175 protein-coding genes, 5 tRNA genes, 3 rRNA genes and 1 pseudogene (2 of these 184 running past the window's edge) are annotated in these 230,686 nt (G+C 42.7%); 83 read left to right on the top strand and 101 right to left on the bottom strand.

The window, feature by feature from the left end; translation table 11 throughout:
• The 11 genes from K6V30_RS07785 to K6V30_RS07735 form a co-directional block, all read right to left on the bottom strand.
• On the bottom strand, positions 1-1,662 hold the 5' portion of the coding sequence (locus tag K6V30_RS07785; RefSeq protein WP_055271300.1) for a DUF2339 domain-containing protein. 642 nt of this gene lie to the left of the window's left edge; 1,662 of the gene's 2,304 nt are visible here — the first part of the coding sequence; the start codon lies at positions 1,660-1,662; its stop codon lies off the left edge, out of view.
• A gap of 234 nt (positions 1,663-1,896) precedes the next feature.
• Positions 1,897-3,042, bottom strand: coding sequence for a glycoside hydrolase family 71/99 protein (locus tag K6V30_RS07780; protein WP_055271302.1), 1,146 nt, complete (start codon positions 3,040-3,042; stop codon positions 1,897-1,899).
• Positions 3,043-3,116: 74 nt separating this feature from the next.
• Positions 3,117-4,259: a DUF4972 domain-containing protein gene (locus tag K6V30_RS07775; RefSeq protein WP_055271304.1), complete on the bottom strand. Its 1,143-nt coding sequence runs from the start codon at positions 4,257-4,259 to the stop codon at positions 3,117-3,119.
• 26 nt (positions 4,260-4,285) lie between these two features.
• Positions 4,286-5,416, bottom strand: a complete 1,131-nt coding sequence (locus K6V30_RS07770; RefSeq protein WP_055271306.1) for a DUF4972 domain-containing protein — start codon at positions 5,414-5,416, stop codon at positions 4,286-4,288.
• A 34-nt stretch (positions 5,417-5,450) separates the two neighbouring features.
• The gene (locus K6V30_RS07765) at positions 5,451-7,427 is read right to left on the bottom strand and encodes a GxGYxYP domain-containing protein (protein WP_055271309.1); all 1,977 of its coding nucleotides are present in this window, start codon (positions 7,425-7,427) and stop codon (positions 5,451-5,453) included.
• Between the two features lie 38 nt (positions 7,428-7,465).
• Complete coding sequence (locus tag K6V30_RS07760; protein WP_055271318.1) at positions 7,466-9,727, bottom strand: GH92 family glycosyl hydrolase; 2,262 nt, start codon at positions 9,725-9,727, stop codon at positions 7,466-7,468.
• A gap of 36 nt (positions 9,728-9,763) precedes the next feature.
• On the bottom strand, positions 9,764-11,668 hold the full coding sequence (locus K6V30_RS07755; protein ID WP_055271310.1) for a GxGYxYP domain-containing protein: 1,905 nt from the start codon (positions 11,666-11,668) through the stop codon (positions 9,764-9,766).
• 17 nt (positions 11,669-11,685) lie between these two features.
• On the bottom strand, positions 11,686-12,381 hold the full coding sequence (locus K6V30_RS07750) for a DUF3823 domain-containing protein (protein WP_055271312.1): 696 nt from the start codon (positions 12,379-12,381) through the stop codon (positions 11,686-11,688).
• Positions 12,382-12,408: 27 nt separating this feature from the next.
• Entirely contained in the window at positions 12,409-14,340 is a 1,932-nt protein-coding gene (locus tag K6V30_RS07745) for a RagB/SusD family nutrient uptake outer membrane protein (protein ID WP_070613137.1), read from the bottom strand.
• A gap of 11 nt (positions 14,341-14,351) precedes the next feature.
• The gene (locus K6V30_RS07740; RefSeq protein WP_055271314.1) at positions 14,352-17,483 is read right to left on the bottom strand and encodes a SusC/RagA family TonB-linked outer membrane protein; all 3,132 of its coding nucleotides are present in this window, start codon (positions 17,481-17,483) and stop codon (positions 14,352-14,354) included.
• Positions 17,484-17,952: 469 nt separating this feature from the next.
• A complete protein-coding gene (locus K6V30_RS07735; RefSeq protein WP_055271321.1) occupies positions 17,953-20,523 on the bottom strand; it encodes a Kelch repeat-containing protein in 2,571 nt (856 codons plus the stop codon).
• 267 nt (positions 20,524-20,790) lie between these two features.
• Here K6V30_RS07735 and K6V30_RS07730 point away from each other — a divergent pair, with 267 nt between their 5' ends.
• Positions 20,791-22,452, top strand: a complete 1,662-nt coding sequence (locus tag K6V30_RS07730) for an IS1182-like element ISBthe2 family transposase (protein WP_008763902.1) — start codon at positions 20,791-20,793, stop codon at positions 22,450-22,452.
• A 122-nt stretch (positions 22,453-22,574) separates the two neighbouring features.
• Here K6V30_RS07730 and K6V30_RS07725 read toward each other — a convergent pair whose 3' ends face one another.
• The 12 genes from K6V30_RS07725 to tig all read right to left on the bottom strand — a co-directional run bounded on the left by K6V30_RS07725 (position 22,575) and on the right by tig (position 39,130).
• Complete coding sequence (locus K6V30_RS07725) at positions 22,575-23,759, bottom strand: OmpA family protein (protein ID WP_055271795.1); 1,185 nt, start codon at positions 23,757-23,759, stop codon at positions 22,575-22,577.
• 102 nt (positions 23,760-23,861) lie between these two features.
• Entirely contained in the window at positions 23,862-25,784 is a 1,923-nt protein-coding gene (gene mutL / locus K6V30_RS07720; RefSeq protein ID WP_010536495.1) for a DNA mismatch repair endonuclease MutL, read from the bottom strand.
• A gap of 15 nt (positions 25,785-25,799) precedes the next feature.
• Positions 25,800-26,102 carry a hypothetical protein gene (locus tag K6V30_RS07715; RefSeq protein WP_010536494.1) on the bottom strand — a complete coding sequence of 101 codons (303 nt, stop codon included), beginning with the start codon at positions 26,100-26,102 and terminating at the stop codon, positions 25,800-25,802.
• Positions 26,103-26,105: 3 nt separating this feature from the next.
• Complete coding sequence (locus tag K6V30_RS07710; protein ID WP_055271797.1) at positions 26,106-27,851, bottom strand: OstA-like protein; 1,746 nt, start codon at positions 27,849-27,851, stop codon at positions 26,106-26,108.
• A gap of 22 nt (positions 27,852-27,873) precedes the next feature.
• On the bottom strand, positions 27,874-29,256 hold the full coding sequence (locus tag K6V30_RS07705) for a peptidylprolyl isomerase (RefSeq protein WP_010536492.1): 1,383 nt from the start codon (positions 29,254-29,256) through the stop codon (positions 27,874-27,876).
• 9 nt (positions 29,257-29,265) lie between these two features.
• Positions 29,266-30,111 carry a peptidylprolyl isomerase gene (locus K6V30_RS07700; RefSeq protein ID WP_029425272.1) on the bottom strand — a complete coding sequence of 282 codons (846 nt, stop codon included), beginning with the start codon at positions 30,109-30,111 and terminating at the stop codon, positions 29,266-29,268.
• A 54-nt stretch (positions 30,112-30,165) separates the two neighbouring features.
• On the bottom strand, positions 30,166-31,707 hold the full coding sequence (locus tag K6V30_RS07695) for a peptidylprolyl isomerase (RefSeq protein WP_168166640.1): 1,542 nt from the start codon (positions 31,705-31,707) through the stop codon (positions 30,166-30,168).
• A 97-nt stretch (positions 31,708-31,804) separates the two neighbouring features.
• Entirely contained in the window at positions 31,805-33,283 is a 1,479-nt protein-coding gene (gene guaB / locus K6V30_RS07690; protein WP_010536489.1) for an IMP dehydrogenase, read from the bottom strand.
• An 88-nt stretch (positions 33,284-33,371) separates the two neighbouring features.
• Entirely contained in the window at positions 33,372-35,552 is a 2,181-nt protein-coding gene (gene recQ, locus K6V30_RS07685) for a DNA helicase RecQ (protein WP_008764112.1), read from the bottom strand.
• 169 nt (positions 35,553-35,721) lie between these two features.
• A complete protein-coding gene (gene clpX / locus K6V30_RS07680; protein ID WP_010536481.1) occupies positions 35,722-36,966 on the bottom strand; it encodes an ATP-dependent Clp protease ATP-binding subunit ClpX in 1,245 nt (414 codons plus the stop codon).
• A gap of 2 nt (positions 36,967-36,968) precedes the next feature.
• Positions 36,969-37,631 carry an ATP-dependent Clp endopeptidase proteolytic subunit ClpP gene (clpP, locus tag K6V30_RS07675; RefSeq protein ID WP_004297164.1) on the bottom strand — a complete coding sequence of 221 codons (663 nt, stop codon included), beginning with the start codon at positions 37,629-37,631 and terminating at the stop codon, positions 36,969-36,971.
• A 143-nt stretch (positions 37,632-37,774) separates the two neighbouring features.
• A complete protein-coding gene (tig, locus tag K6V30_RS07670) occupies positions 37,775-39,130 on the bottom strand; it encodes a trigger factor (protein WP_010536480.1) in 1,356 nt (451 codons plus the stop codon).
• Positions 39,131-39,528: 398 nt separating this feature from the next.
• Here tig and K6V30_RS07665 point away from each other — a divergent pair, with 398 nt between their 5' ends.
• A complete protein-coding gene (locus K6V30_RS07665; RefSeq protein WP_004297160.1) occupies positions 39,529-39,774 on the top strand; it encodes an RNA recognition motif domain-containing protein in 246 nt (81 codons plus the stop codon).
• Between the two features lie 86 nt (positions 39,775-39,860).
• On the opposite strand, the gene K6V30_RS07660 is transcribed toward K6V30_RS07665, so the two are convergent.
• Both K6V30_RS07660 and K6V30_RS07655 read right to left on the bottom strand, forming a co-directional pair.
• The gene (locus K6V30_RS07660) at positions 39,861-40,631 is read right to left on the bottom strand and encodes an ABC transporter ATP-binding protein (protein WP_010536479.1); all 771 of its coding nucleotides are present in this window, start codon (positions 40,629-40,631) and stop codon (positions 39,861-39,863) included.
• Positions 40,628-41,371, bottom strand: coding sequence for an MlaE family ABC transporter permease (locus K6V30_RS07655; protein ID WP_008760768.1), 744 nt, complete (start codon positions 41,369-41,371; stop codon positions 40,628-40,630). The genes K6V30_RS07660 and K6V30_RS07655 overlap by 4 nt, the downstream gene beginning before the upstream one ends.
• 75 nt (positions 41,372-41,446) lie before the next feature.
• On the opposite strand from K6V30_RS07655, the gene lptB reads away from it, so the two are divergent.
• Entirely contained in the window at positions 41,447-42,214 is a 768-nt protein-coding gene (gene lptB, locus K6V30_RS07650) for an LPS export ABC transporter ATP-binding protein (protein ID WP_010536478.1), read from the top strand.
• Positions 42,215-42,327: 113 nt separating this feature from the next.
• Here lptB and der read toward each other — a convergent pair whose 3' ends face one another.
• The 10 genes from der to K6V30_RS07600 all read right to left on the bottom strand — a co-directional run bounded on the left by der (position 42,328) and on the right by K6V30_RS07600 (position 51,920).
• On the bottom strand, positions 42,328-43,641 hold the full coding sequence (gene der / locus K6V30_RS07645; protein WP_010536477.1) for a ribosome biogenesis GTPase Der: 1,314 nt from the start codon (positions 43,639-43,641) through the stop codon (positions 42,328-42,330).
• 48 nt (positions 43,642-43,689) lie between these two features.
• Positions 43,690-44,571 carry a GTPase Era gene (gene era / locus K6V30_RS07640; RefSeq protein ID WP_008760765.1) on the bottom strand — a complete coding sequence of 294 codons (882 nt, stop codon included), beginning with the start codon at positions 44,569-44,571 and terminating at the stop codon, positions 43,690-43,692.
• Positions 44,572-44,656: 85 nt separating this feature from the next.
• Positions 44,657-45,664: a beta-ketoacyl-ACP synthase III gene (locus tag K6V30_RS07635; RefSeq protein ID WP_010536476.1), complete on the bottom strand. Its 1,008-nt coding sequence runs from the start codon at positions 45,662-45,664 to the stop codon at positions 44,657-44,659.
• 86 nt (positions 45,665-45,750) lie between these two features.
• Positions 45,751-45,936 carry a 50S ribosomal protein L32 gene (rpmF, locus tag K6V30_RS07630; RefSeq protein ID WP_002562387.1) on the bottom strand — a complete coding sequence of 62 codons (186 nt, stop codon included), beginning with the start codon at positions 45,934-45,936 and terminating at the stop codon, positions 45,751-45,753.
• A gap of 12 nt (positions 45,937-45,948) precedes the next feature.
• On the bottom strand, positions 45,949-46,527 hold the full coding sequence (locus K6V30_RS07625) for a YceD family protein (protein ID WP_010536475.1): 579 nt from the start codon (positions 46,525-46,527) through the stop codon (positions 45,949-45,951).
• A gap of 218 nt (positions 46,528-46,745) precedes the next feature.
• Positions 46,746-46,856 (bottom strand): 5S ribosomal RNA (gene rrf, locus K6V30_RS07620).
• Between the two features lie 96 nt (positions 46,857-46,952).
• Positions 46,953-49,832: ribosomal RNA gene (locus K6V30_RS07615) — 23S ribosomal RNA — on the bottom strand.
• A 167-nt stretch (positions 49,833-49,999) separates the two neighbouring features.
• Positions 50,000-50,076: transfer RNA gene (locus tag K6V30_RS07610), tRNA-Ala, on the bottom strand.
• Positions 50,077-50,154: 78 nt separating this feature from the next.
• Positions 50,155-50,228 (bottom strand) — tRNA-Ile (locus K6V30_RS07605).
• Between the two features lie 163 nt (positions 50,229-50,391).
• A 16S ribosomal RNA gene (locus K6V30_RS07600) occupies positions 50,392-51,920 on the bottom strand.
• Together the 16S, 23S and 5S rRNA genes with 2 tRNA genes alongside form the textbook arrangement of a ribosomal RNA operon.
• A 599-nt stretch (positions 51,921-52,519) precedes the next feature.
• Here K6V30_RS07600 and K6V30_RS25190 point away from each other — a divergent pair.
• From K6V30_RS25190 to gldH, 7 genes are all read left to right on the top strand, one after another.
• On the top strand, positions 52,520-52,654 hold the full coding sequence (locus K6V30_RS25190; protein ID WP_258902871.1) for a hypothetical protein: 135 nt from the start codon (positions 52,520-52,522) through the stop codon (positions 52,652-52,654).
• A 1,135-nt stretch (positions 52,655-53,789) separates the two neighbouring features.
• Entirely contained in the window at positions 53,790-54,302 is a 513-nt protein-coding gene (locus K6V30_RS07595) for a ferritin-like domain-containing protein (RefSeq protein WP_010536462.1), read from the top strand.
• Positions 54,303-54,790: 488 nt separating this feature from the next.
• Entirely contained in the window at positions 54,791-55,087 is a 297-nt protein-coding gene (locus K6V30_RS07590; protein ID WP_224207273.1) for a hypothetical protein, read from the top strand.
• A 155-nt stretch (positions 55,088-55,242) separates the two neighbouring features.
• A complete protein-coding gene (metF, locus tag K6V30_RS07585) occupies positions 55,243-56,196 on the top strand; it encodes a methylenetetrahydrofolate reductase [NAD(P)H] (protein ID WP_010536460.1) in 954 nt (317 codons plus the stop codon).
• Between the two features lies 1 nt (position 56,197).
• Complete coding sequence (locus K6V30_RS07580; protein WP_010536459.1) at positions 56,198-57,322, top strand: DNA polymerase III subunit; 1,125 nt, start codon at positions 56,198-56,200, stop codon at positions 57,320-57,322.
• A gap of 14 nt (positions 57,323-57,336) precedes the next feature.
• On the top strand, positions 57,337-58,902 hold the full coding sequence (locus K6V30_RS07575; RefSeq protein WP_055270959.1) for a regulatory iron-sulfur-containing complex subunit RicT: 1,566 nt from the start codon (positions 57,337-57,339) through the stop codon (positions 58,900-58,902).
• Entirely contained in the window at positions 58,880-59,359 is a 480-nt protein-coding gene (gene gldH, locus K6V30_RS07570; RefSeq protein ID WP_055270961.1) for a gliding motility lipoprotein GldH, read from the top strand. Before K6V30_RS07575 ends, gldH begins: the two co-directional genes overlap by 23 nt.
• A gap of 8 nt (positions 59,360-59,367) precedes the next feature.
• On the opposite strand, the gene rodA is transcribed toward gldH, so the two are convergent.
• The 15 genes from rodA to K6V30_RS07495 all read right to left on the bottom strand — a co-directional run bounded on the left by rodA (position 59,368) and on the right by K6V30_RS07495 (position 85,126).
• Complete coding sequence (gene rodA, locus K6V30_RS07565; protein WP_055270963.1) at positions 59,368-60,825, bottom strand: rod shape-determining protein RodA; 1,458 nt, start codon at positions 60,823-60,825, stop codon at positions 59,368-59,370.
• On the bottom strand, positions 60,806-62,668 hold the full coding sequence (gene mrdA / locus K6V30_RS07560) for a penicillin-binding protein 2 (protein WP_055270965.1): 1,863 nt from the start codon (positions 62,666-62,668) through the stop codon (positions 60,806-60,808). The genes rodA and mrdA overlap by 20 nt, the downstream gene beginning before the upstream one ends.
• A gap of 2 nt (positions 62,669-62,670) precedes the next feature.
• Positions 62,671-63,168 (bottom strand): rod shape-determining protein MreD, encoded by a 498-nt coding sequence (gene mreD, locus K6V30_RS07555; protein WP_010536454.1) that lies wholly within the window; start codon positions 63,166-63,168, stop codon positions 62,671-62,673.
• Entirely contained in the window at positions 63,168-64,010 is an 843-nt protein-coding gene (gene mreC, locus K6V30_RS07550; RefSeq protein ID WP_055270967.1) for a rod shape-determining protein MreC, read from the bottom strand. The genes mreD and mreC overlap by 1 nt, the downstream gene beginning before the upstream one ends.
• Before the next feature lie 20 nt (positions 64,011-64,030).
• Positions 64,031-65,053, bottom strand: coding sequence for a rod shape-determining protein (locus tag K6V30_RS07545; protein WP_008762747.1), 1,023 nt, complete (start codon positions 65,051-65,053; stop codon positions 64,031-64,033).
• Positions 65,054-65,149: 96 nt separating this feature from the next.
• On the bottom strand, positions 65,150-66,673 hold the full coding sequence (gene purH / locus K6V30_RS07540) for a bifunctional phosphoribosylaminoimidazolecarboxamide formyltransferase/IMP cyclohydrolase (RefSeq protein ID WP_010536452.1): 1,524 nt from the start codon (positions 66,671-66,673) through the stop codon (positions 65,150-65,152).
• 151 nt (positions 66,674-66,824) lie between these two features.
• Positions 66,825-68,861, bottom strand: coding sequence for a M13 family metallopeptidase (locus tag K6V30_RS07535; protein ID WP_010536451.1), 2,037 nt, complete (start codon positions 68,859-68,861; stop codon positions 66,825-66,827).
• Between the two features lie 13 nt (positions 68,862-68,874).
• Positions 68,875-70,830: an ABC-F family ATP-binding cassette domain-containing protein gene (locus tag K6V30_RS07530; RefSeq protein WP_010536450.1), complete on the bottom strand. Its 1,956-nt coding sequence runs from the start codon at positions 70,828-70,830 to the stop codon at positions 68,875-68,877.
• A gap of 142 nt (positions 70,831-70,972) precedes the next feature.
• Positions 70,973-71,884 (bottom strand): nucleotidyltransferase family protein, encoded by a 912-nt coding sequence (locus K6V30_RS07525; protein WP_010536449.1) that lies wholly within the window; start codon positions 71,882-71,884, stop codon positions 70,973-70,975.
• A gap of 128 nt (positions 71,885-72,012) precedes the next feature.
• Positions 72,013-74,379 (bottom strand): translocation and assembly module lipoprotein TamL, encoded by a 2,367-nt coding sequence (gene tamL, locus K6V30_RS07520; protein WP_010536448.1) that lies wholly within the window; start codon positions 74,377-74,379, stop codon positions 72,013-72,015.
• 2 nt (positions 74,380-74,381) lie between these two features.
• Positions 74,382-78,893: a translocation/assembly module TamB domain-containing protein gene (locus K6V30_RS07515; RefSeq protein ID WP_055270969.1), complete on the bottom strand. Its 4,512-nt coding sequence runs from the start codon at positions 78,891-78,893 to the stop codon at positions 74,382-74,384.
• A 252-nt stretch (positions 78,894-79,145) separates the two neighbouring features.
• Positions 79,146-81,578, bottom strand: coding sequence for a hybrid sensor histidine kinase/response regulator (locus K6V30_RS07510; protein ID WP_055270971.1), 2,433 nt, complete (start codon positions 81,576-81,578; stop codon positions 79,146-79,148).
• Positions 81,579-81,598: 20 nt separating this feature from the next.
• Entirely contained in the window at positions 81,599-82,957 is a 1,359-nt protein-coding gene (locus K6V30_RS07505) for an MATE family efflux transporter (protein ID WP_055270973.1), read from the bottom strand.
• 85 nt (positions 82,958-83,042) lie between these two features.
• Positions 83,043-84,281, bottom strand: coding sequence for a M16 family metallopeptidase (locus K6V30_RS07500; RefSeq protein ID WP_055270975.1), 1,239 nt, complete (start codon positions 84,279-84,281; stop codon positions 83,043-83,045).
• A gap of 5 nt (positions 84,282-84,286) precedes the next feature.
• The gene (locus K6V30_RS07495) at positions 84,287-85,126 is read right to left on the bottom strand and encodes a peptidylprolyl isomerase (RefSeq protein WP_010536443.1); all 840 of its coding nucleotides are present in this window, start codon (positions 85,124-85,126) and stop codon (positions 84,287-84,289) included.
• An 89-nt stretch (positions 85,127-85,215) separates the two neighbouring features.
• On the opposite strand from K6V30_RS07495, the gene K6V30_RS07490 reads away from it, so the two are divergent.
• Complete coding sequence (locus tag K6V30_RS07490; RefSeq protein ID WP_010536442.1) at positions 85,216-86,589, top strand: sigma-54-dependent transcriptional regulator; 1,374 nt, start codon at positions 85,216-85,218, stop codon at positions 86,587-86,589.
• Here K6V30_RS07490 and K6V30_RS07485 read toward each other — a convergent pair.
• A complete protein-coding gene (locus K6V30_RS07485; RefSeq protein ID WP_010536441.1) occupies positions 86,579-90,688 on the bottom strand; it encodes a hybrid sensor histidine kinase/response regulator transcription factor in 4,110 nt (1,369 codons plus the stop codon). The genes K6V30_RS07490 and K6V30_RS07485 overlap by 11 nt on opposite strands.
• Before the next feature lie 234 nt (positions 90,689-90,922).
• Here K6V30_RS07485 and K6V30_RS07480 point away from each other — a divergent pair, with 234 nt between their 5' ends.
• The 5 genes from K6V30_RS07480 to K6V30_RS07460 all read left to right on the top strand — a co-directional run bounded on the left by K6V30_RS07480 (position 90,923) and on the right by K6V30_RS07460 (position 98,201).
• Complete coding sequence (locus tag K6V30_RS07480; RefSeq protein ID WP_022301025.1) at positions 90,923-92,383, top strand: sulfatase family protein; 1,461 nt, start codon at positions 90,923-90,925, stop codon at positions 92,381-92,383.
• Between the two features lie 13 nt (positions 92,384-92,396).
• Entirely contained in the window at positions 92,397-93,779 is a 1,383-nt protein-coding gene (locus K6V30_RS07475) for an alpha-L-fucosidase (RefSeq protein WP_055270979.1), read from the top strand.
• A 9-nt stretch (positions 93,780-93,788) separates the two neighbouring features.
• Positions 93,789-95,873, top strand: coding sequence for a Sip1-related alpha-galactosidase (locus K6V30_RS07470; RefSeq protein WP_010536438.1), 2,085 nt, complete (start codon positions 93,789-93,791; stop codon positions 95,871-95,873).
• Positions 95,874-95,890: 17 nt separating this feature from the next.
• Positions 95,891-97,447, top strand: coding sequence for a sulfatase (locus K6V30_RS07465; protein ID WP_010536437.1), 1,557 nt, complete (start codon positions 95,891-95,893; stop codon positions 97,445-97,447).
• Positions 97,448-97,931: 484 nt separating this feature from the next.
• Entirely contained in the window at positions 97,932-98,201 is a 270-nt protein-coding gene (locus K6V30_RS07460; RefSeq protein WP_010536436.1) for a hypothetical protein, read from the top strand.
• A gap of 131 nt (positions 98,202-98,332) precedes the next feature.
• On the opposite strand, the gene K6V30_RS07455 is transcribed toward K6V30_RS07460, so the two are convergent.
• From K6V30_RS07455 to K6V30_RS07425, 7 genes are all read right to left on the bottom strand, one after another.
• Positions 98,333-99,910, bottom strand: a complete 1,578-nt coding sequence (locus tag K6V30_RS07455) for a glycoside hydrolase family 76 protein (protein ID WP_010536435.1) — start codon at positions 99,908-99,910, stop codon at positions 98,333-98,335.
• Between the two features lie 19 nt (positions 99,911-99,929).
• Positions 99,930-101,558, bottom strand: a complete 1,629-nt coding sequence (locus K6V30_RS07450; protein ID WP_309569355.1) for a LamG-like jellyroll fold domain-containing protein — start codon at positions 101,556-101,558, stop codon at positions 99,930-99,932.
• A 32-nt stretch (positions 101,559-101,590) separates the two neighbouring features.
• Positions 101,591-102,559 carry a BT_3987 domain-containing protein gene (locus K6V30_RS07445; RefSeq protein ID WP_055271050.1) on the bottom strand — a complete coding sequence of 323 codons (969 nt, stop codon included), beginning with the start codon at positions 102,557-102,559 and terminating at the stop codon, positions 101,591-101,593.
• Positions 102,560-102,581: 22 nt separating this feature from the next.
• Entirely contained in the window at positions 102,582-104,561 is a 1,980-nt protein-coding gene (locus K6V30_RS07440) for a RagB/SusD family nutrient uptake outer membrane protein (RefSeq protein ID WP_022301022.1), read from the bottom strand.
• A 17-nt stretch (positions 104,562-104,578) separates the two neighbouring features.
• Positions 104,579-107,683 (bottom strand): SusC/RagA family TonB-linked outer membrane protein, encoded by a 3,105-nt coding sequence (locus K6V30_RS07435; protein WP_224207271.1) that lies wholly within the window; start codon positions 107,681-107,683, stop codon positions 104,579-104,581.
• Positions 107,684-107,706: 23 nt separating this feature from the next.
• On the bottom strand, positions 107,707-109,071 hold the full coding sequence (locus K6V30_RS07430) for an IPT/TIG domain-containing protein (RefSeq protein ID WP_010536429.1): 1,365 nt from the start codon (positions 109,069-109,071) through the stop codon (positions 107,707-107,709).
• 431 nt (positions 109,072-109,502) lie between these two features.
• Entirely contained in the window at positions 109,503-113,543 is a 4,041-nt protein-coding gene (locus K6V30_RS07425) for a hybrid sensor histidine kinase/response regulator transcription factor (protein ID WP_010536428.1), read from the bottom strand.
• A 209-nt stretch (positions 113,544-113,752) separates the two neighbouring features.
• Here K6V30_RS07425 and K6V30_RS07420 point away from each other — a divergent pair, with 209 nt between their 5' ends.
• The 6 genes and pseudogenes from K6V30_RS07420 to K6V30_RS07395 all read left to right on the top strand — a co-directional run bounded on the left by K6V30_RS07420 (position 113,753) and on the right by K6V30_RS07395 (position 125,216).
• Positions 113,753-116,035 (top strand): GH92 family glycosyl hydrolase, encoded by a 2,283-nt coding sequence (locus K6V30_RS07420; protein ID WP_010536427.1) that lies wholly within the window; start codon positions 113,753-113,755, stop codon positions 116,033-116,035.
• A 58-nt stretch (positions 116,036-116,093) separates the two neighbouring features.
• Positions 116,094-117,041: an endonuclease/exonuclease/phosphatase family protein gene (locus K6V30_RS07415; protein ID WP_055271056.1), complete on the top strand. Its 948-nt coding sequence runs from the start codon at positions 116,094-116,096 to the stop codon at positions 117,039-117,041.
• A gap of 34 nt (positions 117,042-117,075) precedes the next feature.
• Complete coding sequence (locus tag K6V30_RS07410; protein WP_055271058.1) at positions 117,076-118,239, top strand: glycoside hydrolase family 76 protein; 1,164 nt, start codon at positions 117,076-117,078, stop codon at positions 118,237-118,239.
• Positions 118,240-118,407: 168 nt separating this feature from the next.
• Positions 118,408-119,730 (top strand): annotated as a pseudogene (locus tag K6V30_RS07405) (glycoside hydrolase family 125 protein); the annotation flags it as partial.
• A 409-nt stretch (positions 119,731-120,139) separates the two neighbouring features.
• Entirely contained in the window at positions 120,140-121,291 is a 1,152-nt protein-coding gene (locus tag K6V30_RS07400) for a glycoside hydrolase family 130 protein (RefSeq protein ID WP_055271060.1), read from the top strand.
• A gap of 328 nt (positions 121,292-121,619) precedes the next feature.
• Positions 121,620-125,216, top strand: a complete 3,597-nt coding sequence (locus tag K6V30_RS07395; RefSeq protein ID WP_055271069.1) for a glycoside hydrolase family 38 N-terminal domain-containing protein — start codon at positions 121,620-121,622, stop codon at positions 125,214-125,216.
• 93 nt (positions 125,217-125,309) lie between these two features.
• Here K6V30_RS07395 and K6V30_RS07390 read toward each other — a convergent pair whose 3' ends face one another.
• The 6 genes from K6V30_RS07390 to K6V30_RS07365 form a co-directional block, all read right to left on the bottom strand.
• Positions 125,310-126,971 (bottom strand): IS1182 family transposase, encoded by a 1,662-nt coding sequence (locus K6V30_RS07390; RefSeq protein ID WP_010536421.1) that lies wholly within the window; start codon positions 126,969-126,971, stop codon positions 125,310-125,312.
• Positions 126,972-127,216: 245 nt separating this feature from the next.
• Positions 127,217-129,478: a GH92 family glycosyl hydrolase gene (locus K6V30_RS07385; protein WP_022301072.1), complete on the bottom strand. Its 2,262-nt coding sequence runs from the start codon at positions 129,476-129,478 to the stop codon at positions 127,217-127,219.
• 32 nt (positions 129,479-129,510) lie between these two features.
• Positions 129,511-131,775 carry a GH92 family glycosyl hydrolase gene (locus K6V30_RS07380; RefSeq protein WP_055269160.1) on the bottom strand — a complete coding sequence of 755 codons (2,265 nt, stop codon included), beginning with the start codon at positions 131,773-131,775 and terminating at the stop codon, positions 129,511-129,513.
• A gap of 138 nt (positions 131,776-131,913) precedes the next feature.
• The gene (locus K6V30_RS07375; RefSeq protein ID WP_010536418.1) at positions 131,914-132,585 is read right to left on the bottom strand and encodes an RluA family pseudouridine synthase; all 672 of its coding nucleotides are present in this window, start codon (positions 132,583-132,585) and stop codon (positions 131,914-131,916) included.
• Between the two features lie 9 nt (positions 132,586-132,594).
• The gene (fabG, locus tag K6V30_RS07370; RefSeq protein WP_010536417.1) at positions 132,595-133,341 is read right to left on the bottom strand and encodes a 3-oxoacyl-[acyl-carrier-protein] reductase; all 747 of its coding nucleotides are present in this window, start codon (positions 133,339-133,341) and stop codon (positions 132,595-132,597) included.
• A gap of 16 nt (positions 133,342-133,357) precedes the next feature.
• Positions 133,358-133,948 carry a TetR/AcrR family transcriptional regulator gene (locus K6V30_RS07365; protein WP_010536416.1) on the bottom strand — a complete coding sequence of 197 codons (591 nt, stop codon included), beginning with the start codon at positions 133,946-133,948 and terminating at the stop codon, positions 133,358-133,360.
• 239 nt (positions 133,949-134,187) lie between these two features.
• Here K6V30_RS07365 and K6V30_RS07360 point away from each other — a divergent pair.
• Positions 134,188-134,260: transfer RNA gene (locus tag K6V30_RS07360), tRNA-Met, on the top strand.
• A 321-nt stretch (positions 134,261-134,581) separates the two neighbouring features.
• Here K6V30_RS07360 and K6V30_RS07355 read toward each other — a convergent pair.
• The 7 genes from K6V30_RS07355 to rhaB form a co-directional block, all read right to left on the bottom strand.
• Complete coding sequence (locus K6V30_RS07355; protein ID WP_010536415.1) at positions 134,582-135,013, bottom strand: DUF4890 domain-containing protein; 432 nt, start codon at positions 135,011-135,013, stop codon at positions 134,582-134,584.
• 124 nt (positions 135,014-135,137) lie between these two features.
• A complete protein-coding gene (locus K6V30_RS07350) occupies positions 135,138-136,037 on the bottom strand; it encodes an AraC family transcriptional regulator (RefSeq protein WP_010536414.1) in 900 nt (299 codons plus the stop codon).
• Positions 136,038-136,178: 141 nt separating this feature from the next.
• The gene (gene fucO / locus K6V30_RS07345; protein WP_055269158.1) at positions 136,179-137,333 is read right to left on the bottom strand and encodes a lactaldehyde reductase; all 1,155 of its coding nucleotides are present in this window, start codon (positions 137,331-137,333) and stop codon (positions 136,179-136,181) included.
• Between the two features lie 95 nt (positions 137,334-137,428).
• Positions 137,429-138,238 carry a rhamnulose-1-phosphate aldolase gene (gene rhaD, locus K6V30_RS07340; RefSeq protein WP_010536412.1) on the bottom strand — a complete coding sequence of 270 codons (810 nt, stop codon included), beginning with the start codon at positions 138,236-138,238 and terminating at the stop codon, positions 137,429-137,431.
• Positions 138,239-138,330: 92 nt separating this feature from the next.
• Positions 138,331-139,350 (bottom strand): L-rhamnose/proton symporter RhaT, encoded by a 1,020-nt coding sequence (gene rhaT / locus K6V30_RS07335; protein WP_010536411.1) that lies wholly within the window; start codon positions 139,348-139,350, stop codon positions 138,331-138,333.
• Between the two features lie 3 nt (positions 139,351-139,353).
• Complete coding sequence (locus tag K6V30_RS07330; RefSeq protein ID WP_010536410.1) at positions 139,354-140,610, bottom strand: L-rhamnose isomerase; 1,257 nt, start codon at positions 140,608-140,610, stop codon at positions 139,354-139,356.
• Between the two features lie 59 nt (positions 140,611-140,669).
• Positions 140,670-142,127: a rhamnulokinase gene (gene rhaB / locus K6V30_RS07325; RefSeq protein WP_022301692.1), complete on the bottom strand. Its 1,458-nt coding sequence runs from the start codon at positions 142,125-142,127 to the stop codon at positions 140,670-140,672.
• A gap of 233 nt (positions 142,128-142,360) precedes the next feature.
• Between rhaB and K6V30_RS07320 the strand changes: the two genes are divergently transcribed.
• The 9 genes from K6V30_RS07320 to K6V30_RS07280 all read left to right on the top strand — a co-directional run bounded on the left by K6V30_RS07320 (position 142,361) and on the right by K6V30_RS07280 (position 150,342).
• Positions 142,361-142,834, top strand: coding sequence for an arginine repressor (locus K6V30_RS07320; protein WP_008762699.1), 474 nt, complete (start codon positions 142,361-142,363; stop codon positions 142,832-142,834).
• Between the two features lie 25 nt (positions 142,835-142,859).
• Complete coding sequence (locus tag K6V30_RS07315; RefSeq protein WP_008762698.1) at positions 142,860-143,438, top strand: GNAT family N-acetyltransferase; 579 nt, start codon at positions 142,860-142,862, stop codon at positions 143,436-143,438.
• A 13-nt stretch (positions 143,439-143,451) separates the two neighbouring features.
• Complete coding sequence (locus tag K6V30_RS07310) at positions 143,452-144,660, top strand: argininosuccinate synthase (protein ID WP_010536407.1); 1,209 nt, start codon at positions 143,452-143,454, stop codon at positions 144,658-144,660.
• The gene (gene argC / locus K6V30_RS07305; protein ID WP_010536406.1) at positions 144,657-145,625 is read left to right on the top strand and encodes an N-acetyl-gamma-glutamyl-phosphate reductase; all 969 of its coding nucleotides are present in this window, start codon (positions 144,657-144,659) and stop codon (positions 145,623-145,625) included. Before K6V30_RS07310 ends, argC begins: the two co-directional genes overlap by 4 nt.
• A 13-nt stretch (positions 145,626-145,638) precedes the next feature.
• Positions 145,639-146,760, top strand: coding sequence for an aspartate aminotransferase family protein (locus tag K6V30_RS07300; RefSeq protein WP_010536405.1), 1,122 nt, complete (start codon positions 145,639-145,641; stop codon positions 146,758-146,760).
• Between the two features lie 135 nt (positions 146,761-146,895).
• Positions 146,896-147,669, top strand: coding sequence for a pyrroline-5-carboxylate reductase (gene proC, locus K6V30_RS07295; protein WP_010536404.1), 774 nt, complete (start codon positions 146,896-146,898; stop codon positions 147,667-147,669).
• 39 nt (positions 147,670-147,708) lie between these two features.
• Positions 147,709-148,263, top strand: a complete 555-nt coding sequence (locus K6V30_RS07290) for a helix-turn-helix domain-containing protein (protein ID WP_010536403.1) — start codon at positions 147,709-147,711, stop codon at positions 148,261-148,263.
• 7 nt (positions 148,264-148,270) lie between these two features.
• The gene (locus K6V30_RS07285) at positions 148,271-149,926 is read left to right on the top strand and encodes an AMP-binding protein (protein ID WP_010536402.1); all 1,656 of its coding nucleotides are present in this window, start codon (positions 148,271-148,273) and stop codon (positions 149,924-149,926) included.
• A gap of 215 nt (positions 149,927-150,141) precedes the next feature.
• Positions 150,142-150,342, top strand: a complete 201-nt coding sequence (locus K6V30_RS07280; RefSeq protein WP_055269177.1) for a DUF2007-related protein — start codon at positions 150,142-150,144, stop codon at positions 150,340-150,342.
• 72 nt (positions 150,343-150,414) lie between these two features.
• Here the strand turns inward: K6V30_RS07280 and K6V30_RS07275 are convergent, their stop codons facing one another.
• The gene (locus tag K6V30_RS07275; protein WP_055269157.1) at positions 150,415-150,873 is read right to left on the bottom strand and encodes a hypothetical protein; all 459 of its coding nucleotides are present in this window, start codon (positions 150,871-150,873) and stop codon (positions 150,415-150,417) included.
• 482 nt (positions 150,874-151,355) lie between these two features.
• Positions 151,356-151,622 carry a hypothetical protein gene (locus K6V30_RS07270; protein ID WP_139147250.1) on the bottom strand — a complete coding sequence of 89 codons (267 nt, stop codon included), beginning with the start codon at positions 151,620-151,622 and terminating at the stop codon, positions 151,356-151,358.
• Positions 151,623-151,754: 132 nt separating this feature from the next.
• Here K6V30_RS07270 and K6V30_RS07265 point away from each other — a divergent pair, with 132 nt between their 5' ends.
• The 3 genes from K6V30_RS07265 (at position 151,755) to K6V30_RS07255 (ending at position 156,141) form a co-directional block, all read left to right on the top strand.
• Complete coding sequence (locus tag K6V30_RS07265) at positions 151,755-153,845, top strand: BT4734/BF3469 family protein (protein ID WP_010536398.1); 2,091 nt, start codon at positions 151,755-151,757, stop codon at positions 153,843-153,845.
• A gap of 335 nt (positions 153,846-154,180) precedes the next feature.
• On the top strand, positions 154,181-155,329 hold the full coding sequence (locus K6V30_RS07260) for a PCMD domain-containing protein (RefSeq protein ID WP_055269154.1): 1,149 nt from the start codon (positions 154,181-154,183) through the stop codon (positions 155,327-155,329).
• Positions 155,330-155,352: 23 nt separating this feature from the next.
• Positions 155,353-156,141 (top strand): porin family protein, encoded by a 789-nt coding sequence (locus K6V30_RS07255; RefSeq protein WP_055269176.1) that lies wholly within the window; start codon positions 155,353-155,355, stop codon positions 156,139-156,141.
• Positions 156,142-156,256: 115 nt separating this feature from the next.
• Here K6V30_RS07255 and K6V30_RS07250 read toward each other — a convergent pair whose 3' ends face one another.
• The 5 genes from K6V30_RS07250 to K6V30_RS07230 all read right to left on the bottom strand — a co-directional run bounded on the left by K6V30_RS07250 (position 156,257) and on the right by K6V30_RS07230 (position 164,315).
• On the bottom strand, positions 156,257-157,780 hold the full coding sequence (locus K6V30_RS07250) for a PCMD domain-containing protein (RefSeq protein ID WP_055269153.1): 1,524 nt from the start codon (positions 157,778-157,780) through the stop codon (positions 156,257-156,259).
• A gap of 381 nt (positions 157,781-158,161) precedes the next feature.
• Positions 158,162-158,695 (bottom strand): calycin-like domain-containing protein, encoded by a 534-nt coding sequence (locus tag K6V30_RS07245; protein ID WP_055269152.1) that lies wholly within the window; start codon positions 158,693-158,695, stop codon positions 158,162-158,164.
• A gap of 155 nt (positions 158,696-158,850) precedes the next feature.
• Complete coding sequence (locus K6V30_RS07240; RefSeq protein WP_218050241.1) at positions 158,851-160,806, bottom strand: PCMD domain-containing protein; 1,956 nt, start codon at positions 160,804-160,806, stop codon at positions 158,851-158,853.
• 260 nt (positions 160,807-161,066) lie between these two features.
• The gene (locus K6V30_RS07235) at positions 161,067-162,584 is read right to left on the bottom strand and encodes a PCMD domain-containing protein (RefSeq protein WP_081030780.1); all 1,518 of its coding nucleotides are present in this window, start codon (positions 162,582-162,584) and stop codon (positions 161,067-161,069) included.
• A gap of 249 nt (positions 162,585-162,833) precedes the next feature.
• Positions 162,834-164,315 carry a DUF3943 domain-containing protein gene (locus K6V30_RS07230; protein ID WP_055269149.1) on the bottom strand — a complete coding sequence of 494 codons (1,482 nt, stop codon included), beginning with the start codon at positions 164,313-164,315 and terminating at the stop codon, positions 162,834-162,836.
• A gap of 152 nt (positions 164,316-164,467) precedes the next feature.
• On the opposite strand from K6V30_RS07230, the gene K6V30_RS07225 reads away from it, so the two are divergent.
• From K6V30_RS07225 to K6V30_RS07140, 18 genes are all read left to right on the top strand, one after another.
• Entirely contained in the window at positions 164,468-164,851 is a 384-nt protein-coding gene (locus tag K6V30_RS07225) for an MmcQ/YjbR family DNA-binding protein (protein WP_010536392.1), read from the top strand.
• 238 nt (positions 164,852-165,089) lie between these two features.
• Positions 165,090-166,556 carry a site-specific integrase gene (locus K6V30_RS07220; protein ID WP_055269148.1) on the top strand — a complete coding sequence of 489 codons (1,467 nt, stop codon included), beginning with the start codon at positions 165,090-165,092 and terminating at the stop codon, positions 166,554-166,556.
• 12 nt (positions 166,557-166,568) lie between these two features.
• On the top strand, positions 166,569-167,588 hold the full coding sequence (locus tag K6V30_RS07215; protein ID WP_055269147.1) for a hypothetical protein: 1,020 nt from the start codon (positions 166,569-166,571) through the stop codon (positions 167,586-167,588).
• A 27-nt stretch (positions 167,589-167,615) separates the two neighbouring features.
• Complete coding sequence (locus tag K6V30_RS07210) at positions 167,616-168,641, top strand: hypothetical protein (RefSeq protein ID WP_055269146.1); 1,026 nt, start codon at positions 167,616-167,618, stop codon at positions 168,639-168,641.
• Positions 168,642-168,809: 168 nt separating this feature from the next.
• Complete coding sequence (locus K6V30_RS07205; protein WP_224207270.1) at positions 168,810-169,127, top strand: helix-turn-helix domain-containing protein; 318 nt, start codon at positions 168,810-168,812, stop codon at positions 169,125-169,127.
• 9 nt (positions 169,128-169,136) lie between these two features.
• Positions 169,137-169,442, top strand: a complete 306-nt coding sequence (locus K6V30_RS07200) for an AbrB family transcriptional regulator (protein ID WP_055269145.1) — start codon at positions 169,137-169,139, stop codon at positions 169,440-169,442.
• Positions 169,439-170,116, top strand: a complete 678-nt coding sequence (locus K6V30_RS07195; RefSeq protein ID WP_055269144.1) for a DUF6291 domain-containing protein — start codon at positions 169,439-169,441, stop codon at positions 170,114-170,116. The genes K6V30_RS07200 and K6V30_RS07195 overlap by 4 nt, the downstream gene beginning before the upstream one ends.
• The gene (gene dnaB, locus K6V30_RS07190) at positions 170,082-171,482 is read left to right on the top strand and encodes a replicative DNA helicase (RefSeq protein ID WP_055269143.1); all 1,401 of its coding nucleotides are present in this window, start codon (positions 170,082-170,084) and stop codon (positions 171,480-171,482) included. Before K6V30_RS07195 ends, dnaB begins: the two co-directional genes overlap by 35 nt.
• A 44-nt stretch (positions 171,483-171,526) precedes the next feature.
• Positions 171,527-172,066 carry a hypothetical protein gene (locus K6V30_RS07185; protein WP_055269142.1) on the top strand — a complete coding sequence of 180 codons (540 nt, stop codon included), beginning with the start codon at positions 171,527-171,529 and terminating at the stop codon, positions 172,064-172,066.
• The gene (locus tag K6V30_RS07180) at positions 172,063-173,292 is read left to right on the top strand and encodes a DEAD/DEAH box helicase (RefSeq protein ID WP_055269141.1); all 1,230 of its coding nucleotides are present in this window, start codon (positions 172,063-172,065) and stop codon (positions 173,290-173,292) included. The genes K6V30_RS07185 and K6V30_RS07180 overlap by 4 nt, the downstream gene beginning before the upstream one ends.
• On the top strand, positions 173,234-173,536 hold the full coding sequence (locus tag K6V30_RS07175; RefSeq protein ID WP_220388365.1) for a VRR-NUC domain-containing protein: 303 nt from the start codon (positions 173,234-173,236) through the stop codon (positions 173,534-173,536). Before K6V30_RS07180 ends, K6V30_RS07175 begins: the two co-directional genes overlap by 59 nt.
• Positions 173,537-173,683: 147 nt before the next feature.
• Positions 173,684-173,956 carry a hypothetical protein gene (locus K6V30_RS07170; protein WP_055269139.1) on the top strand — a complete coding sequence of 91 codons (273 nt, stop codon included), beginning with the start codon at positions 173,684-173,686 and terminating at the stop codon, positions 173,954-173,956.
• 133 nt (positions 173,957-174,089) lie between these two features.
• On the top strand, positions 174,090-174,491 hold the full coding sequence (locus K6V30_RS07165) for a hypothetical protein (protein WP_055269138.1): 402 nt from the start codon (positions 174,090-174,092) through the stop codon (positions 174,489-174,491).
• A 79-nt stretch (positions 174,492-174,570) separates the two neighbouring features.
• Positions 174,571-175,176: a hypothetical protein gene (locus K6V30_RS07160; RefSeq protein ID WP_055269137.1), complete on the top strand. Its 606-nt coding sequence runs from the start codon at positions 174,571-174,573 to the stop codon at positions 175,174-175,176.
• Positions 175,177-175,188: 12 nt separating this feature from the next.
• Positions 175,189-175,455 (top strand): hypothetical protein, encoded by a 267-nt coding sequence (locus tag K6V30_RS07155; RefSeq protein ID WP_010538139.1) that lies wholly within the window; start codon positions 175,189-175,191, stop codon positions 175,453-175,455.
• Positions 175,456-175,528: 73 nt separating this feature from the next.
• Positions 175,529-175,876, top strand: a complete 348-nt coding sequence (locus tag K6V30_RS07150; RefSeq protein ID WP_055269136.1) for a hypothetical protein — start codon at positions 175,529-175,531, stop codon at positions 175,874-175,876.
• Entirely contained in the window at positions 175,869-176,099 is a 231-nt protein-coding gene (locus K6V30_RS07145) for a hypothetical protein (protein ID WP_055269135.1), read from the top strand. Before K6V30_RS07150 ends, K6V30_RS07145 begins: the two co-directional genes overlap by 8 nt.
• A gap of 210 nt (positions 176,100-176,309) precedes the next feature.
• The gene (locus K6V30_RS07140; RefSeq protein WP_055269133.1) at positions 176,310-176,510 is read left to right on the top strand and encodes a hypothetical protein; all 201 of its coding nucleotides are present in this window, start codon (positions 176,310-176,312) and stop codon (positions 176,508-176,510) included.
• Between the two features lie 1,656 nt (positions 176,511-178,166).
• Here the strand turns inward: K6V30_RS07140 and K6V30_RS07135 are convergent.
• The 3 genes from K6V30_RS07135 to K6V30_RS07125 all read right to left on the bottom strand — a co-directional run bounded on the left by K6V30_RS07135 (position 178,167) and on the right by K6V30_RS07125 (position 180,308).
• Positions 178,167-179,105: a hypothetical protein gene (locus tag K6V30_RS07135; RefSeq protein ID WP_055269132.1), complete on the bottom strand. Its 939-nt coding sequence runs from the start codon at positions 179,103-179,105 to the stop codon at positions 178,167-178,169.
• Positions 179,106-179,478: 373 nt separating this feature from the next.
• Entirely contained in the window at positions 179,479-180,048 is a 570-nt protein-coding gene (locus K6V30_RS07130; protein ID WP_055269131.1) for an ORF6N domain-containing protein, read from the bottom strand.
• Between the two features lie 2 nt (positions 180,049-180,050).
• Positions 180,051-180,308, bottom strand: a complete 258-nt coding sequence (locus tag K6V30_RS07125) for a helix-turn-helix domain-containing protein (RefSeq protein WP_055269130.1) — start codon at positions 180,306-180,308, stop codon at positions 180,051-180,053.
• A 186-nt stretch (positions 180,309-180,494) separates the two neighbouring features.
• Between K6V30_RS07125 and K6V30_RS07120 the strand changes: the two genes are divergently transcribed.
• From K6V30_RS07120 to K6V30_RS07080, 9 genes are all read left to right on the top strand, one after another.
• The gene (locus K6V30_RS07120; protein WP_055269129.1) at positions 180,495-180,881 is read left to right on the top strand and encodes a hypothetical protein; all 387 of its coding nucleotides are present in this window, start codon (positions 180,495-180,497) and stop codon (positions 180,879-180,881) included.
• Between the two features lie 60 nt (positions 180,882-180,941).
• Positions 180,942-181,244 (top strand): hypothetical protein, encoded by a 303-nt coding sequence (locus K6V30_RS07115; protein ID WP_172680454.1) that lies wholly within the window; start codon positions 180,942-180,944, stop codon positions 181,242-181,244.
• Between the two features lie 52 nt (positions 181,245-181,296).
• Entirely contained in the window at positions 181,297-181,491 is a 195-nt protein-coding gene (locus tag K6V30_RS07110) for a hypothetical protein (RefSeq protein WP_055269127.1), read from the top strand.
• A gap of 203 nt (positions 181,492-181,694) precedes the next feature.
• Complete coding sequence (locus K6V30_RS07105) at positions 181,695-181,850, top strand: hypothetical protein (RefSeq protein ID WP_168166751.1); 156 nt, start codon at positions 181,695-181,697, stop codon at positions 181,848-181,850.
• Between the two features lie 361 nt (positions 181,851-182,211).
• Positions 182,212-182,388 (top strand): hypothetical protein, encoded by a 177-nt coding sequence (locus tag K6V30_RS07100; protein ID WP_155520378.1) that lies wholly within the window; start codon positions 182,212-182,214, stop codon positions 182,386-182,388.
• Between the two features lie 276 nt (positions 182,389-182,664).
• On the top strand, positions 182,665-183,069 hold the full coding sequence (locus tag K6V30_RS07095) for a hypothetical protein (RefSeq protein WP_168166752.1): 405 nt from the start codon (positions 182,665-182,667) through the stop codon (positions 183,067-183,069).
• A gap of 804 nt (positions 183,070-183,873) precedes the next feature.
• Positions 183,874-184,305 (top strand): Panacea domain-containing protein, encoded by a 432-nt coding sequence (locus tag K6V30_RS07090; RefSeq protein ID WP_055269125.1) that lies wholly within the window; start codon positions 183,874-183,876, stop codon positions 184,303-184,305.
• Positions 184,306-184,308: 3 nt separating this feature from the next.
• Positions 184,309-184,731 carry a hypothetical protein gene (locus tag K6V30_RS07085; protein ID WP_055269124.1) on the top strand — a complete coding sequence of 141 codons (423 nt, stop codon included), beginning with the start codon at positions 184,309-184,311 and terminating at the stop codon, positions 184,729-184,731.
• Between the two features lie 32 nt (positions 184,732-184,763).
• On the top strand, positions 184,764-185,288 hold the full coding sequence (locus K6V30_RS07080; RefSeq protein WP_055269123.1) for a Panacea domain-containing protein: 525 nt from the start codon (positions 184,764-184,766) through the stop codon (positions 185,286-185,288).
• A gap of 548 nt (positions 185,289-185,836) precedes the next feature.
• Here K6V30_RS07080 and K6V30_RS07075 read toward each other — a convergent pair.
• The 7 genes from K6V30_RS07075 to prmC form a co-directional block, all read right to left on the bottom strand.
• Positions 185,837-185,920 (bottom strand) — tRNA-Leu (locus tag K6V30_RS07075).
• Positions 185,921-185,934: 14 nt separating this feature from the next.
• A tRNA-Gly gene (locus tag K6V30_RS07070) sits at positions 185,935-186,007 on the bottom strand.
• Positions 186,008-186,086: 79 nt separating this feature from the next.
• The gene (gene argH / locus K6V30_RS07065) at positions 186,087-187,427 is read right to left on the bottom strand and encodes an argininosuccinate lyase (protein WP_055269122.1); all 1,341 of its coding nucleotides are present in this window, start codon (positions 187,425-187,427) and stop codon (positions 186,087-186,089) included.
• Between the two features lie 42 nt (positions 187,428-187,469).
• Positions 187,470-187,880 carry an SRPBCC family protein gene (locus tag K6V30_RS07060; RefSeq protein WP_055269121.1) on the bottom strand — a complete coding sequence of 137 codons (411 nt, stop codon included), beginning with the start codon at positions 187,878-187,880 and terminating at the stop codon, positions 187,470-187,472.
• Between the two features lie 97 nt (positions 187,881-187,977).
• Entirely contained in the window at positions 187,978-188,616 is a 639-nt protein-coding gene (gene pyrE, locus K6V30_RS07055) for an orotate phosphoribosyltransferase (RefSeq protein ID WP_010536389.1), read from the bottom strand.
• A gap of 77 nt (positions 188,617-188,693) precedes the next feature.
• The gene (locus K6V30_RS07050) at positions 188,694-189,176 is read right to left on the bottom strand and encodes a regulatory protein RecX (RefSeq protein ID WP_010536388.1); all 483 of its coding nucleotides are present in this window, start codon (positions 189,174-189,176) and stop codon (positions 188,694-188,696) included.
• Positions 189,173-190,009: a peptide chain release factor N(5)-glutamine methyltransferase gene (gene prmC, locus K6V30_RS07045; protein WP_055269120.1), complete on the bottom strand. Its 837-nt coding sequence runs from the start codon at positions 190,007-190,009 to the stop codon at positions 189,173-189,175. Before prmC ends, K6V30_RS07050 begins: the two co-directional genes overlap by 4 nt.
• A gap of 53 nt (positions 190,010-190,062) precedes the next feature.
• Between prmC and ribD the strand changes: the two genes are divergently transcribed.
• From ribD to K6V30_RS07000, 9 genes are all read left to right on the top strand, one after another.
• The gene (gene ribD / locus K6V30_RS07040) at positions 190,063-191,109 is read left to right on the top strand and encodes a bifunctional diaminohydroxyphosphoribosylaminopyrimidine deaminase/5-amino-6-(5-phosphoribosylamino)uracil reductase RibD (RefSeq protein WP_055269119.1); all 1,047 of its coding nucleotides are present in this window, start codon (positions 190,063-190,065) and stop codon (positions 191,107-191,109) included.
• A gap of 133 nt (positions 191,110-191,242) precedes the next feature.
• Positions 191,243-192,718: a BamI family beta-barrel-assembly machinery protein gene (locus K6V30_RS07035; protein WP_055269118.1), complete on the top strand. Its 1,476-nt coding sequence runs from the start codon at positions 191,243-191,245 to the stop codon at positions 192,716-192,718.
• Between the two features lie 33 nt (positions 192,719-192,751).
• A complete protein-coding gene (locus K6V30_RS07030) occupies positions 192,752-193,486 on the top strand; it encodes an isoprenyl transferase (protein WP_010536384.1) in 735 nt (244 codons plus the stop codon).
• Positions 193,487-193,516: 30 nt separating this feature from the next.
• Positions 193,517-196,171 carry a BamA/OMP85 family outer membrane protein gene (locus K6V30_RS07025; RefSeq protein WP_010536383.1) on the top strand — a complete coding sequence of 885 codons (2,655 nt, stop codon included), beginning with the start codon at positions 193,517-193,519 and terminating at the stop codon, positions 196,169-196,171.
• Positions 196,172-196,216: 45 nt separating this feature from the next.
• Positions 196,217-197,131, top strand: a complete 915-nt coding sequence (locus tag K6V30_RS07020; RefSeq protein WP_010536382.1) for a hypothetical protein — start codon at positions 196,217-196,219, stop codon at positions 197,129-197,131.
• Positions 197,132-197,240: 109 nt separating this feature from the next.
• Positions 197,241-197,756 carry an OmpH/Skp family outer membrane protein gene (locus K6V30_RS07015; protein ID WP_022301838.1) on the top strand — a complete coding sequence of 172 codons (516 nt, stop codon included), beginning with the start codon at positions 197,241-197,243 and terminating at the stop codon, positions 197,754-197,756.
• A gap of 55 nt (positions 197,757-197,811) precedes the next feature.
• Positions 197,812-198,327, top strand: coding sequence for an OmpH/Skp family outer membrane protein (locus K6V30_RS07010; protein ID WP_010536380.1), 516 nt, complete (start codon positions 197,812-197,814; stop codon positions 198,325-198,327).
• 107 nt (positions 198,328-198,434) lie between these two features.
• Positions 198,435-199,277: a glutamate racemase gene (gene murI / locus K6V30_RS07005; RefSeq protein ID WP_010536379.1), complete on the top strand. Its 843-nt coding sequence runs from the start codon at positions 198,435-198,437 to the stop codon at positions 199,275-199,277.
• Positions 199,278-199,353: 76 nt separating this feature from the next.
• Positions 199,354-199,587, top strand: coding sequence for a DUF2007-related protein (locus K6V30_RS07000; RefSeq protein WP_010536378.1), 234 nt, complete (start codon positions 199,354-199,356; stop codon positions 199,585-199,587).
• On the opposite strand, the gene K6V30_RS06995 is transcribed toward K6V30_RS07000, so the two are convergent.
• Positions 199,556-200,707, bottom strand: coding sequence for a pyridoxal phosphate-dependent aminotransferase (locus K6V30_RS06995; protein WP_029425255.1), 1,152 nt, complete (start codon positions 200,705-200,707; stop codon positions 199,556-199,558). The genes K6V30_RS07000 and K6V30_RS06995 overlap by 32 nt on opposite strands.
• 105 nt (positions 200,708-200,812) lie before the next feature.
• Between K6V30_RS06995 and proB the strand changes: the two genes are divergently transcribed.
• From proB to K6V30_RS06980, 3 genes are all read left to right on the top strand, one after another.
• Positions 200,813-201,895: a glutamate 5-kinase gene (gene proB / locus K6V30_RS06990; RefSeq protein ID WP_010536376.1), complete on the top strand. Its 1,083-nt coding sequence runs from the start codon at positions 200,813-200,815 to the stop codon at positions 201,893-201,895.
• An 87-nt stretch (positions 201,896-201,982) separates the two neighbouring features.
• Positions 201,983-203,236, top strand: a complete 1,254-nt coding sequence (locus K6V30_RS06985; RefSeq protein WP_010536375.1) for a glutamate-5-semialdehyde dehydrogenase — start codon at positions 201,983-201,985, stop codon at positions 203,234-203,236.
• Between the two features lie 91 nt (positions 203,237-203,327).
• The gene (locus K6V30_RS06980) at positions 203,328-204,281 is read left to right on the top strand and encodes a Rossmann-fold NAD(P)-binding domain-containing protein (RefSeq protein ID WP_010536374.1); all 954 of its coding nucleotides are present in this window, start codon (positions 203,328-203,330) and stop codon (positions 204,279-204,281) included.
• A gap of 86 nt (positions 204,282-204,367) precedes the next feature.
• Here K6V30_RS06980 and K6V30_RS06975 read toward each other — a convergent pair whose 3' ends face one another.
• The 7 genes from K6V30_RS06975 to rpmH all read right to left on the bottom strand — a co-directional run bounded on the left by K6V30_RS06975 (position 204,368) and on the right by rpmH (position 210,029).
• On the bottom strand, positions 204,368-204,760 hold the full coding sequence (locus K6V30_RS06975; RefSeq protein ID WP_010536373.1) for a rhodanese-like domain-containing protein: 393 nt from the start codon (positions 204,758-204,760) through the stop codon (positions 204,368-204,370).
• A 14-nt stretch (positions 204,761-204,774) separates the two neighbouring features.
• Positions 204,775-205,488: a NigD1/NigD2 family lipoprotein gene (locus K6V30_RS06970; RefSeq protein WP_055269117.1), complete on the bottom strand. Its 714-nt coding sequence runs from the start codon at positions 205,486-205,488 to the stop codon at positions 204,775-204,777.
• A complete protein-coding gene (locus K6V30_RS06965; RefSeq protein ID WP_010536371.1) occupies positions 205,485-206,633 on the bottom strand; it encodes a 1-acyl-sn-glycerol-3-phosphate acyltransferase in 1,149 nt (382 codons plus the stop codon). Before K6V30_RS06965 ends, K6V30_RS06970 begins: the two co-directional genes overlap by 4 nt.
• A gap of 101 nt (positions 206,634-206,734) precedes the next feature.
• Positions 206,735-207,709 carry a D-alanine--D-alanine ligase gene (locus K6V30_RS06960; protein ID WP_010536370.1) on the bottom strand — a complete coding sequence of 325 codons (975 nt, stop codon included), beginning with the start codon at positions 207,707-207,709 and terminating at the stop codon, positions 206,735-206,737.
• Positions 207,706-208,779: an RluA family pseudouridine synthase gene (locus tag K6V30_RS06955; protein ID WP_010536369.1), complete on the bottom strand. Its 1,074-nt coding sequence runs from the start codon at positions 208,777-208,779 to the stop codon at positions 207,706-207,708. The genes K6V30_RS06960 and K6V30_RS06955 overlap by 4 nt, the downstream gene beginning before the upstream one ends.
• 25 nt (positions 208,780-208,804) lie before the next feature.
• Positions 208,805-209,455, bottom strand: coding sequence for a PASTA domain-containing protein (locus K6V30_RS06950; RefSeq protein WP_010536368.1), 651 nt, complete (start codon positions 209,453-209,455; stop codon positions 208,805-208,807).
• 412 nt (positions 209,456-209,867) lie between these two features.
• Positions 209,868-210,029, bottom strand: coding sequence for a 50S ribosomal protein L34 (rpmH, locus tag K6V30_RS06945; protein WP_005678985.1), 162 nt, complete (start codon positions 210,027-210,029; stop codon positions 209,868-209,870).
• A gap of 192 nt (positions 210,030-210,221) precedes the next feature.
• Here rpmH and efp point away from each other — a divergent pair, with 192 nt between their 5' ends.
• Together efp and K6V30_RS06935 are read left to right on the top strand one after the other, a co-directional pair.
• Positions 210,222-210,788, top strand: coding sequence for an elongation factor P (efp, locus tag K6V30_RS06940; RefSeq protein WP_008766998.1), 567 nt, complete (start codon positions 210,222-210,224; stop codon positions 210,786-210,788).
• Positions 210,789-210,891: 103 nt separating this feature from the next.
• The gene (locus K6V30_RS06935) at positions 210,892-212,292 is read left to right on the top strand and encodes an alkaline phosphatase (RefSeq protein ID WP_010536367.1); all 1,401 of its coding nucleotides are present in this window, start codon (positions 210,892-210,894) and stop codon (positions 212,290-212,292) included.
• A gap of 202 nt (positions 212,293-212,494) precedes the next feature.
• Here K6V30_RS06935 and K6V30_RS06930 read toward each other — a convergent pair whose 3' ends face one another.
• On the bottom strand, positions 212,495-214,093 hold the full coding sequence (locus tag K6V30_RS06930; protein ID WP_010536366.1) for a DUF6377 domain-containing protein: 1,599 nt from the start codon (positions 214,091-214,093) through the stop codon (positions 212,495-212,497).
• A 244-nt stretch (positions 214,094-214,337) separates the two neighbouring features.
• Between K6V30_RS06930 and K6V30_RS06925 the strand changes: the two genes are divergently transcribed.
• The 7 genes from K6V30_RS06925 (at position 214,338) to susG (ending at position 228,320) form a co-directional block, all read left to right on the top strand.
• Positions 214,338-216,191, top strand: a complete 1,854-nt coding sequence (locus tag K6V30_RS06925; RefSeq protein ID WP_010536365.1) for a glycoside hydrolase family 13 protein — start codon at positions 214,338-214,340, stop codon at positions 216,189-216,191.
• 197 nt (positions 216,192-216,388) lie between these two features.
• The gene (locus K6V30_RS06920; RefSeq protein ID WP_010536364.1) at positions 216,389-218,605 is read left to right on the top strand and encodes a glycoside hydrolase family 97 protein; all 2,217 of its coding nucleotides are present in this window, start codon (positions 216,389-216,391) and stop codon (positions 218,603-218,605) included.
• A 151-nt stretch (positions 218,606-218,756) separates the two neighbouring features.
• On the top strand, positions 218,757-221,771 hold the full coding sequence (gene susC / locus K6V30_RS06915) for a starch-utilizationTonB-dependent receptor SusC (protein WP_055269116.1): 3,015 nt from the start codon (positions 218,757-218,759) through the stop codon (positions 221,769-221,771).
• 21 nt (positions 221,772-221,792) lie between these two features.
• A complete protein-coding gene (susD, locus tag K6V30_RS06910) occupies positions 221,793-223,448 on the top strand; it encodes a starch-binding outer membrane lipoprotein SusD (RefSeq protein WP_070612971.1) in 1,656 nt (551 codons plus the stop codon).
• A gap of 34 nt (positions 223,449-223,482) precedes the next feature.
• Entirely contained in the window at positions 223,483-224,646 is a 1,164-nt protein-coding gene (gene susE / locus K6V30_RS06905) for a starch-binding outer membrane protein SusE (protein WP_022301185.1), read from the top strand.
• Between the two features lie 24 nt (positions 224,647-224,670).
• Positions 224,671-226,128 (top strand): starch-binding outer membrane protein SusF, encoded by a 1,458-nt coding sequence (gene susF / locus K6V30_RS06900; protein ID WP_022301186.1) that lies wholly within the window; start codon positions 224,671-224,673, stop codon positions 226,126-226,128.
• A 110-nt stretch (positions 226,129-226,238) separates the two neighbouring features.
• The gene (susG, locus tag K6V30_RS06895; protein ID WP_055269114.1) at positions 226,239-228,320 is read left to right on the top strand and encodes an alpha-amylase SusG; all 2,082 of its coding nucleotides are present in this window, start codon (positions 226,239-226,241) and stop codon (positions 228,318-228,320) included.
• 107 nt (positions 228,321-228,427) lie between these two features.
• Here susG and K6V30_RS06890 read toward each other — a convergent pair whose 3' ends face one another.
• The 4 genes from K6V30_RS06890 to K6V30_RS06875 form a co-directional block, all read right to left on the bottom strand.
• On the bottom strand, positions 228,428-229,192 hold the full coding sequence (locus K6V30_RS06890) for a UDP-2,3-diacylglucosamine diphosphatase (RefSeq protein ID WP_010536358.1): 765 nt from the start codon (positions 229,190-229,192) through the stop codon (positions 228,428-228,430).
• A gap of 57 nt (positions 229,193-229,249) precedes the next feature.
• Entirely contained in the window at positions 229,250-229,561 is a 312-nt protein-coding gene (locus K6V30_RS06885; protein ID WP_022301188.1) for a metal-sulfur cluster assembly factor, read from the bottom strand.
• 47 nt (positions 229,562-229,608) lie between these two features.
• Positions 229,609-230,304, bottom strand: coding sequence for a RadC family protein (radC, locus tag K6V30_RS06880; RefSeq protein ID WP_010536356.1), 696 nt, complete (start codon positions 230,302-230,304; stop codon positions 229,609-229,611).
• A gap of 143 nt (positions 230,305-230,447) precedes the next feature.
• Positions 230,448-230,686 carry the end of a glycosyltransferase family 2 protein gene (locus K6V30_RS06875; RefSeq protein ID WP_022301189.1) on the bottom strand. The gene runs 751 nt beyond the window's last position, so 239 of the gene's 990 nt are visible here — the last part of the coding sequence; its start codon lies beyond the right edge, outside the window — the gene reads right to left on this strand; it ends in the stop codon at positions 230,448-230,450.

Genomic DNA, 230,686 nt, shown 5'->3' with positions numbered 1-230,686 from the left:
CAGATGCAAGGAAAACTCTGCCATGAATGTATAATAGAGTATAGCAGCAGATGTAAGAAGCATGACCGGATTCCAAGGAACATATCTCAGGCAGCGGGCTTCAGAGAAAAGAGAGCGGTAATGTCCCATCATCAAAGCAAATGCGCCCGCAGCCAAACCGACAAACAGGGAAGTCGCAAAAGAACTGTTCAGGAAAATTGTATCGGAGGAAGGAGAGGATAATATCACGGCAGATACATCCATCAGATATGAAATAAGTGTCAGCCCCATCAATACCAAGGTAGCACGTTCATATATCCAGATCTTCGATTTGACATAAAGCCATAACAGCAGTACCATTTCCGCTGCCCAGAATAAGGTTATATAGTTTCCGTCCAGTTGAATAGGTATGGTGATGGAAACAAATGTCAGTACAAGTCCCAACATGGCATAAATAAGGAACTTATAATCTTTCTTACTCATTCGCAGCCAGATAACCAAAACTAAATTGATGATTGCAATGAACAAGCTCAGCAAACCTTCGGACTTAAATGCCAGTTCCATATTTCGCAGGAACAGGATTCCCAATAACAGATAAATGAAGTTATTGGTTATGATAACCAGTAATAATCCCCTGTTCTTCTTTATGGCTTCTATCCGGAGTATCGATAAGATCGGCAACAGGAATATAAAATAGAACAAGGTGGCAAATGCGAACAGATGTACGGAAATGATTGCCGTTCCGGTAGAATAGCCGGTCAGCAGGAATAGTCCCATCACTAGGTAGGTAAAGACAAAGGCTATCACCGGAAGTTCTCCCCATTTCTTATAGATAGAAAGTCCGAACATCCCAAGATTCAATATACTTATATAAGTGAAAAGTACCAGATAGTTACCATTCCCGGTGCTAACAAGGAAAGGTGCCAGGAATCCTCCGACCAATGAAATGATGGCCAGTTCGCGCCTGTCGTACAGGACAGACAGAATCGACATGAACAGCGTTATAACTATCAGAATAATAAAGGCGACAGTCTGAGGGAAGAGATGATAAAAATGAAAGGCAATAGCTACCGTAAGATAAAAGACAGCGAAAGCTCCACCCGCAAGCAAGGAACTGAATGTACGGTACTTCTTTTGCAGACGTTCGGCAACTACCAGCAATGCAGAGCCGGTCAGGAAACCGAGTACAGTACGTAATGTCTCGTTAATCCAGTCTTTATCAATGGCATATTTCACAAAGAAGCCAACACCGATTACGAATACAAAAATACCAATTTTGCCAAACAGATTTTCACCGATAAACTTCTCATAGTTAACTTTCTTCTGTTTACGTACAGACGGTGTGACGACAGGTATTTCAGAAGTTACATTATTCTCTGCCATCATACCCTGAGGAGCTTCAAGCTGTTCTTCTTTCCGCAACAGTTCTTTTTTCGGAACAGGGATTTCATTTGCCGCATGGGGCGGGATACATGTGTCTTCCACGGCTTCAGCCGATACATTTTCCTTCGATTGTACATGATCGGAAGCTATTCTCTCCTGAGCTTTGAGAAAAGCATCCATTCGTTTCTTTATTTCGTCCAGTTCTTTCTCTACCTTCCCAAACTTCTTATCAAACTTTTGTATCAAGACGAAGAACATCAGTGCAGCAAGTAATGCACATACGCCATAAAAATCACCCATAATGTCTTAGATTTGAGTTATGTATTACAAATATACAAAACTTTATTACATAGAATGGATGTTTGTCTGAGAATGATGCTGTAAAAGAGTTAATTAACAAACAAGTTTCCACAATCACAATGTACCAAGCCTATCAAATCCGGCAGGGAAACAGGGGGATTTATTTAGTTCAGTCTTTTCAGTTTCCTCTTGAAACCAAAAAGACTGAAGGTATTTTTAATGCTGGCGTTATAGTTATAAAGAGGTATCGGGAGCCGAGTTAGCTTTCTGGAATTGATCCACCCAATACGCAGTTCGTAGTAAATAGTAATCATTTTCCAAAGGCTGGTAATCCAGATATTCAAATACGTTGCATTTCATTGGGATAGCCGGTTCAATCTGTGTCCCCTCATGCCATTCGTTGAAAGAAGTGATCGAGATATAAGGGGCACCACTTTCTATAGCAGCCTTATACATTTCATCATAGTATTTCCCATTCTCACGGTCGCGGGTCGTACTTTCATTCCAAGGGCGGATACGCGTATCAATATACCCCGGACCGACACTCGGGATAAACAACTTATGATGCTCTTTCGCCCACTGCTGCATTGATTTCCAGTTAGCAGGAGTAGAAGCATTCGTAAATCCGGTTGCAGCAAAATAGGTATAAAAACCATCCATGCCCGCCTTTTCAATGTCAGCCAATTCACTTTCTTTTAGTGTCAGCCCGATAAAAAGCCCGTCATACTTCGTGTTACGTACACTTATTTCTCCCTTCTCACCGAACAATCCGGCCCATTCTTCCGGCTTGATTAAGTAAGAATCGTAAATAAAGAAAAGAGGCTTTCCCTGCGTACGATAAAAAGCCGGATGATTGCCATAAGTATCCATTATATGCTGAATATTCTCCCGTATCGTCTGCGGACTCCGTCCATTGAAAGGTTCAATATGAAAGCAAACTTTTGCACCTACTTTTGCAGCCTCATCAAGCAGAAGAGAAACACTCTTGTTTCCATAGTCACTCTCTCCCCACCAAGTAACGGAAAGTACTCCGATATTCGCTTTTACATGCATTTGAATATGTTTCCGTACCACTTCAACATCATTACTGCTATAAGTTCCGAGTTCCGGATAGAAATTACAGGCAATGTCATCATCAAGACCGGATATAACTCCGGCATCTCCCGGAGGCCCCGGAGTGGGTGCAATCGGATGTGCCCAGTGCTTCATCCCGCCATCTACTTCCGGATTCCCATACCAATTATAATAGAAACTGATAGTACGGTCATCCAACATCACTTTTACCGTATCCGCATCGTTATCTGCATCTGTATGCTTCCTGTTGTTACAGCCGGCACATACGACCAGCAACAGCAGAGCATAAATGAAATCTTTTCTCATGTTAGTTCGCTTTTTAAAAGTAATCCCAAAGTCAGCTATCCACCGACTTTGGAATTACCGGATTAATAGAACAATTATCTATTCTCTACCCATTGAAAATCGCCGATCAACTTAGCCGAGAACTTACCGGTAAGGTCTTCGATATTATTGTTATCCGAAACTGTTTTATTAAATGTCCATCCGCACACCAGGTCAGCTTCGCTTCCCGTAACATCTTCCGGAGAGTCCATCAGATGTTGTATGTCTGCCTGTGTCTTTGCCGATTTCCAGATATGCAAATGTCTCATGCATCCATTAGTACTCTTTTCTCCGACACGGCTGCCCGTCGCACTTAGCCCGGTGAAGGCAACCATCGCCACTTCTTTATCATTAGGAGTGTATGGCAGGCGATCGTCCCGTCCTCTTTCCGACAACATAAGCTGTCCATTTACATATATCTTGGTCATTACCGGAATACCATCTCTGATTTCTCCGTCCACACCGTTTTCATTGGTTACAACCGCCACATGTACCCACTGATTGAGTGTACTGAAAGAGAAGCCCGGCTCAAACAAATCACTGTAGCTGATACCATACGTCATACGCAATCTGCCGAAATGACTGTTTACCGCCCATCCCTTACGTTCATGATCCTTCGTGTCGTCATCCGTGAAAGTAGACAGCAAGAAGACAAAGCTGTTGAGATAGTCGTCCAAATCAGTCAGTTTCACCCAAAACTCGACAGTAAATGCCTGCTTTCCTTGTTCGCCGAAAGCCGAATATTCCGGATGTACTCCAAAGTCAATGTAACCACCATTCTTTCCGTTAATCAGCAGTTCCGCGGAAACCGGCAGGAAGTCTTCGGCACGCTTGGTCGCTCTGAAGTTCTTTTCTATCTGATAAGCCTCCCGGATGATGCGGTCGGCTTCGCTATCCGCCAGCTTTTTGCCACCTTCCTTCAGTTTGGCAATCGTTTCTTCCAGATAGGCAATCTCCTCATCCAGCATTGCTTTGCTGGATACCGGATAATTGTCTTTCAGTTCTCCATAGGTAGCTCCATCCCTCAATGAAGTCAGGTTGGTAACCAATGTAGTGAACCGTTCTATGAAGATTTCGGTTTTGTCCGTATCTGTCGGCCATCCGCTATTGTCATCGTCATCCGAACAAGAGATGAATGCCAGCACCTGTACTAGCATAAAGGCAAGTGCTACCCAGTTAAATAAATATCTGTTTTTCATATCTATCAAGTATTTTCTGTTTCGTGTCATTCTAATTCAATCCAACTATAATCCCCGACAAGTCTGGCTGTATACTTTCCTGTCAGATCCTTGATGTCCTGATCATCAAGTGCCATCTTCGCAAAGGACCATCCGCATACCAAATCGCTCTCTGTTCCTGTCACCTTCTCCGGATACTCCATCAACTGACGGATCTCATCCTGTGTCTTCGCTCCATTCCAGATATGCAGATGCTTCATGCTTCCATTGGCTCCCTTATCTTCAATACGACTGCCGGTAGCACTCATGCCCGTGAAAGCAACCATCGGAACATTATTGCTATTGGCCGCATATGGTTTAGATGCATCCTGATGAGAAGTAGTAGAAAGTTTCAGTTCTCCGTTGAGGTACATTTTAGTCATAATGGGTCTTCCGCCACTTGTTTCACCGTCTACTCCTGTCTCATCCGTTACTACTGCCAAGTGTACCCACTCATTGACTGTAGTAAACCCGAATGCAGGTTCCATCAAGTCATTAAAGCCCATTCCATAGGTCATACGCATATTATTACCGCCATAATTATAGCTGTTCACACACCAACCTTTCCGTTCATGATCATTTCTTTCATCATCTGTAAAGGTGGAAATCAGATAGAAGAATCCTTCCACGTCTTTCAATTTCACCCAGAACTCAACAGTAAATGCCTGTTTGCCAGCCTCACCGAAAGTGGAATACTCCGGATGAACACCAAAATCAATGTAACCGCCATTCTTTCCGTTAACCTGCAATTCTGCCGGAACTAATAAATCTTCTGTTCGGATGGTAGCTTTAAATTCGGCTATTTTTTCGTCCGACTCCTTCAACAGCCTGGCTGTCTCATCCGGGATTTGCATTTCTGCCACTCCCCCTTCTTTCATCGTCTGCAGAAAATCTTTCAGTTTTGCAATTGCATTTTCCAAAATAACCTTACTTGTTTCGGGATACATACCTTCACGCAGCCCGAATTGAGATTCGGCTTGCAAGTCAGTCAGTACTTTTATTTTCTTTCCTATCTGTTCGCGATATTCATATACTTTTATTCCTTCTCCATCGTCATCGGAACACGAGTAGCAGACACTCATAGCAAAAGCGGAGAGGAAAGCAATGATCAGTAGCCGGATACTATATATATTTTTCATATCTCACTTGTTTTAGATTCGTTTATAATACCTTTTAATAAATACCGCCTTCTTCAATATACTTCTTGATGGAAGCAGCCAAGTCCATCGGAAGCATAAATTCGTATGTATCGGGACAATCTTGTTCAACCCGTTCGAGTTCTTTAATCAGCCTTTCGTATATAACGACCTTGCTTCCTTCAAATCCGTAATAGTTTGTCAGCAGATAGACATGTCTGAACAACGGTCGCCGTGGACTGGGAGAAACCGACATCAGATCGCGGTACACATCACCGTTGTTGCGGCACATTGTTCCCTGGTCGATACGCACCACTCCATCTACGAATTTATAAGAAGAACCTGTGGTATGAGTACGATTCGAGCCATCCATTACAGCGTCTACGGCCTTACTTTTCATGTATTGTTCGAAGTACATCTGTTCGTCTGTATTCCAAAGATGGGCTGTGTGGAAACCGGCAGTGGACAGCCACTTTCTGTTCATTTCCAACCATTCGGCATATTTGCCGCTCTGTGCGTAATAATCACCGTAGATAAACTGGAAGCCGGACGGGCCTGCCGTCAGTTCGTCATTCGGAGTCATATTCTTATAATAGAACTCCAGCAATTTCGGATTCAATTCTTGTAAACCTGCCGCAAGGGTGACTCCTACCGGAACTTCTCCTCTGCGTTTGCCTTCCTTGAATATCTGATAAAGGGAGTTTGCATCAAACTGGATGTTATCACCGTCACTCAGACTGATAGCAACGTATATCTTGCCCGGTTTCACTTCACCGGCAATTCCTCTGCGCTGCTTAAATGCTTTGCTCGGGAAACTGCACCAGTAACTACCATTCGCATAATAGTCACTCACCACAAATCCGGCATTATGAATATTGGTGATCTTGTTCAACTCATCACCGTTAGCATTCATTCCATATCCAAAGACAGAAGAGCCTACCGGGTAAGAACCACTATTAAATATATTATCCATAATCTGCTTGTCATCTCCGTTAGAGTCGTCGAGCCAAAAAGCAAAACCTCTGGAGGCAGCCACATAGTCATACATTCTCCACGGATTGTCTTTGTAGTCACTTCTTAATCCGCCGGAGAAAGTCAGCTTCGGATGGCACTTGCCGGCAAAGCGGGCGATTGCCCAGCCATAAGCCTCGGCCTTGGATGACCACTGACTGCGTATATCTTTGATCTCCAGATTTCCCAGACCCAGTTCATCTTCAATGAATTTCTTCATAGTCTCCGTTACAGGAATCCCTTTTTCCTGTGATGAAATCATCTGTGCCATGCTCCAGGACCAAGGCTGGTTTTCATCCCAAACGACCAGACAGGTAAAACGGTCTTTATACATATTATATAATGCAGAGAAACCTCTATTGCGGGAAGTACTCTCCAATGGCTGTATCTCATATTGCACTTCGGCATCCTCCAACTGAGTTAGGTCTTGCTGCTGCCACACCAGATAAGTCAATGCTTGTTCCTGATTAATTACTCCTTGCATTACCGCACTTGTCAGTTTCGAGATGTTTTCATCATCACGAATATCGAATACGTTGACTTTCGTCACAGGCTGGTTCTTAAAGAACATCCCGCTTTGAGGTGTTTCGTCACTGTTGTAATCCATCAGAGGGTGCAGTTGCTGTGCCCAGTTCTTTACCAGTCGGGCAGTTACTCCATCGGAGATTTCTCCCGATGCTCTGACCACCTTCATCTCATATCGATAAGACAACAAACTGTTGTCCGTAATTGCAAATTCCGCACTTTGCACCCCTTTGGCAACTGTCTGCTGCTCATTGGTCTGCAAATCTTTTACCTGCACTTCTTTGATGTCTGTTATGTATGGGTCAATCCAGGTGACCACTGCTTTTCCATTGATCTCCTCCACACGGGGAGTACGGACTTCATTCCCTCTGTTTATCATTGTTCCAAATTCCTCATCGTCGTCACTGCAACCGAATATGGAAAGAGAAAAGACAAACAAAAACGACCATAGACTGGTGAGTACAATCATCTTTTTCATTGTGTTATATTTTAGATTTTAATATTATTATTCTGACCTCATTCTGGTAAACCTTCGGAAGAAGGCGGCATGGCATCCGGAGCACTTCCCCAAGATTTATCAGGTTTCTCTCCCATCTGCAATACCAGACGACCTCCCTCTTGAATGTCCGACTGACCAAACCAAGGCTTATTCCAAGCCTTTCCATTCAAAGTAGCCGACTGGACATATTTATGATCCGGTGCATAGTTCTCGGCAATAATCTCGAAAAAACGTCCCCCTCCCAAATCCAGTTTGACGGATTTGAACACCGGACTACCGATATTGTAAGTAGGAGAACCGGGCGTCACCGAATAAAAGCCCATCATCGAAAATACGACAAATGCTGTCATTCCGCCTCCGTCTTCATCACCGGGGACTCCCATCAAATCATTGCGGAACCACTGGTTTAGCAATACACGTATTCGCTTCTGCGTCATCCAGGGTTGACCTGCATAGTTGTACAGATAAGGAATATGCAGACAAGGCTCGTTTGCCATAGAAAACTGCCCGACATTACCGGTATGATCCGGAAGTTGGTGATAAAAGTCAAACTTGCTTCGTCCCAACGGTTCGTTAAAAGTCTGGTTCAGCCTTTCAATAAACTTCTCCCTCCCACCCATCAATGAAATCAGATCGGCAGGATTGTGCTGCACATCCCAACGATATATCCAGCCATTATTTTCTCCATAATACTCACGTGCACCCTGTCCGCCCGAGTAACGGTAATCAAACGGTTCGATAAACTGCCCGTCTTTATTCTTAGGATGGAAAAAACCGGTCTCAGCATTATAAACATTCCGATAAGTATAGGACATTTTCATAAACCGCTTATACTCTTCCGGCTTGTTCAGCACTTTAGCTATTTGTGCCAGGCACCAGCTATCATAGCAATTACCCAACATTACCGAGATCGCCTGACGCTTTTCGAACGAATGTACAGCCGCGCAAGTCTCTTTTTCATCCACGCCTAATGCCGGAAAATAACCTTTCTCCTGATAGAATTTATCCAGTTCCGTCACAGGCAGTCTCAGCCAAGGCAACAGCGTCTTCTCGGTAATAGCTCCTTTGCAGGCTTCATAAGCTGCTTCCAGATCGAAGTCGCCCAGTCCTTTGCAATAAGCATCCCAAATCACTGCCACCGCATGGTTGCCATTCATCCGATGGCTGTCTCCGGTCACTTCTGGAAAAGTAGGCATCCATCCTCTGTCCGACTGTTCCGCCATCCGGATATACGAACGTATCATTTCAAGTTCTTTTTGTGGTTCTATCAATATACGCAACGGGTGAGTAGCCCGGTAGGTATCCCAAATCCAATCGTCTGTATAGAAAGGAGTTCCACCATCTTCATGGATTTTGCCGTCAAAAGCACTGTAATACTTTCCGTCTTCGGAAATATTTATCATACGTTCGTAGGTACGATAAAGAGAGGTATAGAATATTTCTTTCTCATCTTCCGAACCGCCTTCCACCGTAATCTTACCCAAAGTCTCGTTCCAGATTTTACGTCCGGCGTCAGCGACAGCTTTCACATCATAAGTAGTGATATCCCGTTGCAAATTCTTCTTAGCCTGTTCTGCACTGATAAAAGAGATGCCATAACGCACATCCAACTTACTTTCAGTACCATAAAACAAGGAAATTGTCTTTCCTTCCTGTCGTTCCGTATCAACCTTTCCTTCCGTCAGCACTCCTTTTTTCACCGGCGACTGACTGGTTTCAAGATAAAGGTAGATTTTGGTGGGAGTATTATCTATAATCTGATAACCGCTGACACCGTTTTCTTCAGTAGCCAACATCCCGTTCCTTGTATTTATGACCAAAGCGTTATCACCTTCCGTATGAAAACTGATATGATAGATGCCCGCCTGATGAGAAGGAGCATAATCTACCTGTATATCATCTTCATCCAAATATACAGAATAACTGTAAGGAGTGATCTTCTCCAAATCGTAAGAGTAAGACACAACCGGACGGGACACATCGCCCTGTACCGGACTGAGATTAAAAGCGGAACTGCCCCGATGGCTGGTCACCACTACCGGAAGTCCATTGATCCGGTCTGATGTAAAATCTCCCCTTTCCGGGTAAACTCTGAGCATCGAATTGGGCAGATGTACCGTCGGATAAGTGGGAACCAGCAGATGGCTGATGTTTCCAATGTAGGGATTCACATAATCAACAAAGTCTTTGGAAGGGACTTTATCCGATGTGGTACACGAGAAAAACATCATTGCCAACAGACAGGCACTTATTGTTGTTTCTATCTTTAATCTATTCATCATTCTTTTGTATGAGTGTATCATTCATTAATCTGATTAGTTCATCGTTATTACTCCTTTAGCAGCATCCGGATTCTGCTTCAGATAAATACGATAAAGTTCGAAAAACGTAGGGGCATCCAACAGTTCAATATTTGTTTGACGTTGCTTCAACTCATCACAAATACCTTTATACCAGGAGGGTGACTTCAATATTGCCCGGAACCAGTGGAAAGGAATCGGACGCTTGCCCACTCTTTCTTCTATGACATCTGTTGCTTTGTGGTAATCATGATCTACAATATCATAATCCGCCCGGATTACAGGCATGTCTTTATGCAGAAGCGTCAGGGGAATCTTCTGAGGTACAATCCCATTCGGACTAAAAGAGGCATAACAATCCAGCCCATCCTGATCCAGCCCCGGAGCTTCGCCATCAATGACAAATCCGGTAATCGTCAGTCCCCATTTCCGGTAGTACTTGCTACAGTGTTTCGCCCACACATCCAGTCCGCTTTTCAGCCCGGATATCGGTCGAGGTTCCTGCAACATACCCGGCATCAGGTATCCGGCACCGTTGTCGGCAGCAGCAAAATAGTCATTGGGAGTAGCCGTCACACGATAATTATGCATTACCATCGGGACACGTTCTGCCAACACCGGGCTGACAGACCACATCAAAGGTACCGTTCCCCGGCTGGGTTCGTCCCACAGAAAAGGAGTGGTCTGTGCAATCCAAGATGAAGAGTCATAATCACCCACATAGAACAGGATAAAATTGCGTCCCTGAAAGTTGATCGTTCCATCCCTATTCAAATATCCCCTGTCCATCAGCTCCTGATACGTCACCCACTTTTGAGGATAACTGTCCTGTAAGGGGAAATGCTGCCAGAAGGATGCATTTGCCAATGCTCCCAATCCGATTGCATCCGCATCTTTGAAAGCATTGTAAGCGCTGATAATACGAGAAAATTCCCACTCGGTAGCTACATCTTCATGTTTACCTCCGGCATGCTGCGTGTATTTATATATCCAGCTTGGGAAACCTCCTATGTAACAGAACTTCTCCCTCTTATTCTGCTTATAAGCCTCTTGCAAAAAAGTCTTCAGTATTTGCAGGTCCAGCCCCTTCTTTTGGATCGGATCGTCTGTAGCCGATTCGTCTCCCCAGGGAGAAAGGTCAAAGAAGAATGCCTTCTTGCTCACAAAAAAGTCATGATTGGTCAGTTGATGGTGATTCGTCACTGTACGGGTCGGATCAGTACGCCAGAACTGGTCTATGTAATAGGCTGCATATTCCGTATTGCACAAACCTTTTTTCAGGTACTTCTCGATAAACCAGACATAAGGATCTATTTTCAAAGAGCCTGTCGAAAGTTTATCCGTTCCGGCAATCTTACCTCTTCCCGTGAAGAGAGAAGAACCGTCTTTATTCACCAACCAGCATTTTACGGCTAATTTCGGCCCTTGCAATACCAAACGGGTATAAAGACTGTTAGGAGATATATCATAACGAACAGCTATCAAGTCTTCAATTCCTGCTATGGAAGAAGCGATATTACTGGTAGATGCAACTTTTGAATCATACACAACAACCCCACGTATCACTTTGCGATATGCAGTAACGACATCCGTCAATTCCGTATAAGCAATCGTATCACGTCCTGCCAGCCATTGTCCTGCTTTGCGGTATTTGTTCCACCAATAATCATCGACATTCTCTCCCTGCCCATTCTTCACATAACGAATGTATAATTGCGGAGTAATACGATTCACGATGCCCTGCAAAGTGGCTGTCGTATGCATAATGTCCCATAGTTGTTCCGCTCTCTCCTTCTCTTTCAGGTTCCAGTCATTCAGTGCCCGCAAGTCCAATATTCGAATCGGACCGGAAGCAGTTGCCGACATCATCCCCGAAGGGAAGAAAGAAACAAGAAGCAATATTATCAGATACTTTTTCATGACTTCATTGTTTTATGCTAAATATCCAGCTTCACAGATGCCGAATAATTATATTTGGTTTCATTCCCATGAGACTGTGCGCCAATCCGGAAATAATAGCTCTTACCCGGAACCAGCGTAGAAGTGTAATCATCCAGATTGATAGAGAGTTCAAAAGATTCGCCATCAGTAATAGAGCGATTCAGTTCCTCAGTCCGGTTTACAATATTCAGCTTATTGGAAACATCAATATGAGAATGTGCAAATAAGGAAATTCGATATACTTCATTGCTGGTCACCTGCTCTAACTTGAACTTCGCAACCACTTTCCTTTCCGAAATAAATATCTCCGGCTCAATAATCCGCAGATACGGATTCACTTCAAAAATCTGATAATTCTTTCCTGGCTTTATCCTCATGTCCAACGTATCCAGAGGAACATAGTTTCCCCGGTTCATGATTATTTTATAATCACCGGAAAAAATCATACCGTTATAAAACGTGCCGTCTTTCTTGATTACCATATTCTGAACAGGAGGATTATCACCCCATCCTTGTTCAATGAAATAAACACGGGAGCCATCAGACACTTCCTGAGGAATCAGTTCCCCGGTTTTCCGGTCTCTCAGTTCTCCCGCAAAAATTGCGTCAGGTCCCTCAAGATTATCTTTTTCGCAAGAGTAAAATATACCGCTCACTACGACAACCACTAATAATAATAGATGCTTTTTCATATCTTATCTATATTTAGAATATACTAATTAAGGATTCTGTACCAAACCGTTAGCTCCTGTACCCGGAATGCTCTTATAATACCAGCTATAATCAAATGTCTTAGATTCGATACCTAGCGGATTCACACGGACAAAGACATAATGTGCCGGATTGGTTCTCAAATCCAGAAACGGTACAAGTCCTTTTCGTACCCGGTTCTCAAATTCCTTATGGAAGGTTCTCCAACGTACCAAATCCCATCTGCGCTTATTTTCAAAAGCAAGTTCGATAAAACGCTCTTTACGGACATTCACCTGCGTCAAAGCGATGTCATCTTTGTGTGCCGCTCTCTTGCGAATGGCATTCAATGCATCTTGCGCTACCAGTTTTTCTACAGAGGTAGAAGTCGTCTTCTCCAATACAGCTTCTGCATAGTTCAGCAGGATTTCTCCATAGCGGAAATCAATCCATGGCTGTGTACCTTTTCCCCATGCCTGCTCAACCGGGCTTTCTATCTGCAAGAACTTCTTAAACAAGAATCCGCTACGGGTGTAGTGTCCCAAGGTCGGATCAAAACCGGAATATTCCGTATTCTTCTCAGCTCCGTACGTATAATAAACAAGCCCATTCTGTCCTTTCTCCGAAGCCTGTGTTCTATAATGATAACCGGAACCATCCGCTTTCACCAATCCACCCTGAATAATGATTTTCGTACTTCCAAAGTTCTGTCCCGGAAATAATACCATCGCACTCAGACGGGCATCACGACCGGCAAACGCCTGATAGGGCTTATCCATCGGGAAAGACAAATATTGAGTGGATAGGTTAAACCCGTTATAATCATTCTCATTGCCATCCACACGTGTACTGATAGGTTTTGCCGTTCCACTTCCGTCATCAGTATAATCCTCGAATGAATCAACAAAGTCCAATGTCGGATTCATACGCCCGGGATACAAATTCGGGTCAAGAATCATCTGACGGGGGCTGAACCATACGTCATAATTGTGTGCAAGAATCGTGTTAGCGGCATATGCCTTCATGAAGATAGGTTCTTTCAAGCCATCCAGACATTGGAAAGGTTGCTCAAACAGTTTTTGATAATTGAGTGTAGCTTCTTCCGGAGTAGCCGGAGACGGTTTATACAGACCGAATTTACCGCTGTTCATAATCTCTTGAGAGGCCGATATACATTCGTCATAATAATGATCGGCAGAGATAACCTCAATCCCTACCAGTTTTTGGTCAACAGCCGGACCGGAAAAGGAAACATAAGGTTGATGAGTAAACTTAGCCACGGAAGCTGCATAAAGGGCGGCTCTAGATTTTAATGCCAGCGCTACCCATTTGTTGGCCCGCAACACATCATTTTCATTCGCATCACCGAATGATAAGACAGCCTGATCACATTCGCTCAAAATAAAATCCCATGTGTCTTTCTCAGTGTTTCTGGGAACACGCAGTTCCTCGATATTTCCATTGTACTCCTGCGGAGTTTTGATGATAGGCACACCACCATATCGCTTAGCCAAAGCAAAGTAGGTATATGCTCTCAAAAAATGAGTTTCGGCACTGATCTCATCCTTTTGTTGCTCCGTAATACTCGTTAATGTAGGAATAGTAACCAACAGGCTGTTCAAATCCCGAATGAGTTTGTACCCATCTTCCCAGTAATCAAACCATTCTTCGCCAAAGTCATTGTATTCCGGGTGAATAGCCTCATCACAGAAGTGGGCAGCCATAAATCCGGCATTGTTTACATCCGTACCTACTCCCACATTAAACCCCTTATTGGGCGAATAAGTAAAGTCTTCTATCGGCAGGCGCCCATACAAGTTGGCCATATGTGCCTGTACCCCTTCCGGAGTCGAGAACAATTCATCCGCCGGAATCTTATTTTTAGGATCGATATCGAGTATATCACTACATCCGGTAAACAGGAACATAGCTCCCAACAATAAATAACTATATATTTTCATAATCATCTTCTTTAAAAGTTCAAGGTTAATCCAAAATTAAAGCTCTTATTCAGAGGATAATTCAAGCCGGCACTATAATCTCCTTCAATCTTTTCCGGATCAAATGCTTTTACAAATGGATCACAGATAGTAAACAGGTTGTTTCCGTTGGCATAGATTCTCAAGCTGCCAATACCTAATTTATGCATCAGACGCGGACTGAAAGTGTAACCTATTTCAATCGTTTTCAATCTCATATAAGAAGCATTCTTGCGCCAGATTTGTGAATCTCTTGTGTAGAATGAACCCATGTCCTGTTCCAGTCGGATGGCAGGCCACTCACCCGGAATCCATTCACTGTCTGAATCGTATGGATCGGAAAGGTGCCAGCGGTCATAGAAATACTCGGGAGTATTACCACCTTTGAAGCAGAGCATCTTCGCATATACCTCGTCAAACTGTACCGTATACAAAGCAGAACCCTGGAAAAGAGCATAGAAATCGAAGTTCTTCCAGGAAGCTTCTAAGTTAAAACCGTAGTGAATCAATGGACTGCCGGACCAGAACAGGGGTGTTTTATCCAAGTCGTTGACAACTCCATCACCATTCACATCTTTCAGGATAAAATCTCCGGGAAGTTCTTTAGAATTTCCGTTATCTCCATTTTGAATCGGATACGTATTGATCTCATCAAAGTTCTGGAAACGTCCGTCAGTCTGGTATCCCCAAATGAAATCTCCCCACCGGTTAGATGCCTGGTTTCTCCATCTTTCCATACTACTTTTATAGGGACCGCTTTCTACATAGCGTCTTTGGGTACGCGCCAGGTTGAAATTGCCGGAAACGCTATAATAGAAATCACCAATCTGCTTCGTATGAGTCAATGTAAATTCAATACCTCTGGTACGGTCACCGTTCAGGTTTTCTTGTGGTAACTTAGAGCCGAAGGTGTTAGGCAACGAACCATAGCGGTCGGCAAGCAATCCGCTCCGGTCCCGCTGATAAATATCAAATTCTACGGCTATCAAACGGTTAAAGATTGAGAAATCGATACCGAAGTTATACATGTTCACTTTGATCCAGGTCAGATTCTTATTAATCATCGCGGGAGATGCTACGCCGTTGGTATAATTTCCCTGACTGAATACATAACCACCACTATTTAATGAATAGCCGGAGAAATATTGAAACGGATCACCGGCATCTTGCCCCGAACGACCGGCTGAGAAACGAATCTTCAGGTTATCGACAAACTTGAAATTATTTTTAATAAAGCCCTCTTCCGAAATTCTCCACCCTACAGAAGCAGATGGAAAGAATGCCCATCGGCTGCCCGGAGCATAACGATAAGAACCATCGTATCTGCATGCAAGTTCTGCCAAATATTTTCCTTTGTAATCGTACGTCAGACGTCCGATATGGGAAAGATATGCCTGATGTTCCGAAGAACCGGAAACTTTCTGGTCGGATTCACGGGCATTATCCAGTTCCCCGATCGTAAAGAAATCGAATTTACGTTCTCCGTTCATCCAGTTTGCTTTCTCTTCCCGTCTTTCAAATACATACGTAGCTCCAATCGTGTGATTGCCGAATGTTCTGTTATAATTTGTCTGGAATTGCAGATCCACCCGTTCCGATTCTCTGCGATTGTCCTGAATCAGTGCCGGATAATTGGCGTCCGCTGCCGTATACTCACCGGTATATTCTCCATAGGTATAGGTTTTGAAACCTTTTCGGGTAGCTTTGTATCCATAGTTATTATAATCATAGATAAACGTTCCCTTCACCTTCAACCCTTGTACATAAGGGATACTGTATTCCAACGCAAACTGTGTCTGGAGGTTCTTATTTCTCTCTTTTGCACTTCCGGTATAATCTGCATCAATCATAGCTGCCGGATTAGGAACATAAGAGAAGTTATTGTAGTAGTCCGGATTATCGTTGGCATAAATAGAGGTAGTGGGCGGATTTACCCGCGTACTCTTGAATATGTCATAGAAAGGAAACCAGGGACGGTTTGTTGTATCATATCGTCCACCGAGATTTACGGTGGCAGTCAGATCCTTTGTTATCTTCAGGCTGACATTGGAACGGAATGTATATTTATCATAAGTCAGTGCATTATTTTTCAGCAAACTGTTGTCGGTTGCATAGCCGAAGCTACCGTAGTAGCTCACTTTATCAGTTCCTCCTTCCAATGATAAGGTGGTCTGGAATTGGGTGGCATGTTTATTGAATACTGCATCATACAAGTCAACACTCTCATAACCGGGAACTCCTTGTTGCCATTTTACCAGTTCATCTTTGGTGATATAAGCAGGTCGGCCCGCATTGATTTCGGCTTCATTTCTCATCGTCATATACTGTCCTGCATTCGCCATCTCCGGCACATTGGTCGGAGAAGTCACACCGACATTGGCATTTAATGTAATGCGTGGCTTTCCTGTGGCTCCCTTTTTAGTCGTAACGATGACAGCTCCATTTGCCGAGTTCATACCATAGATAGCAGCAGTAGCATCTTTCAGAAAAGAAATGCTTTCAATATCTTCCGGATTCAACCGCTGGAACTCGCTGGAACCATCTCTCACTACTCCGTCAATGACAAACAGCGGAGTACCAAATCCACGAACATTGATATTGGAACTGAACTTACCCGGCTCTCCATTTTCCTGCCTGATACGCAAACCGGCTACCTTTCCTTGGATAGCCTGTGCCAAACTAGGTGCTTTCGTTTTTACGATATCGTCTACTTTCAGATTGCCAATGGCTCCTGTCAGACTTTCTTTTTTCTGTATACCATATCCGACAACCACAACATCGCCTAACGCTACTACATTCTCTTCAAGAACCACCGTTATGAAGTTCTTATTCACAACTTTCACTTTTTTCGGATTATAGCCGACATATCCAATCTCCAGTTCAGCTCCCATAGGAACCTGAATTGTAAATTTGCCATCCATATCAGAAATTGTTCCCAAACCCGTTTTTAGAACTTTCACCGAGGCTCCTATAATGGCTTCCCCTTTATTGTCCGTTATCTGCCCGGAAACTTTCACATTCTCCTGTGCCATAACAGAACCCAAAGAAAGGGTGCTCCCTATTACCCAATAAAGGAACCATAAAAGAACTCTTTGCAAATGTTTTTTGCTCTTTCCTGTTTTCATATTTTTTAGATTAGCATTAATTGATTCATACCTGTTTTCATTTCAAGAAAACTTTCTCTGGGAAGTAAATCCGAAAGTAATTAAGAAGTGTTGCTTTTCATACCATCATCATTTTATTAAGGTTACTATTCCATCCGTTTAAACTATATGAAACAGAGGAGAGAAATCCTCCGCTATTTCTGAGAGCAAATATAGAACAGCATCCCTTAATGCCATATTAATTTTAGATTAACAGCAATAAATAAGTTGTATGTTTTAATATAAGATACTGATTATCAACATCTATTTTTATTAAAAAAAGTAGTCATGGCATGATTCACTCCCAAACAGTTCACTGTACAATCGTCTCTGTCCGACACCGATGAACCGCCCTTCCGGCATCTATGAAGTCATACTCCGATACCAATAAGGAGATATCCCGGCATCGGTAAACAAGAAGCAACCGGCAAATTATTAATAGAAGATTAATTTATAGTGAATTTATAATATCATCGTAAGAAAAATCAGGCTTTGCATTCAGCAAACGTTCATACTCAACACAAAACTTATCAAAGCACTGCTTGGACAAACCTTTTTGTCCCATCTGATACAATACCTTGCATTTTGTACGTATCGCATCTTCATCTATATTATCCACAAGCAGAATTACATCTGAAATTCTCAACAAAAGTCTAGAATCTGCCTGTATATCGGGATGATTGACCATAGAAAGCAAGATCTCTGTCAACAATACATAATAGGCCGACTTATATTCATCAATCCATTCGGCACTGACATTGGGAAGCAAAGCACCAGCGCTTGCCAAAGATATAATTTCATTGATTACTTTCTTATCGGTTATCGCATTTTTAGCTTTTACCTGGTTCAGTAACTTCATCACTTCCTGATAGTCACAAATTATTTCTTTGCCTAAATGTAGATACCAATATCCATTCTTATTAAGGATACTGATATCCCCGATCTTATCGATAATCAATCTTAGCTTCCTGATATTTACATTTCTGTTGTTTGATGCGCTTGACTTACTCATATCAAACCAGAACGTTTCATCAAGACATTGGGAAGTGGTGCCTTTCTCATTCTTCACAGAGTTCAATAGCAGAAATAAGAAAAGCTGTTTCAGTGTAGGGGTAAAGTCTCCCGTGATATTACATCCTTGTTTATCAAATACCTGAAATCCTCCCAACAACAAGACAGAAGAGAATTTCCGTTCTTTAACTTCCAGTTTTACAGGATTTTCCTCGCTTTCGTCAGCAAGAGTGGCTATCACACCGGTATCCTTCTTTTTCTTTCGCAATAACCAGAGCGCTCCTCCCAGTAAACAGATGAATACAAACACACCTGCCGCAATAAGGACAAGTAGTGTAGTTCCGGTAGTCTGATGAGGCAAAATATCTTCTTTAGACAAGGGAGGAAAGGCCAGTTTATAGAATTCAACTTTAGACTCACCCGGCTCTTTCTCCTGTAATACTACGGCATAGATAGAAGAAGTTTCCTTATGCAGGAACATATCGCAGTAAGAATGGATATCCAAAAAATTATAGGTAATGGAATCACTCATCACCTCTTGAACCGGCTGTTTCGTCCGTATATCAAACCGACTTAAATAGATTAATGTATTATAGCGGTCATTATTATACGTCAATGCATATACACTGTTTGACAGGGTATCTACAATCATCGAATTACCGAAAGTGAAATGTTCTCTGTCATTCACAAACTCCCACAACTTATTACACTTTCCAGTCTGTAAATCCAACCGATACAAATCATAGAAATTTCCGGGAGATTCTTCCTGCTTACCGGACTGATTACCGTAACCACCCATTATCAACAGTTCGTCATCACTTTCCTGCCCCATCGCACTCAAATATCGGGGATATATACACGAATCCAGTGAAGTCGTTGTCCATCCCTCCGACTTTTCCAATTTTATTCTGTTTAACTGCGAATTATAACGATGATTACCATAACCGCCAAAAACGATCAGTTCATCTCTTTTCCTGTTAATAATTCGATTATGATGCTGACGGGTATCGATCACTACAGAAGTATCAAGTGTCCACGACTGTCGACTGAAATCATATATATTCAGGTCCTTCAAATCGGGTGTATAAGATAAAAGCCTGTTCCGTTTCGCATCATAAATAACCTGACTAGAAGCTCCAATAAAAGAATGTCCTTTATAGGTGATAGAATCTATGTGGTTGGACTTAACATCATAAATAAACAGCTGACTCTCTCCTACAATAAAAAAACGTCCGCCTGCATCATCATAAGCGACCTGTGGATTAGGCCCCTGGACTATTAAGGATGACATAGCCGCCCACTTCGTATGCTTGTCGATTTCCCAAACTCCATTACGGACGAAAGCTTTTCTGTTTTTTATATTATCAAAGATCTCGTCTTTATCATGAGCAGCCAAATCCCACTGATACAAAGCTTTTCCATGGGAGTCGGCAAGAGTGATGTTACGTATTGTCATCGGAGGTACATCCGTTGAGAAAAAGCGAGGATGCTTACTGCCACCAAAATAGATCTTTATGTCTTTAAAGCTGTCCAGCGAATGCGCAATTTCCGCCTTAATACCATCAGCTACGATATGAATTCCTTCTCTGGTAAACAGAAGGTCGACATGTATCCACTTGTCCGCTACAATCTTTACCGAGTCTACAATCTCCGTATTCTTGACAACCCGGTCTTTATCCGTCAATACCATATTGAAACGAGAATACAGCAGATAAGAAATAAAATCAAAACAAGAAGAGTCATCGGCTATCACACGAACAACATATCCATAAGTATATAGTTCATTCCGCAACTTTATATCAAACCCCACAGAGAAGCCTTCTTCGGGGAAAGACAGGGAAGCGGTTGACGTAAGATCCAGATTAGTTCGTTGATCCTGATTAGTAGAATGGGCCAGAAACGTCAGTCCATAGTCATAGACACCAGTATCCATAATATTGCCTTTACATACCCAGATATGCAATAAAAAGACCAAAAATAGAACGTATCTATATTTTATATTATCAATCATAAATTTAGAATCCGTGTTCAAAAGTAAGAAACTTATATCTAAGATCAATGCATTTGAATGCAATATTCGCAAAAAATTATAGGATATCCAAATCATTCAAAGATTATGTTCCACATATTTTAAGATAGGTTTTAAAGAAACAAAAAACTTGAGGTTGTGTCAAAACGCTGGCACAACCTTTTTTTATGCACAAAGCCCAGACTTTCACAAGCCCGGGCTTTGTTATTACCCAAAGTTTTTGTATCTTTAGGCATAAAGTTTTTCGTTATGGCAAAGTTACATTTTCGTCCTTACATTCCCAACCAAACAGTTCTTTTTCCCGGAAGAATTGATGAAAACATAGCAGCGAACGATCCGGTTCGCATAGTTAATACTGTTGTTGATAATCTCAATCTTGACAATTTCAAGAAGCTTTATAAAGCAACCGGTCGTTGTCCTTATCATCCTAAAATGATGCTTAAGGTGATTATCTACGCCTACATGAACAATATCTATTCGTGCCGCAAAATAGAGAAGCTTCTCCTACGTGATATTCATTATATCTGGCTTTCCGGTAATGAACATCCGGATTTTATTACCATCAACCGTTTTCGAAACCGTGTAAAAGAGGAAATAAATACCGTATTCACGCAGTTGGTTCTTGTCCTTGCCGACAAAGGTTTCATCAGCCTTGACGTAGAGTATATCGACGGTACCAAGATTGAGTCCAAAGCCAACAAATATACTTTTGTCTGGCGCAAGACAGTCGAAAAGAACCGTACAAAGCTGATGGATAAGATCCGCATTCTCCTGGAGCAGGTGGATGAAGTCATAGCCCAAGAGAACTCCATGAAAGATACACCCGTAGAGTTCACTCCCGCCATGCTCTCAGATATAGTGAATGAACTTAAAGAGGTGCTGGAACACCAGCCTGTAACAAAGGACAAGGAACAAAAGAAGGTCATCCGGGAAAAGAAGAAACAGGTCCGGGAACTTGAGGAGTACCGTGACAAGTTGATAGAATACGACAACCATCTTGATACTCTTGGAGAACGCAACTCCTACTCCAAGACCGATCCTGATGCCACCTTCATGCGCATGAAAGAAGACGCCATGAGAAACGGACAGACCAAACCCGGATATAATCTGCAAATAGGTACCGAAAACCAATTCCTCATAGACTTCCGACTGTTTCCCAACCCAACCGACACACTGACCCTCATACCTTTCTTCCACTCCTTTGAGCAACGCTATAACCGCTTACCAACTGTCGGTGTGGCAGACTCCGGTTACGGCTCGGAAGAAAATTATCGGTTCATGCAAGATAATGGGATAGAAGCCTTTGTCAAGTACAACTACTTCCATAAAGAACAGCGTCCCCGTTATACCCCCAATCCATTCCATGCGGAGAGTCTCCATTACAATGCGGGGGAGGATTATTACGTTTGTCCTATGGGGCAGCACATGAACCGTATAGGAACTAGACGTGACAAAACAGCAAGCGGATACATCACCGAAAGTGCCCGATATAAAGCACAAAGATGTGAAGGGTGTCCTTTGTGTGGCAGTTGCTTTAAAGCTCGGGGGAACCGTATGATAGAAGTCAACCACCGGTTAAACCAATACAAACGGCAGGCACGGGAAAGGTTACTCTCGGAAGAAGGCATCAGGCATAGGGGAAGGCGATGTATAGAACCGGAAGCAGTTTTTGGACAAATGAAACACAACATGGCATACAAAAGGTTCCGGCATGTGGGAGAAGACAAGGTTACAATGGACTTTGCCTTCTTTGCTATAGCTTTTAATATCAAAAAGATGTGTACAAAACTACTAAAAGCAGGAAAGAGAAGGAGTGCACACACTATATTTATCTTTATCAGACCACGTGTGACTCAAAATACGACGAATATTAAGCCTTATTACCTAATTACTGAAAAAATAGTCGCATAGACAAAAAAGAGGAACGACTATTTTATATTAAAAAAAGAAGGGGATGTGCCTTAGTTTTGACACAGCCCCAAGCCTTTATTTTTCATAGATACGGTCTGCCTCTGCGACCGTCCTCTAATGTATTACTGAGCTGATTCTACCAATACAACACGGTTCAAAATCGGTTGACCGAACTTATCGACACCACCACCTGCTGCAACGGTTAATCTGTCTGCAGAGATGCCGTACTTCTTAACCAACAAGTCTTTAACAGCCTGTGCACGTTCCATACTCAACTTCTGGTTGATAGACGGAGTACCGGTTGCAGAGTCTGCATATCCGTTGATTGTATATGTCATGTTCGGGAATTCTTTCATCTTGCTGGCAAGATAAGATAAGTTCATTTCTTCTTGTGGAGACAACTTGTCTGAACCAATCTTGAAGAATACTGTACGCGGTGCGATGTTAGCATCTGTTACAACAACTTCTTCAGCTTCTTCCACTACAGGTTGCTGTGCATTAGCCAACTGTTGCTGCAACTGCATATTAGCGGCTGCCATAGCATTCATCTGATCACGCATCTGTCTCAATTCCAGTTCAGAGATAATCTGTGGAACAGGGCGTTGGAATCCACGGGTCGGGAAGTAATAAGTTACACCGAGAGTAGCACCTAAAATACCGTCATAATCGGGTTTACCACCATGTTCACCGTCAAACTTACCTTCCAGACCAGTTGCACTCAATTCAAGATTCAAATCAACAGCATTTGACAAACGGAAACGATTGATAATACCTGCATTGAAAGTAGCAGCATTGGTATGAGGTTTGGAATATGAATGAGCCCAGCCGGCACCGATATACGGGATAATTTCATATACGCGATCCGGGTTGTATCCACCGAAAAGCGCATTCAGGTTGATCATCAAATCACCATGCAAGTTCATATAGTCCCATCTCTGCTTGTAAGAGCCATCTTCTCTCGGACCACCGACTACATAATTTGCAGATTCGTTAGTAGTGAATCCTTTAGATTGTAGTCCACTGTATTGCATACGCACTCCAAAACCGGGTGTTACCCATTTACCAACTGATACATTCAATGTGGGGGCAATACGGTCTCTGAATTTTCCGATATGGTCATTATTACCAAATAATACCTGTGCACCACCTCCTACTGAGAAGAACCAGTTACTCCAGAATGGGTTAGTTATTACCTGATATTTATCTTGTACCTGAACAACCTCGTATTCAGTTACAGTCACGGTTTGCTGCGCAGAAGCGGCAGACGCAACGCCGGCAAAAGCCAGCAACATTAGAATCTTTTTCATATACCTAATAGTTAAGTGGTTATTATAATCTTTTCTTTGTTGAACTATTTAAATAACACGAACTGAACTAAAAGGTTTTATAAAATGATGATTTTATTTGTTTTATTTGAATAATTTTTCGATGTCCTCTTCCTTTATTGTAGTCAAGACTGTTTTGCCATCCGGAGTGTAATTAGGTGAAGGACAGGCAAAAAGACTGTCTACAAGACTTACCATTTCCTCATTACTCAACACCTGACCATATACAATCGCTGCAGCACGCGCCAATGTTAAAGCTAAGATATGCTGGATCTCCTCCTTTACATCATTTCCTTTTTCCATAGCTGTATGTAGCATATTCCGTACCAACTCAACCGGATTCAGTCCTTCTATCCCCGAAGGAATACCGTTGATAGCATAGCTACCGCCACCCAAATCACTCAAATCAAAACCAACTGCCGATAAATCATCCATGATTCCTTGCAAGACAGCAGCTTCTGAAGCAGGCAACTGCAATATTTCGGGAAAAAGCACTCCCTGTGAAACGCCTTGCTTTTGTTTTATCTGCACCATATAGCGATCAAAAAGTACGCGGATATGCGCACGATGCTGGTCAATCAGCATCAATCCGGATTTCACTGAAGTCAGAATAAAGCGGCCTTTAAACTGCAGATGCAGATTTCCCTTTTCAATCACAGGCTCATTAGCATATAATGTAGATGAAGCGGATGAAAAAGTGGATGAAGCGGCAGATACAGCCGAAATAGTTTTCTCTTCAGCAACCACCGATTCTTCTTCGAAAGGAGAATTCTCCCAGTCCATTTCCGGCTCTTGCTGAGGTTCATTTATCTTACTTGCCTTAGTCAATCCACCATACAATCCTTCCCATTCCACTTTCGGACGAGTATATGACCCACCGCCACTTCCTCCGGAGGATACTTTGAACGGATTAAAATCTGAGTTATAGTTAACTTTCGGAGGTGCAGGAGGAAGATTCTGCTCAAATGCAGGAATCTCCGGCATGTCTTCCGTGTCGAAATCAATGGAAGGAATGGCACTGAACTTACCCAATGACTCTTTTACTGATGCCGAAAGTATTTGCCAAATGGCCTGTTCATTCTCAAACTTGATTTCCGTCTTTGTAGGATGGATATTCACATCAATATTAGCCGGGTCTACTTCAAAGTAAATAAAATAGGAAACTTGCTCGCCAACAGGGATCAACTGTTCATAAGCTTCCATCACTGCCCTATGAAAATAAGGATGGCGCATATAGCGTCCGTTGACAAAGAAGTATTGATGTGCACCTTTCTTACGGGCCGTTTCCGGCTTTGCTATGTAGCCCGAGATTTTCACCATCGTAGTATTCACCTCGATATTCAACAACTGTTGATTCAGTTTCTTGCCAAAGATAGCAAGAATACGTTGCCGCAAAGGAGATACAGGCAGATTGAACAATTCGGAATCATTGCTGTAAAGTGAAAAGGATACCTCAGGATGAACCAGAGCAATGCGTTCAAATTCAGCCAGAATATTACTTAGTTCTGTTGAATTAGCTTTTAGGAACTTACGACGGGCAGGCACATTAAAGAATAAATTCTTCACAGAAAAGTTACTTCCCTTTGAGCAGGAAACAGCTTCCTGGCTTTCTACTTTAGAACCTGCAATCACCAATCTGGTTCCCAATTCTTCGGATTCCAGCCGTGTTTTCAATTCAACCTGCGCCACAGCTGCGATGGAAGCCAGTGCTTCCCCACGAAATCCCATCGTACGCAGAGCAAACAAATCCGATGCCTCGCGAATTTTAGAAGTCGCATGACGTTCGAAAGCAAGTCGTGCATCCGTTTCGGACATTCCTTTTCCATCGTCTATAATCTGGATGCAGGTCTTACCAGCATCCGTGACGAGTACATGTATATTTTGAGCATCTGCATCGATTGCATTTTCCACTAGCTCTTTAATAACAGATGCCGGACGTTGTATCACTTCACCGGCAGCAATCTGATTAGCTACCGAATCAGGCAACAAATGAATAATATCGCTCATAGTTTACTTAAGTAGTTAAAATGACCAGCTTCCCGTCGCCAAATAATGCCACAAATATAAAAGGAAAGCTATGATTATCAATATGATTCCAAAGGATACAGGTTTACGTCCGCTTGCCTTTCTGCGCTTCAGATGCGTAGTTCCTTCGACAAACTTACCGCGAATATCTTCGGGACTGAACTCTTTCTCAGGAAGCATTCCCAATTCACGCTTCGCTTTCTCCTCCATCTTATCGAGCTTCTCTTTCCGCTCGTTCACATAAATGTATTGATGATTAAAGCCCCGAGGTTTCCTCATCGAATTAAAAAACATTCCCATACGCTATTTCAAATCAGGAAAATCCATATTAATTAACTTTCGCCTATCAGTCTTTGGCCGCCGGTCGGTGGTAGGTTTCAGTGTCTCCCCTTCCTTCTTGCCTCTCCAATTGAAAATATCCTCTTTATTTAAAGGACGGACATAGTCAAACCAGGCAAATGTAGACAGCCTCAGCTTATCGGGAGGTATCTGATCCATTGGATATAATGTTCCGTTGGACTTACCAACAAACATACCCTTTTCCATCTTCTTTTCTTTCAGATAAAGATGAAGTACACTTCCTTCCATGTTATTAAAACCGGTCATTGTACTGTCTTTTTCTTCCGGATAGAAAGCAGTCATCACATTACCTATCACTTCAATATGCCGCATATCACCGTTTTCGAAATAGGCTTTCATTTCTTTACCGGACACCTGGTTATAGTGAATGGAATCTTTCATCTCTACCGTCAGTGCCTGGTTGATAATGTGCGCCCAGTTAATGGTACTGTCATTCATATAAATCTTGATCTCCTCACCGAGCAGTTGCTGACCTTCATTCCAAAGAATCGGGTCCGTATACATGGTCAGGCAAGAATCTTTTGAATTATAGACCAGTGAGTCGCAAACACCTTGCACATCAGTACGATACATACGGACCTTATGATAAGCTTTCATCAGGCGGAATACTGAGTCCGTATTCAGATTATAGGAAACAAGCTGCAACGTATCTCCATGCATAAAGAGGCTGTCACCTTGTGAATAGTCAATAGCAACGGCACGTTTAGTGGCAAAAGCAGAATCGGTCAATTCATTATAGAAACAATAATTGCCCGTCAGCATATTTTTATTGATGGTATCTGTCATTCGTATATTATCGAACGCTTCACCATATCCCACTTTCCGGTCATAAAACAAGCTGTCACCAATCAACTTCTTTCCGTCATTCGTCAGAATAGAACGATCCAACAATTCTGCCTGTTCACTCAATGTATTATAAAAGCCTCGTTCTGAATAGATATGATTATTATCACTCACAATATTCGAAGGACCGAGAATGGTAGCAATCTTAGAGAAGGTATTATATTTCAATGTATCCGATGTCAATACAAACTTAGGATTCACCAATTTCACATCATGATTGAACACCGATTGTTTGGTAGCCGGACTGTATTCTCCCCAGTCTGAGGTTAATACATTCTCTTCATCCATCAAAGTCCCTCCCTCAAAATAATAACCGAGATCATAAAGACGGTCATAATTCAGACTGTCAGTCAGCAGTGTCGTGTTCCGGTTGATCATTTTTACGTTCTCACGAATCTGCGCAATCTGCGTCATTCCATCATAGTAAAGATAATCACCATAGATGAACAGAGTGTCTCCCTGCTCCATACGTACATTACTGAATGCTTCTACCGAATTGGTTTTCTCGTAAATCAAAGCACTGTCACAAAACATATACATACTGTCATGACGCAGCTTTACATTTCCGATCAACACTTGAACATCCGGTCGGGCAAGCTTGTCAGCCTGTCCTTGGTTTGCATGCAGCAAATACACTTTCGTCTTTTTATTTTCCGGTTCTTTCTTTGTACCTTTGGCAGTTTGCTTTGTTCCATCCTCAGGTTTTGCAGCCGGGGTCTCCGTCTTTTTATTCTGTCCGGTGGGCTTCACCTGCGCCACAAGGCATACGGCAAACAGGCATAGAAAGCCTATAAGAAGCCATCTATGCCCGTCTTGCTGTTTATCTTTCTTGTTTTGTTTCAGCATATAAAGTCAAGCTGTTTAAACATCAATCATTCCTTACCCAACCCGGATACTTGAAGTCACACTTCTGCCAGTTCGGATCAATACGTACATACGTATGTTTCTGTTTGTTCAAAATCCATTTCTGCAACATCTCTTCCCGACGCTTATCCATCACTATTTCCTTCAAATCCTGATAGTCTTCCGCAATGGTAGCTTTATGACCGTTGATCTTTGCTTTCAGTTTTACAATGGCACAAACTTCTTTTCCATCTTTCTCGTTGATCATCGTAAAGGCTTTGGATATTTCACCCACATTCATCTTATCCACTACTTTCGCAACATCCTGCGGCAAATCCTGCATCTGGAATTTAGAAGTAGTGATGCCAGTACGCTCATTCGTATTCACCATAATACCATGATTATTACGAGTATCTTTATCTTGTGAAATCACAGAAGCAGCATCATCAAACGTAAACTTATTCTGACGAATATCATCACCGATAGAGTCCAGACGGGCACAAGCCTCTGTCAATTCCTTTTCAGAAACTTTCGGGCGCAACAGAATGTGACGGGTATTCACACGGTCACCGCGCTTCTCGATCAGCTGAATAATATGATAACCAAATTCCGATTCTACAATCTTGGAAACCTTCTTCGGGTCTTGAAGACTAAATGCTACATTGGCATAAGCCGGGTCAAGCATACCACGTCCCATAAAATCAAGTTCACCACCCTTGATAGCAGAAGCCTTATCTTCAGAATACAGACGTGCCAGCGTAGAGAAATCAATCTCCCCTTTTGTCACACGATCCGTATAATCACGTAAACGTCTCTTTACGTCTTCTATTTCCGCAATAGGAATTTTAGGTTGCAGGGTGATAATCTGCACTTCTACCTGAGTGGGAATATAAGGGATGCTGTCCTGAGGAAGATCTTTAAAATAGCGGCGTACTTCTGCCGGAGTCACCTTGATTTCTCCTACCAGCTTCTGCTGCATTTTCTGTACCGTCAATCCATCCCGGGCATTTTCGCGCAACGTTTCACGAATTTGAGTGGCAGTCTTATTGAAGTATTCCTCCATCTTCTCTTTAGAACCAATCTGCTGAATATACATATTGGTCATCATATCTACGCGCTGAATGATTTCCGCTTCGGAAACTTCGATACTGTCCAGCTTTGCCTGATGCAGGAATAATTTCTGCACAGCGATTTCTTCGGGTATTACACAATAAGGATCGCCTTCAAATCTGCGTCCATTATACAGGGCATCCATGCGTGCCTCTTCCACATCTGATTTCAAAATAGCTTCGTCACCTACTACCCAAACTACCTCATCAATTACATTGTCCTGTGCATAAGTTACCACGTTGGCAAATACTGCCAGGACAAGGGTAACAATAAATCTAAAGTTCACAAACTTCTTCATTCTTTGTATTTAATAATTATATATAATCTTCTTTTTGTTCACAGCCTGCTGATACAGGTCGTTCTTCACTTGTTCCATAAAGTTCACCCGTTTCTGATTGACCAGTAAATCCTTCACTTCCGACCGTGCAAACTCATACGGTTTTTCTTCGCCTGCTCCGCGATAATCGCTCACATTGAGGAAATAACAAAATGCCGTATCTTTCAGCTCCACTTGCCGATGCTTGTTTATGTATTCTTCCGGTGCCGCCTCTTTCAATGGAATCAGATCCAGCACATCCGTTACCGGAACCCATTTATTGTAAAAGTATTCATACTTCACCGCATTCTGCAAACTATATTTTTCCAGGCTCTCCACAGCGTCCTGTTTCTCAGTCTTATACCATCTGCGAACATTGTTCAACTGAGGTGCTGTCAACGGAACTTTAATAAACAGTCCCTTAATCAGCGGAGATTCCAGTTTAAACAAATCCTTGTTTTTCTCATAATAATCCGCAATCTCCTGCTCCGAAATATCACTCGTCAGTTTCTGGTTTATCAGTTCCTGCTGATAAGTATGCATGATCAAAGCTTTCCGGTAATTCTCCACCAGCTTATCTACATCCACATTATCCGGGATATTATTCGCTGCTTTTTCATACAACAAAATCTCCTCCGCCCAGCTACGAATGTAATGCTCGGCGAAAAGAATACTATCATCTTTTGACAATCCGACCGGTAGCACAGACATCAAATCTTCTTTATATAAAAAGTTACCATCTACCTCCACTAATGCAGTCTTGCCTTTGTGGTCGTACTGCTCTTTGCACGCTCCACAACAAAGAAGGGTAATTAGTAAGAGGACTAATATTCGCATCGTCAATTCAAATCTACTTATTTAAGGTACGAAGATAGTGAATAATCGGTTACATCAGTTATTATTAACTGTTTTTAAAACCTCTTGGTTTATTTCAACCTTACCTGACTCCTCCAATTCCCGCTCCCAATATGCGTTAAGATAGTTTCTATAATCTTTTCTCACCTGCTCAATTACCTCTCTGTAATCATCCGGACCCTTCTGTTTTTTGCCAGCAACAATAGTAAAAGGATACGACATTACAGACTCAAAACCACCCTTCTTAAAGACCAATTTATCTATATATTTATTATCTCCGTCGGCAAAAATCCCCTGTTCGATTTTAATTTTTTCGTCACCGGATGTATTAAAAGTTTTGCGAAGTATGTCTTCCCATTCCTTCTCCGGTACTTTCTTCAGCAGCTTTTTAGCCTGTTTGGCAGTCTTTTTATCCACACAATGCAATACCACTCCTTTATACCGAGGATGTTCCCAGCGGTAATCCGATGAATGAAACTTAAAATAAGTAGCCAATCCTGCCCGATCGTTAACAGCCGGTAAATCTACTTTCTGACGCGTGATCTCCGCAACCAGACATTTTTCAGCATACTCCTGCAAAGTATAACGAAGTTCCGGATGCTTTTTTTCCACATGCCGATTCTCGTAATCCAGCAAAGATTTGGCTATAAAACCATTCAGCTGACGTTTTACAGCCTGGGGATGGGATGAAGCAAACCACTTAAACATCTCTCCCGTATATGTCTGCCCATTGACAGTAAACAAAGTTCTATCTGTTTCACCTTTCTGCAGCAATTCCTCCAAAGCCTCCGTATTCGGAACATATTGGTATTCTTTTTTCAATTGCTCCACTATTGCTTCCGTTCCTTTATCCAGTGGCTGACGCCGTAAACGATTCAAAAGGCTATCACTAACTATCTCATACGCAGATACTTCTTTCCGGTCAACAACTTGCAGAATATGAAGCCCCTCCGGTGTAAAGAAAGGTTTCGATATTTCACCCTTCGCCAAAGAAAAAGCGACATCCTCAAACTCGGAAGTTGTCTGTAAGTTTTCGATCCACACACAACGTTTATCATCTGAAAACCGGTCCACCAAACTGGTAAAATCAATACTTGGCTGATTCTGTATCACCTGATAAATAGAATCCATACGTGCTTGCTCCTCTTGCAAATGCCTGGAAGTAATGGTTTGAGGCAGATATTTGAAAATCTGCTGTACCTGTACTTGTCCGTTACGTACATTTCCTTTCATCTTCTGATATAGAATACGGGCATTGCCATCCATTTCCTGGCTGCCCGGCAGATAAGACCTCAACAACTTTGTCCGATAAGCTTCCTGTTGCTTACGAAAAGCCGAAGTAGTATCGAGCCCTGCCGCTCTGGACGCTTCCACTTTCAACTTAGCCTGAATGAAAAGCTCCGCATATTCTTTAGGAGACAATTTCTCACCCTCACCATCCACATGACGGCGATAGGAATATTCAAACTCCGAACGAGGTATTTCCTTTCCGTTAATCCGCATTACTACGGGATCTTCCTGAGCGGAAACCCATATTCCGAAGAGACTTATCCATCCTAAAAGCAGACTTCTTTTCATCATTGATTCTTTGTTTAAAACGACAAACGGTGAACAACGAACATGTGCCATACAGCCTGTTCACCGTTCACCGCTAATCGTTTACCGTTTATATAAATTATTCCGGACGGCTATAGTTAGGCGATTCACTGGTAATCGTCACGTCATGCGGATGACTTTCCATCACTCCGGCATTTGTGATACGAGTAAACTTCGCATCATGCAGTTTTTCAATATTAGCAGCACCGCAATATCCCATACCTGCACGCAAACCGCCGGACAGCTGATAAACTACTTCATAAAGCGTACCTTTATAAGGAACACGTGCAGCAATACCTTCCGGTACCAACTTCTTCACATCGGCAGTTCCGCTCTGGAAGTAACGGTCCTTCGAACCATTTTCCATCGCTTCCAATGAGCCCATACCACGATATGACTTGAACTTACGTCCGTTAAAGATAATAGTATCACCCGGAGACTCTTCAGTTCCGGCAACCAATGATCCGATCATCACACAATATCCACCGGCAGCCAATGCTTTTACCACATCACCGGAGTAACGTAATCCACCATCAGCAATCAAAGGAACACCTGTACCTTTCAGTGCTTTGGCTACATCATATACAGCCGATAACTGAGGAACACCCACACCTGCAACAACACGAGTCGTACAGATAGAACCCGGACCGATACCTACTTTCACTGCATCAGCACCAGCTTCCGCCAAAGCCTTCGCAGCTTCGCCGGTAGCAATATTACCTACTACAATATCAATATTCGGGAAGCGTTTCTTTGCTTCTTTCAGTTTTTCAATAACGAACATAGAATGTCCGTGAGCTGTATCGATCACGATAGCATCCGCACCGGCATCTACCAATGCCTGCATGCGATCCAGCGTATCGGCAGTAACGCCCACACCTGCAGCTACACGCAGACGACCTTTGGCATCCTTACAAGCCATCGGTTTATCTTTTGCCTTTGTTATATCTTTATAAGTAACAAGACCGATCAATTTCCCATCCATTCCGACAATCGGCAATTTCTCGATCTTATGTTTCTGAAGAATCTGTGCTGCAGACTCCAAATCTGTAGACTGATTGGTAGTCACCAATCTTTCTTTGGGAGTCATAACCAGATCAATATGTTTGGTCATGTCTCTTTCGAAACGCAAATCTCTGTTGGTAACGATACCTACCAGATAACCTTCATCATCCACCACAGGAATACCGCCGATTTTATATTCAGCCATAATTCCCAAAGCATCGCTAACAGTAGAACCTCTCTTAATAGTAACAGGATCGTAAATCATACCATTTTCAGCACGCTTTACAATGGCAACTTGTCTTGCCTGCTCCTCAATAGACATATTCTTGTGAATCACACCGATACCACCTTCACGGGCAATGGCAATAGCCATTTTCGCTTCGGTAACCGTATCCATGGCAGCCGTCACAAAAGGAATTTTTAACTCAATGTTTCTTGAAAACTTTGTCGAGAGATCGACAGTGCGCGGTAAAACTTCAGAATAAGCGGGGATCAACAATACATCGTCGTAAGTTAACCCATCCATTACAATCTTATCAGCAATAAATGACATAGGGCTGTGCGTTTAAAAATTTATTGCGTGCAAATATACGGTTTTTATTCAAAACAGCATACCTGCACGCCTATTTTTTTTCGCTTTTTTAATTAGCCATTTCAGAGATGAACTTGATTCTCACCAGTCGGACTTCCTCTTCGGTAAATTCATCACCCAGTTCATCAAGAGCATCATCAATTTTGTCTGTCGTAGATTCCTTGAAATAATCATAGATATCGAGCATATGGTCTTCATCCATAATTTCTTCCAGGAAGTAATCAATATTCAGTTTGGTTCCGGAGTAAACGATCGCTTCCACCTCATCCAATAGCTCACCAAACTCAATTCCTTTGGAAAGAGCGATATCGTCCAATGCCACTTTACGATCAATAGCCTGAATGATAGCCACTTTCATTTTCGATTTATTAGCAACCGTACGTACACGCAAATCTTCCGGACGTTCAATTTCATTCTCTTCGCAATGACGCTTGATCAGTTTACAAAACTCTTCACCATAGCGTTTTGCTTTTCCGGCACCTACGCCCGGGATATTCTGCAGTTCATCCAGTGTCACCGGATAGATGGTAGCCATTGCTTCCAACGACGGGTCCTGGAAAATAACATATGGAGGAACCTCCAGCTTCTTGGAAAGCTTCTTCCGCAAGTCCTTCAGCATTGAGTAAAGAGCCGGGTCCACCGCACAAGAACCACCGCCACGTGCCGGTACTTCTTCTTCCGTTTCTTCAAAATCATTATCTTCAGTAATCTTGAATGATTTTGGTTTCTTCAGGAATTTGTGTCCTTCTTCCGTTACCTTCAGTAGACCATAATTCTCCACATCTTTGCTCAAGTAACCGCCAATCAACGCTTGTCGAATCACCGCATTCCATGTTTTGTCTTCTTCGCCCATACCCGAACCGAATACTTCCAGATCTTCGTGCAAATGAGCCTGTACTTCCGACGTTTCTCTACCTTGTAGTATGTCTATGATATAATCTGCCTTAAAATTTTCTTTCACCGCGATAATCGCTTCAATCACGGCACACAATAACTCTTGAGCCTCCACTTGTTTTTTAGGGTTTAAACAGTTGTCACAATTTCCACAATTTTCTTCCGTATATTCTTCACCGAAATAATGCAGCAATGTCTTGCGCCGGCACACGGAAGATTCGGCATAAGCAGCGGTTTCCAACAGAAGCTGCTTGCCTATTTCCTGTTCTGCCACAGGTTTTCCCTGCATGAACTTTTCCAGTTTCTGCAGGTCTTTGTTTGTATAAAAAGTCAGGCACTGGCCTTCGCCGCCGTCTCTGCCGGCACGTCCTGTCTCCTGGTAATACCCTTCCAGACTTTTGGGGATATCGTAATGGATTACAAACCGTACATCCGGCTTGTCAATTCCCATACCGAAAGCGATGGTAGCTACAATCACTTCCACCTTTTCCATCAGGAAATCATCTTGGTTCTTCGTTCTCGTCATAGAGTCCATACCTGCATGATAAGGACGCGCATTGATTCCGTTTGCCTGAAGAATCTCAGCAAGTTCTTCTACTTTCTTCCGGCTCAGGCAATAAATAATACCCGACTTTTCCGAATTATTCTTGATGAACTTAATGATATCTTTATCAATATTATTAGTCTTTGCGCGTACCTCATAATAAAGGTTCGGACGGTTGAACGACGATTTAAAAACCTGAGCATCCACCATCCCCAGATTTTTCTGGATATCGTGCTGTACCTTCGGTGTTGCTGTTGCAGTAAGTGCAATCAAGGGAGCTTTCCCTATTTCGTTAATGATCGGACGAATCCGCCGATACTCCGGACGGAAGTCATGTCCCCATTCGGAAATACAATGAGCTTCGTCTACCGCATAGAACGAAATTTTCACCGAACGCAAAAAATCTACATTTTCTTCCTTTGTCAACGACTCAGGAGCCACATATAGCAATTTTGTTTTTCCGGCAAGGATGTCAGACCTGACTTGGTCTATTGCACCTTTATTTAATGAAGAATTTATAAAATGGGCGATGCCATCCTCTTCACTGAAATTACGCATTGCATCCACCTGATTCTTCATCAACGCAATGAGCGGAGAAATAACAATTGCCGTACCTTCCATCAAGAGCGAAGGTAACTGATAGCATAAAGATTTTCCGCCACCGGTAGGCATTAGTACAAAGGTATCTTTACCATCGAGCAAATTCTGAATGATTGCTTCCTGGTTTCCCTTGAACTTATTAAATCCGAAATACTTTTTCAGTTCATCTGTTAAATTAATCTTCCCTGCCATCTTAACTTAGGTTGTTTTATTCAGTTCATGGTTTAACTTTAAGTAAAGCCCTCTATTGCAAGAGAGCCAAACAAAGTTATAAACAACTTCGTAATTACCAAGCAAAATACGACTAATATTTTCAAGAAAAAACAGAAACAATCATTTCCAGTAGCCTTACTATTTGATATTAAGCAGTTTGCAGCCTTGCCATATTCGCTTTTTCCAGCTGTTGTTTTGCATAATCCAACGTTACCTTATACTCTTTCTTGCTTTCTGAAGGGATTTCAAACATGACATCCATCATGATCGTTTCCACAATAGAACGCAATCCACGGGCACCCAGCTTATATTCTACGGCCTTGTCAACGATATATTCGAAAACAGAATCCTCAAATGTCAGCTTGATACCATCCATTTCAAACAATTTGATATATTGTTTGATGATAGAGTTTTTCGGTTCGGTAAGAATAGCACGGAGTGCATTACGATCCAGCGGATTCAGATAAGTCAGCACCGGAAGACGACCGATAATTTCGGGAATCAGTCCGAATGACTTCAAATCCTGAGGAGCAATATACTGCATCATATTATTCTTATCAATTACAGCTGTCTTCTGTGAAGCGGTATAGCCTACCACATGTGTATTCAGCCGTTGGGCAATTTTCTTTTCAATGCCATCGAAAGCACCTCCGCAGATAAAGAGAATATTTTTAGTATTCACCGGAATCATTTTCTGGTCGGGATGCTTACGGCCTCCCTGAGGGGGAACGTTCACAACCGAACCTTCGAGCAATTTCAGCAACCCCTGCTGTACTCCCTCCCCGCTTACGTCGCGGGTAATGGAAGGATTATCTCCTTTACGGGCAATCTTGTCTATCTCATCAATAAACACAATTCCCTGTTCAGCTTCCGGTACATTATAATCTGCCACCTGAAGCAAACGAGTCAGGATGCTTTCAATATCTTCACCCACATAACCGGCTTCCGTCAACACCGTAGCATCTACAATCGTAAACGGAACATGAAGCAACTTGGCAATTGTACGCGCCAAGAGGGTTTTTCCGGTTCCGGTACTTCCCACCATGATAATGTTTGATTTTTCAATCTCTACATCATCGCCACTGTCTTTTTGCAAAAGGCGCTTATAGTGGTTGTAAACCGATACCGAAAGAAAACGCTTCGCGTCGTCTTGTCCAATTACGTACTGATCGAGGAATTTCTTTATTTCTACCGGTTTGGGCAGTTCTTTTAAATTGAGTTTGGTAGCTCCGGCGCCTTTTCTGCTTTCACCCAGTGCTTCCTGAGTTATCTCATAAGCCTGAGTAGCGCAGCTGTCGCAGATATAGCCGTTCATTCCTGTAATCAGGAATCCGACCTCATTCTCCGACCGACCGCAGAAGCTACACTTTTTCTTTGTCTTTGAATCAGCCATTTTTATTTTTTAATCAATACCTCATCAATCATACCGTATTCTTTCGCTTCCTGAGCTGTCATCCAGTAATCACGGTCTGAGTCGGCCCATACTTTATCGAAGTCTGTGTGCGAATGATCGGCGATAATCGTATAAAGTTCTTTCTTCAATTTCTGAATCTCACGGGCTGTGATTTCAATATCCGAAGCCTGTCCCTGAGCACCTCCCATCGGCTGGTGAATCATAACGCGTGAATGCGGCAACGCCGAACGTTTACCTTCAGCACCAGCTACCAGCAATACAGCAGCCATCGAAGCTGCCATACCTGTACAGATCGTCGCAACATCACTTGAGATAAACTGCATGGTATCATAAATACCCAGTCCGGCATATACACTGCCACCCGGAGAATTGATATAGATGGAAATATCCTTGCCCGGGTCTACAGAGTCCAGATAGAGCAACTGCGCCTGAAGCGTATTTGCCGTATAGTCATCTACTTGTGTACCCAGAAAAATAATGCGGTCCATCATCAGTCGGGAGAATACATCGAGCTGAGTTACATTCAGCTGTCTCTCTTCGAGAATATAGGGATTCAAATACCCGGCTTGCGATTTAATCACATCGTCCAGCACCATGCCATTCATTCCTAAATGCTTGGTTGCGTATTTTCTAAAATCATCCATGTTATGGTTCCTTTCTAATTAAATTTATAATAAACGTAAGTGCAAAGAAACGAAAAAGAACACATAGACACAAAAAAACACAGAGTTATAATTTTATAAAAACTCTGTGTTTCTGTGACTTTATGTTCTATTCAACCGAACGATTATTCAAACATTTTATTGAACTCTTCCATAGAAACGCTCTTGTTCTCCAAAGTTACCTGAGCTTTCAGGGCTGCAGCCAACTTCACTTCTACTACGCGGCTTACCAGATTGTTGATTGTCTCTTTCTTCTTCAACATTTCCTGTGCATAGTTGTCAAGTACGTCTTCAGGTACAGACAACATTCCGTATTGAGCAAACTGTGCTTTCGTTGTTTCTTTCGCCATCTTCAGCACATCTTCCTGTTCTACTTTGATATCGTTTGCCTCTACCAACTGTTCCTTGATCAGGTGCCAAGTCAGTTCTTCGATGCTCTTATCGTAGTTCTCAGCTACATATTCTTCACCTTTTTCTTCGTTGTTCAGTAACATGATACGTTTCAGCAATGCATCAGAGAATTCCAGCTTGCCTACTTTGTCCATCATCACTTTACGAATGTCGATCAGGAATTTATAATCACTGTCAGCCACAAATCTTGCTGCGATTTCTTCTTTGATCTTAGCGCGGAATTCTTCTTCAGTCTTCACTACACCTTCACCAAATGCCTGGTCAAATACTTCCTGAGTCAGTTCACCCGGTACAAAACGAGTGATTTCTTCTACCTGGAAACTGAAATCAGACTTCACGTCTTTAGCGATTTCCTTGTCGATCTTCAGCAGAGAGCCAAGTTCAGCAGCATGTCCGTCGTAAGCAACATTCGGATTGAATACCAATACATCGTTTACTTTTGCATTAGCGAAGATTGCTTTCTGATCGTCGTTCTTCATATAAGAAGGCATCAATACTGCACCTTCTACCTGAATACCGCCTTCTTTCGTATTACCTTCTTCATCCAGCTGAGCCAACAGGCCTTTCAGCATATCGTTATCTTCGTAAGCGTCTACTTTATCGTATTTACCAGTACGTTGAGTATACATCTTCACCTGGTTATCGATCATTTCATCCGATACTTCGATTGTATAGTAATCTACTTTATCTTTAGCACTTACTTCTGCTTTAAATTCAGGTGCCAGAGCGATATCGAATACAAATTCGAATTCTTCCATTGTATCGAAGTCGATCATCTGCTGTTTTTCTTCGTTAGGCAACGGTTCGCCCAGCATGTTCACCTTATTTTCTTTAATATAGTTGTAAACAGCTTCTTGCAATACTTTATTCACTTCTTCTGCAATCACTGATTTACCATACATCTTCTTAACCAGGCTCATCGGAACCATTCCTTTACGGAATCCCGGCATCTGCGCCTTCTGGCGGAATGATTTCAACGATTTGTCTACTTTCTCCTGATAGTCGGCTTTCTCAAGCTTTACAGTAAGCTGTGCGCTTACTTTGTCAATGTTTTGTAATGAAACGTTCATTCTGACAATTATTTATTTGATTTATACTTTGTTCTAACTCAAACGAGGGTGCAAAATTAGTGCTAATCTTTCAATTTTCAAAAGACATTGCAGATTTATTTCGCATCTATTATGGAATATATAAATGACAATTGCATGACAGGCAATGGTTCGCTAACCACACATCCTTCTTTTTTTCTCATTGTCTGCAAATTAAAGTAAGAAAAAGATGGTCAATCCAAAAATTATTCTTTTCTTTGCTGCGGATTGATGGACCATTAGTTTCTCGATTTGATTACAAGGTTTTTACTTCTGTTTCGAAAACGCATTTGTAAACTCTCTGTCGTTTTAATCTTTTTATTAGTAACCATCTATCCAGAGAGTTTTATTCATTTATTTATTTTTTTATCATTTTCATTATGAACATTTATGTTGGAAACCTTAACTACCGTGTTAAGGAAGGAGATCTGCAACAAGTGATGGAAGATTACGGAGCAGTATCATCAGTTAAAGTAGTTATGGATCGTGAAACCGGTAAATCCAAAGGATTTGCTTTCATTGAAATGGAAGACGACGCTGCAGCTGCTAAAGCAATCGCAGAATTGAACGGTGCTGAATACATGGGCCGTACAATGGTAGTTAAAGAAGCTAGACCCAGAGCTTAATTGCCGACGCTAATATAGCTAAGAAAAAAAGAAACTTCTGCCACCTGATGACAGAAGTTTTTTTATGTCCTTTTATTTATTTCCAATCAACCTTCCATGCTCTGTACTTCCACATCCTTCACCTTGCGGAGCAGGTCAGAAGCAAAGATAAAGTTATTCAGCCTTTCATTGGTAGAAGTAAAGATATCATCTTTCGTTCCTTCCCATTCCTTGTGTCCTTCATAAATATAAATCACTTTCTCCCCAATCCCCAACACAGAGTTCATATCATGGGTATTGATAATAGTCGTCATATTATACTCCTGAGTAATGTCATGAATGAGATCATCGATAACTAATGACGTTTTTGGGTCCAGTCCGGAGTTCGGCTCATCACAGAACAGGTACTGCGGGTTCAATGCGATAGCACGGGCAATAGCCACACGCTTCTGCATACCACCACTGATTTCACCCGGAAATTTATCTTTTGCTTCAGTCAGATTCACACGTTCCAGACAGAACATGGCACGTTTGGTACGATCGCGCAATGTATCATTACTAAACATATTCAGCGGGAACATCACATTATCCAGCACCGACATCGAGTCGAAAAGGGCAGCACTCTGAAAAATCATCCCCATCTCCTTGCGAAGCATCTTTTTCTCCTTCTTACCCATCAGGACAAGATTACGTCCGTCATAAAGCACTTCCCCCTTCTCGGGAGTAAGTAATCCTACGATACATTTCATCAATACCGTTTTACCGGACCCACTCTGACCGATAATCAAGTTTGTCTTCCCATTCTCAAAAGAGGCATTGATATCACTCAATACCGTCTTATCTTCAAATGATTTATAAAGTCCTCTAACGTCAATCATCCCATCAAAAGTTTAGTTAATACCAAATCTGCAAACAGAATTAACACACTACTGCTTACCACAGCATCCGTAGAAGCCTTTCCCACGGCAATCGAACCGCCGTCTACCGTATAACCGAAGAAGGCAGAAACACTCGCGATAATAAAGGCAAAGAAGAGGGATTTGATGATACCCGCCCAGATAAACCATTCGACAAACATATACTGCAATCCATATTCCAAATCAACTGCATTCATCACACCCGCAAACCAACAAGTACAAAAGGCTCCAATGATTCCGGCAAAAATACTAAATGTCACCAATACAGGAATCACAGTCACCATTGCCGTAATTTTGGGTAATATCAGATAATTGGCAGAATTAATACCCATGATCTCGAGCGCGTCAATCTGTTGCGTCACCCGCATCGTTCCCAGTTCCGAAGCGATGTTCGAGCCAACCTTTCCCGCCAAGATGAGACACATAATAGAAGAGGAAAATTCCAGCAACATGATTTCACGTGTCACATACCCCACTGTCCAGCGAGGCATCCATGGACTTTCAATGTTCAATTTAATCTGAATGGTAATCACCGCGCCGATGAAAAACGAAATCAACAACACGATACCGATGGAGTTTACACCCAGTTGCTCCATCTCGTTAAGGTATTGCCGGAAAAACATACGCATACGCTCGGGACGGGAAAAAGTACGTCCCATCAGCATGATATATCGTCCGACGGTTCTCAATGCTTTTATCATAACTCACACTATTTGTCTGCAAATGTACATTATTTCAGCTTATTTTTACTACATTTGCCGCAAAATAACTAGAATATGGAAGAAAGCAAGATGGTGCTTCGCACGGAAGACCTGGTTAAAAAGTACGGAAAACGAACCGTTGTAAGCCATGTATCCATTGACGTGAAGCAAGGTGAAATTGTAGGTTTGCTGGGACCGAACGGTGCCGGTAAGACGACTTCATTCTATATGACCGTAGGACTGATCACGCCTAATGAAGGCCGGATCTTCCTCGACGACCTTGAGATTACCAAATTTCCAGTATACAAACGGGCGCAGACGGGTATCGGGTACCTTGCACAGGAAGCCTCCGTATTCCGTCAGATGAGTGTAGAAGACAATATCGCTTCTGTACTCGAGATGACCAATAAGCCTAAGGATTATCAGAAGGAGAAGCTCGAAAGCCTGATTGCAGAGTTCCGTCTTCAAAAGGTACGCAAGAACAAAGGTAACCAACTGTCCGGAGGTGAACGCCGCCGTACGGAAATCGCCCGGTGTCTTGCCATCGACCCGAAGTTCATCATGCTTGATGAACCATTTGCCGGAGTCGACCCTATCGCGGTAGAAGATATCCAGCAAATTGTATGGAAGCTAAAGGATAAAAATATCGGCATCCTGATTACCGACCACAATGTACAGGAAACATTAAGTATCACCGACCGCGCTTATCTGCTGTTTGAAGGAAAGATCCTGTTTCAGGGCACACCGGAAGAGCTGGCTGAAAACAAGATCGTGCGTGAGAAATATCTGAGTAACAGCTTCGTATTGCGCCGTAAAGATTTCCAGTTAAACAAAGACGAATAATCTTTGCGAATCACCGGTTCAAAACAAAACGGAAATCTGTTCAGTATAAAAGATAAATCGCCCGGCAACATTCCACTGCCGGGCGATTTCTTTTTATTCATATGAATATACCTTTATTTCTGTCGGATATAAATATTGATCGGTGTACCGGTAAGATTCCACTTCTCACGCATTTTGTTTTCCAAGAAACGCTTGTACGGTTCTTTCACATACTGCGGCAGATTTGCAAAATAGACAAAAGAAGGCACCTGGGTATTCGGCAACTGCGTGATATATTTAATCTTGATATACTTACCTTTATTTGATGGGGGCGGATATGCCTCGATCAGCGGAAGCATTTCTTCATTCAAGCGGGCAGTCGGTATCTTTGTTGTACGGTTTTCATATACGCTACGAGCTTCTTCAAGCACTTTCAGGATACGCTGTTTGGTCAATGCAGAAGCAAATATAATCGGAAAATCCACAAACGGAGCAAAGCGTGAACGGATAGTTGCCTCGAACTCTTTCATCATTTTCGCCGTTTTATCCTCTATGAGATCCCACTTATTAATCACAACCACCAAGCCTTTCTGATTTTTCTGTATCAGAGAAAGGATATTCAAATCCTGGCTCTCAACGCCTCTCGTTGCATCGAGCATCAAAATACAGACATCCGCGTTCTCAATCGAACGAATCGAACGAACTACCGAATAATATTCCAGATCCTCGTTCACCTTATTCTTTTTACGGATACCGGCTGTATCTACCAGATAAAAATCGAAACCGAATTTGTTGTAACGTGTATAGATAGAGTCGCGGGTTGTTCCGGCAATCTCCGTCACGATGTTACGGTCTTCTCCGATAAACGCGTTTACAATAGAAGATTTTCCTGCATTCGGACGTCCCACTACAGCGAAGCGAGGGATATCATCGTCCAGAATTTCTGAATTCTCTTTACTGAATTTACTGACAATCAAGTCCATCAAATCACCTGTACCACTTCCTGTGATAGCAGAGATACAATACGGATCGCCCAATCCTAATTTATAAAACTCAGGAGCGTTATATTGCAATTCATTATTATCCGTTTTATTGGCCACCATAATCACCGGACTATTGGCACGCCGCAAGATAGCCGCCACCTGCATATCCAGATCCGTCACTCCGTTCATCACATCCACTACAAACAGAATAACGTCCGCTTCTTCTACTGCCAGCAATACTTGCTTCCTGATTTCCTCTTCAAAGATATCATCAGAATTCACCACCCATCCGCCGGTATCTACCACGGAGAACTCACGGCCCAGCCATTCGGACTTGCCATACTGCCTGTCGCGGGTCGTCCCCGCTTCTTCATTCACAATAGCCTGACGAGTTTTCGTCAGACGGTTAAATAAGGTAGACTTGCCCACATTGGGGCGTCCTACAATTGCAACTAAATTATTCATAGCTCAATACCTTGTTTTTTCACGACTATCCCAGTCGCATGAATACTCTTAATCTAACTGATAACCAAAGTTCCGCAGTTCCTTATCCGAACTGCGCCAATCTTTATCAACCTTCACATAGGTTTCCAGGAAAATAGTCTTTCCAAAGAAACGTTCCAATTCCCGGCGTGCCTCGGTAGCCACTTTCTTCAGAGCTTTTCCTTGCTTGCCGATAATAATTCCTTTTTGCGAGTCCCGTTCCACATAAATCACCGCCCGGATATGGATCTTTTTCGCTTCCTCTTTAAATTCCTCTACCACTACTTCCACCGAATAGGGGATCTCTTTGTCATAGTATAGCAGGATCTTTTCACGGATAATTTCATTCACAAAGAAGCGGGCAGGCTTATCCGTCCACTGGTCTTTGCCGAAGTAAGGAGGAGAATCGGGCAATAATTCCTGAATACGCTTCATCACATAATCCACATTGAACTTTGATGCGGCGGAAATAGGAATAATCTCAGCCTGTGGAAGCAACTCCTTCCACTCTTCGACCAACTTTATTAGCTTCTCCTGATCCGTGAGGTCTATTTTGTTTATAAGCAACAGGACAGGGACGGTCATCTGACGCACCTTTCCCATAAACTCGTTGTTCTTGTCCGGCGTTTCCACCACGTCGGTCACATAAAGCAGTACATCCGCATCCGTCAGTGCGGAAGTCGAGAAGTTCAGCATCGACTCCTGCAACTTATAGTTAGGTTTCAATACTCCCGGAGTATCAGAAAAAACAATCTGCATATCATCCGTATTATAAATTCCCATAATCCGGTGACGGGTAGTCTGTGCTTTGAAGGTGGCAATTGATATACGTTCTCCCACCAAAGCATTCATCAATGTCGATTTTCCGACATTCGGGTTCCCTACGATGTTCACAAAACCTGCTTTATGCATTTCTCTTTATTTTATTGGTTGAGACAAAAAAACGCATCGAATCGAAATAAGATGCGTTTTTTGTGTTATAGTTCAGTAACTTACGTTACGATTCCTTTTTTCCGTCATAACCCCATTTTACATAAACCGCACCCCATGTAAATCCGGCGCCGAATGCTGTAAATATAATGTTATCACCTTTCTTGAGTTTATCTTCATAATCCCAGATACACAGGGGAAGTGTGGCGGCACTTGTGTTACCATAATGTTCAATATTCACCAGCACTTTATCCATTGGGAGTTCCATGCGATGAGCCACAGCTTCGATGATACGAACATTCGCCTGATGGGGAACCACCCAGTCAATGTTATCTTTTGTCAGACCATTCTTTTCTGCGATTGCAGCAGATACATCCGACATACTTGAAACTGCATATTTGAACACTGTTCTTCCTTCCTGGTGCAGATAGTGCATTTTATTGTCTACTGTGAAATAAGACGGAGGACAAACCGAACCACCAGCTTTCATATGGAGGAAAGGCAGACCTTTACCATCTGTTCTCAGTATCGAATCCATGATACCCAGATCTTCCGTAGTGGGCTCCAGCATAAAAGCAGCAGCACCGTCACCAAAGATAGGGCAAGTAGCACGATCTGTATAGTTAACCATTGACGACATCTTATCGGCACCGACAATGATAATTTTCTTATATCTTCCCGAACGAATGAAATTCGCAGCAGTTTCCATCAGATACAGAAAGCCACTACATGCAGCTTGCAAGTCGAAAGCAAACGCATTTTTCAGTCCGAGTTTATCGCAAAGAATAGAAGCTGTAGAAGGGAAGTGATAGTCAGGAGTACTGGTAGCAACAATAACCAAATCGATATCGTCAGGATTGGCTCCAGTCTTTTTCATCAACTGCTTGGCAGCCTTGCGTGCCATGTATGAGCTACCTAATCCTTCCTCATTCAGAATATGTCTTTCCTTTACTCCGATACGAGTCATAATCCATTCGTCGTTGGTATCTACCATTCTTGATATCTCTTCATTAGTCAAGATATAATCGGGTACATAGCCTCCAACTCCTGTGATTACTGCATTTATTTTTTCCATCAAACCTATTTTAAATTAGCAATACTATAATACTTAAAGCAGCCGGAGAGTTTTCCCCCTCGGCTGTCTTGAGTATACTGTACTAATTATACAGCTGCTTCTTTTTCGATAGCGAGCTTACCTCTGTAGTAACCACATGCGCCACATACAGTGTGGTAAACATGCCATTCTCCGCAATTCGGACAAATAGCCAATGTAGGAGCTACTGCCTTATCATGAGTTCTTCTCTTTGCTGTTCTTGTTTTTGATTGTCTTCTCTTAGGATGTGCCATTTTCTTAAAACTTTAATTATTATCTAATATTTTTTTTAATTCATTCCAACGGGGATCAATTTGTTCCTCCATTTCCTCCTCTACTACGATATCATCTCCACCTGTGTCAAAGACTTCATCGCTATCTTCATTAGCATCTGTTTTGAGATGCTTACTCAACTTACTAGTAACAGCTTTGTTGCACTTACCCGGAGCATGTACATGCTTCATAGGGATGGAAAGCGCCACAAATTCATACATGAACCATGCTACATTGATTTCTCCCTCTTCTTCGGGGATTACAATCAAGTTATCACCTTCTTCTGCATATTCATGTCCAAACTTCACCATCAGTTTATCAGATGATGTGATCTGTAGCTCCATTTCGTCCAAACAACGGTCGCATGGTACCCATACCATACCGTCCGTCTGAAAGCTCAATTCGAAAGCACGAGAGGTTCTTTTTACAGTCAAAGTAACATTTACTTTTCCTTTCTGAACTTCAGGACCATCAATGTGGGCGAAGTAAAGGTTATCCAAAACAAACTCATACTTAGCAGAGTCTGTTTGCATGCCTTTCAAATCAATTTTGTATTTATCAAACTTTCCCAAAGCTTCTCTCTTTTTTTAATCGTTAGATTACAATTCGGGCGACAAAGATACAAATAAATATCCTCATAACATACAAATTACCAGTAAATATTCACTTTTTTAATAGGTATTATGAGGATTATTGCTGTTAAAAATGATGCCACAAATTCCGAAGGTATCCCTAAGGTATCAAAAACAAGAAAGCCCTCCAGGTATTTCTACCGGAAGGGCTTCTTTAAAAACGGCGGCTACCTACTCTCCCACTGTTACGCAGTACCATCGGCGTGACGAGGCTTAACTTCTCTGTTCGGAATGGGAAGAGGTGGAACCCTCGTGCTATAACCACCTGAATGAATTCAATAAGGTTATGACATGATGAAAAGTAAAATTCAAGTAATATCATATTAATGATACGCTAAACGTATATATCCAATCCGTACAAAGCCGGAAGAAAGTGGACGGGCAATTAGTAATGCTCGGCTTTGATGTTACCACCTTTACACCTGCATCCTATCAACGTCATCGTCTTTAACGACCCTAAGAAATCTAATCTTGTGGCTGGCTTCGTACTTAGATGCTTTCAGCACTTATCCAATCCCGACTTAGATACCCAGCAATGCACCTGGCGGCACAACTGGTAAACCAGCGGTCAGTCCAACACGGTCCTCTCGTACTAGTGTCAGAGCCACGCAAATTTCATACGCCCACGATAGATAGAGACCGAACTGTCTCACGACGTTCTGAACCCAGCTCGCGTGCCACTTTAATGGGCGAACAGCCCAACCCTTGGGACCTTCTCCAGCCCCAGGATGTGACGAGCCGACATCGAGGTGCCAAACCCCTCCGTCGATATGAGCTCTTGGGAGGGATCAGCCTGTTATCCCCGGAGTACCTTTTATCCTTTGAGCGATGTCCCTTCCATACGGAAACACCGGATCACTATGCTCTAGTTTCCTACCTGATCGACTTGTAAGTCTCCCAGTCAAGCGCCCTTATGCCATTACACTCTGCGGACGGTTACCAATCGTCCTGAGGGCACCTTTAGAAGCCTCCGTTACTATTTTGGAGGCGACCACCCCAGTCAAACTACCCACCAAACAGTGTCCTCGTATCAACGAGTTAGAACTCAAATAATCAAAGGGCCGTATTTCAACAGCGACTCCACACAAACTGGCGTCTGCGCTTCAAAGTCTCCGGCCTATCCTACACATCAATTACCCAAATTCAATGTTAAGCTATAGTAAAGGTTCACGGGGTCTTTTCGTCCCATCGCGGGTAATCGGCATCTTCACCGATACTACAATTTCACTGAGCTCACGGTTGAGACAGTGTCCAGATCATTACACCATTCGTGCAGGTCGGAACTTACCCGACAAGGAATTTCGCTACCTTAGGACCGTTATAGTTACGGCCGCCGTTTACTGGGGCTTCAATTCAATGCTTCTCTTGCGATGACATCTCCTCTTAACCTTCCAGCACCGGGCAGGTGTCAGGCTGTATACATTATCTTTCAATTTCGCACAGCCCTGTGTTTTTGTTAAACAGTTGCCTGGACCTATTCTCTGCGCCCAACTCTCGTTGGGACCCTTTATCCCGAAGTTACAGGGTCAATTTGCCTAGTTCCTTAACCGTGAATCACTCAAGCGCCTTAGTATATTCAACCCGACTACGTGTGTCCGTTTGCGGTACGGGTACCTTAAGGATTAAGTTTAGCGGATTTTCTTGGGAGTATGATTACACGCACTATTGGATTGTTCCGAAGAACGCTCCATACTATCAGGTTCGACTCTTATCCCGGATTTGCCTGGGATAATCAACATCTACACCCTTCAACGGACTATTCCGTCAGTCCGCGGCGCTGTCACGCCTCCGTCTCCACGTCACTCCTTAAGGTAGTACAGGAATATTAACCTGTTCTGCCATCGGCCTCACCGTTCGGCTGAGCCTTAGGACCCGACTAACCCTGATCCGATTAGCGTTGATCAGGAAACCTTAGTCTTTCGGCGAGGGGGTTTCTCACCCCCTTTATCGTTACTTATACCTACATTTGCTTTTCCACACGCTCCAGCAAAGCTCACGCTTCACCTTCGACGCTGAGTGGAATGCTCCCCTACCGATCCTTACGGATCCCATAGCTTCGGTAAAACACTTGATGCCCGATTATTATCCACGCCAAACTCCTCGACTAGTGAGCTGTTACGCACTCTTTAAATGAATGGCTGCTTCCAAGCCAACATCCTAGCTGTCTTAGCAATCTGACTTCGTTAGTTCAACTTAGTGTTTATTTCGGGACCTTAGCTGATGGTCTGGATTCTTCTCCTTTAGGACATGGACCTTAGCACCCATGCCCTCACTCCTGTGATAGAACTAATGCGCATTCGGAGTTTATCAAGACTTGATAGGCGGTGAAGCCCTCGCATCTTATCAGTCGCTCTACCTCACATTAGTAACTCACAAGGCTGCACCTAAATGCATTTCGGGGAGTACGAGCTATCTCCAAGTTTGATTAGCCTTTCACCCCCACCCTCAGTTCATCCGGAAGCTTTTCAACGCTTATCGGTTCGGTCCTCCAGTTAGTGTTACCTAACCTTCAACCTGACCAAGGGTAGATCACTTGGTTTCGCGTCTACTCCTTCCGACTCGACGCCCTGTTCAGACTCGCTTTCGCTTCGGCTGCGCATCTCAAGATGCTTAACCTTGCCGGAAAAAGTAACTCGTAGGTTCATTATGCAAAAGGCACGCCGTCACTGCTTACGCAGCTCCGACCGCTTGTAGGCGCACGGTTTCAGGGACTATTTCACTCTTCTGTTCGAAGTGCTTTTCACCTTTCCTTCACAGTACTGGTTCGCTATCGGTCTCTCGGGAGTATTTAGCCTTACCGGATGGTCCCGGCAGATTCACGCAAGATTTCTCGTGTCCCGCGCTACTCAGGATACCACTACGCTTAATCTGACTTCATATACAGGACTATCACCGTCTATGGTTCCACTTTCCAGAGGATTCTATTCATCAGATGTCTTGCGATATCGTGGTCCTACAACCCCACACATGCCGTAACATGGGTGGTTTGGGCTATTCCCCGTTCGCTCGCCACTACTAGGGGAATCATTATTATTTTCTTTTCCTACAGGTACTAAGATGTTTCAGTTCCCTGCGTTAGCCTCCATCAAAGATGGATGACATTCCTTCAGAATGCCGGGTTGTCCCATTCGGAAATCTCTGGATCAAAGGTTATTTGCACCTACCCAGAGCTTATCGCAGCTTATCACGTCCTTCATCGCCTCCGAGAGCCAAGGCATCCGCCATGCGCCCTTGCTTACTTTCTTTCAAACTTACTTAACCGATGATGGAGAATGGAATTTCGAAAATGCTTCTGCATTCTCAACAGCCATGTACCATATCTGTTACGTACGGTTCGATATATACTTTTAGCTCTTTACTAAATTTTACTTTTTGTACATCATGTCAAAGATCGTTTCTCTATGTTCAGAGATGGTGGAGAATAACGGATTCGAACCGTTGACCCTCTGCGTGCAAGGCAGATGCTCTAGCCAGCTGAGCTAATCCCCCGAAGATAAAGAAGAATGAACAAGGACGCAGGAAAAGGATATATGCCGATCACTGCAGTTTTCATTTTCTTTCTCGAAGTAGTCCCAGGCAGAGTTGAACTGCCGACCTCTACATTATCAGTGTAGCGCTCTAACCAACTGAGCTATAGGACTAGTTCAACCTTGTCTACCTGATATGTTAGACTCGGCTTCTTTATTTCTCTTGTTTATCTCTATCTATACTTCTATAGATGGTTGATCTATATGTTATAAATAAACAAGTACCAGTAGTACAATTATAGAACCGATGAAAGTCATTGTAACGGCATCACTCCAGAAAGGAGGTGTTCCAGCCGCACCTTCCGGTACGGCTACCTTGTTACGACTTAGCCCCAATTACCAGTTTTACCCTAGGACGCTCCTTGCGGTTACGTACTTCAGGTACCCCCGGCTTTCATGGCTTGACGGGCGGTGTGTACAAGGCCCGGGAACGTATTCACCGCGCCATGGCTGATGCGCGATTACTAGCGAATCCAGCTTCACGAAGTCGGGTTGCAGACTTCGATCCGAACTGAGAGAGGCTTTTGGGATTAGCATCCTGTCACCAGGTAGCGGCCTTCTGTACCCCCCATTGTAACACGTGTGTAGCCCCGGACGTAAGGGCCGTGCTGATTTGACGTCATCCCCACCTTCCTCACATCTTACGACGGCAGTCTCTCCAGAGTCCTCAGCATGACCTGTTAGTAACTGAAGATAAGGGTTGCGCTCGTTATGGCACTTAAGCCGACACCTCACGGCACGAGCTGACGACAACCATGCAGCACCTTCACATTTGTCTTACGACTAACCAATTTCTTGATTATTCAAATGCAATTTAAGCCCGGGTAAGGTTCCTCGCGTATCATCGAATTAAACCACATGTTCCTCCGCTTGTGCGGGCCCCCGTCAATTCCTTTGAGTTTCACCGTTGCCGGCGTACTCCCCAGGTGGAATACTTAATGCTTTCGCTTGGCCGCTTACTGTATATCGCAAACAGCGAGTATTCATCGTTTACTGTGTGGACTACCAGGGTATCTAATCCTGTTTGATACCCACACTTTCGAGCATCAGTGTCAGTTGCAGTCCAGTGAGCTGCCTTCGCAATCGGAGTTCTTCGTGATATCTAAGCATTTCACCGCTACACCACGAATTCCGCCCACCTCTACTGTACTCAAGACAGCCAGTATCAACTGCAATTTTACGGTTGAGCCGCAAACTTTCACAACTGACTTAACTGTCCACCTACGCTCCCTTTAAACCCAATAAATCCGGATAACGCTCGGATCCTCCGTATTACCGCGGCTGCTGGCACGGAGTTAGCCGATCCTTATTCATATGGTACATACAAAAATCCACACGTGGATCACTTTATTCCCATATAAAAGAAGTTTACAACCCATAGGGCAGTCATCCTTCACGCTACTTGGCTGGTTCAGACTCTCGTCCATTGACCAATATTCCTCACTGCTGCCTCCCGTAGGAGTTTGGACCGTGTCTCAGTTCCAATGTGGGGGACCTTCCTCTCAGAACCCCTATCCATCGAAGGTTTGGTGGGCCGTTACCCCACCAACTGCCTAATGGAACGCATCCCCATCGATAACCGAAATTCTTTAATAATCAAACCATGCGGTTCTATTATGCCATCGGGTATTAATCTTTCTTTCGAAAGGCTATCCCCGAGTTATCGGCAGGTTGGATACGTGTTACTCACCCGTGCGCCGGTCGCCATCTCCAGTTTGCAAGCAAACTGGAATGCTGCCCCTCGACTTGCATGTGTTAAGCCTGTAGCTAGCGTTCATCCTGAGCCAGGATCAAACTCTTCATTGTAAAAGTATTGTTATCATTCCTATGAAAGAATGGTATTTGCTCTGTTCAGGATGCCGTACAATTTATTGACTTCATTAATACCTGTCATCAGATACATACTGCTATGTATCCAACAAGCATTGACGGTTCTATTTTTCTTGTACTACTTGTATTGTTTATCAATATTTCAAAGAACTTGGTTGCTTTCGTTTCAAAAGCGGGTGCAAAGGTAAGGGGTTTTATTTTAACTGCCAAACGTTTTCGGAAGTTTTTTTTTTAATTTTTCTTTTTATATCGTTTCTCAGGCTCTCTTGCGAAAGGGAAAGAAGGTAAAGAAGAAAAACAAACCGCGTTTCTTTGCGAATCGGACTGCAAAGATAAGAACTTTATTCAATAACATCCAAAACTTTCCGGAAGTTTTTTTGTTCTTATTTTAAGCTGCCGTACGCTTTTACACTAAGTCAACTTATCAAGGCTTTCTTCTCTTGGAAAGCGGGTGCAAAAGTAGTAGCTTTCAGTTTATGCTCCAAACTTATCGGACTGTTTTTTTGAATTATTTTTGGATATCCATGCTAAGGGGCTGATTCAGAAGGATGTTGTAGAACATAAATTTACCGGGGATGGCAGAAAGGGGGAAAGGGACACACCTTATTATATTCACACACGCGGATGCGGGCGCGAAGGGAACAGATTTCAACAGGAAGGAAGGGAAGGATAGCGGTGAGTCATTCATGAAGACAGTATGGATGGACTAAAAGCGGAGAAGAAACTCTCATGGAAAAGGGTTTTTCTATTGTCACTTGTCACTTTTCAAGTCAAACTGTTATTTATCAATGGATTAAGAGTGACAATAAGGTGATAATAGAGGTGATAACAGGGTGACAATAGGAAAAGCATGTGAGCGTATTGTCACTTTTTGGGGAACAGATTACCGCAGATATTCAAGGGGTGTTCATGGGAAAGTGGCGGCTGAAAGGAAAAGAAGAAACTCCGAAAGTATACTGATAGCGATAAAGAAATACGGGGATGCAGGCAAGGCATTAGTTTCATGCGGGGAAAACAAAGGTTTCATATAGGAGAAACTCTAGTTTCAAGCATTGGAAACAATAGTTTCATACCTTGAAACTAAAAGTTTCAAGCGGAGGAAACTGTTGTTTCAAGCAGAGGAAACTAAAGTTTCAAACCATCTGGAACTGGAGTTTCAAGAGGCAAGAAACTTCAGGAAACAACCGGAGACGGGAGCAGAGGACCGCATGAGTGGATAAGGAGGAACGCATGATTGAAGTGAAATGACCGTACGAGTGGAGTAAAAGTACCGCACGATTCAACCAACCCGACCATAACAATGTCCCGATTAACCTGTTCTCTTAGGAAGAACAGGAGTATGGACATAAGCGAAAAAAGCATTTATCACACAATAATAGAGGGAGTATCAGATCTTAATACCTGATATATCAATTATTAACAGATGGAACGTCAATTATTAATAGCTGACAGATAAGAGGTTAACATACTGAATACGAAACTATAGCATCAAGAAAAATGTGTATTAAAGCATGAATATAGAGTGAGAGCAAATGCCTGCTACCACACTTGCTACCACAACTGCTATCACAGCTGTAACAACGATGAATAAACCGATACAAGCAAAAAGTGAGAGCGTGGGAGCAAAACCTATACTTAATTCACTTAGAGAGAAATCCTAAGTTCAAGTTATAAATGAGACAGTTTACACATACAACAAAAAGAGATTAAACAAAAAAAACGATTGGGAGGTATGAGCAGACCAAAAAGAAAATCAGTCTGTTAAAACTTACATGAGCCCCAAACAAAAACATCTCCTGTCTGTTACATATCGAACTTAAATATAGTAACCTAAACTTTTAAATTATGGCTAGAGAAAGCGTAAAAATCTTACAAGGAAAGCTGGATGTAGAAAGCTTGATTTCACAGTTGAATGCAGCATTGTCTGAAGAATGGCTGGCATACTACCAGTATTGGGTAGGCGCATTAGTAGTAGAAGGCGCTATGCGTGCAGACGTACAAGGCGAGTTCGAAGAACATGCAGAAGAAGAACGCAGACATGCGCAACTGCTTGCCGACCGCATTATCGAACTGGAAGGAGTACCCGTATTGGACCCGAAGAAATGGTTCGAACTGGCAAGATGTAAATATGATGCTCCCCAAGGATTTGATTCTGTAAGTCTGCTGAAAGATAATGTAGCTTCTGAGCGTTGCGCAATACTACGTTATCAAGAAATTGCCGACTTCACTAATGGAAAAGATTTCACCACCTGTGATATTGCAAAACATATTCTTGCCGAAGAAGAAGAACATGAGCAAGATCTTCAGGATTACCTGACTGACATTGCCAGAATGAAAAAATCATTTCTCGAAAAGTAATTTCCCACCCAGTAGAAAGTGAGTAAAAGGCAATCTTAAAAAGAGAATCTTAAAAGACATTCCTTCGCTGAGATTGCCTTTTTCATATACACACATCAAAGACGCACAAAAGTTTATATTCCTTTAAACTCCTTTTGAACAATTTCTATCCGGATTGGAACAGCAGATTTCATTTTATTCCCTCTACATTTGCAACCGCACTTATCTACAAGTGCGTAGATATAATAAGTATTAACATATCAAATGAAGGGACTATGCAAAATCAATTATCAAAAACAGACAGATTATCCAATCAAGATATCAGAAAACGAGTGAACGTAAAAAAAACGATCATTGGAGTACTCATCCTGCTAATAGGACTCTCTCACTTGCCCGAAGCAGTTCTACTTAATATAGATGAGATTTCATCGGGCAACATTTTATATCTTATCACATGCATACTAATCTGTGCTATAGGTATATACCAACTCAAATTCCGGTCTAAGGAAATGAAATACCTGCCAACCAAAAGTGTTGTCAAAGAGAAGAACTATTCATTCAATCTGAAGTATATGGAATCACTGAAAGAAATGATTGAATCCGGGAATTTTTCCAACAGTTTCAACATAAAGAAAGAAAAGGGTGGAAACCTCCGTCTGGATGTCCTCATGTCGGCTGATAAGAAATTTGCAGCCGTACGACTGTTACAGTTTATTCCATATAGTTACATTCCGGTCATAGACATGCAGTACCTGCGGAATGACAAGATCATCGCTCTGGAGAATTTCTTAGAACACTATAAATAAGAGTCCGTTCTATTTATCCATCCCCACTTTTACGTAATAGTGCGATAAAAACCAAACTATTTTCAAACAAATCAAGAAGAAATCTTTCTTTTTTCGTATTTTTGTCCCAATATGCACGTTTAATTCAAGTAGACAACGAACATCAACGAAAAAGAATGAGAGTAATTGATTTAATACATAACAGCGAAAAAACAGCTTTCTCTTTCGAAATCCTTCCTCCTCTGAAAGGTACAGGCATCGAAAAGCTGTATCAGACTGTCGATACCCTTCGGGAGTTTGATCCGAAATATATCAATATCACCACGCACCGCAGCGAATACGTATACAAAGACCTGGGTAACGGACTTTTCCAACGAAACCGGCTGAGAAGACGTCCGGGGACTGTTGCCGTAGCCGCCGCTATCCAGAACAAATATAATATCACGGTAGTGCCGCATATACTATGCAGCGGTTTCTCCCGCGAAGAGACAGAATATGTACTGCTCGACCTGCAATTTCTGAATATCACTGATTTGCTGGTACTCCGGGGCGATAAAGCCAAGCATGAGTCAGTATTCACTCCCGAAGGAGACGGATACCATCATGCGATCGAACTGCAAGAGCAAATCAACAATTTCAATAAGGGAATCTTTGTCGACGGTTCGGAAATGAAAGTAACCAACAGCCCGTTCTCCTACGGTGTGGCTTGCTATCCGGAGAAACATGAAGAGGCCCCCAACATCGAGTCCGACCTCTTCTGGCTGAAAAAGAAAGTGGAAGCAGGCGCCGAATATGCAGTGACACAGTTATTCTACGACAATAAGAAATACTTCGAATTTGTAGAACAAGCAAAGGCAGCAGGCATCAATGTACCTATCATTCCGGGCATCAAGCCATTCAAGAAGTTATCTCAACTCAGCATGGTACCCAAGACATTCAAAGTAGACTTGCCGGAAGATTTGGTGAAAGAGGCTTTGAAATGCAAGAATGACAAGGAAGCCGAGCAAGTAGGCATCGAATGGTGCGTCGCCCAATGCAAGGAGTTGATGGCACATGGAGTGCCGAGTATCCACTTCTACTCCATCGGAGCAGTGGACAGTATCAAAGAAGTGGCTAAAATCATTTATTGACATGTTTTTCAGAGACGTAATCGGACAAGAAGAAATCAAGCAGCGGCTCATTCAGGAAGTGAGTGAAGGGCGCATACCGCATGCCCAACTCATCTGTGGTCCCGAAGGAGTCGGCAAAATGCCGTTGGCTATTGCTTATGCACGCTACATCAGTTGCACCAACCGAGGTGAAACGGATGCCTGCGGAGCATGTCCGTCATGTGTGAAATTCAACAAACTGGTACACCCGGACGTACATTTCGTGTTCCCTATCGTGAAAAGCTCAAAAGGAAAACGGGAAGTGTGCGACGATTATATTGCGGACTGGAGACAATTCGTACTCAACAATCCGTATTTCAACCTGAATCATTGGCTGAGAGAAATGGATGCCGAGAATGCACAGGCCATCATCTATGCGAAAGAGAGTGACGAGATTCTGAAAAAGCTCAGCCTCAAATCGAGCGAAGGAGGATTCAAGATCACTATTCTCTGGCTACCCGAAAAGATGCATCCGGTATGCGCCAACAAACTATTGAAACTGCTTGAAGAGCCGCCGGAGAAAACCATCTTCCTGCTCGTATCGGAAGCTCCGGAAATGATTCTGCCCACCATTCTGAGCCGTACTCAGCGCATGAACGTGCGAAAAATTGACGAACCGGCTATCGACCGGATATTACAGACTAAATATGGCATCCAGCCTGCCGACAGTCTTTCCATTGCCCACCTGGCAAACGGAAACTTCATCAAAGCACTGGAAACCATTCATCTGAACGAAGAGAATCAGTTATTCTTCGACTTATTTGTCAGCCTGATGCGATTGTCCTATCAACGGAAAATCAGGGAAATGAAACTATGGAGCGAACAGGTTGCCGGCATGGGACGTGAACGCCAGAAGAACTTTCTGGAATACTGCCAGCGTATGATTCGCGAGAACTTCATATTCAACCTGCATCAGCGTGACCTGACGTATATGACAATCAATGAACAAAATTTCGCCTCTCGCTTTGCCCCTTTTGTCAACGAACGAAACGTGATGGGCATCATGGATGAACTGAGCGAAGCGCAACTGCATATAGAACAAAATGTAAATGCCAAGATGGTATTCTTCGACTTCTCTCTGAAGATGATCGTACTGTTGAAGCAATAATAAATATATAAACTATGGAATATAAGCTTCATAATGGGAGTGGCGGTCTTTGCTGCAAAGGATGCTCCCGACAAGATAAGAAACTGAACACTTACGACTGGCTGGCAGACATACCGGGCAATGCGGAAGAGTGTGATATGGTGGAAGTGCAATTTAAAAATACCCGGAAAGGCTATTACCGCAACAGCAATAAAATCAAACTGGAAAAGGGAGATATTGTTGCCGTGGAAGCTGCTCCCGGACATGACATCGGTGTAGTGACCCTGACCGGAAGACTTGTTCCGCTACAGATGAAGAAAGCGAACTTCAAGACGGATGCGGAAATAAAAAGAGTCTACCGAAAAGCCAAGCCGGTGGATATGGAGAAATTCAACGAAGCGAAAGCAAAGGAACACGCGACCATGATCCGTGCCCGCCAGATTGCACTGAACCTGAATCTGGATATGAAAATCGGTGACGTAGAATATCAGGGGGATGGCAACAAGGCTATTTTCTACTACATCGCTGATGAACGTGTGGACTTCCGACAGCTGATTAAGGTACTTGCCGAAGCTTTCCGCGTCCGTATTGAAATGAAACAGATCGGTGCGCGACAGGAAGCCGGACGTATCGGTGGTATCGGTCCTTGTGGACGGGAGCTTTGCTGTGCCACCTGGATGACGAGTTTCGTATCGGTGTCTACAAGCGCTGCCCGCTTTCAGGATATCTCACTGAATCCTCAAAAGCTTGCCGGACAATGCGCCAAACTAAAATGTTGTCTGAACTATGAGGTAGACTGCTATGTGGAAGCCCAGAAACGTCTTCCTTCCAGAGAAATCGAATTGGAAACGAAAGACGGCACTTTCTATTTCTTCAAAGCTGATATCCTGAGCAATCAGGTTTCTTACTCGACAGATAAGAACTTCCCTGCCAATCTGGTTACAATCAGCGGAAAACGTGCTTTCGAGGTCATTGCCATGAACAAGAAGGGAATGAAGCCCGACAGTCTGCTCGAAGCTGAAGTCAAGCAAGAACCCAAAAAGCCGACAGACCTGCTGGAACAGGAAAGTCTCACCCGCTTCGACCGCAACCGGAGCAACAAGGAAGGAAACAACGCTAACCGGAATAAGAAGAAAAGAAAAGGAAACAATGATAACCGCCCGCAGGCACAGGCTGAAGGTGGAAATCGTCCGCAACAACCTCAGAGAGGAGAAAACGAAAACCGTCCGCAACCGTCAGAAAACGGAAACAGAGGGGAAAAAGGAGACAGAGACAATCGCCCGAGAAATAATAATAACCGGAACAGAGGACAGAACCAAGGACGAAATAATGAAAACAGACGTCCGGAAAGAGGACAGAATCAAGAGCGTCCACAAAATCCGAACCGTCCGCAAAATCAGGAACGTTCCCAGAATCAGGAACGTCCGGCCAACCAAGAGCGTCCGCAAAATAGAGAACGCCAGCCGAAACAGGAACGCCCGCAGAATCAAGAACGATCACAGGAACAAGGAAAGCAGCCCCATCAGGAACGTGCTCCGAGACCTGAAAGAAATCCGAATCAAGAGAAACCGCAAAATAATGAGAAGCCTGCTCAGGAATAACTTATTTTGTTTGCTCGGTGTCTGCCTCATGGCAGCCTGCAATGAAAATACCGTGTATCACTCTTACCAGTCCCTGCCCAACGAGGGATGGGCAAAGAGTGATACACTCTCTTTTCAGTGTCCTGTTACAGACAGCATCCCTGCTACACTCAGATTATTCGCGGAAGTGCGCAACAGAAGTGAATATCCTTACCACAACCTTTACCTGTTCATCCAAGAGAATCTTCTTGACTCTACCGTGTGGCGTACCGACACGATAGCAATCAATCTGGCAGATACGACAGGAAGATGGCTGGGAAATGGATGGGGAAGCATTTATCAGACAGTTGTTTTTGTCAAGTCCGTCCGCCCGCTGCATCCCGGAAACTATACCATCAAAATCATGCACGGAATGCAGGATGAGAAGTTAACCGGACTCAATGACGTCGGTATCCGAATCGAAAGACAAAAAGAATAAATCCGTCTTTAAAGCCTTCTGCCTCTTCCGGCATCCAGTCGCAGGAAGATAAACAGCAAGATGGTGAATCCCCACAACGAAGAGCCTCCATAGCTAAAGAACGGCAGAGGAATGCCAATCACCGGAGTCAGCCCCAGTACCATACCCACATTAATGAAAAGGTGGAAAAGGAAAATACTGACCACCGAATATCCATAGACACGTCCGAAGGTGGAAGTCTGCCGCTCGGATAAAGCAATCAGCCTCAGAATCAATATAAGGAAAGCCAACAGGACAGCAGCCGAACCGATAAATCCCTGCTCCTCTCCTACTGTGCAGAATATGAAGTCAGTATCTTGTTCGGGTACATATTTCAGCTTGGTCTGTGTTCCATTCAGAAATCCTTTCCCGGTCAAGCCTCCGGAGCCAATGGCTATCTTTGACTGATTGACATTGTATCCCGCTCCTGTCAGATCTTCTTCCAGACCAAGTACAACCTTGATACGGATTTGCTGATGGGATTCCAAGATGTTATCAAATACGTAGTTACTGGAATACAGGAAGCCGATAGAGCCGATGGCAAACAGAGCAATCAGGAAATAGGAACGCTGACGTTCTCTCAATGCCAGATAGAGCAAATAGCCTACCACAATGACACAAAGCCCCCATTGCACCCATACCAGGCTAAAATGTATCCCATATTCAGATATCAAATAGGCAACAAGCAGAATAATCAGACTTCCCCCGATGATATTCCGTGTAGGTTCCCACTTTTTACGGTACACCCAGACCATTCCTCCGGCAAACAACAGGATCAATAACAACACGATAAATTCTCCTAAAGGTGTGGGAGTATCAGCTATAAAAACTTCGTCGAAACGAATGCCGACAACAAAGTAAATCACCGCACACAGACCGGCAAAAAGCACTACTCCGGGCATACCCTCGCGATAAAGCACCAAAAAGAATGCAAGATAGACCAGTGCCGAGCCTGTCTCCCGTTGTCCGATAATCAAAAGCATCGGAAGCAGAATGATGAAGCCTAAAACGAAAGCACACTTCTCTTTCTTTATGCTGAATGAGTATGAGTTCATATATTTCGCGAGTGCCAGCGCCGTAGCAAACTTGGCAAATTCGGCGGGTTGCAGACTGACCGGGCCCATCACCAGCCACGAACGCGATCCTTTCGTATCCGGCGCTATAAAGATGGTGACAATAAGCAGCACAATCATCCCCGTATATATAATGTACGCGAACATATCGTACATCCGGTCTTCCAGCATCAGCAGAACAAACCCCAGCCCGAAGGAGCAGATAATCCATACGAACTGTTTTCCGGCACGGGTAGAGAAATCAAGGAAGTCACGATCGCCATAGTCATAGCTCGCACCGCAAACGCTGAACCATCCGCCGACAATCAAAAGCAGATAGATACCAATCGTTACCCAATCCAATGTTTTCCACAAACTATCGTTCCTCGTTACCATATAAGATGATTCTGTTACTGATTTCTTCTGCTCTTAACTCATTCTCCGGTGACAACTTCCCTTTCATATATTGTTCCATCATCAATGCACCGATCGGTACTCCATAAGTAGCTCCCCATCCGCCATTCTCCACATAAACGGCGATAGCGATCTTAGGCTTGTTCATCGGAGCGAAACCCATAAACACAGAATGGTCATGTCCCCGATTCTGTGCCGTTCCCGTTTTTCCACAGGCTTCAAGGTCCGGAACCATTACGGACAGCATGCGGCAAGTACCTCCGGTAGCGGCAGCACGCATTCCCTCTACTACAGATTCATAATGTCTGCGTTCTATCGTAGTGTTGCGCGGATGACGGTAAATACTGTCTAACTGCGCATCCTGAATCTCCTTCACAATATGCGGCGCAGTAAAGTGTCCGCGGTTAGCGATTGTTGCTCCCAGATTAGCTATCTGAAGAGGGGTAGAGAGGATTTCGCCCTGTCCGATAGAGATACTGATCACCGTCAGTCCATTCCAGTGTCCGCGATAAGCCTTGTCATAAAACTGAGCATTAGGTATCAGACCACGTTTTTCTCCGGGTAAGTCGACTCCTAATTTATAGCCGAATCCCTGAGAAACCATGTGATCTTTCCAGACCGTTATGGCATTCTGCGGAGAGCCGTACTTACGATCGCCGAACATACGGAATAATCCCCAGCAGAAATAAGAGTTACAAGAAGTCGCAATAGCCGGAATCAAAGGCAAAGGCGAACCATGAGCATGACAGCCCACCGTCAGACGTCCATAATGGAAGCCGTGAGAACAGGGGAAAGAAGGACTTTGCTCCGTAATGATTCCTTCCTGCAGGAAGGTTAATCCCTGCGCCGTCTTGAAAGTAGATCCCGGAGGATAGACTCCCATCAACGCACGATTGAGCAATGGTTTCTGCTTATCACGTTGCAGCATCAGATGATTCTTACCACGCTGGCGACCAATCATCAGGTGCGGGTCGTAGTTCGGCGATGATACCAGACAAAGGATTTCTCCGGTTTCCGGCTCGATAGCTACAATACTTCCGATTTTATTCTTCAGCAACCGTTCACCTAACATCTGCAAATCAATATCCATGCTCAATGTCAAGTTCTTACCGGGAATGGAAGGACGGTCATACTCTCCATCCATGTAACGTCCCTGAATACGTCCGTGAGCATCACGCAGCAGAATCTCCACTCCTTTTTCTCCACGCAGGTATTTCTCGTAAGATCTCTCGACACCTAACTTTCCTATATAATCTCCGCGAATGTAATATCCTTCTTCATCCGCCTCCATATCCTTGGCAGATACCTCACCGATATCTCCCAAAGCATGGGCAGCCGCATTGTAAGAATATTGCCGGATCGTACGCCGCTGAATATAAAAACCGGGAAACTTAAACAGTTTCTCTTGAAAGACGCCACACTCTTCAGCAGAAAGCTGCGACATGAAAAGCTGGTTGGTATAGCGGGAATATCCCGGATTGCGGCGGCGGTCTTTCATATCACTCATAATCTTGAGGAACTGGGCACGGGTGATACCCAACGACTCACATAAATCGAGTGTATCCAGATTTTCCACCTCTTTCGGAACGAGGGTGATATCATAAGCCGGTTGGTTGAACACCAGCAGTTTGCCGTTACGATCGTAAATAGCTCCCCGCGAAGGGTATTGAATTTTATTCAGGAAAGCATTGCTGTCGGCATTTTTCTTGTAGTCGTCTGTCGTTATCTGCAAGACAAAGAGGCGTATCAGATAAATCAACACAATAGTTAAAGCAATACCCCCGATAACAAATTTCCGCTTCTCTAATCTATAATCTTTTGCCATTCCTATCTCCTTATTCCTTCTACAGCAAGAATGCAGGTTAAAGTCAGAAGGGTGCATGAGATCACCCGCAATAACAACAGCCAGATGCTGGTAAATGAGAAGAACTCAATGCTGAGTAATGCCAGACTATGCACGAAAACGCTTGCCGTGGTATATTTCAGAAAAGGAGTAATACCCATGCTCTTGAAAGACGGGATGATACTGTCCAGATTGTCACGCGGAGTAAACAGACGCAGCAATGACGGACGCAGAAAGGCCAGCAACACGGTTGCCGCAGCATTCATCCCCGGAGTATCGGCAAAGATATCAATGGTTAGTCCGAAAAAGAAAGCCCACAGCATCAATTCATTCCGGGAAGTTCCGGAAGCGAACTTCAGTATAAAGTAAATGTAGAGAAAAGGAGTAGCATATCCGGCAATATGTACATTGTTCAGGATAAGCACCTGAAGAAGTACCAGCCCGACGAACCATCCAATTCTATGTATATAGGTAATTATCATTATTTCGTAGTCTTATTTTCCAGTTCTTTCTGTTCCTGCTGACCGTTCCGGGCTATCACCCGCACATCACTCACCTTTCCGAAATCGGTAGCCAACTTGATTTTCAACAAATAAGACAACCCGTCATGTGAGTCGGACATATCATCAACTGTTCCGACCATGATTCCCTCGGGGAATACGGTAGAAAAGCCGCTTGTCACTACTGTATCACCCAGATTAAACTCTGCATGACGAGGCAAATCTTTCAGATAAGCATACCGGGAATCTCCATGTTCCCACTTCAGATAACCGAAATAATCACTTCCGACAATCTTGCAACTGACATTCGACTTACTGTTCAACACCGAAATCACTACCGAATAGGAAGGGGATGTTTCATAAACAATTCCCACAATTCCGTTTCCATCCACCACTCCCATTTCAGGGCGGATGCCGGAAGAAGAGCCTTGATCGAGCGTAATGTAATTATCCGCCTGATTCAGACTGTTCTTTATGACACGTGCTTTGAACAACTGATAATCTGTCTGAGGTATCTCCTTGATACTGTTTACAGTGACAGAATCTACCTGATGCTCCCGCAACGCCTTTTCCAGATTAGTGATTTGTTGTTCGAGTGCCATGTTACGGTCCAGCAAGTCTTCGTTGACCGACTTAAGATGAAAATAAGAGCTTATTCCTCCCGAAACTTCATAAACTGCCCCTACAACCACATTGGCAGAAGTGAAAAAAGTACTCTGCTGGTAGCTGTTGAACCGAAATAACAAAACAAAACTGGCTACCTCTAATACGATGAAGAGGAACCAGTAATTGTATTTCAAAAGGAAGTTTATTAAATTCCGCATGAATAATGATCCGTATTATTTTATCTCATCAAGAAAGAGAAACGGTCTACATTCTTTAATGCCACACCTGTACCTTTGGCTACCGCGTGCAAAGGATCTTCAGCAATGTGGAAAGGTATGTTAATCTTATCCGTCAAACGCTTGTCCAGTCCGCGAAGCAATGCACCACCACCGGCAAGATAGATACCATTGTGTACGATATCCGCATATAGTTCGGGCGGCGTATTTTCCAATGCGCTCAGGATGGCTGTCTCTACCTTGGAAATGGATTTCTCCAGACAGTGTGCCACTTCCTGATAGCATACGGGCACTTCCATCGGAAGAGCTGTAATACGATTCGGACCATGAACGATATAATCTTCCGGAGCGTCATCGCCAAGCTCGGTCAGGGCAGCACCTACATTGATCTTAATACGTTCTGCCATACGTTCGCTGACTTTCACATTGTGCTGACGGCTCATATATTCCTGGATATCTGCGGTCAGATCATCTCCGGCGATACGGATAGAGTTGTTGGAAACGATACCTCCCAAAGAGATAACGGCAATTTCAGTAGATCCACCACCTATATCCACGATCATGTTTCCTTCGGGCGCTTCTACATCAATACCGATACCGATCGCCGCAGCCATCGGTTCGAATATCAGATAGACGTCACGTCCGCCGGCATGCTCTGCTGAGTCACGAACGGCACGGAGTTCTACTTCCGTACTTCCCGACGGTACACCGATCACCATACGGAGAGACGGTGAGAACAAGTGATTACGAGTATTTACTTGTTTAATCAAACCGCGCATCATTTGCTCGCAAGCATAGAAGTCGGCGATCACTCCATCCCTCAACGGACGAATAGTACGTATATTTTCGTGGGTCTTTTCGTGCATCAACTTCGCCTTTTCCCCAACGGCGATCATCTTATCTGTACGGCGATCCAAGGCCACAACCGAAGGCTCATCCACCACAATTTTCCCATTTGTGATGATGATGGTATTGGCTGTTCCCAAGTCCATCGCTATTTCTTGTGTAAAAGAGAATAATCCCATATTTTTAAATGAAGAATTAAGAATGAAGAATTAAGAATGGGGAATGCTGTTATGGACAGGCATTTTTCATTATTAGTTCTTCACTCTTCATTAATATTAGTGTTTAAAATGACGGATACCAGTAGTCACCATTGCCATACCGTGCTCGTTGCAGTATGCAAAAGTAAGATCGTCTTTCACTGATCCACCCGGTTGGATGACTGCTGTAATACCTTCTTTATCCGCAATTTCCACGCAATCCGGGAAAGGGAAGAAGGCATCTGACGCCATTACCGCACCATGCAGATCGAATCCGAATGACTTGGCTTTTTCAATTGCTTGTTTCAGGGCGTCTACACGTGAAGTCTGTCCCACACCGCTTGCGAGAAGCTGTTTACCTTTGGCCAGCACAATAGCGTTTGACTTGCTGTTCTTTACGATCTTGTTGGCAAACAACATATCTTCTACTTCTTCCGGAGTAGGAGCTTTGTCTGTCACCGTTCTCAAATCAGCCACCGTTTCTATATTCGTATCTTTATCCTGCACCAATACACCGTTCAGCAAAGCACGGAATTGCTTCTTCGGCAATTTGGCTTCTTTGCGAACCAGAATGATGCGGTTCTTTTTCTGTCCCAGAATCTCGAGTGCGTCTACGTCATAGTCCGGCGCGATAATTACTTCGAAGAAAATCTTGTTGATCTCCTCAGCAGCTGCTTTGTCAATCACTCCGTTGGTTATCAATACACCTCCGAAAGCAGAAACCGGGTCTCCCGCCAACGCATCTGTCCATGCATCCAGTACGGTAGAACGGGAAGCCAGACCACAAGCATTGTTATGTTTCAGGATAGCGAAAGTCAGATCTTCGTACTCGTCGATCAAATCAACGGCAGCATTGATATCCAAGAGGTTGTTATATGAGATTTCCTTACCGTGAATCTGGTCGAACATAGCATCCAGATTTCCGTAGAAGTAACCTTTCTGATGAGGGTTTTCACCGTAACGGAGTTGCTTCTGGCTGTTTACCGAACAGCGGAAAGCAGAACCTTCGCCGGCATCGAAATAATTGAAGATAGCTGAATCGTAGTGAGAAGAAACGGCAAATGCTTCTTTTGCCATCCAGCGGCGTTCTTCGAGCGAAGAAGTAGCACCGTGTTCCATCAACATATCCAGCAATGGTTTATATTGAGCCTGAGAAGCTACGATGATCACATCGTTGTAGTTCTTGGCGGCAGCACGAATCAAAGAGATTCCACCTATATCGATTTTTTCAATGATGTCTGCTTCGGATGCGCCGGAAGCTACGGTAGCTTCAAACGGATACAAGTCGACAATAACCAAATCTATTTCGGGGATTTCATACTTTTCAATCTGTTGAATATCCTGTTCCAGATCACGACGGCAAAGGATACCTCCGAAGATTTTCGGATGTAATGTCTTCACTCTGCCACCCAGAATTGAAGGATAAGTGGTCAAATCTTCCACTGCCTTACAAGGATATCCTAGTGATTCAATAAACTGACGAGTTCCGCCTGTTGACAGAAACTCTACTCCTTCTTCGTAAAGTTTGGTAATAATTTCATCCAAACCTTCCTTATGGTATACAGATACCAATGCAGTTTTTATTCTTTTAGACTCTGACATTGAATTGCTTATTAAGTATTTGGTGTGCAAAGTTACGAAATATTGTTTATCGTACGTAATAAATAAGGTGTGAATTAATAAAAAAAAGCGTTGACTATTCCAAGTGGAAAGTCAACGCCTCTTTGCGCATATTAGTTATAATCAATAAATATTACCAGATAGACACACGTTTGTCTTTAGCTACGAACATAGGATCATGTTCGGTGATATTGAATGCTTCGTACCAATTCTGGATATGAGGCAGCGCACCGTCCACACGCCATTTTCCTAAAGAGTGAGGATCGAGTTTGGTCAGTCGGAGAATCTCTTCCGGACGGATATGTCCTGCCCATACGTTAGCATAAGCGAGGAAGAAACGCTGTTCGGGAGTAAATCCGTCAACAACTTCCAGTGGTGCTGCTTCCATAGCTTTCTTGAAAGCCTGGAAAGAAACCTGCAAGCCACCATGGTCGGCTATGTTCTCTCCCAAAGTCAGTTCACCGTTACCATGCACACCGGGAGCCACTTCGATACTGTCAAAGAAGTTCACCATTACCTGAGCACGTTCTTCGAACTTTTTGGCATCTTCTTCCGTCCACCAGTCTTTCAAGTTACCGTCTTTGTCGTATTGGCGACCCTGATCGTCGAATCCGTGAGTCATTTCATGACCGATTACCACACCGATAGCACCGTAGTTCATCGCATCATCAGCGTTCATATCGAAGAACGGAGCCTGCAGAATAGCGGCAGGGAAACAGATTTCGTTGGTTGTCGGGTTATAATAAGCATTCACCGTCTGAGGTGTCATCAACCATTCGTCCTTGTCAACCGGTTTGCCTGCTTTAGCAATCATATCATTGAAATCCCATTGGCTGGCACGTTCGATATTGGCCCAATAAGAATCATCTTTGATTTCCAGAGCAGAGTAATCTTTCCATTTATCCGGATAACCGATCTTTACATGGAAGGTAGCCAGTTTCTCCAGCGCTTTCACCTTTGTCGGTTCGCTCATCCATTCCAATGCTTTAATACGCTCACCCAAAGAGCTCTGCAGGTTCTTCACCAGTGCAACCATACGTTCTTTGGCAGCGGCAGGGAAATATTTCTCTACATACATCTGTCCTACGACTTCGCCCAAAGAGCCGTCTACGGTACTTACCGCGCGTTTCCAACGAGGCTGCATTTCTTTCTTGCCGGACATGGTTCTGCTATAGAAGTCAAAGTTCTGTGCTACAAAATCATCGCTCAGGAAAGAGGCTGCTGCATCGATCAGATTCCATTGAAGATAGAACTTCTGATCTTCAAGAGGTACTGTGTTTATGATATCGGCCACTTCCTTCATGGCTGCAGGCTGACCGATATTCACTTCTTTCAGGTCTTTCAGCCCGGAAGTAGTGAAGTAAACATCCCAGTTGAAAGTAGGGAAGTTCTTTTTCAGCGTTTCCATATCCATCTTATTATAGTTGGCATGCGGGTCACGCAACTCTACCTGTGAGCGGGCAGCTTTGGCAAGACGTGTTTCGATATTCATTACGGCAGTCATTGCTTTCTGTGCGGTAGCTTCGTCATAGCCAGCCAACTGGAACATTTTAACGAGATGTTCCTTATATTTGTCGCGGATGTTTTTAGTCTGTTCGTCATCTTCCAGATAATAATCGCGCTGTCCCATTCCGAGACCGCCCTGATAGGTCTGAACCATATTCATGGAACTGTTCATATCATCCGCACTTACAAACATGGTAAAGTAAGGACGTATTCCTTTCTTCTGACTTTCGGCGATGTAGGTATAAATCTCTTCCTTATCTTTGAGTGCATTGATGGCCTCCATTTCTTCTTTGATCGGAGCCGCTCCTTCTTTGTTCAGTTTCACGCTGTCCATAGCGATATTATAAAGATCACCCACTTTCTGAGCAGCGCTGCCCGGAGCGTTATCCGTCTTTGCAGCCAGTTCGGCAATCAGTTCCTTCAACTGTTCACGGCTTTTCTCGTGAAGCATATCGAAAGAGCCGAAACGTGAATACTCGTCTGTCAGCGGATGACTTTCAATCCATCCACCACAGGCATACTGATAAAAACTTGTACCCGGCATTGCCGTGGTATCCAGATTAGCAAGGTCGATACCGGACGTTAGTACGGCCTCTTTCTTGCTATTACATCCTGTTGTCATAAGGCATACGGCAAGAATTGGTAAATACTTGGTTACTTTCATATTGTATAATAAATTAGTTTTTCACTTCTTCCAACTCCATCGAAACACGTTCCCATTCTTCAACAGTGGTATCCAATTGCTGCTTCAACTTCTGATGCCGTTCGTACAGTTGCATATCTGATGCTCCTTCGGGAGTTGCCATCTTTGCTTCCAAAATAGCGATGGCAGATTCTGTTTCTTCTATCGAAGCTTCACAATCGGCTACCTGCCGTTCGAGTTTTTTTATCTTTTTGTTAAGTTCCTTCTGCGCCTCATACGAAAGTTTGTTCTCTGAAGGCTGCTCCGAATCCGCTTCGTTACCTTTGGCAGACGCGGTAGGAGAAGCTGAAAGAGAAGCACTTTTCTGAAGTTCATTCAGGCTATCGATCTTCTTCTTTTGCAGAAAATCGTAGATGCCACCCAAATGTTCTTTCACTGTTCCACCTCCGAACTCATATACTTTAGTCGCAAGTCCGTCCAGAAAATCACGGTCATGGCTGACAAGTATCACTGTTCCGTCAAATTCTCGGATAGCTTCCTTCAATACATCTTTGGAACGCATATCCAGATGGTTGGTAGGTTCGTCCAGAATCAGGAAGTTCACCGGCTCCAGCAACAGCTTAATCATAGCCAGACGGGTACGTTCTCCGCCGGAAAGCACTTTTACTTTCTTATCCGAAGCTTCACCGCCAAACATGAAAGCACCCAGAATATCACGTATCTTCAACCGGATATCCCCCGTCGCCACCCGGTCGATCGTATCAAATACCGTCACGTTCTCATCCAGCATCTGCGCTTGATTCTGTGCAAAGTAGCCGATCTGTACGTTATGCCCAATCGTCAGTTTGCCATCAAAATCAATCTCGCCCATAATACATTTTACCAGTGTGGACTTACCTTCTCCGTTCTTTCCGACAAATGCTACTTTTTCTCCTCTGTTAATCGTCAGATTCACATCGTGGAAAACAACATGATGTCCGTATGCCTTACGTACATCTTCGCAAATAACCGGATAATTTCCGCTACGGCTGGCAGGGGGGAATTTCAAACGGAGGGAAGAGTTGTCTTCCTCGTCCACTTCAATGCGGTCTATTTTTTCCAGTTGTTTGATACGGCTTTGTACCTGTACGGCTTTGGTTGCCTTATAACGGAAACGTTCGATAAAGTCTTCCGTATCCTGTATCTGTTTCTGTTGATTCTCGTAAGCACGGAGTTGCTGTTCACGACGTTCTTTGCGTAATACGACGAACTCATCATACTTCACTTTATAGTCGTAAATCTGACCGCAAGTAATCTCAATGGTACGAGTAGTTACATTATTGAGAAATGCACGGTCATGGCTGACCAGTACTACGGCATTGGCACGGGTAGACAGGAAATTTTCCAGCCATTGTATACTTTCGATATCCAAGTGGTTGGTCGGCTCGTCGAGCAGAAGTACATCCGGACGGCGAAGTAAAAGCTTTGCAAGCTCGATACGCATACGCCATCCACCGGAAAACTCGGAAGTCGGACGAGTAAAGTCTTCTCTACTGAACCCCAATCCCAACAGGGTACGTTCTATTTCCGCCTGAAAGTTGGTTCCGCCCATCATCAGGAAGCGGTCGTTTTCATGTGTGAAGCGGTCTATTAACTGATGGTATTCTTCGGATTCATAGTCGGTTCGGTCGGCAAGCTGCTGGTTCATCCGTTCTAGATTTGCCTGAAGTTCGAAAATGTGCTCGAAGGCTAGCTCTGCTTCCTCCATCACCGTACGGACATCCGAAAGGATCATCACCTGTGGCAGATAACCAATCGTTACATCTTTGGGAACGGCTACTACGCCATGAGTCGGGTTTTGCAGACCTGCCAATATTTTCAGCATAGTCGATTTGCCCGCACCGTTTTTACCGACCAACGCGATACGGTCTTTTTTATTGATAACATAGCTGACGTCCGCAAAGAGCGGTGTCGCATTAAATTCTACTGATAGTCCTTCTACTGAAATCACTTCTGTCTCTGATTTATAAGATTTTGGATTGCAAAGATAATGAATAATTATTGGAAAAAGGGTAGTATTATCCGTTATGACAGACAAAAAAAGCAGTCATTCCTATGAATGACTGCTTCCTATCTTTATCAAAAGCTTTTCTTTAGAACAATTTAGCAGGATATTCACCGGCATCTACCAATGCCTGAATCTTATCTACTACGCTCTGACGGTCTTCCGGATAAGTCACACCAAACCATTTGCTGGTAGTATCCAGAACTTCCACAGTTGCAGTTCCGTCATTGATCAATTTATCCACCATCAATGGGATAAAGAATTCGCTCTTCAGGTTCTCCATGTTCTTCGGATCGCTCAGGAATGTTTTGAAGAACTCTTGGCTATAGGCAAAGTAGTCGGGAGTAAAGCCCCAGAAATTCATACTTACCGGAGTTGTATCAGGAGTAGCGGTCCATTCACCGTTATCATCGATATATTTTACTTCTCCGTCCATACGTTGAATCTTCGTACGCTCAACAACTGAAGTCAGCAAGTTGTTGGCATCTGTACCGCAGATACCGCGAGATACCGTACCGCTTTCGCTCAAGGTATTTCCTACACGGAAGCCTACCATTGAATAAACGTTCTTGGAGTTTTCGGGAAGAGCAGACAGGAATTTGCCCATTACCTGAAATGAGTCACGACCATAGAAGTCATCACAGTTGATTACCGCAAACGGTTCACTAATCACATCAGCTCCCATCATTACCGCATGGTTTGTACCCCATGGTTTTGTACGGTCTGCCGGACATGTGAAGCCTTCCGGAAGATCATTGATAGACTGGAATACCAATTCGCAAGGAATATGGCCTTCGTATTTAGAAATAATCTTTTCGCGGAAATCCTGTTCAAAATCTTTGCGGATTACAAATACAAGCTTACCAAAACCGGCATTGATAGCATCATAGATAGAGTAATCCATAATAGTTTCGCCATTCGGACCCAGTCCGTCCAATTGTTTCAAGCCTCCATAACGGCTACCCATACCAGCAGCCAATAAGAATAAAGTTGGTTTCATAAATTGTGTAATATTAAAAGGTTAGTGATGTCAACGGCATCAGATTTCGTTGCAAATTTACGAAAATAGTTGAATCCAACAGGACAAATATCAATCATTCTTCACTAATATCGTACAAAAATCATTCATTAGAACGGGTAACCGATAGCAAAATGTATTCCCAAATTCTTTAAGAAAGCTCCGGTTACATTATAATAACCGCTACGGTCCGTATCATAAGGCAGATGCAGAGGAATACCAAAGTCGAGACGGAATACAAGAATATCCATGTCATAACGGATACCGACACCGGTTCCCAAAGCGATTTGTTTAGGAAAAGTTTTCAGACGAAGTTGTGAATTGGGGCGTGCTTCTGTTCCATCAGCTAAAAGTTTCCTGTCCTTACGCAATAACCACACGTTTCCGGCATCCAGAAAAGTGGCTCCCCAAAAACTCTTGAAAATGCGGAAACGATATTCCACGTTCGCCTCAAAACGGAAGGTTCCTGTCTGATCGAGATAGGAATATTTTCCCTCTTCCGGATGATAACCGCCCGGACCGACGCTGCGCACTGTAAAAGCACGGATACTATTGGCACCACCTACATAAAATTGTTCACTATAGGGAGCTATCGTGGCATTGCCATAAGTAAACAGTGCACCTACTGCCATGCGGCTGGCTATCGCATTATTCTTATCTATGTTCCACAAATGACGCAACTCCGTATTCAACTTCACAAACTGTGCAAACGGAGCCCCCAGCAAACTCTTATCCTCTTCATTGAACGGCTTGCCAAAAGCACGGTAAATAAGGGAAGTGATATTACCCGCCGAAGTGACGGTAGACTGCCACCAGATAGGGTTCTTTATCCGGCGGACCGAAGCATTGTCATACGTATACGTATATTCCATCGCCGGAATAAACTGGTTCCTAAGACTGACATACAGTGCAGGATTAGCTTCAGCTATTTCTTTAAAATCCTCAGACTGATGCTGCAAGACATTAAATGTCAGTTTAAAAGGGGTAATACTGTGCCTGCTGGTACGGGAAGGCTGGAAATCGTATGTAGCATTGCCCCCGAAGGACAGCAGTTTATAGTATTTAGCCCGGTTCAACTGATTGATATACAAACGGAAAGTCGTCGTAGCGGGGAAGTCAAATTCCCGTTTACCCAAATGCGGGAAAACGACTCTCGGAAAAGTCAGAGAGGTAGAAAGTCCCATTTCCCAACTGTTCATCAGCGAGCTCTTCTCTCCGCCTCCGGTTTGCCATTCGTAAGATCCTTTCAATTTGACATTCCAGCTTTCGCCACCTCCGAATACATTATTACGGGTGACACCAAAAGAAGCACCGGGGCCAGTCTGGTCATTACTCTTCGTTACCACGTTCAGTTCCAGTTCTGCATCCAGCGGTTTGGCAAACGTAGCCTGCATAGTGACATCCAGCGTATCACAAGCGGCTGTCGTATCTCTGGGAGCATATTGCATATCAAGATAGCTGAATATACCCAGCTGGCTCAGTTTCTCCTGAACCTGTTCCTGACGGTACTGGCTATAAAGGCGAGTACGGTTGGAAGCTCTCATCTGTTTGCTCCGCACAAATTGTTGATAATTCATCCACCGATAAAGCATATTAGGACGAACCCGCAACTTATCATAATAGTGAATATTCAGATTCTTATACAAGATACTGTCGTTAGGAGCTTCTCCATTCTTTCCGAAAAGATATACCGAAGCGTCTCCCACATAATAAGCACGTTGGGCAGCAGTAGGCAAACCCGGAACAGGAATCAGGCGAAGGCTGATATGACCGCCGGGCACTAAAGTGGTGTCCGCCTGATAAGTCATATAATCCGGACGGAAGAAAAAATATCCGCGGTTACGCAAAAGAGCACTGATGCGGGAACGTTCTTCATCCAAATCGACCACATTAAACTGTTCGCCGGGGGTAATGTAGGACATACGACGCCCACGTTCCATAATCTTCAGAGTCTGGGGAGTGAAACGCTGATAATAAACGGTATCAATAAAATAAGGATTCTTCATATCTACCGTATAGAGAAGACTTGCTTTCAGACTGTCTTTCTTATCAACCAATGTTTCGCAAGTCACCTTTCCATTGAAATATCCATAATCACGGAGCAGATTGGTAGCTACCTTGACACGCACTTCGGGATTGACCGTAGAAATAAACACGGGAGGATTGGCGGCAAAGCGGTTAAACATCCATTTGCCGAATCCTTTCTTATACTTCACAAAGTCGTTATACATCCACATTTTAAAAGGAATAGGCAGAAAGCCTCCCAGCAAGGTAGTACTGGGAGTTTTGGCCAAAGCTGCATTGATTTCCGTCAAAGCTGTTTCGCCAACCCGTGTCGATGATTTATTGACAACCACCGTTTTTCCTCCGGTATAGAGAATTTCACCTTCGGGCAGATGTTTCGTCACCGAACAAGCCGAAAACAAGACTACACTGATCAGCCAGCCTGCTAATATGTTAATACGTATATCTTTCATTCTTACTTCTTTTTCTTAAAGATGAACAGTTCACTGAGTTTGTCCAGTTTCTTGCGAAGTACCAGACCGACTCCGGTTTCCGTAATCTCCCCTTCGAGTACACTTTCGTAGTTTTTATCATAGAATAAACGGACATAACGGGTTCCCGTACGATCCAGACGATATTCCAAAGAGATATTATCAATGAAGGACTCGGCATCATTCGTCGCATTCTCTCCTGTAGATACCTTACCGCCGATCACAATCTGGAAACGGTTGTTAAAGAGGCGTTGTGAATAACGGAAACTATAGTCCGTACGCTTGCCGCCAGTATCCGAGGCATCATGATCTTCGACACCTACAGAAACGCTTGCATTCTTCAGGTTACCCATCAGCGAGTTTATCTGACTGCTCAGCACGGAGTTCAGGGCAGAACCCATATTCAACTTGCCGAGGCCGCCCCCTCCGCCGCCAATCGGTCCGGTGCCGAGATAAGTTTTCATCAACATGATATAAAGCGCCTGTTTTCCCCGCTCTTCTGCTCCCATAGCAGTCAGTTCATTCTGTATGGTCGCATCTTCCGGAGCTGCTACATCAAACGCAAAAGAAAGATTATCCAGCCGGTTCTTCACGACAATGGAAACATCAAAGTTAACCATTCGCGTTCCTCCATTCTCTCCTTCGGACACGGAAGCACGGATACGGTCGGTCGCCTTGAAGTTCAGCATGGGGTCCATCGGGTTTCCGGTCCATTCTACGTAACTGCCGTTATCAATGGCAAATTCTTTGACAGCAATGATAGGCAAGGAATACTTCATCAATCCACCGCTCAGGGTGTAACGTCCGGTCAGGGTCAGGTCGCCCTGCGGAGTATACTTCATCGAAAGATCACCGCCTCCTTCCAGCTCGACACGGTTATCATTGCTTGCATCCAAATCCACTTTCACGCGGACAGAAGGGTCAATATGAACCATCATTACCATATCCAGCCCCCCTAAAGACACCGTAGGCACTTCCTGGCGGACAACTGTGGTGGTATCGCTGAATGAAGTAAATGTCACCAGACTTCCCAGACGGTCCTGCACAGTCAACGGTGAATCGGTCAGCACATAGGAAACGTCCGTGTTGCCTAACAGATTCAGATTGCCACGCATATTCAACCCGTCCAATGGTCCTTTTATAGTTGCCCGCAAATCAGCGAATACCTTTCCGTAGACAAGGCTCTCACGGGTGCGCTTCGCATTCAATAAGGTATAGTTCTCCGCCAACAGGTTCAGACTTGCCATCGGGCGAGACATATCCCGGAAATCGACATAACCGTCAATCGTAAACGGATTCTTTCCTGTGGTGTAAATGGCGAACTTATCAAAGATCAGACGATTGTTCTTCAATTGTACAGGGCGGTTATCAAACAGGAAGTTAGCACCATACTGGCGTGACAGGACAGATACGCTGTCCAGTATCAGTTCGCCGTTGATTAAAGGTTGTTCGGTACTGCCCGTAATGCTCAGTTCTCCGTCCATATCACCGGCAAGCGTAACAAGTTCGTCGGGGATAAAGACATTGGCTATATGCAGCGGGAAGTGTTCCAGCGTCGTATTTACTTCCAGGCTATCCTTACCCGTCGAAGTAGGGAGCAGCTTACCGTCTGCTACCAGTACTTCTACTTTATCATGATTCAGATAAGCGTTCAGATACTGCTTTCCCTGCTCACCCGGTAACCACGTAGCTCCCAGAGTGACATCACCAATACGCTGGCGTTCATAAGTCAGTTCATCAATTGAGGCTTCCGCAGAAAGCTGAAGGTCTTTTTCCGTCTGTATGTAGTGTGCTTCGGCTGAGAATAATCCGGTTATTTCGGGGAAATAAGGCAGTACGCTCGTTATTTCATCCAGACGGATTCTCCGGATTTCAACATCAATATTCTGTAAAGAAACCGTATCCCCCTCTACCGAATGGACACGGAATCCCATGCCTTCATCATCCCACATATCCACATTGGCGTAGACACGCATATTCTTATGCAGATATATCCAGTTGTGATTCTCATTGAAATGAAATTTACGGAATGCAATAATCGGTTCTGCCGGAATCAGCGTAAAAGCCAGTCCGTCTCCTTTCCCGCGTCCTCCAACCAGCGGACGGGCATTGACACCAAGCAATACACCGGTTTCTCCTTTTCCATTCTTATATTCTGCTATCAGTTCGGCATCACGGTCACGAATCTCTCCTGTCAGAATCGTAGTGAAAGAGAATTGGGGATTCTTCGGTCCGTTAATGACTCCGGCACGCAGGTTCATGCGGGTGGTATCTTGCTTGACCGTGAAGAAGACAGTATCCAACTGCAAGGTATCCACTTTCAAGGCGTGAATGGCTGCTTTTCCATTGATTCCCCAATCGGGGGCTGTGCCAAATTTCATGGAGGCATCATGGAAAGATATATTTTTCATTGCCATATAATATGCCAACGGATTCTCCTTCCCTGCCGAGAAAGAGAAAATGGCGGACGGCAATGCCTCACGCAAAGCAGCATGATCCAATAACTTTTCATCTATCTGTTTCATCAGCACGTCGACAAAACGGGTAGACTGACGAATCAGCGGATATACACCGGCACGGGCACTCAGATTCAGTTTCATATCACCGGATGTGAAATGGGTGAAAACACGGTTCTGCCGTGCCTCTCCGCTTAAATTGAATGCCAGCGGACGCTTCATCGGCTTCGGTATAAGCCCCAGTTCGTGCAAATCAAGCTGGGTGACGTCAACGGTTACTTTTCCATCCGGATAACTGTGAGCTAAATTATATTCTGCATCAGCAGTCATTTTCAGAAGTTCATTGTCACTGGTAAGCTGAGCCGTCGCCAAAGCGCCTTTGAGATTTCCCGTCAAATGGACATTTGAAAGATGGTAGCGGGCATAATGAAGTTGATCCAAGGAGAGATTCAGCTTGGCAAAAGAATGGAAAGACATAACATCCAATCCTCTACCAGCGGCATCTGCCGAAAGAGACAGTTCATAGATTGAGTCTTTCGGAAGGAAATTATGAAGCTGCAGGTCATTTATTTTTAAGTCAGCTGTATAGACCTCTGTCAAGCTATTTAATGCAGCATTCACATTCATGCTGCCTTTACCTTCTTTAAGGTCAAGCTTTGCCTTGTACTGAGGTCCGTTCATCTCCATCTTCATTTTAAGGCTCATACTATCGGGAACCACCAGAGAGCCATCAGGTGTCACTCCGGTCAGTCCCGTCAGAAAGTTCAGATTTTGAGTGACCATATCCAGACCAATAGTACCCGAACGCCTCAAACTGTCTGTCAGGTTCTCCAAAATACCTCCTCCTTTCAGCGAGAAAGCACCCGGCAGATCTACAGTGAAACGTGAAATCTGCATTTCTTTCAGATTTCCATCCGTACCGACACGAACCACTAACGGACGGAACGGATATGCTTCTTTGAACGTCTGAGGCAATCCGCCGGCAAAAAGCATGACGTCTTCCTTGCCTATATAGGCACTAAAATTGGCGGATAAACGGCCTGTCGTCGGAATGTTCACAAGTTCCCAATAAGTCTGGGCGGATAAATTGATCTCTGAATGAGGAGTTTGCAGCTTCAAATCAGGAATACGGATAATAGAATCATTAGAAAAGAGTCGTCCTGTCAGCGACGTAATGCTCAGTCCCGAACGTTCTTCCATGGTTATTTCGCGAATGACGGCATTCATGTTTCTGCCTTCGTAGAGCAACGAGTCCAGACCGATACGGATGTTCCGGACTGCCATATGGGAAGCGTCAAAACCTTCTGCCGGACCGGCTTCTCCGGTATCATAACTGGCAGAGGCACCCGACAAAAGAAACTGCCTCAACCCATAGAACTGGTTCTTTAAATCCGCTTTGGCATCGTCAACAGTCGCTTCACCTATATAGGCTGCCATCTTCAGGGAATCGGCAGGCAGTTGCATATCGAATGATATATTCTTCAACTTCAGCTGATGAAGGTCCACCTTCCAATTCACAGGCGCGGACGCCGTCGTATCTTTGGGAGCAGTCGTGGTATCATTCATCAAGAGTTGTATATGGGTATCGGATAACTCCGCCCGGTTGACAACTGCTGTTTCATTAGATAAATCGACTCCATGACTTTGCAGGAAGAAACGTCCCAGAACGCCTTTTATCTGCATTCCTTCTATTAGGTCGGCAGAATTAACCGCCACCTGACTCAAAGTGACATCGTCCACTTCTACTTTTCCCTTTAATAACGGCCATGCCTGTACGCGAACATTCAGGCTTTCCAAAGACAATAAAGTATCCGGCTGCTGTATGACTTCCACTCCCCGTACCAACAGATTTAACGGAAAACGAAGGTCTATCCGTTCTACCTGAATCTGCATTCCGGTTGCCTTAGAAGCATACGCAGTAACCTCCCGTCGCAAAAGATTCTGAACAGGAGGTATATAAAGTAATACCATTAGTATTACAAAAAGTATTATAGGAGTAAGCAATATCCAGCTCACCCGTCTTATCCATTTTCGTTTCATGCAGGATGTGTCAGTGTAAAAGTGATACAAAGTAAACAAATTACTTTGAAAAAAGGTTTGTCGAAGAGCTAAAATGTGAGAAAACCAGCGACATCTTCTCTTTTTACTACCAGCCTATGTCTGTGCCGCGCCTTTGACACAACTGTGCCATCGTAGTGGCACAACTGTGTCAAGCCCTTGGCACAAGTGTGACAACGGAGTGGCACAGGTCGTACACCGGGAGCTTAACCTGAAGCACATAGTAGCTGAGATCTAACGTGCCTCCAGACCATAATCTTCAGCAGCGCGAATCACTTTGCGAACTGCCTCCAGCGCTTCCAACGCAGTCTTTTCTATATCACCGGAGAACGCTTCTCCACGACAAGACTCCAGCCATTTTAATGGAGCAACTGACTCAGAAGCACCTATTAAAATAAAAAGAGGAAGCAGTTTATGAGCCATGGCGGCAATTCCGTCCACCTCCCTGCCAACCAATGCCTGCTGCATCCGTTCGGCATTCTTTCCGGTCTCTTCGACAAAAGTCCGGATAATGGAACGTGCTGCTTCCGGGTCATCTTCCGAGAAGGCGGTAAGTGCAGAGAAATTGAATGAAGGATGAGCACTTTCACGCTTTGAATCAATCTCTGTCGAGGGATTCTCTTCAGGTAGTGCATCTGCTGTCAGTTGCATATCGTGTGTTATATGTGCCTCATCAGCCGCCATCTGACCTTCATTCAAGGTCAGCAACAGTTCTTTTACTGTAAAAGGTTTGTGCAGGCATCCGGCAAAGCCATGTTCATGCAACGCCTTTTCATCCATTTCACTGCGTGCCGTGACAGCAATTACCGGAATATTACGGGCCTGAGGGATATTAGAGGCACGCAATAATTTTACCAGATCAAAACCGTTGATGGCAGGCATCTGTATATCAGTCAGCAGTACATCAAAAGTTGAAGAACGCAATTGTTCTGTCAGTTCCTCCAATTGCTCACAACAGACTGCATCAATGCCATGTTGCTTCAGCATGGCGGCAGTCAGGTTCAGCTGAATCTTATCATCATCAATCAGAAGCACACGGATAACCTTCATAGGTGGGATAACGTCTGTTTCTTCGTTCAATGTATTCTCTTCAGAAGAAGCATCCTCTCCGGGAACCTCTGCACCTGCCGGTATTTTTCTGATTCTGCTTCCAAAAGGCTTATTCTCCACAATCGACTTACCTACCGGAAAGAGTGGCAACACGACAGTGAAGCAACTTCCTTTTCCCAAGGTACTTTGCACATCGATGGTACCTTCAAGCAGAAGAACCAACTTATGTACGATAGACAATCCCAGCCCGAATCCTTCTTCTCCTTGCGCACCGGGAAGGCGGGTAAATTCCTGAAAAATACGTTCCCGATCTTCTGACGCCATGCCTTTTCCGGTATCCGAGACCGCAATGGTCAGCTTCGAAGCATCATAACTGACAGATAACGTTATCTCACCCTGCTGAGTGAATTTCACAGCATTGGACAAGAGATTATTCACGATCTGCTGAATGCGCAAAGGGTCACTGATATACTTCTCCGATAGCTCCGGAGCAATATGACATTGCAATACCAAGCCTTTTGCCGCCGTCAGCGGTTCAAAGCAAACACGGATTTCCTCAAATAGCTGGGACGGATTAAAAACAATCCGGTTCACTTCTGCCTTATTAAGATCGAGACGGTGAAAATCAAGCAAGTCGCTTACTAACTTCAGTAAATGTTCCGAAGAGCTCTTCATATTGTCCAGGTAGAATCGTTGCCGTTCATCTTCGGTCAGCCGGGACAGCAATTCCGTATATCCCATGATAGAGCCCAACGGTGCCTTGAAGTCATGGGTAATAGCAAGCATCAGCTTTTCACGGGCGACAAGCAAATCTTCCGCCCGCTTATTCGCTTCTTCAAGCTGGCTTCGATAACGATTGCTGCGAGTGATATCCCGCATGATCAGAATCAGAAAAAAAGCAGACAGGAATACAGCACCAATAGCGATGCCTGCAATGATGCTTGCCGAACGCATCCTCACCTCCTGCTGAAGTGCCGCATCCTGACGGGCACGTTCAGTCATTTTCTCCTCATACCCCTTAATCAGGCTATCCATTCTTGCGGTCAACTGTGTGTTCATCCGCTGATACCTCGTACTGGTACGCCGGATCGTTCTTCGCCGTTGCAAGCGTTTCTCTTCGGTAGCCATGCGAATCTTATGCTGAAGAGAATCCGCCGACTTAACAGGTTCCAGAATTGTATCGGTAGCCACTTCCAGAGAAGTGTTGACCAACACGGCAGTATCTTTTTTAGAAGGTGCGAACACTTCCCCCAAGCGTTTGAAAAAGCCTTTCTTTTTGGGGGTAGTTATCAAAGAATCGCGTTTGGTAATGACCCGATGCTGTACCCGTTGCTGGGTAATCACCGAATCCTGCTGTTCGGAGATGATTTCTTCAATTTCTGAAGCGGAAAGCAAGCTGTCATTCGCCTCGCTCAATACCCGCAGCATCTGAAGGGTATTCTGGTCCTTTTCGTGAAGAAGGGTCAGCAGACTGTCTGTTCTCAGATTCTGCTGATCGTCTGCAGCCGACAGTGTTTCCATTTCCTGATGCACAAACACCAGAGAAAAAAGAAGAATCGCCAACAGCAAAATATAGCCAATGGTTATTTTCAGTTTGGTGAAGCGGAAGGAAGCCATAGGCAAATAAAGATTTTGAATTATTTATTTTGAATCGGGGACGGAAGTTTCGTCTTCTGATGGAAACGCCACCATAACATCAGACCGGCACTGGTCAACCCAAAAGGAAATGCCATCCAGACACCTATTATCCCCCATTCCAGCACAAATCCGCAAAAGTAACCGACCGGAAGCGAAATGAGGAAATAAGCAATGAAGGCAATCAGCATCATTAATTTCACATCTGAGATTCCACGCAAAGCATTGGCAAAGGTAATCTGCAATCCATCGCCAAACTGATATACCAGGAATGGGAAAATCAGTGAAGTCACCATAGCCGCCACCTCGGTGCTGTCGGTAAACCAGCCTCCCAAATAATTGCGGCAAAGGAATACAATAGAAGAAAGCACAACACCCAACGCCATCATCAGATGAAAACCGGCATAAGCCGAACGACGTACATTGAGTATATCGCCCTGCCCGTTAAAGTTACTCACACGGACAGCTACAGCAGCTCCCATCCCATAATACATCATGAAAGTAAACTGAGAAATGGCCAGCATGACCTGATGAGAAGCCAGTGCAATCGTGCCCAACCAGCCAATCATCACCGCACTCAAACTGAACGAAGCTGTCTCCATCCCCATCTGAAAAGCAATCGGCCAGCCCAGAGAATTTAAACGTCCGAAGATAGCTTTAGACCATCCCAAACGATAAAAGCCGAGTTTAAAACGAAGAAAACGCGGACTCCGCATAAAGATAATAACAAACACGATCACCATCACGATACGCGAGAACAGCGTACTGATACCGGCACCTAGCAAACCCATTTCCGGCAAGCCCAGCTTTCCGTATATCAGGATATAATTACCAATGATATTCAGCACGTTTCCACCGAGCAATATCCACATGGCAGTTTTAGTGTCCGTAATTCCATCCGTAAACTGCTTGAAGCCATTGAAAAGCATCACAAAGACAAGTGAAGCCAGCAGAACCAGATAATAAGGTTTAATCAGAGGAATAAGTTCCTCCGGCTGCCCCAGATTCTCCACATTGAAGTAAAGGACAGTCATAGCAATTGTGAGTAAGAGTGCTACCAATAAATTTGCCAGCAAACTGTTGCGCAATGCCTGTCCTGCCGGAGCATACTGATGAGTTCCATACAAGCCTCCTACAATAGGAGTCAGCCCATACGAGAAACCTGTGCTGAAAATAATCACCAGATTGAATACATTATTAACGAAGGAGGCAGCACCCAGTTCTATCGTACTATGGTGTCCAATCATCAACGTATCGGCAAAACCAAGCACGATAACTCCTATTTGCCCGATTACAATGGGCAATCCGAGAGAGAGCAGTGCCTTGTAATGTTCCTTATATATACTATAGATATTTCTCATTTATTTTTCCGTAGTTAATCGCATATCCCGGCAACTTTGCATCCCGATGTTGCCTCTATTAAATGTCCCACTCCAAAGGAGAGAATCAGGACACTTGTTTTTTATAATAAAGTATCACTCCATTCTCTTTCCGGAAAGCAGACTGGGCAACTCTTTGCAACTGTCCGGCAGTAACAGCGCGATAACGGTCCACTTCCTTTTCCATGTCTTCCGCTCTGCCTAACAGTTCGAACCATGCCAGATTGGTAGCGACATTCAAATAATTGATATTGCCGAATATCTGTGTCGATTCGAATTTATTCTTTACTTTTTCCAGTTCCTGTTCGTCTACAGGTTCTTGTTGCAAACGCTCCAGTTCTTCACGCACAGCCGCTTCCGCCTGTTCCAGCGATACACCTGCCGAAGGTTTGCCGGAGATATGGAATAATCCGGCATCCACACTACCGGAGATATAAGCGTCAATACTTGAAAACAGTTGCTTTTGTTGCACCAGATGCTGATTCAAACGACTGGAACGACCGTTACTCAACAAATCCGACAATATATCAAAAGCATAATAATCCGGATGATCATGGCTGCACATATGATACGCCATGAATAAAGAATCAAGGGGTACGTTTCGCTCTACCGTCAACCGCCTTTCTTCCGTCTGCTCCGGTTCCTGCGGAAGATTCCGTTGAGGAACCTCCCTGCGAGGGATAGGCCCAAACCATTTCTCCGTCAATGCGACTGCTTCTTCAAAAGCAATATTCCCCGTTACAGCCAAGATTGCATTGTTCGGGGCATAGAAACGGAAGAAGAATGCTTTCACTTCTTCCAGTGTCGCATTGGCTATATGCGACAAATCTTTCCCAATGGTAGGCCACTGATAAGTATGTGTCCGGTATGCCAAAGGGCGCAAAAGATGACCAACATCTCCATAAGGCTGATTCAAGCAACGTTGCTTGAATTCTTCCATTACTACTCCACGCTGTACTTCCAGACTCCGCCCACTGAAATCGAGGCTCAGCATACGGTCAGATTCCAGCCAAAAACCGGTTTCTACATTTTGCCGGGGTACAGTGAGGTAGTAATTGGTGATGTCATTATTGGTCCAGGCATTATTCTCACCGCCTGCCAGTTGCAGCGGCATATCATAATCGGGGATATTCACCGAACCTCCGAACATCAAGTGTTCGAACAAATGGGCGAAGCCGGTATGTTCGGGATGTTCGTCGCGTGCTCCCACATTATATAATATATTAAGAGCTACCATCTGTGTACTTTCGTCCTGCGAGTGTACCAAACGCAACCCATTATCCAGAATATGCCTGTTAATCTTCATTCTACTTAATCTAGTACTTCTACTTTTACTATTTTCACGTCTTCTTCGGGGCGGTCGCTACGGTCGGTTTTCACCTGCTGGATTTTATCCACAATATCCATCCCTTCTACCACTTCGCCGAAGACCGTATATTCGCCGTCCAAATGCGGAGTACCTCCTACTGTCGTGTAAGCCTCGACCTGCTCCGGTGTGAAATGAAATTCCGGTTGCTTGGCAGCTTCTTCCTGAGCCTGCGCAAAAAGTTTTTCCTGCAATTCATAGAGACCGTTTTCATCGTTCTCTTTCCGCATCTTATAGATTTCCTTCATATGCTTCTGAGCCAATGTATTGAAAATAACATTGATCTTATTTTCATTCATCTGGCTTTCCATGCCCAGCAAAGTGGAATCATTGTAGACTTTACCTGTTACAATATAGAACTGGCAACCGGAAGATTCCTTCTTCGGATTCACATTGTCTCCCTGACGGGCAGCCGACAAAGCACCTTTTTTGTGAAAATACTTCGGATATACAAACTCAGCCGGAAGTGTGTAACCCACATCTCCTGCTCCCAGCATCTTTCCTTTCGGTGCATTCTTTGAATCCGGATCACCTGCCTGAATCATGAAATCTTTGATAACACGATGGAACAGCGTTCCTTCATAAACACCCTCTTCCGCCAGTTTAATGAAATTATCACGATGTTTAGGCGTCTCGTTATACAACTTAACCTTGATGTCTCCCAAGGTTGTTTCAATCTTAACCAACGTTTCGTTGTCCATATTTCCTCCTTTTTTTGTTCCGGTTTTGCAGGCTGTAAGTCCGCAAAACGATATGGTTAATAGTAAGTATGCAATCTTTTTCATAACACTTTTATTTAATTTAAGTTTGCAAATATACTACTTTCGCCCAAATCCTCTTACCTTTGCAGCATTAAAAAGAGGCAAAAGAGAGTATGATGAAATCCATATTAATTATTGAAGACGATATCACTTTCGGAATGATGCTGAAAACCTGGCTAGGAAAAAAAGGGTTTGAAGTATCGTCAGTGAGTAACATTGCCCGTGCCCAGAAGCACATTGAAGGACAAGGAGCAGACTTGATCCTGTCCGATTTGCGTTTACCCGATCACGATGGTATCGATCTTCTGAAGTGGATGAACGAAAAGGGAATCGATATACCTTTGATTATTATGACCGGCTATGCCGATATCCAATCGGCAGTGCAGGCTATGAAACTGGGAGCACGTGACTACGTTGCCAAACCGGTGAACCCGGAAGAATTGCTGAAAAAAATGTCGGAAGCTTTGCAAGCGAAAGAAACCTCAGCCGTTCATAACACTGCCAAAGCCCCTGCAAAAAAAAGTACTTCTGCCGTATCCTCCAATAATGCCGAGACTCATCATGCTTATCTGGAAGGAGAAAGTGATGCCGCCAAGCAACTCTATAATTATGTAGGTCTGGTCGCTCCAACTAATATGTCCGTACTGATCAACGGCTCCAGCGGAACGGGAAAAGAGTATGTGGCACACCGTATCCATCAACTGAGTAAACGAAACGATAAACCGTTTATCGCGGTAGATTGCGGTTCGATTCCCAAAGAATTAGCCGCATCCGAATTCTTCGGTCACGTGAAAGGCTCTTTTACAGGAGCACTGACTGACAAAACAGGAGCGTTTGTTGCAGCCAATGGCGGTACTATCTTTTTGGATGAGATAGGCAATCTCGGCTATGAGGTGCAGATACAACTTCTCCGTGCCCTGCAAGAGAGAAAGATCCGTCCGGTCGGTTCCACACAGGAAGTAGCGGTTGATATCCGTCTGGTTTCTGCTACCAACGAGAATCTGGAACAGGCCATCGAAAAGGGAACTTTCCGTGAAGACCTTTTCCACCGTATCAACGAATTTACCCTGCGGATGCCCGACCTGAAAGAACGAAAAGAAGACATACTGCTGTTTGCCAATTTCTTCCTCGACCAGGCAAACAAGGAGCTTGACAAACACCTGATCGGTTTCGACTCGAAAGCATCACAAGCTTTGCTCAACTATCACTGGCCGGGCAACTTACGCCAGATGAAGAATATCGTTAAAAGAGCTACTTTACTGGCACAAGGCAGTTTCATCACTCTTCTTGAATTAGGAACCGAATTGCTGGAGACGACTACTGCTTGTCCGGCAAGTATGGCGCTACGCAATGAAGAGACGGAGAAAGAACACATTCTGGAAGCATTGCGCCAGACCGGAAATAATAAAAGTAAGGCAGCACAATTGCTCAATATCGACCGGAAGACATTATATAATAAACTGAAACTATATAATATCAACCTATAGAATATAAATCAGCGCTATTTATATATTTAGAGGGGGATACGCCAAACTGTTCCATAAAGTGCTTACGCAAAGTACGGGTGTCGGAATACCCAACCATTTCCGAGATTTCCTGAATTGAATAGTGGTTCTCCAGAATTAATGTTGCCGCCTTGCTTATACGTATACTGCGGATCATATCAATAACCGACAATTCACTGCGCTGTTTCACCTTCCGGTATAAGGTTGGCTGACTCATGTTCAATTGCTCCGCCAACATCTTTACATTAAAGTCTACATTAGAAAGATTGGCTTCTATTATAGAGATAAGCCGCTGCAAAAAGGCATCTTCTTTCTCTCCTTCTTCTGACTTCCGTTTCAGCATCAGAGCTTTTGTATAAATCCGTTTCAATCGCTCACGCTGCAAAATCAAGTTATCCACTTTTGTTTTTAATACCTCCGGATTAAACGGTTTCATCATATAATCATCCGCTCCGCTATTGCAGCCCTGCATGATATCAATATCCTCCGCTTTAGCGGTCAACATCAGAATAGGAATAGGAGCAGTCTCCTGCTGCCTACGAATTTCCCGACAGCAAGTAAAACCGTCTTTTACGGGCATCATCACATCCGAGATTATAAGGTCGGGCAACTGTTCTTTTGCCACCCGCACTCCTTCCTCCCCATCCCCGGCTTCATAGACAGTATATCTGGAAGCAAATAAGCTCCGGATATATTCACGGACATCTTCATTATCTTCTATTATCAGCAGACTCTTTTTAACTCCCGCCTCCTGCACATTATTTTCCGACGCCGGAGAAAACGACTCTGGTTCCAAATCCTCATCCTTTATTTTTTCCTGCTGAGCGTCTACAAGCTCATAAGTATCTTTTGCAAAATGCGCTTTTCCTTCGGGAATATAAAGGGCAAAGGTACTCCCTTCATCAGGCACGCTCTTTAAAGTAACCAATCCATGATGCAAGTCCATCGTAGTCTTCACAATATGTAGTCCCACTCCTGCCTTTGTTGACATTTCCGGTCTATTATCGCCTGTTATGAACGATTCAAAAATATGTTTCTGCAACTCTTCCGGAATCCCCGCACCCGTATCCGAAACCGTTATCCGGCAATAGCCTTGACCGTTTCTCATGGCAGGAGATACGGAGAGCAGAACATGTCCTCCCGGAGGCGTATACTTAAAGGCATTAGAAAGAAGATTCTGCACAGCCGAAGTAATCTTTCCCTCATCTACCCAATACAAAAGCCTCTCATCGGGTAAATCAACATCAAAGTGCAGTTGTCTGATTTCGGACATCTGCCGGAACGGTTCCGACACATTACGAACCAACTGCACCAAATCAGTCTCTGACAATTGAAGCCTGACCATTCCAGCCTCTATCTTTTGTATATAAAGCAACTGATCGACTAAAGTATGCAGTGAAGTCGCATTCTTATATATGAGTTGCAATTTCTTATAAAAGTCCTCCGACGGACTATACCGTTTCATCAGTTCCTGCACCGGAGCAAGAATCAGAGTCAGCGGTGTACGCAGTTCATGGGCAACTCCCGTAAAAAAGTTCTCACGTTCCACACGTATCTGATGTTCTTTCTCACGCTCCAGGCTGACCGTCAGCAGTTCATGCTTCATCTGCATTTCGTGTTCCATTCGTTTTTGGCGAAGTTTTATCAACCGCATTCCATAAGCTACTCCTCCCAACAATAACAGAGAGACGAAAAGCCGAAAAACAAAAGTCTGGCTCCAATGAGGGAGAATAACAATCTTCAATGAAGTTACCTCCCCAGTCTCACCATTCGGATAAATATTCCTCACTTCAAACACATAATCTCCGGCAGGGAGATTGGTATACGAAGCTCTCTCTCCCTCATCAGAGATCAGCCAATTCCCCTGATAAGGTAAAAGCCGGTAGTTATATTTCTGTCGTTCATCCGAATAGGACAAGTTATTGAAACTCAAGGAGAAGTCCCTATTATCATTATCCAGTACAATCCGCTCTGCAGAAGAGATTATTTGATTGAGTATAATCTGATTATTTACCTTTTCCCCTATCCCAACAGGACGGTTATCAACTTCCAAACCAGTTATCAATACACGCTCATTCGTTGGATAAGCATTTATTTCCTCCGGATTGAAATAAGTCAGGCTCTGATTATTCCCGAAGAATAAAGTCTTATCACTGAATATAGCAGAACGGTTACTACCCGCTATGTAGTAGTTATAGAAAAGATGCTGGCGACGGCCATAACGCGATATGCCGGAGTTACTTCCCAGCCAGACATGCCCCTCGTTGTCTTCTGCCATACAGCCGATAAAGTTACTGCACAATCCGTTATTCGTTGTATAATGCGCGCTGATTGAATTCTCTCGGGGAGACAGGACAGCAAAGCCATCCGTATAACCTATATATAAATTTCCATCCGAAGATGCCAGTAATGAGCGTACCGAACGATATTCCATATTCATTCTTCCCTCATATCCGTTTTCTACGGATATATCTCCGGAAGCAGATTCAACCAATCTGCAAACTCCCATATTACTTGTCCCCAGCCATATTGTCCCATCCTTGGTCTGAACAATCGCACGGATAAAGGGTTGTCTTTTCTCATTCAAATACCGTTCAGCAGATAACTTGACGCATGTACTCTCCTGATGATTATACAACAGCAGCCCATCGCCCGTACCTACGTAGAGCCTGTTCTTATTATCCATATATAAAGCCCATACCGAAGCCCTGTTGGCAACACCATCCACCAACAATGAATGAACAACAAAACGACCGGTCCGGATGTGGCAGACAGTCAAAGTGCCGTCTATATTGCCAAACCACAGATTTCCGTCTGCGTCTTCCAGAGCACATAACATCGTTTCTTCGGATTTTCCACTTCCTGTATCTACTTTAGAAAAACTAAGTTTTTTCCCTTGTACGTATGGCATGTCACTTCGCATGATTCCTTTATGATAGGTCGCTAACCACACTCGATGATTATCATCCAGAAGGATACTGCATATTTCGTTATGTCTGTCCTGATAATAACGGTCATAGAACTGTGACCTCAAATCCGAATACATCACCCCTCCCCCATTAGTTCCAATCCAAAGAAGGCCATTCGGATCATAATAAGCAGAAATCATACGCGTTTCCAGATTCCGGTAAATCTGCGTATGTGTATTGCTATAAATCTCTGATGTCAATTCTTCCGGCTGCTTTTCATCCGGCATCAATAGTGTATAGCCACCCCATGTCACTGCCAGATATCGATTGTTACCAACAAATACAATCTGATAAACATCTGTATGGGAAAGGAGATTCTCCTTTCCTGTTCCACCAAACGAAATTCGGTCAATATGTCCCGACTTCGTATGATAGCGTACAATACCTTTGGCAATGGTTGAAATCCAGACGATACCGTCTTTATTTAAAATGGAAGTAACTTGTAACGGTTTTCCGTCTGCCAACGATATCTTTTGATACGATTCCGGAGTATCCGGATGAAACAGAATCAGATTCCCCCGATTAGTAGTCAGCCATATCCCGTTCTTATCTTCTTCACGATAACAGATAGAAGAAAAGAGCTCCGTTTTTTCCTCTAATAACTGAAACTCCTTTTGTATGTTTACCCGAACAGCATATTCTCCCTCTTCCTCACCTTGTTCTATCTCCCATTGATAAAGTATCAGCCTGCTTCCTGATATTCCCCAATAGGAAGAATCATCAGCAACTAAGACATGAGTAACACCTGTCGAAATAGCAGAATCAACGCATTTCGGAAGAAAAGTTTCCAGCTTTCGGTTGAAGTAATAAAGAAATCCATCAGATACGACACCTAAAAGATCATCTGACAACCTCACAATACCGGAAACTGAGACATAAGCCTCAGCAGGCTTAAAGTTCTGAATCGTTTTTCCATCATAACGGCTTAATCCGTTATCCGTACCAAACCACATAAATCCGTCTTCATCCTTATATATGCAAGGAATCGTGTTATCTGCCAATCCATCCCTCATCGTCAGCAATTGAATATCTTTATCAAAAAAAGCATAAGCAGGATGCAGCGGATAACAGATCAGAATCAGAAGTGTCAGAATTAGATTTAAGTGCTTCATTCTATTAATCAATTTATAGCAAATAAACGAAATTAAGTCAAAACATACAAAAAATAGAATGAAGAAATGGACTTCTGAATTAAACATGTATGTTGAATGAAAGAAACAGGTATACTCGGAACCACATTGTTTGCATACATTTGCAACCGTATAACAATTTCATGTACACCTTTAAATAATACATACGATGACCTTAGTTGATCTTAACTTGTCAGACACAAAAAAACTATTTTTATGATAATGCACATACCAAAGACTAAATATTATCATAAATGGTTGATCGGAGCTACATTCGTCGTTCCGATTCTTCCGCTTGCCGCCCAGACACCTCCGAATCTTGTCTTCATCATGGCAGACCAATATCGGGGTGACGCACTAGGCTGCCTGGGCAGAGAACCTGTAAAGACCCCTTGCCTGGATAATCTGGCTTCCGAAGGAGTGCTATTCACCAATGCTGTCAGCAGTTATCCTGTTTCATCGCCTGCCCGGGCCATGCTGATGACAGGCATGTATCCTCTCCATAACAAAGTGGTAGGAAACTGTAACTCACAAACAGCACCTTACGGAGTAGAACTTCCGCAGGAGGCACGCTGCTGGAGTGATGTACTAAAAGACATGGACTACCGTACAGGATATATAGGAAAATGGCATCTGGATTCTCCTTATAAACCCTATGTAGATACCTACAACAATCATGGTAAAGTAGCATGGAACGAATGGTGTCCTCCCGAACGCCGTCATGGATTCGAACACTGGATAGCATACGGAACCTACGATTATCATCTGAAACCAATGTACTGGAACGCCACTGCCCCACGTGACAGTTTCTATTATGTCAACCAATGGGGACCTGCTTATGAAGCAGACAGAGCCATCGAATACATTCAGGCACAAAAAGAGAGTAAACAGCCTTTCGCATTGGTCGTTTCAATGAACCCTCCACATACCGGTTACGAACTGGTTCCTGACAGATACAAAGCCTTATATAAGGATATGGATGTGGAAGCTCTCTGTGCCAATCGACCGGACATACCCGCCAAAGGTACCGAAATGGGAAACTATTTCAGAAATAATATACGCAACTATTACGCCTGTATCACAGGAGTAGACGAGAACGTAGGACGTATCATCGAAACGCTCAAAAGCAATGGACTTTTTGAGAATACCATCGTTGTATTTACGTCCGATCATGGTATCTGCATGGGAGCTCACAATGCTGCCGGAAAGGATATCTTTTACGAAGAATCCATGCGTATCCCCATGATTATCTCTTGGCCGGCAAAGATAAAGCCGCGCAAAGACGACCGTTTAATGATTGCTTTTGCCGACTTGTATCCTTCTCTCTTATCCTTGATGGGATTTCGAAAGGAAATACCCGAAACCGTACAAACTTTCGACTTATCCCGTCAGATTCTGGGAAAGAGTAAAAAAGAGGTTGTGCAACCTTATTATTATGTACAGTTTGACAATCACGCTACCGGATATCGCGGCCTACGTACGGCAACCCACACATTCGCAGTTCACGCAACCAATGGAAAAATAGACGAAACAGTTCTTTTCGACCGAACCAAAGACCCATATCAAATGGATAATATTGCCGGACAATCCCCCCATCTGGTCCGGCAATTCAACAAACAACTCAAGGCATGGCTACTCCATACCAATGATTCATTTGCCCATTATCTGAAACCATAACTAAAGAAACACCATGAAAAAACTTTGCTATCTCTCCCTCTTTATCTTATGCTCAGCTTACAGCTTCGCCCAACAGCAGGACATACCCACCCCCAAGCCTCATCAACTCAAATGGCATGAAGCTGAAATGGGTGCTGTCTTCCATTATGACCTGCATGTGTTCGACGGCATCCGCTACGGGCAAGGCAACAACCGTATCAATCCTATCGAAGATTATAATATCTTCAACCCGACAGAACTGAACACCGACCAATGGGTACAGGCCGCCAAAGCTGCCGGATGTAAATTTGCCGTACTGACAGCCACCCACGAGACAGGTTTCGGACTCTGGCAAAGCGATGTCAACCCTTATTGCCTGAAAGCTGTGAAATGGAGAGACGGAAAAGGAGATATTGTCCGCGACTTCGTAAATTCCTGTCGCAAATACGGGCTGCAACCGGGCATCTACATCGGCATCCGCTGGAACTCACTGCTAGGTATTCATAACTTCAAAGCCGAAGGAGAAGGAGAATTCGCCCGCAACCGCCAGTCATGGTACAAGCGTCTGTGCGAGAAGATGGTTACAGAACTCTGTACCCGCTACGGAGATTTATATATGATATGGTTTGACGGCGGAGCCGATGATCCACGTGGCGACGGTCCGGACGTAGAACCGATTGTTAATAAGTATCAGCCCAACTGTCTTTTCTATCATAACATCGACCGTGCCGACTTCCGATGGGGAGGTTCGGAAACAGGTACAGTAGAATATCCTTGCTGGTCTACCTTTCCCGTTCCCTGTTCACATCATAAACGCATTGAAAGTAACATCGATCAGATCGAACTCTTAAAGCACGGTGACAAGAACGGCAAATACTGGGTACCTGCAATGGCAGACACTCCGCTACGAGGAGCAAACGGTCGCCATGAATGGTTTTGGGAACCGGATGACGAAAATAATATCTATCCGCTAAACACTCTGATGAACAAATATGAAAAGTCAGTAGGAAGAAACGCTACCCTCATTCTCGGATTAACTCCTGACCCGACCGGGTTAATCCCTGTCGGAGATGTACAGCGCCTGAAAGAAATGGGAGACGAAATCAATCGTCGATTTTCCTCTCCGATAGCCCGCATTTCGGGACAAAAGAAAAGCCTGACACTGAAATTTGAAAAGAAGCAACCGGTCAATTATTGTATTATCCAGGAAAACATTAAAAACGGAGAACGCATCCGACAATATCAAATAGAAGCCAAAGTGGACGGAAAATGGCAAACCGTCTGCACAGGAGAATCGGTAGGACACAAACGGATCGAAAAGTTTGAACCGGTAGAAGCCACTGCATTAAAACTGACTGTAACCGAATCGATCGCATTGCCGGATATTATTAATTTCAGCGCATATTCTGTAAAATAGACAAGAGGCATGAGAAGATTTATCCACATCTGTTTATGGACATTGACGGGCATCTTTGCTACAGCATCGCTGTCTGCCCAGAACCCGTTTACCTACCATAAAGGAAAAACATACAAAGATGTTGCAGCTTACCGGATGGAAAAAAATATCGACCTGAATACCTATACTCCATCTACCCCCATAATATACGAACAGCAAGTACCGGAACATCAGGGTACACTTTCGTATAAAGTTGCACTTCCTTTGTATGTTCGTGGAATATTCTTCAGTCGTGATTCCCGTCCCGACGACTATCAATGGCCGAATAACACGAACCGGTTACTTCCTTGGGTATTCAGCCGCCTGGAAGACCTTACACGAAGCGATTATGAAGGTATCCCTTCCAATGCTCTACCGTCCGTATCGGGTGATGCACTACTCTTTGAACTCTCTGATGGAGAGTACTTATTCGCCAAGGCCATTGCTGGCGACAACAGCCTCAGCTGGTTTCAAGTTAATCAGGACGGGACAATCACGCTGTATATCTCCACGTTGGGAGAAGACGCACTAAACGGACAACTCCCTCTCCTTCTTATCCGGAAATCTTCATCTGTATATCATGTATTCAGCGATGCCTACCATTCGTTAACGGCAGATAATGCAGCAGTGCCCACTCTCCGTAAAAGAACCGACAAACAGTATTTCGATGCTTTTAACTATTTGGGGTGGTGTACTTGGGAACATTATCATTTTGATATCGATGAAACAAAAATACTCAATGATATCGACGCCATTGAATCATCGGGCATACCTGTACGTTACATATTAATTGACGATGGTCACATTGCGAATAAGAACCGCCAACTGACCAGTCTCGTTCCCGATAAAAAACGTTTCCCTAACGGATGGATGCGTATCATGAACCGCAAACAAGCAGACAAAATCCGATGGATAGGCTTATGGTACAGTCTTTCCGGCTATTGGCTGGGAATCTCTGCCGATAATGACTTTCCACCGGAAATCCGGCAAACCTTATATGCCTACAATGGCAGCCTACTGCCCGGCACAAGCACGGACAAGATAGAAGCATGGTACGAATATCATATCCGTACGATGAAAGAATATGGATTTGATTTTCTAAAGATAGACAATCAGTCATTCACTCTCCCACTCTACATGGGTGGCACACAGGTTATCCGTCAGGCAAAAGACTGCAACCTTGCTTTGGAGCACCAGACACACCGCCTGCAAATGGGACTAATGAACTGCATGGCACAGAATGTTCTGAACATGGACCACACCCTGTACAGCAGTGTGACGCGTGTCAGCATAGATTACAAGAAATATGACGAAAATATGGCAAAGTCACATCTGTTCCAGTCGTATACCAATACACTCATGCAGGGACAAACCGTCTGGCCTGACCACGACATGTTTCACTCTTGTGATACCATTTGCGGTAGTCTGATGGCACGTTCAAAGGCCATCTCCGGTGGACCTGTTTACCTATCAGACTCACCAACTGAATTTATTGCAGCTAATATCCGTCCCCTGATTGATGAAGCCGGAAAGATATTCCGTCCCTCAGCCCCAGCCGTTCCAACTCCGGAATGCATACTGACCAATCCATTGCAAAGCGGCAAAGCCTACCGGGTATTTGCACCTACAGGGGACGAAGCCACCTCAGTCATTTGTTACAATCTGAACACCTCCCCCTCTTACCAAGAAGTAGAAAGCTTCATCAAGCGGGAAGATTACTTTTTACGGGAAAATATCGAAGAATCCGCTCGTTTTTCTTCCGATAGCATTCTCGCATTCAACTGGGAAAAACAAAGCGCAGAAGTATTGACCGCATCCGAAAGAAAAATAAAGCTATCCGGATTCACAGATTGCCTGTTCCACCTTTGTCCTATCCGCAAAGGCTGGGCAGTTATCGGCATACAAGAGAAATATCTGTCGCCTGCTACCGTGCAGATACTTGAACGTAGTGCAGATACATTGATACTGGACGTCCATTGTACCGGCACATTGAGAATATGGGCTGATTCCGGCAAAAAGCAGGAATTACGGAGTATACCCATAAGAAAGACCGGTAGAATTGAAATAAAGAAATAACACTAAATAATCAACCGATGAACAAAAAAATACTTTTCCCCCTCACGCTCATACCACTGGTTAGTACCAGTCTGCAAGCACAGAAGTCCGTTCAGACACAACGGGTGGACAAACGTCCTAACATCATCCTCTTTATGGTAGATGACATGGGATGGCAGGACACTTCGCTCCCCTTCTGGACACAAAAGACAGACTACAATGAGCTGTATGAAACACCCAACATGGAACGACTTGCCAAACAGGGCATGATGTTTACACAAGCGTATGCGAGCAGTATCAGTTCTCCCACCCGATGCAGCCTCATCACCGGAACGAACGCGGCACGTCACCGAGTAACCAACTGGACACTGCAAAAGAATATAAAAACAGACCGTAAAGATAAAGTGCTGGAAGTACCAGACTGGAACTATAACGGAGTAAGTCAGGTGCCTGGCACCAACAATACATTCGTAGGAACTTCTTTCGTACAACTGCTGAAAGACAGCGGCTATCATACGATTCATTGCGGAAAGGCACATTTCGGCGCCATAGATACTCCGGGAGAAGACCCGCACCACTGGGGATTCGAAGTAAACATAGCCGGACACGCAGCCGGAGGACTTGCCAGCTATCTGGGAGAAGAAAATTATGGTCACAACAAAAACGGAAAACCGATATCGCTCATGGCCGTTCCCGGACTTGAGAAGTACTGGGGAACGGAAACCTTCGTTACCGAAGCATTAACCTTAGAAGCCATCAAAGCATTGAACAAAGCCAAGAAGTACAACCAACCCTTCTACCTGTATATGTCTCAATACGCCATCCATGTCCCATTGGACAAGGACAAACGTTTCTACGACAAATACAAGAAAAAAGGCATGACCGATCACGAAGCCGCTTATGCCACGCTGATAGAAGGTATGGATAAGAGTCTGGGTGATTTAATGGACTGGCTGGAAAAAAGCGGAGAAGCTGACAACACCATCATCATCTTTATGAGCGACAACGGAGGACTTGCCGCCGAATCATACTGGCGTGACGGCAAACTCCATACACAAAACCATCCACTGAATAGTGGTAAGGGCTCCACCTATGAAGGTGGCATCCGTGAGCCGATGATCGTCAGCTGGCCCGGTGTCGTAGCGCCTAACAGCAAATGCAATGATTATCTGCTGATAGAAGACTTTTATCCCACTATCCTCGAAATGGCAGGTATCAAAAAATACCAAACGGTTCAGCCTATCGATGGTATCAGTTTCCTGCCTCTGCTGAAACAAACCGGAAATCCTTCCAAAGGGCGCAGCCTCTTTTGGAACATGCCCAACAACTGGGGAAACGACGGTCCGGGAATCAACTTTAATTGTGCCGTACGCAATGGTGACTGGAAATTGATCTATTACTATGGCACAGGCAAAAAAGAGCTATTCAATATTCCCGATGATATAGGCGAAAGTCATGACCTCAGCACGCAACATCCGGATATTGTCAGACACCTTTCTAAAGAATTAGGAACCTATTTGAGAAAAGTAAATGCCCAGCGTCCGACTGTCAAAGCCACAGGTAAGCCCTGTCCTTGGCCGGATGAAATCGAATAGTTTTCAACTGTTTAGTCAGGTATTTCATTTCCATGCCGTTTAGGGTAAGTTACCGCTAAACAAGCATTCTATTTGCCGAAACTTTCATTTTTATTAGTTATTTTATTTCGTAGTACCTAGGTGACGAATGTATTACCTAGGTGATTCAATTGTTCAACCTAGGTGATACGAAAGAAAAATAGAATAGCTATTGATTGTATCATAACCATTCTCGCATTATTTATCGTTACTTAGCAAAGTATATTACTGTAGAAATATTCCACACTCCCTGCCCCATTTTCCACACATTTCCCATACGTTTCCACACTATAGACAATGTACACAATCCACATATCTCACTTATAATCAATACATTAACAGCGTACATCAGTCTTTGGCACACACTTTGACCTTTAATTAGCCGTTAGATAACGTAACAACCGATTCCCTAACACATAAGAGAGAATTGAAAATATATGTTTAATAATCATTAAAGCAAACGATTATGAAAAAATTAGTATTAGTAGTAGCAATGTTTATGTTTGTTTGTGGTGGTTCATTCCTTGTTAAGGCTCAGAACTCTGCAGAAGCTGCGACAGCCCTGACAGAAGTTAATGCAACAGCTATCGTTAATGATACAGTAGTAAAAGATACTGTAACCAAGAGCGAGGAACCTGTTAAGACAGAACTGAGTGCACCGACCGCTATTGTCAACGATACAGTCGTTACTGACACTGCATCCAAAGACAAACCGGCTGAGCCTGTCAAGGAATAACCTTTCCAAAAACTCACGGAACATAGTCTGCCGAACAATAGTAAGCACACTACAAAAAAGCCATCCCTACTTCGTCTATTCCGGGGATGGCTTTTTTATTTTCTTATTTTCCCTGAACGGGAATCATTCAACTATCGGTTTTCACGTTCCAATACTGCTAACCGGGCATACAATTCAACCAATGCTCCCTGATGGAGTATTTCCCAACTGGTCTTGGTAGTCCCCCCTCTCAGATCATCGTCATTCAGCAAGTTGTTGCCCTGATGACAGCTACTGCTCCACGCATGAATCATTGACTTTTCGATATCATCGATATATTTACGGTCATTGTCTATAGAATAAAGTTCAAAGAATCCGCGGCACATGATCGTATTGAACCAGGCATGTCCCGGAGCAAGAATATTGAAAGTAAGGTTCAGCTCTTTGGAACGATAGGGCATAAACCATTTCTTATGACAGCTTTCAGCAATCGCATACGCTTCATCCAGATATTTCTGTTCGCCGGTAATCTTATATAAGAGACAGGCTGCCTGCAATGGTTGTCCGGAGTTGTAAGAATACTTGTTTTTTTCAAGGTCACCCGGCAAATTGGGATCATCCTTATTCGGACGCACATTGTCATAAAATAAATGGTCGGACTTATCTTGCAATACATCGAGCATATAGTCGTAACATTTGATCGCCCAGTCCAGATATTCCTGTTCCTGAGTTGCCTGATACATCTTACAGCCCATCACAGCAGTAGGTCCGGTAGAGCAAGAGTGCTTGCTGGTAGTATGTTCGTTCAACTCTTTCCAGTGCACGCCTCCTCCACAGGTCTCATCCCAACCGTGATCAATCAGGTAGCGCCACACCACCTTTGCCTGTGTCAGATAACGCATCTCTTTCGTTTCCATGTACCAGTCGACCATATCGAGCCCGATCCATACATTATCATCGTAAAAACGTTCGTTACCGGCAGCCGGGTAGCAGGAATAAGCCAAAATTCCATGATCCAACTGGCAGAAATACTGTATTCCTTTGAACATCATATCATCCATTGCACCGTAAAGATTCTCCACTTCGCTCTCTTTGGTTGCATCACGCATAGCGACAAATGCCGAAAGACCGCCACCTTGTCCCCAAACTAACGCATCACCATCCCAATAACCTTTTCCATCATAAGGATAATTACCACGCCAGCAGCTTCTGGAACTCTTGCCGAAATAATATCCAATGACAGAAGTCATGTAAGAATGTGCACGGTCCAGCATCTCCGGCAGTTTCAGTTCCGGCTCATCCACCTTTTCATGATAAGGCATCATAATACGGCTTTCGGGTACCGATCGCTTGCCGGCTTTACTGATAGCTACGGCAGAAACTTCGTAAGTAGCAAAATAAGGAACTTTCAACAGATATTCCTGTGTAACATCACGTTCTACCTGTATGATGATATGTCCCGGTGAGAAGTCGGTAGCACGAGACAAGCTCGTTTCCACGTCCCTGTAAGAGAGTTCTACCATATCCACGTCGCGATTACTGGGATTGGTCCATTTCACCAGAAGTTCATTCTCGTTATTGGTAGCTTCTACGGAAAATGAACCTACCGGAGAAATATTGCCACTGACCGGATCATTCTGTTCTGAGTTTGACTGATCATCATCACTACAAGATGGAAGTAATGCCAAAGCCAAGAGGTTCAATATAAACAGTTTGAATATTGCTTTCATTTTTCTTCAAATTTAGAGATTACTTAAAAGGTACTTCGATAGGAGCTTCCCCGAATCTGCTCATTGGGAATTCCGTAGCATTCCAACTATCGTACTTAGAGATATGCATTAATAATTCATGGTCGGAATTAGTGCCATCCTCAATATAAGCAACCGGTGCACCGGCTGAGAAATCCCAGCGAGCCAATAATCCTTCCGGATTGACTTCTTCAAGATTCCATGCGTTAGCCTTTAACTGTTCTTCCGTACGACAAACATACCATATACGTGCTTCGAGTATAGCACCATCAAGGAAACGTCTATTGTCACTAGCTTTTCCGATAGATACTCTTTCACCATCATTGCCTGCACAAAGGTCTATCTCAGAGTAATCTATATCCGTTTTATGAGTATCAGTCCACTGAAGTTGTTTACCATTAATATAAAGCTTGTACTTTTCATTATAGTCATCTTTTCCTTTCGAACAATCCACAACCAAGGCTATATGCGTCCATGCTCCAAGTTCGAAAGCTCCATGTCCTGTTCTAAGTTTAAGTTTATCACTTATACCGACAAGTTCCATCTGTCTGCCCTTATTGTTTTCCCAATCGCCACCACGAAGAATGAAATAGCCTTCCTTACCTATGAAAGTCTGTAACCAGTTCGTTCCATCAATACGAGTTACCAACTCCCAGGTCATCTTTTTCAATTTGAAATCATTAGTAGCAGCCTTGATGCTTTCTAATCCATCACCGGTCATCTCACCAAAGTGAGTCCAAGCTGCATAATCTCTGCCTAAATTCATATACCAACGCTTTTCCGGCGCTATTACTACATGAATAGGTTGGGATATCTGTTTCTTGGCATCGATTAAAGTAAACGAAGTTTCTCCTGCCTTTCTTCCGGTAACAGTCACGATATTACCATAAACTTCCAGACGAATTATTTTCGAGTCACCAGCATCGTGAATCTGATATTCTCCATTCCCTGTAAGAATCTTCACTTGCCGAGAACCTTGATTAGCATTAATCAACACACCCTTTTCATCAGCATCAGTCGTTATCTGCTTAGGAGCAATCACATTCAGATTGACAAAAGCTTCTTTTCCTTTCCGATCCGTTATCTTAACTTCTGCATTTCCCTGTGCGATACCTTTCACTATAAATGATTCCGAATCTTCAAGTGTAGACTGATCGACCTCAATACAATTATTTTCGTCGACCACTTCCAATGAATAACCTCCATTTCCTGTATAGATTTTGACTATAGCCTCATCTGCGCCTTCCACTTGCGAATAAAGTGTAAATAATGTCTTATTCAGTTTCAATTCGAACTCTGCTGCCGTATTAACCAAAATTTTAGCACGTTGGTAGTATTTATCTCTCACATACACTACTCCCTGAGCATTATTTTGCCCTTCTACAGCTGTCAGTGTCACCAGATCGCCATCCACTTCCGCCGTTACCACTTCTTCGTTTGCCGAAGTTACCACATATTCGCCATTACCTGACGTTATTTTTACAGTTCTGGTATCCCCCTGTGCAATACTGATTTCACTGGCGTCAACTTTCAATTCCACCAGGTCTTGGGGTATCTCATTATTTTTGTTATCGTTATCATCGCTACATGCACAAAGACAAAGCAATGACGCGAAAACGAAATATTTCATTACTTTCATATATATATTATAACTAAGGTAAATTACTCTTCTACATCTACATTAGGATATTCCACTCTCAACACATCTCTTGACATAGAGAAAGATCCTTCGAATGTCATTCGCAAATCTTCACTCTGAGTTTTATCCAGATACTCATAAGCAAGCTCAACGGTGGTAATCTCAGTATAATATCGCTGGTCGTTATAATTATAAGTATATTTACGACTGAGTTTACTATTATACGACTTAAACTCTAAGCTACCTACCTCACTTGATAATGTAATACCTCCCCATTCATCGCGCTTTATTTCAACCACATAGTTCAAATAGTCTGGGGTATTTGCACGAGTTTTCTCACCAACAAACATATAGCAAATATTATTGTTAATTGCATAAAGCTGTGTACTGGTAATCTCAGTCGTATATGTAGTTCCTTGCTGCGTAATAATACCTTTTCCACTATACGTACCAGAATAATCATTTTTAAACCCGATATGTGCCAGCACTTTGGTATATTTGTTCTGCCCCATAGGTTCACCAGTCGAAGAAGTGATGCGAAGTGGAAGTACATAATCATCATACAAGCTTCCTAATTCCTCTATCTTGTTCAAATCGATTTTAATAGCAGCCGTCGCATTCAGCTCCCCACTCGGAATAGTCCATGAGTCTGCATCAAATGTATAAGTACCTGCCGGCAATATCTTATAGTATAAGTCCGACTGATTTTTATATTTCTCCCAATTATATTTCTGTAATGTATCAGGGTCTATCTCCATGGTCAGACAAATGTCCTTGTCATTAGCAGAAGTGCCATTCACACCAAAATAAATCGGAAGTATAGTCGTATTATCCTCAGCCACTTCTAAAGCATAATCTTGCCATCCATTGTGGACAATATACGAGTTCTTCTGAAACAATTCGTCTTCCAGTCCGTCACATGAGGAGATTCCTAACATCATCGAAATCAGCAGGCATCCCACGATTCCATATATATATCTTTTTTGTTTCATAACATGCTAAATTTAGTAAGTATTACCATCCGGGATTCTGTGTCATATTTACATTGCGTTTCAGTTCATAAGTGGGGAAAGGCCACAAATACATCCTTTGTTCAAACACCTTATGCACCGAAGTGATAATAGTCGGCTTGTAAAAATCAGCTACACGCTTTTCGTCATCACTGATATTTATGTTGCATCCTTGCAACAACTGGTTTTCTTCTGTCATCGCGTCTTTCCAACGTCGTAAATCAAAATAACGCATACTGTTTTCTCCCAATAACTCAATCTGACGCTCTCTCTTCAGTTTCACACGGAAATCATTCGGATTATTATAGGTCTCATCAGTATAGTCAGGTACTCCGGCACGCATACGGATACGCTTTATAGCATACCGCATTTCATCGACATTACGCTGAATTTCAACATCAGCTCCTGTATAAGTCGTCAGATGATATACTTGTCCGGAAGTCAGCTCATTCAAAGCTTCAGCATAAATCAACAGTATTTCACCATAACGTATTGTCATCTCTGTCTTATCAACGAGATATCCGCCTTCCGTTCTCGAATCTTCCGAATTATAAAACTTCTTTAAAGTAATTCCCGTCAAAGGGCATTCTTCCTTAAATCCCTGCTTACCATCGTTCAAACCACGATAATAAAATATTTGTTTATCACGATAATCGGACTCGGAAGCACTGGAAGCTTCCCAAACTGATCCGTTATAAGCAATCGATGCGTAGAAACGAGGTTCACGATTATTATACATCAGATTAACTTTAGCCGGTAAGAATGGATTTTCTGCGGCATAAGCCTGTGTTGTAAAACCTTCTGTCACATAGTCATTCGTACTAGCAGCCTCTGTAATTGAACGTCCATCATTCATTGCATAAGCATTGACTTGCTTTTGTGTAACTGCCAAACGATTATTTCCTCTCAATGTTTTAGGAGTCGACTGATACGCCCAGTCATTAATATGCGCAGTTCCTTCCCTTGTTCTGGTAAATATCAACTCAGGATTTTTCGATCCAAGTATCGTACCATCAAAAATTGATTTATAAGAAAGCAACGGATCGACATCTGCCCAACCTTCCGGATAGTTCTTGTCCGAATAAAGTTCATTATAAGGTGGACGCTGAGAAGGTAAAACCGTAGCTTTCGGAGCTATAACATAAAGTTCATACAAATTGCTCGCCTTAGCCAATTCAATCACATCCTTAGCTGCAGCTGCCGCTTTCGCCCATTTAGTCTCATCATAAGTTTGAGATACCAATTGATTTCCATAGCAATCTTTCACATCAAAAAAGTCGATATTTCCATTGAAAAGCGGACTGGCAGCATAAAGCAAAACTCTGGCACGAAGCCCTAATGCAGCACCACGGGTGGGACGTCCCAAATTGTTGACTGTCCTTTTGATTGGCAGCGAGCGGGCAGTCTCAGCCAATTCTGCGTCTATAAAATCAACCACATTATCAAAAGGTTCACGGGGTAATGACAGTTCCTCATAGGAAAGATTCACATCCAACCCTTCTGTCGGGATTAAAGGCACCGGGCCATAAACACGTATTAATGCCCAGTAACAATAAGCGCGTAGGAAACGTGCCTGTCCCTTCAAATCCGTTTTTTCATCCATCGTCAATTCCGGACAACGATCTACATTATCTATAAAAGTAGACGCTTTACGGATTCCCTCATAATATTTCCACAAGCGTGAGTTATTTCTATCATCATCACTAAGCTGATGGTCGGCACTGTAATTTCCTTCCACATACTCTTTCATATCCGGATGATAAAGATCATCGCTTGCCCAGCGAAACGGTTCGCGATACTCACCAATATTATCCATTACACTATATGCACTTGACAGCCATCCTTCTACATACACCCGCTTGGAAAAAGCAGAATCTAATGATACCTGATCATAAAAATATTTATCCACATTGATATAATCGGTACATGCAGTAAATAAAAACGTACCTAAGGACAACAATATGGTATATAATAATTTCTTCATAATTCGACATTTTAAAATTAAAAGCTAAATTGGAGATAGCATGAGAATGTTTTATTGATTGGGTAGTTACTTCCATCTTCTCTAGTTCCTTCCGGATCCCACCATTTGAATGGAGCCCAAGTCAATAAGTTCTGTCCGATAAATCCAATACGTAAGTTGTTTACATAGAATTTCCGTGTCCATAACTGAGGAAAATCATAAGATAGTTCTACATTTCTCAAACGCAGATATTTTCTGTCGTGCAACCAGAATGTAGAAGCCCGATTATTCATATTATTATTGCCATACGTCAAACGTGGCCAATCGGCATTCGGATTTTCCGTAGCTTCTGTTCCCGAAATTTCTTTTGGAATCCAACGATTCCCCTCTACCATAACTTGCAGAATATTACCGGTACGACCATCATGGAAAGCATGCGGTCCGTTACCTCCCACAAAAAAGTCACATTTTCCTGTTCCCTGTAATAACATACTGAGATTCCAGTTTTTCCAGTTTGCACTCAGACCAATACCATATTGAAGTCCTGGTTGCTGTCTGTATCCCAAAGGCACAATGTCATCATCATTAATGATTCCGTCTCCGTTTACATCCTTGTACTTTATATCACCCGGAAGGACTGCTTTATTTGCCAATCCTGCCTGTGATGGACTACGGTCTATATCTTCCTGATCCTTAAACAGTCCCAAGGCAATAAAACCGCGACTTTGATTCAACTGAAAACCTTTATCCATTTTATACCACAACTCATTAGCAGCCTCATCCTTATCAAGGATATCAGTAGTCTGATAAGTAAAATTAGCTCGGAGTTGTAGATTTACCTGACCTATTTGCTGAGTGAAAGCTATATTACCATCCCATCCGAAAGATTTCATTTTACCCACATTTGCCATTGGAGTCTGGTCAGCAAGTCCGGTCGTTAATGGCATTTGGTTACGCTGCATAAAAATATCATCACGTTTATCCACAAAATAGTCTACAGCTCCTGTGAATTTCCCATTGAGAACGCTGAAATCAACTCCTATATCATACTTTTTGGCTACCTCCCATGTCAAATTCGGAGTTCCTAAAGTTTTAATACGATAAGCTTGTACTCTATTAGTTCTAAATTCACCAAAATAATAAGCACCTCCATCATCCGTACTTACCAAAGAAATATAGGGAAAACGACGCCCTTGCAATTCATCATTACCCACCTCACCATAAGAAGCTCTGATTTTGAACATATCCAACCAAGGAGCGGCCTTCTTTATAAACGATTCTTCCGAAACGACCCATCCGGCAGATACGGCAGGGAAAAAGCCAAATTGTTTACCACTCTCAAAGTTTTCCGAACCAGTATATCCCCAGTTAAATTCAGCCATGTATCTATCTTTAAAAGCATACGTAAAGCGGCCAGAATAAGCTAAATTACGGTGTGGTATCGACCCTATCAAATCACTCTCATCAAAGTTTATATCTGAAGTTTCCTGTTGATAAACCATGGCAAACGCACCAACACGATGTTTCTGTGCAAACAGTCGACTATAGTCTAATGACGCTTGCAAATAATAGCGTTTGTCCCCACTCACCTCTTTTCTTTGACTCATTGCGGAAGCATTCTGCAATCTTTTCAAAACCAACTGGCCTTTCTCATCCCGATAGGACTCTGCTTCCCAAAGTTCTTCTTCCTTAGAACGAACTATCGTATTTTTGTTATATGTATCAAATGCAAAGACCCCGGAGAATTTCAACCCCTCTGTAATAAACTTTAAGTCTTGTTCCAAAGCCACACTAGTTTCAATCTTATTCTCCCAAATGGTGCGGTACCCCGTTTGCGTCATCCGATATTCTGGAGTTTTTGCCCCATTCACACTTGCCCACTGACCAGAAGACCATTTACGCGGTGACGAAAGCGGAGTAAAAGCAGCAAAAGATTCCCAAATATCTCCCGAACTGCTAGAAGGAGAATTGCGATTTACCAGCCATCCACCGACATTTACTTTCAAAACAGTTGTACGAGTCAGATTCATATCTACATTAGCGCGGTAGTTATAACGTTCGTATGTAGAATTAGTATTATATTTATTTTCTGAACTGGAAGTTCGATAACGTCCGTCTTCACTTGTATATTGCCCCGATACGAAATAACGTACATTATCACTACCTCCTGAAAAACTTATATTCGCATAATAACTCGGTGCGCCACTTTTCAACATCAAATCTCTCCAGTCTATATTCGGATATAAATCTGAATCGAGCCCGTGTTGAATAATAGACATTTCTTCGTCAGTATATAATGGAGACTCATAACGTCCTACTCTCGCTTCATTTGCTAAACGCGCCCAATCATAAGCACTGGCATATTCAGGCACTTTTACAGGAGTATTCCAGTTGAAGCCTGCCTTCACATTTATCTTTACTTTTCCTTTTTCACCGCGCTTGGTAGTAATCAGAACCACTCCATTTGCACCACGCTGTCCGTAAATAGCAGTAGCCGACGCATCTTTCAAAACAGAAAATGATTCAATATCTTCTACCGGAATCTCATTAAAGCTACGTTCAACACCATCTACGAGAATCAAAGCACCCGATTTTGCACCAAACGTACTCATACCACGAATCCAAAACTCAGACATATTTTCACCCGGTTCACCGCTACTCTGCATAGCTATAATACCAGGTACAACACCAGCTAACGCATTGGAAAGATTAGCACCCGGAGCATTCAGCTGTTTGATATCAACATTAGTAATAGCTCCTGTCAGTGTCTTCTTTTTCTGAACACCGCTAGATGTTATCACAACCTCATCGATCTTTGTATTATCTTCTACAATCTTTATCTTTAAATTGTTTCGATCTTTAATGGATAATACAGGAATCTCAACTGTCTGGTAACCAATGAAAGTCACCTGAATCACATCATAGGGCCCCACTTTAATAGAAAACTCTCCATCAAGATTAGTAACCGTACCCACACCCGGCTGATTTTTAGCAATAATCGACGCACCGGCAACAGGACCAAGATTATCTTCTACTACACCCTTGATTACAAATTCTTGCTTGTTCGTTTGTGCCCATGCAGTATTCGGCACAAACAGCATTACCATCAAGAGTAATACGATATATTTTTGAATATTATTCATGGATAATTCTTTTAATAAATTATTTATTCTACTGTCACACGACGAATGACATGGTTATCACGGTCAGCCACATATATTGAGTTATCCGGATACACCGTTACACATTCCGGCTGATTGAATTTTGCCTCTTCTGGCAGTCCGTCTCCAAAACCACTTTGCTCCGGTCGCCCGGCATATAAAGTAGCAGAACCTGCAGGAGTAATTTTCCGAATGATATGGTTATTACGTTCAGGTACAAACATATTGCCATCCTCATCAAATGCCATTTGTTCCGGCTTGTTCAAACGCACAGTAGCTCCTGTCCCATTTACATAACCACTCTCGTCCCATGCTCCGACAAAAAGAACCGGTACACCGAAAGTACGAGTAGAAGCATCATAAGGAACCTGATAGATACAATGACGATTACACACCGCTACATAAAGAATAGTACCTTCGGAGTTAAAAGTCATGCGGGTTTCTATTTCCATTGCATTGTTTATTCTGAAAAGAGGAGTGAAATCCTCATACTCCGGACCATCATAACGATAGATATAACCAGTTCCTTTATTGCAAAAGAATACTTCTCCTGTTTTCGGATGTACGGCAAGCCCTGTAGTTCCGACTTTCTTTGCTCTACAAAGTCCTCTTACATCCACAAAACCACCTTCTCGTGTCACATAAATAATGTTGAAGTCTGTTTTCGTATTTTCCTCATCTGTATATGAATACTGAGAAATATACAGTGTATCCTGATCCGGACTGAAAGCCAAACATGTAGGCGATTGGAACGGACCGCTAGAACACTGCACCAATGTTTCCACTTCACCGTTACGAGCACGGCGCAAAGCACCATTCTGTGTCTGACCACGACCTTCATCTACAAAAAATACCGTTCCGTCTTTATCAGTCAGCAAGAACCACGTCCTTTGCAGCTTAGAATTAGCATAGCTACCATCTTCACGGCCATTCATACCGTGTTGTCCCACCATAGTCGTCACATTACGTTTAAACTGATAACGGAATTTTGTCTCAGAAGCATACTCTTCTATATTATCGTCTTTACCTATAAACAGACGAACATAGCCTGTATCTGCACGTGCAGGGACAATGGCATAGATTACCTCATCGTCCATTCCTACAATAGCCGCTTCCTTATTATTAACAGTAACTTTCACATAATTGGGATCCGAACCAAAATTCTTTCCGCGGATAATCAATTGGGTGCCAATACCACCACTGTCAGGAGAGAAACTTTCAAACACTGATGGTGCATTCAAATCAGGAGGAAAAGTTTTACTTTGATTTATTGGGGTCAAATCATTGTTACACCCCCAAAATACAGACATCCCTATAAATAAAGATAATCCGATTTCAAGCTTGCGCTTCTTTAATAATTCAATTTTCATAAGTTATTAAATTTAATTCAAACAAAAAAAATAAAAGATAAAGGAAAACACTACATACAAAAAGATAAGATGAGTGGAGGAGGATCGTGTGGTTGATTCATAGTTCTCAAGATATTTAGTTATACAAATTATATATTCTTGCTTTTCTAATGCAGCAGCAAAATTAGTATGTTTGCCAGATTTCTTATATTTCGACCATTATCTTTTGCTTCACACGGCAGGGATATTTACTATTTTGGCATGATTTGATAATATTTCTACCTCAATTAAAGAATCAAAATCCTCGCCAATAAAACAGAGATTAAATCAACAGGAATGATGAAAAGGCATTATGCCTCATATTTACCTTTCTGGCACCAACGTTTACTACAGACGTTTCAGGCTTTTCACCCTTCCTTTCCAACAGAACAGGAGACATATTATCATCCGGTCTACTTCCGGACTTCCTCCAAGTTTTTCATTCGGAATTCTTTTGGCGTACATCCATACTTTTCACGAAATACTTTAAAGAAAGTAACCTTATTTGAGAAGCCCGATTCAAAGACTATTTCATCAATCGTCTTCTGGGTCTTCAACAATAAATCCTTGGCCACATGCAAACGACACTCCTTTATCAAAATCGTAGGACTTTCTTCACCAATTTCTTCCATTTTCCGGTAAAGGCTGCGGACACTGATTGCCAAATGATCGGCTATAAAACGAGGAGTCAGTTCTTTTTCCTGAATATGGTCATTGATTATCTTCAAAACAGATTGCTGGAATTTCTTTGATTCTTTATGTGTCAGTTTTCCGTCCGTTTTTTCAAAAGAACTGATCGCTGAACTGAAATAGTCTTTCAGCACCTCCTTACGCTCTAGCATCTGGCAGACGGAAATGCGAAGATATTCCGCATTAAACGGTTTGGTGATATACATCTCTGCCCCTGCAGAAAGTGCAGCCATCTGCTGCTCCATTTCATGCCGTCCGGATACCATGATAATAGGAATGTGAGCCGTTTCTTTCACTGATTTAATTCGCTTCGTCAGTTCAATGCCTCCAATTCCCGGCATCATGACATCACAGATAATCACATTGGGATAGACTTCATTCATGACCTGTTCAATCCGCTCCGGATCTTGCAAAGTAACCACATTGAAATCGTTAGAGAAGATTTCACCAATGAACCACAACATTTCCAGTTCATCATCGATAACCAGTAGCGTTGGCCTCATCTTGTCAAATTCATAGTGAGGAAGTTTCAAGGCAAGTTGCGACTCTATCTTAGGGATATACTCCGAAGTTATTCGTTTAGAAGATGATACACCAGTGCTCACTTTCAATGGAGGTAATGACAACGTAAACAAAACCCAGCCGTCAGGAGTATTTTCCACTTTCAACGTTCCATTCAGCAGTTGGGCCATATTGTAAGAGATAGCAAGCCCCAGACCATTGCGGGAGAAGTTCTTTTCATCCTGATTTTCAAAGCTATCCAAAATAGCATAACGGTTGAATACATACTGGAAGTCTTCTTCCTTGATTGTACTTCCCTCATTGGCAACCCGGAGGACCAGCAGGTTTTCATCATTGGTATCCACTTCTATTTTAATACTTTTCCCATCCGGGGTGTATTTGAAAGCATTGGATATCAGATTGATAATAATGGTATTCAAAAAACCTTTGTCTGAGTTCCAGGAAACTTGCTCCGGTATCTTACTCAAGAAAGTGATATTTCGGGATTTAGCCATATCAACAAAGATCTTTGCCGTATTTTTCATTAAAGAAGATACATTCAAAGTCTCTATACGCACTTCCCGATTCCCCGTTTCGATACGGCGGAACTCGATCAGTTCGTGAATCAAGTTATTCAAGCGTTCCGCATTCGTCTGAATCATCTGAACGTAATCAATGACAAATTTGCTGAGTCCTTTCGATGACAGAATACGCCCGCAAGGACCATAGATAAGGGTCAATGGAGTACAAAATTCATGAGCTATGTTAGTGAAGAAACGAAGTTTCGACTCAAATACATTCTTTTGATGGCGCTGCTCTATTTCATTGAGCAGTTCCTGCTTTTTCCGCTTAGTACGGAGGATAAATGAGCGTACCAGCAGAGTGACCATCAGCAGCAGACATAAAGTATAAATAAGATATGCCCACCAAGAAGCATACCACGGGTCACCTATCCGGATTAACAAAGAATAGACATCACTCTCTTTATCAAATACACTATTGTAGTATTTCACCAATAAGGTATATTCGCCGGGGGCCATATTCGTAAAGGAGACAGAACTTTCTTTTCCATTATTGATCCATTGGTCACTCAAGCCTTTTAACTTATAGGAATAGGTACAGTTATTTCCGGTCAAGTAATCGACAGAAGTGAATGAAACTGCAAAGAAGTTCTGGTCATATTTCAGGTTCAACACTTCATTCTCCTTTTTCCGGGTGATGAATTCTCCCAGATTGTATTGTTCTCCAAAGATAGAGAGTTTATCAAAATAAATGGGAGGCATATAAAGCTGTTCGGGACGTCCGTCTGCCTGAATGGCTACAAATCCGTTGATTCCTCCAAAGAACAAGGTGCCTGTTTGCGGATCTCTGTAAGAAGCACCATCACTAAATTCAACAACTTTAAGCCCGTCACCAAAACCATAAGAACGGAATACATCTCTTTTGGTATCAAAATTAATCAAGCCTTGATTTGTACTCAGCCAGAAGTTATCAGGTGAGTGCCTCAGAATGGCATGAATAGTACTATTCAGAAAACCGTCTTTCGCATTAAACAGTTTATAAGAGTTTTCTGAAGTATACTTGATTACTCCATAAGTAGTACCGATCAAATAATTGTTTGCGTCATCTTTAACAATGGGCACTACCTTGTTCAGATTCATATTCTCATACTTATGAGTGGTCAACGGCTCCAATCCATTACTGATTTCATTGAAACGAAATACTCCAGACCCCATATTGCCGAATAGTAACCCCAAGCTGTCTCCTTTGCAAATGGTAAAGAAACAATTGGAACCGAACTCTCCGGCATTAGCCACATAGCGCTGCATATTTTCAAGAACCGGATGGTCCGGTGTGCCTCCGATACGCGCTCTTACTATTCCCATTCCCACACTAGCCAACCACAATTCCGAATCTTCCGTTTCATAAATATCATGTATATATTTAATCTCCTCGTTATCAATCCAGAGAGGAATTTTCTTAATACGTCGTTCACGATACGAATAAAAATTCAATCCTTCCTCATCACCAATCCATAGTAAGTTACGGTTACTTCCCTTGATACAATAGACCGCATTGCTACCCAAACCACTGTTAGATATTGTCAAGACCTCCGAACGGCAGTCTGAAATATCCTTATCTACCTCATAATCATAGATCTTAAGTATACCATTTCCTTTAGTGCCGATCCAGAAAGTACGTTCTTTGTCAAGCAACAGCGCACGCACGGGACGCTCTATCTTTTCGGTATAGTTACTCAACACAACCGACTTTATAGAATAAAGAGGATTCGAATAAAGATAAACACCCTGCCCATCTGTAGCTATCCAGATAAGATCCTGAAAGCGATCTTTCACCAAGCTGAACACTCCGCTGTTTATAGGTAACGGCTGAATCTGATATTCATTGCTGCCTTTTGGCTTTTCCAATATAAGAACACCATCAATCATTAATCCGACAAAGAAGCTATCATGATATTTAATAATCGTGGAAATTCTGTCATGTGCCTGTATTTTCGTCCCCAAATTAACAACAAACTCTTTCTGCTTGCTTTCAATATAAAATGTATAAAGATTGTATTCCTTATCTACATAATAGATAGTCCCGTCATCATGAGTACAATAAATCAACGGTGTGTGGTGTTCCAAACCACTTTTTTGTGACGTCAACGTAATATTACCAGTAACGGAATCCTGCTGAAGATCGTAACACCGATTATACCCTCTCATTATTACCCACATGCGATTATTATTATCAAAGAAGAAAGTAATAACATCTGAAATCGGAATACCAGCAACATTGATTTTTTTAAAGACCCCTTCCTTTTTATGAAAATAGTAAACGCAGTCGCTATCCTTAATAATAAATAAGGTACCATGATTATCCTTATTCATCGGAAACAGTTTCTGAAATTCATAAAAACGTGTAATAGAATTCGTTTTACGGTCAAGACGAATCAAACTATAATAAGTCTGAAACCAATAAGTATCGTCACCGGTATAGATAATATTATCAATTTGATTGCCGGACAAGTAACCTTCCTTGTCACAGATCTTAAACTCTTCGACCGCCCGGCCATCATAGACATTGAGTCCATCACAAGTGCCAATCCACATCAGTCCTTTGTCGTCCTGGCACAGCGAAGTTATAGCACTGTTAGACATATATTCTTTGTCAGCAACCTGTTTCAGATTATAGGCGCCGGCTGTATTCATCAGTATATTAAGGCAGCAGAAGAAAAGTAAAATACAATGTTTTTTCATGGCATAGAATCCTTAGATTTGCAATATGACAAAGGTAAACAAAAAAACTATCCAGCACTTTTTTGGCGCAGAATATATGTAAAAATGCGTGCCAGTTTGGTTAATTACAGCGCCACGGAGCGATTTAGTATTTCCACTTCCTGCAGATGCATTCCTTTTCTCTCTATTTTCGTCACAGAAACTAATTTTATACATAAATTCATTTGTTCATGAAAACACATCTTTCATTTAAACACCTGTTATTTATTGGGGGTGCGGTGCTGTACAGCATGCATATTTCTGCCGTCAAGAATCCGGTAGACTATGTCAGTACGCTGGTAGGAACGCAATCCAAGTTTGAGTTATCGACCGGAAATACATATCCTGCTACGGCATTGCCGTGGGGAATGAACTTCTGGACACCGCAAACCGGCAAAATGGGCGACGGCTGGGCATACACTTACAATGCCGACAAAATCCGTGGCTTCAAACAAACACACCAGCCTAGTCCGTGGATGAACGATTATGGTCAGTTTGCCATCATGCCAATCACCGGCGGACTCGTATTCGACCAAGACCAACGTGCCAGTTGGTTCTCGCACAAAGCGGAAGTTGCCAAACCTTATTATTATAAGGTGTATCTCGCAGACCACGACGTTACTACGGAACTTGTACCCACGGAGCGTGCCGTTATGTTCCGTTTCACGTATCCGGAAACCAAGAATGCTTATGTCATTCTCGATGCATTCGATAAAGGTTCGTATGTAAAGGTGATTCCGGAAGAGAACAAAATCATCGGTTATTCCACCAGGAATAGCGGCGGGGTGCCGGAGAACTTCAAGAATTATTTTGTCATCAAGTTCGACAAGCCGTTTACCTTTACTTCCGGTGTAAAAGAGAATAACATCCTCCCGAACGAAACAGAAGTTGAGGGCAATCATACCGGAGCAATCATCGGATTCGCCACCAAGAAAGGAGAAATCGTTCATGCCCGTGTAGCTTCTTCCTTTATCAGCTACGAACAGGCGGAACTGAATCTCAAAGAATTGGGCAACAACAGCTTCGACCAGTTAGTCACTAAAGGAAAAGATATCTGGAACCGTGAAATGAGCAAAGTTGATGTAGAAGATGACAATATCGACAACCTGCGTACTTTCTATTCGTGCTTGTATCGTTCCATGCTGTTCCCACGCAGTTTCTATGAAATAGATGCCAAAGGTCAGGTAGTGCACTACAGCCCTTACAATGGCAAAGTACTGCCCGGCTATATGTTCACAGATACCGGTTTCTGGGATACTTTCCGTTGCCTGTTCCCGTTCCTGAACCTGATGTATCCGTCTATGAACCAGAAGATGCAGGAAGGTCTGGTCAATGCTTATAAAGAAAGCGGCTTCCTACCGGAATGGGCAAGTCCCGGACACCGTGACTGCATGGTGGGCAACAACTCCGCTTCTGTTGTAGCCGACGCCTATATAAAAGGGCTCCGCGGATATGACATCGAAACGCTTTGGGAAGCATTGAAACACGATGCAAACGCCCATCTTCGCGGTACCGCCTCCGGACGTGTAGCTTACGAAGCATACAACCAACTGGGATATGTCCCCAACAATATCGGTGTAGGTCAGAATGTTGCCCGCACGCTGGAATATGCTTACAACGACTGGACTATCTACACATTAGGAAAGAAACTGGGCAAACCGGCAAGCGAAATCGATATCTTCAAGCAACGTGCCCTCAACTACAAGAACGTTTACCAACCGGAACGTAAACTGATGGTAGGTAAGGACGACAAGGGGGTATTCAACCCGAAATTTGATGCAGTAGACTGGAGCGGTGAGTTCTGCGAAGGTAACAGCTGGCACTGGAGTTTCTGCGTATTCCACGATCCGGAAGGCTTAATCAATCTGATGGGAGGCAAGAAAGAGTTCAATACTATGATGGATTCCGTCTTTATCATTCCGGGTAAACTAGGCATGGAAAGCCGTGGCATGATTCATGAAATGCGCGAAATGCAAGTAATGAACATGGGGCAATACGCTCATGGCAATCAGCCCATCCAGCACATGGTTTACCTTTACAACTATTCGGGAGAACCCTGGAAAGCTCAATACTGGGTACGCGAAATCATGGATAAGCTGTATACAGCAGGTCCCGACGGATACTGCGGCGACGAAGACAACGGTCAGACTTCTGCCTGGTATGTCTTCTCGGCTTTAGGATTCTACACCGTTTGTCCGGGAACAGATCAATATATTCTGGGAACTCCTCTTTTCAAGTCAGCCAAACTGCATCTGGAAAATGGGAAAACCGTCACCATTAAAGCGAACAACAATAGCGCCGACAACCGTTATGTGAAGGATATGAAGGTAAATGGCAAAACATTCACACGCAATTATCTGACACACGACCAATTGTTGAAGGGTGCGAATATCCAGTACCAGATGAGTCCGACTCCGAACAAACAACGGGGAACGACTGAAAAAGATATTCCCTACTCCCTCTCATTTGAATAAAATGTCGTATTTTTGGATGCTTTAAAGAATGATCTAATCCAAACAAACTAAAGAAAACATGAAACTAAGAAACCTTTTATTTATCGTCCTTGCGGCCATAGTCTTCTGCAACTGCCAGAGCTATCAGCCTACTTCGCTTACAGTTGCCTCCTACAACCTGAGAAATGCCAATGGTTCCGACTCCGCCCGCGGAAACGGTTGGGGACAGCGTTATCCGGTGATTGCCCAGATTGTGCAATACCATGACTTCGATATTTTCGGCACACAGGAATGTTTCCTTCACCAATTGAAAGATATGAAAGAAGCTCTCCCCGGTTATGACTATATCGGCGTAGGACGCGATGACGGTAAAGATAAAGGTGAACACTCTGCTATCTTCTACCGCACTGACAAATTCGATATCGTAGAGAAAGGAGATTTCTGGTTGTCGGAAACTCCGGACGTCCCGAGCAAAGGCTGGGATGCCGTATTGCCTCGTATTTGCAGCTGGGGACATTTCAAATGCAAAGATACCGGTTTTGAGTTCCTGTTCTTCAATCTCCACATGGACCATATCGGCAAGAAAGCCCGTGTGGAGAGCGCTTTCCTCGTACAGGAAAAGATGAAGGAGCTGGGAAGAGGCAAAAATCTGCCGGCCATCCTGACGGGTGACTTCAATGTCGACCAGACTCACCAGTCATACGATGCATTTGTCAGCAAAGGAGTACTTTGTGATTCTTATGAGAAATGTGACTACCGATATGCGACCAACGGTACTTTCAACAATTTCGATCCGAACAGTTTTACCGAAAGCCGCATCGACCATATCTTCGTTTCCCCTTCTTTCCACGTCAAGAGATACGGTGTGCTGACAGATACCTATCGGAGTGTACGGGAAAACAGTAAAAAGGAGGACGTGAGAGATTGTCCGGAGGAAATCACAATTAAGGCTTATGAAGCACGTACGCCATCCGACCACTTCCCTGTAAAAGTGGAACTGGAGTTTGACCAACGTCAGCAAAAATAAACCCGAATACTTCATTTTATAATCTGATACTGATATGAGAAATATATGTTTTGTAGCCTGCATGTTCTTGTGCCTTGTTTCCGCTTCCGGAAAAACGGCTAAGAATCATCCCTTCATATCCATTGCCGACTCCATTCTCGACAATGTCCTGAATTTATATCAGACGGAGGACGGACTGCTTACCGAAACATATCCCGTGAATCCCGACCAGAAAATCACTTATCTGGCGGGTGGAGCCCAACAGAACGGAACGCTGAAAGCCTCCTTCCTGTGGCCCTATTCCGGAATGATGTCCGGTTGCGTGGCCATGTACCAGGCCACCGGAGACAAAAAGTACAAGAAGATACTGGAAAAGCGCATCCTGCCCGGACTGGAACAGTACTGGGACGGGGAACGCCTTCCGGCATGCTATCAGTCATACCCCGCCAAATACGGCCAGCATGGACGCTACTACGATGACAACATCTGGATTGCACTGGATTATTGTGATTATTATCGTCTCACCCACAAAGCCGACTATCTGAAAAAAGCCATCGCACTGTACGAATACATCTACAGCGGATGGAGCGACGAACTCGGCGGAGGAATCTTCTGGTGTGAACAGCAGAAAGAAGCGAAGCATACCTGTTCCAATGCTCCGTCAACAGTACTCGGTGTCAAGCTATACCGCCTGACAAAGGACAAAAAGTATCTGGACAAAGCAAAGGAAACTTACGCATGGACCAGAAAGAACTTATGTGATCCCACCGATTTCCTTTACTGGGACAATATCAACCTGAAAGGAAGCGTCTCTAAAGATAAATATGCCTACAACAGTGGACAGATGATTCAGGCAGGCGTATTGCTGTACGAGGAAACAGGAGACGAACAATACTTGCGCGATGCCCAGAAGACAGCCGCAGGGACCGATGCCTTTTTCCGTTCGAAAGCCGATAAGAAAGATCCGTCAATCAAGGTACACAAAGACATGTCATGGTTTAATGTGATTTTGTTCAGAGGCTTCAAGGCGCTGGAGAAGATTGACCACAACCCGACTTATGTCAATGCGATGGCGGAGAATGCTCTCCATGCATGGAGAAATTACCGGGATGCCAACGGATTGCTGGGAAGAGACTGGTCGGGACATAACGAGGAACCTTACAAATGGCTGCTGGATAATGCCTGCCTGATCGAGTTATTCGCCGAGATCGAGAAATGAAACTTTGATTATTAACCATTACATGAATTAAAGAAAACAATCACCATGAATATAACCAAAACACTTTGCCTTTGCGCGGCACTTTCGGGCGCTGCCGGCATACAAGCAATGGAAAACTGCGAACTTGTCACTAAACAAGACAACACGCGGGTCAACACTTATCAGACCAACCGACCCGAAGTATCCAAACGCCTGTTCGTATCGCAGGAAGTGGAGCAACAAATTGCCCGCATCAAGCAATTACTGACGAATGCGAAACTGGCCTGGATGTTCGAAAACTGTTTCCCGAACACACTGGATACGACCGTTCATTTTGACGGAAAAGAGGATACTTTCGTATACACCGGAGACATCCACGCCATGTGGCTTCGCGATTCCGGTGCCCAGGTATGGCCGTATGTGCAGCTTGCCAATAAAGATCCCGAACTGAAAAAGATGCTGGCAGGAGTCATCAACCGCCAATTCAAATGTATCAATATCGACCCATACGCCAACGCCTTCAATATGAACTCCGAAGGAGGCGAATGGATGAGTGACCTGACGGACATGAAACCGGAACTTCACGAACGCAAATGGGAAATCGACTCCCTGTGTTATCCGATCCGTCTGGCTTACCATTACTGGAAAACAACGGGGGATGCCAGCGTCTTCTCCGACGAATGGCTGCAGGCTATTGCAAACGTACTGAAAACATTCAAGGAACAACAGCGCAAGGACGATGCGAAAGGTCCGTACAGATTCCAACGCAAAACCGAACGCGCACTCGACACCATGACCAACGACGGCTGGGGTAATCCGGTGAAACCTGTCGGACTGATCGCTTCCGCTTTCCGCCCTTCGGATGACGCTACAACCTTCCAGTTCCTCGTTCCTTCCAACTTCTTTGCCGTAACTTCTCTGCGCAAAGCAGCCGAAATACTGAACACAGTGAACAAGAAACCGGCTTTGGCCAAAGAATGTACCACATTGGCGGATGAAGTTGAAAAAGCATTGAAGAAATATGCTGTCTACAACCACCCGAAATATGGTAAAATCTATGCTTTCGAGGTAGACGGATTCGGCAACCAACTGCTGATGGATGATGCCAACGTGCCGAGCCTCATCGCTTTACCTTATCTGGGCGACGTGAAAGTGAACGATCCGATTTACCAAAACACCCGCAAGTTTGTGTGGAGCGAAGACAATCCTTATTTCTTCAAAGGCACTGCCGGAGAAGGTATCGGCGGTCCGCACATCGGATACGACATGATCTGGCCTATGAGCATTATGATGAAAGCGTTTACCAGCCAGAATGATGCAGAAATCAAGACTTGTATCAAGATGCTGATGGATACCGATGCAGGCACCGGCTTCATGCATGAATCATTCAACAAAAACGATCCGAAAAACTTTACCCGTGCATGGTTTGCATGGCAAAACACACTGTTCGGAGAACTCATCCTCAAACTGGTCAATGAAGGAAAGGCAGACTTACTGAACAGTATTCAGTAGTTTCTACCTCGCCCCTTACTTGCAAGATAACTGCTTCATACGGTGAAACCGATGGTTCCATGCATTGGAACCAATCGTTTCATTGTATGAAACAAGGAGTTTCATGCCTTTGAAACTAAAGTTTCACACCGTTGGAACTAGAGTTTCCCGCCCATGAAACTTTGGTTTCGCACCGATGAAACTTTAGTTTCATACCGATGAAACTCTGGTATCAAGGCGAGGAAACCAACTCTTCTCGCCACAGTGACAGCAGAAATACTGTCACACTGCTATCACACCGTGCCGTCACCTCAAAACTTACACATACTCAGCCTTTTACCCTTGTTTATGTGACAGATGACAGCAAATATTTATTTTTATTTTAAATGTAGAGAGTATATATTACTCCCCCAATAATAATTTATATAATATGAAATCAACCTTTTTATTTCTAGTTGCTACAACCATGATGACCTGTACCGCCTTGGGACAGTCCTCCAACGACAAAAAGAACGTATTGCCCGATTGGGCATTCGGAGGTTTTGAACGTCCGCAAGGGGCCAATCCGGTGATTTCTCCTATAGAGAATACAAAATTCTATTGTCCGATGACACAAGATTACGTTGCATGGGAGTCCAATGACACTTTCAATCCGGCAGCTACTCTTTATAACGGCAAGATTGTTGTACTGTATCGGGCAGAAGATAAATCCGGTGTCGGCATCGGTCACCGTACCTCGCGTCTCGGATATGCCACTTCCAGTGATGGTATTCACTTCAAGCGAGAAAAGACTCCGGTATTTTATCCGGATAACGACACCCAAAAAGAGCTGGAATGGCCGGGAGGATGCGAAGACCCACGTATTGCCGTCACAGCAGAAGGACTATACGTGATGACGTATACTCAATGGAACCGCCACATTCCACGCTTGGCAATCGCTACTTCCCGCAATCTGAAAGACTGGACGAAACACGGTCCTGCTTTTGCCAAAGCTTATGACGGCAAGTTCTTTAATTTAGGATGTAAGTCCGGCTCTATTCTGACCGAAGTTGTCGACGGGAAGCAGGTGATCAAGAAAATCGACGGAAAATACTTCATGTACTGGGGAGAGGAACATGTGTTTGCCGCTACCTCCGAAGATTTAATCAACTGGACTCCTTATGTAAATACAGACGGCTCCCTGAGAAAGCTGTTTTCTCCACGTGACGGATACTTCGACAGCCATTTGACCGAATGCGGTCCTCCGGCTATCTATACTCCGAAAGGAATCGTGCTTCTGTATAATGGTAAAAACAGTGCAAGCAGAGGTGACAAACGCTATACAGCCAATGTATATGCTGCCGGGCAAGCTCTCTTCGATGCCAATGACCCAACCCGTTTCATCACCCGTCTGGACGAACCGTTCTTCCGCCCGATGGATAGTTTCGAAAAGAGTGGCCAGTATGTAGACGGAACAGTGTTCATCGAAGGAATGGTTTATTACAAGGATAAATGGTATCTGTATTATGGTTGCGCAGACTCTAAAGTAGGTACGGCCATTTACAATCCGAAGAAACCCGCCGCCGCAGATCCGCTGCCCTAACATTTCACAAACTCTTTCTGTTTGATTGGATACGAGCCGCAAGGAATTTACCATTCAAAATGAATACGGATTGTTCATTCCTTGCAGCTCCTTTTATCATCTCTGCCACAATATGTACTTTAATTGTACAGACTGAGACGTTATCCGGTGATATACAAACAATTACGTCATACTCTAATTGATCAGCCAGTACTCTGACCTGCCAATATACATTTGCTTAAATATTGTCACGACAGAGAACAGATATCCATTTCCGAATCACTACATTTGTAAACATATTGAATAAGAACCAATTTGTAAACTACTAAACTTGTTAAAATAAACCATGATGAACAAAAAAGTAATTGCCGTAGCCCTCGCCCTTGTTTTGGCAGGAGGCGGCTATGCACAAAACGACGCCTCCGGGAAAAAGGTGAAAGCCTATATGGTGTCGGACGCCCACCTCGACACCCAGTGGAACTGGGACATCCAGACAACAATCAACGAATATGTATGGAATACCATCAGTCAGAACTTATTTCTGCTAAAGAAATATCCGGAATACATTTTCAACTTTGAAGGGGGAGTGAAATATGCCTGGATGAAAGAATACTATCCCGAGCAGTACGAAGAGATGAAGAAATTCATCGAAGAAGGACGCTGGCACATTGCCGGAAGCAGCTGGGAAGCCAGCGATGTATTGGTTCCTTCCGTCGAAGCCTCCATCCGCAACATCATGCTCGGACAGACGTACTACCGGCAAGAGTTTGGAAAAGAAGGAACGGACATCTTCCTGCCGGACTGCTTCGGATTCGGATGGACACTTCCTACCATTGCCGCACACTGCGGACTGATTGGTTTTTCTTCACAGAAACTGGACTGGCGCAATCATCCCTTTTATGGAAAAAGCAAACATCCATTTACTATCGGCCTCTGGAAGGGTATCGATGGCAAACAGGTAATGTTAGCACACGGGTACGACTACGGACGCAGATGGAACAACGAAGACCTCTCGAAGAACAAATATCTGGAAGGATTGGCCAAACGTACTCCGCTGAATACGGTCTATCGCTACTATGGAACAGGAGATATCGGCGGTTCACCGACATTGGGTTCGGTACGTTCTGTAGAGCAAGGAATCAAGGGCGACGGACCGGTGGAAGTGATCAGCGCCACCAGCGATCAGTTGTATAAAGATTATCTGCCATTCAATAACCACCCCGAATTGCCTGTATTCGACGGAGAATTATTGATGGATGTTCACGGAACAGGTTGCTACACTTCGCAGGCAGCCATGAAGTTGTACAACCGACAAAACGAACAGCTGGGCGATGCAGCAGAAAGAGCGGCTGTCGCTGCCGAATGGTTGGGTACAGCCAGCTACCCGCAACATACACTGACGGAAGCATGGAAACGCTTCATCTTCCATCAATTCCATGATGACCTGACAGGAACGAGTATTCCCCGTGCCTATGAATTCTCATGGAACGATGAACTGATCTCTCTGAAGCAATTCTCACAAGTGCTGACTTCTTCCGTCAACGCCATTGCCGGACAGATGGATACACGTGTGAAAGGAACGCCTGTCATTCTTTATAACGCCAATGCTTTCCCCGTATCCGACCTGACTGAGATCACCCTTGAACAACCCAAAGCTCCGAAAGGATTCACTGTATACAATGCGCAGGGCAAGAAAGTCGCTTCTCAACTGATCGGCTACGAAAACGGACGCGCTCACATATTAGTTGCAGCATCATTGCCGGCAAACGGTTATGCAGTCTACGATGTCCGCAACGGGGGATCGGAAAAGACAATAACTCCCTCACCTGCTTCTGCCATTGAAAACTCTGTTTACAAAATTACACTGGATAAAAACGGAGACATCATCTCGCTGACCGATAAACGTAACAACAAAGAACTCGTGAAAGACGGAAAAGCGATTCGTCTGGCACTCTTCACCGAAAACAAGTCGTATTCATGGCCGGCCTGGGAAATTCTGAAAGAAACGATTGATCGTGAGCCTGTCTCAATCACAGATGACGCTAAAGTCACTTTAGTGGAAAACGGAGCACTCCGGAAAGCGCTTTGTATCGAGAAGAAGTATGGCAAATCACTCTTCAAACAATATATCCGCCTCTACGAAGGCAGCCGTGCCGACCGCATAGACTTCTACAATGAAATAGACTGGCAGTCAACAAACACCTTACTGAAAGCGGAATTTCCTTTGAATATAGAAAATGAAAAGGCAACCTACGATCTGGGAATCGGCAGCGTGGAAAGAGGAAATAATGTACAGACCGCTTATGAAGTGTACGCACAGCAATGGGCAGACCTGACAGATAAAAATAACAGTTACGGCGTATCTATCCTGAACGACAGTAAATATGGATGGGATAAACCGGATCATAATACCATCCGCCTGACTCTGCTTCATACTCCCGAAACTAAAGGTAATTATGCTTATCAGGACCGTCAGGATTTTGGTTTCCATACATTTACCTATAGTATCACAGGACATGACGGAGCACTGGACAAACCTGCCACCGCCATTAAAGCGGAAATTCTGAATCAACCGATCAAAGCTTTCAGCAGTCCGAAACATGCCGGAACACTAGGCAAGGAATTCGCTTTCGTCCGTTCAAGCAATGACCGGGTTGTCATCAAAGCACTGAAAAAAGCGGAAGTATCGGATGAATATGTAGTACGCGTATATGAAACCGGAGGCGCAACTGCCCAGCAGGCAGCCATCACCTTTGCCGGTGAAATAGAGCAGGCAGTGCTTGCAGACGGTACGGAAAAAGAAATAGGAAGCGCAGATTTCAACAAAAATCAGTTGAATGTATCTATCGAACCCTACAGCATACAGACATTTAAAGTGAAACTGAAGAAGAAAGCAACTGTCCAGACTCCGCAATATGCCTGTCTGCCGCTGGATTATGACCGCAAATGCTTCAGTTGGAATGCTTTCCGCCACGAAGGAAACTTCGAGTCGGGCAACAGTTACGCAGCAGAACTTCTCCCCGACTCCATTCTGGAAGCTGATGGCATTTCTTTCCGCCTGGGAGAGAAAGAAATAGCGAATGGACTGACTTGTAAAGGCAATGTGCTTCAATTACCGACCGGACATTCATACAACCGTATCTATTTCCTGGCAGCTTCTGCCGGCGAAGATGCTACTGCGACTTTCCGTATCGGTAACAACTCGCAGGAAGTCACCGTACCTTCATACACCGGATTCATCGGCCAGTGGGAACATCTGGGACATACGGAAGGTTTCCTGAAAGATGCTGAGATTGCTTATGTCGGTACCCATCGCCATTCTGCCGATAAAGACGAAGCCTACGAGTTCACATATATGTTCAAATTTGGTATGGATATTCCTAAAGGAGCTACTACAGTCACGTTGCCGGACAACTCTTCTATCGTATTATTTGCCGCAACACTGGTCAACGAAAAGTATCCTGCCATATCTCCGGCTTCGGAATTGTTCCGCACAGCTCTGAAAGCTGGTAACGGAGAAGAAGCCACGGCTAAAACGAATCTGCTGAAACAGGCCAAGCTGATTAAATGTTCCGGTGAGACTAATGCAGACGAAGCCGCCCAATATGCCACAGACGGTGATGTAAAGACTAAATGGTGCGACACAAACACGGCTCCCAACTACATTGACTTTGACTTCGGAAAAGAACAGACGATTCGTGGATGGAAGTTAGTGAATGCCGGAAACGAAGGCAGTGTCTTCATCACCCATACTTGTTTCTTACAAGGTAAAAACAGTCCGGACGAAGAATGGAAAACAATTGATGAGCTGAGTAATAACAAGAAGAATACGGTAGTTCGCCAATTTAAGCCGACTTCAGTACGTTACGTCAGACTATTGGTAACACAGTCTACACAGAACAACAGTCTGAAGGCTGCAAGAATCTATGAATTGGAGGTATACTAATACCTCCATACCCAACCAAAAAGAGGAGGTTGTGTCAAAACGTTGGCACAACCTTTTTTTTACGTTTTACAGTCCTGCTATATTTTCTTTTGCTTATGATGCTTTTTTCTGATTCATTTGGTAAGACGTTGCTATCTTCCACTTGTAGCGGTTTATAAATAGCCCAATAAGCATAGATTTAGCAAATGTAATGAGTCCCTTTCCTGCCTTTCTCAGTTTTGCACACATCTTTTTGATATTAAAAGCTATGGCAAAGAAGGCAAAGTCCATTGTCACCTTGTCTTCTCCCACATGCCGGAACCTTCTGTATGCCATGTTGTATTTCATTTGTCCAAAAACAGCTTCCGGTTCTATACACCGCCTGCCTCTATGCCTGATTCCTTCTTTTGAGAGCAACCTTTCCCGGGCTTGTCGTTTGTATTGGTTTAACCGGTGGTTGACTTCTATCATACGGTTCCCCCGTGCTTTAAAACAACTTCCACGCAAAGGACAGCCCTCGCATCTTTGTGCCTTATACCGGGCACTTTCGGTGGTGTATCCGCTCACCGTTCTGTCACGTTTGGTTCCTATGCGGTTCATGTGCTGCCCCATCGGACAAACGTAATAATCCCCTTCCGCATTGTAATGGAGACTTTCCGCATGGAACGGGTTGGACGTATAACGGGGACGCTGTTCTTTATGGAAGTAGTTGTACTTGACAAAGGCTTCTATCCCGTTCTCCTGCATGAACCGGTAATTTTCTTCCGAGCCGTAACCGGAGTCTGCCACACCGATAGCAGGTAAGCGGTTATAGCGGTGCCGGAAGGAGTGGAAAAAAGGAATGAGGGTCAGCGTATCGGTAGGGTTGGGAAACAGTCGGAAGTCTATGATGAATTGGTTTTCAGTGCCTGTTTGCAAATTATATCCGGGTTTGGTCTGCCCATTCCTCATGGCGTCTTCTTTCATGCGCATGAATGTGGCATCAGGATCGGTCTTGGAATAGGAATTACGTTCTCCAAGGACATCAAGGTGATTGTCGTATTCCATCAGCTTGTCACGATACCCTTCAAGTTCCCTGACCTGTTTCTTTTTCTCCCGCAGGGTTTTCTTTTCTTCCTTGTCCTTTGTTGCAGGCCGGTGTTCCAGGGCTTCTTTAAGTTCATTCGCTATGCCCGAGAGCATGGAGGGAGTGAACTCCACGGATGTGTCTTTTACGGAGTTCTCCTGTGCAATGGTTTCATCCACCTGCTCCAGAAGGATGCGGATCTTATCCATCAACCTTGTACGGTTCCTTTCGACTGTCTTGCGCCAGACAAAAGTATATTTGTTGGCCTTGGACTCGATCTTGGTACCGTCGATATACTCCACGTCAAGACTGATGAAACCTTTGTCGGCAAGGACAAGAACCAACTGCGTGAATACGTTGTTTATTTCCTCCTTTACACGGTTACGAAAACGGTTGATGGTAATAAAATCCGGATGCTCATTACCGGCAAGCCAGATATAATGGATGTCACGCAAAAGAAGCTTCTCGATTTTACGGCAGGAATAGATATTGTTCATGTAAGCGTAGATAATGACCTTGAGCATCATCTTAGGATGATAGGCTGAGCGCCCAGTTTCTTTATAAAGCTTCTTGAAATTATCAAGATTGAGATTATCAACAACTGCATTGACGATGCGGACAGGGTCGTTCGCAGCTATGTTTTCATCAATTCTTTGTGGAAAAAGAACGGTTTGGTTGGGAATGTAAGGACGAAAATGTAACTTTGCCATAACGAAAATGTAATGCCTAAAGTTACAAAAAAATTAGGTAATAACAAAGCCCGGGCTTGGGAAAGTCTGGGCTTTGCGCATAAAAAAAAGTTGTGCCAGCATTTTGACACAACCTCTTCTTCTTTTTAGTTCCGTATCTCCTATAAATAAGAAAAACGCCTTCAAATATAAGCTTTCGCTAATAAGTTGAAGGCGTTAATCATCCTAACCAATACTTACACTTACCCTAAAAAAACTTCTTCCTCCTATTTATTCAAAACAATTGGCCGGTTAGCAGAAGCTTTGCCAAAGTTTTTATCCGGCTTTTTACCCATCTCGAACTTCAAGGTACTGCCGTTGATTATATCATTGTATGTAATATAACTTTTATGGTAAGGTTTGCCATTCAAGTAAACCTTCCGGATATAGATATTTTCTTCACTATTATTGGGAGCCTCTACTGTAAACACTTTGCCTCCACGCACTTTCACCTCTATCTTCTTAAAACGCGGGCTTCCGAAAGCAAATACACCGTCAGACGGGTTTACCTGATAGAATCCCATAGCCGAAAGAAGATACCAGGCAGACATTTGTCCACAATCTTCATTACCGATAATGCCATCCGGCCGGTCTGTATAGAAGTCACTCATGATGAAACGAACTTTTTCAGCCGTTTTCCACTGCTCACCGGCATAGGTGTAGAGATAGGCAATGTGATGACTCGGCTCATTGCCGTGTGCATATTGTCCGATAAGACCGGTAATGTCGCTGGAAGCGCCTTCACCCATACTGTCATTGTTCGTAAAGAAACTGTCGAGCTTGGAAGTAAACGGTTTGTCACCGCCGAACAGGCTAATCAATCCATAAGGATCTTGCGGAGCAAAAAAAGTATATTGCCATCCGTTACCCTCGCAAAAATCACCGACTCCATGAATAGAACGTGCCGGATCATAAGGAGTACGCCAGGAACCATCCTCCAGTTTCGGACGAATGAAGTGGATAGAAGAATCGAAATAGTTCTTATAGTAATGAGCACGTTTTGAGAATGTTTCATAATCAGCCGTCTTTCCCATCTTTTGTGCCATAGCGGCAATCCCCCAGTCATCTACTGCATATTCCATAGCGATAGAAGTGGCTTCGTGAACTTTATCTGCCGGAATGTATCCTTTTGCCAGCACATAAGGAACTCCATTCTGCCTTTCATAAGTGGCTGTCGCTTTCATTGCTGTCAAGGCTTCTTCCGCATTAAATCCGGTAAATCCTTTCAGGTAAGCATCTGCAATCACCGGAACAGAGCTATACCCCGGCATACAATTTGTTTCACCGCTCATCAAAGGCCAGATAGGAAGTTTGTCCTGTTGCCTATAAATAGAAAGCATTGAATTGACTACATCGTCTACCAACTCGGGTTGGATGATAGTCATCAGAGGATTCAGAGCACGATAGGTATCCCACAGGGAGAGAGTCGTATAGTTCGCCTTCTTCGGGTCTGTATAAATCATATCATTCATCCCCCGATACTCACCATTGACATCACAATACAGCGTCGGAGCGATCATCGTGTGATAGTGTGCGGTATAAAAGACACGTTTGGCAGCCTCGTCATCTGATTCTACGGTCATCTTTTCCAGTTGCTTGTTCCAACGTTCGCTGCTCATCTTCACAACTTTGTCGAAGTCCCAGTGAGAGAGTTCAGCTTGCAGGTTCATCGCTGCATTCTCACAACTGACGGAGGAAATAGCCACTTTAATCTTCACTTCCTTCACATGGCCGAAAGTCAGTACACTTTTCACCGATTCAACTTTCAGCTGGTCCCAGGGTTTGGGTGTATTATCATCATAAGCAGTAAATTTCTCTATCTTCTGATCGCTCTTCAGTACAAAGTATACCTTTCGGGACGGGCTCCATCCTCTGACATAGCGATAGCCCTCCACTGTATAATCATCCACTTTACGGATATAGCTATCATAAGCATTGGAGCCGTTGCCTTCGCGCAGGTCAATCAGTATGGAAGCCGGTTTCCCTTCCGGATAGGTATAACGATGAAAGCCTACCCGGTCAGTAGCTGTCAGTTCGGCCTTGATATTGTACCTGTCCAGAAGTAAGGAATAATATTCCGGACGGGCTATCTCATTATCATGCGAATATTTCGACGCATATCCATCACGTATATCGTCCTGATTGCCTCTGGGAGTACGGATCTCATTGAGAGGCATAATCAGAATATCCCCCAGATCAGTACATCCCGTACCGCTTAAATGCGTATGTGAGAAACCAATCAGGATGCTGTCGGAATAATGATATCCCGAACACCAGTCCCAGCCTTTATGAATATTGTTAGGTCCGAGTTGTACCATACCATAAGGGACACTCGTACCGACAAATACGTGCCCGTGAAAACCGGAACCGATATAGGGATCGACATACTGTAGCAATCCCTCACTCTTTGAATAGTCCTGTTTCGCCACTCCGCTCGTTGTCATAGCCAAAAAACAGGAAGCAGCCATTAATAGTTTAAATGTGTTCATCTGTATCTTTCTTATTTAGTTAGAATTTCCAATTACATCGCAAAGGAAGGCGGAACGGCATCGTCTCCGGCAGCCCAGGCTTTATTCGGACGTTTACCCATCACAAATTCCAATACTCCACCCTTCATGAGGTCTTCGTGGCTGAACCATGACTGATCCCATACCTTTCCATTCAGCTTTGCCGACTGAATAAACTTATTTTCCGGTGAATAATTCCGGCACACGATCTGAAAAGTTTTTCCGTTACTCAACCGAATAGTCTGATTCTCAAATACCGGGCTTCCAATCACATACATCGGCAGACCGGGAGTAACCGGATAAAATCCCATCATCGAGAAGACGACGAACGAAGTCAATCCGCCTCCGTCTTCATCCCCGGGAATACCCATCAGATCATTGCGGAACCATTGCGTCAACAAGTTACGCACCCGCTTTTGAGTACGCCAAGGTTGTCCGGCATAATTATAAAGATAAGGAATGTGCATGGCAGGTTCATTTCCCATCGAGAACTGACCGACATTACCCGTATGGTCACCAAACTGATGATGAAAATCCGGTCGTCCTTTCCCTAAAGGAGTACTATACATTCGTTCCAGTTCTTCTACGAAACGCTCCTTTCCACCCATCATATTCACCAGATCGGCTACATTGTGAGGAAGATCCCACCGATACACCCAACCATTATTTTCATCATACGCATCGCGTCCGCCTACTCCGCTGGAATAGCGATAATCAAATGGCTGGATAAAGTTTCCAAACGAATCTTTCGGATGGAAGAAACAGGTTTCTTTATTAAATATCTTGTGATAGTTCAGGCTTCGCTTCAAGAAATAGTCTGCCTCTTTTTTATCTCCCAAAGCTTGGGCGATATTTCCCAGACACCACTCGTCATACACTGTTCCCAGAGTAACCGCTGCCGGCTGTCGTCTTTCCCACGAATGCACTTCGGGCACTGTTTCTTGCTCACCTACGGCAAGTGCGGGAAAGTATCCATGGTCTTTATAGAACTGATCCAATACTCCGGCAGGTTTGGACGACCAGGGAGCCAGTGTTTTTTCAGTAATGGCAGCTTTACAGACTTGATAGGCTTTTGCCAGATCAAATGAGCGCATTCCCTTATTATACGCATCAAGCACCGTCGCCACACCATGATTGCAGTTCATACGACGGCTGTCACCATTGATTTCCGGGAAAGTAGGCATCCAGTTGGGTTGCATCTGATACGCCATGCGAATCAATGAATTTACCATATTGCTCTCCATTTCCGTTTCAATGATGAGACGCAACGGATGAGTGGCACGATAAGTATCCCAAATCCAGTCGTCTACATAGAAAGGAATGCCTTCGTCATCATGTACCTGCCCGTCATAAGCACTAAAATATCTGCTATCCTCAGAAATACAAATCATGCGTTCATACGTACGATAAAGAGAAGTATAAAATACTGTTTTCTCGTTTTCCGTACCTCCCTTTACAAAAATCTTTCCCAATGTCTCATTCCATACCGAACGTCCCTTATCGGCTACAGCCTGCAAGTTGTAGTTCTTGATCTCACGGCGCAAATTTTGTTTTGCCTGTTCGGAAGAAATAAATGATACACCATAGCGAAGCAGTACAGAGGCTGTTCCCTTCGGATATTCCAGTATATAATAAGCATTATGTCCTTGCGTAGACTTATCTGTAGTGCGAATAACTGCCCCCTGATGAGTACCGATCTTCAAAGGCTGCTGATCTGTTTCCAGATAAATATAAACTTGTGTATGGTTACCCAGTTTCTGATAACCGCTGATTGACTTTCCGTCTGTTTTTAATTCTCCGTCGCGAGTGTTAAAGATCAGATAAGCAGGCTTGTCTGTCTGCGAAAAGTCTATCTGATAAATACCGGACTGGTGGGAAGGAGCATACTGAACATACATCCCGTCATCATCCAGATCAACACTATAATAATAAGGCTTGATAACTTCATTGTCGTATCCATATTGTATAATGCTGCCTGCCTTTTGTAATTCTCCCTGATAAGGGCTCAGATTGAAAGCCGAACTTCCCCGGTGACTGGTCACTATCAGCGGTAGTCCGTTAATTGTATTTCCGGTAAAATTCTCCCGTTCGGGATATACACGCAACATACTGTTAGGCAAATGAACCGTCGGATAAGTGGGTACCAGCAAATGACTGATATTTCCGATATATGGATTTACATAATCAACCGGAGTTCTTTCCGGTGAAGAATACATTTTTGCCGTTAGAAACTGGAAAGGAATGAGGCATCCCAGTAACAGATATAGAATTTGCTTCATGGTATAATTTAATTAAATAAAAGTTTTTATGATGCAAATATAGAATCTATTCCGAAACTATCAGGCTGTCGCCAGAGTTTACCATAGGGATGGCAGGGATATTTACTCTTTTGGCAAAAGAAAAAGGACTTGTACTGGCTAAAGCAGTTCAAATCCTTTCCATAAATTTCCTTCGGGAAGAGGGGCCACAAGCTCTATCAGCTCTTTAGACACTGGATGGATGAATCGTACCTTCCGTGCATGCAGACAAATACTGCCATCTGGATTGGAACGTGGAGCGCCATATTTAAGGTCACCTTTAATGGGACATCCCATCTTTGCCAATTGGCAACGAATCTGGTGATGACGTCCGGTTTTCAAATCTACTTCAAGCAGATAATAATTCTCCGAATGTCCGATCAGCCGGTAATCTAAAATTGCTTTCTTACTGTTCGGCACTTCTTTGTCATAAGCAAAACTCTTGTTCTGCTTCTCGTTACGTACCAAATAATGCACTAATTCATTTTCCGGCTCCTTGGGGGCATTCTTCACCACTGCCCAGTAGGTTTTCTTCACCTCACCGGAACGGAACATCTCGTTCAGTCGGGTGAGTGCCTTACTCGTTCTGGCAAAAATAACAAGACCGCTTACGGGGCGGTCCAACCGGTGTGTCACACCGAGGAAAACATTTCCGGGTTTCTGATACTTCTCTTTCAAATACTGTTTTACAGTCTCCGAAAGCGGTGTATCTCCCGTCTTGTCTGCCTGGACAATCTCGGAAGCGGTCTTGTTGACTACAATTATATGGTTGTCTTCGTATACAACAGTCATGCTGTTCGATTACATGTTCATACCACCATCTACCTGAATCACCTGCCCCGATACGTAAGAAGACATATCTGATGCCAGGAAGGTAGCGATGTTTGCCACATCTTCAGGAGTACCACCACGACGCAAAGGAATCTTCTTTGCCCATTCAGCTCTTACTTCGTCAGAAAGAGCCGCAGTCATATCTGTCAGGATGAATCCCGGAGCAATAGCGTTGGCACGGATACCACGAGAACCCAGTTCTTGCGCAATAGACTTAGCCAATGCAATCATACCAGCTTTGGAAGCAGCATAGTTAGCCTGTCCTGCATTACCGTGAACACCCACTACAGATGCCATGTTGATAATGCTACCAGCTTTCTGACGCATCATAACAGGTGTACAAGCGTGGATGAAGTTAAACGCAGACTTCAGGTTCACGTTGATTACCATATCCCATTGCTGTTCACTCATGCGCATCATCAGACCGTCACGGGTAATACCGGCATTGTTCACCAGAATATCGATACGTCCGAAGTCCTTATGGATTTCTTCTACGACCTTTGCAGTATCTTCAAAGTTGGCTGCATTCGAAGCATAGCCTTTGGCTTTTACTCCCATTGCTTCAAGTTCTTTAGCTGTATTTTCTGCATTTTCATCAATGACAAGGTCAGTAAATGCAATGTTTGCACCTTCGGCAGCAAACTTCAGAGCGATAGCCTTGCCAATACCACGAGCGGCACCAGTTACAATGGCTGTTTTTCCGTCTAATAATCCCATACTAAAAGTTATTTAATTAAATTTCTGTTCTATGCAGTGCGCCAAACACAATGTTGGACACATATTTATTTCTAGTTTCTTCGTCCAGATGAGCCCCTATATGACCGCGGATGTAAGGTACCTCAATCCCCTTTACGCAATAATGTATCAAATCGGCTGTCATTTCTACATCGTCAATGTGGAAGACACCCTTAGCCTGCCCCTCCAATAATACTGCTTTGAAAAGTTGTATTTCTTTCGCATCAAACTTCTTACGAACCTTTTCCACCCGCCATATATCACGGAAGAAATAGGCCCGCAAAGTTCCATTTCGGTAAACTACCTCTTTAACTGCATCCAGCCGGGTATAAATCATCTCCAGCATTTTCTTGTCCGGCGACATATCTCTTTCGGCCACCCGTTTCATCATATCCGACAAGATATCCAGTTCCGATTCTACAACAGCCAGATAAATTTCATCTTTACTTTTAAAATAGGTATAGAGTGTTCTTCTACCTTTTTTCGAAGCAAGAGCGATATCATTCATCGTAGTATTCTCCACCCCCATCTTTGCAAAGAGCTGGCGGGCAACGTCTACTAACTTGGCTTTCGTTTTTGATACGGTCATAGGTTATACTAATTGCACATTGCTGAATATTTTGAGCAAAAGTAATTCTTTTCTTTAGACCACACAAGAAAAAGCGCAGAATATTAACATTTGTATATTAATAGGTACTAAAAAAAAGTTCTGGCAATATTCCTCTCATTTTCAATACAATAGAGATTATCCGATATTTTTTCTGAAAAATAACTGGAGAATAATTTGTTTTATTCAAGAAAAGCCGTACCTTTGCACCCGTTAAACATCGCGGAGTGGAGCAGTTGGTAGCTCGTTGGGCTCATAACCCAAAGGTCATTCGTTCGAGTCGGATCTCCGCAACTCAATAAAGAATCGCTTTTTAAGCGGTTCTTTTTTTATCTCTCCCCTAATAAGTTCAACCGTCCCCGGTTCCTTTATTCACAGGTCCATCGTGATATCAACCATGTTTTCAACAAAGTTATCAACAGGTTAATTCATTAACAACAAAGCTATTAACTATATAAGAGAATCGTTTTAAACAAGCCAGAATTGACTTATTCACAATCTCATAAAAAACAAGCAAAAACCGCTTGAACACAAAAAAAAGATACTACCGAAAATCAGCAGTATCTCCTTTATTCTTCTTCCGTAAGGAAGTACATCCATTCATTACAATCTATATTACCCTTGCCTTTTTTGTCGGTTCTGACGCCCTTCTTTCATCTGTTTCTCACGCTCAGCCTGTTTTTTCACATAGCTATCATATTGTTCCTTAGTCAGAATCTTCTTCAGCTGGGCATCATAATCCTCACGAGATTTCTTCATTTCCGCTGCCTTCTTTTCACGTTCTTCTTTTGTCATCCTAGCAGCTTTATCATCTTTAGAATGTCTACCTTGATTAGCAGCCATTTTTTCCACCCAAGCAAGGTTTACATCCAACAGTTGTTGTTTCTGGTCTTCATTCAGAGAGTATTCTTTCACCATACGCTCCGTCATACGTTGCGCACGGGTTTTCGGGTCCATCTGCTGTCTTCCGCCCTGGCGATTACCTTGTGCCATTGCTACACCACTCATCAGTAGTAAAGCTACCATCCAAAATACGATTCTTTTCATGTCTCTTTTCTTTTTATTGTTAATCTGATAATAAACTGATTGCTTAATTGCAATATTATCTTTGACCAGATTAAAGAGGGAAAGTTAAATCGCATCAAGAAGATTAACAATAAATAACTTATTATTATCCTTCCCGACCGAACGAACGGTATTCAAGCGGAGTAAGCCCTGTACGTTTTTTAAAAAAGGAGAAGAAGTATTCGGTAGACTGGAAGCCTAAGAAAAAAGAGATTTCTTTCACCGATTGGGAAGTACCCACCAGCATCTGTTTGGCTTTACGAAGTTTCAGTTCCTGAAAATACTTGGCAGGTGCATAACCGGTATATTCCTTAAAAACCCTGCGAAACCATGAATAACTGATATTCAGCCTCATCGCCAACTCTTCCGGGTCGATATTGCCGGATACATTTTCATTCATAAGTATCTTTGCCTGTTCAATCTTCTGATCGACATCACTCATCTCAAAGACCTTATTCTTGGAAATAGAAAGAATCATACCTATCATATGGAGTACGATGCCGGACAGGTATTGCTGGGCAGATATTTTATCCGCCTCCGCCACCTCCAAAGCACGAGAAAACAAAGACACCAGTTCTTCGTTTATTCCAACCTCCAGTATCTGCCTTTCCGGAGAAAGAAAGGCATCACCCACAATTGCATCAATTGTCGGCCCTTCAAAACCGATATAATATTCTGTCCATCCGGTCTGACGCAACGGATAATAGGTATGCCACTGTCCGGGAAACAGCACCATCAGCCGACCTTTACAAACTTGTCTTTCAGGAGTAGAATCGGATGAAAACAAACCACGCCCTTTCGTTATATAGACTAACTGATATTCCCGCAACACCCTTCCTTTTTCAGCATTGAAAAAGTAGCCGGACGGATGTTCTTTCAACGGATAAGGAGAATCGGGAGGGATAGACTGGTAGCCAACTGTATTTACCCACAGACCGAACTTACGGTCCATGTCATTTACAATCAAGTATTTAAATTCTAATCCCAGATTATTTTCCTCACTCATACAGGCGTGTTTTCATGTAATTGAATCGAACAAAAGTAGGAATTATTTTCAAAAAACACATGCTAAACAATAAAAAAACATCCGGAGTACCTGTTCAGATCCTCCGGATGCCTATAAAAAACAAACCTTATTTGATTCGTATCAGAATGCTTTCCGATACAATACTTCTATTTCCGCTACCGACGTAGGACGCGGATTACCTCCTGTACAAACATCATTAAATGCAGCTACCGCCAACGCCGGAATATCTTCCTCCTTTACATTAATTTCATGCAATTTCTGCGGGATACCGATACTCAAGGAAAGCGCTTTCACTGCTTCAACAGCAGCCTTCACCCCTTCAGCTTCAGTCATACCGTCTGTATTGACGCCCATCGCTTTGGCAATATTAATATACTTCGGAGCCGCCGGAGATTCAGCATTGTACTCCATTACATAAGGCAACAGCAAAGCATTGGCAACACCATGAGGAGTATCATAGAAAGCACCCAGCGGGTGAGCCATAGAATGCACAATTCCCAGACCTACATTAGAGAATCCCATACCTGCAATATATTGAGCCTGTGACATTGCTTCACGGGCAACTGTATCCTTACCGTTATCTACTGCCGCTTTCAGATTCTGAGCAATCATTTCAATCGCTTTCAGTTCGAACATATCACTCATAGCCCATGCCCCTGGAGTAATATAACTTTCGATAGCATGAGTCAATGCATCCATACCTGTAGCGGCAGTCAGCCCTTTCGGCATAGAATACATCAGTTCCGGATCAACAATAGCTACGGCAGGAATATCGTTCGGATCTACGCAAACCATTTTCTTACGTGCATCCTCGTCGATGATTACGTAATTGATAGTCACTTCAGCTGCAGTTCCGGCAGTGGTAGGCAATGCAAAAGTAGGAACCGCTTTATGTTTGGTATCAGCCACACCTTCCAAAGATTTCACGTCAGCAAAATCCGGATTATTCACAACAATACCAATCCCCTTTGCCGTGTCGATAGAAGAACCGCCACCTAAGGCTACGATAAAGTCGGCACCGGAAGCCTTATAAGCAGCCACACCATTCTGCACGTTGGCAATGGTAGGATTCGCCTTCACATCACTATAAAGTTCATACGGAATATGGTTGTCATCAAATACTTTTATAATTTCAGCAGCCACACCAAATTTGATAAGGTCTTTATCTGTCACAAAAAAGGCTTTCTTAAAGCCACGTCTGGCTGCTTCCACAGCAATTACACTCCGGCATCCTGCGCCGAAATAAGAGGTCTCATTCAGAATAATGCGATTCATAGTTGTGTCATAATTTTAAAGTTACCGCAACATTCCCCATTCATAGAAAATGCCGCGGTCGCTAAAGTAGATAAATTCAATGATTTATACAAGTATTATTTAGGAAGATTGAAAGCAACAGACATTTCTTTCATTTGTTCCTGAGTCATACCATCCGGTTCGAAGCCCATATTTTTGGCAGCGATATAAATTAATGCCGACTTATTCAGTACATCAATCTGGTCAAAAGCCTGCATCACATCGCAATCAACAGCAAAGACGCCATGCTTTTCCCACATTACCACATCATAATCCTGCAATTCCTTGATGGTAGCGTCCGCCAACTCTACCGAGCTGGGTAATTTATAAGGAATGATACCCAACCCTCTCGGACAGAATGCTTTCGTTTCGGGGATCATGCTCCATAACAGATTGGTTGCCACATCTTTCTGAAGGAACTTTTCGCAATGTGTCATCGCGATCAGCTCAATCGGATGAGTATGCACAGAAGCCTTATAAGGAGAATTCTTACTCAGCAAATCATTATGCACACTCAGATGAGAAGGCAATTCCGAAGTCGGTGCAACTGCCTCATCGGCTATGATAACATAGCTGGCACAGTCATCCAGAATACGAATAACCGAACCATTTTCCATCGGCCAGCGAGCCAGATCACGCATGCGTTTATTAGTCCCTTTACAATAGAAATAACACCCTTTCAGATATGGCAATGTAACGCCAATAGGTTTTACTTCACTTATCGGTTCCATCCGGCGAATTTCATCGTCAACAAATTCCGTGATATTAACAGTGATATTACCACCGTTACGTTCAGCCCATCCTTTTTGCCACAAGTATCCGGCAACTTCAGCCACCTTATTAACTTCCCTGGCAAGTGCCGGACGGTTTTCTAAAATTGATTTCATATTATAATATAATTTATTTATCAGGCACGGATTACACGGTTAAAGAGCCATGTATTAAAACCGCGTTATCCGTATTATCCATGCCTAAAATTTTAAAACAAGTTCGGGAACACCAAAGAGAAAATCAGAATCACCAGACCACAAACCAATACTGTGATCGTTTTGGTAGACACTCCTTTCCACTCTTTCAGGATAATTCCCCATACATTACTAAATGTCACATTCAATGCCATCAGGATACACCACGAAAAAGCCAGCAGCACGGGACTTCCCGTAAGAAAGCTCTTACCCATTTCCAGTCCGAAGAACTGCATGTACCACAGTACACCAGCTAACGCACAGAACACAAGATTGTTGCCCCAGACTTTACCTTTGGCATAGTCACCGACAGACTTATTAGCTACATTCTGCTGCAGGCAATAAGCGGCATTTGTCAGAAATCCGCCTAAAGTCACCAGGAAGATTACAGGAAGACCGGCATAAAGTCCGTCCACTCCACCTGCCAAAGCAGCTTCCTTGATAGGAGTTCCCGCATCCAGCCCTAAAGCGAAGCAGGCACTCATCACACCCGCAAGAAGCGCCACCAGCAATCCCTTGGTCAATGCGAAATCCTTTACGGCAGCACGTTTTTCTTCTTCACTCATATTCTGCGCACGCAAGCCACCGGCATAACCGATAACAGCAATACCCGCCAACGTAATACAAACACCTAAAAGAAGAATCAATCCGTTACCTTCGAAAAGGTTAGTTCCGGCAAAGATAGCAGGAAAAAGAGTTCCGAATCCGGCACAAGTACCCAATGCTATACTTTGTCCGAGCGCAACGCCCAGATAACGCATGGAAAGTCCGAAAGTCAATCCGCCTATTCCCCATAATATACCATAAAAGATGCTCATTCCAGCACCTCCAGCTCCCCACAAGTCGAACAAACTGCCTCCTGCAGGTACCCCCAACAGTGATCCCAAAAACGGGAACACTAACCAGGCAAACACACCTTGCACTAACCAGAAGCTTTCCCAGCTCCATTCCTTCACCTTATTAATAGGCACATAGGAACTGGACTGGCAAAAGCTACCGATGGCTATAATCAATAAGCCAATTAGAATATCCATAACTTACCGTTTAGAAGTTACTTCCGCTTCGTACTTTTCGATTTCTGCAATGAAATCTTCGCCTACCGGCACATTGTTCTTTAAGCAGAACATATCCCATACCGCATTCCATGGAAGCGCTTTCTCTTCTTCAAGCAGAGCCAGACGCTGGAAGCCCTGACCGTTAGCTTCGTATTCACGCAACTTGGCAATCGGTTCAAGCAAAGCACGTGTCATACATTTCTGAGCAGCACGGCTACCGATAACGTAAGCACCGATACGGTTGATAGAAGCATCGAAATAGTCGAGACCGTAGTGTACGCGTTCCAATGCACCGCAACGAACAATTTCACTGAACAGTTCCATTGTAGGATCATCCATAATGGTTACGTGGTCGGAATCCCAACGAACCGGACGGCTTACGTGCAACATCAATTCGGGCACATAAAGCAAAAGAGAGGATACTTTGTCGGCAACACTTTCAGTCGGATGGAAGTGACCGGTATCCAAAGTTACCATCTTGTTACGGGATGCGCCATAACCGATGTAGAAGTCATTGGAACCTACTGTATAGCTTTCCAGACCGATACCGAATACTTTTGATTCAATACAGTCTTTCATGTTTTTATATTCAGTAGCAAATATCTGATCCAAAGAATCTTTCAACAATGCACGATATTTCATGCGGTTTACAGTGATATCCTTGCTTCCGTCATGTACCCAAAGATTCATGATACACGGGTCACCCTGCGCCTTACCCATTTCTTCGGCAACGGCACGACAACGTTTGGTATGCTCAATCCAGAACTGACGGATGCCCTCATCCGGATTAGACAGTGACAAATCACCAGATTTCGGATGTGAGAATGAAGTAGAGTTAAAATCGAGTTTCATGTTATGCTCTTTACCCCATTCAATCCAGCTCTTGAAATGTTCAGGCTCTACCTGATCGCGGTCTACCACTTTACCTTGAAAATCTCCGTAGATTTCGTGCAGGTTCAAACGGTGTGTACCCGGAATATAAGAAGCGGCTTTCAGAATGTCGGCACGCAGTTCATCTATATTGCGAGCTTTGCCCGGATAATTACCGGTTGCCTGAATACCTCCGCTCAGTGCACCTGCCTGCACTTCAAATCCCGTTACATCATCAGCCTGCCAGCAATGAAGTGACAAGTGGAAGTCCTGCATGGTTTTCAGTACCTTTTCAGTATCTACACCTACTGCTGCATAGCGTTCAACAGCAATCTCATACGCTTTCTGGATCATTTCTTCTTTTTTCATGATATTCTATTATTAAAAGTTAATATTATTCTGTCGGTTATTTCTTGATTCTCCGGAATTTATCGAACGCAGTTTTTAAAATGGATATAAGCCGCATCCCAGGCTGCCATATCCTGTGGGTGATAAGTCTTCAACGGAATTGAACGGCTTATCAACTGACGCATACCGGCAACATCCGTCGCCTCTCCCACCGTCATTGCCTGAATCATGACATTACCGATAGCTGTAGCCTCAGACGGTCCTGCCACAACCGGAATGCCGATAGCATTGGCAGTGAACTGATTCAACAAGTCATTACGGCTACCGCCACCGATCACATGCAGAGTTTCGATAGGACGAGGAGAAAGCGCACGCAAGTTCTCCAACACCTGACGGTAACGCAAAGCCAGACTCTCAAAGATACAACGTACTATTTGTCCACGTTGCTCAGGAACCGGCTGCCCAGTAGTCCGGCAATATTCACGAATAGCCTGTTCCATATCCGCAGGATTTGCAAAACAGTCGTCATCCGGATTGATTAAACTACGGAATGGTTCACACGAATCCGCTTCGGTAATTAATTCCGGATAGCTTGTATCTCCCCAATTCAGACGGCAACGTTCCAGCAACCACATTCCACAAATATTCTTCAAAAGGCGAATTGTGCCTTCTACGCCACCTTCATTCGTAAAATTCAAAGCCTCTGTTTCAGCAGTAATCACCGGTGCATCTGTTTCCACCCCCATCAGCGACCAAGTACCGCTACTCAAATATGCGAAATTACGATCAAGTGCGGGAACAGCTGCTACAGCAGATCCGGTATCATGTCCGGCCACCGCAATCACAGGAATTGCCCCCAATCCTGTTATCTTTTGCACTTCTTCAGTCAATGTTCCTATCTTCTCACCCGGGAAGACAAAACGACCGAAATTCTCTTCTTTCAGTCCGACTGCTTTCAGCAACTCCGGTTCCAGACGTTGCGTATGTGCATTCACTAATTGGGCAGTGGAAGCAATGGTATATTCAGTTACCATCTTCCCGGTCAGCATATAGCTCAACGCATCCGGCATAAACAGAACTTTGTCTGCTGCCTCCAATGCACTGTCATGATTGCGACGCAAAGTATCTAATTGGAAAAGTGAATTAAAATTCATTACCTGAATACCAGTTTTACCATATACCTCGCTACGGGAGATACGAGAGAAAAAGGCTTCCGGTGCTCCTACCGTATGCGGATCACGATATGCATAAGGCTGGCGAAGCAGGTTTCCGTCTTTTCCAAGGAGGACGAAATCTACTCCCCATGTATCTATACCGATAGAGGCAATAGATTCGCCACGGTGAGCTACCAATTTCAATCCGTCGATAATGTGACGGTATAATGCATAAATATCCCAATAGAAATGTCCACCCACCTCGATCAAGTGGTTAGGAAAACGATTAATCTCCTCCAGATTTAATCCGCCTTCAATAAAAGAGCCTAAGATTGTACGGCCGCTTGTTGCGCCCAGGTCGACTGCAAAAAAGTTCTGTTTCATGGTATTTTGTCTATATATTTAAGGTATCCATTTACCTACATTGCAAAGATAGGCGGTTCCTTCCTCCTTTTCCTTACACATTTTGATAGAAAGGATGTGCATTTTGACACAAATCTGCATAGCCAAACCTTACATCAGTATAAATTTTACTTTTTATGCAAAAAAAGCATGATTTATGCATGTTTTTTCCGAAATAATGCATAATTTTGCGCCATTCTTAGAATAATTATGCAATGAAGAAGAAAGCAAATCGGTTAGACGCCATCAAAATGATTATCTCAAGCAAGGAGGTAGGCTCGCAGGAAGAACTGCTGCAAGAGCTGAACCGTGAAGGCTTCGAACTGACACAAGCCACCCTCTCCCGCGACTTGAAACAACTGAAAGTAGCCAAAGCTGCAAGTATGAACGGTAAGTATGTATATGTATTGCCGAATAACATCATGTATAAACGTTCCACTGACCAGAGTGCCGGTGAGATGTTGCGCAACAATGGATTTATCTCTCTACAGTTTTCCGGCAATATAGCTGTTATCCGTACCCGTCCCGGTTACGCCAGCAGCATGGCTTATGATATCGACAACAATGAGTTCAGCGAGATTCTGGGAACCATTGCCGGTGACGATACCATCATGCTGGTTCTGCGTGAAGGAGTAGCCACAAGCAAAGTACGTCAGCTTTTGTCGCTCATCATTCCGAATATCGAATAACTATACCTATATTATATATAAAGAAATGGACACTCAACAAATAGATGTTATGGTAGCCGACGCCTCACATGAGGTTTACGTTGACACTATTTTGGAAACTATCAGAAATGCTGCTGCCGTACGAGGAACCGGAATCGCAGAGCGCACACACGAATACGTAGCGACTAAAATGAAAGAGGGCAAAGCAATAATCGCGCTCTGTGGCGACACATTCGCAGGTTTCACCTATATCGAATCATGGGGAAACAAGCAATACGTAGCAACCTCCGGTCTGATTGTACATCCCGATTTTCGCGGATTAGGATTGGCAAAGCGCATCAAACAAGCATCTTTCCAACTGGCACGTCTCCGATGGCCGAAAGCTAAGATTTTCAGTCTGACATCCGGAGCCGCAGTGATGAAAATGAACACCGAACTAGGATATGTCCCCGTCACTTTCAATGAACTGACAGACGACGAGGCTTTCTGGAAAGGATGCGAAGGCTGCACCAACCACGATATACTGGTGGCTAAAAACCGTAAGTTCTGCATCTGCACAGCCATGCTGTACGATCCGACAGACCCGCGGAACATAAAAAAAGAACAAGAAAGAAATAACATTTAATATATACAGCACTATGGAAGAAAAGAAAAAAAAAGTAGTGGTGGCATTCAGCGGCGGACTGGACACATCGTTCACCGTCATGTACCTCGCTAAAGAAAAAGGTTACGAAGTATATGCAGCTTGTGCCAATACGGGCGGTTTCAGCGAAGAACAGCTGAAGACAAACGAAGAAAACGCCTACAAACTGGGAGCAGTGAAATATGTAACATTGGACGTTACTCAGGAATACTACGAAAAGAGTCTGAAATATATGGTTTTCGGAAATGTGCTGCGTAATGGTACTTACCCGATCTCCGTCAGCTCGGAACGTATCTTCCAGGCGTTGGCCATCGCACGTTATGCCAACGAAATCGGTGCGGATGCCATTGCCCACGGTTCTACCGGAGCAGGTAACGACCAGATTCGTTTTGACATGACTTTCCTTGTACTGGCTCCGAATGTAGAAATCATCACGCTGACCCGTGATATGGCATTGAGCCGTCAGGAAGAAATCGACTATCTGAACAAACATGGTTTCAGTGCAGACTTTACCAAGCTGAAATACTCTTATAACGTAGGTTTGTGGGGTACATCCATCTGTGGTGGCGAAATCCTCGACTCCGCACAGGGATTACCGGAAACAGCTTACCTGAAACATGTAGAAAAAGAAGGTAGTGAACAGCTTCGCCTGACATTCGAAAAGGGAGAACTGAAAGCTGTCAACGACGAAACATTCGACGATCCGATCAAAGCGATACAAAAAGTAGAAGAAATCGGTGCGGCATACGGTATCGGACGCGATATGCACGTAGGCGATACGATTATCGGTATCAAAGGCCGTGTAGGTTTCGAAGCAGCAGCTCCGATGTTGATTATCGGTGCCCACCGCTTCCTCGAGAAATACACATTGAGCAAATGGCAGCAATACTGGAAAGATCAGGTAGCCAACTGGTACGGAATGTTCCTCCACGAAAGCCAGTATCTCGAACCGGTAATGCGTGATATCGAAGCTATGCTTCAGGAAAGCCAACGTAACGTTAACGGTACGGCAATCCTCGAACTCCGTCCGCTTTCTTTCTCTACCGTTGGCGTAGAATCGGAAGATGACCTCGTGAAAACGAAGTTTGGCGAATATGGCGAGATGCAGAAAGGCTGGACAGCCGAAGATGCGAAAGGCTTTATTAAGGTGACTTCTACTCCGCTACGTGTTTACTACAATAACCATAAAGACGAAGAGATATGATTAAAGCAGGAATCATTGGTGGCGCAGGATATACAGCAGGCGAATTAATCCGTCTGCTGCTCAACCATCCGGAAACTGAAATCGTATTTATCAACAGCAGCAGTAATGCCGGAAACAAAATTACCGACGTACACGAAGGACTATACGGAGAAACAGACCTGAGATTTACCGACCAGTTACCCCTGGACGCTATCGACGTGCTTTTCTTCTGTACTGCCCACGGCGACACGAAGAAATTTATGGAAAGCCACAACGTGCCGGAAGATTTGAAGATCATCGACCTCTCGATGGATTATCGCATCAAGAGTGACGATCATGATTTCATCTATGGTCTGCCGGAACTGAACCGCCGTGCTACCTGTACGGCGAAGCATGTAGCCAATCCCGGTTGTTTTGCCACCTGCATCCAGCTAGGTTTGCTTCCGCTGGCCAAGAATCTGATGTTGACAGACGATGTTTCAGTTAATGCTATCACCGGAAGTACCGGTGCCGGCGTGAAACCCGGTGCTACCAGTCATTTCAGCTGGCGTAACAATAACATCAGCATCTACAAGGCATTCGATCATCAGCATGTGCCGGAAATCAAGCAATCACTGAAACAGCTGCAAAACAGCTTCGATTCAGAGATCGACTTTATCCCTTATCGGGGCGATTTCCCACGCGGCATCTTTGCCACTCTTGTCGTGAAAACCAAAGTAGCACTCGAAGAGATCATTCGCATGTACGAAGAATATTATGCCAAAGACTCCTTCGTTCATATCGTAGATAAAAATATAGACTTGAAACAAGTCGTAAATACAAATAAATGTCTGATACACCTGGAGAAACATGGTGACAAACTATTGATTATCTCCTGCATCGACAACTTGCTGAAGGGCGCCAGCGGACAGGCAGTTCATAACATGAACCTGATGTTCAACCTGGAAGAAACCGTAGGATTACGGCTGAAACCTTCCGCTTTCTAAAAACAGAAGAATTATGAAATTATTCGACGTATATCCTTTATATAACATCAATATAGTCAAAGGACAAGGCTGTAAGGTATGGGATGAGAATGGTACGGAATATCTGGACCTTTACGGAGGTCATGCCGTCATTTCCATCGGACATGCGCATCCCCACTATGTGGAGATGATCAGCAATCAGGTAGCAACCCTTGGTTTCTATTCAAACTCGGTGATCAATAAGCTGCAACAACAGGTAGCGGAACGACTGGGAAAAATCTCCGGTTACGAAGACTATTCCCTGTTTCTGATCAACAGCGGAGCCGAAGCCAATGAGAATGCGCTGAAGCTGGCTTCTTTCTATAACGGACGTACCAAAGTAGTGTCCTTCAGCAAGGCTTTCCACGGACGTACTTCGTTGGCAGTAGAGGCTACGAACAATCCTTCCATCATTGCTCCGATCAATAACAACGGACATGTGACCTATCTTCCCTTGAATGATATCGAGGCGATGAAACAGGAACTGGCAAAAGGAGACGTATGCGCTGTTATCATCGAAGGAATACAAGGAGTGGGCGGTATCAAAATACCGACTACCGAATTCATGCAGGAACTTCGCAACGCTTGTACCGAAACCGGAACGATCCTGATTCTGGACGAAATACAGAGCGGATACGGTCGCAGCGGTAAATTCTTTGCTCACCAATACAATCATATCCAGCCGGATATTATCACTGTAGCCAAAGGTATCGGTAACGGATTCCCGATGGCAGGTGTACTGATCAGTCCGATGTTCAAACCCGTCTACGGACAATTGGGAACTACATTCGGAGGAAATCACCTGGCATGCTCGGCAGCTCTTGCCGTAATGGATGTGATTGAACAGGACCATCTGGTGGAAAATGCCGCTAAAGTCGGTAATTACCTGCTGGAAGAACTCAAGAAATTTCCGCAAATCAAAGAAGTACGCGGACGCGGGTTGATGATCGGACTCGAATTTGAAGAACCGATCAAAGAACTGCGCAGCCGACTCATCTATGATGAGCATGTATTTACGGGAGCAAGCGGTACAAACGTACTTCGTCTGTTACCCCCTCTCTGCCTCAGCATGGAGGAAGCGGACGAATTCCTTGCCCGCTTCAAGAGAGTACTCTGATCGCTCATTTGATTAATAAACAGCCGACAAAAAAGCAGCCTCATACAGAAATATTTTTCTTATCCGGGCTGCTTTTTGTTTTTTCGCAATTTACCGTTACCTTTGTCTGTAAGAATCCATAAAAAATAAGCGCATATGAAAATAGCTATTATCGGTGCAGGAAACATGGGTGGTTCTATAGCCCGCGGCCTGGCAAAAGGAAGTCTGATAGCAGACTCAGATATCATTGTATCCAATCCCAGCGCAGGCAAACTGGAAAAGCTGAAAGAAGAATTTCCGGGCATCTCCACAACTCAGAATAACGCAGAAGCTGCTGCAGGAGCAGATATTGTCATTTTGGCGGTCAAGCCATGGTTCATGGAACCGGTGATGCGTGAGCTGAAGCTAAAGAGCAGACAAACTCTCGTCTCTGTAGCAGCCGGCATTAGCTTTGAAGAGCTTGCACACTTTGTGATAGCACCCGAAATGCCGATGTTCCGCCTCATCCCCAACACTGCCATCAGCGAACTGGAAAGCATGACGCTTATCGCAGCACGCAACACAAACGATGAGCAAAACCAGTTCATGCTCCGGCTGTTCAATGAAATGGGAATGTCTATGCTCATCCCCGAAGAAAAGATAGCAGCTACCACGGCACTAACTTCCTGCGGCATCGCTTATGTATTGAAATACATCCAGGCTGCCATGCAAGCCGGTATCGAAATGGGCATCCGTCCTAAAGATGCCATGGAGATGGTAGCCCAGTCTGTCAAAGGAGCCGCCGCATTAATTCTGAATAATGATACTCATCCCAGCGTGGAAATAGACAAGGTGACCACTCCGGGCGGAATCACCATCAAAGGAATCAACGAACTGGAACACAACGGATTTACTTCCGCGGTTATCAAGGCGATGAAGGCATCCAAATAATACCGCAAAATTATTAATTATAAAAAAATAACCACTTGTATGAATGATCAAATTAAACAAATCGCAGAGCGTCTTCGCGGATTGCGTGACGTACTGGAACTAACGTCTGAAGACATCGCCCGCGACTGTGACATCTCTGCCGAGGAATACCGGCTCGCAGAGACAGGAGATTACGACATTTCCGTCAGCATGTTACAAAAGATAGCCCGCACCTATAACATTGCACTGGATGCACTGATGTTTGGCGAAGAACCGAAAATGAGCAGTTACTTTGTCACCCGTGCCGGCAAAGGCACGAGCATCGAACGCACCAGAGCCTACAAATACCAATCACTGGCAGCCGGTTTTATGAATCGCACAGCCGATCCGTTCATCGTTACTGTCGAACCCAAAGGAGACGACGAGCCTATTCATTACAACCACCACAACGGACAAGAGTTTAATCTTGTGCTCGAAGGGCGTATGCTTATCAACATTGAAGGTAAGGAAATCATCCTGAACCAAGGTGACAGTATCTATTTCAACTCAAAACTTCCACATGGCATGAAAGCGCTCGATGGCAAAACGGTACGTTTTCTGGCAGTAATTATGTAATAACATTATGGTAGAAAGATTTTTAGCAAAGACTAACTTTGCCTCACAAGAGGATTTTATCAAGAACCTGAAAATAAATGTTCCGGAGAACTTCAACTTCGGTTACGATGTAGTAGATGCCTGGGCAGCCGAACAACCCGACAAGAATGCCTTACTCTGGACCAATGACCGGGGCGAAAGCCGCCAGTTCTCTTTCGCCGACATGAAACGCTATACGGACATGACGGCTTCTTACTTCCAGAGCCTCGGCATCGGTCGCGGAGATATGGTGATGCTGATTCTGAAACGCCGCTACGAGTTCTGGTACAGCACCATCGCCTTGCATAAGCTGGGAGCCACAGTTATTCCTGCAACCCACCTGCTGACAAAGAAAGATATCATCTACCGCTGCAACGCCGCCGACATCAAAATGATTGTAGCTGCCGGTGAAGGAATCGTATTGCAACACATCAAAGATGCTCTTCCTGAGTGTCCGAGCGTAGAAAAGTTAGTCAGTGTAGGTCCGGAAGTTCCGGAAGGATTCGAAGATTTCCATCAGGGCATCGAGAACGCTGCTCCGTTCGTCCGTCCGAGACATGCCAATACGAATGATGACATCTCACTGATGTACTTCACCTCCGGTACTACCGGTGAACCTAAAATGGTAGCGCATGACTTTACCTATCCGTTAGGTCATATCGTTACCGGTAGCTTCTGGCACAATCTGGACGAGAACAGTCTCCATCTCACCATTGCCGATACCGGTTGGGGAAAAGCAGTATGGGGCAAACTCTACGGACAGTGGATTGCCGGAGCAAACATCTTCGTTTACGACCATGAGAAGTTCACCCCCGCAGCTATTCTGGAAAAGATACAAGAGTATCAGGTGACTTCACTCTGTGCACCTCCTACTATCTTCCGTTTCCTTATTCATGAAGATCTGACCAAATATGATCTGTCCTCATTGCGGTATTGCACCATCGCCGGAGAAGCTCTGAACCCTGCCGTATTCGAGACTTTCAAGAAACTGACAGGCATCAAGCTGATGGAAGGCTTCGGACAGACTGAGACGACATTGACAGTAGCTACCATGCCTTGGATGGAACCGAAACCGGGAAGTATGGGATTGCCCAATCCACAATATGACGTGGACCTGATAGACAACGAAGGCCGCTCTGTAGAAGCGGGAGAACAAGGTCAGATCGTAATCCGCACCAGCAAAGGCAAACCTCTCGGACTCTTCAAAGAATACTATCGCGACGCGGAACGTACACACGAAGCCTGGCATGACGGCATTTACTACACAGGTGACGTTGCATGGAAAGACGAAGACGGCTATTTGTGGTTTGTAGGACGCGCAGACGATGTAATCAAGAGTTCCGGTTACCGCATCGGTCCTTTCGAAGTAGAAAGCGCTTTGATGACACACCCTGCCGTGATAGAATGTGCTATTACCGGAGTGCCCGACGAGATTCGCGGACAGGTAGTGAAAGCAACTATCGTATTGTCTAAAGACTATAAAGCACGCGCCGGAGAAGAATTGATCAAAGAATTGCAGAACCATGTTAAGAAAGTGACTGCACCTTATAAATATCCGCGTGTGATTGAGTTCGTTGACGAACTGCCAAAGACGATCAGCGGTAAGATTCGCCGCGTGGAGATTCGCAAGAACGACGAGAAATAAGCAAAAAACAGCCGACTCATCGATAAAATCCTCCTTATCTGTTCTCTCAAACAGCATAAGGAGGATTTCTTTTGGTACCAATACTACAAACTGATCAATTTATGCTAAAATCAGACCAATGCATCATTTCTATACTTTTATGACTCAAAATTGCTCTCATATATAATTTTCCCTTCTTATATTTGCCGACAGTAAAAACCAAAACACAAAAGAATATGATTACAAGTAGAAAGATTTCTCAGGTCAATGTTTTTGCTGGTAGTCCCTGGGAGGTGGCCAGTGTGAAGAGTCTTCTGAAAGCAGCGTATATCGAGGCTTCAATGAAAGACAATGGATTGAAAGGTATACTCGTTTCGGTTCCGTGCGAATACTATACCGCAGCAATGCGTGTGATTAATAGCAGAAAGGTTTTATAGGTCTTAGGTTAACATATAGGATAAAAGCCGGTTACGATAGGAGATCGTGACCGGCTTTTTCAGTTTCCGGTCTTATTCGCGTACAAAGGTTTCCCTAAATAGATAATTAACATCATCAGCAGCATCTAATTTTTCCCATACTAATTGTGTGGAACTGAGCTGAGTGATTCGGTAGAAACTTATTCCTACTGCTATGAGCTGTTGTTCGTGATCATAAACATATTCGGTTAATCTCGGTCCATAATCAGAATTTGCTTCTGTATAGGTGCAAACACCTTTTTCATTAAAATGATAGTAAACTTGTCTACCATCCGGACACCTATTATAAGTTCCCCGAACGACCTCCCCAGTTATTGGGTTGGTCATTGCATATTCTCCTTTTTCTAATATCCATTTACCGACAATGGACTGAGCAGTAATGTCGTCGTCGTCATCATCACCGCATGCAGATAGCGTGAAACTGCATAAAACAATGGCAACAAAAGCTACTAATTGCCCAGTTTGTCTAAGTAATCCCTTTTTAGTTTTCATTTCTTTTGGGTCCTTGGGTTAACAATACTCTGTAAATATAAGAATAATTGTTTTCATTGTAACTGATTAAGTGTTCTTTTTTATTTTCAATTATCATTTCTCTTCATCATTCTTCATTTCCGCACATTTATGCATTAATTCGTATATCACAATTCGTATTATCTACATAATGATTAAATATAGATTTCTATTGTCATCTGTCAGCTTTTCACATATAACAGTCTTATAATAAACAGATTACCTCATGACAATAAGCCCTGACAATAAGCTGACAATAGCAATAGTACCATTTTACTGTCAAGCATATGGAGTGAGGGAAATTTCCGATATACCTCACATTAAAGCGTATCAATATATTTTTTGCTATCACTTGGTTCTGTCATTCAGACGAATACCAATGAGAAATGGTCAGCTATGTCATTCAGACGACTGCAAGGAGTAAGAATCTACTCTTTTGTGCGCACAAGAGAAGAGCCTTCATTTCACACTGTCACCAACATCTCTCCTTTCGTTGTTTCCCGTTCAAGTATCCATATGGTTTGTGACAAGCTAACAGAACGGTTGTGCCACCTACGGAAACGATTGTGCCAAACCTCTGAAATGGTTGTGCAAAGCGCTTGGCACAGTTGTGCCACTGCGATGGCACAGTCGTGCCAAAGGCGTGGCACAAGCATGCCAAAGGCGTGGCACAAGCAAAGCATACCTTCTACTCCTCGTCCGCTATACTTTCCCTGCCCTTCAGACCGCACTATTGTAAAAGATAAAGACCGCGCGAAATTTCTCAATAATAAAAGCGCAAACGCTTGTTTCACCGGCATATTATCCGTACCTTCGATGCCTGATACAAACAAAATTAAATCAAGAAAAATCAAAATAGAAAAATGAAGATTACACAAATCAGGGAGAGCAGAGAAAACGGAGATACGGAAGCGTTAAGCGTGATGGATATCAACCTACTGATAGAGAAAATGAAGAAAGAGACTAAACTCCGTCCGGTATCCGGCCTACGCGAAGCCCTGCATTTTGTCTTACCCGGTGAACCTTGCTCAGCTGCCCACAAATTGCCCAGAATAATTCCTGCCGCAGTCTTCGGACGCGTAAACGGTGTGAAGAAAATGAAAACTTACAATGGTATCGTAGAATTAACGGTCGGTCCGCTGGCAGGAAAAGCAGAAATAGCCCTGGTAAAACGAAAAGCAGCGGAACTACCACAAACCATGCTGGCTTTTGCTGGTTCGAGCGATAAAAGCGTCAAAATCTGGACTCGCTTCACCCGTCCGGACGGTAAGTTACCCCAGACAGCGGAAGAAGCTGAAATATTTCAGGCGCACGCTTACCGACTCGCCATTAAATGTTATCAGCCGCAAATCCCCTTCAACCTTCTGCTGAAAGAACCGAAACTTGAACAATACTCACGCCTCAGCTATGATCCCGACCTGTTTTATCGTCCCGATCCTGTCCCATTCTATTTATCACAGCCCGTCAGCATGCCCGGCGAAACGACATACAGGGAAAAGACGATTGCCGAAAGTTCTCCCCTCAACCGCACTGTACCGGGATATGCCACGCAAGATGCGATAGCATTGCTATACGAAGCCGCTGTGCGAAAGACATTCGAAGAACTGGAAGTGGAATGGCATTGGAATGACGATCCTCAGGCATTAGTCGTCCGTCTGGCGGAAAACTGTTTTCATTCGGGAATACCGCAAGAAGAAGTGACACGGCGCACTCTCACCCGCTTCTACAAGTTAAACGATGCCATGCTGCTGCGCGAAATGATCAAAAATGTATATCAGGAATGCAAAGGATTCAACCGGAAAGACTGTCTGACTAAAGAACAACGCCTTAACCTGCAAATGGAAGAGTTTATGGAACGCCGCTATGAGTTCCGGCACAATACGCAGATCGGAGAAGTGGAATACCGCGAACGCGTCTCCTTCCGTTTCAACTTCAGCGCCATTGACAAACGGGCACAGAACAGTATCATGCTCGATGCCCAATCCGAAGGGATCGCAGTGTGGGACAGGGATATAGACCGCTATCTGCATTCGAACCGGGTACCTGTCTACAATCCTTTGGAGGAATTTATGTTCAGCCTGCCCCGTTGGGACGGAAAAGACCACATTCTGGCACTGGCAAGCAGAGTGCCTTGCAAAAATCCTTATTGGGGAATGCTTTTCCACCGTTGGTTTCTGAATATGGTGGCTCACTGGCGTGGAATAGGTCAGAAACACGCTAATAGCACATCTCCTCTATTGGTAGGCATGCAAGGAACCCATAAATCTACATTTTGCCGGGAGCTTATACCACCCGCACTTCGCGCCTACTACACAGACAGCATTGATTTCAGCCGTAAACGGGATGCAGAACTATATCTGAACCGCTTTGCTCTGATCAACATCGATGAGTTTGATCAGGTGACTCTTACTCAACAGGGATTTTTAAAGCATATCCTCCAGAAACCTGTAGTCAACTTGCGAAAGCCCCACGGCAGTTTGGTACAGGAATTACAGCGGTATGCCTCCTTTATCGGCACGAGCAACCAAAAAGACCTGCTGACTGATCCTTCAGGAAGCCGTCGTTTTATCTGCGTCGAAGTGACAGGAGTCATTGACACCACCCAACCGATAGACTATGAGCAACTCTACGCACAGGCAATGCATGAGATTTATCACGGCGAACGCTACTGGTTCGACAGCGAAGACGAAAAAATCATGACGGAAAACAACCGCGAATTTGAGCAAACTCCTGCTATTCTTCAATTATTCCACCAATACTTCAAAGGAGCCCAAAAGGAAGGCGAGGGAGAATATCTGTCACCAATGGAAATACTCAACTACTTGCAGAAAAAGAGTAGCATACCCCTGTCTTCCAGCAAAGTATATCACTTTGGAAGACTTCTGCAAAAATGCGGTATACCCTCCAAGCATACTTACAAAGGGACTCTTTATCAAGTAGTCAAACTGGAATAACAGCATGATACGGCTGACAATAGAATGGACAATTGTTATTGTCAGCCGTATTATCAGGGGGTATTGTCAGGAGATAATTATCTTATTTATAATAGTTTGCCTACTAAAAGCTGACAGATGACAATAAAACATCGGTTTTAATCACTATGAATAAGATATTGAACGCCCTGCTGCGAAAGGTCTTTTTCTAACCTTAGCCCACATTATTTTTATAAAAGGCTCTAATTTTATTGAATTCCCTCACTAACAGAGCGCTAGATTTCAAAAAGAAACTTAACTTTGCACCCGAGTTTTATAAAAAGAGACTGAATTAGTAACTAAAAAGATTAAACCGCATGAAAATTAAGACTTTAATAGCCTGTTTCATACTTGCATGTGCAGCATCTTCCTGTATACAGGATGAAGCGCTAAACTCAGAAGCAGCCATTGATGCCTGTACAGGTAGTGATGTACAACAAGCTGCCATTGACTTTGAGAACTTTACCATTCAATTATATGTTTCCAAAGCCGCCGATCTGGCAAAGGTGAATATCAATTTCCAACTTCCGACAGGAGCTACTATCGCACCGGTTACCTCACACGATGGTGATGACCCGTCTATCGCTTCATATAATTTTAAGGCTGAGAATCCCAGAAAGTTCAAAGTAACATCTGAAAACAAATCATTTGAAGCGACTTACAATATCACACTCTGGCAAACAGAAATGCCCGATACCTATCATTTCGAGAATTTGAGTTCGGATAATCCTTTCCATGTGCTATACGAACAAGACAACACTGAAGGGACAGATGGATCATATGTTGTCCGTCGTCTGGAATGGGCAAGTGGAAATCCTGGATTTAATCTGACTGCAATGGCTAAAAACCCTACGGAGTTTCCTACCGTACAGGTCACTGGAGGAGTGAACGGAGGCAAATGCCTGAAACTGGAAACGAAAAGTACCGGAAGTTTCGGCACAATGGTAAAAATGCCAATCGCAGCCGGTAACTTATTCATCGGTTCATTTGATACAGCCAATGCTCTTGTCGACGCGATGAAAGCTACTCGTTTCGGTTTTCCTTTCTTCTATTACCCTGTAAAACTGGAAGGACATTATAAATTCAAAGCCGGAAGCCAGTTCACTTCCAACGGTACAGTAGTAGAAGGCAGACAGGACCATTGCGATATTTACGGAGTATTGTACGAAGCAGACGAAAACGTCAGTTTCCTCGATGGTGCTAATTCGCTGACATCTTCCAACATTGTGATGCTGGCTAGAAAAGCATCAGGTACCTATTGGCCTGAAACCGACACATGGCAACCTTTCACACTCGACTTTGAATTAAAGCCGGGAAAATCTATCAATCCGGATAAACTAGACAAAGGAATTTACAAACTTGCCATCGTATTCTCATCAAGTGTAGATGGAGCGAGTTTCGAAGGAGCAGTGGGAAGCACACTCCATATAGATGAAGTGAAGCTTACTTCCACAAATCAGCAATAATAATCTATTAATAATACATGAAGATGAAAATAACATATAAAATATTCAGCATCGCCTGCCTGCTTCTTTTCTTATCACACACCGTGAATGCTCAAAATGAAAGGAATCAAGGTATCATATACTCTTATCTGCATGGATGGGAATACAGCATAAAAGCCGGATTCAGCATTGGCGGTACTGCACCGCTCCCGTTGCCGGAAGAAATACGCAGCATTGACAGCTATGCCCCTAGCATAGCAATTTCGATTGAAGGAAATGCCACTAAATGGTTCGACGAACAGAAAAAGTGGGGTATGACAGTAGGTGTGCGTCTTGAAAACAAAAGTATGACCACAGAAGCTACCGTAAAAAACTACGGTATGAAGATATTCAATACGAACGGTGGAGAACTGAAAGGTTTATGGACTGGAGGTGTAAAGACGAAAGTCAAAAACTCTTACCTTACTATCCCGGTATTGGCTGACTACAAAATCAGTAACCGTTGGAAAGTATCAGCAGGACCGTACGTTTCTTATCTTATCGAAAGAAACTTCTCCGGTCATGTATACGAAGGACATCTGCGTAGCCCGAATGAAACAGGTTCGAGAGTGGATTTTACGGGTGAAAGTATTGCCACGTATGACTTCTCTGATAATCTGCGTAAATTCCAATGGGGAATGCAGTTAGGCGGTGAATGGAGAGCATTCAAACACCTGAACGTATATGCTGACTTAACATGGGGATTGAACGATATCTTCAAGAAGGATTTCGACACTATCTCATTTGCTATGTATCCTATTTATTTGAATATAGGGTTCGGGTATGCGTTCTAAGAAGTAGCTAAATAAAATAATAACGGCTAATTCCAAATCGAAGAAGATTAGAATTAGCCGTTGTTGTTTCGGAAACTTCCGTTTCAATCAAAAGTTAATCTCTGAAGTGCTAATGCTACTTAGAAGTAACCTTCAAATTATCAACGATTAATGTACTACCCGGAGCACCTTGATAATAATCACCTTCAGCACTTGAAGCACAGACCACTGCCAAATAATATTTTTTAGAAGGATCATACGTCTTATTCTCCAAAAGTTTGAATGAAGCTGTAAATTCAGTCCAGTCATTTACTTCCCCACCATTTTCTAATGTTGCACGCATCACTATACGTGATGAACTGCCAATATAGACTTCTTTGTTTTTATAATCTCCCGTTAATGCTATGTTATTACCTTCATCATCTAAAACTTCTTCATACAATACGGCATAAATAGAACATTCATCCGTTTTATCATCAACAATCTGATTCTTATCATCATAATATACTGAACCTGGTTTATATTTATACCAACCGGAAAGTGTAACCGGTTCACCAACAAACGGAATACCAAACTTCGTGCTATTCAAAGGATTCCCCATATCTGTTTTAAACGACCCTGTAAAAAGAGAACCAGAAGTTACATAAGGAATCAAACCATTCAAAGCAGCATTAAAATCCATTCCCCCATACGAAATAAAAGTATAAATAGTCTTGATCTGGGCAGCTTTTCCTTCCTTTCCCTCAACAGGAGCCACCGGATATTCCAAAGCAGGAAGTTCCACCGACGAAATCATATCATTGATTGTCAGTAAGCCAGGATTACTAGTACCAAATTTTCCTACGGGTGTCTCATAAGTTTCTTTTGAACCACTTGTTTCTGATTTAACAGTTGTCCATTCATTGAGATTTATTTCTTTTTCCTTTCCTGCAACGGCAACTGTATACTGCTTTTTCACAATGCCATCTTCAGAAGTAACATTATAAACAACAGGCTGGGTAAAATCCTGTTCAACACCACTTTGTTTGTCTACAACTGCTCCTTTTGAGATTGTAAATATAGGAGCTAATGTACTCAATTGTTCACTAGTCATATCATCTGAAATAACAAAAGATATATCAGTGCCATCAATTACCGGTTCACCTATTACCATATCATTATCAAAAGTAAAAGTCAGAATATCAGCTTCCGAACTTTTATCTGCAGCCATTTTAGTTCCGTCAAAATTAACATCAATATTGAAAATTGCGACCTTGACCTTAATATTCATGGATAGCTTTCCATCATTTATCGAACCGGAAACATCTAAATTGCACACACCCGGAGATAAGGTAACAGTGCCCGTACCTGTAAATGTACAACCGTTCCCCGCTCTCACAGCCTTAATACCATCTAATTCTATATCACCTAATTCACCAATTCCCGGATATGTAAATTTCTTCAACTGCATCTTTAACTGATTTTCACCATTCTTAAAAATGTAAATCTTCTGAGGAATATCATTCACCTCTCCCAAATCACCTGCATCTACATCAAGAGTACCTAAATATACCCCATCAAATTCTCCATCCTGAATCGGTTGTGGATCGTCGTCACTACATGCAGTGAAAAGTACAACCGAGAATAACAGCATAAATAAACACAACAAATTTTTCTTCATTATTCTAATATTTAATTAATTAATCAATTCTGTAGCAAGTTTAATCACAAAGTAACACCCTTATTCCAGGTCTCACAAGGTCTATTTTTTATATTTGTGATCTATCCTTAAGACAAAATGCCTATCTGAAGTATTTTAGAAATAACAGAGTGCCATATTCAGATATTAGAAATAGAAAAGAAATAAGTAGAAGCACACTAAATCTTGCTACTGAAAATAGCAAAAATGGATACAAAACCAATAGAAAGCATAAGGACAAATAAGAAGAATACCGAAGTCATCTTTAAGAACTACAAGTTACTACAATAAAAAAATACGAAACCCGTCAGAGTTTCGTATTTTCTTATTTATGCAGATATCAATATATACAATATCAGAAACTTACTTCTTAGTTCCAGAGAACTGAACTGCAATATTCATGCTCATAAAAGGAATAGTAATATTCAATTTAATATCATTTCCTGTGATTGTACCTTTTACAGTTATAGGAATACCAGCAGTTCCGGATAATGTTGGTCCCAACCATTGTTCTTCACTAATACCAGCTTGATCACCTGCTTCTATTTTAATATTAGATGTTTTCGTAAATGTATAGTTACCATTACTACCAACCAAATCAATATCAGTAATCTTAATATTTCCAACAGGCAGAGTTTGACCAGCTTCACCACCTGCACCTGCCTGAAGAATAAAGTTCTTTAACGTGAAATTTATTTTAGTTTCAGCCGGGCTTGTCAACTCAATCGTCTGAGATGAAGTAATAGGATCGCTATCATCAATTGTAACTCCCAAATTTCCAGCATAGGTACCAGCTACATCTGGTTTGTCATTATTGTCATCATCATCGTCACCACAAGAGGTAAACAAACCAACTGAACAAACCAGCATAAACAAATACAATAAATTCTTCTTCATAATTTTCAAACTTTTAGTAAATAAAAATCTTTCGATATCCAAAAACGCAGTAAAGTAACTGCATTATTTTCATATTAACAAGATTTAGTCTTTATATTATGCAATCTTTTCTCTCAGAATAACTTATTTACTCTAAGAGAAAAGATCTAAATATATTAAAAAGTAACTTCTAAATCATCGACATAAAGCACACTACCCGGAGCACCGCTAAACTTATCTCCATCTTTACTTGAAGAACAAACGATTGCCAGTTTATACTTTTTAGTAGTATCGAAACTCTTGCCTTCCTTGAATGTAAATTTCACATCAAAGTTAGTATATTCAGTCTGTTCTTTACCATCTACTGAAGCAATTGCTACAATTTTATCAGAAGTCAATAAATTTGTACCGTCTAGGAAGTCGAAAGCATAGTTGTTTACCTCATATAATACAGCATTCATAGCAGGCAAATCTTTTTTCGTATCATCTTTTTCAAAGATGTGAGCCTTAGAAGGATCAGGACAAGTATAATACGTTTCTCCAGCAGTAAACTTATAAGATCCCTTGAAAGCAACAGGCTTTTTGAAACAAGGATAACCAAATTTAGTACTCCTCAAAGTATTAACAGGGTCTACAACAAAAACTCCCGAAAATACAGAACCAGAAGTAACTTTAGGAACAGAAGTTATAAAAGCAAACTTTCCTGTAGTATCCAAGGTTTCTAAACGAGCCGCCTTACCTGATTTACTTTCATTTGATATAGTCACTGCATTCGGTTTATCAGGAGCATAACATTGTAAAAAACCATGCATTCCTTTAATATAAGCAACTCCTCCATTAGAAGTAGCCCATCCTTCGCCCGGTTCATCAAACACTATCTTGCCTTCGTTATTGTAACTCTTCCGTTCCCACTCTCCATCAAAGTTTGTCTTAAATGAGAAATCGTCCATTACAGCAGTATTCACTGTATATGTAACAGTTGTTTTTCCACTTTCAGCTGTTACTTTAAATTTTTGTTCTTTAGAAAAATCTATTGCTGTACCTTTCTCATAAACCGCATCACCATAATAAAGTGTAGCTCCTGAAGAAACTTCAAACTCTGGAACCAATGACAACTTCTCGGCACTTGTACCTTCTTTTATATAAAATACAATATTAGCCTTATTGCTACTTACTTCACCGATCTCTGGCTGTAAAGTTACAACATCACTATTGATTATCATCTTTTCAATTGCAGCACCTGTTTTCTTTTGGTCAGCAGTAAATACATAATGAGCTGTATTTTCCTCATTAGTAATAGTCATATTCAGAGTCAAAACTCCATTTTCAAACTTACCGGAGAAATCCAATGTAGCATCACCTCTTTTATCAGTCAAAGCCTGATGAATTTCTTCAATCTCTACTCCTGTTGCTGTATTTATTAATCTTGCAGATTTAATATCAATCTGCCTAGTGTCATTAGTTCCCCATGGGAAACTTATATAAAATGGCTTAATAGAAATTTGGTTATACTTATTATAAACAACTTCTATACCATCAGTTGGCCATTTAGCCTCAATCTCGATTCCTGTTATAGTAAGTTCTTTACGTGCATACCATCCTGCAACTTCTTGAGCATAGTCTTTTATATCGACTTCCGAACTCAACTTCTCACCGGCAAATACAACATTAATACTTTCCGCTGGGTCTTTTACCTTAACAGAGAAGTTTAAGTCTAATTTCTGCGATTGAACAGTTCCTGCTGCTGTTACTTCCAATTCACCCAAAGAAGGATGCGATAAAGCAATTTTGGATTCTTTTAATTGAACCAAAGTATTATCTCCCTCTACAGCCACATTAGGAAATTGTATATCATCTATTTCTATTGATGTAGGGTTATCATCTACTATCATATTAATAGAAATATTTTTAAGTTCCAAAGTTACATCATTTGCTCCATTAGGAGTAATGAATACTTGTTGCCTGGAAGCTTTAGCTTCTGATGATACAACGGATAACTCTCCATTATAAGTACCAGCAATATCTTTTCCTAGCTGAGGGCCTTCACCACCATTATCATCATCATCATTACAAGCTGTAAATAAACTCATTGAGCAAATGAGCATCAATAAAAACAGTAAATTTTTCTTCATAATTCTCTAATTTAGTTATTACTCCATTTTATCACAAAATCGGATGCAAAGTAACATCTTTATTTTAACTACTACAAGGTCCATTCTTTGTATTTTATGATCTATTTTTAAGATACTAGAAGCTCTTTCTCATATTTTGGAGGCTTTCTAAGTTTTAATATTCAGATTGAAGTATACAAATCAAATAGGCTGAACCCATAATTGAGTCCAGCCTATTCTATATTCTATACTATATCCTATTTTAAAGGAAGCTTATTTCATTATTCGCCAACGACCTCCAGTTCATCAACGATCAACGTACTATTAGCAGCTCCTCTAAACTTATCACCTTCCTTGCTTGAAGAACAAACGATAGCCAGTTTATACTCTTTAGTACTATCATAAACTTTATCAGGGAAGTATTCAAAAGTAAGTTCAAAAGCAGTCCATGCTTCTTTGTCCGTACCATCTTTCAAACGAGCTTCTGCTACACGATATTCTGAAGTATTGATGTCTACTCCCGTGAGAGTCACATCTTTGCCACTGGCATCTTTAGCCTCATACAATACCGCAGCAATAGAGCACTCATCTACGACATCAAGACCTTCCTCTACCGGTTTTTTAGAACCATCGATATAATTAGTTCCGGCTTTATATTTATATACACCTTTAAATAATTTAGGCTCCTTGTCATAAGCAATACCAAACTTCGTAGATTTTAAAGGCGCAAGCATATTAAGACTGAATACTCCTGTAAATAAAGAACCGGAAGTAATAGGTGCCAAACTACCTAAAGCATGTCCTCTGGAATCCAATGTTACCAATTTGGCAGCTCCACCATTGAAACCTTCAGTTTCTTTCATCACAGGATAGCCAACTTTGACAGCTGAAGATGATCCATTCAGCATTTTAGCACCACCATTAGAAGTAGCTAAGAATCCGGCAGGTTCCGGAGTCCAATAGTTATCATAACTGCTGCCTGCATCAAATTCTGACCATTCATCCAAAGAATATCTCATGATATTCTGAACACCTTCGATAGAAACTGTATATTTTCTTGAGGTCCCGTCTTCTGAAACCACTGTATAGACAACGCTTTTTCCACCGGAGAAATCCTGCGGAACACCACTTGCCGGAGTTACAGTAGCCTTTTCTGATACAGTGACAACAGGCACCAATGCCTTCAAATCATCAGCAGTAGCTTCGTCATTTACCTTAAATGTAATAACACTCTTTTCTTCGTCGATAATCGGTGCTACTGTCACAACCTCATTGTCGATAGTAAAACCTGTTATTTTTGCCTCTGAGTTTTCACTTCCTGACAGTTTAGTTCCTTTATAGTTAACCTTCACCTTCATTCCGCCTTCTACATCTACATCAATTACCATTTCAACAGCATTCTTACCAACTGTACCCGAAACGGATGTATTGCATGAACCCACAACAAGACTCAATGTTTGATTACCAGCAAACTTATAAGTGTCACCGCTTTTTGTCAAAGCACAATTATCGACAGTAATATCACCAATGAGAAGTTCGGAACCCGCAACGGTAATAGTAAAGTTCTTCAATTCCAGCTTAACAGCAGTATCCGAAGCCTTTGAAATATAAACTTTCTGAACCATATCAGAAGTAATAGGAGTAGATACACCCACATAATATACATCCATTGTTCCCTTATATGCACCTGCAAGTTCACTGTCAACCGGATATTTCACGTCATCATCGTCGTCACCACAACTTGTGAATAGACTTACTGAACAAATAAGCATGAACAAATACAACAATCTTTTCTTCATAATCTTCATAGTTAATTATTAATTCTTTTTTATCACATAAAATCATGCAAAGTAAAAGATTTAAATTAACCATCACAAGTGCCATTCTTGGCATTGTATGTTCCATTCTTAATATATTAAATAATGATATTATAAATACGCAGAATTATTAGTCCCAATATTAATATTCCATTCATAAGTAAGAAGAAAAAACGGAAGATTGGCAGCACATAAAAGAACATCTTTTTTTCATACAAAAGCCAAAGCATATTATAATTTGCAGGTCAACATAAGGCACCCTTCTGACGTGCTGGAAAAGACATTATCATAATGTTTATATCGCGTAGTCCGCGTATAGTTCATATAAGCTCCGGTCAGATACACTCCTTTTCGTAGCTTGACATCCAAGCGTAACCCGGTGGCATGAAGAATTGCCGTTGAACGGTCTCCTTGTGCATTCAGCGTTTTCGGATTATAATTTTCCCAATCCATATTGTTAGGATATCCTTTCCAGGTAAACATATGATAGACATCGTAAGTAGTAGATGCCGAAAACTTATCTTTCTTATAGATGAAATTAAACCCGACTTTCGTACTATAACCGCTTGCCAGGTTATAATTGCGCTCCTCCACCCTGTAATAATCACTGAGAGCACCTCCGAGAAGAATCCCATTCAGATGAGCATATCCGTCTATATCCCAACGTTTAAGCAGTTTACGCTTATAGATAAATCCGGCACCAAACGAAGCCGGCGTACAAAACTTATAAGGAGTTTTTGCCGAAACGCTCGATATGGTGTCCGAATCATAGTAGTCAAAATGCTGATAAAGCCCCAAACTCAGATAGTGCTTTTTATTATCGACCAGTTCTCTGCCTGCCAGCCGTCCCACAATATTCAACTGTCCCAATATCGGTTGCGACTTCTGCACATTCAATTTTGCCTTCACAGAGAAATAATCATACGGCTTCCTGTCATCCGCATCAAAACGATCTCCATATTCTACATCCAGTTCGGTGGCAAACCCGACACCCTTATCAAAGATTTCATCTTCCAATTCAAGCGCACGCACTCCCATAGAAATATCCACACTAACATCGGGCACACCAAATTGCTTGCCCGATGTTAAGCGTCTTTTCCAGGCATCTCCGTTGATAATACGGGTAAGACCACGCATAGGAGAAACCACAAACGAGGCAAATTCCAGCCCAAAACGGGAAGCACCGGTCTTCCGGTCATCGAGAATAAGATCGGAAGTTCTATAGAACACTTCGCCCAATGCCATTCCGCCAATCGGTGTCGCTATGATATCGTTGGCAGAAGGATATTCACACTCCATAAACATCTCCCACATGAAACTCCCACCGAAAGCATACAAGCCTGACTGCCAGTAATTATATCCATTCGAGCGGGCGGCATTGAAGTACAGACTGCCATGATAAGGATGCATGAACATATTTGTACCCATGGCATCATTATCCCATACAAAGCCATGCTTAATATTTTCCTTGATTGTATGCATATCGATATAAGCAAAATCCGCTTTCCGGATGTAGCGGTCGAAAGCCCAGACGCCCATATTGACGCCAAACGCCATCGCTCCCGCACGGATTCCTCTCTTTTGAGAATAATAGGAAATATCCAGTGAATCAGCTGCCTTTGGGCTAGCAATCTGATGTCGTATAGCCAGTTGAGGATAGGCTAAACTAGTAAATATCAAAGATATAAACAGGAAAAATACTGACTTCTTCATGCCACAAACATAGATAAAAAAGTCGAGTTTTATATCTTATGACAGGAAGATTCCCTCTAATCGGACAATATTATTCTTTTTTTGACCAATGAGGTTTCTCCCGTTAAACATACAATTTGTATCTTTACACCATCCTTTAAAAAAATGCCAAAATGAATATTGAAGAGTTCAGAGAATACTGCTTATCACTCAATGGCGTCCATGAGAGGATGCCGTTTACCGATGTACCCGACCCATATAGCCGCGACGTACTCTGTTTTTATGTAGCAGATAAATGGTTCTGCTTTGTAAACATCGAAATATTCGACTTCTGCTGTATTAAATGTAATCCGAACGAATCACTGGAATTACAGGCTGCGTATCTGGGCATAAAGCCGGGATGGCACATGAATAAGAAGTATTGGATTAGTGCCTACTTCAATCAGGACGTTCCGGACGAGAAGATACGGGAACTGGTACAGAAATCTTATGATATCGTTGTGAAAGGCTTGCCAAAGAAAGTACGGGAGGAGATTGTCTCAGCAGCCAAAGAATAAAAAAGCCTGTAAATCAAGGATCTACAGGCAATAAAGAATACTCGTACTCGAAGCGGGACTAATATAGTTACATTCAAACATATTAAAACACATTTATAACTACTTATAAAACAACATAATAAGAAATCCAAAAAACAATGCAAAGGTAATAAAATGTAATAGAATAACAAATAATTGCCCGTAAATTTGCCCGTAAAATTAGATATCATTATATTTGCCAGATATAAAAACGGAAGTTATGGCAACATACAGATTTGAGCTTAATGACAAACCTTCAAGAAATGGCAAATATGCCGTTTTCCTCCGTGTGACAGTCAATGGAAAGAGAAAGAAATTCAAAACGCCAGTTGAGGTAAACAGAAAATCTGACTGGAATCCAACCCCAAAAGGGGATAATTGGATAAGACCATCTGAACCTAATTCTAAAGTTTGGAATCAAACATTATCTAAAACCATAGAGAAGGCAAAGAAGACTTACGAAGAACTTGCCAACAATGGAGCAGTTACGTCTGAAAAAGTTATATCTGGAATTAATACAGAATCAAATGTATTTTCATTTATTTCCTTCGCAGAGTCTTTTGCAAAAAGCACCTATGAGTCAGGAGAATACCGAACATACACAAAGTACATCACCCTTCTGAACAAATTAAAATTCTTCATCAATGGAGTAAATCCTGAAAGCATCCTTACTATCCCTCGAAATGGAAAGGAATTAGAAATACATCTGGGTAAACTCAAAAAGGATTTACTTTTCAACGAAATCACTTTGTCTTTTTTAAATAAATTCAAAGCCTACCTTAAGAAAATCCCAAACTCAAAAAACGCTGAACTAACCTTGCATCAGAACACTATAAGCAAGCAGTTTGACAATTTTAAAAGCCTCTACAATAAAGGCAGAATAGAACTCAAAGAGAAAGGACTATCAATTAAAGATAACCCTTTTGACGACTTCGAGTGTGAAACCATTGATACCAATAAAGAAAAGCTAACTTGGGAAGAAATAGAACTATTGAAAAAATTGAGTTTAGAAGAAAATAGCTTAATATGGCATTCTCGCAACTGCTTCCTGCTAGCATTTTATTGTGCAGGAATGAGAGCCGGTGATCTAATTCAGTTAAGAGGAACAAACATACTATATGAGCATGGAGACTGGCGTATTAGTTACCGTATGGATAAAACAGCTACTACAAAAGAGATACTTCTTCTTCCTGAGGCTTTGGAAATAATAACAAAGTACACAGACTTACAAAACCGAACATCCAATTATATATTTCCGCTATTAGATAATAATGCAAACTATGCAAAAGCTATCACGTGGGAAGATAAAGAACGACTACCACATGAAGTAAAGAAACATCTTCTTCAACAAGTCAATAGTAAAAACAGCTTATTAAATAAGTATTTGAATAAAATGGCAGAAATGGCAGGAATTACCAAAAAGATAAGCATGCACATTGCACGGCATTCATTTGCAAACATTGCCAGGCAGAAGAAAGCTAACGTGTACGATATTTCAAAGGCTTTAGGACATTCATCTCTAAAAATAACAGAAGCTTATCTTTCTAAGTTTGATACAACAAGTCAGGATGCAACAATGAAACAAGTATTTGACACCAATAATATTGATGAAGAATTATTAATAAAACAACTTCAGGGGATCGCTCCTGATAAATTAAGGGATATACTTAAAAGAATTGAAAAATAAAAAGATATAGATATGGAAGATGAAGCGAGCAAAAAAATAACAGAACTTGCATTTGAAGCTGCTATAAAACAAGAAGATATACACACTCAAAAAAGAGAAGATATTTTAAGAGTGGAAAAGATAGCAATACCTACAGAACAAAAAACTGAACCAAAGAATTTAAAACTCTTAAATCTCATATCAGAAGGTCACAAAAATGATTTTCTACGCATCTTACTAAAAACTGAATTTGAATCATATTCCGAGAATATTTATCAAGATTTAGCTATAGTAAAATACGGGAACGCTGAATCTTTGTCGGAATCTGCTAGAAAAAATTGCTTAGATTCTTTACAAAAGAAACTAGACATTGCCAATTCTTTGATGATTTTAAGAGCAGATACCAATGGAATAAATATTAGTAATGCCAAACAAAAATACAGACTTCCATCTTTTATAAAAGATCAAATTGAAGCAGAAGTTGAAAAACTATATAGGTTATATGGCTTAGACTTAGTACCCATGTTATACGAGGAAGCTAAAGATATACTAAATACAGCCTTTTCCTACCCTGAATATGACTATAGTGTAGAAGAAGTAACAGGGACAACCAAATGGATATGTGACAATTATGGCGTTTCCTTTAGTGAATTTATGGACCATTTTTATAAAAGCACTCCCCCAGATAATGTAATAGAAACCTTCGCCGAAGAAAATCTAACTGTATGCGAAAATATTACCCTAGAACAAATTCAAACAGTAATCAATGATTTGCAAGAAGGTATAAAAAGATACAATAAAAAAGGGCGTCCTATAAAAAACATACAATCTCATGCGGCATTACTCGTGCTTGAGAAATATGGATTACAGGCAACAAATAAACAACTAAAAACAGCCTATGAATGTTTAGAATACTGGGGATTTATTGAAGATGAGGTAAAAAAGGGGTGGACTAATATCTGTAATAAATATCCTGAAATTCAATATGTAAAAGCATTATTCAAGGAAAGTAAAAAATACAAATTAATTTTTGCTAAGCCATTACCTTTTTAAAACGAAACCTTATAATACCTATAAAAAATGATTAAGAAACTTACAGGAAACAATAAAGTGTATTTCGATTTATGCTTCGGAAATGACAAGCTAATATCCGAAAATATTCTGGGCAATTATATTAAAACATTCCCCAATTATAATTATGAAGAATTTAAAAGGATTACATTCAAAACAGAAATAGAGCCATACACTGCGTTGCTTTGGATGTATATTGCTTTTAACGAGAACAATATAAAAGCCCAACAGCCTATAAGTATAGTAGAAAAGAATATTAAAACCATTAAAAATAATATTGACCTTATACAAGCACTACTTTTCTTTTTTAAGGCAGATATCGAACAAACAACATGTACGCTAAAAGATGCGAAAAACACTTGTAAAATCACGAGTTGCGTATACATTGAAGATATTAAATCTAGTTTGTTAAAACGGTTCAAAGAAACTGGATTGCAGTTTTCTAAATATACATTTGATGAAGCTAAAGAAATCTTATTAAATAAGCGAGACATCACTTGGATCCAACAATATTGCAAACAACGTATCGTTAATTATGAGTTTTTCACTTCTGAATCAGAAGAAATCAATTGGGAAAATCCCAAAGAATACGTAACAAACGACATTATTGAAGATTATGCCTACAGCCATACAATCGAAAGAGAAATATCCAGAGAACTTTTACTGGATAGATTGCAATGTTTAAAAAACAGATTAAAAACTAGACCTGGTGCACGACGGAAAAACAACCGAGTAGCAAAATTAGCAATAAGGCTATATTATCTTGCTAATTTAGAGGAATTTATCTTTAGTAATAAGGAAAATGATATTAGTAAAATGAAACTAAAAAATTCTCACTGTAGACTTATTTATGAATGTCTAAGGCATTTCAATTTAATAGATGATATTGATAGCCAACGAAATAGTACTACACCAGAATCATACATAAAAGCACTAATAAACAATTATCACAAACAAGCAAACGCAAACAAAGATTACGCTAAAGATAGGATTAACTCCTACAAGTTAAACAACAAGGAATTTTCTCCTTTTTAAGAACTAGAATAAAATACATCTCATTTTATCCCTAATTTATTCCAAAAATAGAATAAATTAGGGATGCACTTTTTGCATTTATATTCCACAAACAACTGAAATAAAGGAAATTACATTATATTACATTTGCATCACAGCAATCAGAATTAAGTTTTAACCTGTAAATATATGATGCAAATGGTAAATGAAAGTAATGCACCGGCCCCCCTCTCAATGGCGGTAGTTCCACAATCTTTTCTTAATGGATTGATGGACGAAGTAAGAGAAGTAAAAAGCCTTCTTCAAAAGAAATCAGAAGAAGAAGTTAATAGCCAATGGATAGAATCCACCCAAGTAAGAAAAAGACTTGGAATATCGGCTAAAACTTGGCAAACCTATCGAGATGAAAGAAGAATCCCTTTCAGCCAGTTCGGGCGAAAAATCTATGTGAAACGTGCCGACTTAGAGAAATTCATGGAGGATCACTACATAGATACCACTAAATAAGAAAGGGGCATGACTATGAAAGAAAAGAAAAAGGCAGCCTCCACGACTGCCAATCTCCTCCACGACAGGAGCAAAGATAACAAATCATCTCGAATAATCCAACAGGTACGATCTATTTTCTTATCTGGCCGGAAAGTAACGGCAAGAGAAATCAACGCTGAAACAAATTCGAATGACGCCAGACGTGTAATCTCCACCCTTCGTAATGATGAAGGCTGGAACATTAAAGACGTTCGTCTGGACGATAGAAGAAAGCTATATTGGTTAGAGCCGGACCGGCAAATGCCTATTGATTGGAAAGGAGGCACAAAATGAATAGAAAGTCTTTTGTTATACACTGTGATATAGAGGACCAATTAGATTTACTCACTAACGAGCAAGTAGGAACTTTATTTCGTTCAGTAGTGAGATATGCTAGTGATGAAGAAGAGATATCCAGTAATGACGGTATGGTCAAACTTCTTTTTTCGGTAATAAAGAAACAAATAGACCGGGACACAGAAAAGTATAAAGCAGTTTGTGAACGCAGAAGAGAAGCCGGAAGTAAAGGAGGTAAGCAAAAGGTAGCAAATGCTAAGCAAAACGTAGCAAACGTAGCAAATGCTAGCAAATGCGAACAAAACGTAGCAAACGTAGCTGATAGTGATAATGATAGTGATAATGATAGTGATAGTGTCTCTCTATATAAGAGAGAGAGTGTGAGAGAGGGAGCGAATAAAGTTTTCGATCTTCAATCAATCAAAGAGCAACTATTATCCGACCAAACATGGAAAGAATCTGTCTGTATGCAATCTACTTTAGGCGTATCTTTCATTTCTATGCTTCCCGACCAGTTAGATAAGTTCATAGCTTATATCGTTTCAATCGGAGAAGAACGGAGTATATCGAATATATCGGATGCAAAGAGAAGGTTTACTTATTGGTGGCAGAATCACGGAAGAAAGGAGGTACAGGATGAAAACAAACAAGTCTATATTGTCCCCAATTAAAGGAATGCCACATACACCCGAAGCAGAACAGGCTGTTATCGGTTCACTTCTTAGCTTTGGCGGTGACAAGGTATTCGATGCCATATCTCCCGAATTGAACAAAGATATGTTTTATGATAACCGGTATGCTGTATTGTATGATGCTATCCAGTCGCTTTATGCAAACAATAAACCGTGTGACATAGTATCAGTATCAAATGAAATCCGTTCAATGGGTAAGATTGACGAAGTGCCACTCCATTTCATCGCAGAAACTTCCAATTATGGATATGATTCATTTCATGTTGTAGAGCATGCCCTGATGGTAAAGCAGAAATACCTGCAACGGAAGGTCATTGAATTATCCCATATACTCCAACAACAAGCCTATGACGACACGGAAGATATCGGCGATATCCTTTTCAATGCAGGGAAAGCCTTAGAGCAAATGCAGCAGGATTTAATCGGGCAAAGTGAATCCCAGTCATTTAAAGACATTGCACAATCCGCATTAAAAAACATAGAGAGGAAGATGGGGATGTATAGCAGCGGGCAGCAGACAGGGATAACAACCGGATTACAGGACCTTAACGATATGAATTCCGGTTGGCATGGTGGCGAGTTGATAGTATTGGCTGCACGTCCGGCCATGGGAAAAACTGCTGTTTCTCTACATTTTGGAAAGTCAGCAGCTAGACAAGGTATTCCGGTAGTCATTTTCTCTTTAGAAATGGATTCTGTCAGCCTGTATGAACGTTTCATTGCTTCAGAATCCAATGTACACCCCAGCAAATTAAGGTCCGGAAATATAAGCCAAGATGAGCTACTGCAAATAGATAAGGCAATAGGAGGAACTTTATACAGCTTACCGATAACAATAAACGATAATGCAGCTATAGGTATGAGTTACATCCGTGCGATGTGTCGTTCATATCATCAGCAAAATAACTGTGGGATGGTGATAATAGACTATCTACAGCTGATAACTGAGAGCTCAAATGGGACAAGAAACAGAGAACAGGAAATAGCCCGGATGTCCCGGGAAGCAAAGATTATCGCTAAAGAATTGAATGTACCTGTTATCCTTCTGTCACAGCTCAACCGGGAAGTAGACAAGCGGACAGATAAGAAACCTATTCTTGCTGATCTTCGGGAGTCAGGAGCCATTGAGCAGGATGCGGACATGGTTATTTTTGTTCATCGCCCGGAATATTACGGGATTAGTATAAAAGATTCATCCGGACATGAGATTTACAACTATGGTGAATTGATTATAGCCAAGCATCGAAACGGTTCTGTCGGAACTGTCAAATTCAAACACAACGGTTCCCTTACAAAGATATTCGACTACGATACGAAAGGTTATACAGAAAACAATCCTTTCTAATGAACATTGATTTTATTGTCTAAGTATTTAGTAGATTGAGAAAGATGAAAGTAATAATAGATCATAATCCGCACATTGCACTATCAGACCTAAAAGAGCTGTTCAGGCTTTCTGAAGGATCGGCAAGTTTTACTGCCAATGGAGTGCAATACACTATCGTTTTTTCGCTAGAGAAACAAATATGTGTCTTTCTATGGGAGTATAATGGGAAGAAAAAGCAGGAGAAGATAGAGTTAAGAAAAGAGCCCAGTAATTTAGGACAGGGCTATGTGTGGTATTTTGTTTGTCCATACACAAGGCGCAAATGTCGCAAACTATTTTTAGACGAAAATATCATAGCAAGCCGGTACGCATTTAATCATGTCTATAGTGTCCAAATGGAAAATAAGCAAAATATATTCTTCCGCAAGTTAGGCAAGTTGGATGATCCTCGCAAGAAGTACGGGAAACCATTATACCGTGGGAAAATAACACTCTACGGTAAAAAAATACAGAAGTACAGGAAAAGACAGCAAATCATCAATGAAAACATAGGGAAGTATATTCCTTCATTCATGTTCAATAAAACAAAGAAAAATCTATGAAACTAAGAGAATATCAAAATAACATCGCTATCCAGGCGGCCAATAAACTAACAGCTTTCGGATGCTGCTACCTATCGATGGAATGCCGGACAGGGAAAACGCTCACGGCTTTATATGCCGCTGATAAATTCAACGCAAAAAGAGTTTTATTCATCACCAAGCTAAAAGCCATCCCCAGCGTAAAAAACGACTATATCGCATTACAACCATCTTTTAAGCTGGAAGTTGTCAATTTTGAAAGCAGCCACAAGGTGACAGGAAAGTACGACCTTGTGATAATTGATGAGGCCCATTCACTGGGAGCATATCCCAAGCCAAGCAAGCGTACACAGGAGATAAGGACCATTTGCGAAGGTTTGCCCGTGCTTTATTTGTCCGGCACACCTTCACCCGAAAGCTATTCACAACTGTATCACCAATTCTGGGTATGCAGCAAATCACCGTGGAAAAGCTATAAAAGTTTCTATAAATGGGCGAAAGAGTACGTATACACACGGCAGAAGAGAGTAAACGGGTATCTCATAAACGACTACTCATGCGCCAACAAACCAAAGATAGACAATGATACTAGAAACCTGTTTATCTCTTACTCCCAAGAACAGGCGGGATTTGAGGTGAATATCAACGAGCACATATTGCAGGTACAGATGGAAGACAGGACCAGAGAATATATCAGGAGATTACAAAACGATTTGGTTGTAGACATCAGCTGCTATACTGTTCTAGGAGATTCACCGGCAAAGCTTTTGACTAAATTACATCAACTATCTTCCGGAAGTGTAATTTCCGAAAATGGTGAGCATTTGATATTTGACAGCAGTAAGGCGGATTTTGTGAAGAGCTATTTTAAAGACCGGAAAATTGCATTGTTTTACGTGTACCAATCCGAAGCGGAGTTATTGCAGTCTGTCTTCCCGAACTGGACGGACAGCCCGGAAGAGTTTCAAGTCTCATCAAACAAAGTCTTCATATCGCAAGTTCGCCGGGCACGTGAAGGTGTGAGACTTGATACAGCAGATGCTTTGATTTTCTTTAATCTCGAATTTAGTTATCTATCATACGAGCAAGGCAAGAACCGTCTAGTTTCAAAAGAACGTACCAGCCCGGCAGACGTTTACTTTCTTTGCTCTGACTGCGGGATTGAAAGCAAGATACTGGAAGCGGTACATGGAAAAGAATCATTCACTGCCTCGTATTACTTCAAACGTCAAAACAAAAGTAGATGATATGGCAGAACTAGAAAGCAAGATACAAAGCCGGATCATCAAACGGTTAGAGGCAGAAGGTTATTATGTGGTTAAATTGATTCTCACGAATAAACCGGGTATTCCTGACCTGTTATGCCTAAAAAACGGGAAGGCGTTGTTTATCGAGGTGAAAAGACCGAAAGAAAAGCCCAGACCTTTACAAGAATACCGGATGAATGAATTGAGAAACCTAGGGTTTGAATGTGAAGTAAGAAGAGAATGAACTATCGAAATTTGACAAGCAAAATATATTCAGCCCCAATAAAGCGAGCGAAAACCACTTTCACCTGTCAGATGAGCAAGAGTACCAAAAAGAATAGATTATCATTTTCGCTCACCTTAAAATGAGCGAGAGCAACATTTAAAAGTTATGGAAGCAATTAAAGAATTAAAGAAAGAGTTCATTAAGAACAAAGAGCGATTTATCCAAATCGGATATAATCCCCAAACTGAAGTTTACTTATACAAGCGTATATTTCCAGGAGGAGCAATCGTTTATGAAGTGTTCAAACGCAAGATAAATAAACGGTTTAACTGTGTTAGCTATCCCAATAACAATGCCTTTGGTTTTTGGGCTTTGACATTCCCAAAAGATGAGCAAGCGAGATATTATTTAGATAATGGGTTTATAAAAACCTCGTAGGCTTATTTAAAAAAGAACCATTTAAGCAAACGCTCATCAAACGAGGAAAAGTATTACTGGATAGGCATTTGTCTAACGGTTTCAAAAGAATTAGATAACAAACATTTTATTAACAATTAAAATTTTATAAGTTATGAAACAGAAAGAGTTTTTCGGAAAAGGAGAAAAACATGTTTATGTAAGAAAAGGTGATAAAGGTGAAATCCTTGTGACCAAAACAAAGCACGAGGAACTCATAACGGAAGAGAACACCGTACACCTTGATGCGGAAGAAGCCCGTAAACTTGGGATTCAGTTACTAAAGCTGGGAACCGAACCACTTGAAGGTGAATATGAATTGAAAACCGACATGGAAACTATTTCTGTCTGCCAAAGGATTAATCCAGACGATACACCGTGCAATACCGCTTGCATTGTGATTAACAAAAACGAGGATGCTAGGGAATTTTGGGAGAACAACGGACTGGAACCGAATTTCGACATAGAAGGAGAATCCCTTGAAAAACTGATTGCGTTATTGGCAAAGATTGTATAACTAATACCGGGTAGGTCTGCTTCGGATGATCTACCCGGCATAAATCAAAATAGAAGTTATAAACTAAAATTAAAAAGCTATGAATGAAATTAAGAAAGAAGGACTGGAGAGAGTTCTCAAACGCCACGAAGATAATGTTGATAATATACAGGCTATTGTAAGCCGCATGACTGAAACAGGATTTACTATTTCAACCAAAGAGCTTGATGACTTGGCCGGTGTATGTGCCTTGCTCACTAAACAAGCGGAAGAGATGGCGAAAAAAGATGCTTCTCGAATAAAAATTGCCTTTAAACGTGAAGAGGATTATAAAGAGACTTTAGAACGTTTGCAAACTTGTATATCCGAGAACGCACATGAACTAAGAAAAGCTCTTTTGTACCATACAGCAAAGCCGTTAGATGTTGATGCCTACGAGATGTTGGGCAATAATGTAGTATTTTCCCAGAAATGGGCAGAACGGAAAGCACAGGAGTTTATGATCTCTCCTACAATAGCCCGTACCCATGCAACAAAACTTATCAACGATGTTAAGGAGACCATTAATAATTTGAACGCTTTTGTTGCCGATAACCCCTGCTTTGGGAAAGGTATTACGACTTCACATGACTCCCGAAGATGTTTGTGCTGGTTGGACGATGAAGGAGAGTTGCATGAGGACAAAGAAGCATACGAATTTATTTAAAGAATTATCATTATGACTACAGAAGAAAGACAAAATTTTGACGCTTTCCAAAGAAAGTTACAGGAAAGCCCAGCGAACCGATTAGGCTTCTTTGCGAGTGTGGAAGGAATAGAAAAGCCTCAACCGGCAAATAATCCGTTTGACAAATGGAAACGGGATGCAGAGTATGAGAATCAGGCGATCTGCAAACATCTTGGTATTGAATACCACAAAGAGGATTTTACAGTATCAGACAAGGAACTAGCCCGTAACTGGGCACAGGGATTGCCAGACGCATAATATTAGATAATCCCGGGCAGGGATGCTCTATTGATTCTCTGCCCGGTTTACTAAAGTAGTAAAAAGTAGTAATATGGCAGGAAGAAAGAAAAATGATGGTAGAGGACGACTTGGTGGAAGAATTGCCGGTACACCAAACAAGGTTACTACAGATCTAAAAACATGGATCGCTGAAATCTTAGATGGCGGCCGTGATAAATTCGTTCAATCAATGGGGCGTTTAACTCCGCAAGAGTATATCAAGGTTTACACTGGACTTTTGAATTATGCCTTACCTAAACAACAGGCTATAAATGTAGAATCTCAGACAGAAGCGGAGTACAAGCAGCTTGAAAAACTTATAGATACCGCTCCTGATGAGTTTGTTGATAGAATAGCAGAAAAGATTTTAAAGCTACAGGAGGGAAATAGAGATGAATGAGAACCGTAATAAACTAAAAGCTGCAATAAGAGGCTTAAATCCTATCTATTGTATTTGGTATTATGTCAAAGACGGAGTAATAAATATCTTTTCTGGCTGTAAATCTTATCCTGAAAGCAAAGATGAAAAAGGCTTTATTCTCCCTTGTATAAACCGTGCAGAAACTCGTTCAGATGAAGAAGTTATAGCAGCCTACGAGAAAAGGAAGAGAGGTACGTCATGAGAAATAACAGGAAGTTCTTGCTTCAAATAGCTCGGGGAAAACAACCTAAAGATTTGCAACACTTTTATTCTGTTTATGTGGTAGTAAATGGAGAAAGAACCTTACGTGAAAGAAAGGAGATCAATTTTGATCATGATATAAATATTGAAGTAATAACAAGTAGTGCCGATCTACTCAAAATGCAAGGATCGGACGTAAAACGAGAATATCATGTATAAAGAAGAAAAAAAGTTAAATCCATCTGTCCTTATAGACTGGTTAAACAAAGGTAAAGTAGACGCTAAAGCATTGTTTACCTACTTTGACAAGGAAGGGAAAGAGATACCGTATGAAGAACGGGAAAACGCTTATACAACTCATATCTCTTTATCCTTTGATATATCATTAATAGGATACGAAAAAATTAAATAAAGGTGAGTATGATTATAAGACTATCAAAGCCAAAACAAAAAACAAGCCTTGCAGATATATTCCGATTATAAAAGTGATTCTCAATCACCTTCTATATGAAGCGAAAGCTATTAATAAGGCAATAAAAATTGTAATACAGATGTTTTAAAATAAATCATTTGCTATTGTCGGGTATAATATTTAATTTTGAATAAATCTAAATAAAGAGCGTATGAAGCTATACGCAACCGTTGCCAGTCGTTCGGGGTTTCTATTTTGGGACCCCCTTTTTTATGCCTTCTATTAGCTTTTTCATTTAAAATCACATCAAGAATAAGCTCAAAAACAAGGATAAGATTAGGATAAGGGTAAAACAAAAAGTAGCAAGGTTTTGACAAGGATAATTAAGCAAATCACGGCAAGATTACGGCAAGGGTAGTTTGATAAACAACCCAAAGGTTACTCAAAGGAAAATCTAAATCCGTAAATTCTACATATGCAAATTCCGGAAAGCTGATACGAATATTGTTTGTAGCAGGTTCAATGATAGCAATAACAGGCCGTAATGATTAGCGGGCGCAAAATTGCGCTCGTTGAATATGTCTTCTCGCTCCTCATTTTCGGGGAATGACTAAGACGGAAAAGTATTCCGTTCAGCGAGTTTTAATACCGCCAAAAATGGCATTATCTCCTTTGCCATTTCGGACAAGCGAGTTACAGTAAGTTTATATTCATTTGCTGGCCTGTCGTTTTTAGGGTTTTCGCCAAAATTGTTGGAAACTTGATTACCAGCGATGAGCAAAGATGCGCAGCAAGTTTTAAGGAAAAATCCTCAAAACCGGTTCGTGTGCGGACTGGTTAAAGTAAAATAACCTATCCGTTTTTTGCCGGAGTGTTTTCCGCATTTTTGAGGAAAACTTGATAATCAAAATAATATAAAAGGTGGTTATTCTCACCTTTAAATATGGTTTGGGCACACATTTTAAATACCCGGAATTCCGGGTATTTACTTGCAGCTCGTGAATATCATGCTCCATAATTTTGTGGAGCAAGAAATGTTTTGCGTTTGATAATTAGACATAGGGATCAGTAAATTGCCGATGCCCTACATCTGGCGGAGGATACCTGAATCCAAATTTGGATTGACGTGCTTAACTACCTGCCTATCTGTTGAGCATAAATTTCGGCTGAAACAAACAGTTTCGCTCTGACAGGCTTTTGCACGTCGAATAATCAAATGCTCATTCAATGAAAGATCGTTGAAATTTGAGCAAATATGAAGGCTTAAACAAAGGTGCTAAAATCGCACTTTAAAGGTAATTGTGAGTTACGGTTTAAATACGGTTTGAACACGTATTTTAAATACAGGAATTATCGTGTTTCGCCTTATTGCCTGAAGATGAAAAGCTGACCCAAACATTGTTTGTATCAGGTCAAAGAAGATTATCAATGCGACGGAAATTTCTGCCCACATGAAAAGGGTAGCCGGATTTTCGGTATACCCCTTCAAATTGCGAATGATATTGTGGAGGCTTCCACAAAATTGTGGGCGTTGACTCCCTTTATTATTCAACAGCATATTTACAGCACCTTAAATAATAATCACTTAAATTATTGATATTGACTATTATAGTACTTTTCATTTGTATAATTCTACAAGTGAAATACAATGCGAAATTAGCCTACCTTTAGTTTCTTATTGCCCTGGAATAAAGAATAATACTTTTTTCTAGCATTAGCCTTTTCTTCATCTCTCACTCGCTTTCGTTCCGAATCAATTCTTTTCGCCGATATTGCATCTACTAGCTCATTTACATTTTTCATCTTAGTACTTACGTAAGTTCTTCTATTTAATCCTATTTCTGTCACCATATTACGATCTTGAATTATATTTAATAGCTTATTATATTGACGTTTGGTAGTATATTTATCATATACTCTTTTTAAAGTCTCATCCTTTAGTAACAACTCCAGTTCCTCCTGGTTTATCGCTCCAAACATCCTACATTTTATCATTTCCGATGTTGTCTGGGCGAAATCCTTATCTCCAATTATAGATGAAATCCCCATGTACATAGCCCACATTGCACGATCATCTGCCGTCATGGTATCTTTTAGCTTATAGAGATTACTCATAACTTCCCCGTTCAATAGAACAAAAGAACATTTGTTTAAATCATACCTCATTTTATACTTTTCTACAGTACTAAGTGTATATTTTACTGTATTCGTTTTCAAGTTCAACATGTAAAACACTTGGCGTACTCTATACCATTCTAAAACCAGATCGTAAAATGATGGATTCTCTTTACTATAATCATTCAGATATTCAATCTCTAACTCTGGGGCAAAGTTCTCATTATCAAAGCCGTTATAATCCTCATCATAAGGGAATTTATCCATTTTATCGTATTCCTGTAGTAGTTTATCGGGTAATTCCTCTATTGACCTATAGATACAATAAACAAAGTCTTTGAGAGCATTACTTTCTATTATGTCAATCTTTCGAGACGTACAAAAGATTCCAATATCGTACATATCATTGATTGCTTCTTTTTCGTAGATCATACCTCTCAATAGCGATAGAGGTATTAGGATAAAAGGATTTTTATTCATATCTTTGTTTCGGTATTAACAAGAGGACATTCCGTCGTGATGATGTGGTGTCCTCTTTCTGTTTTATAATTGCAAAGGTAAAGAACAGTTTTTCTTATTCAAAAACAGAATAATAAATAGATGTTAAAAATGTACCTCTTAAATAAATGCGTACCTATGCATGTACCTATGTGCGTACCTATACACGTTCCTCATTAATAACTATATTTTTATAACTATATTGCTAATAACTATTTTTTAAGGTTACATCATCAATTAAAAATTGACGATGTCCCCATCTAATAAAACATGATGGCGAACAAAAAACAGATAAATCAAGGGGGTAGATATTAAAAGCCCGTACATAGTTTGCCGACTTGTACGGGCGTTCTCTTTATTTCTTCTCTGGCTTAATAAACCCGATCGGATTACGTGGCTTATTCTCCATCCTCTTTTGCGCCTGAAGCTCGGCCAACGTCTGGTTGATTAGTTCCAGTTGCATCCGGGTATCGTCGTTTATGTCGTTATAGTCGGCAAATACTTCCTCTATGTATTCCTTTAGCTCTTTAACTTCTTTCTCAATGTTGCCTAACCGGTCTACGGGTGGATTTACTAGCATTTGCCGGACAGCGACAAAGGCACGCATTATATTGATATTTACCTGTATAGCTATATCTGAATTAAGAACACCGGAAAGCATGGCTAAGCCCTGTTCTGTAAAAGCAAAAGGAAGTTTGCGAGTGCCACCCCAACTTGATATCACAAATTGTGATTTCAAGATAGCCCACTCATCTGAAGTTAATTGAAACATGAAATCAGAAGGAAACCTTTTCATATTTCGTTTTACCGCTTGATTGAGCACACGGGTTTCCACTTGGTACAATGCTGCCAAATCGAAGTCAAGCATTACCTTTTGCTCTCTTATCTCGTATATTTTACTTTGGATTAACTCTAGCTGGTTCATGGCTATTCTACTTTAATATTAATATCCTTTCCACAGTGAGGGCAAGTGAGAGAGAGACCGTCTTTCTTACCTACAATTTCATCTTTTGATACTAACAACTCCCATATTTCTACACCTAAAGCGTCGGCAATCTTTTCCAACGTAGTGTATGATGGTTTTCCGGCTACAATTTGAGCAAGCCCTACAGTGCTCATACCCAACTTTTCGGCAAACTCTCTTTGAGTATAACCTTTTTCTTTTATTACTTCTTTTATCCTCATAAGTATATCCTTTAATATTTGTAGTGCAAATATAAGTGAATAGTTTATTTATTATAGTATTTACTTTAATAATAGATGTTAAATATAAGTATTTTCTTTATTTATTTTACAGATTATTAAAGTAAATACTATATCTTTGTAACATCAAAAAGGAAATAAAGTAATAACAACTAAAAAATAAAGATTATGAAACGGATATATAGTAAAGACATAAAAGCAATGAAGTTAACAGAAGATGAAATGTGTTGGGCAAAAGATGTTTTTGATGACATTAACAAAAATGGTGTTGATAATAGTCTTAGATATTATCTACGTACAGACCATTATGACATAAAAGATAAAACTTCTATGCTCAAAAAAGCACTCAAATACTTAGCTAAAAAGTATCTTAAAGAAATAGAGGCATATGACCAATGTTCATTCTGGGAAATGAGTTGTTATGTAGCCGATATACTTTGTGTTTCTCCATGTGAGTTGCAACGTTGGTATCGTGGAATGAAATATGAAGATAAATCAATATATATCGCAGAAACCTTTGGTCTTGATACTTTTGGAATTTATGAAAACAGATAATACATCCAGCAAAATAAGTTTAACCAGCAGGGCGAAAGCCCTGCGTAATATCTCCCATCAATGAAACGCTATAACTTATCCCAAATAATGAAATCAGCTTGGCGCTCTTACAAACGTGCCGGCAACGAAAGGACATTCTCCGAATGCTTGAAATCAGCTTGGAATCTTGCTAAGTTGCAAGAATATTGCTCACCGGAAGCGGTTAAAGCTAGAACGGATCAGTTCTTGGCGGAAAGACATGAAGCCATGAGCAACGCTGCTAAGGCTACAATGGATAAAGGGTACAATAATAAGAGTATACCGGCATCGGCTTACTATACGCCTAGTACTGGAAGATACGGTGCTCATTACGTAGGAGATTAGATTATTAACCGGATGGGATCGTAAATCGCTACCCCATCATAAAATATAGACTATGACAGAAATAAAGGTTTATAAGCTCCAAGAGAGCAAGCAGGTAGAGGATATTACCACCATGCTAAAGATAGAAGGGATAAAGCATAATGTATTCGAATACGAAGAGTACACAGCAATAGAAGTGACCGGCACGCCATTAGAGATAATAAGAGCCTCCACGATATACCAACAGGCTATAGCCTTTAAACTATAACGAGATGGAGATATTAATAGTATTTGGATGCTTATACACAGGCTATAGGATATTCAGGAATAAGGGCGAACACTTCTTTGATATTTAATCAATCATGAACGCTACACTGATTATTTGTATCATCCTTCTTGCTTTTTGCATCTGGGATGAAATGTTTAACAATAACAACAGGAATCAATCAATATAATATAACTTTAATAACAATGGAAACAATTAATTTACAAGATTTAATCACTGAGAAAAATGCAGAATTACAAGAGTTCATCAAAGAACAAATGAGGAAAGCCCGAAAGCAGGAAAGATATAGCCGGAAACTCGTACAGGAATACGACAGAAAATATAACGCCAATATACACTGATATTATGTACACATCATTAGAAGACGAAATGAGAGCTGTTCTCGATACCATGAAGAGACAGAATAAAGAGATCAGAAGGCTTATTTTAAAGGAGGACGGTATGAAGGTAATAAGATGCACCGGAAAGTCACAAAGTCCGAAATTTGACCTCAGAAAGCTTAACAAAAGAAGTAAATAACCATCAAGACTATATCAACTATGGACTTATACGAAATTTTATTGCAAAGACTTGTATTTCTGACTGATGAATACTTGCAGTTAAAGGAAAGAGTTAAGGAATTGGAGAATGAAGCGAAAATTAAGAAATCGACTGCTCCGAGAATTGTGAAAATGAGAATAGAGAAAGCAAAATAATAAAGCTATGACAGATACATTGTTTGACATCAAAACACTTATAGAATCAAATAAAATACTCCGTGGCAAACTGAAAGAAGCGCAAAGGCGCATAGATGAGTTAGAGGGGAGAATTACCCCCGTAATGAAGTGCAACGTTATTAGCCACGATTTCACAAAAAAGGGCTTTCCAAAAGCAAAATAGATAAGTCAGGGGATTTCGGTCCGACACTGAAGTTGACGCCATCAACAAAGCTACCCCGGTAACAATACGGTTGCCGGGCTTACATTTAAAAGAATCCGATTATGAATAATCCTCCGTTGGGATGAACTAGAGAGAGAAGATAGGGCAAAAGAAAATGTCCTACCTGGACCTGGTCCGACAGATTCCGGAGCAGCTCATACGATACATGAGCTTATCGAGTGGGTAGGCGCTTTGCAAAGGTTAGGTGGAGCTGATAAAGCCGCAACGCTGGGAGTAATGAAGAAGATAGCGGAAGAACAGGGTTTGCCAATGATTGATATACCCGTTCCTACAGAGAACAGCCAGTCAAAACGGCCAATCATTGAGAAGATTACACCATCCCCTGCAAAAGAGGAAGATAAATGCAAGCTAGTACGCAAAGCATACACTTTGACGGACCTATTAAAGAGCTACGGGAAAAAGTACACGGCAGCACAATTCAACCAGTTACTGATAGAAAAAGGCTTCATGGAGATTCTATACAGAAACGGGGAACCATACAAAGCAATATCCTTAAAAGGGTTGAAGTACGGAGTAAATAGCATACGCACTGACTATCCGGACACATTACTACCTGTTTGGTATAGCGATACTTTCCCAAAGCTTGTAGAATTGATAGAAGAGCCAGACCCGTATTGGTAGAAATTTGTATCTTTGCGATCTATGGAAATAGGGACGGCTGTCAACGCAATACAGAGAGAACGTTACACAAAAGGTTTTCGTATTGTTGTATGATAGTCGTCCTACTTTGTACAGTCAATGCTTTCTTATATCTTTGTAGTCGAAATCATGAACTATTTTTTGAGTTGGTGCAAACTAAATCAATTCATTTATCGATATTTTATGCTTGTTTTGTGTTTGTATATTTATGCTGTCTCGTCGTGAGATGAGGCAGCATTTCTTGTTTTACCTGCCTTTCTTTCTGGGATTGTGATTTTAAGGTGAGCGAAAATGATAATCCATTCTTTTGGGCACTCTTGCTCATCTGACAGGTGAAAGTGGTTTTCGCTCGCTTTATTTGGGCTGAAAACCTTATTTGCTCTTTCGCTCGCACTCTCTCACACTTGCACTCTCGACCAAATGAGAGAGAGTAAGAGAGAGAGTATCACTTACACTATCACTTACAGTTGACGTCCGTAAACGACTTTCAACGGTCGTTGCATCTTGTTTGCGTTTTTCAGCACTTCTCTTTCCTGATGATAGTTTATTCGTCCTGTGCAAGAAAACCGTTTAGGTGCAAACAAAATACGAAAACGAGCGTTATTACAAAAAAAGTGGTATCGATTCTCACGTTATAGTATAAACATACTATTGCTTTTATGTTTTACGGCATGTTTTAGACCTCAAAACAGAGAAAATATAAGCGAATAGAATAAAATAAGATAAAATGAGATAAAGAAAACGATAGAAACACACTATATTTGTACCAGATTAAAATATTATATTATGGCATATAAGGCATTAGACATCGCAAATAAAATTATATCCAAAACAGATTTGGAACACGGTGATACTATATCAAATCTGAAATTGCAGAAGATGCTGTATTACCAGCAAGGGTTCCATTTGGCATATTTTGGAACGCCATTGTTTGACGAAGATATTGTTGCCTGGCAATATGGTCCGGTTGTTCCTTCTGTGTATAAGGAATACAAGTCATTTGAATCTAACTCTATATCAACGTCAGAGGAGGGTATATCTTTGTCAGATGACGAAGAAGAACTTTTCAACAATGTTTATGAGGAATATAATCAATTTTCCGCTGTTGCTTTGATGAAAATGACACATGAAGAATCCCCATGGAAAACTACAGAAATAAATTCTGTTATAAGTAGGGATAAAATGGCGGCATTTTTCAAAACACAAATTGAAGCGTAATAAATGGGTAGTAAGTTTAAGTTAAAACGCAAAGATGTAAAGCCCAATTTAAAAGATAAAGAGGTTGATGCGAGAAGCAAAGAGCCTCTTTTCTGCTTTAAGTACTTGGATATGAAAACCTCTTTAAAGGGATGCGACAATAGTGTATTTAAAGATTTTGTGACGAGAATACAAAAGTTGTGTAGTCTTACTTGGAAAGACATTAATGTGTCCGGGAGACATCAGTACGGTTTTGAAATGATACCGATTAAACAGTTGAAACCGACATCACTTCCTTCAATAATAACAGAGGACATTAAAGAGCTTGCCGTATTCAGATATGGCGGGGATAATAAACCATTCGTTTGTCTAATAATGGACTGTGTGATATATCCTATATTTATAGAAGCAAAATTCGGGGACATATACAACCACGGAAGTAAATAATTCTTTTGATTACATGAAATATTTGCATTCTTATGAGACAAGACCGAATACAAGCATTAATTGAAATAGTCTTATACATAATCAACAGAACAGGAGGAGTTGATTACCAACGCCTGTTTATGATACTATACTTCGGTAATCAAAGAAACCTTCTGGAATGGGGATTCCCAATGATAGATGACAAGTTTTGTGCTTTTCCGCATGGTCCTGCACCAATAGAATTATACAACGCAATCAAAGGGGATAAAACGGTTTTGTCAGGTCTAAAAGACAGTGTTTATATCTCCCAATACTATTTGTTGCCAAAGCGTCAAGCAAACAGAGACTATCTTTCCGTATCCGATATAGAAATACTGGAGGACTGCGTTGCAAGATACGGGAGTATAAGTTTCGCTGAGTTAGAAGCTGTTTCATACCCTGACTGTTGGAAGGTTGCTAGAGAGAACTCGGAAAGTTTTCTTATAGAAACTGCTGACATTGCCCGGGATGGTGGTGCAAATGAAAAACTTATTGAATATATTAATGACATGATTGGATTTGACGAATTAATGGTATAATTCTTTGTTAACCTATATGTACACCGTCGTGATGACAGGAGTACTCACAAGGTTGGGCCCTGTTTTCTATAGGGCTAACCGAAAACATTTTTATTTAACATTATCGGGATATTTCATCGTGATGATGAGATATCCTTTTTTATAAATGCCACCATTTCCGGCAAAATACCCTAAGATTACCCTAATGTGAATTGCTTAATAACGGCAAGATTACGGCAAGGATAAAACAAAAAATGGTAAGGTTTTGATAAGGGTAAAATGCATGTTTTGACAATCCTCATGACCTATAATTCCAAATAGCCGTTATTTGGAACTGATACACTACAAAGATTTTTCCGTAGTCATTCGCACGTATGAAAGATATGCTTAAAATTCCGATTTTTCCGATGCTATAAAAAAGGGGAAAGAAATAACCATGAAGATTTTTTGTCGGTCATTACACGTGTAGAAAAAGAGCCCACTTTTTACTTTTGCCCGTAATATGCCCGTAGTAAAAGAAAAAATCCCCGCAAGTATATCACTTACAGGGAATTAATAAAGAATACTCGTACTCGAAGCGGGACTTGAACCCGCACAGCCGCAATGGCCAAAGGATTTTAAGTCCTTCGTGTCTACCATTCCACCATTCGAGCATCCTTTCAAAGAGAGCGGAAAACGAGACTCGAACTCGCGACCCTAACCTTGGCAAGGTTATGCTCTACCAACTGAGCTATTTCCGCGTTTTTTCAACGGGTGCAAAGATAAGGAGTTTACTTGTTTCTGCCAAACTTTCACACAAAAAAGTTTGGCAGAAAATATTTATCGTCCCAACAATGCTTTCTCTGCTTCTTCCATTCCACAAAAATTAAAGCCGTCAACGACTTGCTGCATCAATGCGGAGATTGCGTCATTGCAAAGATTGCCGATACTTCCTTCATGCGTATGATGTACTTGCTTGTTGTGAGTAAATTTTCCGGCTTCAATGTCCAATCCCACCTTTTTATATGCATCCCGGAAAGGCATACCTTCACGTGCCAGACGGTTCACTTCTTCTACACTGAAAATAAACAGGTATTTATCATCATCAAGGATATGCTCATTCACCTTTATCTCATTCATAATGTATGTTGTCATCTGCAAGCAGTCTTTCAATTCCTGAAATGCAGGAAGGAAAACTTCTTTTATAATCTGCAAGTCGCGAAAATAACCGGAAGGCAGATTGTTTGCAATCATCATGATTTGCTGAGGAAGTGATTGCAGCTTATTGCATTTGGCACGAGTCAACTCGAATACATCCGGATTCTTCTTATGAGGCATGATACTGGAACCGGTAGTACAATCATCCGGCAGCTTCACAAAACCGAAGTTCTGACTATTGAACATACAAGCATCAAAAGCCAGTTTGGAGATCGTTCCGGCAATGGTAGCCAATGCAAAAGCAACATTACGTTCCAATTTTCCACGCCCCATTTGTGCATACACCACATTGTAGTTCATCGAATCGAAACCGAGCAAATCAGTGGTCATCGTCCGGTTCAACGGGAAAGAAGAACCATATCCTGCCGCAGACCCCAACGGATTGCGATTGCACATCTTGAAAGCTGCCTGCAGAAATTGCATGTCATCTACCAGACTTTCGGCATAAGCACCAAACCATAAGCCAAAAGAAGAAGGCATAGCTATCTGCAAATGGGTATATCCCGGCATCAGGACATTCTTATATCGTTCACTCTGAAGGATCAACACATGAAAAAGTTGTTCGACAGCTTCCGCTATCTCACGGATTTGTGTACGGGTAAAGAGTTTAAGGTCCAGCAAAACCTGATCATTTCTCGAACGCCCACTGTGAATCTTCTTGCCGACATCTCCCAAACGGCGGGTCAGCATCAATTCTACCTGAGAATGCACATCCTCCACTCCTTCTTCTATCACAAACTCACCTTTCTCAGCCGAAGCATAAATATTTTTCAGCTCAGCCAATAACTGCTCCAGTTCTTCTTTTGTCAACAAGCCGATACTTTCGAGCATCGTAATATGAGCCATAGAACCGAGTACATCATGTTTAGCCAGATAAAGATCCATCTCCCGGTCACATCCCACCGTGAAACGTTCGATATCTTTATTTACCTGCACGGATTTTTCCCAAAGTTTCTGCGCCATAATTGTTTTAAGTAATACTTAATACTTAATACCTAATACTTATTAATATTGAATCATCGACAGCATCTCGACCATCTTCTCCAAACCGTCCTGGAGAGGCTTCTGTACCATCGCTTTCATGAACGGATTAATGTCCATACCGATAGTCAACTTTATCTTACACTCTTCTTCGGCAGTCTCTACCAACTGAATCCACATATTAAAAGGAAGTGGAGAATTGGTAGTCGCAAGTTTTATACATTTACAAGGGTCACGCTCAACAATCTGCAACGTTATCTGCCCTACAGGCGAAACATTAAAACTCAAGGTATCCGAATCGAAACTCAAATCCTGCACCTTATCTTCCGGCAAACGGTCTTTTACGGATTCCAGATTACTCAAGTCTGAAAGTTTAGCATACACACGTTCCTGACTGTAAGGTATTACCTTCACACTACTTTCAAAATTAGCCATAATTCTTTATTGGTATAAAATAAAAGAAAGAACTATCCGAACAAGGATTGTCCGAATGGTTCTTTCTTACTAAAATTTTCTGTCAAATAATACAATATTATTTTCCTGCATCCCAGTGGGCAGGGTCTTTACGCCATTCGTTCAATGTTGCAATGTCTTCTTCTTCAATATAACCTGTGCGAAGGGCAACATCAAGCACTGCCTCGTAATTAGTCAACGTCACCAAAGGTACTTTGGCATTCTTAAACGCTTCCTCTGCAACAGGGAAACCGTACGTATAGGCAGCTACCATACCAATCACTTCGCATCCGTCGCGACGAATTGCCTCTACAGCCTTCAAACTACTACCACCTGTAGAAATCAAATCTTCAACCACTACAACTTTCATACCCGGACGAAGTTCTCCTTCAATCAGGTTCTCCAATCCGTGATCTTTCGGGGTAGAACGAACATACACGAACGGCAGATTCAATGCATCAGCCACCAAAGCTCCTTGCGGAATAGCACCTGTGGCCACACCGGCAATCGCATCCACCTGTCCGAATCGTTCCAATATCAGACGTGTAATTTCAATCTTCACAAAATTACGAAGAGAAGGATAGGACAGAGTTTTACGGTTATCACAGTAAAAGGGGGATTTCCATCCAGAAGCCCATGTAAAAGGGTTAGCGGGTTGAAGTTTAATAGCTTTAATCTTCAAAAGTTTCTCCGCGAATAGTCTCTCTAAGTTTTTCATAACTAAACTAACTATTAATTATTTGCCGCAAAAGTACAGAAATTGAATGAGAATAAAAAGAAGAATCCGTTTATTTTTTAACTGAATTGTCCCTCTTCCTCCGGAAGTTCGATACAACGACGTATATCTTTGAGCTCAAAACCCCGGCTCATGGCGAATCGCATCAGCTTTCCATTCAGTTCATAGTCGTCTTTCGCATGGATACTTTTCCGCTTGGAAGCCAGCAAGTCACGAAGGATGGAAAGGTACTCTTCATCATCTATTTCATTCAGATGACGCCATGCCACGTCGGAAGGAATCTTCTTCATGTAGAGTCCCTGCGCTATTTTCATCTTCCCCCATTTGGCAAAACGAAATTTATCGTTCACAAAAGCACGACAAAAGCGTTCGTCATCAATATACTTTTCGGTTTCCAGCCGTTCAAGGATACGCGCTATGGTCTCATAGGCTATTCCCCAACGCTGTAATTTTTCATTTACTTCTGCCCGGCAATGTTCTGCGGCGGAGCAATAAGAGGCTACACGATTCAAAGCCTCTTCATCGGTTAATTGTGCACTCATCGGTTAGCTGTAAGTATTCTATCTTTTCCAAATATGTCTTTTATAACACGAACGTCTCGATATTGGTTCATTTCTATCATGCGTATCATGTCTTGTCCGTATGCCTGGTTTATTTCAAAATAGAGTTTACCGTCCGGACGGAGCAATTCACGCCCTAACTCGGCAATCCGGCGATAAAAGCGCAAAGGGTCTTCATCAGGAACGAACAGAGCAAGCTCCGGTTCCCAGTCAAGCACATTCGCTTCCATCTCTCTTTTTTCAGTCTCCGTCACATAAGGCGGGTTGCTGACAATTATATCATAAGATCCGCTCTGCGTCCCATCAGCAGAAAAAACATCCTGCCTGCAAAATGTGACCTGCGCATCCAGCTCTTCATTATTCTTTCGGGCAATAGCCAGCGCTTCTTCCGAAATATCCCAGGCATCTACTCTCGCTCCCGGCAGACTTTTGCTCAAAGAGATGGCAATACATCCGCTTCCCGTACCTATATCTAATAGGCAACGGGCATCCGGATTCTCTTTCACAATCAAACTCACCAACTCAGCTGTCTCCGGACGAGGTATCAGCACGCCGGGAGCTACCCGGAAGTTCCTTCCACCAAACTCGGCATATCCCCGAATGTACTGTATAGGCTCATTTTTCTGCAAACGGAATATAATGTTTTCTAATTCACGCTGTTTGCATGCAGATAAAATTATATCTTTGCCCATGTAAATATCAAGCGCATCCACCCCCAAAATGTCGCAACAGATCAGCATCGAAAGAGCCCTGACCTCTTCCGGTGGATAAATATCCTGCAATGACTGACGGATGTAAGTAGTGATGCGGTTCATATTTTACAATTTCGGAGTGCAAAAGTAAGAATAATATAGCGAAGAGCACCAAAATGGAAGAAGAAAAATACATGAGACGTTGTATTGAGCTGGCAAAAAACGGACAATGCAATGTCGCTCCAAACCCGATGGTAGGGGCCGTTATCGTATGTGACGGACGTATTATCGGTGAAGGATATCATATCCGCTGCGGAGAGGCGCATGCCGAAGTAAACGCGATTCGTTCCGTCAAAGACGAGTCGTTATTGAGTCGTTCCACCATTTATGTCAGCCTGGAACCTTGCTCGCATTATGGAAAAACGCCTCCCTGTGCTGATCTGATTATCGAGAAACAAATTCCCCGTATTGTAATCGGTTGCCAAGACCCTTTTTCGCAGGTTGCCGGAAGAGGGATTCAGAAGTTGCGGGACGCAGGAAGGGAAGTGATAGTGGGAGTACTGGAAAAAGAATGCCGGCATCTGATCCGACGTTTTATTACTTTCAACACACTGCACCGTCCTTTTATCACACTTAAATGGGCTGAATCAGCCGATCATTTTATAGATATCGAACGGACTGACGACAAACCTGTAGTACTGTCCTCTCCCCTTTCTTCTATGCTGGTACATAAGAAAAGAGCAGAAGCAGATGCAATCATGGTAGGCAGACGGACAGCATTGCTGGACAACCCATCACTGACTGTCCGCAACTGGTACGGACGAAATCCAATACGTATCGTTTTGGACCGTGCCCTGTCCCTTCCCCACAGCCTGCACCTGTTCGACGGGGAAGTTTCCACTATCGTATTTACAGCAGAAAAACATTCAGACGAGAAGAACGTCACATACAAGACGATTGACTTCACCCAAGATGTTTTGCCTCAAATCATGGAAGTGTTATATCAACAAAAAATACAGTCCTTACTGGTAGAAGGAGGAAGTCAATTGCTCCAATCATTCATCGACACCGAACTATGGGATGAAGTATATATTGAGAAATGTCCGTGCAAGCTGAATTCCGGTGTTAAAGCACCTGAAATAAGCGATAATTTTAGTTATTCGACAGAAGAACACTTCGACAGACAGATTTGGCGGTATGTTTTCGGAAGATGGCTAAAATAGTTCTATTCAAGGGGTTCTACGTCGATAAAAACAGCGTTATTATCTATAATTTTATATAAAACTTCCCCTTAATGTTCTATATCGGAAAAAATGTTCCTATTTTTGCAACTTGTAAATAAACACAATCTTTCAAATGAGAATAAAGTTTTTATCAATCATTGCGAGTTTTTTCATGGTGTCATTCGTTATTACGTCATGCCTTGACAATGATAACGACGTCAATTATAGTCCGGATGCGACTATACATGCGTTTGAACTTGACACTATAGGTTACGGGGTAAACTATAAATTCACAATTGACCAAATTAGTCGTTTAATATACAATGTGGATTCACTGCCTGTCAATGCTGACACGATCATTAATAAGATTCTGATCAAGACGCTGACAACAGCATCCGGAATCGTGACGATGAAAGATCAGAGTGATCAGGACTCAATCATTAATATAAATGACTCTATTGATCTGCTCAAATATGTAAATGCTCCCGAAGAAGGGAAATATCTGGTACTAAAGGTATGGGCACCGGATATGCAGACACAGAATGAATACAGAGTAAGTGTACGCATGCACCGTATGGTACCCGATTCACTTAGCTGGGGAAAAGAACCGATAGCTGCGAACCCAGCAGGAATTACCGAACAAAAACAAAAGATAGTAACATTAGGTGACAACATATTACTGTTCACCCAAAATAGTGATAAAGTATATAGTACAACGATACCGGCAGGTTCTCCTACTGATCGTTTAAACTATGGGCAAAATTGGGAGTTGAAGAATGCCACCCTTCCTGAAGGTGCTGATGTTACGTCTATTATTCGCTTCGATGAAAAGTTATACTTACTTGCCAATAATAAGGTATATAATTCCGCAGATGGTCTGATGTGGGCCGAAGATGCTGTCCTCACCCCTAGTGGAGCGACTGTTAGCAATTTGATTACCAGTTTCTCAGACAATGATGGTAGTAATCATAAAAAGATTAACGGTATTGCAAGCATAGTTGAGAAGAATGGACAGAAATACTTTAGTTTTGCAGAAAAGACTGAGAATGAATGGAATATCACAACAGGCGAGGAGATAGTGCCTGCAGAATTCCCTGTCAACAATCTGTCAGCTGATGTATACGCAACTGAGAGCGGAACATTGAATGCTATAGTAGTAGGTAATACTGCAGACGGTTTAGACAATGACACAGCTACAGTTGTTTGGGCTTCAGAAGATGGTAAAGCTTGGATTCCGATGGAAATTCCATCAAATAATAATTGTCCAAAGCTGGTAGATCCATCTATTATACATTATAATGACGCATTCTACATTTGTGGAAAAGAGAATAAAAATGATGCGAAAGGATTCCAGAAGTTCTATACATCTCCAACACTGCTTGTTTGGAAAGGTGTAGACAGAATGTTTATGCTTCCCGGGATTCTTCCTCCGGTCAAACTTGAAGGAGGAGTGACACAATATCCTTATTCCGAATACAGCTTCAAGGGAAAAGAAGTAAACTACACAATGGTAGTTGACAGAAACCATTATATATGGATGGTAGGCGGTAAAGGTATCGACAAGATCTGGCGTGGTAGAGTTAATAAACTCGGATTCCTAATACAATAAGAAGTAGTTAAATACGAACCTTATAATCAAAACATGTCCTATATAGAGAAAATAGACAAAAATCGGATTCCCCAGCATATAGCCATCATCATGGATGGGAATGGGAGATGGGCCAAGCAACGGGGAAAAGAACGAACTTACGGTCATCAGGCAGGTGCAGAAACGGTACATAAAATTATCGAAGATGCTGCACGCCTGGGGGTTAAATATCTGACTTTATATACCTTCTCCACTGAGAACTGGAATCGTCCGCAGGAAGAGGTAGCAGCTTTGATGAACCTATTACTGGACTCTATCGAAGAGGAAACTCTGATGAAGAATAATATTCGTTTCCGCATCATTGGCGATATAGAGAAATTACCTGTGGATGTACAGAAAGGACTATCATCATGTATAGCACACACTGCGAATAATACAGGGACATGTCTGGTACTGGCACTCAGCTATTCTTCCCGCTGGGAGATTACTGAAGCTGTTCGACAGATTGCACAGAAAGCGAAAACGGGAGAAATTTCTCCCGAACAAATAACAGATGAATGCATTACTACTCATCTGACCACAAACTTTATGCCCGATCCGGATTTACTGATCCGCACGGGAGGAGAAATCCGGCTAAGTAACTACCTGTTATGGCAGTGTGCTTATTCGGAGCTTTATTTTTGTGATACGTTTTGGCCGGACTTCGACAAAGAAGAACTCTGCAAAGCCATTTATGAGTATCAGCAAAGGGAGCGCCGATTCGGCAAAACAAGTGAACAAATCAGCTAACATAATCCGAAACATCAAATTATAACATAAATGCATTATCGTATTTCCTTTATATTCGTAACGTTTATCTGCCTGTTCTGCTTTGCAGTTACAGGCACTGCGCAAAATGCCGACACCGACGAAGACTCTAAACCAGTTATCTTATACTCCGGAACACCCAAAAAGTATGAGATAGCAGACATTAAGGTAGAAGGCGTAAAGAATTATGAAGACTATGTATTAATTGGTCTGTCCGGTCTGTCAGTAGGACAAACTATCACCGTGCCGGGTGATGAGATTACCGGAGCAATCAAGCGCTACTGGAAACATGGTTTATTCTCTAACGTACAGATCACTGCCGAAAAGGTGGAAGGTAACAAAATCTGGTTAAAAATAAGCCTGACGCAACGCCCCCGTATTGCGGACGTACGCTACCATGGTGTGAAAAAGTCAGAACGTACCGACCTGGAAGGTAAATTGGGTATGGTAAAAGGTATGCAGATCACTCCGAACACCGTTGACCGCGCCAAGACATTAATCAAACGTTATTTCGACGATAAAGGTTTTAAGAATGCAGAAGTGATTATCTCACAAAAAGACGATCCTGCGAACGAGAATCAGGTGATTGTGGATATCGATATCGATAAGAAGGAAAAGATTAAGGTACATGCTATCCATATTACCGGAAACTCTGCAATCAAAACATCCAAGCTGAAGAAGGTAATGAAAAAAACCAATGAAAAAGGTAAACTTCTGAACTTGTTCCGTACCAAGAAATTTGTGCCGGAGAACTTTGAAGCAGACAAGCAGCTGATCATAGATAAATACAACGAGCTGGGATATCGTGATGCTATGATCGTAAAAGACAGTATAGCGCAATACGATGAAAAGACAGTAGACGTATTTATGGATATAGACGAAGGTCAGAAGTATTACCTCCGTAATGTGACATGGGTAGGTAACACACTGTATCCGTCTGAACAGCTGAACTTCTTGCTCCGCATGAAGAAGGGTGATGTTTATAACCAGAAGTTATTGAGCGAACGTACTTCTACAGATGACGATGCAATCGGTAACTTATACTATAATAACGGTTATTTGTTCTACAATCTTGATCCGGTAGAAGTAAATATTGTCGGTGACTCCATTGACCTCGAAATGAGAATCTATGAAGGTCGTCAGGCTACTATCAATAAGATCAACATCAGCGGTAACGACCGTCTGTATGAAAATGTAGTTCGTCGTGAACTTCGTATTCGTCCGGGACAATTGTTCAGCAAAGATGACCTGATGCGTTCTTTACGTGAAATCCAGCAGATGGGACACTTCGACCCTGAAAAACTGCAACCGGATATTCAGCCGGACCCGATTAACGGAACCGTTGATATAGGTCTGCCTTTGACATCCAAAGCCAATGACCAGGTAGAATTCTCTGCCGGTTGGGGACAAACAGGTATCATCGGTAAACTGAGTCTGAAGTTTACGAACTTCTCTGTTGCCAACTTGCTGCGCCCGGGTGAAAACTATCGTGGTATCCTGCCACAAGGTGATGGACAGACATTGACCATCAGCGGTCAGACGAATGCTAAATACTATCAATCATATAGTATCTCATTCTTTGATCCTTGGTTTGGTGGAAAACGCCCGAACTCACTCTCTGTATCGGCTTTCTTCTCAGTACAGACTGACATCAGCAGCCGCTACTATAACTCCAGCTATTTCAACAACTATTACAACAGTTATTATGCAGGCTATGGTGGCTATGGCTCATACAACTACGGTAACTACAACAACTATGAGAACTATTACGACCCGGATAAATCTATTAAAATGTGGGGACTTTCTCTAGGTTGGGGTAAACGTCTGAAATGGCCGGATGACTACTTTACATTGTCTGCAGAATTGGCTTACCAACGCTACAATCTGAAAGACTGGCAGTACTTCCCGGTAACCAACGGTAAATGTAATGACCTTAGCATTTCATTGACTTTGGCCCGTAACTCTATTGACAACCCGATCTTCCCGCGTACAGGTTCGGACTTCTCGCTGTCAGTGCAGTTCACACCGCCGTACTCATTGTTTGATGGTAAAGACTATAAAGGCTATTTCTATGATGCGGACAATGAACGCATTACTCAAGACAACATGAACAAACTTCATAGATGGGTTGAGTACCACAAATGGAAATTTAAAGCCAAAACATATACTCCGTTGATGGACTATATAGCACATCCTAAGTGTCTGGTATTGATGACACGTACGGAATTCGGTTTGTTAGGTCATTACAACAAATATAAGAAATCACCGTTCGGTACATTCGACGTAGGTGGTGACGGTATGACTGGTTACTCCAGCTACGCTACAGAAAGTATTGCTTTGCGTGGTTACGAAAACAGCTCATTGACACCATACGGAAAAGAAGGATATGCTTATGCACGCCTTGGTATCGAATTAAGATATCCGTTGATGCTGGAAACAAGTACCAACATTTATGTGTTAGGTTTCCTAGAAGCAGGTAACGCATGGCATGATATCTCTAAATTCAATCCGTTCGACTTGAAACGTTCTGCCGGTGTCGGCGTTCGTATTTTCTTGCCGATGATTGGTATGATGGGGATCGATTGGGGTTATGGTTTCGATAAGATTTTCGGTAGTAAGGAATACGGCGGTAGCCAGTTCCACTTTATTTTAGGACAAGAATTCTAACAAAAACATGATTTTAATATATAACCACATTCAAAACTAATTATTATGAAAACAAACTATTTATTATTAGGAGCAATTGCTCTATTATCTGCTTGTGCGCAAGAAGAATTCAATGATTCTAAAACAGAAATAGGGACCAATAAAAATGAAAATGTACTATTGAAATCCCAAGATTACAATATCATACATTTCAATAGTACAAAGCATTTTTTTGAATGTTATGATTCTTTGTTTATCAAAGATTATGATGAACAACTAGCATGGACTACTTCTAAAACCTCCAATTCTCTTTTGAAAAATGCCGACTTATGTACAGATACGATAATGTTATCTATGCCTAAAGCATTCCAAGCACTTTTCAATAAAGATCTCGAAGTAGCTATAAACGATTCTATACTAAAATATGATAATGGAAAGCTATATTTAGTAGAAATCAATAATAAAAAGATCTCAACTCCCATTCTATGCGGTGAAACGGATGCTTCTCCTGTAGAATGTAAAGTACAAACAAGAGAAGGTGGATATTTAGGCTATAATGGCATAGGGTTCAGCCATCAGTATAATTTTAGACGTGCATCTTCCAAATATAAATTTAATTATGTACATGAACTTAAATCATATACAACCAGAGTAAATGATTATGTAGCACAAGTTCTTGGTTTTATGGTTAAACTTGAATACAGAGGTCGTGGTAGTTGGAAAGAAGCTAGTGAACCAAGAGATATAACCATGGACTTGAGATGTAGTGTAGCTGCATCAAGTGGTGGTTCAAATTTTGCATTTTGGGATATTGGAAAACGAACATTTACTAGAAGACAATGGAATATAGAAATTCCTGTTGCAAGAATTGTGCCCAATAATGTACCAGAACGTCAACGTCAATGGCTAATAACAATCGTTGGAACAATTTCTCAAACAATATCGGGTGAAAATGATACCAGATGGAATGATAAATTTTAAAAAACAGATATAATTGAAGCGCTATTAATTAAAATCATGTATATTTGTGTTTGAGATTTCTAGGAATCTCAAACACAAATAATTATATTATACTTATAAACTGAACATTATGAGAAAGTCTATTCTATCCATTATGTTACTGTTTGCCATCAGTATGGCAGCTAGTGCACAAAAATTTGCATTGATCGATACGGAGTATATTCTGAAAAATATTCCGGCCTATCAAAGCGCTAATGAGCAATTGCAACAAGCTACGAAGAAATATCAAGGTGAAGTAGAAGCTATTGCCAAGGAAGCACAGAAGATGTTCCAGGACTACCAGGCCCAGTCCTCTACTCTTTCTGCGGCTCAAAAGACTAAGAAAGAAGATGAGATTGTAGCGAAAGAGAAATCCGCTGCCGAACTGAAGCGTACATACTTCGGTCCGGAAGGCGAACTGGCTAAGATGCAGGAAAAGCTAATTAATCCGATTCAGGATGAAATATATGCCGCTGTAAAAGAACTGTCTCAACTACACGGATATGATCTTGTACTTGACAGAGCATCCGCTGCAGGCATCATTTTTGCCAATCCTCGTATTGATATTAGCGATGAAGTGCTGAGAAAATTAGGATATTCAAATTAATTTCATACATTTGCATCGAAAATAACTAAAAATCATTCAAATAAATTATAGAACTATGCTAAAAAAAATTGCACTTGTATTGTTGCTTGCACTCCCAATGGGTGTATTTGCACAAAATCTGAAATTCGGTCATATTAATGCTCAGGAGATTGTTTCTGCAATGCCTGAATTTGCTAAGGCACAATCTGACATCGAAGCATTAGACAAACAACTGACCAGCGAATTACAAAGAACTCAGGAAGAATTCAACAAGAAATATCAGGAATTCCAGCAAGCTATCGCTAAGGACTCTCTTCCTGCTAATATTGCTGAGAGAAGACAAAAAGAACTGCAGGATATGATGCAAAGACAAGAGCAGTTCCAACAGGAAGCTCAACAGCAGATGCAGAAAGCACAAGCTGATGCTATGGCTCCTATCTACAAAAAGTTGGACGATGCAATCAAAGCTGTAGGTGCTGCTGAAGGCGTGATTTACATCTTCGACCTTGCAAGAACTCCGGTTGCTTATGTAAATGAGTCACAAAGTATCAATCTGACTCCAAAAGTAAAAACGCAGCTTGGCATTAAATAAAAAGCTATAAGCGAAAGAAATAACGAAAGGGAAAGAGAAAAGAAGATCATGCTTCTTTCTCTTTCCCTTTTTTCATGTAACTTTGCGTATATAAATTATCATTCATCATGAAGCAACAACTATCTCATATACCCGGCCCTATCGGAGTCTTTGATTCTGGATACGGCGGTCTGACAATTCTCGAAAAAATAAGAGAAGTGCTACCGGAATACGACTATATCTATTTGGGAGATAATGCCCGTGCTCCTTATGGTACCCGTTCTTTTGAGATTGTATATGAGTTTACCCTGCAAGCAGTCAATAAACTATTTGAGATGGGTTGCCATCTAGTGATACTGGCATGCAATACAGCTTCTGCCAAAGCACTACGCAGCATACAGATGAATGATCTGCCGGAGCTTGATCCCGACCGTCGCGTACTGGGAGTGATTCGTCCCACAGTAGAATGTATCGGAGATATTACACAGAACCGGCATGTCGGCATACTGGCAACATCAGGTACCATCAAATCCGAATCTTATCCATTGGAGATACATAAATTATTTCCGGAAATTCAAGTGAGCGGAATAGCTTGCCCGATGTGGGTGGCACTGGTTGAGAATAATGAGTCACAAAACGAAGGTGCAGATTATTTCATCAAGAAATATATTGACCAGCTACTATCTGAAGATCCTCTGATCGACACGATGATTCTGGGCTGTACACACTATCCCATCTTATTCCCTAAAATACGGGAATATACTCCGGACGGTATCCGCGTCATTGCTCAGGGGGAATATGTAGCCGAAAGCCTAAAAGATTATCTGCACAGACACCCGGAAATGGACGCTAAATGCACCCGTAACGGGAATTGTTTGTTTTATACAACAGAAGCGGAAGAGAAATTCACCGAATCTGCCTCTACCTTCCTGAAGGAGCAGATCAGCGTGAAACGAATTTCTCTTGAATAAATTCAGAAAAGAATAACCATTTGTCCCTCTTTTTTGTTATATTTGTAAATAAACAAACCTCTAATGCCACACAATTATGAAAGAAGAAGATTATAGCAGATCCGTAGAAGTATTCTCAGGCTCTCCATGGGAAGCAGAAATCATCAAAGGATTATTGGAAAGCAATAATATCCGTTGTGTCATCAAGGATGGCATTATGGGGACATTAGCTCCTTATATTGCTCCCGCCGTATCCATTCTCGTCACTGAAGAGGAGTACGAAGCAGCTACTGAATTAATCAGAAGCCGCAACGAGAAAGATACTGACTGATGCGATCCAATCCTGTCTGGATATTCTCCAGAGAGTTCGCATAGGAGAAACGTACATATCCTTCACCTCCCGTTCCAAAATCAATACCGGGAGTAATACCGACATGCGCATTTTCGAGCACATCGAATGCGAAACGATAAGAGTCGGCAGTGAATTTGCGTGCGTCGGCAAAGATATAAAAAGCTCCCTGAGGCTCTACTTTTATTTTAAATCCCATTTCCCGAAGCCGGGTAATCATATACCGGCGACGTTCGTCATAGATGTGTTTCATCCGTTCCACATCCGTATCTGCCTGCCGTAATGCCGCTATTCCGGCTTGCTGTGCTATGCTGGACGCACAGATAAACAGGTTCTGCTGCAACTTCTGCAAAGAACGCATACAGGATTTCGGTGCGATCAGATAACCTAAACGCAGTCCTGTCATTGCGAATCGTTTGGAGAATCCATTCAAGACAAAAGCCTTATCAGTATATTCAAGAATACTATGCGCGCGCCCTTCATAGACAAGTCCATGATAAATTTCATCAGAAATAATGGGGACACCCAATGAGGCAACCTCTTTCAGAAAGCTTTCATCCAACAACATTCCCGTCGGATTCATCGGCGAATTAATAAAGATAGCCGCTGTATGCGGAGTCACACATTTACGGATCGCTTCTATATCATATTGCAGTCCGTTCTCCTCTGACAAAGGCACCAGAACAGGTTTTGCCTGGGCAGCCAGCACAAAATTGCGATAACAAGCATAACCCGGATTAGAAAGTATCACCTCACTATCCGAATTGCAAAGCAACATCAGCACCAGAAGAATAGACGGAGAAGAGCCGGAAGTGACCACGATACAGTCCGGATCAACGACCACTCCATATTCACGTTGATAAAATGCGGCTATCTCCCCGCGTAGTTCCGGATCGCCCAATGAATGGGTATAGTGTGTAAGATGTTGATCATAAGCAGCCTTGGCGGCTTCTGCCACACAAGACGGTACATCAAAGTCCGGTTCACCCACTTCCAGGTGGACAACGTCAATGCCTTGTTTTTGTAATTCATTAGCTCGTTCCAACACATCCATCACAATGAAGGAGGTCATCTGTTCTACTTGAGGATTGGTATGTTTCATTGTTTTTCTTTTATCTATCAGGCTGCAAAGATAATTCTTTTCAGCCTGTTTTTGTAACATATCGACAAAAAGCTCTATATTTGTGCTTTCAAATCGTTAGTAAAAATGGAACAGGAATTTACACGAATAGCAGTAAAAGTAGGTAGTAACGTATTGGCACGTCGCGACGGTACATTAGACGTCACACGCATGTCGGCACTCGTCGATCAGATTGCAGAGTTAGACAAATCCGGAGTAGAGATTATCCTCATATCTTCAGGAGCCGTCGCTTCAGGACGCAGTGAGATACACCCGCAGAAAAAGCTCGACAGTGTAGATCAACGTCAATTATTCTCTGCAGTAGGGCAGGCTAAACTGATAAACCGCTACTATGAACTTTTCCGCGAGCACGGGATTCCGGTAGGACAAGTACTGACTACCAAAGAAAACTTCAGTACCCGCCGCCATTATCTGAACCAGAAGAATTGCATGACAGTGATGCTGGAAAACGGAGTGATCCCTATTGTCAACGAGAATGATACGATTTCTGTCAGCGAGCTTATGTTTACAGACAATGATGAGTTGTCGGGCCTCATCGCTTCTATGATGGATGCACAAGCGCTGATCATCCTCAGCAACATAGACGGGATTTACAATGGTTCTCCTGCAGATCCGGAATCATCGGTCATTCGCGAGATTGAACATGGCAAAGACCTGTCCAGTTATATCCAGGCTTCCAAATCCAGTTTCGGTCGCGGAGGTATGCTGACAAAAACAAATATAGCCCGAAAAGTAGCAGATGAAGGCATTACAGTCATTATAGCCAATGGCAAGAGGGACAATATTCTGGTAGATCTGCTGCAACACCCGGAAGAAACGATTTGTACCCGTTTTATTCCTTCGAATGAACCAGTGTCCAGCGTAAAGAAATGGATTGCCCATAGCGAAGGTTTTGCCAAAGGCGAAATTCACATCAATGAATGTGCCACTGATATATTAAATTCGGAGAAGGCTGCAAGTATCCTCCCGATTGGAATTACACATATTGAAGGCGAATTCGAAAAAGATGAAATAGTCCGCATCATGGACTTCCAGGGAAATCAGGTCGGTGTAGGAAAGGCAAACTGTGATTCCAAACAAGCACGGGAAGCCATGGGCAAGCACGGTAAAAAGCCGGTAGTACACTATGACTACCTATACATCGAGTAGATTTATTTCATTTTTCAACGGGCTTTGTGCCCATCATTCGCTATATTTGCACTGTTCATCTTTCTATTTAACGTAAAAAAGGAGCAAATGACTACAAATTTAAACGAAACCTTCGCTGCCGTACAAGCTGCCAGTCGTGAACTGGCTTTACTGAGTGATGATATCATCAATCAGATACTGAATGCGGTAGCGGATGCTACCATTGCCGAAACAGCCTTCATTCTTTCAGAGAATGAGAAGGACCTGGCACGGATGGATCAAAGTAATCCGAAATACGACCGGTTGAAACTTACGGCAGAGAGACTGAAAGGTATCGCTGACGATACACGTAATGTAGCAACCCTTCCTTCTCCTTTAGGAAGAATCCTGAAAGAAACAACTCGTCCGAACGGAATGAAGCTGACAAAGATCAGCGTACCTTTTGGAGTCATAGGCATTATCTATGAGGCTCGCCCGAACGTTAGTTTCGACGTATTCTCCCTTTGCCTGAAGAGTGGCAATGCCTGCATCCTGAAAGGTGGAAGCGATGCAGACGATTCTAATCGTGCCATCATCAGCATTATTCATAAAGTGCTGAAGAAGTTCAACGTCAATCCGCATATAGTAGAACTACTCCCTGCCGACAGGGAAGCCACTGCCGCTTTGCTGAATGCAGTAGGATTTGTTGACCTCATCATTCCGAGAGGAAGCAGCAATCTGATAAACTTTGTACGCGAGAATGCGCGGATTCCTGTGATTGAAACAGGAGCAGGTATATGTCATACTTATTTTGACGAGTTTGGTGACACAACAAAAGGAGCCGACATTATCCATAATGCCAAAACACGTCGTGTCAGTGTCTGCAATGCGTTGGATTGTACCATTATCCACGAAAAACGCCTGACTGACCTGCCGGCACTCTGCGATAAACTGAAAGAAAGCAATGTAATCGTCTATGCAGATGCCCAGGCTTACCGGGCACTGGAGGGGTATTATCCCGCAGAATTACTGGTACCTGCCACTACAGAAAGCTTCGGAACCGAGTTCCTGGATTATAAAATGGCCGTCAAGACTGTGAAAAGCTTTGAAGACGCATTGGGACATATACAAGAAAACAGTTCAAAACACAGCGAATGTATCATCACTGAAAACAAAGAACGTGCGGCCTTGTTCACTAAGATAGTAGATGCAGCCTGTGTATACACCAATGTTTCTACCGCCTTCACAGATGGCGCCCAGTTTGGTTTAGGTGCTGAAATCGGCATCAGTACCCAAAAGCTGCATGCCCGTGGTCCGATGGGACTGGAAGAAATCACTTCCTACAAATGGGTGATTGAAGGAGACGGGCAAACCAGATGGTAAAACAAAACGGTGACCACAGGGCATAAGACATGAATCAGGGTTGATAAACCGTAAACAACAGATTGGATAATAACGATTAATGATAGATAAAATGAAGAAATTTACTTGTGTACAGGACATCGGCGATTTAAAATCAGCCCTTGCAGAAGCATTTGAAATTAAAAAGGACCGCTTCAAATATGTAGAATTGGGACGAAACAAGACATTGATGATGATCTTCTTCAACTCCAGTCTTCGTACTCGTCTTAGCACACAGAAAGCTGCTATTAATTTGGGAATGAATGTGATGGTCCTAGACATCAACCAAGGCGCCTGGAAGCTGGAAACAGAACGTGGCGTCATCATGGACGGTGACAAACCGGAGCACCTGCTGGAAGCCATTCCCGTGATGGGCTGTTATTGCGATATCATCGGAGTACGCTCCTTTGCCCGTTTCGAAGATCGTGAGTTTGACTATCAAGAGACCATCCTCAATCAGTTTATTCAATATTCCGGACGTCCGGTATTCTCTATGGAAGCAGCTACGCGGCATCCGCTGCAAAGTTTTGCCGATTTGATTACCATTGAAGAATACAAAAAGACCGCACGCCCTAAAGTCGTCATGACTTGGGCTCCGCATCCCCGTCCATTGCCACAGGCTGTTCCCAATTCTTTTGCCGAATGGATGAATGCCACTGATTACGATTTCGTGATCACCCATCCGAAAGGATATGAGTTAGCTCCGCAATTTGTAGGAAATGCCAAGGTAGAGTATGACCAGATGAAAGCTTTCGAAGGAGCAGACTTTATATATGCCAAGAACTGGGCTGCTTATGCAGGAGACAACTACGGGCAGATATTAAGCAAAGACCGCGAGTGGACAGTCAGCGACCGCCAGATGGCAGTAACCAACAATGCATTCTTTATGCACTGCCTGCCTGTCCGTAGAAATATGATTGTTACAGACGATGTGATTGAAAGTCCTCAGTCTATTGTTATTCCTGAAGCTGCCAACCGTGAAATATCGGCTACGGTAGTTTTGAAGAGATTGATTGAAGGGCTATAAAAGTACTAAAGACCGTTCTCATCATTATGAGAGAAAACGCCCCCTATTACAGTGAGCTGTTTTTTCATAATGATGAGAACGGTCTTTTAGTGTTCTATTTCTTTTCCGGCTGCCTGCCAGGCATTGAATCCTTTGCCAAGCTCTATAACCTTATACCCTTTTTCACTAAGAATCGCAGCAGCTTTCTTGCTTCGTTTACCGCTACGGCAATACAGAGCTACCGGTTTGCTCTTTTGCAACAACGAATCCGCCATTGAAGCAAAAGAGTCATCCATCACATTAATATTGATTGTTCTGGCAATATGTCCTTCTGAATATTCAGCCAGTGTACGGACATCCAGACGCTGCACTTCTTCATCCTGAATGAAAGAATCGAACTCATCTACATTCACCGTTTTAAAATCTCCTTTCTGCTGACAGGAGAAAAGAGAAGAGAGAAATAAAAATAACCCCACGACTAATTGATTCATTTTAAACATATACACTACATTATTCAATTCTCATCCGGAACATATTCAAATCCCGGATTACAATACTTTTTTGACTCTACTACCGTACCACTTGTATCTGTGGTATGATATTTGAATTTTATTCTGATTGTCTGATGCGGATTCTCTTCATCCACATATTTCGTCAGAGGAACAGAGACATAGGCGCGACGATTGTAAATCTCCTCATCCCCATTTGCGTTGTGGAACAGAGACAAAGTAACGACTTTCTCATCCCCCTCTGACTCAACGCTCTCTTCGACCATCCCAAAAACATGCTGTTTACCACTATTGATATCAATCTTCACATTCAAGATCATATTCAAATAGTCACGTCCCATCCAGATACTGGTCACGTCAACCGGATCGTACTTCAGTCCTCCCTCAAAAGCCGGATCGGTAGCTTCTTTAGGCTCCGGGGCCACTACCGACTGCAAAGAGTAAATGACAGCAGTAGCATCATCCGAATTTACTTCATAGTTACTTATCACACGTCTGGCTGTGTTCGGAGAAATGCTTGAACCGGTACGGTCCTTCGAAACAGTCAGCAACTTTCCCTTATCAGGAAGCAGACTCTTTATCAGTCCATCCGCTCCAGCTTTCACTGTAACAAACTCCAGCTTCACAGGAGGATAATAGTAATCTTCATCATCCCCGCAGGCAGTCATCAGGAAAAGCATTCCCAAAAGCCAGACTGTATGTAACTTTACTTTATTCATTGGCAAGCAGCTAAATAGTTTACCAGTGGATTGGCATACATTAATAACAATTTTCCGCGCAAAAAGTCTTCATCTTTATTCGGAATCTTTATTTTGCCCAGTTGTTGCTCAATATAGGTAACGAATCGTTGTTTCTCCTCGGATGTGTAATGGTCAGCAAACTCAGATGTGTTATTCAGCCAGTCATAGGCAACGTAGTTGCCCGAATAAATCCGGTAGTTACCATGAATCCTCCGGTCAATACAAGCAGATATGCCGGAAAACAGCTCCTGTTTCGGCAACGAACGGTCTAACTGCTCCAACTTGTCGTTGATACAGGGAGCTGTCTGAAAATGAACTTTCCCTTTATATCCGAAAAGACCGGTCTGCATACTGATCAAATCGTCCTGAGTCGTTTTCTTGTATCCTTCTATATCTCTTTTCAACTGAAACTCCTGTGCCTTCAGAAAATCACAGGGATCATATTCATATGAAATGGCAAGAGGCGCAATATTCATCTCCATCAAACGATCGATTAAATCGCCTTCGCCACCCATGGCCAGCATCTTCAGCACACTGTCCTGTGTACGGTCATTCGAATCTTTGGCACGTCCTTCGCGCTGGGCAATCCAGATAGACTGTTTCTTCTCATTAATGGTATAATGCATATAACGGGACATCCTTGCCGAAGATTCAAGCATCTGCCGCATGGTCAGCGCCCGCTGCACGATAAAAGATTTATTGACACGTACCAACTTCTTGATCCATGGATAAACCAGCAGATTGTCTCCAATCGCTATCTCTACCGTATCCATCCCCTGATCAATCAGCAAGATGGAAAGGAAGCCCGAATCCAATATAATATCCCGATGATTGGAGACATACGTATAAGCTTTGCTTTTATCCGGTAAAGCCGTATGATCCAGAGTCAGCCCATCCGTATGGTCCGCAGCTATTTTCCACAAAATACCATAACAGAATGTTTCCTGAAAATCCAGTTTGCTTTTGCAAGCGCGTATCTTCTGCGCCAAAAGTTCAAAAGGGACATTCGGTATTGCATCAGTTGCTGCTTTTTGGAAAGCAGGGTCAGCAATCAGTTCCTCAAAGATTTGAGGAAGTTCCTCATCATTGTAAGGACGAATCTCATCAAACTCTGTAGTAGCCATAAGCTATGAATTTTATAAATAAGTATCAGGTATTAAGTATAAAGTATTAGGCTGCGCTGTAAACCACCCGGAATTAATACTTATTACCTAATACTTAATACTTAAAATTTATTTTCTATTATATCAGTCATCACATCCTTTATATCCAGACCGGCAGCACGCACTTGCTGGGGAATAAAGCTTGTAGCGGTCATCCCCGGAGTCGTGTTCACTTCCAGCAGATTGATCTTCTCGCCGGCAGTCACAATATAGTCCACACGGATGATACCGGAGCAGCCCAATATATCATAAATAGCCGAAGTCAGCATTTGCACACGATTCGTCAATTCGTCCGAAATGCGTGCGGGAGTGATCTCGTCTACCTGACCATTATATTTTGCATCATAATCAAAGAACTCATTATGCGTCACTACTTCCGTAGGCGGGAAGATCACCGTCTTGTCTTTGGTTTTATAGCAACCGCAGGTTAGCTCCGTCCCTTCCATAAATGCTTCAACAAGCACTTCCTGCGCTTCTTCAAATGCCTTAACAATGGCCGGTTGTATTTCTTCTTTCGTCTTAACCTTTGTTACACCAAAACTCGAACCTCCCAGGCTCGGCTTGATAAAACAAGGCAAACCGATCTTTTCCATTACATCTTCATCGGAAACCGATTGTCCCTGACGCAGCAGCAATGATTCCGCAATACGTACACCAAAGGCTTTCAGATATTGGTTGCAGGTAAACTTATCATAGGTGATCGCTGCAGCCAGCACCCCGCAACAGGAATACGGAATGTGCATCATATCAAAGTATCCCTGAAGACGACCGTCTTCACCCGGAGTACCGTGAATGGTGATATAGGCAAAGTCAAACTTAATCTTTTCCGCACCCAGCATAAAGCTGAAGTCATTGCGGTCTACCGGTGTTTTTGTACCATCCGGCAGCTGGACTTCCCAGCGGGTTCCCTGCATCTCAACAATATACAATGTATACTTTTCCTTATCTATGAAGGAATATATTCCCTGTGCACTACGCAGGGATACATGAAATTCGGAGGTATCACCTCCGGCTACGATAGCAATTGTGCGTTTCATTCTATTTCTCTGTTACTTATATAGCCTCGCCACTTCTCGATAAGCTGGGTCATGTCATCCGGAAGTTCGGAAGTAAAGTACATCTCTTCGCCTGTGACGGGATGTACGAACCCCAATGTCATAGCATGCAGAGCCTGCCGGGGACAAGTGTCAAAGCAATTATTTACAAATTGTTTGTATTTACTAAAGTGGGTACCTTTCAGTATTTCGTCACCGCCATAGCGTGCGTCGTTGAAAAGTACATGCCCGATGTGTTTCATGTGAACACGAATCTGATGAGTACGCCCTGTTTCGAGTATACATTCTACCAGTGTGACGTATCCCAGCCGTTCCAACACCCGATAATGAGTCACCGCGTGTTTGCCCATTGCCGGGTCGGTCATGACTGCCATCTGCATCCGGTCTTTCGGATTGCGGGCGATGCTGCCTACGATTGTACCTTCATCCTGTTCCACATTTCCCCAGACAAGGGCACGATATTTGCGTTTGGTCGTCTTATTGAAGAATTGTATTCCAAGATGAGTCTTGGCGTCGGGTGTCTTGGCGATTACCAGCAGCCCGGAAGTATCTTTATCTATGCGGTGGACAAGCCCGACATGAGGGTCATTGGCATCATATTCGGGAATATCTTTCATGTGCCATGCCAGTGCATTCACAAGCGTACCGTGATAGTTTCCATGCCCCGGATGTACTACCAGTCCCGCAGGCTTGTTCACTACCATTACATACTGATCTTCGTAAACGATATTAAGGGGAATATTTTCGGGAATAATCTCGTTCTCGTAACGGGGGCGGTCCATCATGACGGTAATGACATCGAGCGGCTTTACTTTATAGCTGCTCTTCACCGGCTTACCGTTGGCCATGACAAATCCATCTTCGGCAGCCTTCTGAATACGGTTGCGCGAAGCATTAACAATACGTTCGAACAGATATTTGTCGACTCTGACCATTGCCTGTCCTTTGTCTACGACCACCCGGAAATGTTCGTAAAGCTGAGATTCATCACCGACAGGTTCTATGTCATCCAAATCATTTTCCAGTTCATCCGGAAGTTCTTCCTCGATCATGTGAGTCTGTTTCGTTATTTATCAATTAAAACCAGCTGTCATCCTGACTTGAAGGGGATTCTGATGCAGCAGGTTCCTCTGTTCCTTCAACATTTTCTATAGAGTCGCTTTCCAACGGTTCATTTTCTCCGTTTCCTACCATCAGAGTCAATGCTGCTCCCAAAGGTACCTTATCTCCCGCTTCTAATGAACGTCCCTGATATTTGATACCGTACACCCAGTCCTTCTCACCGTTCATCAGCTGAATCTCAGTCAGTTTGAATCCGGCAGCAAGCACTTTCGCCTGTGCCTGACGCAGGGAACTGTTGTCCGCTACATCGGGAATAGCACGCAAGGGGATGCTCAGTGTATTTATAGTCAGATAAATGGTACGGCCTTCTTTTACTTTTTGTCCGGCTCCCGGATTGACATCGAGCACAATGCCCGCTGCCTTATTCTTCACATAATTGGAATCGGAAACGACACATACCAACCCATGATTGCGGAACATTTTAGAAGCTTCTTCCACTGTCATCCCTTTTACATCGGGAACGACCACAGCTTCACCGTGACGGGTATAAACATCCAGCCATTTCATCACGCCAAACACGATCAGCACCACTGCCACAATCATGACAACGATATTCACCCAAAAATATTTATTTGTTTTAAAAGAAAAGAATTCTTTGATTGTCATACGCTTTGCTGTTAATCCGCGCCAAAGATACTACAAATTAGTTGAATTTCGGAATAGTGAGCAATGAAAATGTCCCTGCATAAATGCAAGGACACCTATCATCACCACAATTGCTGCAACTATATTCCCCACTCTTATAGATTTCAACAACCTTATATCTTAAGATGCGGCTTCCGGATTCTCTGAACACAACCGTCCGTCACATATATTCCGTCTATGATCTGTGACAAAGAAAGCTAAAAAGTGACAAAGGGAATTCCATTAAACATTATTTAATACACTATTTAACTACTGCACCGGGAATCCTGTATTTTTTGCCATAAAAAGGAAGTTATGACCAACTTTAATGGAAACGAGAGCAAACAAAAAAGGCGGAGTTTTGAACTCCGCCTTTTTTGTTTCTGAGTGATGATTACCACTTCTGTCCGTTGTACTCATCAGAAACAGTCAGTTTCTTTCTGCCTTTCGCACGGCGAGCAGCTAATACTCTACGACCATTAGCCGATGCCATTCTCTCACGGAAACCGTGTTTGTTTTTTCTCTTTCTGTTAGAGGGTTGAAATGTTCTTTTCATTACTGTATCTTGTTTTTATGTTATTATTCTACGTAATCGGGCTGCAAAAATAGAGACTTTTTTTAAATTAACCAAGCGATAACTCATTTTTGCTCAAAAGTTTTTGTGTTTTTTACCGATTTAGATTACTTTTGCACTCGAATTACGAAGAAAACAATTAAATAACAATAATATAATAAGAAAAACAGCAGTATGATTAATGCTCAAGACATCAAAAACGGAACTTGTATCCGTATGGACGGAAAGCTCTATTTCTGTATAGAATTCCTGCATGTGAAACCGGGTAAAGGTAACACTTTTATGCGTACTAAACTGAAAGATGTAGTTAGCGGTTACGTTCTCGAACGCCGTTTCAACATCGGTGAAAAGCTGGAAGATGTACGTGTAGAACGTCGTCCGTACCAGTTCCTGTATAAAGAAGGAGAAGACTATATCTTCATGAATCAGGAAACTTTTGACCAACACCCTATTGCTCACGACCTGATCAACGGTGTAGATTTCCTGCTCGAAGGTGCAGTGCTGGACGTTGTTTCTGACGCTTCTACCGAAACTGTACTTTATGCAGACATGCCGATCAAGGTTCAGATGAAGGTTACTTATACAGAACCGGGTATGAAAGGTGATACAGCTACCAACACACTGAAACCTGCAACAGTAGAATCAGGTGCGACGGTACGTGTTCCTTTGTTCATCAGCGAAGGCGAAACAATTGAAATCGACACTCGTGACGGTTCTTACGTAGGACGTGTGAAAGCATAAATGTCATACAAATGACACAAAGAAACGGTGGATTTGCTTCGGCACTTCCACCGTTTTTTATTACCTTTGTCCATCACTAACCCTAATATTAAGATACAAAAGAATGAAAAAGTTAATTTACACACTACTTTTTGTCCTCATATCCGTTGCAGCCAACGGTCAGGCAAAGTATGTATTCTATTTCATCGGCGATGGAATGGGAGTCAACCAGGTAAACGGTACGGAAATGTATCAGGCAGAACGACAGAACGGACGTATCGGCGTTGAACCTTTGCTGTTCACTCAATTCCCCGTAGCTACCATGGCAACCACTTTCTCTGCCACCAACTCTGTAACTGACTCTGCAGCCGCAGGTACTGCACTGGCAACCGGCAAGAAGACCTACAACAGCGCCATCTCCGTAGGAGAAGACAAGAACCCGATTGAAACTGTAGCCGAAAAAGCGAAGAAGGCCGGAAAGAAAGTAGGCGTCACTACTTCCGTCAGCGTAGACCATGCCACTCCCGCCGCTTTCTATGCTCATCAGGCAGACCGTAATATGAATTATGAAATCGCCATTGACCTGACCAAAGCAAACTTTGACTTTTATGCAGGCGGTGGTTTCCTGAAACCTGACAAGACGCACGACAGGAAAGACGCTCCCAACATCTTCCCTATTTTCGAAGAAGCAGGCTACACCGTAGCACGTGGCTACAACGATTATAAAGCAAAAAGCAAGGATGCCGGCAAAATGATCCTGATACAGGAAGAAGGCAAAGACCCTTCTTGCCTGCCTTACGCTATCGACCGTAAAAGCGATGATCTGACTCTCGCTCAAATCACAGAAAGTGCTATCGACTTCCTGACCAAAGGCAAGAACAAAGGTTTCTTCCTGATGGTAGAAGGTGGAAAGATAGACTGGGCCTGCCATGCCAATGACGCCGCTACTGTATTCAACGAAGTGAAGGATATGGATGACGCCATCAAAGTAGCTTATGAGTTTTACAAGAAACATCCGAAGGAAACTTTGATCGTTGTTACCGCCGACCACGAAACCGGTGGTATCGTACTGGGTACAGGCAGATATGAGTTGAACCTGAAAGCGTTGCAATATCAGAAACATTCCGCTGACGGATTATCCAAGCAAATCAGTGAGCTGAGAAAATCGAAAGGAAATAAGGTGACTTGGGAAGACATGAAAGAATTCCTGGGCAACGAAATGGGCTTCTGGAAACAATTCCCTATTTCTTGGGAACAGGAAAAGAAACTGCGTGACGAGTTTGAACAATCCTTTGTCAGAAATAAAGTGGTATTTGCCGAAAGCATGTACTCCAAGAGCGAACCAATGGCAGCACGCGCTAAAGAAGTAATGGATCAGATATCGATGGTAGGCTGGGTAAGCGGCGGTCACTCTGCCGGTTATGTACCGGTATTTGCTATCGGTGCCGGTTCTCAACTGTTCGGTGAAAAGATTGACAATACCGAAATCCCTAAAAGAATCGCAAAGGCGGCAGGATATAAATAAGAATATCTGCCTTTCCTAATAAAGAGTGCCAATTGTCTTACGGCTGACATCCGTAGATAATTGGCACTCTCTGCATTGTACACACAGTGCCACGCCTTTGGCACAGTTATGCCACCGTGCTGGCACAACTGTGCCAATGCGATGGCACGGTTGTGCCAAAGGCGTGGCACAACACAGCGCTAAGCTTCTTATGAAAAAGGAGCTATAGGTTCATTACATCTTGTTCAAACTGGTCTTTATCTCCGACAGCTTTATTGCGCATTCTACTCCGGTAATTATAGATTGTTGCCAGAGAATAGCCCAGAAAATGAGCAATCTTGTTGCTGTCTACCACTCCCAGACGAATAAGGGCAAAAATCCGAAGTTCCGTTGTCAACAGTTCATCCGATTTAGGATAGACTCTTGCCTCTTCTACCAGCAGATTATTGAAAGAAGTGATAAAGTTGGGGAATAATTTAAGGAAAGACTTATCAAATTCATTATAAAATTCATTGCGTTCATCCCGGATGAACTGTTCGGACTTGATTGCTTTAAACAGGTCGTCTATGCGTGATGACATGGCAAGCTTAGCCAAGGAGCGACGATATGTTTCCAGCTTATCGAGATAATTAACACATCTGTCCAGATAGCGGGCTATATATACTTCCTTTATTTTTCCGGTCTGCTCCAACTCCTTGTTTACCACAGACATTTGTTTGTTGGCCAAACTCAGATTCCGTCGCATCACAGATATCTTTTTCATCCAACGATACAGATAGAAGATAGCAATCAGAAGAAACAGGGACAGCAGACTCACACTAATCAACATGGCACGGGACACGGCACGTTCTTTTTCTTCTTTCAGTTTATAAGCCTTGTCGATAATCGGGAAGAACTCCGTTACTTCAATGAATCGCAGACGGGCATTACACGCCACGGCATCTTCCATCGAACAACTTAAATATTTGTAAGCACGGTCAATATCCCCCAATTCGTACATCAAATGTGCGAGTTTCTGTAATGAGGCATACTCCCTGACAGAAGACTCCAGATCGGCAATAGCTGTCAGTATCAGATAGTAGACTTCTTTCTCAACATCTTTTTTCACGCTATATGCCTCAGAAAGAGTATAATAGATATATACTTTCTGACGCTCGTCTTCCATATCCTTCAGTGCATCGTTCAACATGCCGACAGCCGTATCAGCCTTTCCATTCATGATGCATCTTTCCGCTAAAACAATCGTTTTGTTTGCTTCCGGAGGCATGGCGGCAATAATGGAATCTCTGTACAAGTCGGTCTTTTTCAGGTATTTTTCTTTTTCATTTTTATTCGTTGTATAATCGGCAAGCCATCCGTAACAGGCACGATACGTCTGATAATAAGACAACAAGGTCCATTCATTCAATTCTTTAGGATTGATCTTCGCCAATTGTTCCATAGCTTCAATGTACATTCCCATCACACCCATCGCCGTAGCACGGTTAATGATAATCTCATTTTCCAGCTCCGGACGGTTCAGTTGTGGCAGTATCTCCATTTCACGGTTAATGTAATGAAGCGCCGAATCCGCCTGATAATGCAGGTAAGCACCAAAGAGGGACGCATACAACTCATATTTCCGCACAGGATCGGTAGAATGGGCAAGCTGTACTTTCAAATCGGTTATTTCTTTTTCCCTCTGAATTTGATAAGTCTCCTTCTTACTTATAATATCATCCAGCTTTTTGAGAACTGCCTTATTCAGGTCCGTATGCTTTGCAAACAGAGAAAGAGGAGAAACTAAAAGCAGAAACAAAAGATAACAGGTTAGATTTCTCATAAGGTACTTTTTTAAAGATGATACAAATATAATGATTATAGTAATAAAAACGAAAAATATCGTCATAACTATTTTCATTTTCACTTGTATTTTTCGATAGTGCAAAGAATCATAAGCAGCTTATTATCAACAATATATTCTAAACGAGCATTTATATTTTTATTCTAGCTACAGTACGGCATACCCGATTCCCCTACATTTGCATCATCGGTTCTCCCGAACAAATTTTAAAAATCTAGTTACCATGAAAAGGAATTTATTATTCACTATCTTACTATTATTATTACCCGGTTTTCATCAGGTATTTGCGGCAAACGCTATAAAGAAAGTAGCTCCTGCCTTTTGGTGGGCAGGCATGAAAAATCCCGAATTACAAATACTATTATATGGTGATCGCATATCATCCGCAGACGTCAGTCTTTCTTCCGGTGACATTACGCTGCAAGAAGTGGTGAAGCAGGAAAATCCGAATTATCTGGTTTTATATTTAGACCTTTCAAAGGCTGTCCCACAAAACTTTGACATCATCCTGACACAAGGCAAGAAGCAGACTAAAATCCCCTACGAGCTTAAACAGCGCAGACCGGATGCTTCGGCAGTTGAAGGTTTCGATTCGAGTGATGTACTTTATCTCATCATGCCGGACCGTTTTGCCAATGGTGATTCTTCCAACGACGTCATTCCCGGAATGCTGGAAGGAAATGTCGATCGCAACGAGCCTTTCGCACGCCACGGAGGCGATTTAAAAGGAATAGAAAATCATCTGGACTACATAGCAGACCTTGGCGTCACCAGCATATGGCTCAACCCGATTCAGGAGAATGACATGAAAGAAGGTTCTTATCATGGGTATGCCATTACCGATTATTATCAGGTAGACCGCCGTTTCGGCAGCAACGAAGAGTTCCGTAACCTTACCCAGGCAGCCAATGCCAAGGGGTTGAAAGTGGTGATGGACATGATCTTCAACCATTGCGGTTCAGACAATTACCTGTTCAAGGATATGCCTTCCAAAGACTGGTTCAACTTCGAGGGCAACTACGTGCAGACCAGCTTTAAGACTGCCACTCAAATGGACCCGTATACCTCCGATTACGAAAAGAAAATAGCCATCGACGGTTGGTTCACTCTGACCATGCCTGACTTCAACCAGCGCAACCGCCATGTTGCTACTTACTTGATACAAAGCAGTATCTGGTGGATAGAATACGCAGGTATCAACGGTATCCGTCAGGATACGCATCCTTATGCTGATTTTGATATGATGGCACGCTGGTGCAAAGCAATCAACGAAGAATATCCTAAATTCAACATTGTAGGTGAAACGTGGCTGGGCAGCAACGTACTTATCTCTTACTGGCAAAAAGACAGCAAACTCGCTTATCCGAAGAACAGCAACCTCCCTACTGTGATGGATTTCCCGCTCATGGAAGAGATGAACAAGGCTTTCGACGAAGAGACTACCGAATGGAACGGAGGACTTTTCAGACTCTACGAATATCTGTCACAAGACATTGTTTTCAGTCACCCGATGAACCTGCTGACGTTCCTCGATAATCACGATACTTCCCGCTTCTACCGTTCGGAAGCAGACACAAAAAATCTCGACCGATACAAACAGGCCCTGACATTCTTACTGACAACCCGTGGAATACCGCAGATATATTACGGAACTGAAATCCTGATGGCAGCTGATAAAGCAAACGGAGACGGACTGCTCCGCTGTGACTTCCCCGGAGGCTGGCAGAATGACACAAAGAACTGCTTTGATGCAGCCAACCGCACTCCACGACAGAATGAAGCTTTCTCCTTTATGCAAAAGCTGCTCCAATGGAGAAAAGGAAATGAAGTGATCGCCAAAGGACAACTGAAACATTTCGCCCCGAATAAGGGTATCTATGTTTACGAACGTAAATACGGTAATCAGTCAGTCGTTGTCTTCCTGAATGGTACCGACCGGGAACAGACCATTGACCTGACTCCCTATCAGGAAGTACTTCCTGCTCCATCTGCTTTCGATTTATTGACAGATAAAAAAGTTGAATTAAGAAATGAATTAACACTCCCAAGTCGCGGAATATACCTTTTATCCTTTTAAACAAGTTCACTTCGACTTATATTTATCAGGAAACAAAAAGAAGATAAACATCTGTAAAACAAAATATTATCATTAATACCAACTTGTATTTTTATTCTAGATAGCCCAAAGTCCCGGGATGGTTGCTATATTTGCAATATCCGGAACAAACCGGAGTAAAAATATTAGTTAGCTTATAATTTAATACCATAAATAGAATGAAAAAGAGAAAGATTTTATCGCTCATCGCATTCCTTTGCATCTCATTCATTGCGAATGCACAACAGAAATTAACCTCACCGGACAACAATCTGGTAATGACCTTCCAAGTGGACGCAAAAGGTGCTCCAACGTATGAACTGACATATAAAAACAAGGTGGTGATCAAGCCCAGCACCCTCGGACTGGAATTGAAGAAAGAGGATAATACCAGAACCGACTTCGACTGGGTAGACCGCAGAGACCTGACCAAACTTGATTCTAAGACCAACCTATATAACGGTTTCGAAATAAAGGACGCCAAGACGACTACCTTCGATGAAACCTGGCAACCGGTGTGGGGAGAAGAAAAAGAAATCCGCAATCACTATAACGAACTGGCAGTCAACCTGTATCAACCCATGAATGACCGTTCCATCGTTATCCGTTTCCGTCTGTTCAACGACGGCCTGGGATTCCGTTATGAATTTCCCCAGCAAAAGGCACTGAATTACTTTGTTATCAAGGAAGAACATTCTCAGTTTGCCATGAACGGTGACCACATCGCTTACTGGATACCGGGTGACTATGATACACAGGAGTATGACTATACCATTTCCCGCTTATCGGAAATCAGAGGCTTGATGAAAGAAGCAATCACCCCGAACTCTTCTCAGACTCCTTTCTCACAGACAGGTGTACAAACCGCATTGATGATGAAAACGGATGATGGCTTATACATTAATCTTCACGAAGCCGCCTTGGTTGATTACTCATGTATGCACCTCAACCTGGACGACAAGAATATGATATTCGAATCATGGTTGACACCGGATGCCAAAGGGGACAAAGGATATATGCAAACTCCCTGCAACACTCCCTGGCGTACAATTATCGTAAGCGATGACGCCCGCAACATTCTGGCTTCCCGTATCACGCTCAACCTGAATGAGCCCTGCAAGATAGCGGATGCCGCTTCTTGGGTGAAACCGGTGAAATATATCGGTGTATGGTGGGACATGATTACCGGAAAAGGTTCATGGGCTTACACCGACGAACTGACCAGCGTAAAACTAGGTGAAACAGATTACTCCAAAACAAAACCGAACGGCAAACATTCTGCCAACACCGCTAACGTGAAACGTTATATCGACTTTGCCGCAGCCCACGGATTCGATGCTGTACTGGTAGAAGGCTGGAACGAAGGCTGGGAAGACTGGTTTGGCAACAGCAAAGACTATGTATTTGATTTCGTCACTCCTTATCCCGATTTCGATGTGAAGGAAATCCATCGCTATGCAGCCGGCAAAGGGGTCAAAATGATGATGCACCATGAGACTTCCGCTTCTGTACGCAACTACGAACGCCACATGGACAAAGCTTATCAATTTATGGCAGACAATGGATACAACTCTGTAAAGAGCGGATACGTAGGCAACATCATTCCTCGCGGAGAACATCACTACGGACAATGGATGAACAATCACTACTTGTATGCAGTAAAAAAAGCCGCTGACTACAAGATCATGGTGAATGCACACGAAGCAACCCGCCCAACCGGTATTTGCCGTACGTACCCTAACCTGATCGGCAACGAATCCGCCCGCGGAACAGAGTATGAATCATTCGGAGGCAATAAAGTATATCACACAACGATTCTGCCTTTCACACGTCTGGTCGGTGGTCCGATGGACTACACTCCCGGTATCTTCGAAACTCATTGCAACAAGATGAATCCGGCAAATAATTCTCAGGTCCGTTCTACCATTGCACGCCAGCTCGCATTATATGTCACGATGTACAGTCCTTTGCAGATGGCTGCCGACATTCCGGAGAACTACGAACGCTTCATGGATGCTTTCCAATTCATCAAAGATGTTGCCCTTGACTGGGACGAAACAAACTATCTGGAAGCAGAACCGGGAGAATATATCACAATTGCCCGCAAGGCAAAAGGCACGGACGACTGGTACATAGGCTGCACAGCGGGTGAAAACGGCCATACCTCCAAGCTTGCATTCGACTTCCTGACTCCGGGCAAACAATATGTCGCTACGGTTTATGCTGACGCCAAAGATGCCGACTGGAAAGAAAACCCACAGGCTTACACCATCAAGAAAGGTATTCTGACCAACAAGAGCAAATTGAATTTGCACGCAGTCAACGGAGGCGGATACGCAATCAGCATTAAAGAAGTAAAAGACAAATCTGAAGCAAAAGGTTTGAAGAGATTATAAAGAGAAAGAGATTGAAAGACAGAGAAATTACAATTCGATAGAACAGAGTGTTTTCAAACGCTAGGTATTAAGACGAAGAAAAGGTTTTCAATAGGTATTTTTTAAGAGAGAATGATAAGAGAATTTACAAATTAACTTTAAATACAGAAACATGAAAAAAGGAAACTTTATGTTAAAGGTCCTGCTTATGCTAATAGCTGGAATATTCTTGTCCGTTGGCGCATTTGCTCAGCAAATAACCGTCAAAGGAATGGTAAAAGACGCAACGGGCGAACCGGTTATCGGCGCCAATGTTGTGGTGAAAGGCACTACCACCGGAACAATTACCGATTTTGATGGCAACTTCCAGTTGTCTGCCAGGCAAGGCGACATAATTGTTGTTTCATTCATCGGATACCAACAGAAGGAACTTCCTGCTGCTGCGCAAATGAATGTAATACTGAAAGATGATACGGAAATACTGGACGAAGTAGTAGTAATCGGCTATGGTCAGGTGAAAAAGAACGATATGACCGGTTCGGTGATGGCTATCAAGCCCGATGAACTGAGCAAAGGTATTACCACAAACGCGCAGGATATGTTATCCGGAAAGATTGCCGGCGTCAGCGTTATATCAAATGACGGTACACCGGGAGGTGGAGCACAAATCCGAATTCGTGGCGGTTCCTCTTTGAATGCAAGTAACGACCCGTTGATTGTCATTGACGGTCTGGCTATTGATAACGAAGGTATCAAAGGTATGGCAAACGGATTGTCTATGGTCAATCCTGCTGATATTGAAACCCTTACAGTACTGAAAGACGCCTCCGCAACTGCTATCTACGGTTCGCGTGCATCCAATGGTGTGATCATTATCACTACTAAGAAAGGAAAGAACGGACAGGCTCCGAGTATAAACTATAATGGTTCCGTATCCTTCTCCAAGACTCAAAAACGGTATGATGTGTTGAGTGGAGATGAATATCGTGCTTATGCCACTCAATTGTGGGGTGATAAACTGCCGGCTGAACTGGGTACCGCCAATACGGACTGGCAGGACCAGATATTCCGCACTGCTGTCAGCACAGATCATCATGTTTCTATCAACGGAGGATTCAAGAACCTGCCTTATCGTGTGTCTTTAGGCTATACAAATGACAATGGTATTGTGAAAACATCCAATTTCCAGCGCTTTACCGCTTCTGTGAATCTGGCTCCTTCATTCTTCGACGATCACTTGAAGTTCAACATCAATGCCAAATACATGAATGGTAAGAACCGCTACGCCGACACAGGCGCCGCTATCGGCGGAGCATTGGCTATCGACCCTACCCGTCCGGTTTATTCTACCGACGATCCTTACCAGTTTACAGGCGGCTACTGGCAGAATATAAATTCTACCTCAGGCTTCAGCGACCCGAACTGGAAATATACATCCAATCCGAATTCTCCCCAGAATCCGCTGGCTGCACTGGAGCTTAAAAATGACAAGGCAAACAGTAACGACTTTGTTGGAAATGTGGATGTTGACTATAAATTCCATTTCCTGCCCGACCTCCGTCTGCATGCAAGCATAGGTGGAGAATATGCAGAAGGTACACAAACGACGACTGTTTCTCCATACTCGTTCGGAAATAACTATTATGGTTGGAATGGTGATGTCACCCAATATAAATACAACCTTTCTTATAATATATATGTACAGTATATCAAGTCTTTAGGTGCAAACGACTTTGACGTCATGGTCGGCGGTGAAGAACAACACTTCCATCGCAACGGATTTGAAGAAGGTCAGGGCTGGGACCCCTATACTCAGGAAGCTCATGACGCAAAACTGCGCGAACAAACAGCGTATGCCACCAGAAACACTCTGGTCTCTTACTTCGGTCGTCTGAACTACTCCCTGCTGAACCGTTACTTGTTTACCTTTACTATGCGTTGGGACGGCTCATCACGTTTCTCTAAAGACAATCGCTGGGGTACATTCCCGTCATTGGCACTGGGATGGAAGATAAAAGAGGAAAACTTCCTGAAAGATGTAAATGCCCTGTCCGACCTGAAACTGCGTCTGGGCTGGGGTATTACCGGACAACAAAACATAGGAGATGATTTCGCATACCTTCCCCTGTATGTAGTCAATAACGAATATGCCCAGTATCCTTTTGGTGATACTTACTATTCCACTTCCCGCCCGAAGGCTTTCAATGAGAATCTGAAATGGGAAAAGACTACTACCTGGAATGCCGGTCTGGACTTCGGATTCCTGAATGGAAGAATTACAGGTGGGATTGATGGCTATTTCCGTAAGACGGATGATCTGCTGAACAGCGTAAAGATTCCCGTCGGTACTAACTTCAACGCCCAGATGACACAGAATATCGGCTCTTTGGAAAACTACGGTATGGAGTTTTCCATCAATGCCAAACCGATTGTGACGAAAGACTTCACTTGGGACTTAAGCTATAACATCACATGGAACCACAACGAAATCACGAAGTTGACGGGTGGTGATGACAGCGATTATTACGTAGAAGCCGGTGACAAGATTTCCAGAGGTAACAACACCAAGGTACAGGCAAACAAAGTAGGCTATGCAGCCAATTCTTTCTATGTTTACCAGCAGGTGTATGACGAGAACGGCAAACCTATTGAAAACATGTTTGTTGACCGTAACGGAAATGGTACCATAGACAGCGGAGATAAATATATCTACAAGAAACCGGCAGGCGATGTATTGATGGGACTGACTTCCAAAATGCAATACAAGAACTTTGATTTCAGTTTCTCACTGCGTGCCAGTCTGAACAACTATGTATACTATGACTTCCTGAGCAACAAAGCCAATGTCAGCACTTCGGGACTGTACTCGAATAATGCATATAGCAATACGAGTGCCGAAGCTGTCGCACTGGGTTTCAGCGGACAAGGAGATTACTACATGAGCGATTATTTTATACACAACGCATCATTCTTACGCTGTGATAACATCACACTGGGCTATTCTTTCCAGAATCTGTGGAAAGGTCAGACATATAAAGGTATTGGCGGACGTGTATATGCAACTGTACAAAATCCGTTTATTATCAGTAAATACAAAGGCCTTGACCCGGAAGTCAAAAGTGGTATCGACGCCAATCCATACCCCAGAGCCATGACTTTCTTACTAGGTTTGAGTCTGCAATTCTAAATTACATTAAATCAATTTATCATGAAAACAAGATATATCAAACAACTATTTTCAGCAGCACTGATCACAGTTCTCTCACTGGGAGTAACTTCATGTATCAACGATCTGGATATTAGTCCCATCGATCCTCAGACAGGAGGTAGTTTCGATCAGCAAGGAGTATTTGTGAAAGGTTATGCCATGCTGGGCGTAACCGGACAAAAAGGTATCGACGGCTCTCCTGACCTGGACGGACAAGATGAAGGTGAATCCGGTTTCTACCGTACCACTTTCAACTGCAATGAGTTGCCTACCGATGAATGTCTCTGGGCATGGCAGGAAAACCCGGATATCCCCCAGCTTACAAGCATTAGCTGGAGTCCTTCCAGCCAGCGTACAGAGTGGGTTTATGTCCGTTTAGGATATGACATCACACAATATAACTTCTTCCTCGACCAGACCGAAGGTATGACAGATGCGGAAACACTGCGCCAGCGTGCGGAAATACGTTTCCTGCGTGCCTTGCATTACTGGTACTTCCTCGACTTGTTTGGAAAAGCTCCGTTCAAAGAACACTTCAGCAACGATTTACCTGTTGAAAAGAAAGGTACAGAACTCTATACCTACATTCAGAATGAACTGAACGAGATTGAAGGTGATATGTATGAACCCCGTCAGGCTCCTTTCGGTCGTGCCGACAAAGCTGCTAACTGGTTGCTCCGTGCACGTTTGTACCTGAACGCCGGTGTATATACCGGACAAACCGACTATGCAAAGGCGGAAGAATATGCCAGCAAAGTGATTGCCTCAGCATATAAACTATGTACCAACTACAGCGAACTGTTTATGGCCGATAACGATGAGAATGAAAATGCCATGCAGGAAATCATTCTGCCCATTCGTCAGGATGGTGTAAAGACACGTAACCATGGCGGTTCTACCTATCTGATTTGTGGTACTCGCGTGGCCGGTATGCCACGTATGGGAACAACAAATGGCTGGTCCTGTATCTTTGCCCGTGCAGCCATGGTGAAGAAATTCTTCTCCAATCTCGAAGATGTGCCGATGTTGCCCGCCGATGTGGAGATTCCGACTAAGGGGTTAGATACGGATGAACAGATCGATGATTTCGATGCTAAATACGGCATCCGGACAGAAGATATGATTAAGGCTGCCGGTGACGACCGTGCCATGCTATACTCCGGTGTAGGAGGCGGCAGACGCAAGATTCAGACAGACGCTATCAGCGGATTCACCGATGGACTGTCTATTGTAAAGTGGCAGAACTATCGTTCTGACGGAAAGCCTGTCAGCCATGCAACATATCCCGACACTGACATTCCTTTGTTCCGTCTGGCAGAAGCCTATCTGACACGTGCGGAAGCTATCTTCCGTCAGGGAGGAGATGCAACGGCAGACATCAACGAACTTCGCAAACGTGCCAACTGTACAAGAAAGGTACAGACTGTAACCGAACAGGAACTTATCGATGAATGGGCACGCGAGTTCTATCTGGAAGGTCGCCGTCGCTCAGACTTGGTTCGTTTCGGCATGTTCACAACCAATAAATATGTGTGGGACTGGAAAGGCGGAGCTATGAACGGGACATCTGTCGCTTCATACTACAATTTATATCCTATCCCTGTATCGGATATAAACAACAATAAGAATATGTCACAAAATGAAGGCTATAAATAACCAGTAGTTCATCCTTATATAAAAGAATGCCATTATGAAAAAAATATCCAATATATTACTTGCTGTCACCTTCGCACTGCCACTATTCACAGCTTGCGAGACAGACAACGACAGCAACCCGATCCTGAATGAGCCCGATACATTTACGCTCAATACGCCTGCGTATGCAGCCAACAATGTATATGACCTGAAGAATGCTCAAAGTGTAGAACTTACTTGTTCTCAACCGGACTACGGTTTCCCGGCAGCTACCACATACACGGTACAAGCCTCTTTTGAACAAGATTTCAAGGAAGCAACAGATGACAGTAAAGCCAACTATACTGTGTTGGAAAACACGTACCCGACAGCAAAAATGAATGTGGATGCTTCCGAGCTCAACAGCGCACTTCTCGACTTATGGACTGCCGTAAACGGAGAACAGGCAGCTCTCCCCACCGAACCGATAGCTGTGTACATCCGCTTGAAAGCCAACATCACAAGCAGTGGAAAAGGGATCTGTTTTTCCAACATAATTGAGTTGCCCAACGTATTAATCTCCAAGAGCACCAGTTCATTGACACCGCCTAAGACCATGTTCATCGTAGGTTCTATGCTGGATGCCGACTGGAAAGTATGGAAACCGATGGCAGGCGTCTACGGCATGGATGGTCAATTCTATGCCATGGTTTACTTCGATGCCAACTCCGAGTTCAAGTTCGGTACCAAAGAAAATGAATATATCGGTATTAATGACAACCGCGTGACTGTTACTGACAAAGCCGGAGCCGGAGTAAGCGGTAATGATAACTTCATCGTAGAAAACGCCGGATGGTATCTCTTCTATATCAAAGCGGCAGTCAAAGGTTCCGACTATGCGTTCACCATCACATTCTATCCGGCTGAAGTCTATTTGTTTGGTAATACAACCGGTGGCTCATGGGCATTTACCGACACATGGAAGTTTGCGGTTCCCGCTACCAAAGACGGCAACTTCGTATCTCCTGCCATGACTGCGAGCGGAGAGGTCCGCATGTGCTTCAAGACAGACCTCGACTGGTGGAGAACAGAATTTACACTCCACGACGGTGAAATCTTCTATCGTGATTTCAATCTGATTGACAGTTGGACAGAAAAAGGAGAAGGTTATTCCGTACAGGGTTCAGCCGGCAATGTAATGTACTTGAACTTTACGGCAGGCACAGGAGAAAAGAAGTAATTAACTTTAAAAGAACGATTCATCATGAAAAAACATTTAATATACACAGGGATGTTTCTGGCAGCAATCGGGTTTTCTGCCTGTAACGAAGATTTCAAGGACTGGGCTGATCCCCAGTCCAATCCCCAGGAAGAGTCGGCAGGACAGTTGACCGCAACTTTCGCAGCCGGCAAAGATGCCAGCATTATAATGGATGCAACCACAGCAGATTCCGTAGAAATTGCGAAGTTAAGCTCAACCACGGCTGAAGAAAGCAGCAAAATCGCAGTGAACTCTCTGACACTGAACGAGAATCACACAATCCCATTTACCATGACAGAAGACAATGCCTTTAAAGTAGCATTGTCGCAACTGGACAGTGTGACACAAGAAGCTTACAAAAGTCGTGCAAGCGTGGAACGTGAATTGAAGATCGCGATTAACACCTCTGCCGTTACTCCTTCCGGCGAAGGTATTCAGCTGGTGGGAAATGAGGTGAGCATCACATTGAAGCCTGCCGCAACTCCGGCAGTTGATCCCGACGGATACTATGTAGTCGGCGATTTCACAGGTTGGAATGGTACCGGTGCCCAATTAATGAAGAAGGATGCTCTCGATGAAAATCTGTATACACTGGAAACCGAAATAGAAAGTACTTCAAACTTCAAGATTTTCCCGGCTTCGGCTATTAACGGAAACGATATCGATTGGGACAAAGCTCTGGGAAGTAGTGTGGACGGTGACGACTCCAGCGATAATTTTGTCACCTGGACCAATGCAGGAGCTATAAATACGGCACTGGATGGTAAAATCAAAATCTCCTTCGACGCCTACAACTATCGTTTTACGGTGAAAGACAATAGTGCGCCCACCGAACTTTATATGACAGGCAGTGCTTATAACTGGGGAAATCCTGCCGGTGATCCGAATGCATGGAAGGAGCTTGTTCCCGTCAACGGAACAAAGGGAGCTTTCTGGGGAATCTTCCATTTTGCTGCCAACGATCAGGTGAAGTTTGCACCGCAAGCCAATTGGGGTAATGACTTTGGTTTTATAGACGCCATCTCACAAGAATCCAAAGACCTTGCCGGTCTGTCGGACGAGGGAGGCAACTTAAAAGTCGATGTAGCCGGCTGGTATCTGGTATATGTTTCTGTTATCGGCGATAACAAAGTGATAGAATTTGAAAAGCCGAATGTATACTTAATGGGCGACACCTCTTACGATGGTTGGAACGCACAATTGGTAGAACAGGACTTATTTACCGTGCCCGGAACCGCTGATGGTGAATTCGTTTCTCCGGCTTTCCTGAAAGATGGTGCAGTGCGAATCTGCGTAAACCCGAAAGCTGTCTCTGCCGGCGACTGGTGGAAAACAGAGTTTATCATCTTCGACGGACAAATAGCTTATCGTGGCAACGGTGGTGACCAAGCCGCAGTACAAGGTAAAACCGGACAAAAGGTTTATCTGAACTTCGGCAACGGAACAGGCCGTATCGAATAATACCACAAGAAATCCGAAAAACAGGGAATGGCCGTCGCGAATACAATAGAATCGGGACGGCCCTTGTTTTTCCAAGAGATTACAGTTATTGTTTTTAATACATCATCATTATGAAGAAACATCTCCATTTTTTATCTCTCCTGTGGCTGTCGATGCTCCTGGCATTCATGACCGCTTGCAGCGATGACAAGAATATCACCGAACCTACTCCAGATCCCGAACCGCCCGTCGAAGGACAATGGACGGCACTCGCTGCCTCTCCCGACACATGGGACGAAACCAAGCGTGCAGACATCTCCTACCAGCTACTGGTCTACTCCTTTGCCGACAGTGACGGAGACGGGTATGGAGATCTGAACGGCATTACCCAAAAACTGGACTATATCAACCAGCTGGGCGTGAAAGCTATCTGGCTCTCCCCCATCCACCCCTGCATGTCTTACCACGGATATGATGTGACAGACTACACGAAAGTGAATCCGAAACTCGGCACAGAAAGTGATTTCGACCGCTTGGTTACGGAAGCGCATAACCGGGGGATCAAGATTTATCTGGACTACGTAATGAACCACACCGGTACAGATCACCCGTGGTTTACCGAAGCCTGTTCATCATCTGAAAGTCCGTATCGCAATTATTATTCTTTTTCCGAAGATCCGAAAACCGATATTGCGGCAGGCAAAATAGATATGATTACTCAGGAAGGGACAGCCGGATACAATGCCGCGGAATGGTTTCAGGTTTCCGACGAGACCAGTGCTGTGAAAGGACTACTGAAATTTACACTGGACTGGAGCAATGCATCTTCTCCCACCCTTATCGTCACTACAGGAGCCAAAGCAGACGAAGACAATCCGGACACAGGCACCACCAATGCCAAGTACTTATACTACGGCGACGGTATCTGCAAAAAGTTTTATGACAAAGGAAAAAACAACCTCTATGAACTCACTGTTGATTTTGAATCTACCTGGGGGCTTCTGATCCGTACCAGCAATGATTCCTCCTGGCCAGCAGGGACAAAATACGGTGCATCTTCTTCATCCGAGAAAGTCACCCTGAACAAAGAGTTCAAACTGACCAACGCCGGTACTCCTGCCAACATCATGTTCGACAGCCAGCAAATCACCTACTTCCACTCCCATTTCTGTACCGATTGGTTTGCCGACCTGAACTATGGCCCAGTCGATCAAGCTGGCGAGTCACCGGCCTATCAAGCGATAGCAGATGCGGCAAAGGGATGGATTGCCCGCGGTGTGGACGGTCTCCGACTTGATGCCGTGAAACACATTTACCACAGTGAAACCAGCGAAGAAAATCCCCGCTTCCTGAAAATGTTCTACGAAGACATGAATGCCTGCTACAAACAGCAAGGACATACGGATGACTTCTATATGGTAGGTGAAGTTCTGTCGGAATATGATAAAGTAGCTCCTTATTATAAAGGTCTGCCCGCTTTATTTGATTTTTCTTTCTGGTATCGGCTGGAATGGGGGATCAACAATAGTACCGGATGTTATTTTGCGAAAGATATCCTTTCTTACCAACAGAAATACGCCGGCTATCGCAGCGACTACATCGAAGCTACCAAACTGAGTAACCACGACGAAGACCGTACATCATCCAAACTCGGCAAGTCCGCCGACAAATGTAAACTGGCAGCCTCCGTCCTGCTCACTTCAGCCGGACATCCATACATCTACTATGGTGAAGAACTGGGTCTTTACGGAACGAAGGATAATGGAGACGAATACGTACGCAGCCCAATGCTGTGGGGAGATAGTTACACGACCAACTATACCGACAAGACGGATGCCACTGTATCGAAAAACGTGAAAACGGTAGCCGATCAACAAACGGACGCCCACTCACTTCTGAATATATACCTCACTCTCACCCGGTTACGCAACACTTATCCGGCACTGGCAGAGGGAAGTATGACCAAGCATTCTGTCTACAACGAATCGCAGGAAAAAGATTATAAGCCGATTGCTGCCTGGTATATGACAAAGGATCAGGAGAAATTGCTTGTCATCCACAACTTCAGCGGAACGGCAATGCAACTTCCACTAACAGACAAGATTGAAAAAGTATTGTTTGTGAATGGCGAAGCGCAGCAAAATACGGACAATGACAATTATACCTTAAAACTGGGAGGATATGCCTCTGTAGTATTCAGGCTGAGCAACTAAATACATTAAGACCACGTCTTCACATTCTTCCATGTTATGTGCGAGAATGTATGAAGACGTGGTCTTATATTATATGAATGGAATATCAACGTTTTGATCAATAAGAATCAAAACTGTGTCTCTCCTTCTATATACTCTTCAAGGAAAAGATTTACACCGTCGAATACAGCATATGAAAAATAGTTGATCCAATCGCCCAGAATCAGCACACGGGAAGTAGCGCTCAGCATTAAATCCAGTTCGATGTGACGATGTCCATAGATAAAGAAGTTGATATTGGGATGGCTTCGCAGATACTCCTTCGTATAGAGCACCAGGTGTTCCTTATTCTCTCCCATATAGTCCGGTTCTTTTCCGTCTACCCGTTTTTCACGGCTATGTTTCGCCCATGTCAACCCTAACTCTACACTCCAACGGGGGTGGATGGCAGAGAACAAAGTCTGTAATGTCTTGCTATGAAACATCCAACGCAGCAACTTGAACTTCTTATCCGGATCGCCCAGACCATCACCATGGGCCAGATAAAATTCTTTTCCGTAAATTTCCGTAGTCAACGGTTCGCGGTGAATAATCACTCCACATTCCTTAGCCAGATAATCCCCACACCAAATGTCATGGTTACCGGTAAAGAAATGCACTTCCACACCCATATCTGTCAGTTCGGAAAGCTTTCCCAAAAAACGGGTGTAGCCTTTAGGAACAACCAACTGAAATTCGTACCAGAAGTCGAACATATCTCCCAACAGGTAAACAGCAGAAGCTTTATGCTTGATACTGTCGAGGAAGTTCACCAAGCGTCGTTCCTGTGTACGTCCATGTTCTATGGCACGTGAACCAAGATGCGCATCGGAAAGGAAATAAACGTTCTTCATGAGTTTTGAGTTTAGAGTTACAAGTAATGAGTTTTGCCACTATTCATTATCAAAACATTACAGGAATCCCAGTTCCAGTTTGGCTTCTTCGCTCATCATATCTTTATCCCATTCCGGTTCGAATACCAGATTGATAGTGGCTGTAGTCACCCCTTCTACCGATTCCACCTTTTGGCGGATATCTTCCATAATAAAATCGGCTGCTGGACAATTGGGAGCTGTCAATGTCATATCGAGTACTACATCTCCGTTATCAGAGACGTCTATTTTATAAATCAGTCCAAGATCGTATACATTCACCGGGATCTCAGGATCGTACACCGTCTTTAGCATGGCTACGATTTTTTCTTCTATTTTAAATTTTTCCATAGGGCTTTCCTTATTAATATATATTGCAAAGATAAGAATAAATTTATTCAGAGCAGTCCTTCGTCGGCAAAACTGTAAAACTTATCCTCACAAACAATAACGTGGTCTATCAGGTGAATGTTCATTGTGTCGGCTGCCTGACGAATGTGTTCCGTCAACGTCCGGTCCGGTTGACTGGGCTGGATATTTCCGGAAGGATGGTTATGTACTACGGCTATTTGCGTAGCCCTTTGCAGCAGTGCTTCCCGAAGAATTGTACGTACGTCAGTATAAGTTCCGTCTATTCCACCGGTACTGATACGTACCTTATCGATCAGTCTTGTTGCCTGATTCAATAATAAAACCCAGAACTCTTCCTGTTCGAGGTCGCACATCACAGGTTGGAAAATGTCATAAATATCTTTTGAGCAAGAGATGCGAAGGCGTTCTTTGGTATTTTGCAGCTTCCGCCGTTTGCCGAGTTCCAAGGCAGCCATTACGGTGATACTCTTCGCCGGTCCCATTCCTTTGAAACGGGAATAGTCGCAGACTTCCCACTTTGCCAGAGAATTCAGATTGTTATCACAAGAGAGAAGCAGGCGCCTCATCAGTTCGACAGCACTTTCTTCCGTATTTCCGGAGCCTATTAATATTGCGAGTAGTTCGGCATCACTTAATGCGGCTGCTCCTTTCTCCATCATTTTCTCCCGGGGACGGTCTTCTATTGCCCACTGGTTAATGGATAATTTGTGTTTGTTTTCCATTATCTGTATATTGAGGATACAAAGGTAGCCTTATTTAATTAAACGGCACAGGCAATCGGAACAGGAATTTGTGCACTCGAATTCTTTTTTATGTACTAATGCCCTTTATCTGACACCCGGGTGTCGTGCTACTCTCCCCAACCCTACTTATAAAAGTTACTTCGGAAAGCCTCGAACTCGTCTTTTCCCCTTACACAACGTTGCCACCACGCACGCCAGAATCCTGTTCCATAGCCGATCAGCTGTATAAAAGCAGCCGATATAGAACAAACACCAATATGCAGACTCTTATTTTGAATGGTAGAGTCCAGACAGACCAGCAGCCCATAAAGGATAATCGGGGTAAAGCTAAAGAGACAGAACGGAGTTCCCAGCAATAACA

It is taken from the genome of Bacteroides faecis (assembly GCF_020091505.1).
GTDB classification, from domain to species: domain Bacteria; phylum Bacteroidota; class Bacteroidia; order Bacteroidales; family Bacteroidaceae; genus Bacteroides; species Bacteroides faecis.
Note: the sequence above shows the minus strand (reverse complement) of the source record. Positions and strands in the feature narration are given on the sequence as shown.

Coding starts and splice junctions, on each gene's coding strand:
- K6V30_RS07455 (WP_010536435.1), bottom strand. CDS start 99,910: ATGAAAGCAATATTCAAACTGTTTATATTGAACCTCTTGGCTTTGGCA.
- K6V30_RS07255 (WP_055269176.1), top strand. CDS start 155,353: ATGAAAATAACATATAAAATATTCAGCATCGCCTGCCTGCTTCTTTTC.
- K6V30_RS07430 (WP_010536429.1), bottom strand. CDS start 109,071: ATGAAAATTGAATTATTAAAGAAGCGCAAGCTTGAAATCGGATTATCT.
- radC (WP_010536356.1), bottom strand. CDS start 230,304: ATGGAAAACAAACACAAATTATCCATTAACCAGTGGGCAATAGAAGAC.
- K6V30_RS07280 (WP_055269177.1), top strand. CDS start 150,142: ATGATTACAAGTAGAAAGATTTCTCAGGTCAATGTTTTTGCTGGTAGT.
- ribD (WP_055269119.1), top strand. CDS start 190,063: ATGGAAGAAGAAAAATACATGAGACGTTGTATTGAGCTGGCAAAAAAC.
- rhaB (WP_022301692.1), bottom strand. CDS start 142,127: ATGAAACAGAACTTTTTTGCAGTCGACCTGGGCGCAACAAGCGGCCGT.
- K6V30_RS07730 (WP_008763902.1), top strand. CDS start 20,791: ATGGCAAAGTTACATTTTCGTCCTTACATTCCCAACCAAACAGTTCTT.
- K6V30_RS07525 (WP_010536449.1), bottom strand. CDS start 71,884: ATGAAACCAACTTTATTCTTATTGGCTGCTGGTATGGGTAGCCGTTAT.
- K6V30_RS07510 (WP_055270971.1), bottom strand. CDS start 81,578: ATGGCTTCCTTCCGCTTCACCAAACTGAAAATAACCATTGGCTATATT.
- K6V30_RS07140 (WP_055269133.1), top strand. CDS start 176,310: ATGTATAAAGAAGAAAAAAAGTTAAATCCATCTGTCCTTATAGACTGG.
- K6V30_RS07445 (WP_055271050.1), bottom strand. CDS start 102,559: ATGAAACAAAAAAGATATATATATGGAATCGTGGGATGCCTGCTGATT.
- K6V30_RS07590 (WP_224207273.1), top strand. CDS start 54,791: ATGAAATACCTGCCAACCAAAAGTGTTGTCAAAGAGAAGAACTATTCA.
- K6V30_RS06970 (WP_055269117.1), bottom strand. CDS start 205,488: ATGAATAAAGTAAAGTTACATACAGTCTGGCTTTTGGGAATGCTTTTC.
- K6V30_RS07320 (WP_008762699.1), top strand. CDS start 142,361: ATGAAGAAGAAAGCAAATCGGTTAGACGCCATCAAAATGATTATCTCA.
- K6V30_RS07115 (WP_172680454.1), top strand. CDS start 180,942: ATGAAACGCTATAACTTATCCCAAATAATGAAATCAGCTTGGCGCTCT.
- susD (WP_070612971.1), top strand. CDS start 221,793: ATGAAAACAAGATATATCAAACAACTATTTTCAGCAGCACTGATCACA.
- rpmH (WP_005678985.1), bottom strand. CDS start 210,029: ATGAAAAGAACATTTCAACCCTCTAACAGAAAGAGAAAAAACAAACAC.
- K6V30_RS07205 (WP_224207270.1), top strand. CDS start 168,810: ATGATGCAAATGGTAAATGAAAGTAATGCACCGGCCCCCCTCTCAATG.
- K6V30_RS07165 (WP_055269138.1), top strand. CDS start 174,090: ATGAAACAGAAAGAGTTTTTCGGAAAAGGAGAAAAACATGTTTATGTA.
- argH (WP_055269122.1), bottom strand. CDS start 187,427: ATGGCGCAGAAACTTTGGGAAAAATCCGTGCAGGTAAATAAAGATATC.
- K6V30_RS07020 (WP_010536382.1), top strand. CDS start 196,217: ATGAAAACAAACTATTTATTATTAGGAGCAATTGCTCTATTATCTGCT.
- mrdA (WP_055270965.1), bottom strand. CDS start 62,668: ATGGCAAAAGATTATAGATTAGAGAAGCGGAAATTTGTTATCGGGGGT.
- K6V30_RS07490 (WP_010536442.1), top strand. CDS start 85,216: ATGATGAAATCCATATTAATTATTGAAGACGATATCACTTTCGGAATG.
- K6V30_RS07315 (WP_008762698.1), top strand. CDS start 142,860: ATGGACACTCAACAAATAGATGTTATGGTAGCCGACGCCTCACATGAG.
- K6V30_RS07155 (WP_010538139.1), top strand. CDS start 175,189: ATGACTACAGAAGAAAGACAAAATTTTGACGCTTTCCAAAGAAAGTTA.
- K6V30_RS06955 (WP_010536369.1), bottom strand. CDS start 208,779: ATGATCGAGGAAGAACTTCCGGATGAACTGGAAAATGATTTGGATGAC.
- K6V30_RS06960 (WP_010536370.1), bottom strand. CDS start 207,709: ATGAAACGCACAATTGCTATCGTAGCCGGAGGTGATACCTCCGAATTT.
- K6V30_RS07770 (WP_055271306.1), bottom strand. CDS start 5,416: ATGAAAAATATATATAGTATCCGGCTACTGATCATTGCTTTCCTCTCC.
- K6V30_RS07485 (WP_010536441.1), bottom strand. CDS start 90,688: ATGAAGCACTTAAATCTAATTCTGACACTTCTGATTCTGATCTGTTAT.
- K6V30_RS07105 (WP_168166751.1), top strand. CDS start 181,695: ATGGAAACAATTAATTTACAAGATTTAATCACTGAGAAAAATGCAGAA.
- K6V30_RS07350 (WP_010536414.1), bottom strand. CDS start 136,037: ATGAGTGAGGAAAATAATCTGGGATTAGAATTTAAATACTTGATTGTA.
- K6V30_RS07355 (WP_010536415.1), bottom strand. CDS start 135,013: ATGAAAAGAATCGTATTTTGGATGGTAGCTTTACTACTGATGAGTGGT.
- K6V30_RS07300 (WP_010536405.1), top strand. CDS start 145,639: ATGAAATTATTCGACGTATATCCTTTATATAACATCAATATAGTCAAA.
- K6V30_RS07095 (WP_168166752.1), top strand. CDS start 182,665: ATGAAGAAGATAGCGGAAGAACAGGGTTTGCCAATGATTGATATACCC.
- K6V30_RS07480 (WP_022301025.1), top strand. CDS start 90,923: ATGATAATGCACATACCAAAGACTAAATATTATCATAAATGGTTGATC.
- K6V30_RS07265 (WP_010536398.1), top strand. CDS start 151,755: ATGAAGATTACACAAATCAGGGAGAGCAGAGAAAACGGAGATACGGAA.
- K6V30_RS07660 (WP_010536479.1), bottom strand. CDS start 40,631: ATGATTGACGTTAGAGGACTTTATAAATCATTTGAAGATAAGACGGTA.
- K6V30_RS07655 (WP_008760768.1), bottom strand. CDS start 41,371: ATGATAAAAGCATTGAGAACCGTCGGACGATATATCATGCTGATGGGA.
- K6V30_RS06885 (WP_022301188.1), bottom strand. CDS start 229,561: ATGGAAAAATTTAAAATAGAAGAAAAAATCGTAGCCATGCTAAAGACG.
- K6V30_RS07195 (WP_055269144.1), top strand. CDS start 169,439: ATGAATAGAAAGTCTTTTGTTATACACTGTGATATAGAGGACCAATTA.
- metF (WP_010536460.1), top strand. CDS start 55,243: ATGAGAGTAATTGATTTAATACATAACAGCGAAAAAACAGCTTTCTCT.
- K6V30_RS07425 (WP_010536428.1), bottom strand. CDS start 113,543: ATGAAAAAACATTGTATTTTACTTTTCTTCTGCTGCCTTAATATACTG.
- susC (WP_055269116.1), top strand. CDS start 218,757: ATGAAAAAAGGAAACTTTATGTTAAAGGTCCTGCTTATGCTAATAGCT.
- K6V30_RS07025 (WP_010536383.1), top strand. CDS start 193,517: ATGCATTATCGTATTTCCTTTATATTCGTAACGTTTATCTGCCTGTTC.
- K6V30_RS07210 (WP_055269146.1), top strand. CDS start 167,616: ATGATTAAGAAACTTACAGGAAACAATAAAGTGTATTTCGATTTATGC.
- K6V30_RS07130 (WP_055269131.1), bottom strand. CDS start 180,048: ATGAACCAGCTAGAGTTAATCCAAAGTAAAATATACGAGATAAGAGAG.
- K6V30_RS07365 (WP_010536416.1), bottom strand. CDS start 133,948: ATGACCGTATCAAAAACGAAAGCCAAGTTAGTAGACGTTGCCCGCCAG.
- K6V30_RS07440 (WP_022301022.1), bottom strand. CDS start 104,561: ATGAAGAAATTATTATATACCATATTGTTGTCCTTAGGTACGTTTTTA.
- K6V30_RS07400 (WP_055271060.1), top strand. CDS start 120,140: ATGAAATCAACCTTTTTATTTCTAGTTGCTACAACCATGATGACCTGT.
- K6V30_RS07010 (WP_010536380.1), top strand. CDS start 197,812: ATGCTAAAAAAAATTGCACTTGTATTGTTGCTTGCACTCCCAATGGGT.
- K6V30_RS07470 (WP_010536438.1), top strand. CDS start 93,789: ATGAGAAGATTTATCCACATCTGTTTATGGACATTGACGGGCATCTTT.
- K6V30_RS07505 (WP_055270973.1), bottom strand. CDS start 82,957: ATGAGAAATATCTATAGTATATATAAGGAACATTACAAGGCACTGCTC.
- tamL (WP_010536448.1), bottom strand. CDS start 74,379: ATGAAAGATATACGTATTAACATATTAGCAGGCTGGCTGATCAGTGTA.
- K6V30_RS06995 (WP_029425255.1), bottom strand. CDS start 200,707: ATGAAACATACCAATCCTCAAGTAGAACAGATGACCTCCTTCATTGTG.
- K6V30_RS07395 (WP_055271069.1), top strand. CDS start 121,620: ATGAACAAAAAAGTAATTGCCGTAGCCCTCGCCCTTGTTTTGGCAGGA.
- K6V30_RS07750 (WP_055271312.1), bottom strand. CDS start 12,381: ATGAAAAAGCATCTATTATTATTAGTGGTTGTCGTAGTGAGCGGTATA.
- purH (WP_010536452.1), bottom strand. CDS start 66,673: ATGTCAGAGTCTAAAAGAATAAAAACTGCATTGGTATCTGTATACCAT.
- K6V30_RS06985 (WP_010536375.1), top strand. CDS start 201,983: ATGACTACAAATTTAAACGAAACCTTCGCTGCCGTACAAGCTGCCAGT.
- K6V30_RS07710 (WP_055271797.1), bottom strand. CDS start 27,851: ATGCTGAAACAAAACAAGAAAGATAAACAGCAAGACGGGCATAGATGG.
- K6V30_RS07150 (WP_055269136.1), top strand. CDS start 175,529: ATGGCAGGAAGAAAGAAAAATGATGGTAGAGGACGACTTGGTGGAAGA.
- K6V30_RS07060 (WP_055269121.1), bottom strand. CDS start 187,880: ATGGCTAATTTTGAAAGTAGTGTGAAGGTAATACCTTACAGTCAGGAA.
- rhaT (WP_010536411.1), bottom strand. CDS start 139,350: ATGGATATTCTAATTGGCTTATTGATTATAGCCATCGGTAGCTTTTGC.
- K6V30_RS07225 (WP_010536392.1), top strand. CDS start 164,468: ATGAATATTGAAGAGTTCAGAGAATACTGCTTATCACTCAATGGCGTC.
- K6V30_RS07230 (WP_055269149.1), bottom strand. CDS start 164,315: ATGAAGAAGTCAGTATTTTTCCTGTTTATATCTTTGATATTTACTAGT.
- K6V30_RS07120 (WP_055269129.1), top strand. CDS start 180,495: ATGAAACGGATATATAGTAAAGACATAAAAGCAATGAAGTTAACAGAA.
- K6V30_RS07160 (WP_055269137.1), top strand. CDS start 174,571: ATGAATGAAATTAAGAAAGAAGGACTGGAGAGAGTTCTCAAACGCCAC.
- K6V30_RS07535 (WP_010536451.1), bottom strand. CDS start 68,861: ATGAAAGTAACCAAGTATTTACCAATTCTTGCCGTATGCCTTATGACA.
- K6V30_RS07080 (WP_055269123.1), top strand. CDS start 184,764: ATGAGACAAGACCGAATACAAGCATTAATTGAAATAGTCTTATACATA.
- rodA (WP_055270963.1), bottom strand. CDS start 60,825: ATGGTAACGAGGAACGATAGTTTGTGGAAAACATTGGATTGGGTAACG.
- K6V30_RS07595 (WP_010536462.1), top strand. CDS start 53,790: ATGGCTAGAGAAAGCGTAAAAATCTTACAAGGAAAGCTGGATGTAGAA.
- K6V30_RS07085 (WP_055269124.1), top strand. CDS start 184,309: ATGGGTAGTAAGTTTAAGTTAAAACGCAAAGATGTAAAGCCCAATTTA.
- K6V30_RS06920 (WP_010536364.1), top strand. CDS start 216,389: ATGAAAAAGAGAAAGATTTTATCGCTCATCGCATTCCTTTGCATCTCA.
- K6V30_RS07035 (WP_055269118.1), top strand. CDS start 191,243: ATGAGAATAAAGTTTTTATCAATCATTGCGAGTTTTTTCATGGTGTCA.
- K6V30_RS07460 (WP_010536436.1), top strand. CDS start 97,932: ATGAAAAAATTAGTATTAGTAGTAGCAATGTTTATGTTTGTTTGTGGT.
- K6V30_RS25190 (WP_258902871.1), top strand. CDS start 52,520: ATGGCAGAAAGGGGGAAAGGGACACACCTTATTATATTCACACACGCG.
- der (WP_010536477.1), bottom strand. CDS start 43,641: ATGAATAATTTAGTTGCAATTGTAGGACGCCCCAATGTGGGCAAGTCT.
- K6V30_RS07695 (WP_168166640.1), bottom strand. CDS start 31,707: ATGAAAAGAAGTCTGCTTTTAGGATGGATAAGTCTCTTCGGAATATGG.
- K6V30_RS07495 (WP_010536443.1), bottom strand. CDS start 85,126: ATGAAAAAGATTGCATACTTACTATTAACCATATCGTTTTGCGGACTT.
- K6V30_RS07375 (WP_010536418.1), bottom strand. CDS start 132,585: ATGACTGTTGTATACGAAGACAACCATATAATTGTAGTCAACAAGACC.
- susG (WP_055269114.1), top strand. CDS start 226,239: ATGAAGAAACATCTCCATTTTTTATCTCTCCTGTGGCTGTCGATGCTC.
- rhaD (WP_010536412.1), bottom strand. CDS start 138,238: ATGAAATCAATTTTAGAAAACCGTCCGGCACTTGCCAGGGAAGTTAAT.
- era (WP_008760765.1), bottom strand. CDS start 44,571: ATGCATAAAGCAGGTTTTGTGAACATCGTAGGGAACCCGAATGTCGGA.
- K6V30_RS07385 (WP_022301072.1), bottom strand. CDS start 129,478: ATGAACACATTTAAACTATTAATGGCTGCTTCCTGTTTTTTGGCTATG.
- K6V30_RS07135 (WP_055269132.1), bottom strand. CDS start 179,105: ATGAATAAAAATCCTTTTATCCTAATACCTCTATCGCTATTGAGAGGT.
- K6V30_RS07715 (WP_010536494.1), bottom strand. CDS start 26,102: ATGGGAATGTTTTTTAATTCGATGAGGAAACCTCGGGGCTTTAATCAT.
- guaB (WP_010536489.1), bottom strand. CDS start 33,283: ATGTCATTTATTGCTGATAAGATTGTAATGGATGGGTTAACTTACGAC.
- K6V30_RS07275 (WP_055269157.1), bottom strand. CDS start 150,873: ATGAAAACTAAAAAGGGATTACTTAGACAAACTGGGCAATTAGTAGCT.
- K6V30_RS07260 (WP_055269154.1), top strand. CDS start 154,181: ATGAAAATTAAGACTTTAATAGCCTGTTTCATACTTGCATGTGCAGCA.
- K6V30_RS07110 (WP_055269127.1), top strand. CDS start 181,297: ATGACAGAAATAAAGGTTTATAAGCTCCAAGAGAGCAAGCAGGTAGAG.
- tig (WP_010536480.1), bottom strand. CDS start 39,130: ATGAACGTTTCATTACAAAACATTGACAAAGTAAGCGCACAGCTTACT.
- susE (WP_022301185.1), top strand. CDS start 223,483: ATGAAAAAAATATCCAATATATTACTTGCTGTCACCTTCGCACTGCCA.
- K6V30_RS07245 (WP_055269152.1), bottom strand. CDS start 158,695: ATGAAGAAGAATTTATTGTATTTGTTTATGCTGGTTTGTTCAGTTGGT.
- K6V30_RS07755 (WP_055271310.1), bottom strand. CDS start 11,668: ATGAAAAAGTATCTGATAATATTGCTTCTTGTTTCTTTCTTCCCTTCG.
- K6V30_RS07215 (WP_055269147.1), top strand. CDS start 166,569: ATGGAAGATGAAGCGAGCAAAAAAATAACAGAACTTGCATTTGAAGCT.
- K6V30_RS07700 (WP_029425272.1), bottom strand. CDS start 30,111: ATGCGAATATTAGTCCTCTTACTAATTACCCTTCTTTGTTGTGGAGCG.
- K6V30_RS06935 (WP_010536367.1), top strand. CDS start 210,892: ATGAAAAAGTTAATTTACACACTACTTTTTGTCCTCATATCCGTTGCA.
- gldH (WP_055270961.1), top strand. CDS start 58,880: ATGAGAAGCCTGCTCAGGAATAACTTATTTTGTTTGCTCGGTGTCTGC.
- K6V30_RS07220 (WP_055269148.1), top strand. CDS start 165,090: ATGGCAACATACAGATTTGAGCTTAATGACAAACCTTCAAGAAATGGC.
- pyrE (WP_010536389.1), bottom strand. CDS start 188,616: ATGAAAAACTTAGAGAGACTATTCGCGGAGAAACTTTTGAAGATTAAA.
- K6V30_RS07705 (WP_010536492.1), bottom strand. CDS start 29,256: ATGAAGAAGTTTGTGAACTTTAGATTTATTGTTACCCTTGTCCTGGCA.
- K6V30_RS06950 (WP_010536368.1), bottom strand. CDS start 209,455: ATGACAATCAAAGAATTCTTTTCTTTTAAAACAAATAAATATTTTTGG.
- rpmF (WP_002562387.1), bottom strand. CDS start 45,936: ATGGCACATCCTAAGAGAAGACAATCAAAAACAAGAACAGCAAAGAGA.
- K6V30_RS06930 (WP_010536366.1), bottom strand. CDS start 214,093: ATGAGAAATCTAACCTGTTATCTTTTGTTTCTGCTTTTAGTTTCTCCT.
- K6V30_RS07380 (WP_055269160.1), bottom strand. CDS start 131,775: ATGAAGCAAATTCTATATCTGTTACTGGGATGCCTCATTCCTTTCCAG.
- K6V30_RS07465 (WP_010536437.1), top strand. CDS start 95,891: ATGAACAAAAAAATACTTTTCCCCCTCACGCTCATACCACTGGTTAGT.
- K6V30_RS07765 (WP_055271309.1), bottom strand. CDS start 7,427: ATGAAAAAGATGATTGTACTCACCAGTCTATGGTCGTTTTTGTTTGTC.
- K6V30_RS07410 (WP_055271058.1), top strand. CDS start 117,076: ATGAGAAATATATGTTTTGTAGCCTGCATGTTCTTGTGCCTTGTTTCC.
- K6V30_RS07775 (WP_055271304.1), bottom strand. CDS start 4,259: ATGAAAAACAGATATTTATTTAACTGGGTAGCACTTGCCTTTATGCTA.
- K6V30_RS07090 (WP_055269125.1), top strand. CDS start 183,874: ATGGCATATAAGGCATTAGACATCGCAAATAAAATTATATCCAAAACA.
- K6V30_RS07170 (WP_055269139.1), top strand. CDS start 173,684: ATGGAAGCAATTAAAGAATTAAAGAAAGAGTTCATTAAGAACAAAGAG.
- susF (WP_022301186.1), top strand. CDS start 224,671: ATGAAAAAACATTTAATATACACAGGGATGTTTCTGGCAGCAATCGGG.
- K6V30_RS06925 (WP_010536365.1), top strand. CDS start 214,338: ATGAAAAGGAATTTATTATTCACTATCTTACTATTATTATTACCCGGT.
- K6V30_RS06975 (WP_010536373.1), bottom strand. CDS start 204,760: ATGTTTAAAATGAATCAATTAGTCGTGGGGTTATTTTTATTTCTCTCT.
- K6V30_RS07240 (WP_218050241.1), bottom strand. CDS start 160,806: ATGAAGAAAAATTTACTGTTTTTATTGATGCTCATTTGCTCAATGAGT.
- K6V30_RS07250 (WP_055269153.1), bottom strand. CDS start 157,780: ATGAAGAAAAATTTGTTGTGTTTATTTATGCTGTTATTCTCGGTTGTA.
- K6V30_RS07435 (WP_224207271.1), bottom strand. CDS start 107,683: ATGAATAATATTCAAAAATATATCGTATTACTCTTGATGGTAATGCTG.
- K6V30_RS07100 (WP_155520378.1), top strand. CDS start 182,212: ATGACAGATACATTGTTTGACATCAAAACACTTATAGAATCAAATAAA.
- lptB (WP_010536478.1), top strand. CDS start 41,447: ATGGAAGAAAGCAAGATGGTGCTTCGCACGGAAGACCTGGTTAAAAAG.
- K6V30_RS07420 (WP_010536427.1), top strand. CDS start 113,753: ATGAAAACACATCTTTCATTTAAACACCTGTTATTTATTGGGGGTGCG.
- K6V30_RS07580 (WP_010536459.1), top strand. CDS start 56,198: ATGTTTTTCAGAGACGTAATCGGACAAGAAGAAATCAAGCAGCGGCTC.
- proB (WP_010536376.1), top strand. CDS start 200,813: ATGGAACAGGAATTTACACGAATAGCAGTAAAAGTAGGTAGTAACGTA.
- fabG (WP_010536417.1), bottom strand. CDS start 133,341: ATGGGATTATTAGACGGAAAAACAGCCATTGTAACTGGTGCCGCTCGT.
- K6V30_RS07145 (WP_055269135.1), top strand. CDS start 175,869: ATGAATGAGAACCGTAATAAACTAAAAGCTGCAATAAGAGGCTTAAAT.
- K6V30_RS07475 (WP_055270979.1), top strand. CDS start 92,397: ATGAAAAAACTTTGCTATCTCTCCCTCTTTATCTTATGCTCAGCTTAC.
- K6V30_RS06965 (WP_010536371.1), bottom strand. CDS start 206,633: ATGGCTACTACAGAGTTTGATGAGATTCGTCCTTACAATGATGAGGAA.
- K6V30_RS07390 (WP_010536421.1), bottom strand. CDS start 126,971: ATGGCAAAGTTACATTTTCGTCCTTACATTCCCAACCAAACCGTTCTT.
- K6V30_RS07415 (WP_055271056.1), top strand. CDS start 116,094: ATGAAACTAAGAAACCTTTTATTTATCGTCCTTGCGGCCATAGTCTTC.
- K6V30_RS06980 (WP_010536374.1), top strand. CDS start 203,328: ATGAAGAAATTTACTTGTGTACAGGACATCGGCGATTTAAAATCAGCC.
- K6V30_RS07185 (WP_055269142.1), top strand. CDS start 171,527: ATGAAAGTAATAATAGATCATAATCCGCACATTGCACTATCAGACCTA.
- proC (WP_010536404.1), top strand. CDS start 146,896: ATGAAAATAGCTATTATCGGTGCAGGAAACATGGGTGGTTCTATAGCC.
- K6V30_RS07740 (WP_055271314.1), bottom strand. CDS start 17,483: ATGAAAACAGGAAAGAGCAAAAAACATTTGCAAAGAGTTCTTTTATGG.
- K6V30_RS07735 (WP_055271321.1), bottom strand. CDS start 20,523: ATGATTGATAATATAAAATATAGATACGTTCTATTTTTGGTCTTTTTA.
- murI (WP_010536379.1), top strand. CDS start 198,435: ATGAAGCAACAACTATCTCATATACCCGGCCCTATCGGAGTCTTTGAT.
- K6V30_RS07285 (WP_010536402.1), top strand. CDS start 148,271: ATGGTAGAAAGATTTTTAGCAAAGACTAACTTTGCCTCACAAGAGGAT.
- K6V30_RS07175 (WP_220388365.1), top strand. CDS start 173,234: ATGGAAAAGAATCATTCACTGCCTCGTATTACTTCAAACGTCAAAACA.
- argC (WP_010536406.1), top strand. CDS start 144,657: ATGATTAAAGCAGGAATCATTGGTGGCGCAGGATATACAGCAGGCGAA.
- K6V30_RS07450 (WP_309569355.1), bottom strand. CDS start 101,558: ATGAAATATTTCGTTTTCGCGTCATTGCTTTGTCTTTGTGCATGTAGC.
- K6V30_RS07500 (WP_055270975.1), bottom strand. CDS start 84,281: ATGAAGATTAACAGGCATATTCTGGATAATGGGTTGCGTTTGGTACAC.
- prmC (WP_055269120.1), bottom strand. CDS start 190,009: ATGAACCGCATCACTACTTACATCCGTCAGTCATTGCAGGATATTTAT.
- K6V30_RS07725 (WP_055271795.1), bottom strand. CDS start 23,759: ATGAAAAAGATTCTAATGTTGCTGGCTTTTGCCGGCGTTGCGTCTGCC.
- K6V30_RS07760 (WP_055271318.1), bottom strand. CDS start 9,727: ATGAATAGATTAAAGATAGAAACAACAATAAGTGCCTGTCTGTTGGCA.
- K6V30_RS07745 (WP_070613137.1), bottom strand. CDS start 14,340: ATGAAAATATATAGTTATTTATTGTTGGGAGCTATGTTCCTGTTTACC.
- mutL (WP_010536495.1), bottom strand. CDS start 25,784: ATGAGCGATATTATTCATTTGTTGCCTGATTCGGTAGCTAATCAGATT.
- K6V30_RS07780 (WP_055271302.1), bottom strand. CDS start 3,042: ATGAGAAAAGATTTCATTTATGCTCTGCTGTTGCTGGTCGTATGTGCC.
- K6V30_RS06890 (WP_010536358.1), bottom strand. CDS start 229,192: ATGAAGAACGTTTATTTCCTTTCCGATGCGCATCTTGGTTCACGTGCC.
- clpP (WP_004297164.1), bottom strand. CDS start 37,631: ATGGATGATTTTAGAAAATACGCAACCAAGCATTTAGGAATGAATGGC.
- K6V30_RS07180 (WP_055269141.1), top strand. CDS start 172,063: ATGAAACTAAGAGAATATCAAAATAACATCGCTATCCAGGCGGCCAAT.
- efp (WP_008766998.1), top strand. CDS start 210,222: ATGATTAATGCTCAAGACATCAAAAACGGAACTTGTATCCGTATGGAC.
- K6V30_RS07000 (WP_010536378.1), top strand. CDS start 199,354: ATGAAAGAAGAAGATTATAGCAGATCCGTAGAAGTATTCTCAGGCTCT.
- K6V30_RS07015 (WP_022301838.1), top strand. CDS start 197,241: ATGAGAAAGTCTATTCTATCCATTATGTTACTGTTTGCCATCAGTATG.
- K6V30_RS07030 (WP_010536384.1), top strand. CDS start 192,752: ATGTCCTATATAGAGAAAATAGACAAAAATCGGATTCCCCAGCATATA.
- K6V30_RS07310 (WP_010536407.1), top strand. CDS start 143,452: ATGGAAGAAAAGAAAAAAAAAGTAGTGGTGGCATTCAGCGGCGGACTG.
- K6V30_RS07545 (WP_008762747.1), bottom strand. CDS start 65,053: ATGGGATTATTCTCTTTTACACAAGAAATAGCGATGGACTTGGGAACA.
- dnaB (WP_055269143.1), top strand. CDS start 170,082: ATGAAAACAAACAAGTCTATATTGTCCCCAATTAAAGGAATGCCACAT.
- K6V30_RS07050 (WP_010536388.1), bottom strand. CDS start 189,176: ATGAGTGCACAATTAACCGATGAAGAGGCTTTGAATCGTGTAGCCTCT.
- K6V30_RS07235 (WP_081030780.1), bottom strand. CDS start 162,584: ATGAAGAAAAGATTGTTGTATTTGTTCATGCTTATTTGTTCAGTAAGT.
- K6V30_RS07125 (WP_055269130.1), bottom strand. CDS start 180,308: ATGAGGATAAAAGAAGTAATAAAAGAAAAAGGTTATACTCAAAGAGAG.
- mreC (WP_055270967.1), bottom strand. CDS start 64,010: ATGCGGAATTTAATAAACTTCCTTTTGAAATACAATTACTGGTTCCTC.
- K6V30_RS07200 (WP_055269145.1), top strand. CDS start 169,137: ATGACTATGAAAGAAAAGAAAAAGGCAGCCTCCACGACTGCCAATCTC.
- K6V30_RS07515 (WP_055270969.1), bottom strand. CDS start 78,893: ATGAAACGAAAATGGATAAGACGGGTGAGCTGGATATTGCTTACTCCT.
- K6V30_RS07290 (WP_010536403.1), top strand. CDS start 147,709: ATGAATGATCAAATTAAACAAATCGCAGAGCGTCTTCGCGGATTGCGT.
- recQ (WP_008764112.1), bottom strand. CDS start 35,552: ATGGCAGGGAAGATTAATTTAACAGATGAACTGAAAAAGTATTTCGGA.
- clpX (WP_010536481.1), bottom strand. CDS start 36,966: ATGGCTGATTCAAAGACAAAGAAAAAGTGTAGCTTCTGCGGTCGGTCG.
- K6V30_RS07665 (WP_004297160.1), top strand. CDS start 39,529: ATGAACATTTATGTTGGAAACCTTAACTACCGTGTTAAGGAAGGAGAT.
- fucO (WP_055269158.1), bottom strand. CDS start 137,333: ATGAATCGCATTATTCTGAATGAGACCTCTTATTTCGGCGCAGGATGC.
- K6V30_RS07575 (WP_055270959.1), top strand. CDS start 57,337: ATGGAATATAAGCTTCATAATGGGAGTGGCGGTCTTTGCTGCAAAGGA.
- mreD (WP_010536454.1), bottom strand. CDS start 63,168: ATGATAATTACCTATATACATAGAATTGGATGGTTCGTCGGGCTGGTA.
- K6V30_RS07330 (WP_010536410.1), bottom strand. CDS start 140,610: ATGAAAAAAGAAGAAATGATCCAGAAAGCGTATGAGATTGCTGTTGAA.
- K6V30_RS07635 (WP_010536476.1), bottom strand. CDS start 45,664: ATGGAAAAAATAAATGCAGTAATCACAGGAGTTGGAGGCTATGTACCC.